Below are 230686 nucleotides of genomic sequence, written 5' to 3' on the forward strand. Positions count from 1 at the left end.
ACTCAGCGAAGCGGTACACGTACTCGTACACGGACTGGGGGCACGCAGCGATGAAGGTGGACCAGGAGGCGTTGGACGTCTTCGAGGAGGTGGCCGTGTACGAGTACGAGTACGTGAACGAGTACGAGTACGCAGGAGAGGCCGGCTCGGCAGCGCCCGCAGGTGGAGTGCCGAACAAGTCACTGCACGCGGCGGCGGGCACCGGGCCATTCTGCTGGATTGAGGCTGCCTCTCGTGCCCGCCCGGTATGTTCACCGGTCCGGGATGGTGAAATAGAAGGTGGCCCCCCGGTCCGGGGCGCTGTGCGCGCAGAGATGGCCGCCGTGGCGGTTGACGATGCGCTGGACGGTGGCGAGGCCGATGCCGCTGCCCTCGAACTCGGCCGTCGAGTGCAGCCGCTGGAAGGGGGCGAATAGCTTGTCGGCGCGGTCCTCGTCGAAGCCCACGCCGTTGTCGCGTACGAAGAAGTGGCGCTCGCCGTCGTGTTCTTCCGCGCCGACGACGATCCGCGCCCGCTCCTCTTTGCCGGTGTACTTCCAGGCGTTGTGCAGCAGGTTGGCCATCAGCACGCGCAGGAGGCGCGGGTCGCCGCGTGCCGTCAGCCCGGGTTCGACGACGACGGTCACCTGCCGTTTCGGGTCGGCGTCGCGCTGCTCGGCGGCCACTGCCTCCGCAAGGGCGCTCAGATCGACGTCGGTAAGCTGCATCTCCATTCGCGCCATGCGCGACAGCGTCAGCAGCGCCTCTATCAGCCGGTTCATTTGCTCCGTGCCGGCGCGGATGCGTGCGAGGTAGTGACGCCCGCGTTCGTCGAGCCGATCGGCGACCTCCTCGCCCAACACCTGGCTGAAGCCGGCGATCGCCCGCAGCGGACCGCGCAGATCGTGCGATACCGAGTAGCTGAACGCTTCTAGTTCCTTGTTGGTCGCTTCGAGTTGTGCCGTGCGCTGCATGACGCGCCGTTCGAGTTCCTGGTTCAAATTCCGGATCGTCTGCTCGGCCTGCTTTTGTTCGGTGATGTTAGTCACCGCGCCGACGTAGCCGACGACAGCTCCGGACGCGTCGCGGTCCGGGGCGGCCTGCGCGAACACCCATGCGACGGCGCCGTCGCTGTGCCGGATGCGGCACTCGGATCGAAAGGGCCGGCCGGTCTGCAAGCCGCTACGCCATTCGGCGGCCAGGCGTTCGCGGTCTTCCGGATGCAAGGCGGCCAGCCATCCGTCGCCGCGAGCGTCTTCCTGGCTCAGGCCGCTAAACCGGCAGCAGCGTTCGTTAATGTACGTGCAGTTTCCACTCGCGTCGGCGTGAAAAATCCCCACCGGCGCGACCTCGGCGAGCGTCTGGTAGCGGTGCTCGCTCGCGCATAGCGCCCGTTCGGCCTCCTTGCGTTCGGTGATATCGACGCCGGCTCCGAGGATCCAGATGGCGCTATCGTCGGGTGCCGGTACACCGACGCAGCGCCATTCGATGATGCGCTCGGTTCCCGACCGGGTGCGCCACGGGTGTTCGTGTGCCGGACAGGGCACCCGATCGACGAGGTTGCCGCTCTGCCGGCGCACGAAATCCGCCCATTGCGTCGGCAGGGGAAGTTCCGCCGCCGGCTTACCCAGCACTTCTTCGCGCCGGTAGCCGCTGACCTGTTCGCAGGCGCGATTGAAGGCAACGATGCGGTCGTTGGCGTCGGCGACCACGATGAGAACGGGGGCCGTTTCGACGACCGCCTCGAGGAACTGGCGGCTGTTGTGCAACGCCTGCTCCACGAGGGCCCGCTGGCGCTCGTTGGCGCGCTCCGCCAGGGCGCGCCGCACGACCGGGGCCAGACTGGCGAGCCGCGCCTTCAGGACGTAATCGGTGGCGCCGGCCTTGAGACTCTCGATCGCCACCTCCTCGCCGAGCGTGCCGGACACCAGGATGACCGGCAGGTCGATCTTGCCTTCGCGCACGATCCGCAGGGCGGTCAGGCCATCGAACGCCGGCAGCCGGTAGTCGGCGAGAATTATGTCGTACCGCGACGGGTCCCCGAGGGCGGCGACAAACCGCGCCCGCGAATCGACCCGGTCCCATTCGCAGACGTAGCCGGCGTCTTCGAGGACGGCGATCGACAGCTCGGCGTCCCGCGGACTGTCTTCTAGATACAGTAGGCGGAGCGACGGCATGAGACGCTATTTGCGGTATTACCTGGGTGCCGCCTCGTGGCTCCCGGCAAGTGGTCGTCGATCGGATGCACGCACGAGCGATTCGTCGATCCGCAGGAAAAAGTCAATAGGTTGTTGGCGATTTCCGTGTCCGGGCCCTCAAGCCCGCTTCAGAGTGAAGGAAAACGTCGCGCCACGGTCGATCTCCCCTTCAGCCCATACGCGTCCGCCGTGGCGCTCGACGATACGGCGCACGGTTGCCAGCCCGACGCCCGTCCCGTCGAAGTCGTCGGCCGAGTGCAGGCGTTCGAAGACACCGAAGAGGCGGTCGGCATACGTGGGGTCGAAGCCGACGCCGTTGTCGCGCACCGACACGACGACCTCGTCGGCGCCGGCGGGCCGCGCTTCGACGGCGATTTGCGCTTGCTCCCGCGGAGCGGTGTACTTGACCGCATTGGCCAGCAGGTTGACGACCACGTGCTGCAACAGCTTCGGATCGCCCATGACCGCCGGCAGCGGCCCGATTTGCCAATCTATTTTACGCCCGAGGGCTTCCTCGCGCAGTTCGTTGTGGGCCTCGCGTACCAGTTCGGCCAGGTCGACGCTTCTGGCGTTCAGGGGCTCCAGCGCCGTGCGGGAGAAGGCGAGCAGGTCCTCGACCATCTCCTCCATGTCCGCCGTCGCCTCCTTGATCATATCGAGGTAGTGGGCGGCCTTGGGGTCGATATCGTCGCCGAGGCGGTTGCCGAGCAGTTTGGCGAAGCCTTCGAGATGGCGCAGCGGGGCGCGCAGGTCGTGCGATACCGTGTACGAGAAGGCTTCCAGTTCGCGGTTGGCACCCGCCAGTTCGGCCGTGCGCGCCGCGACGCGCTGTTCGAGCAGGCGGGCCGTGTTTTCGCGTTCGACGTCGATGCTGTAGCCGAGGCGGGCGGCGAACCACACGATCGCCGTGAGGACCGTGGCACTCATGACCACCATGATAGACAGGCCGAACTCCATGCCGTAGTGTCCGGCGCGCTCGCCCAGCAGGCGCAGCCACCCGAAGAGGACCGGAACGACGAGCGCGGGGGGAATCAAACGGCGCGCCACCGCGCCGCCGCCCCCGGTGCCGGTGAGGACGCGCATGAACCCGCTGTGAGCGCGGGCACACATTATCCCCGCGGACAAGACCAAGAACGCCGCCGCGGTGGGTACCGCCATCCAGAGCGGTAACTGCGGGATGTAAAGCGACGGGACGCCGTACAGGTAACCGACGAGGACGAGAAACGAGATGGCGGCGGCCGCAAGGGCGCAGACCTGAGCCCGGTTGTATCCGGGCGCGGTTTCGGTATCCAGAAACAACAATGCCGCGCCGACGAGCACGAAGTCGATGGCGGTGGGAAGCGCCATCCGGCCCGGGAAAGGGGTCTGGGAAGCTGCCGGCGCCTCCGGGATCAACAGGTTGTCGATGCCGAGGTCGGCGCCGAAGGCGTACTCGCACAGGGCGATGGCGCCGAGGGCGGTGACCAGTGCGGCGCAGAGGCGCGCGATTGGCCGCGTGCGCCGGTCGGAGGCGGCGTCCGCGGTACAGACCAGCGCGGCTCCTGCCAGTACGAAGGCCAGAGCGGAGATCACCTTCATGCTGGGGGTGCCGGGAACGAACTGCTTGAGGAGCGCTACGTCGAATATCCAGCCGGTAAGGACGAGAACTGCGATGCCGATCGCGGCGATACCGCCGGCCGGGGCAATGGCGGCGATGCGAGCGGCGAGCGGGTTGTTGGCTGGAATCATGTGCAGCTGAGGTTGTCGCTCGCCAGACTTAGCGCCGGTTCATTAATCCGGCGACGTATTCCGTTCGTCCCGAGTAGCGCCATCTTTCCGGCGGCGTATCGAGGGGCGGGGCCGCAAAGCCGCTCGCCAGGTTGGCCCCTCGATACGCCCCTGAGAACACGGTGCTACTCGGAGCGAACGGAAAGCGCCGTACGGAATACGTCACCGTAACTGCGCCCACCACTACTTATCAAACAAGAGCTTCACATGGCGAGCGGAAACGCAACGGGCCGTTGCCGCGGCTCTTGCCGCGGCCGATCAGCCGGCCCGGCGCACGGCGGTGTCGCCCTCGGTTTCGGGAGCGAGCCGCTCGATGACGGCATAGAGTTCCGCAGGCCGCACCGGCTTGGCGATGTACTCGTCCATCCCGGCCGCCAGGCAGCGGTCTCGATCCCCCTTCATCGCATGCGCCGTCATGGCAACGATGGGAATGCGATTGCCGGTGGCGGTTTCGCGGGTGCGAATGGCGGCGGTCGCTTCCAATCCGTCGACTTCCGGCATCTGCACGTCCATCAGTACCAGATCGAATTGCTCCCGCTCCAACGCGGCCAGCGCCTCGCGGCCGTTGGCGGCGACCACGACGATATGACCGCGCCGCTCCAGTAAGCGAACGGCGAGCTGTTGGTTGACGGGATTGTCTTCGGCCAGCAGCAGGCGCAGCGCGCGGCGCGGTGGCGGCAGGGGCGCACCGGGCGTAGACGCGGAAGCCGGTGCGGTCGGCGTCGCGAGCCGCGCGGTGCCGACCGGTTCGGGCCGGGTGACGCCGGCCGGCGGCGCTGTCTCGGCGGCCCGGCGGGCCGTCTCGAGCCGCACGGTGAAATGGAAGGTGCTGCCCTGACCGACCAGGCTGTCGACCCAGATGCGCCCACCCATCAGGGCGACGAGACGGCAGCAGATCGCCAGCCCGAGTCCGGTGCCCCCGTAGCGGCGGGTGGTCGAACTGTCGGCCTGCTCGAACGCGCGAAAAATGGCTTCCTGCTTGTCGGGTGGAATTCCGATGCCGGTGTCGCGGGTCTGAACGTGCAGGTCCACTCCGGTCGGACCGCAGGGGTCGGCGGCGACGGAGACGACGATCTGCCCGCGCTCGGTGAACTTGATGGCGTTGCCGACGAGATTGACGAGGACCTGCCGCAAGCGCCCGGCATCGCCGATCAGCCCGTCCGGCACCCCGGCGGCCGTTTCGGAGACCAGCGCAATACCCTTGTGGCGAGCACGCACCGCGAGCGGTCGCAAAGTCGCCTCGAGCAGATCGGAAAGACTGAACGGAGCGGGATCGAGGGTCAGCATGCCGGCCTCGATCTTCGAGAAGTCGAGGACGTCGTCGACGACGGTCAGGAGCGCCTCTGCGGAGCTTTGTACCAGCTCGAGGTATTCGCGTTGCTCACCGCTCAGGGCAGTGTGCAAAGCCAGCTCGGTCATGCCGATGATGCCGTTCATCGGAGTACGAATCTCGTGACTCATGTTGGCCACGAACTCGCTCTTGGCGCGGTTGGCGGCCTCCGCCGCATCCTTGGCGACGCGCAGGTCCTCCTCGGCGCGCCGTTGCTCGATGAATCGACCGACGTGCATGCCGAGCTCTTCGAGCATCCGCAGGAAGTCATGGTCGGGTGCGCCTTCGTGGCGGGCAAACCATTCGATCACGCCGGCGACGGCTTCGTCGACGCGGATGGGAAAGGCGAACACGGCGCGCAGGCCGAGCCGGTGCGCTATGCGGAGGCGTGGAAACTGGTCTTCCGCGAGTTCCGCGATGTCAGTGATCCAGGCAGGTTGGCCGGAAGCCAACACGGTGTTCGGTATGGAGGGGCCGGCGGCGAACTCACCGGCGAGGGTGGCGGCGCGCAAATCGTCCAGTCCCGACATTGGCCTGGTCCAGGTCGAGGCACACCGCAGTCCGCCGGCGGCGCGGTCGAGGTACCAGATCGCGGCGTATTCGGCGTCCATGCACTCGCCGATCGCACGCAGTATCGCCGGCATGGCCTCGGCGCGGGTTGCCGACGTTGCCAGCACGGTGCTGACGGCGTGACGCAGGGTGCGCCGCAATTCGGCGGTTTTCCGGTCGGTGATGTCCTCCAGCGTCCCCACGTGGCAGATCGTGGCGCCGTCCGCCGCGGCGACCGGCGCGACCCGCGCATGTACCCAGCGTACGTCTCCTTGCGGGGTACGCATTCGGAATTCGGCCGAATGCGCCTCGCCTTTGCTCCTCGCACCTGCCCAGTCGGCGTCGACGCGGGGCAGGTCGTCGGGATGGATCGCGCGCTGCCAGCCGCGACCGAGGCTTTCCTCGAGGGTCAGGCCGGCGATCTCCTGCCAGCGCTGGTTCGTGTACATCGCGTTACCGGCGGGGTCGGTCTGGAAGATGCCGATCGGCGAGGCGGTACTGAGGGTACGAAAACGCCGCTCGCTTTCCTGTAAGGCCAGCATGGCCCGGTCGCGCTCTCGTTCGCGCTGTTCGATGCCGGTGCGGTAGCGCCTGAACTCGTAAGCGATGCACAGCGAGACACCGAAGGCGGTCAGCGCCATGACCAGCGGTGCCTGCGAAAACGCGGCGAGGCTGCCGGTGACGACGAACACGGTGATCGCGAGCATGACCGTTGCCATTGCGGCGCAGATCGCCTGGGCGCGCAGCCCCCATGGCACCAGCGTCCCCGTGAACATGGTGAGGACGGTGGCCACCATCGGCGCGGTCGCGAAATCGCCCCGGGTCATGCACGACACGCCGGATTGGGTCAGAACGATGGCGCAGTTGGCGAGGCCGAACCAGAGCACGTGCCGGCGGGGCCGCGGGAACCGTAGAGCGATGAAACCGGCGAGGAACAGGAACTGCCCGACGAGGCTGAGAGCGGTCAGCCGCACAACACCCCCGGGGGACACCCGCGTGTCGAATGGCACTTCGATGGCGAGGGCGATGAACCCGAGCAGGCTGACGGCCAGCCCGACGCGGATGCGGCGGACGAGCAACCCGTGAATCGCCTCGCGCCCCACCCCGGCGCCTTCTTCGAGTGCCCGCGCAGGCATGTCAAATGCCTATGCAATGCATCCGGCATGCCACACAACACCGATAAAGCGCAGCATGCTCCTGGCTCGTAGCCACTGCCTTAGCCGTCGGAAAACCAACACCGGGCGCTGCCGCAGCAGAATCATGACGGCGATAGCGCCGGGCGCGCACGGATATTGCCCTCGATCCGGGACTAATTTCTCCGCGTCGAACGCGCGGCGACGCGGAGGGAAGCGGCGGGCAAACGACCGCGACGAATCCGCAGCCTGAACTGCCAGGGAGGGCGTCCGTAAGGATTTCCTGCCCGCTCTTGTTGTGCCCCGTGCTCGTCGTGTCTCGCTGCCTCCGAGGAGGGCTTCTTCTTCCGTCTGGGGTTACTAACCGATCGCCGGGTGGCAGTCCACGTCCGTCGTCGGCGCGGCCCCGCCGCGACGCCAGCGTGACCGTACTTGACCCGCGGCGCGTTGCCAGCGTAACAAGTTCGGGCCGGCGGGCCGAAGTGCCGGTAATGGGGACCGGTGGCAACGGCACGACGACCGCACGGCAGACCGTCGTAGGCGGAACGCGAGGAGCAGTGGAGATTCATGGCGGTCGAGCAAGACAAGCCGCACCATTCGCATCGACGCAGCCTCGCACTGCTTCTTCAGGCGGTCGGCCTGGGGGCGCTCTGGCTGGTGTTTTCGGGCAAATTCGACGTCTTGCACGCCGGCTTCGGGCTGTTTTCGGTCGCGCTCGTGCTGGTACTCACCAACGGGCTGGTCGTCCGCCGGCGTCAAGAGAGCCGGTTGGACGGCGTAGCCGTTAGGCCCGTGGAGGCATGCTTGTATCTCGGCTGGCTCGCGAAGGAGGTGGTGACGGCGAACCTCGATGTGGCGCGTCTGGTCCTGTCCCCGAAGCTGCCGATCGACCCGGTGCTGGTGCGTTTCACCACGAGTCTATCGAGCGCGGTGGCCCGGGTGGCACTGGGCAACTCGATTACCCTGACGCCCGGAACGCTGACTCTGGAGGTCGCCGGGTCGGAGGTGCTGGTGCACGCCATTTCGGTGTCGGCGGCCACAGGGCCGACGATCGACGAAATGGAGCGGCGGTTGGCGCGCGTGTTTGGAGCCGCGACCCCGCCCCCGAAGCTGGAGATGGCGGTGTTTCGTGGGCTGTCGGCCGATCGATCGGGGGGGCCGGCATGAACGGTCTCGTCGTTACGGTGGAAGTCATCCTGGTGGTGGCGATCCTGCTGCCGTTCTATCGCGTGGTGCGCGGGCCGACGGTGTTTGACCGGATGGTGGGTGTCGGGGTTGTCGGGACGAAGACGGTGATTCTGGTGTGTCTGGTCGGTCTTCAGTACGAGCGCCTGGAGATGTTCATCGACATCGCGATGGCTTACGCGATGTTGAACTTCGTCGGCACGCTGGTTGTGGCGAAGTATCTGGACCTGGGACGGGTGGAGCCGCGATGATCTGGTACGTGCTGGGGGTGGCGTTTCTGGCGAGCGGTGTGGTCTTCGCGCTGATCGGGAGCATCGGGGTGATCCGGATGCCGGACTTCTACTCCCGGACGCACGCCGCCAGTAAGCTCGACACGCTCGCCCTCGGCCTGAGCATGATCGGTATGGTGTTTTTCAACGGCGCCGACCTGAACGGTGTCAAGCTGCTGTTGATCGTGGTCTTCGTGGCGCTGGCGAACCCGGCGGCGGCGAACGCGTTGGGGCGCGCTGCCGTCCGGGCGCGACTGGAGCCGTGGGTGCGCCGGCGGCCGGCGAGCGGCACGGAGGACGCGGCGTGATCTTGTGGTTGTTTCTGCTGGCGATCGTCGCGGCGATCGTGGCCCTGCAGGTGCGCGACCTGCTGGCCGCGACGGCTCTGCTCTCGGTGTTCAGTTTCCTCGTCGCGTTACTGTATGCGGGACTCGGTGCCGTCGATGTCGGCTTCAACGAGGCAGTGCTGGGTGCCGGGGTGACCGGAGTGCTGCTCGTCGTGGCGCTATTTCACACGCGCCGGAGGTCGGTGGATTGAGCACGCTTGCCACGCTGGCGATCGCCGCGTTCGGGCTGGTGCTGCTGGCCGCGGGTGCCGGCCTCCCGGTGTTCGGGGATCCGCAGTCCACCGCGGCCCTGCACGTTTCGGCGGCGTACATCCGCGGTTCCTACGCGGACGCCCACACGCCCAACGTCGTGACGACGATGATTGCGGATTATCGCGGTTTCGACACGCTCGGCGAGACGGTCGTGGTATTCACCGCGGGGCTGGCCTGCATGCTGCTCCTGGCGGCGCCGCCGGGTGCCGGCATCCCGGCGATCGGGCGGCCGAAGGACAATGTCATTGCCGAGGTGGTAACCCGGGTAATGATCCCGGTCATTCAGTTGTTCGCGTTGTACGTGGTCTTTCACGGCCACTACAGCCCCGGCGGCGGGTTTCAGGGGGGTGCGTTGATAGCTGCCAGTGTGCTGCTTGCCCGGATTGTGTTCGGGCACGACCGCTCGCAAGCGCTATTTCCGGCCGGGCTCGCCACGCCGCTGGGGCTGGCCGGGTTGCTGGTCTATGCCGGTATCGGTCTGGTGGCGTTGCCGCTCGGGGGCAACCTGCTCGACTACGACAGGATCCCGGTCGATCTTCCGCCCGACGTGCTGCACAACTGGGGCATTCTCGGCGTCGAGATCGGTGTGGCGCTCGCGGTCAGCGGCACGCTCGTGGCGATCTTCGATTACCTCGCGACTGGCGGGCGGTAGGGGCGGCCGGCGGTATGCGCGCATTATTGGTCGAGCGCTGGCCGTATGTCTTGACCGTGCTGATGCTGCTCATCGGGCTGCACGGCATGCTGGTCAAGCGGAACCTGATGAAGAAGCTCATCGGCATGAACATCTTCCAGGGGGCGATCATCCTGTTCTTCATCGTCTACGGGTACAAGACCGGCGGCACCGTGCCGGTGCTGGACCCGGAGATCGGAGCCGACCCGACTCGCTACGACAACCCGATTCCGCACGGGCTGATGCTGACGGCGATCGTCGTATCGGTGGCGACCACGGGAGTTGCTCTGGCGCTGCTGATGCGCATCTACCGGGCGTTCGGCACCATCGACGAGGCGGAGTTGCTCGAGCGGATGAACGGCGGGGAGTCGCCGTAATGCCGGCGCCGAACGAGAGCGTGTTGCCGATCGGCATCTCGGTATTGTTGCTGGTCGGTGCCGTGCTCACTGTCGGCTTCGGGTTGGTCCGGCGCCGATTCGCTTGGCCGGTTGCCTTTGCGACGCTCGTTGGCGTTCTCGCGAACGCCGTTGCGTTGCTCTTGGCGGTACTGGATGCCGGTCCGCTGCGCCACTCGCTGGGAGGCTGGGCGGCGCCGATCGGCATCGAGTACGTCGTCGATGGCCTGGGGGCGTTCGTGGTCACGGTGGTGGCGGGGATCGCGGTGGCGGTCGGATGGTACGCTCGCACGGCGGTGCGTCGCGAGACTCCGGATCGCGAGGTGGCGTTTCTCGGCATGCTGCTGACGCTCCTGCTCGGACTCACCGGCATGGTGCTGACGGGCGATCTGTTCAACCTCTACGTCTTCTTCGAGATCAGTGCGCTGGCCGGTTACGCGCTGCTGGCGGTGGGCGACCGGAAGGCGCCGGTGGCGAGCTTCCGGTACGTACTGGTCGGCACCACGGGTGCGTCGTTCTACCTGCTGGGCATCGGTCTTCTCTACGTGTTGACGGGAAGCCTCAACATGGCCGACGTGGCGCGCCTGTTGCCGTCGTTGCAGGACAACCCGGCGCTGCGCGTCGCGCTGGCCCTGATTGTCGTCGGGGTCGGCGTGAAGATGGCCGTGTTCCCGCTGTTCGGCTGGCAGCCGGACGCTTACACGTATGCGTGCAGCACGACCACGGCGCTGATCGCACCGGTGATGACGAAGGTGGCGGCGTTCGCGCTCCTGCGGGTGCTCTTCTTCGTGTTCGGTCTCGATCTGGTAATCCACTATCTGCCGGCCGGGGCGATCTTTTCCTGGATGTCCGCCGCCGGAATCGTGGTCGGATCCGTGATGGCGATCGCCCAGCGCGACGTCAAGCGGATGCTGGCGTACAGCTCGATCGCTCAGGTCGGGTATATCGGCGTCGGGCTGGGGCTGGCGAATCCATGGGCGCTAACCGGCGCCATGCTGCACATCCTCAACCACGCGACGATGAAGTGCTGCCTGTTCCTGGTTACGGGCAGTGTCGCTCTGCACACGGGTCGGACCGCGGTTGTCGAGTACGACGGGCTCGGCCGCTGCATGCCGTGGAGCTTTGCGGCCTTCACGATTGCCGCGCTGGCGATGGTGGGCTTGCCGCCGACCAACGGGTTTTTCAGCAAGTGGTACCTGATACTCGGTACCATCCGTTCGGGCGACTGGGGATTGGTTGTCGTGGTGGCCGGGTCGAGCCTGTTGACGGCGGTGTATTTTTTCCGCCTGTTGGAACGCGTCTACACCCGCGCCGTGGAGGTGGAGGCAGGTGGGGTGCCAACGGCGGACGCGCCGTTGGGGTTGCGCGTGCCGGCGCTGGCGCTCGGCGTCGGGGTGGTTGTGCTCGGATTGTGCAACGCCTGGTTCGTGACCGAGATCCTGCAGCCGGCCCTGCCGGTGGCGTCGCGATTGCCGGGGATGTGACCGTGGATCCGCACGCCGTTGCCTCCGTTCGTCCGCTGCTCGCGATTCTGGTTTCGTTGCTGGCGGTGCCGCCGATCGTTGCGAGCGATTCGCGGCCGAACTTGCGCGAGGCGTGGAGTCTGCTGGCGGCGACGGCGAAAGCGGCCCTGGTGCTGTCGATGTTGCCGGCGGTGCTGTCGGGCGAGCAGCTCGTTTGTAAGCTCTGGCAGATATCGCCGGGGGTCGAGCTGGCGCTCAGAGTGGACGCGCTGGGTCTCGTGTTTGCGATGGTGGCCAGCACGCTGTGGGTGCTCACGTCGGTCTATTCCATCGGTTATGTGCGGGGTGCGCAGGAGCGCAGGCAGACCCGGTACTTCGCCAGCTTCGCGCTGTGCCTGGCGGCGACCATTGGCATTGCCTTCGCCGCCAATCTGCTCACGTTCCTGGTGTTTTTCGAGATGCTGACCGTCGCCACCTATCCGCTTGTCCTGCACAAGGAGACGCTGTCGGCGCGGCGGGGCGCCCACGTCTACCTCGCCTACACGCTGCCGGCGGGTCTGGCGTTGCTGGTTGCGGTGGGGCTGACGTGGTCGATTGCCGGCACGCTCAGCTTCGTTCCCGGCGGGTTTATCGAGCGCGGCATGGCGGCCGACTCGACGCTGGCGTTGTTGTTTCTGCTTTACGTTCTCGGTGTCGGTGTGAAGGCCGGGTTGATGCCGCTGCACGCCTGGTTGCCCGCGGCCATGGTGGCCCCGACGCCGGTGAGTGCGTTGCTGCACGCCGTTGCGGTGGTCAAGGCGGGGGTGTTCGGGGTGCTGCGGGTGACCGGTTTCGTCTTCGGTCCGGCCTTGCTCGGCGACCTCGGGTTGGGGACCGTGCTGGCATGGGTCGCCTGCGCGACCCTGCTGGCGGCCTCGTTGCTGGCGCTGGCGCAGGACAACCTGAAGCGGCGTTTGGCGTACAGCACGGTCGGGCACCTGGGTTACATCGTTCTCGGCGCGGCTCTGGCCAATGTCTGGAGTTGGAGCGGTGCCGTCCTGCACCTGGTGTTTCACGCGACGATGAAGATCACGTTGTTCTTCTGTGCGGGGGCGATTTACGTGCGCACGCACCACGAAAGCATCCGCGAACTCGACGGTATCGGCCGGCAGATGCCGGTGACGATGGCGGCGTTTGCGATCGCCAGCCTCGGCCTGGCCGGGGTGCCGGGTGTGAACGGGTTCCTCAGCAAGTGGGGCCTGGCGTCGGGGGCGATCGCGGCGGAGCAGTGGTGGTTCGCGGCCGCGCTGGCCTTGAGTGGCGTGCTCAACGCCGCGTACTTCTTCCCGATCGTGCATGCGGCGTTTTTCCGGCGCAGTCCGGCGTATCCGCGCTTCGGCGAGGCGAGTCCGCTGCTGGTCGTGCCGCTGGTTGTCACCGCGCTGGCGTCATTGTTGCTCGGGATCGTTCCCGACCTCGGGTTGCGGGTATGGACGCTCGCGCTCGGAACGGCGGCGCGAGTGACGGGGGGAGCGCTGCCATGAAGTTGGCGTCGCCGAGCCGGCGCGCCCGCTGGGTTGCGGCCGTCGCGGGTGCCCTGGCCGTGGCCCTGCCGGTGGCGTTTCATGTCGAGCAACACTATCCGTGGGACGCGATTCCTGGGTTCTACGCGATTTACGGTGCGCTCGGGTGCGCCGCGCTGGTGGCGGCGAGCAAGTGGCTCGGCAAGGCATTGCTGCAGCGGCCCGAGGACTGGTACGGCCGCGACGATATGCCGGGAGGACGAGAGCGATGACGGCGTTGCCCCCGGCGCTGCTGTTGGTCGCCGCGGCGCTGCTGGTTGCCGTGTTGCCGCGTGTGGCGCGCGGGGCGGTCTGCATCGTCGCCCCGTTGGGCACTCTGACGTACATCGTTACCGCGGTCCCCGCGGGTACGCGGATTGGGTACCCGTTTCTGGCCTACACGCTCGAGATCGTTCGTGCCGACCCGCTGGCGTTGTTGTTCGGCGGCATCTTCTGCGCGATCGCCGCGATCGCGGCGCTGTACGCGTGGCACGAGGGAGATGTCCTGCAGCAGGTGGCGGCGCTGCTCTATGCGGCCGGGGCCGTCGGCGTGAGCTTCGCCGGCGACCTGCTTACCTTCTATGCCTTCTGGGAGCTGATGGCGGTTGCGGCGACGGTGCTGGTGTGGTCGCGCCGCACGGTGGCGAGCGGACGAGCCGGTACCCGCTACCTGCTCGTTCACGTCGCGGGAGGTGCCGTGCTCCTGCTCGGAATCCTCTTGTACGTTCACGCGACGGGCTCGCTGCTGTTCCGGCTCTTCGATCCCGATGCGGCGCCGGCCGGCACGTGGCTCATTCTGATCGGCGTCTGTGTGAATGCCGCCATTCCGCCGCTCGGGGCGTGGTTGCCGGACGCCTACCCGCGGGCGACGGTGACCGGCGCCGTGTTTCTGTCTGCGCTGACGACCAAGGCGGCGGTTTATGCCCTTCTGCGGGGCTTTGCCGGCTGGGACATCCTGGTTCCGGCGGGGGTTACGATGGCGCTCTACGGCGTGGTGTATGCCGTGCTCGCCAACGATATTCGGGAGCTGCTCGCCTACCACATCATCTCGCAGGTGGGCTACATGGTGGCCGGTGCCGGCATCGGTACCGAGATGGCAGTCAACGGCGCGGCGGCCCACGCCGTATGTCACATTCTTTACAAGTCGCTGCTGTTCATGGGTGCGGGGGCCGTGATTCAAACCACGGGGCGCAGCCGGCTCAGTGACCTGGGCGGATTTGCCGCACGCCAGCGGGTGGTGTTGGCGCTGTACATGATCGGGGCGTTTTCCATCAGCGGCTTTCCTTTATGGAACGGTTTTGTGAGTAAGCCGATGATCCTTGCTGCCGCCGGCGCGGTGCATCTCGACTGGGTCGTTCTGTTGCTGACGCTGGCGTCTATCGGGACCTTCCTGCACACCGGCCTGAAGCTGCCGTACTTCACCTGGATGGGCCCGGACCGTGGCATCAATCCCGGCGCGGCGCCCGTCAACATGGTTCTTGCCATGGCGGTGGCCGCGGTGCTGTGTACGGCGATCGGCATAGCGCCCGGTTTGCTTTATCGATTCCTGCCCTACGCCACCGACTACCAGCCATACAACGCGACGCATCTGATCGAGGTCGTGCAGCTTCTGCTGTTCACTTTCTTCTCTTTCTACCTGTTCATTCCGAGCCTCGGCGGCGAGCGTACGCTATCGATCGATACCGACGTGGTCTACCGCAAATCGGCTGCCTTCATGCGAGCGATTTTCGTTGGCGGCCTTAACCGGGCCTTCGGTGGAGTCGAGGCGATTGCCGAACGCGTCGCGCACGGGGCCCAGACGGCGTTGCTGGACCCCACCGCGTGGGGTCGGGACCGGCGCGGTGCGCCACGCGGGTTCGACCCGGACCGCTCGCGGCCGCCGCTGCTGACGCCGCTGCTCATTACCATCGTGACGGTCGTCGTCATCGCCATAGCCCTTCTGTCCGCCGGCGGCGGGTGAGCGGCGTTACCTGGCGGGCAGCAGAGCGGTCCCGCACGCGATTCTCCCCCTCGATACGGCCACCGGAAAACCGTAAGATGCTGCCAAACCACTTGTGTCTCGTGTCGAATGGTTGCGGGCTCACGTTCCGATGCGCCGGAGGGTGGGATGCGAAACCGACGGATCTTGCTGATCGAAGATAACCCCGACGACCAGGAGTTGGCGCTCAGCGTTCTCGATCGGGTGGAACTGGGTGCGCAGGTCGAGGTGGCCGCCGACGGGGTCGAAGGGCTGGATCGCCTGCTGGCTACGGGCGCGTCGCGGCCGGCCCTGGTGTTGCTCGACCTGAAGCTGCCGCGTCTGGATGGCTTCGACGTTCTGCGGCGAATCCGCTCGGAGGCGCGCACGGCTTATACCCCGGTCGTCGTCTTCACGTCCTCGGGGGAGCGCTCCGACCTGCAGAGGTGTTACGAGCTGGGTTGCAACAGTTACGTGCAAAAGCCGGTGGATGCCACTGCCTTCGCGGCCACCGTCCGCGACATCGCCATGTACTGGTTGGGTCGCAACGAGGGGTTGGTCGATTGAGGCGGATGGGCAAGTGCGACCGGCCATTCCCGCGGATCGAGGTGGAACGCGATCTCCGAGCGCGTTCGCATGCGGACTGTTTTACGATTTCCGAGTTTGCGCGCACGGCGCGAGGAACCTTCAAGACGATCGAGGAGCGGTGCGCCACCGTTCGTGCCGAGTAGCGCCGTTTTTTCAGGCGCGTATCGAGGCACGTCTGGTGTGACCCCTCGATACGGCCCCTGAACAAACGGGTTCTACTCGGGGCGAACGGGGAGTTGCGGGCATTGGGTTGCGGGCGGTAGCCCGCGCTGGGGTGGAACGCGATCTCCGAGCGCGTTCGCGCCGGATGCGCATGCACAAGAATCGCCAAGCAGTGGGCTGCGAGCTACGTACGGTAATCGGAATTGAACCGCACGTAGTCGACGGTCAGGTCGGACATCATGCGATGCGCCGTCGCGTTGCCGGCGTGGAGGTGAAGCGTCAGCGTGAATTCCGGCCGTTGCACGACGGCGGCAGCCCTGGCCTCGATCCGGCCCACCGTTTCGCGCCCGGCCCTTACGACCTGGACGTCGTCGAGGAAAACGTCCAGCCGGTCCGGGTCGAAGTGGGCCCCGCTGTATCCGGCGGCGCAGACGATGCGCCCGGTGTAGGGATCGCCGCCGAAGAACGCCGCCTTGCACAGCGGCGAGCGGGCGATGGTATCGGCGACCCGCTCGGCGTCACGCCGTGTACGCGCCCCGTGAATACGCACGTCGACGACCCTGGTCGCTCCTTCGCCGTCCTTGACGATCTGGCGCGCGAGGGTTCGCAGGACCCTAACCGCGGCGCCGCAGAACGCGGGAAACTCCGCGGACGCGACGGTAATTGGCGTATTTCCTGCCAATCCGTTGGCGAGCAGGACGATGGTGTCGTTAGTACTCGTGTCGCCGTCGACGACGATGGCGTTGAAGGATTGCGGAAGCGCGGCGGCCAGCACGCGGCGCAGGGCGGCGACGGAAACCGCCGCGTCGGTAAATACGTACGCCAGAGTGGTCGCATGGGGGTGGACGGTCCGGTTTGCGAGAGCGAGCCGCGGCGCGATCATGCCGGCACCCTTGGCCATACCCGCGAGGGTGACCTCGCGTTCGCCGACGACGAGACCCTCGACGGCGAACTTCGGGAACGCATCGGTGGTCATGATCCCGGCAAGCGCGTCGTGAAATCCGTGCGTGGATAGTGCCGCGCAGGCCGCGGCCACGCCGTCGCAGAGCCGGTCGCGTGGCGGCGCCACGCCGATGCGGCCGGTAGAGGATGGCAGCACCAGAGCTTCGGAGATGCCGAGGGCGCGGGCGGCGGTCTTGCACATGGCCCGTGCCGTCGCCAGGCCGTCGCGGCCGGTATAAGCGTTGGCGTTGCCGCTGTTGACGACGATGGCCTGCAGGCGCCCGGAGGCGGCCCGGGGGCGACCGACCACGACGGGGGCGGCCTGAACGCGATTGGTGGTGAAGGCGGCAGCGGCGGTGGCCGGAACCGCAGAAGCGATCACCGCCACGTCGCGGGCACCGCCGGCCTTCAAGCCGCAGGTTGCACCCGCGAAGCGAAACCCCGCGACCCGGACCGGAATCGGAGCGACGTCGAGCTTCATGGTCGCGCGGGACCGCCACGGAACGCGGAAAGGCGCCGTCCTCGCGCCGCGGCCGCGCGGCTCATGTACCGTGGCACTTCTTGTATTTCTTGCCGCTGCCGCAGGGGCAGGGATCGTTGCGGCCTATCTTGTCGGCCGTGCGCGGGCCGGCCGTAGCGGCGCTCTTCGGTTCGGGGCCGCCGCCACCGCTCATGGCCATGCGTGCCGGTTGCGGCCGCCGCATTTGTTCCATACGCTCGACGTCATCCTGTCGGGCGATCTGGACGGTGAATGCCTTCTCGACGACGTCCGCTTCGAACTGCTGCATCATCGCCTCGAACAGATCGAAGCCCTCCTTCTTGTACTCCTGCAGGGGGTTCTTCTGAGCGTAGCCGCGCAGGCTGATGCCCTCCTTCAGATGATCCATCGAAAGGAGGTGATCCTTCCACAGGGTGTCGAGGGTCTGCAGGGTGACGATCTTTTCGAGTTGCCGCATGACCGGCGGCGTGAACGCCTGCTCGCGTTGCTCGTACATGGCCCGCACACGATCGACGACGAGCTGCTGCAGTTTGCCGACCGTGAGGTCGTCCTTGTCGATTTCCTCAGGGTGCAGCCGGAGCGTGAAGGTCTTGAACAGAGTGTCTTGCAGCGCTTGCCAATCCCATTCCTCCGGCGGCAGGTCCGTGCTGGCGTAACGTTCGGCGAGAGTATCGGCGACGTCCTCGGCCATCTCGAGGATCTCGCCCTTGAGGTTCGGCCGTCCGAGGATGTCTCGCCGGCGTCCGTAGACGATGTCGCGCTGTTGGTTCATGACGTCGTCGTACTCGATGAGGTGCTTGCGGATGTCGAAGTTGTGGGCTTCGACCTTGCTCTGGGCGTTAGCGACTGCGCGGGTGATGAGGCGGTGTTCGATGGGCTCGCCTTCCTCCATGCCGAGGCGGGTCATCAGGCCCTGAATGCGTTCGGCGCCGAAGATGCGCATCAAGTCGTCTTCCAGGGAAAGATAGAAACGGGAGGCGCCCGGATCGCCTTGCCGGCCGGCGCGGCCACGAAGCTGGTTGTCTATGCGCCGGCTTTCGTGGCGCTCGGTGCCCATAATGAACAGGCCGCCGGCTTCAATTACCTGCTCGCGCTCCTCGCCGCAGAGGCGTTTGTAGCTGGAGAGGATTTCCTCGTGACGCGACTGGAATTCGGCCGGCGCCTTTTCCATCTCCTCGCGGACATCCTCGACGACCTTGGTGTACTTACGGCGGGTCTCTTCGTATTCGGACTGCGCGGCCGCGACTGCCTCCTCGTAGGGCTGGTGGTGTTCGAGGTACGCCGCTTCGGCCTCGCGAAACTCGCGCTCGGTGGCCTCGTACGTCTCCCGTGCCGCGGCGAGGTTCGCTCCCGTCGGATCGGTGCCGGCGAGGCCTTTCTGGATGGCGCGCTCGTAGTCGGCGCGCGCCCGTTCGAAGGCTTGCTGAGCGGAGGCCAGACGCGGGCTGCCGCCGGCGTTCGCCGCCGCGTCATCCAACGTCGTACGCCAATCCTCGTATGCCTTCAGGAATCGCTGCTGACCCTCTTCTCCGAGGAATGGTCCGCTGACGCGGTCTACCTCCTGTAAAGCGTTGCTGTACTGTTCCGCGGCGTCGGCGCAAGCGCTTGCAGCCGCGGCCGCGGGTGCCGCCACGAAGCTCCGCAGTCGTTCCTCGTAGGCGTTGCGCGCGTGCCAGTATGCGGCTTCGAGGTAGGCGAGATGCGCGTCGGTCAGGCGGTTGAGCGCCTCGGCCTGTGCGTCCTCGAAAGGCTTCCACCTGGGTTCGTATTCCTGTCGCGCCGCCTGCACGGCTTCCTCGTGCCGGTCCCGGAGCTTCTGCAGCACGTCTTCGTAGCGATGGCTGCCCTCGGGCAGGGCCGAGGCGCGCTGCATCCACTCGTGCTCCATGTCGGCGCGAGCGAGAAACTCGGGGTTGCCGCCGAGCAGGATGTCGGTGCCGCGGCCGGCCATGTTGGTGGCGATGGTCACCGCCTTGAAGCGCCCGGCCTGGGCGATGACGTTGGCCTCCGCCTCGTGGTGAACGGCGTTGAGGACGTTGTGCTTGATGCCGCGCCGCTTGATGAGCTTGGACAGGCGCTCGGATTTCTCCACCGACACGGTACCGACGAGCACCGGCTGGCCGCGCTCGTAGCAGTCGGCGACTTCTTCCACGACCGCGTCGAATTTCTCGCGCTCGGTGCGGTAAACGACGTCGGGATGGTCGACGCGGACCATCGACCGGTTGGGCGGGATCACCACGACGTCGAGTTTGTAGATGTTCTTGAACTCGACCGACTCGGTGTCGGCGGTGCCCGTCATGCCGGCGAGTTTCTTGTACATCCGGAAATAGTTCTGGATGGTGATCGTCGCCAGGGTCTGGTTTTCGCGCTCGATCTTGACGGCTTCCTTGGCCTCGACCGCCTGATGCAGGCCGTCGGACCAGCGCCGGCCCTCCATCAGTCGGCCGGTGAACTCGTCGACGATGATGACGCGGCCGTCGCGGACGATATAGTCGACGTCGCGGGCGAAGATGGCATGGGCCTTCAGGGCCTGATTGACGTGGTGCAGGATGTCGATGTTGCGCGGCTCGTAGAGGTTGGTGACCCCGAGCAGGCGTTCGACCTTCGCGACCCCTTGCTCGGTCAGGACGGCGGTGCGCGCCTTCTCGTCGACCCAGAAGTCGCCGGTTTCCTCCGCGGCTTCGTCGCCCTGGCGGTCCTTGCGCGTGCCCTTGCGCAAGCGAGGGATGATGCGGTCGATCTTGTAATACTTGTCGGTGGATTCCTCGGCGGGTCCCGAGATGATCAACGGCGTGCGCGCTTCGTCGACGAGGATATTGTCGACCTCGTCGACGATGGCGAAGTTCAGCTCGCGCTGCACGTACTCGTCGAGGGTGAACTTCATGTTGTCGCGCAGGTAGTCGAAGCCGAATTCGTGGTTGGTGCCGTACGTGATGTCGGCCCGGTAAGCGTCTTTGCGTTCGATGGGACGCAGGTTCAGGAAGCGGTAGTCCTTCGGCACGAAACTCGGATCGAACAGGAAGCTGGTATCGTGCACGATCGAGGCGCAGGTAAGGCCGAGGAGATGGTAGATGGGGCCCATCCACTGCACGTCGCGCCGGGCGAGGTAATCGTTGACCGTGACGAGGTGCGCGCCGCGGCCGGTAAGGGCGTTCAGATATAACGGTGCGGTGGCGACGAGGGTCTTGCCCTCGCCGGTCTTCATTTCGGATATTTTGCCCTGGTGCAGGACCATGCCGCCGATGTGCTGCACGTCGAAATGGCGCAGGCCGGTGGTGCGCCGGGAAGCCTCGCGGACGGCGGCGAACGCTTCCGGAAGGATGTCGTCGAGAATGGCATTCTCGGCGGCGCGCAGCGCCTTCTCCTGGTCATCGATCTGGGTGCGGAGGTCCTTGGCTTCTTCGTCGCTCTCGACGGTACCGGCCTCCGCCAGGGCCGCCGCCTGGGCCTGCAGGGCTTCCAACTGCCGGCGTTCCGCGGTGGTGCCCTCGCGGATGCGGTTCTTGAACTCCTCCGTCTTGCCGCGCAGTTGCTCGTCGGTCAGCGCGCTCATCTCGTCTTCGCAGGCGTTGACGCGCTCGACGATGGGGCGGAGACGCTTGAGCTCGCGCTCGTTCTTTGTGCCGACGATCTTTCTGATGATGCTCAACATGACAACCGGCCCATATCCTGTGATGGGGCCGCCAGGCCCCGATAGTGCTTGCGTAAGTGCTCGCAGACGTTAGCAGGTCGGCCGCCGCGATGCACGCCGGCGCGGCAGCCCGGAGGCGGCGTTCAACGTTCTATGCGCACCGCCGACTCGACCCGGTGCCCCATGAAGCGGCTGCCGACCTTGACGAACGGGTCGGGCACGTCGGTGACGAAGAAGCTGACGCTGGCCGCGCCGCGGCGGCGGTCGAGGCCGTGGCGCCCGAGCGTATCGCGTACGGCTCGGGCAGTCGTGTGCGCCGAGTCGACGAGTCGGACCGACGGTCCCATGGTCGCGGCGATGACCGGGGAGAGCAGCGGATAGTGAGTGCAGCCGAGGACCAGAGTGTCGATGCCGCTGCGCCGCAGGCTGGTGAGATAGAGCGCGGCGGTGGCGCGCGCGACGTCGTTGTCGACCCAACCCTCCTCCGCGAGCGGCACGAACAACGGACAGGCCCGGGTGTAGATCTCGAGGGCCGGGTCCAGTGCCTTGAGCGCGCGGGTGTACGATCCGCTGGCGATCGTGGCCTCGGTGCCGATGACGCCGACCTTGCGATTGCGCGTGCACGCCACGGCGGCCCGGGCTCCGGGGTCGATAACCCCGAGAACGGGGATGTCGAGTTCGGCGCGCAACAGATCGAGTGCCACGGCGGATGCCGTGTTGCACGCCACCACCAGCAACTTGATGCCCTTGTCGCGCAGGAACGCGGCATTCTCGATCGAGTACCGGCGCACGACCTCGGCGGATTTCGTGCCGTACGGTGCGCGCGCCGTGTCGCCGAGGTAGACGAGGTGCTCGTGCGGCAGAGCCTCGGCGATCTCTCTCGCCACGGTCAAGCCGCCGACTCCGGAGTCGAAAATGCCGATCGCCGCGGCCCGCAAATGCGTCCGCGCACGGCTCGTCGGGGTGGATTCGGTAGGCCGCTCCCCGCCGTTCGCGCGCCGTCTTCGACGTTCCATCTACCCCTCCGCTACCAGGTGCAGCGCCACCTCGCGGTCGGTCGGCGCGAATCCCATGACGCGTTCCCAGACTCCCGCCGGCTCCATGCAAATGTAAATCGGCAGACGCGCGTCCAACTCGCGCAGCCACGCGAGCGTACGCCGGTACATGGTCGTGCGCAGGCCGCGCCATGCGCGCTCCTTACCGTCCGGTCCCGGAACGAGTTCGCCGGTCAGGAGATGCCGGCTCAGGACCTGCCCGTTCGTCGGACGCGCGCGGACGGCGGCCTTCAGACTCGGGGTCATGCGCAAGCTGCCCAGGCTCACCCACGCGATGCGGCCCAGGTCGAGCGTCGCCAGAGACTGCACCGTGACGCGATAACCCTCCTCCCAACCCTCGTGGGCTACCAGAGGATCGAAGTGCAGGCCCACCTTGTAACCGGCGTTCTGCACGAGGCGCGCGGCGGCGAGACGCTGCTCGAAAGTCGCCGTCCCCGCCTCGTCGCCGCGCATGATTGCCCCCGAGTTGAGCGACCACGACACGACCACCCGATCCCGCGGGTCGAGATGCAGGAGGTTCTCGATGCGGTCGCTCTTCGTCTTGAGCTCGAGGATCGCGTTCGGACGGCCGGCGAAGAAGGGTACGAGCGTCTGCGAGAGATCGGTGAGATGATCGAGCGCGAGGCTGTCGGCGAGCTCCGCCGTACCGATGCGAAAGGTGCGGTCGGGATGCGCGCGCAGTACCGCGTCCACCTCGGCGAGGCCGTCTTCCGGATTCGCGAACACCTTGAGGGCGGGATTATTGGCGGCGTAATCCTGGAGAAAACAGTAGCCGCAGTCGAAAGGGCAGTTCACCGCCAGGTTGAGGATCAGATAGTTGCAGCAGACCAGCCCGGGCGTACCGGCCGGGCAATGGTGCAGGAACGATCCGTTCTGGCGCTTGATGACGAGCCGCCTTTTCCCGTCGACGAAGCGCAGGCCGGAGTCGGCATCTCCGGCCTCGTCCACGACCTGCACCGGCACGCCGGGCAGCCGGGCAACGATCCGCCGCGCCACGGCAGTCCCGGCTACGTCCCGCCCGACCCAGATCGATTCGGGCTGCCACGGTGCAGTCGGTATCACCGGCGGATTGCTCCCGTCACTCGGCATCGTCGGCATTCCCGTTCCGCGCGTGAGACCGTCGTCGAACCTGCCATGGAGATGGGGGTGTCATTCCTGCGCAGGCGGGACGCCCTGCTTCCCCGTGACGCGCCGGCAGCCCCGAACCCGGATCGCGCCGTCGGGTTCGGCCAGGGTTTCGAAAAGCGCCGCGCACCGCGGGTCGGAGGCAGCCGCAAGCAGTGCGCGGGCGAGTGCCGCCCACTCGTCCGGGCTGCGCGCCGTGAAGCTGACGCGCAGGTCGTCGCCCTCGAGCTGGTCGGGGAACTCGATGCGCACCGAGCGCGGCAAGTTCAAGGCGCGTACGTGTTCGGCGAGGGCCGCCTCGCTGGCGGCAAGTTGGGGGAAGCGGAGCCGGCGCAGCGCCTTCTTCACGAGCTTGAGTTTCTCGCTGCGAGCGAGGGGTCGCCGGCGCACCGCGCGGAGGGACTCGTCTCCGAGGACCGCTGCCAGCGACGTGCCGTCGCGCGTCGCCGTGTCCGCGGCCCATTCCCAGAGGTCGCGCAGTTGGTTCTCGCTGGGTCGCAGTTCGATGGCCAACGCCAGAAGAGCCTGCCCGTCTGCGGCGTCGAGTCGCTCCCAGCGGGCGATCGTGGCAGGGCCGTAGCGCCGTTCGGCGGCGAACTCGGCGATGCTCGCGCTACCGCGGAAGACAGCAGAGGTCATGCTGCGAGCGTTGCGCGGGCAGGCGATAGGTCGAACGCCGCCGCGATGGCAGCGTAGCGCTCGGCCTCGTCGAGGCGGCCGCGGCGGGCCGCCCCGTGAGAGAGAATCGCGCACTTCTCTTTCAGCACATCGCGTGCGGCGCCGCGCTGCGCGTCAGTGAGGTCTCCGTTGGCGAGCAGGCGGCTCAGGGCCGCGACACGGAAACGGTCCATACCCCAGAAACGGCGCGACAGTTGGTCGCGGTGGCCGCCACGCTTGACGACCAGCGGTCGCTCGACCAGACCGACCGGTTCCGTCCGCGCGATGCGCAGCCACAGGTCGTAGTCCTCGCAGGCGGGAAGCGACGGATCGAAGCCGCCAATGCGATCGAACAGGCCGCGGTGCAGGAGAACGGCGGACGGACTGACCAGGCACAGCCGGAGGCTGGCGACGAAGATGTCGCCGGCGGGCTTGCGATGGTGGGCACAGGGGTTCACCCGTACTCCGTCGCGGATCCAGGTTTCCTCGGTCTGACAGATTCGCAGCTCGCGATGGGAGCTTAGGAAGTCGACTTGCGCGGCAAGTTTCTGCGGCAGCCAGAGGTCGTCGGAATCGAGAAAAGCCACCCAATCCCCGCCGCTCGCGGCGACCCCGGCGTTGCGGGCGGCCGCGACGCCGCGGTTCGGCGTTTCGACGAGTCGCACGAGGCCGCCGAATTCAGCGCGCAGGGAAGCGGCCGTCCCGTCGGTCGAGCCGTCGTCGACCACGACGAGTTCGTAATCGACACCGCTCTGCGCAGCCACCGAAATCACCGCTTCGCGTACGAGTGTGCGCCGGTTGAAGGTTGGAATGACCACGCTCACGAGCACGGCGGCAGTCTTACACCAGCGCCGAAAGCGGCGAAAGGCGGGCGGCAGCCCGTGGCGGGTCAGTGCAGGCAAGCACCGCCGTTGGTCGTCTCGCCGTTGTCGCTTCGCCGTTAACGTCATTTTGGCGGCGCCCGATCGAATGCATCGGCTCCGGCTCGCGGCGGGTATCTCGTCTCATCCGTTCTGGCACCGCATTCGCTGTTGGCGTGGATCAGAGGTTTCGATGTTCCGCCTGTACCGAAGAACTGTCTGCGTGAGCATTGCGGCTGTCATGGTGTCCGTCACGGCACATGCCACTACGTTCGTGCCGATGGACGAGGCGACCCTGGTCGAGACCTCGGACGTCGTACTTACGGGAACCGTGCTGCGCATCGAGACGGGAGCGCCGGACGAGCGCGGCGCTCTTTACACCTACATACACGTTGCGCCGGATCGCGTCCTGAAGGGTCACATCGCCCGCGCGACCGTGGTGCTGCGGGAGCCCGGCGGCCAGTACGGCGAGACCGTGGAATGGCTGCACGGGACCCCGACGTTCTGGGTCGGCGAGCGCGTGCTGGTATTCCTGGCCCGGAACCCCGACGGAACGCTGCAGACGAACAACCTCGGACTCGGCAAGTTCGCAGTGGGAGTGAATCTGGCCGGGGAGGCGACGGCCGAGCGCGATCTCGGCGAAGGCGCGATGATCTTCGAGCCGAGCAGCGGCCGGTTGGAGGAAGCGCGGCCCGAGGTGCAGCGCTTGCTGCCGATGCTCAAGCGAGTGCGGCGGCTGGCGCGCCGGGACTCCACTTCGCGCGGCGTTCGCACGCTCGAATTGGAGCCGCCGGAACTGGCGACGACGCCGACGGAGGTGCATGAACGTTACACCTTCCTTGGCGACCCGCCGTCGCGGTGGTTCGAGCCGGATTCCGGCGCGTCGGTCGGTTTTAAGGTCGATGCGGCGGGGGACAGTAAGCTGGGCTTTGCCGCTTCGGCGGCAGCCGTGGACGCGGCGCTCGCGGCGTGGACCGATGTCGCGAACGCGAGTCTGACGCTGGTCGACGCCGGCACGACAACCGGCACCTTCGCCGGCTGCGACAGCAATCACCGGGTTCTGTTCAACGATCCGTACAACGAGGTCTCTCCGGATCCGAGCGGCTGTAGCGGCGTTCTCGCCATCGGCGGTTACTGCCGCTCCGGAGAGACGAAGGTCGTGAACGGCAAGACGTTTTACCGCATCACCACGGGTAAGGTGATGTTCAACAACGGTTGGGGAAGTTGCAGCGGCTGGACGCAGTGCAACGTCGCCGAGGTCGCGACGCACGAAATCGGCCATGCGATCGGGATGGGGCATTCGGCGGACGGCACGGCGACGATGGCCGCGTACGCGCACTTCGACGGCCGCTGTGCGGGACTGCGCAACGACGACATCGCCGGCGTGACGTTCATCTACCCGATGACCGGATCATCGCCGACGCCGACGCCGACCATGCCGCCCACGGCAACGCGTACGCGCACACCGACCCCCACCGGGACGGCAACCCGGACGCCGACCGCCGTCTTCACGAGCACGCCGACGCGAACCGCGACCCGGACCCCGACGGATACGGCCACGGTGGCGCCGACGCCGACCTGGACACCGACGGAGACACCGGTGCCGACGGCCACGCCCACCGTTCCGGCGCCGGTGGCGCGGGTCAGCGGTGCGGTGCGCTACTACAGTCAGGGTGCCCCGGTGTCGGCGGTCGCGCTCGAAATGCCCGGCGAGCCGGAGCCGGCGGTCACCGGGAGCGATGGAACCTACACCGGGCCTGATACGGCGCCGGAGAACGACTGCGCCGTGTACCCGCACAAGACGGGCGATGCGGGAACGGCGATCGGTGCGCTCGATGCGTCCTACGTCCTGCAGTCTTCCGTCGGGAGCCGCACTCTGAGCAGTGGACAGCGTCTCGCCGGAGACGTGAGCGGCAACGGTACGGTGAGCGCGTACGATGCGGCGTTGATTCTCCAGTATACGGTTGGGTCGATCGCGCAGTTCCCGGCGGCGGCGGTTTGCGGTTCCGACTGGCTGTTCGATCCGGTGCCGGCGGTCGTGCCCAATCAGGTGCTCGTCGAGCCGACGCTGGGCGGCGGGTCGTGCAACCCCGGTGGCATCGGCTACGAGCCGCTCGCCGGTGTCGCCGAGGCGCAGGACTTCGCGGCAATTCTGATTGGCGATCCGACGGGAAACTGGCAGCCCTCCGGGGGCGGGATGGTGCGTGCGCCGTCGGCGACCGGAGCGTCGCTGGGACGGCCGGTGCGTACGCGCGGCGGCACTGTGAGAGTGCCGGTCCGGTTGCACGCGGCCGCGGTGCAGGCCGCGGAACTCGAGGTGCGGTACTCGCCCGTGGCCGGCCGACTTGCCGGTGTGCACAAGGTGACCTCCGCTGCCGGCGCGCTCTTAATGGTTCACGAGCCCGTACCGGGGGTGGTGCGGATCGCCCTGGCCAGCGCAACGCCGTTCGATGCCGGTGGCTTGGCCGCGCTGGTGCTGCGCTTTGTTCCGAGCGGCAACGGCGGAGTCTCGCCTTACGTCGCCTCGGCGCGGGTCAACGAGTAGACCGTCCCGTTCGGCGCCTGCGCTTCCCGGCCGTCATTCCTTGGCTTCGTCGCCTTCGCCGAAGCCCGCCCAGCGGCGCATGGTCGTCGCCGGCCTGCGAAGCGGTATCGCGATCGCCTTCGGTATAGATACCTCCCGCACGGCCAGGGTGTTCGTCGCCGGCTAGGTTGTTCGTCTCATCGGCAATCGAACGCTCACCCGTCCGCCCCGATGGGGATCGCGCGGCTGTCCGGTTCACGGTCTTGATCGAAGGGCGGTCTTGACGGATGAAGGGCGGCGGGAGGGTACGCGCATGACCGATTCGTTCTCACGCGAGGTTTACGTGTCCGGGGTCGGGATGACCGCCTTCGGTCGCCACGAGGGGAAGACCGTGGCCGAACTCGGACAGGAAGCCGTCAAAGCCGCGCTTGCCGATGCCGGTGTCGACTACTCCGCCGTCGAGATCGCCTATTGCGGGCACGTGATGCAGGGGCTGACCGCGGGGCAGAAGGTGCTCTACGGCGTCGGCATGACCGGCGTCCCGATCTTCAACGTCGAAAACGCCTGCGCCAGCGGCACCAGCGCGCTGCGCTCGGCTGTGATGGCCGTCGGCTTCGGCATGGCGAAGGTGGCGCTCGCCGTCGGCTTCGAGGTCATGGGCCGCGGCGCCATTCCCACCGGCGGCGATCAGCGGCTCGAAGCCCTGGCGCGCGACGGTGCGCCCGCCATGCCGTCGATGTTCGCCAACCTCTTCCGCCTGCACGCCGAGCGCTACGGCACCACCGTCGAACAGATGGCCATGGTCTCGGTAAAGAACCGCGGCTACGGCGCCGGGAACCCGCGGGCGCAGTTCCACGACCCGGTGACCGTCGACGACGTCATGCGATCGCGCGAAGTGGCGCCGCCGTTGCGCCTGCTCATGTGCTGCCCGACCAGTTCGGGCGCCGCGGCGGCGGTGGTCACCAGCGCCGACGTTGCCCGCACGACGCGGCGGCCGATTCGCGTGGTGGCGTCGGCGCTGCAATCGGATCCGGCGCTCGGCGGCGGCGATCCGCTGGCGGGTATCACCGAGATCAACAGCCGCGTCATGCGCGCCGCGTACGAACAGGCCGGTATCGGTCCCGACCGGATCGATTGCGCCGAGGTGCACGACTGCTTTTCGATCGCCGAGATCATTCATTACGAGAACCTCGGTCTGTGTGCCCGTGGCGAAGGCGGCCGTTTCGTCGAGCAGGGTCTCGCCACGGCGCGGGTCAAGGTCAGCACCAGCGGCGGCTTGCTGGCGAAGGGCCATCCGCTCGGCGCTACCGGCGTCGCACAGGCCGTCGAAGCCGTCGAACAATTGCGCGGCGAGTCGGGTGCGCGTCAGGTGCCCAACGCCCGCGTCGCGCTGACCCACTGTCAGGGGTTCGGCGGCGCCGCCGGCGTCCACATCTTCACGGCGTGAGCGAGGGCGGACCCATGCGGGAACGAAACGAGTTGATCCTCGCGGATCTCGTGGCGGCGCGGGCGGAAGCGGCTCCCGACTTCGACGTTGTCACCTTCGACGGCGGCGGCGTGCGCCCGCACGAAGTGCGCACGTACGCCGACCTGTGGATGAACGGCAACCGCGTCGCCGCCGGGCTCGTCGCCAAAGGGCTGGCCAAAGGCGACCGCTTCGGCCTGATGATGCGCAACCACCCGGAGTTCGTCGAGACCATGGTGGCCGCGTCGATTACCGGCGGCGTGTTCGTGCCCGTCGATCCGCGCACCCGGGGCGATAAGCTCGCCTACACGCTGCGCAACTCCGAGTGCCGCGGCATCGTCTGTGCCGACTACTGCCTCGCCCAGGTGGCGGCGGTGCGCGCCGACGTGCCGTCGCTGGAGTGGATCGTCGTGCTCGAATCGCAGGAAGACGCGAACTGCATGCCCACCGGCGACGTGCGAGGAGCGGAGCCATTTGCGCCGCTGCTCGACCGGCCCGAGACGTACGTGACCCCGCGTGTCGAGGTGCCGGGGGACCCGCTGGAGATCATCTACACGTCGGGAACGACCGGCGACCCGAAGGGTGTCGTCTGCCCCAACGGCCGTTACGTCGGGGCGAGCGCGATCGGGTACCTGATCGGCTTCCAGCCCGGCGACCGGCCGTACAACGGACTGTCGCTGACCCACGGCAACGCGCAACTGATCACCCTGGCGCCGTCGCTGTCCATGAAACTGCGGGCCGTGTTCAGCCGCCGATTTACCAAGTCGCGGCTCTGGGACGTGCTGCGCGAGCACGGTTGTACGGTGTTCAACTTGCTCGGCGGCATGGCAACGGCAATTTACAGCGAGCCGCGCAAGCCGAACGACGGCGACAACCCGGTGCGCATGGTGCTCAGCGGCGGTATGCCCGCGGCCCTCTGGCGCCCGTTCGAGGAGCGCTTCAACGTCAAGATCCTCGAGTGCTACGGCGCGATCGAGGGCGGGCTGGCGATCAACCCGATCGGTGTCGGACCCATCGGCAGCTTCGGCAAACCGCCACCGACGCTGGAGATGAAGATCGTCGACGAAGACGGCAACGAGTGCCCGCCCGGGGTCATCGGCGAACTGATCTCGCGGCCGACCACCGGCGAACGCGTCGAGGTCGAGTACTTCAAGAACGCCGAGGCCTCGAGAAAGAAGACCGAGGGCGGCTGGCTGCGCAGCGGCGACATGTGCCACCGCGACGCCGATGGCTGGTTCTACTTCGATTTCCGCAAGGGCGGCGGCATTCGCCACAACGGCGACTTCGTCAATCCTGGCTTCGTCGAGAAGGTCGTTGCCGAACATCCGCAGGTCAACGACGTGTTCGTCTACGGCGTGCCGGCGGCGTCGGGGGCGCCGGGCGAACGCGACGTGGTTGCAGCCATCGTGCCGGTCGACCCGGCGACGTTCGATGCGGCCAGTGTGTTTGCAACCTGCGTGAAAGGGCTGGAGTCGAACTTTGTGCCGTCGTACCTGCAGGTGGTCGAGGAGATTCCGAAGACGGCGTCGGAGAAGCCGCAGGAGCGCTTCCTGCTGGAACGCTTCGCGCCCGATGCTCCCGGAGTTTACCGCCGGTAGAGAGTGCCGCCAAATGGTGACCCAGGTCCTGCGACGGGGCTCAGGACAGGCTTCGAGATGTCCCCTGAAAAGACGGGGCCTCCTCAGTCCGAACGGCTTGGGACTCGTACTGACCGGACCTTTCCGTTCCCCTGAGCTACGATTTCCGCGTTTGCGCGCACAATGCGAAGAGATCTTCAGGCCATCGAGGGGCAGTGCCTTCCCGTTCGTCCCGAGTAGCGCCTTCTTCTGGCGCGTATCGAGGGACAGGCTCGGCAGGGGCGCGCCCCTCGATACGGAGCCCAGGGGAAGGGCTCCTACTCGGGGCGAACGGGCTGGTTGTTCGCTTTGGGTTGCGGGCGAAGCCCGCGCTGAGCTACCAGGTCCTGGTTTCTTTGTGTGGTGCGAGGATTTCGTCAGTCGTGCCGGAGAAAGTCGGCATCCGGCCCGTCATCTGACGCTGGATCCCGGCTCTCGCCGGGGTGACGGGTTCCGTCGTGTGCTCATTGGGTTGCGGGCGCAACCCGTGCCGAGGAGCTTGCTGGGTTTGTCTCCGTCTCGAAGGGCGCGCCAGCGCGCAAATCGGCGGTCTCCGGTAGCCGCCAGGGCGACGGATAATCGAGGAGTGTAGAGATGGAAAGCATAGACTACGAAGTGGATCTGACGTCTGAGGAGCGCGCGGTCAGGGACACGGCGCACCGATTCGCGGCGGAGGTCATGCGGCCCGCCGCGGCGCAGCTCGATGCGCTGGCGGACCCGCAGGACGTGATCGCAAAGGGATCGGTGCTGTGGGACGTCTTCAAGAAACATCGCGCCCTCGGTCTGACCGAGATCGTGGCTCCTGGTGGCGGGCTGGCGCCGGTGCAGCAGGCGCGCCTGCGATCGATAATCAGCGAGGAACTGGGCTGGGGCGATGCCGGGCTGGCCATCAGTGTCGGTGTCGCCAGCTTCCCGCGCATGCTGGCGCTGATGTCGGGCAATCCGGAGCTGAGCGAGCGCTTCGGGGCCGAAGACTGCATCGGCTGTTGGGCGGGGACCGAGCCGGATCACGGCAGCGACCTGATCTATTACATGAACCGTCCCGACGGCGCCGGCGCGGGGCGCCCGAACTGCGTGGCGCGCAAGGACGGCGACTCCTTCGTCATCGACGGACAGAAGTCGGCGTGGGTGTCGAACGGAACGATTGCCACGGCAGCGGCGATGTTCACCGCGGTCGACCTCGGCGACGGCAAGCGCGCCGACGCGGCTTTCCTGGTCCCGCTCGACGTGCCGGGGGTGTCTAAGGGTAAGCCGCTGAACAAGATCGGCCAGCGGGCGTTGAATCAGGGCGAGATCTTCTTCGATCACGTGCGCATTCCGGCCGAGTATATGGTGATTCCGCCCGCGACCTATGCGTTCGGTGCCGAGATGATTCTGAGCGCCGCCAACGGCGGCATGGGGGCGATCTTCGTCGGCGTGGCACAGGCGGCGTTGGACCTCGCCCTCGAGTATGCCAGGCAGCGGGTGCAGGGCGGTGTGCCGATCTTCCGGCATCAGAACGTCAGAATGCGCCTGTTCGAGATGTTTCGGAAAGTGCAGGCGGCGCGGGCGCTGAGCCGGCAGGTCACCCTCTACAACACGATGAACGTCCCCCCGAAGCTGGAGCTTGCGGTCGCCGCGAAGGTGACATCGACCAATACCGCCTTCGAGGTGGCAAGCAGCGCCCTGCAGATCTTCGGCGGCAACGGCTTGAGTCGCGAGTACCCGATCGAGAAGCTGCTGCGCGACGCCCGCGCGTCGATGATCGAGGACGGCTGCAACGACGTCCTGAGCCTCGTGGCGGCCGAGCGGCTGTAAGCGGCAGCGGCGGAAGAAGGGTCGAAGCACCATTGACCGCGCGCCGATAGTTGTGGTATACAACCATCGTCATGTCGACGAAGAGCGAACTTCGCGAGGCGTACGAGCTGCTGCGGGACGTGGCGCGGGTGTCACGGTTGTTTCAGCAGGACAACGTGCACTGCGGCGGCGTCACCTTTGTGCAGTTCACGATTCTCGATCACGTCGATCAGGCGGGCGGCGGTCTGGATCTGGCCCGGTTGCACGACGCCCTTGCCGTGGAAAAGAGCACCACGACGCGACTCGTGGAACCGCTGGTGGACAAGGGGTTTCTCGCGCGCACGCCGGCGCCGCAGGACGCGCGGGCGGTGCGGCTCGACCTGACGGCCGAGGGCCGAGCCGCGCACCGCCAGTACTGGGCGTGTCTGTCGAAGAGCTTGCGACTCGCCGTCGACGGGCTGCCAAAGGCGCGCAGCGTCGAGGTCAAGCGGGCGGTGCGGGAGTTCGTGCAGACGGTGGGACGGCTCTGCGGCGACGGCTGTTGCGGCTGACGCCGGCGGCAATGGAAGGACATGGCCATGACGGTTCGCGGTGACGGCGACTGCGGGGAGGGCGCATGCTGACGCGACGCGAGTTCATTGGCGTCGGCGTGGCCACGGCCGTGACGGCGACCGTGCCGTGGCCGCCGCGGGCGCTCGAAGCGGGGCAGGGGGCTCGGCTCGAAGGCGTTGTGCCGGTGGCCGGCGACGGTCGGATCCCCACCACGTGCAACATGTGCACGCTCGGCTGCACGGTGCTGGCGACCCGGGCCGGGGACCGGGTGGTGCGGCTTGCGGGTCACCCCGACAGTCCGGTGAACCGGGGCCGGTTGTGCGCCAAAGGCCACGCCGGACTGTACAAGCCGATCCATCCGGAACGACTCGGCACGCCGCTGATCCGTGCCGGCGCACGCGGCGCCGGGAGCTGGAAGCGCGTGTCGTGGGACGACGCGCTGGGAACGGTGGCCGCCGGCCTCGAGCGCATCCGCCGCGTCCACGGGCCGCAGAGCATCGCTCTCTGGCAGAACCTCAACATGGACCGGCCGGATATATTCGAGCGTTTCGTGCACGCGCTGGGGTCGCCGAATTTCATCGGGCACGTGTCGACCTGCGATGCGAGCCGTTTGCTGGGCGGCGCGATGACGTACGGCGCCGCGCGAGCCGTTTACGATTACGCCAACGCCGAGTGCATTCTCGCCGTTGGCATCAATCCGCTGGGCGCCAAGGACCTGGTGCTGGCGGCGCGAGAGATTCTCGACGCGAAGGCGCGGGGTACGATGCTGATCACGGTCGACCCGCGCCTTTCCGAAACCGCGGCGCGGTCGGACCTGTGGGTGCCGATCCGGCCTGGGACCGACGGTGTGCTGCTCGCCGGGCTGGCACAGTGGCTCATCGTCAACGAGCGGTTCGACCGCGACTTCGTGCGCGACCACACCTTTGGCTTCGAGACGATTCGCCGTCACCTGGCGCAGTTCGGCGTCGACGAGGTCTGCGCCGCGACGGGAATACCGCGCGAGCGTTTCCTGCGGGTCGCCGCGGCTCTGGCCGAGCTCCGCAGCGTCGTTGCCGTGGGGCGCGGCGTGGTCACGCATCGGGATGCGACCGACGCAGTGCGGATGGCCGAGATCCTGAACGCGCTGCTCGGTGCCTTCGACCGCGACGGCGGCGTGCGCCTGCTTCCCTTCCCGTCGATCCCGCTGGCCAAGGTCCAACCCGTCGTCAAGGACCCCGGCGGCGCGCGCATCGATCGCGCCAACGGGGGGCGCCTGCCGTTGCCCGTGGGGCGGGGGCCGGCCTACCCGGCGGCCTTCTTCGGCGTCTCCCACGAAGTGCCGCGGAACGTTCTGCGCGCCGACCCGTACCCGTTGAAGGGGCTGATCTTCAACGCGGTCAATCCGGTGTACTCGCTGCCGCAGGGGTCGGAACTGGTCGAGGCCATGGAGAAGATCGACCTGATTGTGTCGATCGACGCCTTCGCGTCGGAGACCACACGGTGGGCCGACGTGGTGCTGCCCGCGTCGACGTACCTCGAAGGGCTGGATCTATGGTTTCCCGCGCCGCTGCGCGTCAGCCTGCGCCAGCCCGTCATCGAGCCGCGGTTCCAGTCGCGGCCGAGTCAGGAAATCATCCTGTCGCTCGCCAGGACAATGGGGCTCGAAAGGGAGTTTCCGTTTTCTCGCTACGAAGAGTTTCTGCGTGCTCAGCTTGCCGGCACCGGCGTATCGCTCGAGGAGTTGCGGGGCCGTGGTTTTGTCGAGTGGCCGGCGGAGCCGATTGCGCCGGGACGACTCCGGAAGGGCGGGTTCATGACGCCGTCGGGTCGGGTCGAACTGGTCTCGAGCCTCCTGACCGCCGCGGGCTTTGCGCGCGAACCCCGGCCGGCGACGTGGCGGACGTCGACCGACGACGCGATCTTTCCGTATCACCTCGTGACGCACAAGCTGCCGTTTCACACTCAGTCGGCGACGGCGGAGAACCCGTATCTGGCCGGGATCCAGTCGGACAACCCGATCGTCATGAACCCGGAGACGGCGGCGCAGATCGGTGTCGAGAGCGGCGACACCGTGCAGGTCGAGTCGCGGCGGGGCGCGCTCGCCGCGCGGGTGCGAGTATCGGCGGGCATTCGTCCCGATACGCTCGCGCTGGCGCACCACTTCGGCCACACGGCCTACGCGCACACGGCGGTCGGCCGGGGCGTCAGCGGCAATCCCGTGCTGGGCGACGGCACAGATCCCATTGGTGGCAACCTCGCGTTCAACGATACTCGGGTGCGGGTGCGGCGCGTATGAACCGGGCTCTCATCGGTGTGTCTGGCCGCAAGGGTGCGCTGCAAATGGGGCTCCCGTTGCTGCTCGAGCTCGGAATGCGCGTGTTCCGCATTCCGCTCTTCCCCGGCGTGGCGCCCCTGCTGGGAGAATCGCCCGTCGCAGTGCGGCTTGGATATGCGGCGGTTCTCTGTGGCGTCGAGGTAGCCTTTCTGGGGTCGGGTGGCTGGGAACTGGTGGTGGCGTCCGGGATTGCGGCGTCGTTGGTGGGGCGGCGGTGGCGGTTTCTCCGTTTTACGCTCGCCGCGGCCGGGGTGTGGGTGATGCTGGGCGTGGCCACCCGGAGTCTCGGCGGCGGCAGCTTTGGGCTCGAGACGCTGCTGACTGCCGTGTTGGTGCGCGTGACGGGATCGGAGGTGCTGGCTGCTGCCGCGGCTCGCGTGGTGCTGGCGGCGCTGGTGTACGTGTCGGTGCTGTCGATGGGCCTGGTGACCAGGCCGTTTCGGCGGTTGGTGCCGGCGACGGTCGCGTTGCTGTTACTGGTCAACGCCTGTGCCGACAAGGAGAGCACCGCATTCCGCCCGGACGGGGTGGGGAGAGAGGAGATGGTCCGCGTGGACTACGGCGAAGCGGTGCTGGAGCGGCGGGGCCATCCGATCGTTCTCGGCGACGCGCACGACAACGGGCGTTGTCTGTCGTGTCACCGTGGCAAGGTCGGGCCGACCGATCTTCCGCTGGCGCAGAAGGGCTTCCACGAGATCCACTACGAGGTGGTACGGGTGGCTGCTCCGTGCACCTCGTGTCACGCGGGTGCGGGGCGCCCCGGGTTTCCCGGCGAGTACCCGCAACAGGGCGCTCGTCACGCGTACAACCAGACGTGCGCCGGGTGTCACTCCGGGGCCGACGGCCCGCGCTGGGCACGGAGCATGCGATGACTCAGGTGGGCTTCCTGTTCGATCCGGCTCGTTGCATCGGGTGCCAGTCGTGCCGGGTCGCCTGTCAGGTGTACAACGAAACCACCGCCGAGGTGAACTGGCGGCAGGTGACCTCGCACGAGCGCGGCGCGTTTCCCGACGTCGTCCAGCACAACCTTTCGCTGGCCTGCAACCATTGCGAACGGCCTGCCTGCATGGCCGTTTGCCCGGCCGACGCCATTCAGAAGCGCGTATCCGATGGCATCGTTACCGTCGATCCCGACCGCTGCAACGGCTGCCGGCGCTGCGTTGGCGCCTGTCCCTACGGTGCGCCGCGGCCGGCGCCGGATCGGTCCCGCGTGTCCAAGTGCGACTTCTGTATGGCGCGGCAGGACGCGGGACTCGCTCCGGTGTGCGTGGAGACGTGCGTCGGCGGGGCGCTGCGCTACGGGCCGCTGGACGAGATGGATGCGATGGCAGGGGAGGGGCCGCTGGCGAGCTCCGTCGAGGGCTTCTTCGATCCTGCGTGGACACGGCCGTCGATCCGCTTCGTTGCGCGGAAGTGAATGAGGCAAGACGCCGAAGCTGCCGGCACCGGGGGGGCGTGAGCTGTGGAGAGCGCGCGCCCGGCCCGGGTCCGGCACATAATCGTGCACGCACAGATGACTCGACCCGACCAGCTCGACCTGATGGGTCGCCCTGGCGTGACCCCGACCTTCCACAATCCGCGCACCTTCTTCTTCGGCGACCGCCACCGGGAAGTGTTTCTCGGGCCGGCGCGCACCGCGCGTCGAGGCCGGTTCATTCGGCCCTGGCGGTGGCGTTCCGGATCAAGCGCAAGTAGAACCTCACGGCGTCGGCGTAGGCGCTGACTGCGATGCGTTCGTCGGCGCCATGGGCACGACCAAGCTCGGAGACCGCCCCGCGCACCGGCGTGAAACGGAACACGTTCGGTGTGAGGCCGGTGTAGAAGCGGGCGTCGGTGCCGCCGGTGGTCAGCACGGGCGCGACCGCGGCGTCGGGGAAGACTTCCTGGACTGTCTGCCCGACGAGGGCGAAGGCGGTTGAGTCGGTAGGCGAGGTCGGCGAGGGTTCGCGCGCGCGCAGGACTTTGATGTCGATGCGCTCGTCGGCGATCACGTTGCGCAAGCGCTCGAGACTCGACGCGACCGTGTCCCCAGGCAGTATGCGCACGCTCACGACGCCGCGGGCGACGTTGGGGATAGCGCTGTCCTTTATTCCGCCCTCGAGCCGCGTGCCGACGACTGTGGTTCGTACCATCGCGTTCGAGGCGGCGCTTGCGGCGAGCTGCTGGCGCACGAGAGGTTCGAAGAGCCAGAGGTTGGCGAGCGCTACCCGGAGTACGCCGTGAGTTTCGGGAGCGATCGACGTAAGAAAGGCGCGTGCCGAAGGGACGAGCCGCGTGGGCCACGGTTGATCGTCGAGTCGGACCAGGGCGTGCGCCAGCAGGGCTACGGGATTGTCACGCGCCGGGGATGAGGAGTGGGTCGGGCCGGGGTTTGGTGCCGAGAGCTCGACGTAAGCCGCACCCTTCTCGGCAATACCGATCACCGCCACTGGCCGGGCCACGCCCGGCACGGCCCCTTCGAGAACGAAGCCGGCTTCGTCGAGCACGAAGTCGAGCCGCACGCCGCGTTCCGCGAGTCGCGCGGCGATGCGGCCAGCGCCGTCGGCGCCGTTCGCCTCTTCGTCGTGGCCGAAGGCCAGAAGCAGCGTGCGTTGCGGGACGAAGCCCTCGCCGAGCAGGCGCTCGCAGGCCTCGAGAATACCCACCACACCGACCTTGTCGTCGATGGCGCCACGTCCCCAGACGAAGCCGTCGCTGACCACACCGGCAAACGGCGGATGCGTCCACCCGGCGCCGGGGCCCTCGTCTGCGGGGACGACGTCCTGGTGCGACAGCAGCGCCGCCGGCGCAAGGGCGGCGCGCTTTCCGCGCCAGGTGAAAAGGAGACTGCGCCCGCCAATGACTTCGCGCTCGAACTGGGCGTGGACGCGCGGGAAGCGCTGTGCCAGCCACTGATGAAAAGCTCTCCATTCCGCATCGGCATCGAGTTTGGGCACCGGCACGGACACGGTGCGAAAGCGAATCGCCTCGGCGAGACGAGCGGCGAGAGCGTCCGCTTCCACATCGATACGCACGGCCGGCGGCGGCGTCGCCGGAGCCGGTAATCGTGCTGTCCGGTAAGCGACCAGCGCAACGATGCCGGCGGCGGGGAGCAGAACGGCGGCGAGGACGCGGCGAACGACACGGAGACGGGTCTTTGGCATCGGAGCAATCCTCATTTCGATGTTTCTGGCACACTAGCGCACTAGATTAGTATGTCAAGCTCGGCTATGCTGTGGCCCATGTCGACGACCGATCTCGATACTGTTGCCGTCGTATTCGCTGCCCTCGGGCACCCGGGCCGGTTGGCGATCCTGCGCGCGCTCCTGCGTGCGCACCCGCAGGGCCTCGTCGTCAGCGAAGTCCAGGAACTGGTATCCATGCCCGGTTCGACGCTGTCGCATCACCTCGATGCCCTGCGCCACGCCGGAGTCGTCGAGTCGACGCGCGAGGCGCAGCGCATTCGCTACCGGGCCAGGGTCGCTAACCTGCGGGCGGTGGCGGAGTTTCTGTCGACGCAGTGTTGTGCGAACGACGAAGGGGCCGAGCCGGAGGCGCCGGCGCCACGCAGCCCGGGCGGGCAGAGTCGCCGCGCGAGCCGGTGAAGCGGGCGTTGCAACGGCCGGTCCACGGCGAGCCGCCGTGCGCCTTGCGGGCAAGGCCCGGCTGTGGTCAGGTGCGCCGCGGCGAAAGACCCGTTCCGGAGGACCTCATGAGCGTGGAGATCAACGGCATTGCGCACATCCAACTGACCGCCCAGGACCCCGACCGCTGCGTGCCGTTCTGGGAGCAGCTCTGTCAGTTCATGGGCATGCGTACGCTGATTCGGGCCGACGACATCGTGTACTGCATCGGAGGCCGCACCGGGGTGCTGGTCCGCGGCGCCCCACCCGCGAAGCGCGATGTACCGTTCGATCAGGAACGACCCGGGCTTCATCACATCTGCTTCCGGGCCCGCAGCCGCGAGGATGTCGACGCCATTCACGGGTTCGCCGTCGAGACCCTCCACGCCCGCGTCGTGCACCCGCCCGAGGAGGGGGCATGGGCTCCGGGGTACTACTCGGTGCTGTTCGAAGACCCGGACGGCATTCGCATCGAGGTGAATCACGTGCCCGGCAGGGGGCACTTCGGGGACAGCGGGCGCCTCGGGCCCGGCGGGGCCGGGCCGGCCACGGAGTACGGCAGCGGCGGGCTCGGGGGTTGAGTCTTCCCCTACCTACCGGACCGGAAGGTGCGCTGTGCGAACAGAGCGAGGGCAGCCAGCATGAAGACCGCGAGGCCCGCGAGGCAGAGCCAGGTAAACCAGTGAACGACGCCCAGAAGGGCCATGACGAACACCAGGTAGGCGTAGTCCCGCCCGGTGAAAACGGTGAGCACCGCCGCGAGACGTGAGCCGCCGGCGGTAGCCCCCGGGCGGAAGAACAGGAAGTAAATCGGCACAGTCGTCGCCGCCGCGGCGACGAGGTTGAACGCCGACGCCCATAGATAGACGGGACTCCCGTGGGCGAGGCCATAGCCTGCGCCGGTGGCGAACAGTGCGGAGGCGTTGACGACGTTGTCGAGCCAGAAGTCGAGCTTACGGCCGAGATTTGATTCGAGGAACTTGAGGCGCGCGATTTCGCCGTCGACACCGTCGATGATGGTCGCCAGCAGTACGAGAAAGGCCCCGACCACCTGCGGACCGTACGTGCCCGCGAGCAGCAAGGCGACGCCGGTCAGGCCGACGAGAGTGCTGAGGAGGGTGATCCGATTCGGGGTGATGTCGCCGTGCATCAACCGTCCGGTGAGCCAGTGAGAAATGTGGCGGTCGAAGTGGCGGGCGATGAAAGTGTCGGACGGTTTCGTCGTTGCCGCGAGTAGCGCCGCTTCGGCCCTGCGAACACTTTCGGCGGTGGTAGTTGGTACGAACAGGCCGCTGCCGTCGGGATCGTAATCGACGACCGAGGCTTGCACGTCCGCAGGCAGCCTGGCGGTCCCGCCGTCGATCGCCGCCCGCAAGGCGGGGGCATGGTTCGTGTCGGCGTACCACAGGGCCGCGTTCCCGTCAGGGTCGGCGCCGACCCGAACCACGCGTCCGACGCCGGCGGTCCGGATTGCCGCCACCAGCGGCTTGTCGATTGTTGCCGGGGCGCGGAGGACGAACAGACCCGCCGAGGGGACGGCGTCGGCGTTGTCCACCCACACCGGGGGCGGCACTCCTTCGCGCCGGGCCAAAGCAGCCGGGAGGTCCGGGACCGTCGCCTCCGAGCAAGCGGGGGTGCGCAGGACATAAACGCGCATGCCGCTGCGGGCGAAGACGCACACGCCGCGCAGCAGCAACGACAGGCCGCCGACGCGGGTGCGCACGAAGGCGGAGTCGTGCGGAATTATCAGGGCGACCGGCGGATTCATCGGCGATCCGCAGGCGTTTACCAGTCCGCGATAAGGTTGGCGAGCACCCCCGGGCGAACCCATGGGCGGGTTACCTGCCATTCGCGGCTGCTTCTTGTCTCAATGCCTTGTTCCGTGCTCCAAGCGGGTGATGGAGCTGACATGGATAGATCGATGCATTCGATGATCGCCAGGGTGCGAGGTGCCGTGGCGGCAGCGGTGTTGCTGGCGCTGATTGGCGGCTGCGGCGCTTACAAGCGCTGGGCGTACGAGGGCTTCAGCCGTGACGGGTGGCAGCAGCCCGAGCAGGTGCTGGCGGCGCTGGAAGTGCAGCCGGGCGAGCGTGTTGCCGACATCGGCGCCGGCGGCGGATATTTCGCGTTCAAGCTCGCTGACGCGGTCGGGCCGGGCGGCCTTGTCTATGCCGTCGACGTCGATAAGGACATGACCGACTACCTGCGGGAGCGCGCGGCCGAGGATGGCTACCGCAATGTCGAGGTAATGCTGGCGCCGCCGGACAACTCGACCCTGTCGCCGGCGAGTGTCGACCTGGTCTTTACCTGCAACACGTACCATCACTTCGACCATCCGGTAGAGTATTTTTCCCGTCTGCGGTCGGCGCTGCGGCCGGGCGGGCGCGTCGCCATCATCGATCTCGATGCCCAACGCTCCACGCTGGTGTGGCTCTTCGGTCACGGCACCCCGCCGTCGACGATCGTGACTCAGATGGCCACCGCCGGCTACCGCCTGGAGCGGTCACACGACTTCCTGTCGCGCCAGAGCTTCATGGTATTCAAACCCACGCCGTAGGCACCAGGCGGCAACATTGGTAGGGTATCTCGCGCTCGTGCCGACACGGTGTGCCCCCAAGCCCCCATGCCCAACCCCCAAGCCGAAGCCATTCGCCTGACGACGCTCGTGACCGCCGGCGGTTGAGCGCGCAAGCTCGGAGCGAAGGACCTGGTTCAGGTCCTCGGACAGATCGCGCCGATTGCGCACCCGTGGGTGGACCCGACGGTCGGGCCGCTCGACGACGCGGCGGTGTTGCGTCCGCCCGGCGGACCGGGACTGGTGTTTACGGTCGACTTCATCACTCCGATTGTCGACGACCCCGAGACGTTCGGAGCGATTGCCGCCGCCAATTCGCTGAGCGACGTGTACGCCATGGGCGGCGAGCCGCAGGCCGCCCTCGCGGTGTGCGGCTTTCCGAGCGACACGTTGCCGGAGGAGGTCCTGACTCGCATCTTTACCGGCGGCCGGGACAAGGCGGCCGAGGCGAACTGTGCCGTGGTCGGCGGACACACGGTCAAGGACGTCGAGTTGAAATACGGGCTCTGCGTTCTCGGCTCCGTCGACCCCGCGCGTGTGATGTCCCAGGCCGGTGCACGCGTCGGCGATGTGTTGGTTCTCACCAAGCCGCTCGGTTTCGGCATTGTCTCGCAGGCCATACGTAAACAGGCGGTCGCGGACGCCGAGATCGGGGAAGCGGTGCGTTTGATGACGTTGCTCAATCGCGAGGCGAAGGATGCGGCGTTGTGTGCCGGGGTACGGGCGGCGACGGACATCACCGGGTTCGGTTTGCTCACCCACCTGCACAACTTGCTGTCGGCCTCGCGGGTGGCGGCGCGGGTGAGTGCCGGTGCGGTGCCGGTTCTCGACGGTGTGCGAGAACTCGCCGCGGCGGGGCACGTTCCGGGCGGGTCCAGGAACAACCTCGCATACGCGGCGGAGTTCAGCGCCTTCGACGCCGGGGTCGGGGATATCGATCGGCTGGTGCTGGCCGATGCGCAGACTTCGGGTGGGCTGCTGCTGGCCGTTGCGCCGGCGCGACTGGATGCGCTTCTGGGCGGATTGGCGGAGCGGAGCGTGGCGGCGCGGGCTGTCGTGGGTGAGGTGATTGCGGGTCAGCCCGGGAGGATCGAGGTGCGTCGATGAGTGGCGCTGCATGAACGAGGGCCGGAGTTCGCTTGCGGTTCTAACGGGCGCCGGTCTTTCGCGGTCGGCCGGACTCTGGCAAGAAGGGGGCACATGGCGGCGGTGTATTCGCGAGGAGAGGAGGCGACGATGCGAGCGATGGCGGTTTTGGGAGTGATGGCGGCGGTGGCGCTGTTGTGTGGTCCGGCCGGGGCGGATGCGACGCCGGTACCGGCGACGCCGGAGGTTGGCCAGACGGGAGCCGGCGCTGCCGGCGGGGGTATGCCGGAGGGCGTTCGGATGGGCGGGAGGCGGCGGGCGCCGCGACAGAGCGTGTGTGCGGCGGAGATCGCCAAGTTCTGCAGTGGCGTCGAAAGAGGGCAGGGGCGCTACCGCGAATGCCTGACCAAGCATCTCGACGAGCTCTCGCCTGCCTGCAAAGAGCACGTGCAATCCGGCGGCGCCGATGGCGGTGCCCGTGGCGGTGCGGCCGGGAGCCGTGGGATGGCCCGCTCGCGCTGGCAGGGGGCGTGTGCGGCCGAGCTGGAGAAGTTCTGTAAGGATGTGCAACCGGGACGAGGCCGCATTCAGCAGTGTCTTACGGGGCACGAGGCGGAGTTGGGAGAAGCCTGTAAGGATGCGCTGCAGGCGGGTCGCGGCACCCGTCGCTGATTACGTGACCAGCCCGCGCGTCGCCATTGCAGTCCTGGTCGCCGGGGTGGTCGCGATCGGGCCGAACCCGAACGGGGCGGCCGGAGCGGCCACCGGTCTGGGCGGGCCGGCCGAGCCGGGGCGTACGACCGAGGGGCGGTTCCTCGTGGCGACCGAGGCGCTGGCCGACCCCAACTTCTCGCGCACGGTGATCCTCATGCTCGCGCACGATGCCGGGGGGGCCATGGGAGTCGTGCTGAACCGGCCGTCAGGCGTCAGCCTGCGCGAAGCGGTGCCGGGAATTGCGGAACTTCGTGGGCGCGAGGACCGGTTGTTTTTCGGGGGCCCGGTCGGGCTGAACCTGATGATCGTGCTGTTGCGTTCGGCACGGCAGCCGAAGGAGGCGCGCCGGGTGTTCGACGACGTCTACGTGACCGGCAGTCTTGCGGCGTTGCGCGAGGCGCTGGCGAGGAAGGGCAAGGCCGAGCGGATGCGCGCTTTCGTCGGCCATGCGGGATGGGCGCCGGGGCAGTTGGAGAACGAGATTGGCAGGGGGGATTGGCGGGTGGTCGACGCCGACCCCCGGTTCGTTTTCGATACTGCCCCGGGTGAGGTCTGGCGGAAGCTGTACGAACGTACGGAGGGCGAGTGGACCCGCCGCGACGATAGCGGCATGGGGATCGCGTGGGCGGCCCGGACCGAGGCGGACTTGCCCTCAGTCGACTTCGATGTACCGCCTTGATTTCCACAGCGATGTCGAACGGCAGATCGGCTACTTGAATCCGTACCCGTACGCAGCGAAGCGGTACACGTACTCGAACGAAAGATACGGGGAAGAGGAGTTACCGCTCCTCTTCCAACTCGGTCTTCATCTGAATCACCCGTGTGATTCCCGTGCGGGTGATCAGTCCGACGATGCGCGAGCCGGCAGTGACCAGCAGGCGACCGGTGTCCGCCTCGATCATCTGCCGGAGCGCGTCGGCCACCGAAGCGCGCGCATCGATGCGGACGGCTCCGTCCGCGGGCCGCATGAACTCGCCGATGCGTCGTTGTGCACGTTCGTCAGGTGGGCACTGCTTGAGCTCGGTCAGGGTGACGATCCCCGCCACCAGTCCGTCGCGGGTGACCGGAAACCCGCCGTATCCGTGGCGCAGGAAATGCTCGTCTACGGCGGCGGTTACCGTCATGTCGGCGGGCAGCATCTCCGGACGATCGATCATCAAGTCGGCGACGCGCACGCCGCCGAGCGCATGCTGGACGACCACGCCGTGGTAGCTGGCCCTGGCCGCGGCGCGCAGAAACATGCCGATGAAGATCATCCAGAGGCCGCCAACCAGGGACCCGAGAAAGATTTGCAGTACGCCAAGCGCCATGACACCGGCCGCGATCCCCGCACCCCAGTCCGCGGCCCGCGCCGTCGCCTGGCGCATGTTACCCGAACGCAACCAGAGAATACCCCGCAAGATACGACCGCCGTCGAGCGGAAAGCCTGGGAGCAGATTGAACACCGCGAGCGCGACATTGATGAACGCCAGGTACTCGAACAGCGCTACCCACAGTGCGTCGACACGGGCGGCGACGGCGAAGTGCTGGAGAACCCAGAAGAGGGCGCCGAGCCCGAGACTCGTCAGCGGTCCCACCGCGGCTATCTGCAGTTCGGCCCGGGCGCTCGACGGTTCTCGCGACAGGTGCGCCATGCCGCCGAAGATGAAAAGGGTGATGCGTTTGACGCTCTGTCCGACCCGGTTGGCGACCATCGCATGCGACAGCTCATGGATCAGCACGGAGGCGAAGAAGAGAAAGGAACCGACGGTACCGATGACGAGATACTGCGTCCAGCCGTACCCCGGGTAGTAGCGCGGGAAGTACCCCGCGGTCAGGCTCCACAGCACGAGCAGGAAGATGACGATCCAGGAGTAGTCGATCGCGATCTGGATGCCCGCGATGCGGAACAGGTCGATGCCGCTCTGTCGTGACAAGGAGGACTCCTCAACGCACCATTGGAAATGCCGCAATGCGCAGGCGCGCGCAACCGAACGGGACGAGAGTCAGATCCTCGCAGGGGCTCCCGGCAAGTGTCCCCGCGGGTGGCAGCGGTCCGCCGACACCGCCGGCGGTGGTCCATTCCGGCAAACGCTGACCGGGCACCCGCAGGCGTACCGGCGCGGTGGCTGGCGTCCATGGCTGCGCGGCGGCCGGGCCGGACTCCACGCCAATCGGCGCCGCCGGGTCCTCCGGGTCGAGACGCAAGCCGTAGTTCCATGGCGTCGTCGGGTGAACCTCGTACTCCTCGAACGGCGCCGTGCCTCCGACGGCGCGCCAGTCCTCGCCGATACCGAGAGCGAACACCAGCGGTCCGCGTTCCACGACCAGCGCGTCATCCCATCGGGCTACGCGCGGGCGCATCGGGAGGTGCAGATCGACACGATCGCCGTCGGTCCACCGGCGTGCGAGGCGCAGGAGCCAGCCCGCACCGGTGCGGGGCTGAGTGGTCGCGGCGACCCGGCCCGGGTCGGCGGCGACGTCGTTGACGGCGAGCGTGACTCCGGCTGCCCAGCCGGGTACCCGCACCCAGAGAGGGAACTCCACCGCCTTGGCGAGGCGAACTGTGAAGCGGACGTCCGGCTCGAACGGGTATCTCGTTTCCTCGACGATGTGGACCTGCCGGCCGTTGCCGACCGTGGCGGTCACCGCCGTCGGGGCGAGGACCCCGGCGAGCAGGCCGCCGTCCGGCGTGGCCATCCACGCGCTGCTTACCAACCAGGGCCAACCCATGTGCAGATTGGCCGCGCAGCAGCCGTAGCCGCTGAACGGGCCGAAGAGCAAATCGGTTTCGTGGTGAACGTTGAAGTTGCGCCCGCCGGGCGTGCATTCCACCTGGTTGACGAGCTGAAAGTACTGATGGGTGCGGTGATCGGCGGACATGATCGCCGGCAGGGCGTTGTAAGCGATGCGCTCGATAGCGTCGCCGATCCATGCTTCGCCATCGATTTGCAGGGCCCGTTCGAGGGTGGCCAAAAGCTCGACGATGGTGCAGAACTCGGTGCCCTGGGTGAAACCCCGACCGTGCAGGAACTCGTCGCCGGAGAATGTGCCCTGCACCTGCCCGTGGGCGCCGAGAGTACGTTCCCAGCCGATCCGGAAGGCCTCGCGATGACGCGGGTCCCCGGAGCGCTGAAAGAACACCAGCGGTTCTTTGAGCCCCATGGCACGGTTGACGCCATGGCCGAAATCGAAAGCGTCGGCGGACGGCGCCTCGCGTTCGCACTCGGTCAGCCAGTCGCTGGTCTGGGCGTGCAGGAGATCGGCGAGTTCGAGAAGCTGGCGATCTCCGGTGCGGTTGTACAGCCACAGCACGCTGTCCAGGTTGTCCCCTCCGCGCGGTCGTCCCCAGGCTTCGAGCGGCCGCGACGGCAGGTGTGCCTGCTGATGGCGGAAGTAGCGGGTCATGAACGGCGGGACGCGGAGGTCGCCGGTGGCTTCGTGGTAGAGGCGCAGAGCATCGAGCATCGGCATGCGCGGCCACCAGTCGTCGTTGTGCGCCGGTCCGAAGTACCCGTCCGTGCGTTGCGAGCCGAGGGTCCACTCGATCCACTGGCGTGCCCGGGCGATCAGGCGGGAGTCGTCGAGGGTGTAAGCGAGGGCGAGCAGGCCGCGGACATAATAGGGGCCGCGCTCCCAGTTCTCGCCGCTGCCGCCCAGCCAGCCGCTGTTCGGCCCCACGTCCTCCCAGATGTCCATCAAGTGACCCGTGAAGCCCTCGGCGGCGAGGCGAAGCTGCTCGTGCAGCCAACCGAGGGCACGCACGCTGCCAAGGGGCAGGCGCGCGAAGGCGCTGGGCGCCAGGGGCGGTCGGTTCCAGACGTACACGGGCGCAGCGGTCTCCCGGCGCCACTGGTACGTCAAAGCGGGTTACGGGGGCAAGGGAGGGGACGCGGCGGATTCCTGACCCAAAGCGGCGGACAGCTTTGTGTGCTGAGGAGCCATCATTGCTCAGACGGCGGTGGCCTGTACCAGCCGCGGTGGAATCTCGGCAACCTTCCTTACGAGCGCGTACGCCCAGCGCCCGTACCGGCCCTCCGCGTTTACGGCATCGATCCAGCGCTGCGCCGCCTGGCGTTTGACTTCATCGAGCGGATCGTAGCCTTTGGTTTCGAGGATCAGAAAACGCGGCGGCTCCGTCCGCAGGCGGACGATGAAGTCGGGCATGTAGTCGTGCGGTTCGCCGTTGTGGAGGTACGGGATCGCGAACCCTAGCCCGGCGTTCTTCACGAACGCATCGACGCATGCGTGCGTGTCGATCACGTACGCCGCCGACTGCTCCCACTTCGCGGTGTCCGCGACCACGTAGTTCAGATGGCTGCGGGTGACTTCGCGTACGTCCCGGCTGGTCCAGAAGTCAACCTCCGCCGTCGACCCGGGGCCGCGGCTGGTTTCGTAGCGCGGCACCTCGGGGGCTTCGCCCTGCGACGCGTCGGGTTGAATGGCGGCGACGAGTCGCTCGATCACCCATCCGTAGTATGGCGAGAGAAAGACGTCGAGAATGTTCGTCGGCGGAACCGGCTGGACCCGCTCGCGCAGGTACCGTTCGGCGATGCGGACGAGCTGGGGAAAGAGGACGTGCACCGGCGCTTCACACCCGGGTTGCGCGACGTAGTCGCGGGTCAGATCGCGCGCCAGGTCGAAGACCAGTTCCTGAAGCCGCCTGCCGGACCGGTACGGATTGAGGTCGACGCTCTCGATCCTTCCCGGCCCGGTGAGCGAATGGCGACCCTTGTTGTTGGGCAGCGCCCCCTTCATCTGCACCTCGGGCGGGATGTTCATCGGGTCGAGCACCAGTGTGGCCGCCGCATCCAGATTGATCGTTACGCGGTTGCGGATCGCCTGCCGGTAGCCTTCGACGCGCGGATAAGTGATCTCGAAGCGCGCCTTCGCCGGTACCGCGTGGACGTGGTAGCGCTTGGCAGTCGGCGGCTTGGGGCCGACGTTGGCTTTGAACGGAATCACCTCGAACGGGACCCCGAACACCTTGGCAACTTCCTCGCTCAGCTTGCCGTCTTCGCTGACCTCGTAGGTGGTGCGCCGCAGGCCGCGACCGACCACCTGCTCGCACAAGAGCTGCGACATGAACGGCCGCAGGCCGACGATGTGCGTGACCGTGTTGCAGTCCCAGCCTTCCGTGAGCATTCCGACGCTGACGATACAGCGCACGTCGCGGCCGGGAGGATGCAGCGGCTGCCCCCGTCTCTTGGCGAGATCTTCAAACCCCTCCGGGTAGATCGGCCGTCCCTGCCGGTCCTTCGGCCATTCGGTCTTGCCGACGGTGTCCAGCGTCCGGCGCATCCACGCCGACTCGTCGCTCTTGGTCTGATCGGTGTCGGTCTCATGCGCGACCTTGGAGTCGACGCGGATCGTGCTCATGCGGCCGTTGTTGCGAAACCCCTCGATGCTCGCCGGCGGGATGCCGGGCGGCGGGCGGTCCTCTCCGAGCCAGTCGTACACCACCTTGGCGATCTTCGTGTTCTTGCACACCACGATGAACACCGGCGGGCGCGGGTCGTCCTTGATCGACTCCCATTCGCGGCGCAGCTCCTCCCACAGGCCCGCCAGCATCGCAATCGGCGTGCTGGCCCACTTGAGAATCGCCTCGGGTTTCGGGTTGCCCTTCTTGCCGCCGCGCTCGGCGGGAGTCAGCCTCGGCAGGATCCACCGCCAGATGTTGAAGTAGCCCGGAATCGCGGCGCCCGTCGTGTCGCGCACGGCGAGCTGCGGGATCTTCACCAAGCCTGACTCGATCGCATCGGTGAGCCCGAAATCGCTCACCACCCACGCAAAGGTCCGGTTCGTCTCCTGCCCGACGCGGCCGAGAAAATACGGGGTGGCCGACAGGTCGACGCAGCAGTTGATGCCCCGGAGCTTGTGGATCCGATCGAGGCCGTCGATCCATACCGTCGCTTCCTTGAAGAACTCCTCGCCCTCTTCCTCCTCGCCGAACAGATCGCCCTCGGTCTCGTCCGGCTCCGGACGGCGAATGCGGTAGGCGTGGTGGGCCTCGTCGTTGAACACCAGGATGTTCTGCTTGCCGCCGACCTCGCGGCCCAGGATGCGGTTCACGAGCGCCGTGTCGCTCTCGACGTAGCGCACGGCTTCGATCTGCACCTTCTTGAGGTGTCCCTGCTTGTCGCGTTCTTCCGCCACAACGGTCAGGAGGTCCGCTGCAACCTGTCGTTCCAACTCCTCGGCCGTGAGGTAGCGCCTGCCGCGCGCGACGGTCGTCTTCGGACCGATGGTGACGGCCTCGCGGACCCGCACGGGTACACCGGCCTTCGCCACCGTGGCGCTCACGCCCCCGACCTGCACGCCATGCGGCTCGAACACGTGCCAGTTCGTGACCAACACCCGGCCCTGCGTGAGCAGGGCCATGAGATGCGGCGCCACCAGGTCGCGGGTTCGGTAGATGCTGGCTTCGCCTTCGTTCGGGTCGAGCTCGCGCAGCCGATTGCGGATCGTCACGTTGGGGCACACCACCAGCGCGACGTCCGAGAAGCGCGCGTCGCTGCGGTCGGTGACTTTGTTAAGGATGCTCCACGCGGCCAGCATGCCCATCACGGTCGTCTTTCCGGACCCGGTCGCCATCTTGCAAGCGTACCGGCGAAACGCCGCGAAGCCCTCGGCCTTGCGCTCGTCGCTCGGTTCATCGAGCGGGACCTCGATGCCCTGCCGGAAATCGGCGCGGGCTTCGGTGAGGAAGATGATGGTCTCGGCGGCTTCGAGCTGTGCGAAGAACAGCCGCTGCTGGCGGCCGTCACGCCGCCAGTAGTGCAGCAGCTCCAGCGTCGTGCGCGTCACCCCCGCCCACTGATGCGCGCGCCACTCCTTCACGCGTTCGCGGATCCGATTGACCAGCTTCAGCTCGATGGCCGTGCCCGCGCCGTCGCGCGGCTCCGTCTCGTCACCGCGACCGGGCGGCCGATAGAAGTACATCGCCGGCCGCCGCCCCGGCATCCGCTGCGGCTCCTCGCCCTCGACGATTCGCCAATGCTCTCGCGGCTCCTCAAACGGGGAGCAGAGGATGGGCTGCTGGACTTCAAAGCCGCTCATTGACCAAGGGCCTTCACGATGCCGTCGAGCTTTTCCTTCACCTCCGGATGCAGCTCCGTCGCCGGCATCAACGCCGCGATCTCATGGTAGCGCGTGTAGGGCACGTCAGGCAGACCGGCGGCAGCCAATGCCGGCGGGATCAATTCTGTTCGTGCCTTGGTACCGATCAGAAAGGGGTGATCGGCAAGAGGGTCTCTCAGGAAGGCGGGTGGTTGGGTTTCGTTCAGGTACTTGCGCAGATCGTCGGCGTGGGCTGAGGCTGCGGCGGGTCCCACCATGTATTCGACGTAGCGCGCCAGCGCCGCGGGGTGAAAGAGATAGCTCTCGATCTCGTAACGCCGCCAGCGGAGGCGCTGGAGCCCATGCCCCGTTATCGGCGTCGGCGGAATCTCTGAGCGCGCGTCACCATCGAGAAGCTCCAACCCCGGGAGGTCGCGAATGAGCCGTAGGGCCTCGTAGTGGTCCTTCGCTTTGATCCCCTCTGCGCCTGGGCGCGGCTGTGCGACGGTCTTTCTCCAGAACAGGCGTGTCGTCAGAATCTCATGTGCCGGATGGCCGAGCGTCTTCGCCCACGCCCGCAAGATCTCCAAGTCTGTATAGTCTTCGAGGTACAGCACCCCGGGCGCATCGAGGGCGAGCAGGATGTCCTCGTTCGACAGGACCCCGAGCGACTTGATCAGCAAGGCCCGTTCGTCGGAATCGGCCAGCATACGCGGCTGCGTCATGAGCACGCAGAGATCCCTTGGCTCGACCGAGTTGATGATGACCTCCGAGTGAGTGGCGATAACGAGTTGCGACCTCTGTTTCGCCGCGACGCTTCGCAGCTCGCCGTAGATCGCGTCTTGCAGGATCACGTGAAGGTGTGCGTCAGGCTCATCAAGCAACAACACAGCGCCCGGTCGCGTATTGAGGAACGTGAGAAGCATCAACACCTGCTGAAACCCGCTCCCGGCGCTGGCGATGTCGAACCGCGCGCCCGCCGACCGTTCCGAGTACTCGGCGACGATGTGTGCTCCGGTTGCGTCCGGCGGCGACAGATCATAGCCGAACAGACGTCGAATCGACTCGAGGATCGCTCGCCAGGCAGGCTCAGACGCGTTGGCCTCTACCAGGAGATTCCGAAGCACATCGCCCGGTTTCGCTTGGCCGAGCATCTGGTCGATCTTCGGCCGCTGATACACGGGCTCGTCCACACCCAGACCGGACATCGCCGGCACAAACACCGTCGCCAGGTTCGCGCTGCGCACCATCGTCGGCTCCGCATCGCGCTTTGGGCGCACGTAGATCTGCTCCGTGCTGTCAGAAATGAACTCCATGGTAATCGCCCAGTCGCCCGTTTGGACCAGGACTTCCACGGGTCCGCGATACTCCCGTTGATTCCACAGCAGGTCGAACGCCCGCAGCGGTACGGCCGAAAAGGCCTGCCTCGCAATCGGTGCCCTCGGATACGCGCCGCCGTGACGCTGGAAGTCGTTCAGCTCCTTCCAGCGGTTAAGGGCCAGGCTCCAAGCCGCGATTGCCTGCAAGACCGTCGTCTTTCCGGTGTTGTTCGGGCCGGCCAGGACGATATTGTCGGGCAGGACGAACTCGACCTCGTCGAACCGCTTGAAGCGGCGGATCGCGACCTTGCGGATCACGGCTCGACGTCCTTCAGGTCCTTCACCACCATCAGCTCATTGCCGCGGTCGTCGATGACCTTCACCGCGATCGTCCCGTGCTCACCCGCCTCGAACGGAGCGCTGATCGTGCCGGCGAGGTGCTCCCACACCGCATCGTCGTACTCGCCCTTCAGCGCCCGCTTCAGATCGTCCCACGCGGCGGTGCGTGGGAAGAACGCCTGGCAGACGTGGAAGCAGAGGCCGTTGTAATCGGTATCGAGAAACCACGCCGGCACATCGTGGCCGCGGTAGGGCTTGGCCTCCATCGTCGCCGGATCGAACACATCGAGCCCGGCCAGCTCCACTTGGTATTCCTCTCCCTTGCTGCCGGCTCTCGACTGCCGGCTGTCGACGCGCCGCAGGCGCATCTCCGGCAACCCGCACACGCTGAAGATCTGGCTCGACCGCATGTTCTTCAGCAGGTCGCCCATCATCAGATCCGGTGTTGCCTGTACGTAGGTTGCCGGCACGCCGACGGCTTCGTCGCACTTCTCGACCAACTCGCGCGCATTGGGCTGAATCGCGAACCCAATCACGTACAGGTGGGAGTAAGCCTTGGCGTGCGCCTCGCGCGCCGCCTCGTACACCAGCTTCTCGCTGACGGCGCCGTTATCCGGACCGAACACGATGGCCACGGGTTTACCCTCCGCCTTCCACCTGTCCCCGCCAGGCGGCTCGGCCACCGTGCCTTCTTCCGATGGCTCCCCCTTTGACACAGGGGGGCCAGGGGGGATTTCCCCCTCCGCCGTCGCGCCGGAAATCCCCCTCGATCCCCCTTTTCCAAAGGGGGAAGCAGAGCCATTCCCGTTCACCACCACCACCACCGCCTCCGCCGACAGCGACAACGTCTTCGCCGGCGGCCGCACGTTGCGCAGCGTCACCGTCCTCCCGCCGCCGACGTGCAGCACCGGCGACTTGCGCAGTACCTCCAGCATGCGGTCCACAAAGGAGCCGTAGGTCTCCACGCCGACCCCGGAGTCCTCGACGCCAGCGCCTTCCCAATCGACCGGCGTGGGAATCGTCGCCTCGACACAGAATGGACCGGAGACGCGGGTGATTTTCGATTCCACTTCCGGGCGATCGACGAGCACCTCTTCTTCCGGCGGTTCGTTGTTGGCGATGCTCTTCAGGGTCACATGCGGCACGATGCCACCGACCTCTTCACCTTTGTTGTTCTGCTTGCGCACATAGATGAAGCCGCCTGCCGGACCGCGCTTCTGGTCCTTGAGCTGGTAGAAGGGGAAGGTCGCCGTCAGCAATCGCTGCCGCGCCAGCGCCAAGGGCACCCGACTGGTATCGATCGTGATCCAGCGACGGCCCCATTGCTCGGCGACGTAGGCTGTGGTGCCGCTGCCGCAGTTGTGCACGGCGCACACCTCGGTGAGAAAGGAGTGCGCGCCTTCGACTTCGAGATCGTACACGCGCTCGTCGGACCACTCGCGATGGACGGCAGTGACTTCGGCACCGGTCAGGTGCACCTCGTCCATCGCGCGGTGCGAGGAAAAGCCCCCTCCTTGGCCCTCCCCGCGGACGGGGAGGGGACCTGATCGCGTGGCGTCTTCCTCCGCTCCCGCCGTCCCCCTGTCTATGGGGGGATCGAGGGGGTTCGTCCTCCCCCCGTTCACGGGGGGATCGAGGGGGGGGGCTGCATCCATCACCCAGAACACCACGTCTCCCGGCAGAAGCGAACCCGCCTGTATCCACTGCGCTCCCTCCGGTGACTCCCGGCGCATGCGGCACTGTGACTCAATCCACAGGACAACGCCCTCCAAGTTCGTTCCGACCTCGTTTGCCGGCACCCGCAACACGTCGAGACCCAACCCGCGCAGGTAGCGGTCGCGCTCGTGGTCGTACTCGATAGCCTGGGGCGTAAAATGCGTTGCGCCGTCTACCTCGACCACGAGATGCGCCTCGCGGCAATAGAAGTCCGCGATATACGGGCCGACCGGATGCTGTCGACGGAACTTGAAGCCACTCTGCCGTTGACGAAGCGCGGCCCACAGCGCGCGCTCCGGCGGACTCATGTCGTGGCGCAGCGCCCGCCGGCGCTCGAGATGTGCAGGCGGGCTGCCAGACCAGTCGCGCTGGCCGCCGAGGCTTCGTGGGCGCAGCCGCGCCAAGACGCGGTGGTCGGCGGTCATACAGAGCGGTGTCACGGTGCCGGCATGCTGCACACTCACCATCCAGCCGCGGTAGTGGCGCGCGATGACTCGGATCACGCGGTGCGGAAGTCCGTCGTGCGCGTAGACCCGGTCGCCGGGTTGCAGCGACTCGATGGGGGTCAACCGGGCCCCCTCCCCGGTCATCCCGGTGGCAGTCGCTTCGCTGCCGCTCTGCGCGAAGCCCCCTCCCTGACCCTCCCCGCGGACGGGGAGGGGACCTGATCGCGTGGCGTCTTCCTCTGATGCCGCCCTCCTCCCGTCCACCGCGAGATCGAGCGGGTTCCTCTTCCACCCGTTCACGGGGGGATCGAGGGGGGGTGCCTCCGTCGCGCCCCAGACCCGCGTCCCGCGCCGCACACACGTCGGGTCGAGCACGAGATCACCGGGGTCGGTGGTCATCTGAACGCACCGCTCGACAACTTGTGCGGCTGTTTGGACTGCATAGATCCGATCCAAGGCGCCGCGAACGTCCATCCAGACGTTGTTCAATGCGCGGTAGGGGAAGTCATCGAAGTATCGCTTGTAGATCCGCAAGCCCGGCTGCGGAAGGATCCTTCCGACCTCGCACAAACGGAGCATGCCCTCGATGCTTGTCTTCCAGTTCTTTGTTTTCCCGGGATCGAAGGTGATGCCGCGCCAGGTGAACGGCACCGACGTGTTCACACGGAACCCATCGGACACAGCGGAGTCTGTCGCGAAAAGGCGCGAGTGAGGCGGCAGCGGCCTCAGGCCACTGAGTTCCTCCCGTTCAACCTTGCGCACAGTGCCGTCAGCAAGTTCGACGTTCGTGTACTCGGCCGATCCCTCTTCGCCTAACGCCTTCTTCACGTAGAGCCGGTGGTATTTGATATGGTCTCGATCCCGCGTGTACCAGATGACGAAATCGATAACAGTCGCGAGTGTTTCACTAGTGGCCCCCCCTGTCTTTCGAGCACAGGTCATGGAGATGAAGTTCTCAGCTCCAAACACCTCGTCCATCACTTCGCGCACATGGTGCAGATTCTCGTCGCTGATCTGCACGAAGATGCTCCCGCTTGGCGCCAGCAGCTCGCGGCACAACAACAGTCGATCCCGCAAGTACGTCAGGTACGAGTGCAGCCCCAGCTCCCACGTATCGCGGTACGCCTTCACCATCTCCGGCTCGCGGGTCAGGTCCTCGTCGTCGTTGTGCTTCACGTCGCGCTTGCGGACGAAGGGCTGGAAGTTGGAGCCGAAGCGGACGCCGTACGGCGGGTCCATGTAGATCATCTGCACCTGACCGCCGAGGCTCTCGTAGTGCAGGAGGGAGTTCATGACCACGAGGGAGTCGCCGAGGATGAGGCGGTTGACCCAGTTGTCGGGGTACTCGTAGGCGCGCAGGATCTGGTCGTGGATGGGGCGCTGGGGGTCGGCGAAAAGGTCGAACATCGAGAGCTGCCGGTCGCGCTTGTGGCCCTTGAGCGTCTCGAGGATCGCCGTGGTGGAGAGGCGTTCGTGGACGAAAAGCGGCAGCGTCGGGACGTCGAACGACAGCCGCTCGGCCTTGCCCGCCCAGTTGAGAAAGGGCTCGCTCAGCGCCTTCAACTGCGCGGCGGCCGCTTTGGCGGCCTCGATCGAGTCTGCTTCCAGGATCTGGCGGATCAGCGCTTCGCCCTGTTCGCGAGCCGGGTTCTGGCCGTCCCACTCCAGCGCCGGCGCCAGGGACGAGTCGTAGCGGTAGCGCTGCGGGGGCTTCTTCTTGCGAAACTGCGCCTGCGTTCCGACGTCGGGGCGGAGCAGGCTCGTCGCCTCCGGGTGGCGGTAGGGCGCCATGCGCTTCGGCTGCGCCTGAGCCTTCGGTTTCGGCGTGCGCACGCGTCGAGCCATCCCGTCCTCCCTATGCCCGTGAGGGCGACCTCCGTCCACAGCGGGATTAGCTTACAACCCGCGCCGGGGGCAACCGGAGTATGGTCGAGAGAGATGCCCTGCCGTTCAGCACAGCGGCATTGCGGGCGGCGGCGTCCGAGGAAGCCCTATCTCAGGCGAGCGCTACGGGGCGACACAGGGGAAAGATGCGCCCATGCCTATTGCCATCAGCGAGTCCTGGGCGCGCGGGTCGCGGAGGAAGACCTCCCGTTCCGCGATGCAGCGCGCGATCGCCAGGACGCAGTCGACCAGGTCGGGTACGCTGCTCACCGTGATCGGCGTCAGGGGCGGCGGCAACGAGGCGCACTCGGTGGCGACGTTGTCGAACCCCAGACCGGCGATATATGCGAGCACGTCCGCAGTCGGGATCAACCCGCACTTGGTCAGCGCCTTGGTCCGAATGCCGGCGATCTTTTCGGCGACTTTTGTGGGGACCCCGCTGCACGAGGTTGTGGCCGCGGTCAAACACTCCATGGGGCTCTCGGCGTCGATCTCGAACGCGAGGTTGCAGCGCACCGCCTTCTCGGTGCACTTGTGCACGGACTTGGCGACAAGGGTGCTCACCAGACGGCCGATCTTGGTGAACTCCTTCTGGCAACGGAGCAGATCGGTACTGGTAGCCGCGGCCGTGGTGGTTGCCGGTGCGGCAGCAAGCGCCACGAAAACGGCGATCGGCAGGGCTGGGCGAGCGACACGTGTCATGATGGATCTCCCGCTGGCAGGCATGGTCATGGCACGTCGATCGTGCCGGTGACCGTGTCCGAACACGACGCGTCCTTGAGGTCGATGCAGTAGTTGTAGTCGACGGTGAACGGTCCGAGGGTGACTGCATCGCCTGATCCGTACGGCTCCTTGATCTGGTACGTCAGAGCGGCGGGGTCGGTGCAGGGATCGAGTGCCGTGCTGACCGAGATCGTCAGCTTACCGTTCTGGCCGCCGCCGCAGGGCAGGGTGGCGGCGTCGCCCTCGATCTGTACCGCCATGCCCGACGAGATGGAGATCGTGCCGGGGCTGACCAGTGTGCCGCTTCCCGGAGCGGTTGCGCTGACGATGACCAGCGTGCTCGGCGGGCGCGGCAGGTTCGGGTATGGCCCGCCGAGTCCAGCGTTGTCGAGCAGGATACCGATACGCGGCATGACATGACCGACGACGGTATCGACCTCCACGTCGATTTCTCCCCGCAGGCAATCGATGAAACTCGGCAGGTCCACGGCAAGGTTGCAGGTTGTGTCGTTCCCGAACCAGAGTCCGCCGGCCGCCGTCGAGAGCATGTCCGTGAGCCCGAACGGCAGGCACTCGGTCCCGCTCTTGGTGTCGAACTTGTCCGCGGCCTTGTTCACCGCCGAGTCGGCGCTCGGGCCGATGGCGCGCTTGCAGCTATCTGTCGCCTTGGATCGACACCCGTTGGCGTTCTCGCCGTCGACCTCCAGCAGGATGTCGCACTTAAGCAGCTTGGCGCCGCACGTCAGCAACGACTTGCGGCGCTTATCTGCGTACACGCGCCCCGCCGTCGACAGGGCCTTCCGGCATGCCAGCGCGGCGTCGAGCTGAGTGCTGGCTGCCGCAGGCGCTGCATCGAGGACCACGAGTGCACCGAGCGCAGCCAGCGCGGCGATGCGCAGAGGGCCGCTCGTCCTTGCCTCGATCCGTTTCCGCCGAGTCATGGCGCTGGGGAAACGACGCAGTCGGAGCAACACGTCGGGCTGCTGCCCGGCGCACCGCCGCGGGCTGCACAGCGCTCCGGCGACGAGCTGATCTTGCACCGCGTGCCGACCAGGCGTTTGATCTGACGCGAGACGCAGCTCACGTATCGCATGTTCAACCCTCCAGTTCGTACTGATGAACAACTGTTCACCCCTAGGCTTAATAAGACCATCGCCGTGTCGGTGTCAACATGAACGTGCAGTTCGGCGTGACGAGGGGGGGATGGTGAAGGACGTCGGCCGCAGGCAGTGGATCAGCGAACGATCGAGCGGGAGCGCCGCCGGGAGCAGTACCCTGCTGGATTGACCAGGTAGCTTCTGGGAGCTACCTTCGGCACATGCGATCGGTCGGTCTGAAGACGCTCAAGAACAAGCTTAGCGAGTACGTACGGCTCGCCGCGGGCGGGGAGACCGTGCTGGTAACCGACCGGGATCGTGTCGTCGCCGAACTGGTGCCGCCCCAGCACGGGCGCGCGGAGACGTTGCGTGATGCCGAGCTCGCCGAAGCCGTACGAAAGGGGTGGGTCACCCCTCCCACCCTGCCGGGAACCGGCGTGCCGCCGCGCCGGCCCGTCGCGCCGCTTGCCGCGCTTCTGGCGGATCTGGCTGCGGACCGAGCGGACTCGTGATCTACCTCGATACTTCCGTCGCTCTGGCGCATCTCCTGGCCGAGGATCGCCATCCACCGCAGGAAATCTGGGCGGAGACGGTGGTCTCCAGCCGGCTGCTGCAATACGAACTGTGGAATCGCATACACGGGCGCGGGCTTGCACGCTCGCACGGGGATGACGTCCGGGAACTTCTCGGCCGCGTCGGATTTCTCGAGCTTACCGGACCGGTGCTTGCCCGAGCGCTCGAACCCTTCCCGGCGCCTGTACGTACCCTCGATGCGCTGCACCTGGCTGCGGTGGACTTCCTTCGCCGGCAGGGCCAGGACGTGTTACTCGCGACCTACGACGCGCGCCTGCGGGAAGTTGCCCGCCGTCTCGGGATCGCCGCGCACCCGGGAGTGGTGTAGACCGGCTGACGTGGCGAGGGCGAAGCGGGTCGCTTCACGCGAGTGGTGCCCGGTCCTGTCCTATCCCTCGTGCCCGGTTCGCACCCGTTGCGGGTGTTTCCGGGGGCTCGACGCCGCCTTTGACAAGCGGTGCTCTCTCGGGCAGCGTCGTCAACAGACTCGACCCCCGGGAGAGAACGCATGCATAGCGCGATCCTGACTCCGGCCGCCGTCCTCGTCATCTGGTCTCTGATCATGCTGCTCTGGTTGGCGGCGACGCGCTTTCCGGCCATGGCCAAAGCGGGTGTACCGCTGCGCGGGGTCGTCGGCCTCCGTGGAAACGCCCTCGAGGGCGTCCTGCCCGACAAGGTGAACTGGAAGGCCCACAACTACGGTCACCTGATGGAACAGCCGACCATCTTCTATCCGACGGTGATCATCCTCGCGATGACGGGAGCGGACGGCGGCCTCAATCTAACGTTGGCGTGGGTGTACGTTGTTCTGCGCATCGCCCACAGCATCGTTCAGGCAACCTGGAATCTCGTCCCGGTGCGCTTCAGCCTTTTTCTGGTGTCGTCGCTGGCGCTGTTAGCCCTCGCCATCAACGCCCTGCGCGCCACGCTGTAATTGCGGCGTTGCCGCGCGGCGCGCGGCAGCCTTGACAGAGCGCCAAGATCGGTCGACGAACGTGTCCATGGACGGCAGTGCCGGCGACGCCTGTACGGCATGCGGACATGCGCTGCGCGCGGGGGCGCGATTCTGCGATAACTGCGGCGAGCGCTGCGCCACGGGCTGCCCGCCGGAGGCCCCGGGCGGCGAGGTGTTGCCCGCCACGTTTGCCGCCGGGCGTTACCGGGTCCTGCGACTTCTCGGCGACGGCGGGCGCAAACGCGTGTACCTGGCTCACGACCGCCAGCTCGATCGCGACGTGGCGATAGCGGTGTTCAAGGACGACTCGTCCGCGGCGGCGCGCGAGACGGCCGCCGCGCACGTCCGCCGCGAAGCGCGCGCCATGGCCCGTCTCGGCGACCATCCGCACATCGTCACCGTCTACGACATCGGCGAAGAAGAAGGGCGCACGTATATCGTCAGCCAATACATGGGCGGTGGCGATGTCGAGGGGCTGTTGCAGAGAGCCCCCGACCATCGGCTGCCGGTGGAGATGGCCGTGCGCATCGCGATCGACGTGGGCGCCGCCCTCGAACACGCGCACCGGCACGGGGTCGTGCATCGCGACCTGAAGCCGGGCAACATCTGGCTCGGGCGCGACGGCACCGCGAAGCTTGGCGACTTCGGGCTCGCACGTGCCGTCGACCGGGACCGGCTCACGCAGGAAGGCCGCATGGTGGGAACCGTCGCCTACCTGCCGCCCGAACAGGCCCTCGGCAAGGCTCCGGACGCCCGCAGCGACCTCTACGCTCTCGGTGCCAGTCTTTACGAAATGGTCACGGGACGTCCGCCGTTCCTCGGGGACGACGCCGTCTCGATCGTTGCGCAGCACCTGCACGCGTCCCCGGCTGCTCCCTCGCTCGGCAACGCAGCGGTGCCGCCGGAGCTCGACGCCCTGATTCTGCACCTCCTGGCGAAGGCGCCCGACGAGCGGCCGCAGGACGCCGGGGCGGTTCGTGCCGCACTCTCCCGCATCGTGGCTGCACCGGGGCCGCCGCGCCCGCACGTGCGCACCGCCGTCAGCCCGCTCGATCGGCTCGCACGCGGCGTGTTCGTCGGCCGCGACGAGGCAATGGGAGTGCTGCGGGGCGGCTTCGACGACGCCTGCGCCGGGCGTGGGCGCCTGTTCCTGCTCGTCGGCGAGCCGGGCATCGGCAAGACGCGCACTGCCGAAGAGCTTTGCACCGTCGCCGCCGCGCGCAACGCGCAGGTCCTGGTGGGCCGCTGCTACGAAAGCGAAGGCGCACCGGCTTACTGGCCATGGGTGCAGATCTTTCGCGCTTACCTGCGCGAGGCCGACCCGGAATCCGTGCGCGATGCGGTCGGAGCCGGTGCCGCCGATATTGCCCAGCTCGTGCCGGAGATCCGCGAGCGCCTGGTCGAAGTTCCTGCGGCCGCCGTGCTCGAGCCCGACGAGGCTCGCTTTCGCCTGTTCGACAGCATCACCACCTTCCTCCGCGGCGTCGCGGCGCACCGCCCCCTGGTTCTCGTGCTCGACGACCTGCACTGGGCCGACAAGCCGTCCTTGCTCCTTCTGCAATTTCTCGCTCGCGAACTGCGCGACGGGCACATCCTCGTTCTCGGGACGTATCGCGACATCGAGGTGCGCCGCCAGCATCCCCTGGCGCAGACCCTGGCCGAGCTCGCACGCGAGCAACTCAGCGAGCGCGTCCTCCTGCGCGGTATCGCGCCGCAAGACATCGCCACGTTCATCGAGCGCGCGGCGGGTCGTACGCCGACGCCTGAACTCGTCAACGCGGTTTATCGCGAAACCGAGGGGAACCCGTTCTTCGTGAAGGAGATCGTGCGTTTGCTGGTGGCCGACGGACGGCTCGACACGCCCGCCGGCGGTGCCGACACCGACCTCGTCCTGAGCGTACCGCAGAGCGTCCGCGAAGTGATCGGGCGGCGCCTCGACCGTCTCTCGGAACGGACCAACCAGTTGCTGACAACGGCGGCGGTGATCGGGCGCGAGTTCGCGCTCCCGGCTCTGCAACGGGTCAGCGGGTGGTCGGCCGATGCCGTTCTGGAGGGACTCGAAGACGCCGTTGCGGCGCGCATCCTGTACGAGGATTCCCGCGCCGTCGGGTGGTACGGCTTCACGCACGCGCTGGTGCGCGAGACGCTCTACGGCGAGCTGTCGACGACGCGGCGGGTCCGCCTGCATCGCCAGACCGCCGAGGTCCTCGAAGAGCTCTACGCCGTCGATCCGGAGCCGCATCTGGCCGAGCTGGCGCATCATTTCTTCGAGGCCGCGCCGGCCGGGGAGGCGACCAAGGCCATCGACTACGCCCTGCGCGCCGGGGCGCGGGCGAGTGCACAGCTCGCGTATGAAGAGGCCGTGGTGCAGTACGACCGCGCGTTGCAGGCGATGGAGTTGTTCGACCAGCCCGACCTTACCCGGCTGTGCGACGTTCGCATGCAACTGGGAAATGCGCACCGAGCCGTCGGCGATGCTGCCCGGGCGCGCGAGGCGTTTGCGGAGGCGGCGCGCCTGGCCCGTCAGATCGACGACCCGGAGCGTTTCACGCGCGCCGTCCTCGGCTTCTCCGACGAGGGCATCGAACTCGGCAGGGTGGACGAGGAGGCGCGTGCGCTGCTCGAGGAAGCGGCGGCGCGGCTGCCGCCGGCCGACGGCGCGCTACGCGCCGGGCTGCTGGCGCGTCTCGCCAACAGTTTGTACTGGTCGGATCAGCGCTGGCGGTCGTCGGTCCTGAGTGAAGAGGCGGTGGCGGTGGCGCGGCGCGTCGGCGACCCCGGCGTGCTGGCGCGGGCGCTGCTGGCGCGCCGATACGCCTTCTGGGATCCGCGCGCGGGGGCGCAGAGCGAGAGCCTGCTGAGCTTCGGGACCGAGATCCTGCGGTTCGCCACCGAGGCGGGGGATGCCGCCATGCTGCTCGGCGGGCACGAGTGGCGCATCATGGCCTACCTGCAATTGGGCGACATCGCAGCCGTCGACCGTGAGATCGCGGTCCACGCGCGGTTGAGCGAGGAGCTCAGGCTGCCGATCCACCGTTGGCTGACGATGTCGTGGAAGGCGATGCGCGCCCTGCTCGACGGACGCTTCGACGAAGCGGAACGGCTCGGGGCCCAGGCGGTATCGATCGGGCAGCGCATCCGCCCGGTCGCGGCCCTGGGCGCATTTCAGGTGCAGGCTGTCCTTCGCCTCCTGCACCTCGGCCGCTTCGCCGAGGTCGAACCGATGCTGCAGCGCATCGTGGCCGATTATCCCCACATGCCCGTCTGGCGTTGTGCACTGGCGGCGGTCTGGGCCGGTCTGGGACGACGGGACGAGGTGCAGGCGGAGTTCGAGCGGTTGGCGGTGAAGGATTTCGCCGATGTGCCCCTCGACGTGGTGTGGGCGGAGGCGGTCGTCCTCTTGGCGGACGTGTGTGCGTATCTCGAGGACCGCCGGCGGGCGGCGGTCCTTTACGACATGCTGCTGCCCCTCGGAGCGAGCAACGTGGTGGTCGGGTTCGGAGTGGCCAGCCTGGGGTCGGCGGCGCGCGTGCTGGGTGGGTTGGCCGCGGTGCTCGGGCGAGACGAGGAGGCGGCGGCTCATTTCGAGGCGGCGGTGGCGATGCACACGCGGATGGGGGCGCGACCGCTTCTCGCCGAAACTCTGGTCGACTACGCCGAGTTCGTGTCGGCTCGCGATGGCGTCGACGCGGCGCCGCGGGTGCTCGCCCTGGCCAACCGGGCGCTCGAGGTCGGGGCACCCATGGGTATGCAGCCGGTCGTCGAAAGGGCGACCGCGCTCAAGATGCAAGCCGAGGGAGTCGACGCCGTGGACATCAAGACCTCGATCGATGCGGTCATGTCGGCCGTTCGTGCGCGTCGCCCGGTCCTCGACGATCACCTTGCTACGGACGGGACGGTGACGTTGTTGTTCAGCGATATGGAAGGTTTTACCGAGATGACCGAACGTCTCGGTGATCACCGGGCGCACCGGGTGATCCGTATCCACAACGCCCTCGTGCGCAGGCAGATCGACGCGCACGGAGGACTCGAGCTCGAGTTGCAGGGGGACGGCTTCCTCGTTGCGTTTGCGGACCCCGCGGCCGCGGTCGGCTGTGCGGTGGCGATTCAGCGGGCGTTCGCGGCGCACTCGGCGCGTCCGGGTACGGAGCCGATCCGTGTGCGCATGGGGTTGCACACGGGAGAGGCGATCGCTGACGCCGACCGGTTCTTCGGCAAGACCGTGATCCTGGCCGCGCGCGTGGCCGCCCAGGCCCGGGGTGGGGAGGTGCTCGTTTCGGGCGTGGTGCGCGAGCGCCTCGAGGCACGAGGCGTCGATCTAGAATACGGGCCGACGCGCGAAGTGACGTTGAAAGGGTTGGCGGGTACGCACCGGGTGAGCACAGTGACGTGGGAGCCGCGGACGGGCAGGGAAGGGGAGCGGGTTGACGGGATCGGCGACGATGGTGCTAATGGCGCGAATCAGCTGCGGAAAGTAAGAAGAGTACCATCGTCCCCATGAATGCGGCCTGCTTGACGTACCGCCATAGCCTGCGTATGGCTAGCCATATGAAGACGACGCTCAACATCGACGAGACTGTCATGGCGCAGCTCAAACGGGAGTCCGTGCGCCAGGGGCGTACCATGTCGGAACTGGTGGAGACCGCGCTCCGCCTGCTGTTCCGGTCGCGCCCGCAGAACCGAAAGCTGCCCCCCCTGCCCGTGTTCCACGGTGGCGGAGCGCGCGTGGACATCGCGGACCGAGAGGCCCTGTATCAGGCTATGGAAGGCCGGTAGTGATCGCCGTCGACACCAACATCCTCGTGTATGCGGCCGATGCCGATGCGCCGCTGCACGAGCCCTGCCGCCGCTGGATCGAGGAGCGCCGCGCGCGGCCGGATGCATGGTACACGACGTGGCCCGTAGTCTACGAGTTCCTCCGGGTGACGACGCATCCTCGCGTGTTTCGCAAGCCGTGGACGATCGGCGCGGCCTGGGCATTCGTGGCGGCACTGCGCGCTGCACCCGCGTTCGAACTCCTCGCCCCGACGGACCGCCATGCCGAAGTCCTCGACAGCCTCGTTGCCGACTTTCCTCACCTTGCCGGAAACATCCTGCACGATGCGCACACGGCCGTACTCCTGCGCGAGCACGGCGTTCGCCAGCTCTGCACCCGCGATACCGACTTCCACCGCTTTCCCTTCATCGAAGTCATCGACCCCGCATCGTGAGGGGATTGCCGTTGCGAGGGGGCGATTGTGTTCCCCGTGGGCTCGCCGCACAGGCCGGCCACTTCGCCGGGCGCTATTCGGTGCGGTCGATCACTCGCACGCCCCCAGACGCTTCCCCGTCCATTCCTGCCTCATCGTCATGTTGCCGCCCATCGGCGCCGTGTTCGGCATACCCTCGATCTTCGGCATCGCCATCTTCACGTCCATGTGGCCCGAGGCCGTGTCGCCGCTGCCAGCAAAGACCCCTTTCCCGCGCATGTTCATCTTCGCCTGCGGGTCGAACTTACACTCGATCTCGAACTCGAGGGAGTTGGCGCTCTCCTTGCGGCTCAACACCTTACAGCGGCCCTCCTCGATGATTGCCGCCAGCGGGTCGCGTTCGATCGCCTCTTTCGTGATGCACTTCACCTCGCTTTTTGTCGTCGGCCGCGGCTTCATCGACGACTCCACTTTGGTGTCGAACTGCCATCGGCCGGGCTTCATGTCCAGTCCGGCGGCCGGTGCCTGGGGTGCAAGCAGAGCGGCAGCCGTGGTGGCAGCTAGAATTACGACGGTCGTTCGCATGGTTCCTCCTCCACGAGTAATTGGCTCCGGGCCCACGCGGCCGAGATCAGTTGGGCTGCTCCACGAGCGGGGCGATAGCAGGGTGCATCGCTGTGTTGCCTCCGCGAGGTTCTCAAAGGTCTTCTGGAGTTTCCGCTTTGTCATCGCTCCTCCCTCAATCCTTGTCGCTCGCCTTCAAAAATGGCGTCAGCAGATCGATGGGGAGGGGAAACACGGTTGTCGAGTTGTTCTCCGACGCGACCTCGGTGAGGGTTTGCAGGAACCGTAGCTGAAGCGCCATCGGGTGCTGACCGATAACCGCCGAAGCGTCCGCCAGTTTCTGCGCCGCCTGAAACTCGCCCTCGGCATTGATCACCTTGGCGCGGCGTTCGCGCTCTGCCTCGGCCTGCCGTGCCATCGCGCGCTGCATCTCCTGGGGCAGGTCGATGTGCTTCAGCTCGACGGTGACGACCTTAATGCCCCAGGTGTCGGTCTGTTGGTCCAGGATCTCCTGCAGGCGGGAATTGATATGCTCGCGTTCGGCCAGCAGTTCATCCAGCTCCGCCTGACCGCAGACGCTGCGCAGGGTGGTCTGGGCGAGTTGCGAGGTGGCGAACAGGTAATCTGCCACCTCGACCACCGCACGGTTCGGATCGATGACGCGGAAATACAGCACGGCACTCACCTTCACCGAGACGTTGTCCCGCGAGATGACGTCCTGCGGCGGTACGTCCATGGTCACCGTGCGCAGCTCGACCCGCTGCATCTTCTCGACAAAGGGAATCACGAAGATAATTCCTGGGCCGCGCGAGGCGACCAGCCGACCGAGCCGGAAGATCACCCCGCGCTCGTATTCCTTCAGGATCTTTATGCCGCTCAGCACGAGGCCGAGGAGCACAATCAATACTGTCGTGGCTGGACCCATCGGTATCTCCCCTCCGGAAGAACGGACCTCTGGTGCGCGTATCCGAAACCGTCCGTCGTTGCCGCTACGTCTTCCGTGCGCTCTGCTTCGTCACTCTTGACGGGCCCGGCGCACGTGCAAGCGCAGCCCGTCTACGCCGATAACCTCGACTTCCGCTCCCACTTCGATCGCCTCGTCGGCAATGGCGTTCCAATGCTCGCCGTGCACGAAGACCTTGCCCGTCTCGTGGCCGCCGGGCAATGCCTGACGCACTTCGCCGATCGTTCCCAGGAGACCCTCACTGCCGAGCGCTGCCGGTCGGCGCTGCGACCGTACCACCAGGAAGCTTACCAGTAGGGTGAAGCCGCCGAAGGTCGCAGCGGCGGCATACACGATGGCAGGGTCCACGGCGAGGTCGGATTCCGGCGTGTCGAACAGCAGAAGCGACCCGAGTACGAACGCGGCTATCCCGCCGACGCCGAGAATGCCGAAACTGGGCAGGAAAAGCTCGCTGACGAGCAGGGCGACGCCGAGGCCGATCAGAGCGAGGCCGCTGTAGTTGATCGGCAGCACCTGCAACGCCGTCAAACCGAGGAGCAGGCAGATACCGCCCACGACGCCCGGAAACATCACTCCCGGATGCGTGAACTCGACATAAAGGCCGAGCAGGCCCGCCGTAATCAGCAGGTAGGCGATGTTCGGGTCGGCGAGGATATTAAGCAGTCTTTGTTTGAGGCGCATCTCGCGGGGAACGATCGTGGCGCCGGCTAGGGCGAGGACGACGGGTCGCCCAGCAACCATGGTTTCGCGGCCGTTGGCCTGTCGCAGCAGATCGGGCAGGTCGGTCGCGACGATGTCGATGACGTGCAGTTCGAGGGCCTCCTGCGCCGTGATGGAGACGCTCTCGCGCACCGCCTTCTCGGCCCACTCGACGTTGCGGCCGCGCTCCCCCGCGATCGTCTTGCTCAAGGACGCCGCGAAGTTCACCACCTTGGTGCCGATATCGCCCTCGACATTGCCGCCCTGCCCGGTGACCGGGTGGGCCGCGCCGATGTTGGTTCCCGGAGCCATCGCGGCGATGTTGGCGGCCATGGTAACGAAGACGCCCGCCGAGGTAGCGCCGGCACCGCTCGGCGCGACGTAGACGATGACCGGGACGGGGGCGCCGAGAAGTTCCTTGACGATCGTCCGGGCGGAATCGAGCAAGCCGCCCGGGGTGTCGAGCTGAATGACCAGGGCTCGGGCGTCGTCCTGGTGCGCCGTGGCGATCGACTCGCGGATGAAGTCGGCCGTGGCCGGATTGATGCCGGCGTCGACGACTATGAGGTACACCTGAGCGGCGCCGCTTGCGGGGGGGGGCGGCGCCGCGCCGGGTGTCGGGCTCGGGGTGGGCACCGGCGTGCGATTGGCAGCCAGGGTCAGCCCGGCGGCCAGCACGCCGAGCCAGAAGGTGAGGCGCCGGCGCGCCGTGCCGAGGCCGCTCACACCGTTATCCCCAACTCGGCGAGCACCATCTTGATGTCGGCCCACACGAGCTTCTTGTCCGCCGGGTTACGCAGCAAGTACGCGGGGTGCAACGTCGGCATGAGCTTGACGCCGTGGAAATCGTGCCAGTGGCCCCGCAGACGGAAGATCGGCGTGCGAACCGCGAGGAGCGTCTGAGCGGCGAACGTGCCGAGGGCGACGATCGCCTTCGGCCCGACGATCTCGATCTGCCGCCGCAGAAACGGCTGGCAGGCGGCGATCTCGTCGGGCTCGGGATTACGATTTTCGGGAGGACGGCACTTGACGACGTTGGCGATGTACACGTCCTCGCGCCGCATCTTCATGCCTTTGGTGATGATTTCGGTGAGCAACTGGCCGGCGCGCCCGACGAAGGGCTCGCCTTTGAGATCCTCGTCGCGCCCCGGCCCTTCGCCGACGAACATCAACTCGGCGTGGGGATTGCCGACGCCGAACACCAGATGGGTGCGTCCCGGCGCGAGCCGACAACGCTGACAGTCGCCGATCGCGTCGCGCAGCTCTTCGAGGGTCCGCGCCTCGCTGAGCCCGGGGTCGACAAACAGGTCGGTCCTTGCCGGTTCGACCGGCGCCGCCGCGGCGGCCGGGGGTAGCGGTCCGGGGCGCCGCTCACGGGGTTTCTCCGTCGGTTCCGGCGGGCCCTTAATTGTCGCCGGCGCCGCGGCGCCGGGGCGTGGGACGATCGCCGTCGACGGCAGAGCATCGAGGCCGGTGCTCGCGAGGTAGTGGAGGTACGCCCGAACGGCAGCGATTAGATCGATCGCTGCGGCTTGTTCCGGTGGCCGGGGGCCGGTAGCATTTGGAGGCGATGTTCCTTGCGACGCTTGCATTCCTGGCGCTGCTCCTCGCTCCGTCCGGAGCGTGGGCCTGGGGCCCGATCACGCATCTTGCGCACGGCGCCGATGTGTTGGCGGACCTTACCATCCTGGGAGCGGCCCTTCAACAAATCCTCCGGCGCCATCGGCTCGAGTATCTCTACGGTTGCGTCGGCGCCGACATAACGCAGGCGAAAAAGTACACGCGGGCCCAACAGGCGCATTGCCACTCGTGGGAAGTCGGTTGGAGCGTGCTGGAACGCGCGACCACCGATGCCCAGCGGGCCTTTGCTTACGGGTATCTCACGCACCTTGCCGGCGACTGCTACTCCCACAACCACTTCGTGCCGACGCAGCTCATCGTCAGTTATTCGGCGCGAACGCTCCGGCACGTGTACTGGGAGGCGCGCTTCGATACGCTCCAACACACCGAGCACCGGCAGATCATTCGGGAACTCCGCAACCACCGCTTCTCGGAGTGCGAGGGCCTGGTGCGCGATGTCGTGTCGCGCACGATCTTCCCGTTCCGGACGGACAAACGCATCTTCGATTCGTTTATCGCCGTACACGACCTCGATCAGTGGTACGTCATAATGCGCCGCCTGGTTGCCGCGTCGCGGTACGCCCTGCCGCAGGCCATTGTGGGAAGATACAACGCAGTCTGTCGGGCGGCGGTCCTGGATGTGCTGACCCGTGGCAAGAAGGCCGATTGCCAGCGCGCGGATCCCACGGGCATCGATGCGCTGAGCCTGGCCAAGGAGATTCGCGTCCTGCTGCGCACTCTGGAGCGGCGCGGGGCAATTCCGGGGAAGCTGCGCGACGACATCGCCGCACTCGATTCTCGGGACGACCTCGAGGGCACTGCCGCCTTCGAGCCCTTGCGCCTCTCGGTCGGTCGCGGCTGATCGATCAATGCCGGCCGCGCAGGGCGACGACGCGATCGAGGACCCGGTCGGCGACCTCCGCCTTCGACATCAAAGGCACCGATTGCGTCTCGCCGCCGGCGTCGATGATCGACACGGCGTTGGTGTCGACGGCAAAGCCGGTATCGCCGGCGGCGACGTCGTTGGCGACAATGAGGTCGATGCCCTTGGCGGCCAGCTTGCGTGCGGCGTTGGCAAGTACGTTCTCGGTTTCGGCCGCAAATCCCACGATCAGTCGAGAACCCTTGCGCGGTGCGATTTCGGTCAGGATGTCGACCGTGCGTACCAGGTCGAGGGTCAAAGCGGCGGTGCCTTTCTTGAGTTTGTGCGGCTCTACTCGCGGCGGCCGGTAGTCGGCTACGGCCGCGGCCATCAGTACGATCGTCGCCGTTTCGTACGCGCCGAGTACGGCGTCGTGCATCTCTTGCGCCGTTTGCACGTCGATGCGGCGCACACCCGTGGGCGTCGCCAGGGAAGTCGGGCCGGCGATCAGGTCGACGGCAGCGCCGCGGCGCCATGCGGCCGCGGCCAGGGCGAAACCCATCTTCCCGGTCGAGCGGTTAGACAGGAAGCGTACGGGATCGATCGGCTCCCGATTCGGGCCGGCGGTGACGAGGACCCGCTCGCCTTCGAGGTCGTGCCGGGTCACGGCCCGCTCCACTTCGGCCAGTATCGCCGCCGGCTCCGCAAGGCGGCCCTTACCCTCCCAACCACAAGCGAGAAAACCCTCTCCCGGTTCGATGATGCGGTAGCTCAAGCTATCGAGCCGGCGCAGATTGGCCTGCACGAGAGGATTCTCGTACATGTTCACGTTCATCGACGGGGCAATCAGGACCGGTGCGCGAGTGGCCAGCAGCACGGTGGTCAGGATATCGTCGCCGAGGCCGGCGGCGATCTTGCCGATGACGTTTGCCGTTGCCGGCGCAATCACCACGGCGTCGGCGCCGTCGGCAAGCGCGATGTGCCCGATCCCGGACTCCTGGGCGAGGTCGAAGGTGTCGGTGGCAACCGGCTGCCCGCTGAGGGTTTGCAAAGTGAGGGGGGTGATGAACTCCCGCGCGTTCCGGGTCATCATGACCCGTACCCGAGCGCCCTCTTTGACGAGCAGGCGGACCAACTCCGCCGCCTTGTAACAGGCGATGCCGCCGCTCAGCCCGACCAGGATCGTCTTGGCTTCAAGTGGCTGCGCCATCGGTTTCCGAGACGTGCTCGATCTGTTGGAAGGTCATACCCTCACGCGTCAGGGAATAGAGGCCGGCGGCGATGGTCCCGGCGAACTGCGTCAGGTGGAGCACAATGGAGTATGCGAAGGCGTCGCTTTCCGAGATGCCGAACAGGCCCAGCGCCAGCGCGCAACCGACCTGGAAGGCGCCGATGTACCCGGGCGCCGACGGCGCCGACACCGCAATGGCGATAAGCGACGTGATCACCAGCGAGCCGACGACCCAGGGCACCGGCAGATCGAAGGCCAGAAGTCCCCAGAAATAGGTGCTCGCGATGACGATCCAGAGGTACAGCGACCAGGCGATCGCCTGCAGGAAAGTCCAGGGGTTGTCGAGGATTTCCAGGGCGCGGATGAAGCCCCTGAAGAAGTGATCCAGGTGGTGGCCGACGCTTGCGGGTGCGCGGGCGACGGCCCGAGCGAGCAGCCGCAGGGCGGTCGCTTCCTGCCAGCGGATAGCGGCAACTCCGGCGGCCACCGCGACTGCCGTAAACAAGACAAAATATCCCCACCTCCGCACCTCGTCCGACACCGGTACGGCCACGAACGACACTCCGAACAGGAGCAGCACCATCATCATGTCGAAAATGCGTTCGAGCACGATCGTGGCGAGTACGCCGCCGAGCGGCTCGCGCTCCTTGCGGCTCAGCAGCACCGGCCTGATCACTTCGCCGGCGCGCAGGGGCAGTACCATGTTGGCCATGAAACCGATGTTGGTGGCGGCGATCAGCGTGCCCATGGGAGGGTTGCCCAGCGGGCGCAGGAGCAGCCGCCAGCGCTGGGCACGGATGTACAGCGTCCACACGGTCACCAGAAACATCGGCACCACGTAGATGTAGTGCGCCCGGGCCAGAGCCGCACCGGCCTGCCGCCAGTCGACGTTCCACACCGCAATGGTGAGGAAGACCACCGAAATGGCGATGCTCAGGACAATGCGGAGGGTTCGGTTCATCTGTCGCTTCTTACCGTCGACGTGAATTCGGTTTCGCTTGTGGCCGCCGCCCTCTGACCGCCGGGCCAGTACAAGCCGGAAGCGAGGCAGACGGCACCGCAGACGATGACGGCTGAACCCGCGGCGACGGCATGCAGGTCGAGCACCAGACCCGCCCCGATCATGAGCGTGAAGGTGCCGACAACCCGGCGCTGCGTTGCGGCGCGCGCCGCCGTGGCTTGCGCCATCGGTAGGCCGGGCTCCGCGGGTGCCGTGGGCAACGGTATCGGCGGTCGGATATGCGCCTCGCCGGCGAGTTCACGGTAGGTGTAAAGGACTCGCTGTACGGCCGTGATGTTGGCGAGTACGGCGATGAGCAGCACCGTGGCGGCGGTCAGAAGGTCGGCCGGACCCGGCGTCCACGGCGCCACCAGGTGCGCGTAAAGGGCACCGAAGATCGTGCCGAAGCCGAGGATGACCAGACGCTCCGGTCGCTGAAGCACGCCCACGCGGTTTTCGGCTCCCAGCCCCTCGGCCCGGGCCCGGGCGTAGCTCACCATCAGGCTTCCGGTCAGCGCGAACAGGACCACCGCGAGCATCCACGTGGCGCGGAAATATATGGCCAGGCCGCAGTAAGCGAACGACTCGGCATAGCGGTCGATGACCGAGTCCAGAAAAGCTCCGCGCGGACTGGCGCCGCCGGTGCGGCGCGCGACCCGTCCGTCGACGATATCCAGGCTACTCGTCGCCAGGAGCACCCAGCCGGCGGTGAAGGTCAGGCCCGCGGCGTAAAGAGCCCCAACGACGATGCTGCCCACTAGCTGAGTATAAGAGAGGGCCGCCGGCGTGACGCCGCTGCGAACGCACGCGTCCTCGAAGGGGGCGAGGTGGTCGACGTACCAACTGCGGATTCGGGGTCCAAGTACGAGAGAGCCGCCGGCCGCGGCGGAGGGGTCGGCAGTCCGATAACGGCGTATGCTGAAGCCGACAACGCCGGCGACGAACAGCACGACACCGGCGGCGACGGCTTGATCGAGCAAGAAAGCGGCACGCTCCATGGGCCCTCTCGAGACCGCGCCCCTATATCCAAGCCGCTCGGGAACGGCAATTTCCCGATGGCGTCACTCGAGGGTCGCCGCCGGGGCGCTCGCCGCGCGCTGGGTCTCCAGGCGCGCCTGTAACTTACGGGCAATCTCCGTGAACGCCCGGCTGACGGCATGCTCCGGATGGGCCACGACGATCGGTGCGCCGGTGTCTCCCCCGGAGCGGATGTCGGCGACCAGCGGTATGCGTCCGAGCAGGGGGACCCCCGCCACGCCGGCCAACCTTTCGCCGCCGCCGCTGCCGAAGATATCGTCATGATGACCGCAATGAGGACACTCGTAGAAGCTCATGTTTTCAATGATGCCGAGCAACGGCGTGCCGACCTCCTCGAACATGGCAATGCCCCGTTGTACGTCCAGGGTCGCCACGTCCTGCGGCGTCGTTACCACCACGCCGCCGGCCAGCGGCACCTGTTGCAGGAGGGTTAGAGGAGCGTCTCCGGTGCCGGGAGGCAGATCGACCACGAGCGCGTCAAGCCCTCCCCAGTCGACATCCCGGAGGAATTGCCGCACCAGCCCCATGACCAGCGGCCCGCGCCAGATTACCGGGGAAGAATCGTCGAGAAAGAACCCAACCGACATGACGCGAAGTCCGCCGTGGTCGATCGGGGCGATGCGTTGCGTGTCAGAGGTCTGCGGCCGGCCGTCCGCCCCGAGCATCATCGGCAGGCTCGGGCCGTAGATGTCGGCGTCCATGAGGCCGACGCGCAGGCCGATGCGTTGCAACGCCAGGGCAAGGTTGGTGGCCACGGTCGATTTGCCCACCCCGCCTTTGGCGCTCGTGACTGCGAGAATGTCGCGGATACCGGGTATTGGCCGCCGTTCCGCGAACGGGTTTCCGCCGGCTGCAGGCGTCGGGGAGGCGGCCATCTCGACCGGCACCTTATCAGCGAACTCCCCAAAAGCAACGTTGTGCCGGTTGCGGCCCGGGCTGCCGCCGACCCGTACCTTGACTCACTCGGTCTTTTCAATTTGATTCCCAGTCAGTTGTCGCCAAGGAAGTCGCGTGAGCCGACCCACACAGACCCGCCCCCTCGATCCCGTCCCGCCACTGACGGTTGCCGAAGGCATCGAACTGGTAGAAGCACGCCTGGCCGGACTGCTCGCCTCGCGCGAGCCGCTAATGACCGAAGTGGCCACGTATCTGGTCGGATCGGGCGGCAAGCGGGTGCGGCCCGCGGTGATGCTCCTCGTGTATCGCGCCTGCGGCGGTCGGGGGCGCGACGATATTGTCGATATGGCTACCGCGCTCGAACTCATCCACTCGGCGACGCTCCTGCACGACGACATCATCGACGATAGCGCGACCCGTCGGGGGAAACCGACCGCACACCGTCGCTACGGGCTCGGAACCACGCTGGTCACGGGTGACTTCGTTTTTAGCCGCGCTTTTCAAGTGTGCGGCAGGTTCGACGAGCAGATCGTTGCATGGGCGGCCGACGCATGCGTGAGCCTGACCGAAGGCGAGATCATGCAGAGCCGGTTCCGCCACAACGCTACGGTCACGGTCGACGACTATCTCGAAATCATTGCGCGCAAGACCGCGAGCATCTTTCAGCAGGGCGCCCGCTGCTCGGCGTATCTTGCCGGCGCCCGGCCGCAATTGATCGAAGCGGTAGGCCGTTGCGGGTTCAATGTCGGCATGACGTTTCAGGTCGTCGACGACTTGCTCGACGTGGCCGGCACCGAGGTGCGCCTCGGCAAACCGGTCGGCAACGACGTGCGCGACGGCAACCCGTCGTTGCCGATGGTGCTGGCATTGCAACGCGATCCGCAGCTCGCCAGGTTCTTCGAAACGCGCCAGCCCGGCGACGGTGCGATGCGCGATGCACTGGAGCGGGTCCGCGCTACCGGGGTTCTCGACGAAGTCCGCACCCTGGCGGCGAGCTACGCAGCGCGGGCGCTGGATTGCCTCGACGCGGTGCCCCAATCGGTCGAGCGCGACGAACTAATCGCTCTGGTCCAGCAATTGGTCGATCGCGCCGCCTGATAGAGTGGGGCGACGACGAACCTCCGATGCCCGATCGGGCACGGCGGGGCCTGCGGTTTCGTGCTCCGGACTCGTAACGATTATCCCGCCGATGCCGCCGGTTGGCCCGGTTCGTCGCGCGCCGGCCGTGCCGGAGATGCGGGGCAGGTGCCGTCGGTGGTCAACAGGTCGATCCGCCCGCCGGGCCGGAGGCGGTAGCGCGTGCCGCGCCAAACCACCGTGTTGCCGGTGAAAGCCAGCAGCCAGAGCAGAGACCAGGCAAGATCGGTGAAGGGGAGAAGCGCCAGGTCGAACGCCGTCAGGCGTCCCCGCAGTGTGCGGGTCGCCACATATACCGCCACCAGGCCGCGCAGTCCGAGAGCGGCGACGGCCAGCCGCCCGAGCGCCGAGTCGATGCCGAAGGACAGCAGGACCAGCAGCGCCCAGAGTGTGCCGTGGCCGAGGATCGAGAAGAAGTAACCGAACGGGCGGCAGGCGCGGTTCGTGCGCGCCCAGCGGAGCTGGTGCTCGAACGCGTGACGCCAGGAATCGACCGCGAACAGCGTTCCAACGACCTGCTCGGAGAGGACGAGGCTATATCCCCGCTCGGCCACTCGCTGGCCCAGGTGGTAGTCGTCGGCAAGCAGGTCCGCGAACGGGAGAAACCCCCCCGATTCGTCTAACACGGTGCGCCGTATGGCCATGGTGGCGCCAAAAGCGTAGGTGGGCTTCTCCACCAGCCGCGCCACCAGCACCATGGGAACGAAGTCCGTGTTGATGAACAACGACTCCACCCGAGCCGGCAACGTCGCCGTGTTCTCCGCGCGGTACAGACAGGAGACGACGCCCACACCCGGGTCGGCCACGGCGCCGGCGAGCCGCCGCAGGTAGTCGGGCGGCACGCGCACGTCGCTGTCGGCAATCACCAGGACGTCGTGCCGGGCTACCCGGTACATGTTGTGCAGGTTGCTGACCTTACGGTTGCTGCCGTAGAGACCGCCGTCGATCACGAGGTCGATCTGGCATTCGGGATGTTCACGTTGCAGACGCTCGACAACCGGAATCGCCGGATCGTCCGGGTCACGGACCCCACAGACGATTTGCACGGTCGGGTAGTTCTGTCGGCAGAGGCTGCGCAGGTTGTCGTACAGGTAGGCGTCGCTACCGTGGAGCGGCTTCAACACGGTGACACCGGGGAGAGGCGAGTGGGGCAGCGGGGCCCCACGCTGGCGGCGGAAAGCGCGCGCACTGATGCCGGCGGCCAAAGAGAAGGCGATCGAGACGACGACCCCGATGACCAGGGTGCTACTGATGGCGAGGTCCAGTGCGTGCCTCAGGACGTCGGTCCCCACAGATACTCCTCGCGCGGCTTGCGCATGCGAACCGGCCGCGCGGCGCTGCGCCGGCGCATTTGCAGGCTGAGTGCTTTGCTCGTACCGCATGCTCCGATGCGGGTCAAAGCGTTCGGTGTTGACACGCGCGGCGCAATCCGCGAAGCCGCGTCCATGAGCAACGAGGCCCGTGAGAAGGCGCTGGAGTTGAAAGTCGACCGTATCCGCCGTCACCTGTTCCTGTGTTGCGATCAAACGAAACCGCAGTGTGCGGAACGCGCTGCCAGCCTCGAATCGTGGGAGTTCCTCAAGCGACGATTGAAAGAGCTCGGACTGGTCGGCGAGGGGGGCGTGTTCCGCACTAAGGCGAACTGCCTTCAGATCTGCACCCAGGGACCGATAGCGGTGGTTTACCCGGAGGGTACCTGGTACCGCTCGTGCACGCCGGCGGTGCTCGAACGCATTATCCAGGAGCATATCATCGGCGGCCGGGTGGTCGAGGAATTCGCGATCCTGCGCGACGTGACCGCCGCGCCCGACTCGTGACCCGGCCCGATCGGTCGCCGGCCAGGCACCCGGTATCCGCCGTTCAGTTCACCCGCCGCGACCCTTGCCAGTAACGTTCGCGCAGCTTGAACTTCTGTAGCTTGCCGGTAGCGGTACGCGGCAGTTCGGGGACGAACTCTACCGAGGTCGGGCACTTGAAGTGCGCTAGCCGGTCGCGGCAGAACGCGATCAGCTCGGCTTCCGTCAGCTCGACGCCCGGACGCAGGACGACCAACGCTTTCGGGGTCTCGCCCCATTTTTCGTGCGCTACGCCGATCGCCGCGCACTCGACGACGCACGGGTGCTGATAGAGCGCGTCCTCGATCTCGGCCGAGCTGATGTTCTCGCCGCCAGAGATGATGACGTCCTTCTTCCGATCGACGATGTGAATGCTGCCGGTGTCGTCCCAGACGGCCAGGTCGCCGGTGTGGAACCAGCCGTCGACTATGCACTTCGCGGTTTCTTCGGGCTGTTCCCAGTAGCCCTTGAAGACCACGTTGGAGCGAGCACAGACCTCGCCGACGGTGCGATTGTCCTGTGGCACCGGGCGGCCGTCGTCCCCACGCACCTCGACGTCGACGCCGATGCCGGGCACACCGGCCCGCGCCCGTCGCGGCCAATCGTTTTTCTCGGTCACGAAATCGGGCTGCGAGACGGTGAGCAGGGGGGCGGTTTCGGTAAGGCCGTAGATCTCGATGAAGTCCCAGCCCAGTTCGGTTTCGAGGCGTTCGACGAACGCTGCCGGCGGCGGCGCGCCGGCGACGGTAAGGCGCGGTTTCGTGCGGAGGTTGTGCCGTGCCTTATCCGCATAATCCAGCACGGTGCGCAGCACGGCGGGCGCCATGCACGCGAAGGTGACGCCCTCCTGTTCCATGAGCTCGAAGATGCGGCGCCCGTCGATGGCGCGCAGGACGACGTGCGTGCCGCCGACGGCGGTCGTCGCATAGACCCCGCCCCAGCCGTTGCAATGGAACATCGGCAGGGTCCACAGCTCGACGTCTTCGTGTCGGATGCCAAGGTGGGCGATGAGATTGTAAGCGTTCAGGTAGCAGTTGCGGTGGGTGAGCATGACGCCCTTGGGGCGCGCCGTCGTTCCCGACGTATAGTTGATCGAGACGAGGTCGTTTTCGTCGAGGTCGATCGGCGCGGGCGGGCGGTCGGGGGCGGCCGCGATCAGGGTTTCCCAGTCCGTCCACCCGGCCGGCGGCGGCGGGCCGTAGCTGGCGGCGATCCAGTGTTCGACCGTACGCAGGCGCGGCCGGATCTCCTCCACCACGGCGGTGTAGTCGAGGTCGACGAGTATGGCTTTCACGCCGGCGTGGTTGAGAATGTACTCGTGATCGGCAGCGACGAGGCGGTAGTTGAGGGGCACCAGGATCGTGCCGATCTGGCTGGTGCCGTAGAAGCTTTCGAGAAAGAAGTGCGAGTTCGGGCTCAGAATGCACACGCGATCGCCACGGCCGACGCCGAGACCGCGCAATGCATTGGAGAGACGATTAACCCGTGCCACGAACTGCCGGTAAGTGAAGCGACGATCGCCGTCGACGACGGCCGGCTTGTGCGGGTAGAGCCGTCCGGCGCGGGCGAGGAAATCGTTGACGAGCAGCGGGACTTCCATACGGAAACCTCCTCGGCATCGCCGGGTGTACCGGAAGCGCCGTGAGGATGCCAACTGCGCGCCGGGGCGTTGGGAGGGGGCGTTTTCGACTCGCTTTGCATCTCGGCGACGGCACCGTAAGCGGACCGGGCACGCCGCGCGCTCCCCCGAGCCCCCAGGCCCCCTCAAGCCCCCGCCATCCACCGCGGATGTTCCAGCACCGCCGCCGCAGCCGCGGCGGCGGTGGCTGGAAAGACGACGCGATCGTCTGGGCCGCGCGGGGCGTAGCGGCGCGAGGCCTGGGCGACGAGCAGTGCGATGGTTGGCACACCGACGGCCACGCTGAGATGGAGAGGTCCCGAATCGGGGGCAACGACCAGCGTGGCGAGGCTCAGGGTGGCGGCGAACTGGCGGAGGGGTAGGGGCGGCAGCACGACCGCACCCGGCAGCTCCCGGCGCAGGTGCGATAGCAGCCCCACTTCCTCCGGGCCGGTGAGGATCAGCACGCGGCCGCCGGCGGCGTCGAGCCGGGTTGCCAAATCGGTCCAGAGGTCGACGGAAAGACGTTTGTCCTTGTGCCCGGAAATCGAAAGCACCACGAAGGGCGTGACGCCCGTGGCAGTCGTCAGGCCGGCGGTGCCCAGGGCGGCGAGGGCCGCGGCGCGTTCCTCGGGGGCCACAATGTAGGCCGGATGGTCGGCGCAGTCGATGCCCAGCGCCGCGGCGAACGCCACCGGGGCATCGTAGGCGTGAGTGACGCGCGGTGCCGGGAGGCGAGTGGTCAGGAATCGCTGACCCGCTCCCGCCACGCCGACACGGTGCCGGGCCCCGGTGACAAACGTATAGAAGCCGCCGGATGTCGACCCCATGCCGGCATCGACGGCGACATCGTACTGCTCCCGGCGAATACGCCGGATCAGGGACAGCAGTGCCCACGGACGCAGAATGAAACGGCGGGAGATGCAGTGTACCCGGTGGATCGGGAAGCGCCGCAAGAGGACGGCGGTCGTGTCGGCTCCGAGGTAGTCGAGCTGCGCGCCCGGGAAGCGGGCGTGGAGAGCGTCGATCAACGGCGCACTGATGAGCGTATTCCCGATACGAAAGTTCGGTCGCACCAGGAGCACGCGCTGCGGCGTGCCGATCGCGCTCGGCGGCTGGTTTTCGGGCACCGGGAGGGCGACGTCGAGGACGCCGCGCAGCGCCCGCTTGGCGGCCCTTTCGAGGCGCCTGCCCACCCGGCGCATTCTGGGGTTACGGCTCAGGTTGCGGAGGAGCCCGTTTATCGACATGGCCGGCGAAATGATGCTGAGAAGCGCTGCCATGAGCAAGGGCGGCGCCCGGTGAAACCAAGACGTCGACAGGCTGAAGGGCCGTGCCGTACTGAATGCGAATACAGTACCCTGCGAGGCTGGCGCGGGGTGGCTTCGCTCCACAGCGAGTGAAAGCCGAGCGGCTGCGGCACGGAATCTGCTGTTGGACCCGTTTCACTTAATTGCGTGCGGGCGCTGGAAGGAGGCCGGTGGTGGAGCAAAAGATTCGATTCGGGGTGCTGTGGAAGAACACGACGCGCGAGGGCAACCGCCCGTATCTGTCGGGGCGAGTGGATCTCGGAGGCTTCGACGCGGCGGTCGAGTTGCTGCGGAGCGGTGGAAGGTTCCTGGTCTTGAGCAACAAGAAGCGGCCGGACAAGCGGGACCCGGACTGCGTATTATGGGTGGTCCCCGAGACCCCGACGCCCGGCAGCGGGGATACGGGCTCCGGTCCGGCTCGCCCCGATCGCCGGCCGGCAGGGGGAGCGGCCGGTGGTGCAGCGGGCGGCATGCCTCGGAGCCGCGGCGTTCCCGGCGGCCGTTGAGGCGCGGCGCCGCCCGGCGTTGGCGGCGGCGGTGCGGATGATCTCCGCTCGGGTTGAAGTCCCCCGGAGGTACGCCGCGGCCGGTTACGAGCGTGCCGGAGAATGTCGTTCCGAGCCTGGAAGGACCTCGGGAGGCTCCTGACGTGCCGCCGCTTCTTCCGGGGTCAGGGCTTCGATCGCCAGGGCGTGGATGTCGCGCCGCATGGCGTCGCCGAGGGCGACGTACACGGCGCGATGACGAGCCACGCGAGATTGGCCGCGGAAGGCGGCGGCAACGATGCGGACGCGGAAGTGCCCCCCGCCGCCGGCCGCACCGGCATGACCGGCGTGGAGGTGGCTGTCGTCGTCGACGTGCAGAGTTTCCGGCGCGAAAGCGGCGCGCAGAACGGCAGCGATAGCGGCGGTGTTCAGTCGGCGGCCTCGAGGTTCTTCTTCATGTTTTGCAGGTATTGTTTGACCGCATCCGAGGTCTCGCTCTCGACGAACGAGCGCACCAGGCCCTGGAGCAGACGGGGCACCGGAGTGTCGGGCGCCGTCATCTGCCGGAGGGTGACTTTCGTGGCCTGCGGCCCGCTGGAATGCAGGGTGAGGCTGCCATCCACGTCGGTGTTGTCGTCCTTACCGCCGATGCTGGCGAAGGCGATCAGGTCCTTGCCGTTGCCTTCGTACTTCGCGGTGTAGCGGACGGTCATGCTCAACGGTCCGGTGGAACGTTCCTCGAAGTGGAAATGATAGGTGTCCTTGGTGCCGGTCTTCTTGCAGCTCTTCAACCCCGGGATGCACTCCGAGGAGCCCACGACGTTCCAGAGATACTTATAGACGCGGGCCAGCGGAACATGGACCGTGATCGAGTGTTCTGCCTCGGTCGGGAACTTGGCCATGCCGTCCTCCTTGGGCGTCGCCGGCGCCGGGACTCAGGCGCACGGGCCGTCGATTCCGATCGGGAACTTGCGGCACAGGGCGATGACATCGTCGCCGATGCTCCGCAACGCGGCGTCGTTGCCGATCGCTTGCAAAGCCCGCGAGATGAAGTCGGCAATGACCGCCATCTCCGGCTCCTTCATGCGGCGGGTGGTCACCGCGGGCGTACCGATCCGCACCCCGCTGGTCACGAACGGCGAGCGCGTCTCGAACGGCACGGTGTTGCGATTCACCGTGATGCGCGCGCGATCTAACGTGTCCTGTGCCGCTTTGCCGGTAATCTCGGTGTTGCGGAGATCGACCAGCATCAGATGGTTGTCGGTGCCGCCGGAAACCAGGCGAAATCCTTTCGCCTGCAGCGCAGCGGCAAGGGCTTTGGCATTGCGGACGATCTGGTGCTGGTACTCTTTGAAGGCGGGCGACAGCGCCTCTTTGAACGCCACGGCTTTGGCGGCGATGACGTGCATCAGCGGGCCACCCTGGTTGCCGGGAAAGACGGAGGAGTTGAGTTGCCTGGCGTATGCCTCGCGGCACAGGATCAGGCCGCCGCGGGGTCCGCGGAGAGTCTTGTGCGTCGTTGTGGTGACGAACTCGACATGCGGGACCGGCGAAGGGTGAATCCCCGCGGCCACGAGGCCGGCGAAGTGCGCGATGTCCGCCATGACGACGGCGCCGACCTCGTCCGCGGCACGGCGGAAGACGCCGAAGTCGATTTCTCGCGGGTAAGCGCTGTAACCGACGACGATCATCTTGGGCCGGTGCTCGCGGGCGAGCGCCGTCACCGTGTCGTAGTCGATTCGTTCGTCCGACTGACGCACGCCGTAAGGGACGACCTTGAAGAACTGGCCGGAGAAGTTGACCGGGCTGCCGTGTGTCAGATGCCCACCGTGCGTCAGGTCCATGCTGAGGATCGTGTCGCCGGGGGACAACTGCGAGAAATACACCGCCATGTTGGCCTGCGAGCCGGAGTGCGGCTGCACGTTGGCGTGATCGGCCCCAAAGAGAAGTTTGGCGCGGTCGATGGCGAGTTGCTCGGCCACGTCGACCACCTCGCAACCGCCGTAGTAGCGACGGCCGGGATAGCCTTCCGCGTACTTGTTGGTAAGGATCGAGCCCTGGGCCAGCAGGACCGCGCGGCTGACCACATTTTCCGAGGCGATCAGCTCGAGGTTGTCCTCCTGGCGCCGTGCCTCGTCGCACAGTACCCGATGAATTTCCGGGTCGATTCGCTCCAGTTCCGTCATGCGTCCTCTCGGCAGACCACCCGTCCGATCGCGCCCCGTCGCCGGGGGCGAGCCCACGGGCATTGCCTACTGCTTATGGCTCTCGATGTAGTTCACCACGTCCTGCACGGTACGGATCTTCTCCGCTTCCTCGTCGGTAATCTCCATGTCGTACTCTTCCTCGAGGGCCATGACCAACTCGACGATGTCAAGCGAGTCGGCACCCAGATCCTCGATGAACTTGGCGTCGGCAGTAACTTCCTCTTCGCTGACGCCGAGCTGCTCGCAGATGATTTCCTTGACCTTGGTTTCCACCGCAGATGCCATCGGTACATCCTCCCTCTCCAAGACACGTTACATGTACAGGCCGCCGTTGACGCCGATGACTTGCCCGGTAATGTACGCCGCGGCAGGCCGTACGAGAAACGACACGGCATCCGCCACTTCGTCGACGGTCCCGAGGCGGCCCACCGGGATGAGCTTCAGATACTCCGTTCGCGTCGCTTCAGGCAAGCTGGCCACCATCTCCGTATCGATGAAACCCGGCGCCACGGCATTGACCGTGATGTTGCGACTGGCCAACTCGCGCGCCAGCGACTTGGTCAGGCCGATGATGCCGGCTTTGGCGGCCGCATAAGCGACCTGACCCGCATTGCCCATCGATCCGATGACCGAACTCATGTTGACGATACGTCCGTAGCGCGCCCGCACCATTGCCCGTGCCACGGCCTTACTGCAACTGAATACGCCGCGCAGGTTGACCGCCATGACGCGGTCCCAGTCGGCCTCCTTCATGCGCAGAAGCAGCGTGTCCCTGGCGAAGCCCGCGTTATTGACGAGGATGTCGCACCGCCCGGCGCGTTCGATCAGCCCCTCAATCGACGCCGCCACGGCGTCGGAGTCGCCGACGTCGAACGGTATCACCTCGGCGCTGCCCCCGGCCGCGGCGATCTGCGCGGCGGTTGCGTCGGCGGCCTCGCGGTTGTGCAGGCAGTTGACGACGACGTGCGCACCGGCGGTTGCGAGCCGCAGTGCTACCGCGCGGCCGATGCCTCGCGAGCTGCCGGTCACCAGCGCGACCTGCCCATGCAGGGGAGAGTTCATAGTGCGCCGACCGCTGCCGCGGCGGCCTCCGGGTCTTCGCCCGGCGTGCAGCGTATGCCCGGGGCGATGCGTTTGACCAGCCCCGTCAGCACGCGACCGGGACCCACCTCGATGGCCGCCGTGCAGCCGAGCGCGGCCAGCGTTTCGATCGATTCTTCCCACCGTACCGGGTTGACGACCTGTTGGACGAGAAGCTCCTTCGTCCGCGCCGGGTCGGTGCAGGGCCGGGCTTCCACGTTGACGATCACCGGGCAGCGGGGCGCCGTTACCGTCACCGGGGCGAGGGCCCGGGCCAGCCGCTCGGCGGCCGGAGCCATCAGGCTGCAATGGAAGGGGGCGCTGACCGGCAAAGACAGCGCCCGCCGGGCACCCCTCTCGGTCGCGATGCGCATCCCCCGTTCGACCGCTTCACGGTGGCCCGCAATGACGATCTGGCCGCCGCCGTTCAGATTGGCCGGGCTGACCACCTGTCCCCGGGCAGCGTCCCGGCAGACGGCGTCCACCGCCGCTCGATCCAGTCCGAGCACGGCGGCCATCGCACCGACACCGGGCGGGACGGCCTCCTGCATGGCGCGCCCACGCTCCCTGACGAGGCGCACGGCATCCGTGAAGGCGAGCGAACCGGCGGCGACCAGAGCGCTGAACTCTCCCAGGCTGTGCCCGGCCACCCAGGCGGGACGGAGGCCGAAGTCCGCTTCGAGCACGCCCGCCGTTGCGCAGCCGACGGTTAGGAGAGCCGGCTGAGTGTTTGCGGTCAGCGTAAGCTCTTCCAGTGGTCCCTCGAAGCACAGGCGCGACAGGCTGAAGCCGAGGATGTCGTCGGCGGCGGCAAACACCTCCCGTGCCCGCGGGAAGCGGGCACACAGGTCCGCCCCCATGCCGACGGCCTGAGATCCCTGACCGGGGAACAGAAAGGCGACTGGCGGAGGCATCGAAACCGGCAGCGGCGAGGCGGACTAGTCGGCGACCTCGATGATCTTACGGCCGCGGTACGTTCCGCAGTGCGGGCAGGCGTGGTGCATGACGGTGGACTCGCCACACTCCGGGCAAGTGATGACGTTCGGGGCCGTCAGTGCATCGTGGGCCCGCCGCTTGTTCTTCTTCGACTTCGAGGTCCGGCGTTTCGGTAAAGGCATGACGTGGTCTCCTTGGGGCGCGCCGCAAACCGCGCGCCGCAGATCATATGTGTCGCCGGATACCCGATCCGGGCGACGTTGCGCGCGCAAATGGGCAGGGATGGTCGGCCATGACGAATGCGTTGGCGCCGCCGCGACGCTCAGTGCGCCGCCTTTCCCGCCCTGACCGGCGCCAGACGGAGCGCGGGATTGGCGGCGGGACAGGCGCAGGGGGCGTTGTTCAGATTCGCACCGCAGTGCGCACAAAGTCCCTTGCATGCCTCGTTGCAGAGCGGGCGGGTCGGCAGGGCCAGCACGATGCGTTCGCAGACGATGGGTGTGAGGTCGATTTCGTCTGCGGCGTAGTAATCGAGATCGATCGACTCGCCTTCCTCGGGGTTGCTCGGCTTCCATGCCGCCGGCACGAGGACCGTGGAGAAGTCGGTGGCCAGCGGGAAATTGTAGTCCTCCAGGCAACGTGCGCAGTGGCCGACGACCTGACCGGTGACGTGCCCTTGCAGGAAGAGCTCGGCTCCGGCGCGGTAGTAATCGAGTTGCACGTGCGCCGTACCCGGAAAATCGAAGTCGCAGACGGCACCGTGGGTCAGATCGGCTGTCAGGTGTGCCATCGGTTCCTCGAATTGTAGCCGCTTCGGCTCCTCCTCGATGTTGTGGATATTGAGTTTCATGGACGAGCCGGCGACCGATAAGGACGCCGTTTTAACGGAGGCCCCCCCCATCGTCAAGGCGACTTGGGGACGGCGGAGGCGCTGCAAAGCACGGGCTGACAGTTAGTTGCCGTTGCCGGCGTGGTGGTACTGGGGTAAGCCGCAGCGCATGGACGTACGGAGGCTGACGGGAAAGACAGTCCTGGTTACCGGTGCGGCGAGCGGCATCGGAAGAGCGACGGCGCTGGCGTTCGCACGGCGTGGCGCCCGCCTGGCGATATGCGATCTCGACGAGGCCGGATTGGCCGAGACGGCAAAGCGCACCCGCGATCTTGGCGGCGAGGTGCTGGTGCGTCGGGTCGACGTCGCCCGGAGCGAAGAGATGCAGGCTCTGGCCGAGACAGTCCATTCCGAGGTTGGTGTGCTCGATATCCTCATGAACAACGCCGGCGTGGCGATCGGCGGCGGCTTCTTGCACACGGGACTCGACGACTGGAACTGGATCGTCAACATCAACCTCATGGGCGTGGTGTATGGCTGCCACTTCTTCCTGCCGCGCATGGTGGAACGCGGCCGCGGGGGGCATGTGGTCAACGTGTCGTCCGCGGCCGGCTACGTCGCCGGCGAAGCCATGGCCGCCTACGCGACGACGAAGTTCGCCGTGCTCGGTCTGTCCGAGGCTCTGCGCGCCGAACTCGTACGCCATGGTATCGGCGTGACCGCCGTGTGTCCCGGTATCATTAATACGCCGATAACCCGCAACGCGCGCATGCTCGGACCCGGGGGGATGGCGGCGATTCAGGACGAGGTGATCGCCATGTATCAGCGACGCGGCTATACGGCGGAGCGCGTGGCCGAGAACATCTTACGGGCCGTGCAGCGCAACCGCGCGGTGGCCCCGATCTCGCCGGAAGCGTGGGCCATGTACTACGCCAAACGCTTCGCCCCGGGGCTGCTGGCACGCCTCGGCGCGCGGCTCACCGCACGCATGACGGCACGCGTGGCCGGCGGCGGCGCCTAGCATAGTTCCGAGGGACATTCCCCGGGTCACCAAGGAGCGCCTTACTCAACCGGCCGCGAACCCGGACCGGCATTGGCGCCAAACGTCATCGGTACCGCGGTCAGTCCTCCGCCAGACCCAGACGTTTCTCGATCCGCCGCAAGCGGCGCAGCACATCCGGTAGCCGCGGCCAGGCGGCGACATAGCGACGCCAGGTGCGCACCGGGACGGCCGGAGTGCCGCCAACAATGGCGCCGGCGTCGACATCGTTGTGAACCCCCGACTGCGCGGCAATCTGCACACCGTCGCCGACGGTGAGGTGTCCACCGATACCTACCTGGCCACCCATCCGGACCCCTTGACCGACCCTGGTACTGCCGGAGAGCCCGACCTGAGCGGCCAGCGCCGACCACTCCCCGATGGTGCAGCCATGCGCCACCATGACGAGGTTATCGAGCTTGACGCCGCGGCCGAGCCGCGTGGCGCCGATGGCGGCCCGATCGACGGTCGCGTTCTCCCCGATTTCGACATCGTCTTCCAGAACCACGGTGCCGGCCTGGACGATTTTGCGCGGGACGCCGTCGGCACCGATCGTGTATCCGAAGCCATCGCCACCGATAACCGCGCCCGTGTGTACGATCGCGCGGTGGCCGATGCGCACGTTCTCCCGGATCACCGCGTGCGCGTAGGCGCGAAAATCGTCCCCGATCCTTACCCCGGGGTACAGCACCACGTGCGGGTCGAGTTGGGCGCGGGCGCCGAGCACGCAGTGGGCGCCGACCACGACATACGGGCCGATAGTTGCGTCGGGGCCGATCCGAGCCGACGGATCGATCGCCGCGGTCGGGTGGATGCCCTCGGCAAACGCCGGGGCCGGCGCGTGGAACAACGGTATGGCCGCGGCGAACGCGGCATAAGGGTCAGCCGCCCGCAGCGAGGGGATGCCGACCTCGGGATCGCTCGGGGCGAGGATAACCGCGGCGGCGCGGGTGTTGGCGAGGTATTGCCGATAGCGCGGGTTGGCGACGAACGTGAGCGTCCCCGGCTCCGCGTCCTCGACCGGCGACAGTCCGCCGATCTCGACGTCCCCGTTGCCGCGCAACTCGCAACCGATTCTGCCGGCGATGTCTCTCAACTTCATGCGTGCTCCTCCAGCGCCGGTGGACCTTACCGGGGTTGGCGGGGAGCGGCAAATCGTGTGCGGTCCGCGCGGTCACGTTGCACCGTGTACGCCGCGCGTGTAAGGAACCGCACACGGGATAGATGACCATGCAGACTCCGAACTTCGAGAAACGCGGCGGCCTCGTGCCGGTGGTTGCCCAGGACGCCGACACCGGCGAAGTGCTCATGCTCGCTTACATGAACGAGGACGCGTGGGCGGAAACCCTGGCAACGGGTACCGCCTGCTACTACAGCACTTCACGGCGCTCTCTCTGGCGCAAAGGGGAAACCTCGGGCCATGTGCAGCAGGTGAAGGAAATTCGCGTCGACTGCGATGCCGATGCGGTGCTGCTCAAGGTTCGGCAGGTCGGTGGCGCCGCCTGCCACGAAGGCTACAAGAGTTGCTTTTTCCGCAAGGTCGACGGCGACGACTGGCGTGTGGTCGAGAGCCGCGTTGTCGATCCGGACGTGTTGTACGGCAAGAAGTGAGAACCGGGCTCGCGCAGGACGCCACGTATGGAAACACTCAGCCTTGGCATTCCGAAGGGGAGCCTTCAGGACTTGACTGTCGAGCTGTTCCGCAAGGCCGGCTGGAGGGTGCAGGTTTCGGAGCGCAGCTATTTTCCCACGATCGACGACGAGAATATCCGCTGCTCGCTGGTACGCGCGCAGGAGATCTCGCGCTACATCGAGGATGGTACGCTGGACGCCGGCATTACCGGTAAGGACTGGATTCTCGAGAACGACTCGACCGTGCAGGTGGTCTGCGATCTCGTCTATTCGAAGGCAAGCTTCCGGCCAACCCGCTGGGTGCTGGTCGTGCCGGAAGACTCGCCGGTCCGGCGCCCCGAGGATCTGGTGGGCAAGCGCATTGCAACCGAGCTGGTCAATTACACGCGCCGGTACTTTGCCGCCATCGAGACCCCGGTTGAGGTCGAGTTCTCCTGGGGCGCGACCGAGGCGAAGGCGGCCGGTGGGCTCGTCGATGCGATCGTGGAGGTGACCGAGACTGGAAGTACCATTCGCGCCAACCGATTGCGCATCGTCTGCGAGCTCTTCCAGTCGAACCCGCAGCTCATTGCCAACCGGGCCGCGTGGGAGGTGCCATGGAAGCGGCAGAAGATCGAGCAGATCAGTTTGCTCGTGCAAGGTGCGCTGGCGGCCGAGGGTAAGGTGGGCATCAAGCTGAACGTAGCCGGGGCCAACCTGCAGGCGGTCATCGCCCTGCTCCCGAGCCTGACGGCGCCGACGGTGGCGCCGCTGTACCAGTCGGGGCAACTGCAAGGCGTGGAATGGTACGCCGTAGAGACCGTCATTTCCGAACACACCGTGCGCGAGTTGATTCCGGAGCTGCGCCGCGCGGGAGCGGTGGGCATTCTCGAGTATCCGCTGAACAAGATCGTCTAGGGGCACAGCGGATGCCTGCCGCCGGTGTCGCAATGCTGTCTGCGGGCGTGCTCGTTCTTGGCCTCGTGCTCCCGGCCTGCAGTCCCGAACACGCCGAGCGCCGAGCGCGCGCTGCCGCAGAAACGATGCGGGACTCGCTGCCCGACATCGACGGCGCCGGGCGGGCGCAGCGTATATCTCCGGAAGTCATTCGCAACGCGCAGCGCCAGCTCGGGGCGCTGCACGAGTACCACGGCGAAATCAGCGGCGAGCTCGACGCGGTGACCATCAACGCGATCCAGGCCTTCCAGCGTACCCAGGGCCTGCACGACGATGGCGTCCTCGACGCCCGCACGCGCGAACGGCTCGCCGCCGCGACTAACACGCCGCCGTGATGCCGCGCTCCCGCGGCCGCCCGCCCGCCGTTCCGCTCGCCCCGGGGACTGCTCATGGCCGCGGCGTCGGACCTGCCGGGCTCACGGTGTCCATCCTCCTGCCGTCGTACAACGCTGCGCCGACGCTGGCCGCTTGCCTGCGCAGCGTGCAACGACAAACGCTCGCCGATTGGGAGTGCGTGCTCGTTGACGACGGGTCGACCGACAGCACCGCGGCGGTGCTGCACGAAGCCGCCCGAGGCGATCCGCGCTTCGTCGTCATCGGGCGGCCTCACTGCGGTGTCGTAGCGGCGTTGAACGCCGGTCTGGCGGCGTGTCGCGGTCGGTTCGTTGCCCGCATGGACGCCGACGACCTTATGCACCGTGACCGGCTGGCGCAGCAGGTCGCCGCGCTGACGGCCGATGCGGGGCTGGCCGCGACGGCCTGCCGGGTGCGGGTGTTTCCGCGCGCCGGACTGCGCGCCGGACGGCGGGCCTACGAGGCGTGGTTAAACGCGATGGAAAGGCCGGAGGAGGTTGCCGCCAACGCCTACGTGGAATGCCCCGTGGCCCATCCAACCTTGATGGTGCGGGGCGACGTCCTGCGCCGCTCGGGCTATCGCGCCTGCGGTTGGCCCGAGGACTACGATCTTGTTCTCAGGCTTCTCGAAGCGGGGCACGCGATCGGTGTCGTGCCGCGCCGTCTGTTGAGTTGGCGCGACCACCCGGCGCGACTGTCGCGGACCGCTCCGGAGTACGACCTCTCGCGGTTCACCGCGTGCAAGGCGGCATTCCTCGCCCGCGGGTTTCTCGCGGCGACGGAGGAGTACGCTCTCTGGGGCTACGGCGGAACGGGGCGCGCGCTGACGCGGGCCTTGCGGGCGCACGGCAAGCGGCCCGCATACATCGTGGAAGTGCATGCGGGACGCCTCGGCCAGGCGATTCACGGGGCACCGGTGGTGCCTCCCGCGGCGTTACCGGACTTACCATGGCGCCCCCTCGTCGTGTCGGTGGCGGGCGTCATGCCGCGCACGCAGATCCGTGCCGCACTTGTAGGCATGGGCCGAGTGGAACTCCGCGACTTCGTCTGCGCGGCTTGACACCGCGCGAAAGCGCGGAAACGACCTGGAGGCAGGAGTGTTGCGAGGACTTTTATCGTGCCTTGGGCCGGCCGCGGGAACTTTCGGGCTTCCGCTTTCGTCATAGGGGTAGATGGCCCGGCGCTCGTATCCTGACTTCTCCTCCCTGGCGCTCTCGTACCTGGAGGAATTGACCGCCTATGCCAGAAGGCTGTCGCGCAACGCCTGGGACGCCGACGACTTGGTCCAGGCGACCTACGAGCGGGCGTTTCGGGGCTGGAAAGGGCTGCGCGAGCCGGCGCGCTGTCGTGCCTGGCTGTTTCGGATTGCACGAAATCTGCATCTCGACCGGGTTCGTACAGCCACGGCCCGACCCGAGATCCACCTCGTCGAATCCGGTTACCCGGAGGCCGATGCGGCCGTGATTTCGCCCGAAGCGGTCGAGCGCCTGTCCGCCAGGGAGCTGGAGGCCGCACTGGCCCGGCTTCCGGAGGAGCAACGACACGTGGTTTTGCTCTGTGACCTCTGGGGTTTTCCGTACGACGAAATTGCCGAGATTGCCGGCGTGCCCGTGGGGACGGTGCGCTCCCGTATCGCCCGCGGGCGTCTGGCCCTGTCGAAACTCCTGATTGAGGGCGGGAATCGTGCCCGGAGACGAGGACCATCATGACCTGCTCCGAGCGCAGCGAAGCGATCTCCGCTCATCTGGACGGCGAACTGGCCGGCCATGAAGTGGCAGCATTGGAAACCCATCTCGCGTCTTGTGGCACCTGTCGGCGACAGCTCGACGGTCTTCGCGCCTTGAAGCATGCCGTGGCCCGGGTGGAAGGTCGTACCGCGCCTCCCGAGGCCGTTCTCGCTCGCGTCGAGGCGCTGCGGCTGCGGCGAGAGACCGGGTGGACGGGATTTCGCGTTGCCGTGGCGGCGGCGGCTGTAATGGTCGTCGCGGTAGGCGCGCTCTTTCTCGCTCGTCCTTCGTTTCTGCCTTACGACCAGCGCTCGCTCCCGGCGGAACTCATTGCGGATCATCTCCGCTCGGCTCCGGACATCATGCCCGCGGAGATCGCTTCCGGGAATCGCCTCGACGTTGCAGCTTTCTTTCGCACCAAGGTGCCTTTCGATCCCGTGGTCCCCCGGCTCGGCCCTGCGAGCCTGGTCGGCGGCCGAGTTTGCAAGGTCGAGGGACGCAAGGTGCAGCTTCTCTTCTACGAGCTCGACGGTCGCCACCTTTCCCTTTACGTGTCCGACCGCCCGGCGGCGATGAAGAGCTGTCATGACGACGGCGAGCACAGCGTCTGCCAGAGGCAGCTCGCCGGGCTCTCCTTGATACTCGTCGGCAAGGGGCAGGAAAGCGAGATGAGCCGGCTCCTTGACGAGGCGACTTTGTGAGACGTGTCCGGCGGGATAACGCGCCCCGACTCGCGTGCCATCCGGCGGGCAAGCCCGACGACGTGGGCGTCAGAAAGGCAGCGCCGTGATCCGGCGGGCAATCGAGCTACCCTACGTGGTCATCGTCGGGGTCCTGGTGGTCGCCGTGCTGGGTACCGTCTCGTACCGTCAGCTCGCCGCCGACCTGCTGCCGGTGTTCGACACTCCGGCCGTACAAATCGTCACCTTCTATCCCGGCATGCCACCCGAGGTAATGGAGCGCGACATCACCAGTCGGCTGGAGCGCTGGACGGGCCAGTCGATCGGCATCGACCACCAGGAGGCGAAGTCGATGCTCGGCGTGAGCATCGTCAAGGATTTCTTCCGGGAGGGCGTCAGCTTCGACACGGCGATGAGCCAGGTGACCTCCTACGCCGTCAGCGACATGTTCTACCTGCCCCCCGGGACCATCCCGCCGATGGTGATGCCGTTCGATCCCACGGCGTCGGTTCCGCTCTGCCTGGTCGCGGTGTCGTCGCCGACGATGTCGGAGAAGGAGATTTACGACGTTGCCTATTTCGAGCTTCGCAATCGTCTGCAGTCCATTCCCGGCGTCATCGCTCCGGCGGTGTACGGCGGCACGCTGCGTCGGATTCTGGCGTACGTGGATCGCGAGAAGCTCGAGGCACGCGAACTGAGTCCGATGGACGTGGTCCGGGCGCTGCACCGGCAATCGGTGTTCGTTCCCGCCGGCAACATGAAGGCCGGGGAGACCGACTACCAGATCTTCGCCAACGCCATGCCTGCGGCCGTGGAACAGCTAAATCACGTCCCCGTCTCGGCCGAGAACGGGAAGGTCGTCTTCATGCGCGATGTAGCGAGTGTCGAGGACTCCGCTCAGATCCAGTCGAACATCGTGCGCATCAACGGTCGCCGCCAGGTCTATATTCCGATCTACCGTCAGCCGGGCGCCAACACGATCGAAATCGTCGACGCGATTCGCAGCCAACTGCAGCGCATCCGCCAGCGCTTGCGAGAAATGGATGCGCGTGCGGGGAACATCGCTCTCGAAGTCGTGCTGGACCAGTCGGTCTACGTGCGTAATTCCATCGCGGGCCTGCGGTTGGCGGCGCTGCTCGGTGCGGCTCTGGCGGGGGCCGTGGTGTTCATGTTCCTGCGCACTGTGCGCTCGACGATCGTCATCGTGCTCGCCATTCCGCTGGCCGTGCTCGGTGCGATGATCGGGCTCGTGGCCACGAGGCAGTCGCTGAACACGCTGACCCTCGGCGGCATTGCGCTGGCCATCGGCATTCTCGTCGATCAGGCGATCGTCGTCGTCGAGAATGTCGCCCGGCACCTGGGTCTGGGAAAGGACGCCGCACGGGCCGCCATCGACGGCACACGCGAGGTGGCCCCATCGATCGTCGTGTCGACCGTGACCTTCGCGGTCGTCTTCGTGCCCATCTTCTTCCTTTCCGGCATGGCCAGGTTTTTGTTCGCTCCGCTGGCCATCTCCGCGTCGCTGGTGATGGGCGCCTCGCTCGTGGTTGCGCTGACCGTCGTGCCGGCATTTTGCGCGCGCTTCCTCACGACCGCAGTCGGCGTCAGGGACGGCGCCGACGCAGGACTGCTCGCGCGCGGCTATACGTGGGGACTCGCCCGCGCGGTCGGCCGCCGCGGAGTCGTTCTCACGGCCGGCGCCGCGGCGGCAATCGCTGCCGCCGTCGCGCTGCAACGCCACCCGACGGAGCTCTTTCCGCGCGTCGACGCCGGGCAGTTCCAGATCTACGTACGCCTCCCGTCGGGCACGCGCATCGAGGAGACCGAGAAGACGGTAGCGCGGCTCGAAAGCGCTCTGATCGCCGAGCTCGGTGAGCCGGACCCGGAGTTCCCCGCGGTGGAGAACGAGCCGCGCTCCGACCTGAGAATGCTGATCGGCAATATCGGCGTGCTCATGGATTGGCCGGCGGCGTACACGCCCAACACGGGTCCGATGGACGCTTTTGTCCTGGTCCAGCTCAAGGAGAACCGCCGCGACACGTTCGCGCTGGTCGAGCGTTTGCGTGGACGGCTGCGGCACCAGTTCCCCGAGGTCGAGTTTGCCTTCGATACCGGGGGGATGTTGACCGCGGCGCTGAACTTCGGCGAGCCGGCGCCGATTCGTTTTCGGGTCCTCGGCAGTGACCTGCGCACTCTGGGGGAGATCGCCGCTCGGGTCGCCGAGCGCATCGGGTCGGTGCCTGGGGCCGAAGACGTGCGTGTATTGCAGCGCAACGATTACCCGACGCTCGACATCGAGATCGATCGGACCAAGGCGGCGCTGGCGGGGCTGTCCGTCGTTGACGTGATGCACAATCTGGTGACCGCGACCAATTCGAGCATCAACTTCGAGCCGGCTTTTTGGATCGACAGGAACAACGGCAACCATTACTTCGTCGGTGCGCAGTACCGGGAGTCGGATCACGTGTCCACGGATACGCTGCTCGACGTTCCGATCGCGCCGGGGGGCGGCGGAAAGCCGCTGCCGCTGCGCACCGTGGCAACGATTTCCCGGGGAACGGGACCGTCGTTCGTCAGCCACCGCGACATCACGCGGGCCGTCGACGTGTACGCCGACGTTGCCCCGGGTGCGTACGTGGGAGACGTCGTCGGGGCCATGGAGCAGGTTCTCGAGGAAGACGCGGCGCTCGGTCTGGAGCGCACGGTCGACGAGCGCGGGCGCCGGTCATTTCGGCTCGGCGGCGAGTACGCCGAACGCGGCTACGTTCTGACTGCAAGCGGCGAGATAGAGACGATGCGCGCCGCCTTCGGCCAGTTCGCAGGCGGTCTCGCTCTCGCCGTCGTCCTCGTCTACCTGGTGATGGTCGCCCAGTTCCGCTCGTTCGTCGATCCCCTGACGATTCTCCTGACGGTACCGCTCGGCTTCGTCGGCGTGGCGCTGGCGTTGCGGCTCGCGGGGGTGGCGCTCAACATCCAGAGCTTGATGGGGATCGTCATGATGGTGGGTATCGTCGTCGAGTACGGCATCCTGATGGTCGATTTTGCCAACGCGCGCGTCGAAAGCGGCATGCCCGTCGACGATGCTGTGCTGGAGGCGGCGCGGCTGCGCCTGCGGCCGATCCTCATGACGTCGCTTACGACGGTCTTTGCACTCTTACCGATGGCGGTCGGCGCCGGCGGCGGCGACGCCAACATTCCGCTGGCTACGACGATTATCGGCGGCGTTCTCGGGGCCACTGTGTTGACGCTATTCGTTCTGCCCGGCCTCTACATCCTGATGAAGAGGGCGCCGCTGGGTCCCGCCCTGATGGGAGGTCCGGCCGATGAGACTTAATCAGTGCCCGGCCCGGGCTTCGACGGGCCTCGCGACACTCCTGGCGGTGCTGGCTCTGGCCGGGGTGCCGGCATGCTCGCGCGACTCGTATGGCGACGAAGCAAAGCAGGCGAGTGGGGTAGCGGCTGATGAGTCGCGGCCTTTGCGTGTGGCGGTTGAGAGGCCGGTCGCGGTCGCAGGCGGGAAGGAGATGGTTCTTCCGGGCACAGTAGAGGCCTGGGAAAGCGTGCCGCTGTACGCGCGGGTGACCGGCTATCTGGAAGAGGTCGATGTGGACATCGGGGACGAGGTCGCGGCGGGAGAGAGAGTGGCGCGCCTGGCGGTACCCGAGGTGACGGCGGGCATCAAGGGCGCCGAGGCAAGAGTGATTCAGGAGAAGGCCGAGCTCGATTTGGCCAGGCTGACGCTTTCCAGGCTGCAGGCTCTGCGACGGGCGAACTCCGCCGCGATTCCGCAGCAGGACGTGGATACCGCCGCCGCGCGCGTGCGAGTCGAGGATGCGCAGGTTCGACTCGCGGAGGCGGATCGCGACCGACTCGACGCGCTTCGCGAGTTGGCTCGGATCGTGGCGCCCTTTCCTGGCCGGATCACGCGGCGGGTTCTTCATCCCGGCGCATTGGTCCGGGAGGGCAACAGTGCGGGTGCCGAGCCGATAGTGGAGATCGCCCGCATCGACCGCTTGCGGCTCGCCTTCGAGATTCCCGAGCTGCTGGCGCCGTACGTCAAGGAGGGCGCGCCGGCGATCGTCCGGTTCGACGCCTTTCCCGGTAGCGACGTCTCCTTGCCAGTGGCGCGCGTCGCGGGGGCGCTCGACCCTGCGACACGATCGATGCGCGCCGAGATGCATCTGGATGACGGCGCCGGTCGGTATCGTCCCGGCATGTTCGCGTCGGTGAAGCTTGCGGTGGAGACCGGGGGTGGGGCGGTGAGCGTGCCGTCGCGGGCGGTGCGGGGCCACGGTAACGAGCGCTTCGTGCTCGTCGCCGACAATGGCGTGTTGCGCCGCCGGCCCGTTGTGGTCGGTTCCGACGATGGCCGCAGAGCGTCGATCGCTCGCGGTCTCGGCCCAGACGATCGGGTAATGGTCGCCGGGTCGCCGCTGGCTCGGGATGGAGTTGCCTGCGAGGCCGTCGAAGGGTGACGCGGTTGAGCGATGCGATTCGAGTTGCGGTTGCGAGTGTCGTCCTTTTCTCGTCGGGATGCGCCGCGCTGACCGCTTACGTACCCGACCCACCGATCCGCGCGCTGCCGCCGAGCCTGCGAGCCGAGGTTGTCGCGGTCGAGGAGAGAGCACGATTTGGGTCGGAAGCATCGGACCGTCCGCTGGGGAGGTTGAGCCGGTCGCGCGAGGTCACTCTCGAAGAGGTGCTGCGGGCCGCCCGGGAGCGGGCGAATACGGTCTTGGAAGCTGCCGCAAGACTCGAGGCGGCCTCGGGGCGGCTGCAAACTGCCGCCGGTGCCCTCCTCCCGGGCATCGACGTTCAACTCGGCGGCAGTTACCTCGACGGTCGGCAGGTCGGGTCGTTCGGTGACGTCATGGGCGTCACTTTCGGCACCTTCGAACCGTCGGCCGGGGTTTACTATCGGGTGAATCCGGGTGCGGCATGGGTGCGCTCCGAAAGGTTTCGAAAAGAGGCCGACGCCGCGGCCTTCGAAGTCCGCGAGGCGCAGCGTTACGCCATGCTGCAGGCGGGGGTGGGCTATGTCGATCTCGCCCTGGCGCGCGCCTCGCAGGCCGTTGCCGAAGGGCTGGCTGGGGACGCCGAGAGGTTCGTGGAGATCACGCAGGCTAGGGCGCGCGCGGAGATCGGCACGGGGGCGGATGTCGCCCGTGCCGAAGCGGCGGCGGCGAGTGCGCGGCAGACGGCGTTGCGGGCGCGCGGGCTCTGGGAGACGTCGAGCATTCGCCTCGCGGTGTTGCTGCGCTGGAATACCAACGACCTGCTCGTGCCGAGCGAAAACGATCTGCGCACGACGAGCCTCATCGACGTGGCCGCGGGGGCAGCGCTGAGAGGAGAGGCGGAGCTTGCCCGGCCGGACATCCTGGCGGCTCAGGCGCGCAGCGAAGCGGCGGCACGAGAGGTGTCGGCAGCGTGGTGGGATCTGCTGGGGCCCGACATCGATGCCGGGTTTCGCGAACGCTTCATCGGTACGGATCTCAATAGGCTCGGCAACACGAACTTTCTCGAGGGTTTGGCTCGCATCGCCGTCGACTTCGCCGAGGTCGGCCGCACGCGAACGGCGAGGGGAGAAGCTGCGGCCGCACGTGTAAGAGAGCAGACCGTGCGCGAACAGGCGTACGGCGAGATCGAGACGGCTCTGTCGCGCGTCGCCGTTGCCGCCGGTTCGCTTCCCGACGCCCGCAACGGGGTGGACGCGGCGACGCGCAGTTACGAGGTCGAGTTGGCCCGGTTCGAGGCTGGCACCGGTATCGGCCTGGAAGTGATCCAGGCCCAAAACGCGCTTGCGCGGGCTCGCCTGGCCCACGTCGAAGCGATTGCACGGTACGACGTGGCGCAGATCGAGCTCGCCGCCGGCATCGGCCATCTGGATCCTGCGCTGATGCGGGCGGCGCAGGAGCGCTGATCGGGCCTGGCGCGTCGGAGAGGCCAGACCCGATGTCAGTTCGCGGGCGTCCGCCGGTCCGGAGCCGCGTGCCACTGCGGGACGGATCGAGCTGTCAGTGCCCGGTGGCGTGAAACGCCGGCGGCGAGAACAGGTCCAAAGGCCACGACCCGTTGGGGTCGTGGGCCGTCGGCGGGATCGTCGGATCGACGTGCAGGTTGCCCAGGGCGCCTTTCGGAACTCGCCACAACGCGTGGTCGACCAGATTGTAGGTTCCGGGTACTGCCGCCGTCAGCTCGAGGACCGCCGCGGAGCCCGGCGGTACGTAGAGGGTTTCTTCGTTGCGGATACGATCGCTCGGATGCCCGGTATACACGGAATCGAAGATCTGACCGATGATATGCCAGCTCGAACCGAGGTTCGGTCCGGCGTTGACGAAAAACACGCGCAACCTGTCGCCCTGGTTGACGCGCAGCGCATTGCCGAAGATGGCCGGGTCGACAAGTGCCCTGGTGTGGCCGTTGAAGGTGAACAGATCGGGGTGCTCCATGCCTGCCTTATCCTCATCGAGCACGTAAAGGTCGCCATCCGCCTGACCCGAACTGCCGTCTGGTGCCGGGGCCAGGTACCACTCGCTCTGCCCGACGTATGCTTCGGCGAAGCCGTCCGGCAGACCTTCGGGAGGGTCGACCTGAATCATACCGTACATGCCGAAGGCGACGTGCTCCCATGGCATACCTTCGCCCGCGCAGTGGTAGATGAACGCGCCACTGCGCTGCGCCTTGAAAGAAAAGGACTTCGACTCGCCCGGCTCGACGTCGGTCACCGCGGCACCGCCGCCGGGACCCATCGCGGCGTGGAAGTCGAGATTGTGCGGTTCCGTGTTGTGCAACTCGTTGGTGAGGTTGACCACCAGGGTGTCCCCCTCGCGAACGCGAATCATCGGTCCGGGCACCGTGCCATTGAATGTCCAGAACGTGAACCACTTGCCCGGTGCAATCTCCGCGACCACTTCCCTCGCCACGAGGTCCACAGTCACGGTGGCCGGTGCGGTACGCACGATCGGTGACGGAACGTCCAGCGGATCCTTGGCGACGTAAGTGGGTGCGGCGGCACGCGCGACCCGGGGGCCGCCGCTGTCGCAGGCGCTGTTCAGAGCGGCGAGGCCGATCACTCCTGTAAGGGCTGCGAGGGTTCGGTAGTGCATGTAGCGATGTACTCCCTGCGGAAAAGATACTCTCCGAATGGCAGAACTGAGAATGATTTTCAAGATCATACGGGTGCCGCCCGTCCGGAGAGGCGCATTCGCCGCAAGAGTGGTCCGGGAAGCGGGTGCACCCGCCGGCGCACCGCGCCGGGAGGCAATCAGCGCGGCCGGAAGTCCGGTTTCATCTGCAGGCGCGCTACGAAATCGCGCCACCCGCTCGGCAGCAGCCGCGACACGCACAACAGGAGGTACGTGGACAGGGGAAAATGGAGCGTGGGCTGGCGGCGAAGGAGAGCGCGGTGAATCGTCGCCGCCGCCGCCGACGCGCGCAACGAACTGGGCGCCTTGAAGGCATTGCCGCGCAGCATCGGCGTATCGACGAACCCCGGAAAGATGGTTGTGAACGTGATTCCCCGTGGCCCGTACTCCGAGCGCAAGCTTTCGGTAAACGTCGCCACCGCGGCCTTGCTTGCCGAGTACGCGCCCTCGTGCGGGAAGCCGCCGAGCGCCCCAAGGCTCGCAACGATAGCGACGTGTCCGCTGCCGCGCGCGAGAAAACGCGGCAAGAATACCGAACACAGGACTACGTTGGGACTCACGTTTGTGGCGAAGTGATCCTCGACCGTGCGCCAGTCGCACTCGAAGCGCGCCTGCGGATTGTCGATGCCCGCGTTGCCCACAATAAGGTCGAGGTCCGGGTGCCGCTCCGCGAGGTCGACTGCCAACCGTTCGAGGTCGGCGAGTCCACGCAGGTCGATCTGACGTGTCTCGACCACCACGCGCGCCCGCAATTCCTTGTCCAGTTCTGCAAGGCCGGATTCGTTCCGGTCGAGGAGTATGAGTGCCGTGCCGTCACGAGCCAGCAGTCGGCAGAGCTCGCGGCCGATGCCGCCGGCGGCGCCCGTGACCAGAGCGCACCTGAATGGTCCCGTTGCGACCCGATGTGCCACGTCAACCCTCCTCAGCGTGTGGACTCGATCCGGCGCTTCAGTTTGCGCAGGGCGCCGTCGAAGCCGCGTTGGAGAAACGCACGCAGGGCGGTTCCGGTCGCGGGGACAAGAGGCCGGAACCGGGCAGTCCATTGGACCTGCGTGCCGCCGGCGTCAGGGGTCAGGAATACGTGGCCCCGATGATCGCGCAAGGGTGCGCCCCGCCGCAGGCAGTAATCGAATCGGCGCGGCGGATCCCAGAGAACCACTTCCTCCTCGATCGAGGTGCCGGGGGCCCGCAGTTGCCTCACGGCCCCCAGTCCGTTCGGGTCGGGCGACCCGGGACGAATGACGACGCACGCGCGGATCGGCGTCCACTCCGGCATGCGGGCGTGATCGGTGATCGCCCGCCAGACGACGTCCGGCGGTGCGTCGATGTGCACCCGGGCATTGACGTACGGGAGTCTTGGACGGAAGCCCATCGGGGCTTCGTACCAGTGGCGCACGAAAAGCAACTCGACGCTGAAACCCTGATCGTCGTTGACGTAGACCACCGTCCATGCACCCAGATTGAAAGGCCGCCAGTTGCCCCGGTAACCCGCCGCAATGCAGCGCGCGTAGGCGGCGTCGAAAGCGGCCTTGCTGCGAAAGCCGAGGGCAATGTTCAACAGGCCCTGATCGCTGATGCGATACCCCTCGGGCCATGGCTTGCCGGCGGGATCGTGGTACTGCACGAGCTCGAGAAGGCAGTCGCCGGCGCGCAGAACCAACGCCGAGCGCCGCGCACCGGCGAGGCCCCAGAGAGCTTCGTGCTCGGGGCCGTGCAGCCGCAACTCGTCGAGTACCGGCAGACCAAGCGTGTCGACGAAAAAGCGCCGCGAGCGCGCAAGGTCCGGGACCGACAGCGTCACGCTGACCGTACTGACGGGGATCTCCGGCCTTTCGTGGGGACGACGAAACGCCGCACTAGGATCGCCTTCCATGATTTCGAGAAGAACGCCTTCCGGATCGCGGACACAGACACGGCGCTGCCCCGGCGCGCCGACCGGCGCGGAGAGCGGCTGCGACCTGTGCGAGGCCAGACGCGCCAAAGCCGCGTCGAAATCGGCGACGTGCAGGCCGACCATGTTATACCCGATGTCGCACAGCCGCCGGTCCGCCGGCAGCGGTCTCACCGGCGGGCTTTCGAACTCGAACATCTCGAGCTGGAAGAACTCCTGTCGGTCGACGAGCCACCAGCAGACCGACGCCGCACCCGGCAGACCCTGGACACGGGAAGCGATCGGTCCGCGAAACAGCCTCGTCCCGCCCGCGGGCAGGAACCCGAACGTATCGCGGTACCAGCGGTGAGTGCGGGACAGGTCGGTGACGCTATAGGCGATCTGGCACAGCTGTGGATGTCCGAGCATGAGTACCCCCGAGGCGGTGCGTGTCAGCACGCAGCATGCGCATCAGTCTCAGGCAACCGGCGCAGCGATGCAACCGCTTCCGTTACGCATAGTGGTTTGACGGTGCCGGCGTCCTCCGGTAGAGGCTGCCTTTGCCGCGCGCCGACGGTGGTGCGTGGCGCTCCTCGGGGCGGGCGACGCGACCGCTGCGGGGCGATTCAGGTGGCGCTCGATTCGGCCGCCGCGGTTGGAGGTGATCCATGCACAAACTCGTACTGCTGCGCCACGGCGAGAGCACGTGGAACAAGGAGAACCGGTTCACCGGCTGGACGGACGTCGGTCTCAGCGACAGGGGAGTCGAAGAGGCGACGGCGGCCGGGCGGCTGCTGAAGGCCGAAGGCTTCGCCTTCGACGAGGCGTTCACATCGGTCCTCAAGCGCGCCATCAAGACGCTCTGGCTCGCGCTCGAGGAACTCGATCAGATGTGGATTCCGGTCCACAACTCCTGGCGCCTGAACGAACGTCACTACGGCGCCCTGCAGGGACTGAACAAGGCCGAGACCGCCGCCAAGCACGGCATGGAACAGACCAACATCTGGCGGCGCAGTTACGATATCCCGCCCCCGGCGCTCGAACCGGGCGATCCGCGCAGTCCTGCCAACGATCCGCGCTATGCGGGACTCCGCGGGGACGACCTGCCGCTCACCGAGTGCCTCAAGGACACGGTGGAGCGCTTCCTTCCGTACTGGCACGACGTTATCGCGCCGACGATCGAGGCGGGGAGGCGCGTTATCGTGGCGGCGCACGGCAACAGTCTCCGCGCGCTGGTGAAGTACCTCGACGACATCTCGAACGAGGCCATTGTCGGGCTGAACATTCCGACGGGGATTCCGCTCGTGTACGAACTCGACGACGATCTGAAACCGATACGCAACTATTACCTTGGCGATCCCGAGGCGGCGAAGAAGGCCGCCGCGGCGGTTGCGGCACAACTCAAAGCCTGAGGGTCCGCGGCGTCATCGAGCCCCAGAGCGACGTGTACCTCGGTATCGACATCGGCACGTCGGCGGTGAAGGCCCTGCTGATCGACGACGCTCAGCGGGTCGTCGCGCAGGCCGGGTCGCCCCTCGAGGTGTCGAGGCCGCGGCCCCTCTGGTCGGAACAGGATCCCGAAGACTGGTGGCGCGCCACCCTGGCGGCGGTCGAAGGCCTGCGGTCGCTGGCCCCGGCCGCCTTTGCGTCGCTCGCCGGTATTGGCCTTTCGGGGCAGATGCACGGGGCGGTGCTGCTCGATTCGCGAGACCGCGTGCTGCGGCCCGCCATTCTCTGGAACGACGGCCGCAGTGGCGCCGAGTGCGCGCTGCTCGAACGGCGCGAGCCGGCGCTGCGGACGATTACCGGCAATCTCGCCATGCCCGGCTTCACCGCGCCAAAGCTACTGTGGGTTGCGGCGCACGAACCGGAGATCTTCGCTGCGACCCGAAGGGTGTTGCTGCCCAAGGACTACGTGCGATTGCGGCTGACGGGCGAATACGCGTCGGACATGTCCGATGCCGCCGGTACGCTGTGGCTCGACGTCGCCGGACGACGCTGGTCGGCGGCGATGCTCGCAGCCACGGGTCTCTCCGAGGCTGCGGTGCCGCGGCTCGTCGAGGGTAGTGAGCCCAGTGGTGTGTTGCGCGCGGAGCTGGCCGGCGCCTGGGGTGTGCCGGGCCGGGTCGTGGTCGCCGGCGGCGCCGGCGACAATGCCGGCGGTGCCGCTGGTGCCGGGGTGATCGAGCCGGGCCAGGCCTTCGTATCGCTGGGAACCTCGGGCGTGTACTTCGTGGCGGGCGACCGCTTCGCTCCTCACCCGGCGGGAGCGGTGCACGCGTTCTGTCATTGCTTGCCGCAGCGCTGGCACCAGATGGGCGTGTTGCTCAGTGCCGCAAGCTGCCTCACCTGGATTAGCGGCGTGACCGGCGCTTCGTCGGAGGCTGCCCTGCTCGCAGAAGTCGAAGCCCGGGATCGGGATCCGCGCGTGCTGTTCCTACCCTATCTTTCCGGCGAGAGGACCCCCCACAACGACCCGCTCGCTCGAGGCGCGTTCGTCGGCTTGACGCACGACACGACGCGGGCCGACCTCGGACGGGCCGTGCTCGAAGGCGTCGGCTTCGCGTTTGCGGACTGTCAGGCCGCGTTGCTCGCGGCCGGAACCAGAATCGAACGGGTCAGCGTTCTCGGCGGTGGTGCACGCAGTCGCTTCTGGGGCCGCATCCTTGCCAGTGCTCTCGGGCGGACGATCGAGTACCACAGCGGTGGCGAGGTTGGTCCGGCTTTCGGCGCGGCCCGCCTGGCGCGCCTCGCGGTCACCGGCGAGCCGCCCGCGGCGGTGTGCACCGCACCGGCGAGCGTAAGTGTCGTCGAGCCAGACCCTGGGCTGCGCGCCCGGTATGCGGAGCGATTCCCGGTGTTTCGCCGGTTATACAGAGATCTGCGGGAGAGCATGGCCGCGCTGGGTTGAGGCGCGGACGGGAGGCAACCATGGGTCAGCCCTTCTTTCCGACGATCGAGCGTGTCCGCTACGAAGGCCGGGCAAGCGCCAATGCGCTGGCGTTTCGGTGGTACGATGCCGACCGGATCGTCCTCGGCAAGCGCCTTTCGGAACACCTGCGGCCGGCGGCGTGCTACTGGCACTCGTTCTGCTGGGATGGCACGGACATGTTTGGGGCCGGAACGTTCGCGCGTCCGTGGCTTGGCGGTGGCGACGCGATGGCGCTGGCGGCGCGCAAGACCGAAGTCGCTTTCGAGTTCTTCGAGAAGCTGGACGTGCCGTTCTTTACCTTTCACGACCGCGACGTGGCTCCCGAGGGCGCGACGTTGGCGGCCTCGAACGCGAACCTGGCGCGGGCGGTCGAGGGGATCGCCGCGGCGATGGAGCGCACCGGTGTGCGACTCCTCTGGGGCACGGCGAACCTGTTCAGCCACCGGCGTTACGCCGCCGGCGCGGCGACCAATCCCGACCCGGAGGTGTTCGCTTACGCCGCCGCGCAGGTAAAGCAGGCGATGGACGTCACGCGCCAGCTCGGCGGCGCCGGCTACGTTCTGTGGGGTGGAAGGGAAGGGTACGACACTCTGCTCAACACCGATCTCGGGCGCGAACTGGAGCAACTCGGGCGCTTCATGAGTCTGGTCGTCGATTACAGGCATCGCAGCGGCTTTGCAGGCACGCTGCTCATCGAGCCGAAGCCGATGGAGCCGACCAAGCACCAGTACGACCGGGACGCCGCCGCGGTGCACGCGTTCCTGCAGCGCTTCGGATTGGAGCGCGAGATACGACTCAACATCGAAGCGAACCACGCCACGCTGGCCGGGCACAGCTTCGAGCACGAGATCGCCTATGCGATTGCCAACGATCTTCTCGGCAGTGTCGACATCAACCGCGGCGACCCGCAAAACGGTTGGGATACCGACCAGTTCCCGAACAGCGTCGAGGAGCTTACGCTCGTGCTGTATCGCATCCTGGCGGCGGGGGGTCTGGGAAACGGTGGGTTCAACTTCGACGCGAAACTGCGGCGCCAGAGCGTCGATCCGCTCGACCTGTTCCACGCTCATATCGGCGGTATGGACACGCTCGCCCGCGCGCTGATCAACGGCGCGGCGCTGCTCGAGTCGAGGATTCTGGCGGCGGAGGTGAAGGCGCGCTACGCCGGCTGGGATGGTCGGCTGGGTCAGGCGATACTGCGCGGCAGTGCCACTCTGGACGATCTGGCCGCGCAGGCGCTTGCCGACGGCCTCGACCCGGCGCCGCGTTCGGGCGGCCAGGAACGCCTCGAGAACGCGGTCAGCCGCGCGATCGACGCCGCAGCAACGGGTTCGGCCTCGGTATCGAGGTGAGCACGAGCTTCCGCCACGGTCGCCGAGTGTGCCCGGGGGAGGGATCGATACGGAACCCCCTGAAAGCTGCCAGCCCGCAGCCTACCTTTACGCGTTCCGCGGCCCCGTCGGGATATCCTTGAACGGCACGTCCTTATCGAGCCGCACATCGGGCGGCAGCATGAGAATGCGTTCGGCGATGATGTTGCGCAGGATTTCGTCGGTGCCGCCGGCAATGCGAAGGCCCGGAATGCCCATGTAGGTTTCCTGCCACGCGGCCTCTTCAGGGGCGATGCCCGGTTCCGTGACGGCGCCGGCGGGACCGAGGACGTCCATGGCAAAGCTTGCCATGTCCTGTTTCAGTACGGCGCCGACGAGTTTGCCGATGGAGCCTTCCGGACCGGGGATGGCGCCGCGCGACAGTGCGGTAAGGGTGCGATAGCCGGTGTACTGGAGGCCCTTGCCGCGGACATAGAAGCGGGCGAGGCGCTGGCGTACGGCGGGATCGTCGAGGGCGGGGCGGCCGTTCCAATCGGTCTCTCGGGCAAGGCGCATCAGATCCGCGAACTCCGGGCCGCCGGCACCGCCCCCGATCGAGAGGCGTTCGTTCATGAGTGTCGTGATGGCGCCCCGCCAGCCTTCGCCGACGGCGCCGACGCGGTTCTTGTCGGAGATCCGCACGTCGGTGAAGAACACCTCGTTGAACACGGCACCGCCGTTGATCTGTTTGATCGGCCGGATCTCGATGCCCGGCGACTTCATGTCGATGATGAAGTAGGTGATGCCGGCGTGCTTGGGCCTGGTCGGGTCGGTACGCGTCAGGATCATGCCCCACTGCGAGTACTGGGCACCGGTGGTCCAGATCTTCTGTCCGTTGATGACCCAGTCGTCTCCGTCGCGGACCGCCGTGGTGCGCAGGCCGCCGAGGTCGGAACCCGCACTGGGTTCGCTGAAGAGCTGACACCAGATCTCTTCGCCGCGCAGCATCGGCCGCAGGTAGCGCTTCTTTTGCTCGTCGGTACCGTGCGCCATGATCGTCGGGCCAAGCATTCCCTGGCCGATCGCGAAGATATTCGGCGGCGTCCTGAACCGGCTCTCTTCCTGGTGCCAGATCACCGCCTGGATCGCGCTGGCGCCGCGACCGCCGTATTCGGTAGGCCACGTCATACAGGCCCAGCCGGCGTCCGCCTTCTTGGCCTGCCACTGCTTGGCCGTGACGATGACTTCCGACCCGCCGCGCTCCGACATGACAGCCGCGGCGTCGCCGGGTTTCAGACGTTCAGCGTTGGCTTCCAGCCAGGCGCGGGCTTCGGCGCGAAACTTCGTTTCCTCGGCGGTGTCGTTGAAATCCATGCTGCGGTCTCCTCTTCGTTCAGGCGTAAGGCTGTGCGGCAGGATGCGAGGTGTCGGGGGCCGTCGCGGCGAGCAACTCGATCAAGCGTTCGCGCCACTGATCGGCACTGCCCAGAATGGTGCCGAGCAACTTGGCGCGGCGATAGAACAGGTGGCAGTCGTACTCCCAGGTGAAGCCGACACCGCCGTGCATTTGCACGATTTCCCGGCTGGCGAGGTCGAAGGCGTCCGTCGCCGTGATCCGACAACCGCAGGCGGCGGTGGGCAGGTCGGGACTCGCGTTGCTGAGCGCCCAGGCGCCGTAATAGGCGTTCGATCGGGCCAGCTCGATCTCGACGTAGAGATCGGCCATCCGATGCTTGAGCGCCTGGAACGAGGCCACCGGCCGGCCGAAGGCGTAGCGGCCCATGGTGTACTCGCGAGTGATCTCGAACGCGCGTTGCGCGCCGCCCAGTTGCTCGAACGCCATGAGCACCGCGGCGCGATCGAGGAGGGCTTGCGCGCGTTCCCAGCCGCGCCCCTCGGGTCCGAGCACGGTGGCCGGCGCGTTGTCGAATTCGAGCACTGCCATGGAACGACTCGGATCGAGCGAGTGTAACGGTCTCCGCTTAACGCCCGGCCCGGTGAGGTCCGCCAGCACCAGCGACAGGCCGTGCTCGGTGCGGGCCGTCACGACCGCGAAGTGAGCGACGTCGCCGTCGAGCACGGGCATCTTGGTGCCGGAGAGGCGTCCTGCGGAAAGAGTTGCCGAAACGCTGCTGGGTCCCTGACGCCCGGGGCGTTCGGCGTGTGCGAACGTTCCGATTGCCTCGCCGGAGGACAGCCTGGGCAGGTACTGCTTCTTCTGCGCATCGGTGCCGTCCAGGACGATGGCCTCCGTTGCCAGGTAGACGCTGGACGAAAAGGGAATCGGAGCGAGGGCGCGGCCGATCTCCTCGGCGATCACGGCGAGTTCGAGGTGCCCCAGCCCGGCACCGCCATATTCCTCGGGAATCGCGGTTCCGAGCCAGCCGAGTTGGGCGGCACCTCGCCAGAGCGTGTCGGAGCAGGGTGTGTCCGATTCCAGCACGGCGCGACACACGCTGAGGGGCGCGTGCTCCTCGAGAAACTCGCGCGCGGTAGTCCGCAGCATCTTCTGGTCGTCGGAGAAATCGAAGTTCATATGCCTCCCCGGGGTTTGCGTCAGGACGCCGCCGCTCGCTGCCCACGCTGCTTATATCAGTGCATCTCTGTGTCAATGGGATCCCGCTCGCGGCGCTCGTGCCGGGTCCGGTTGCCACCCACGGTCGCATCCGATAAGCCCACGGCGCGCGAGAGCGAACCGCAGAGGAGGCCGCGATGAAGATTCCCGCCCAGGGACTGCCCCGAGACGAGCTGTTCGCGAAGCTCGAAGCGTTCCGTGCCAATGACATGCCGTGGCGCGACGGCCGCACGTGGGCGTACGTTTACGACCCCGGCGCGGAGGCGGAGTCGGTCATCAAACAGGCATATACCATGTACCTCTCGGAGAACGCGCTCGACCCGACCGTGTTCCCGAGCATGCTCCGGCTGGAAGCCGAACTCGTCGCCATGGCCGCCGCGCACCTGCGGGGCGATGAGAACGTTGTCGGCAACTTCACCAGCGGAGGGACCGAAAGTCTGATTCTTGCCGTCAAGACCGCGCGTGACTTCAATCGCGCCAGGCGCCCGCACATCGGTGTGCCCGAGATGGTGCTGCCGATCACGGCGCACGCCTCCTTCCAGAAGGCCGGGCATTACCTCGACGTCAAACCGGTCATGGTTCCCGTCGATCCCCAGACCTTCCGCGCCGACCCCGCGGCGATCCGGCGCGCTATCACGCCCAACACCATCCTGCTGGTCGGCTCGGCGATCTCCTACGCGCACGGCGTCGTGGACCCGATCCGCGAGATCGGGCAGATCGCCCTCGATCACGACCTGTTGCTGCACGTCGACGGCTGTATGGGCGGGTTCCTGCTGCCTTACTTCAGGCGGCTCGGGGCACCGGTGCCGGACTTCGAGTTCAACGTACCCGGGGTGACGTCGATCTCGATGGACTTCCACAAGTACGCGTTTGCGGCAAAGGGAGCCTCGGTAATCCTGTACCGCAACAAGGAGCTGCGAAGACACCAGATCTACGCCTGTTCGAACTGGACGGGTTACACGGTCATCAATCCGACGGTGCAGAGCACGAAGTCGGGCGGTCCGCTGGCGGCGGCGTGGGCGGTTCTGAACTTCTTCGGCGATGCCGGTTACATGGAGATCGCCCGTCAGGTGCTTGAGGCCACCCGGCGCATTGCCGACGGGGTCGAGAAGATCGAGGAACTGCGTCTGCTCGGACGGCCGGACATGAACCTGGTTGCGTTCACGTCCGACTCGGTCAGCGTATTCCACATCGTCGACGAGATGAGGCAGCGGGGATGGTTCGTGCAGCCGCAACTCGGGTTCGACTCTTCTAAGGAGAACATCCACCTCTCGGTCAATCCGGCGAGCGTGCGCTGGGTCGAGCCGTTGCTCGCCGATCTGCGGACCTGCGTCGAGGAGGCGCGGGCGTTGCCCTCGGGGGAGACGGCAGCGCAAGTGCGCGAGCTGTTCGGGAGCGTCGACCCGGAGACGCTGACGGACGAGACCTTCGCGCAGATGCTGGGTATGGCAGGTGTGCAGGGAACGGCGCTGCCGGCCCGGATGGCCGGGATCAACGAGATGCTGAATGCGCTGCCGGCGAAGCTGCGCGAGCGCTTGCTGATCGAGTACCTGAACGACCTCATGCGCTATAGGGCGGAAGGGGAGTAGGCGAGGGCTTTGAGGCGAGCGATCAGGCTCGAGGTGTCCCAACGGCGGCCGCCGAGGGCCTGCACTTCGGCGTAGAACTGATCGACCAGCCCCGTCACCGGCAGGCTCGCTCCGTTGCGCCGCGCCTCGGCGAGCGCGAATCCGAGGTCCTTGCGCATCCAGTCGACCGCGAAGCCGAAGTCGAACCGGCCGTCGATCATCGTCTGCCAGCGGTTCTCCATCTGCCACGATTGGGCGGCGCCGCGCGAAATGACCTCGATCACCGTGGCGACGTCGAGGCCGGCGGCCTGCGCGAAGTGCAGGCCCTCGGCGAGCCCCTGCAGGAGGCCGGCAATACAGATCTGATTTACCATCTTGGCGAGTTGCCCGCTCCCGCTGGGACCGATGCGCTTGACGGTGCGGGCGTACGCGGCGATCGCCGGTGCGGCGCGTTCGAACGCCGTCGCCTCCCCTCCGATCATGACACTGAGGGCTCCGTTTTCCGCGCCGGACTGGCCCCCGGAAACGGGCGCATCGAGGAAGGCGATGCCCTTGCCGTCTGCCAGCGCGGCCAGGTCACGCGCGAGCGCGGCCGACGTGGTGGTGTGATCGACGAATACGGTGCCGGGGCGCATCGCGGCAAAGGCGCCCGTCGGTGCACAGGTCACGGCCCGCACGTCGTCGTCGTTGCCGACACAGGCGAAGACCAGATCGGCATCGCGCGCGGCAGCCGCGGGGGTGTCGGCCACGGCGCCGGCGTAGGCGGTCGCCCAGCGCTCGGCGCGGGCCCGGGTCCGGTTGAAAACGGTGACGCGATGGCCAGCGCGAGCCAGGTGCCCTGCCATCGGGTAACCCATGACTCCGAGACCGATGAACCCGACCGATTCTGCCATGTGCGCCTCCCTGGCGTGCCGGCGATGCGTGCGACGCGCGTGTGCAAAGTCGTAGCACCGCGGCCGCGGTCGACGGAAGCGGGCGCATCGATTGAAGCCCGGGGCAGGGCCCGACTTGACGCGAGCATCGCCAGTGTTCGATACAAGACTGCGGCCCGGGTCGAGCCCGGGCAAGACCCGACATTGGGATGGAGGATCGAATGCCGGAAACGACGGGCGGTGGGCCCGGCAGACACCTGCGCACGGAGCCGCCTGGCGGCTGGTGAGTGGGGCGGCGGGCGCTGCACGTGGGAACACACCGCGATTTCGCCGGCAAGGTGGTGGTGGTCACCGGCGCCGGCGGTGGACTGGGTAGTGCTTTCGCGCGGCGTTTTGCCCGGGCCGGCGCGCACCTCGGGCTACTCGACGTCGACGGCACCAAGCTCGGCGCCATTGCGGCCGAACTCGGCGAGCAGGGTGTGTCGCACATGGCGGTGCCGGGTGACGTCACCGACGAGACCGGGTGCCGCGCGGCCATCGGCGCGGTGCGCCGTGAGCTCGGGGGCATCGACGTGCTCGTCAACAATGCCGGGATCACGCATCGCAGCGCCTTCGCCGACACCGACGCGATCGTGTATCGGAAGGTCATGGGCGTGAATTTCTTCGGCCCGTTGTACTGCACGCAGGCGGCCCTCCCCAGTCTGCTCGAGCGGCGCGGCCTGATTATCACTATCACCTCGATCGCAGGCCTCGCCCCGCTGCTCGGGCGGACCGGCTACGCCGCCAGTAAGCACGCCTGCCACGGGCTCTTCGGTAGCCTGCGCGCCGAACTGCAGGGCACCGGGGTGGACGTCATGCTGGTCTGTCCGGGGTTTACGGCGACCGGTATTGCCAGGGCGGCGCTCGACGGCGACGGCAGTGTCACGCGGCATCCGCAGTCGACCGTCGGCCGCGTCGCCACGCCAGAGAGCGTGGCGGAAGCCGTCTTTCGCGGCGCCACCAGAAGCAAGCGTCTCCTCGTGCTCACGGGCGTGGGCAAGGCGACATATCTCATCAACCGGCTGGCCCCTGCTCTTTACGAGCGGTTGATGGCGCGTTCGCTGCGCCACGAGTTCGACCGCACGCCCGCCGCAGCCCCCGGCGCGCAGTCGAACGCCTCGCCGGCCACAAGGAAGTGATCATGCCGAGAATGACGACATCGGAAGCGTTGGTCGAAACGCTGGTGGCCGAAGGCGTACGGACGGTCTTCGGCATCGTCGGCAGCGCGTATATGGATGCACTCGACCTGTTCCCGGCCGCCGGTATCCGGTTCGTCTCGGTGGCGCACGAGCAGGCCGCCGCGCACGCCGCTGACGGTCTCGCGCGTGTAACCGGGCGCCCTCAGGCATGCATCGCGCAGAATGGGCCGGGGGTAGCCAACTTCGTGTCGGCAACCGCGGCGGCGTTCTGGGCGCACAGCCCGCTGGTCGTGCTCAGTCCGGAGACCGGCACCCTGGGCATCGGCACCGGCGGCTTCCAGGAACTCGACCAGATGCCGTGGTTTCAGGCCTGCACGAAGTACCAGGTGCGGGTGAACCGTCCGGAGCGTATGGCGGAGCTGGCGCGGCGCTGTTTCCAGATCGCCAAGGCCGAGATGGGGCCGACGCAACTGAACATTCCGCGGGATTACTTCTACGGGGAGTTCGACGCGGAGATCTTTCGCAGTCCCGAGGTCGAACGCGGTGCGGGGTCGGAGAGCGACCTTGCCGAAGCGGTGCGGTTGCTGGCGGCGGCGAGGTTCCCGGTGATCCTGTCCGGCGGCGGCGTGGTCATGGCCGACGGCGTCGAAGAGACGAAGGCGCTCGCCGAGTACCTGACCGCGCCGGTGGTCAGCACGTACCTTCACAACGACTCGTTTCCCTGGACGCACGCACTCGGCGTTGGGCCGATCGGCTACTGCGGCTCGCAAGCGGCGATGCGGATTCTGGCGCAGGCCGACGTTGTACTTGCGCTCGGCACGCGCCTCGGACCGTTCGGAACCCTGCCGCAGTACGGCATCGAGTACTGGCCAAAGCAGGCGAAGGTCGTCCAGGTCGATGCCGACCCGCGACAGCTCGGGCGCAGCCGGCGGGTCGATCTGGCGATTGCCGCCGATGCGCGGGCGTTTGCGGGAGCGCTCCTGGCGCGGTTGCGGGGTGCGCATGGGGCACGCGAGAAAGACGCCGCGCGCCTGGCCGTGGTCGAGCGCGAAAAAGGGGCGTGGCAGGCGGAGCTCGATCGCTGGGCGGCGGCGCCGTCGCGTCTCATGCACCCGCGCGCTTTCCTGACCGAACTGGCCGCCGCGCTCCCGGCGAACGCGGTCGTTACCACGGACGTCGGCAACACCTGCTCGATGGCGAACAGCTACGTGCGGCCCGCTAACCCGCGCCAGTTTCTAGCGGCGCTGAGCTGGGGCAACTGCGGAATTGCCTACGGGCTCGCACTCGGCGCCAGGGTGGGCCGTCCGGACCAGCCCGTCTTCGCGCTTCAAGGTGACGGCGCGTACGGGATCAGCGGCCTGGCCGAGGTGATGACGGCGGTGCGCGAAGCGATTCCGGTGATTGCAGTTGTCGCCAACAACAACCAGTGGGGAGCGGAGAAGAAGAACCAGATCGACTACTACGACAACCGCTTCGTCGGCACGAACCTGCAGAACCCGGACTTCGCACAGATCGGCCGCGATATGGGCGCCGAGGGGTACCGGGTCGAGCGTGCCGGCGACGTGCGCGAGGCGGTCGACGCCGCGGTGCGCAGCGGCCGGCCGGCAGTGATCGACGCCATCATTGACGGTGCCGCCGAGGTTCTGGCGGAGCCCTTCCGGCGCGATGCGCTAAAGCCGCCGGTGCGGCTGCTGGAGAAGTACAAACACCTGGCGGCGAGGGCCTGAGGGCCCTCAGGCCCCCATGACTGCCACGCAGAATGCCGAGCCAGGAAATCACCCGAGCTTGAAGCCGATGGCGAAGCCGGCGGCGAAGCCGCCGCCGAAGGGGAGATTCGCCGCCAGCATGTCCCACACACGCTGGGCCAGCGTCACGCCGCCTTCGTCGCTCCATGCCGCTTCGGCGGTGTGCTGCACATGTTCCCAGCGGACCTCGACGAAGCCGTAGTAGACCAGGACCTGGATCGCGATGAACAGCAGGCCGAGACCGAACGCTACCAGCTTGGTGAGCTTCTTGGCGGCGTAGCCGACAACGGCTCCCGCGACGCTACCGAACCCGAGGGGCGCGAGCGCGGGTCCGAAGAGTTGGTTTACGTCGAGGCCACCCATCCCGCTTTCCCAGCATGGCTCAGGCGTAGAGGTCAAGCCCTTCCGGGACCTGACGGGAGCGTGGTCGCGCCCGGGCACCGCCGCATCCCCGGGCGCGCGCCCAGCCGCGCTCCGCTCACAGGTTCCCCGGGGCCGCGATTTCGTAGGCCATCAGCAACCCGACCACAATGCTGAACAGGCCGGCGGCAGCCCGGACACCGTTATGCACGGCCGCGAAGCGCATCGCGCACATGCGGGCCGGTAAGCCGACGAGCAGACTCATTGCGAGCATCCCCCCCACCGAACCCATCCCGAAGACCGCAACGTACGCCATGCCGAGCCACGGCGACGGAATCGTCGACAGCACGAGTAACATCAAGGCCGCGCTCCCGGCGCCGCCGTGGAGCAGGCCAACCAACAACGGACGCGTTGCGAGGGACGGCGTGTGGTGCATACCGGAGGCCGGGTCGTTGGCGTCATCGTGCACGTGCGGGTGGAAGTGAATCTTCTTGCCATGGCGATGCGGGTGGGCGTGGACACGTCCGCCACGGAGCAATCGACGCAAGACGTTGGCGCCAAGGACAATGAGTACGGCCGCGACGCCGAGATCGAGCATGCGTGCGACCCGCGGGCCGATATCCAGGCCGACACCGATGACCAGCAAACCGGCAAGCAGCAGCGCCAGGGTATGGCCGATGCCCCACATCAGGCCCACCCGCGTGGAGCTTCCAAGGCTGCGATGTTCACTGACGATTGCCCACACCGCCGCGATGTGGTCGACATCCAGGGCGTGCCGTAGCCCGAAGAACAGACCGAGTCCGAGAACGGAAGGGGCCGAGAGTCCCTCCGCAAGCGGCGCCAGGAGTACACCCAGCATCGTCGTAACCAGCATTGCCGTCCGCCTCCCGCAGCCGTACCTTCCCGGACGCCGAACTGGCCACACCCTCGCAGAGGAGGGGCGTGGAGTACAACTCCGGGCTGTCGTCCACGCGTTGCCGTCGCGCGCCCGGGAGCAGCGGTAACCTCCGGCCACCGGCGCCGTTGCGCCGATCGGCGCCAGCACATGTTCCCGCCTTCGCGGTTTCGAAGGGCGCCGAAACGTGAGAAAAAGGCGGCAGGAGGATTTTCGCTACTCCCTCCCGGAGGTGGCCTGTGATGCGCGCGCTGGTTCGTATGCTGGTCGTTCTCGCCGGCCTGGTCGGTCCCGCCGTCGCTTACGGGCAGGTGGGGCTGAAGCCGGGTGTTCCCATCGGTGTGCTGCTCGAAGGTTACCTCGGGCAGGGACCCGCCGGGGTAGTGCCGGTGGTTCGCTGGACAATCGAAGCGCAGAGGAAGACGTACACGTTCACGGCCACGAAGCTCGAGGTGCGCACCGGAAACACTTCGTATATGGACATCATTAACGCGCTCGACGGCTACCCCGTAAACCTGACCTTCTTCGGCGAGCAGCTCGGTCGGGTAATCGCCGCGGGGCCGGACACCAGGCTGAGTATTATCGGCAATATTCAGACCGGAGGCGGCGCTCGCTACCTGATCATCAGTTCTGTCACGGCCGAATCGGCGTCGACGCCCGCAGCGGGAAAGGGGTCGTGAGGCGGGCCGACTTCCCGGGGCCGACGGTCGAGTGCCCCGGGGTGGGAAGGGAAGGGCAGGCAAGTGCGCGTACCCACTGTCGCGACGCACCGGCGGCGGCCGTGGGTCGGCGCTTGCCCATGAAACCGTTTGCGCCGCGATGAGTTCCGTCGGCGATTCGGTCTCATTCCAGCATTACCTGCTGGGGTTGTTCGCGGTCGCGAACAACCTCTCCGCCCTCGGCCTTTTCCTCGGCATTTGTCAGGGCCGGCCCCGCGCCGAGCAACTCAAGCTCTGCAACATCGCCACGTTGACGGCATTCCTCACGATGACGGTCACGCTGGTCACCGGACAACTCATCCTCGAGTTCTTCGAGATCAGTCTGACCGCGTTCCGGATTGCCGGCGGGATCCTCCTGTGTACCTCGGGTATGGCCATGCTCAATGCCAAGCCGCAGCGCGTCGAAGATCAGGGAACGAACGACCTGTCGCGGGTGATCTCGGTGGCCATTATCCCCATCGGCATTCCCCTGACCACGGGGGGCGGGACGATTTCGACGATCATCCTGTTCTCGAGCCGGCTGACCGATTGGCCGGTGACGCTGCGTCTGTTCGCGGCGATCGTCGTCATGACCGGAATTATCTACCTGATCTTCCGGTACTCGACTGAGTTGTTGCACCTGCTCGGCCATCTTGGCATGAGCGCACTCGTCCGCATCATGGGATTGATCACCCTCGCGCTGGGCGTACAGTTCATTCTCAGCGGACTGGCGAAGTTCTTCCCCGGCCTTACCTCCTGACCCGCCGCGATCGAGACGCCTGGTTTCCTATGAAGCGCCGTCGGCGCGAAGCTTCCGGGCGCGTGCGGATTCCACCTCGCTTCGGCCGCTGCTATCAAGCGTAGTGTACCTTGAAGGCTGGGGAGGACTGCATGCCTATTTACGAGTATCGGTGTCATGGTTGCGGCAGGGTTTTCGAGGAGTTGACCCTGTCGGCGGGGACGGCGATCGAGGTGCGTTGCCGGCACTGCGACGGCACGGACGTCGCGCGCCTGTTGTCGCCTTTCGCGGTTGGCGCCAACGATCCCGCGGCGGCGGCGATCGAGGCCGGTCCGTGTGGCGGCTGCGGAGCCGCGCAGCGGGGCGCGTGCGGTATTGAGTAACCACCCGGGTTGCGCGACCCTCGATATGGGAGCATACGGTGCGCCGCCTAACTGCCGATCCCCCGGAATGGTTGGTCCACGACGGCCTGTCGGCGTGTGTGTATCTCCCGGGCGAGACCGCACGGCTGCCGCTGCGTATGCCGGCCCGGATGCTGAACGCGCGGGATCTCGCAGCGCGCCTGGCCGCGGGTGACCGGCGTCAGGGAGTGCTGCTTTATCGACCCAGTTGCCCGACCTGCCGAGCTTGCGAGCCGATCCGGATCGACGTCGACCGTTTCGTTCCCGACCGGACGCAAAGGCGCGTGTGGCGGCGCGGCGAGGCTCTGATCGAAACCCGCGTGCAGCGGCCCGAGGTGACCGCCGAGAAGGTCCGCCTCTATAATCGACACAAGGCCGAACGGGGTCTGCTGGTGGGAACCGACCTGCTCGATGCCCCGGAATACGAGCAGTTCCTGGTCGAGACTTGTGCGAACACGCTGGAACTCGTTTACCGCGTGAATGGCGCCTTAGTCGGGGTCGCAGTGGCGGACCGTGCCGCAGACGCGCTTTCCGCGGTTTATTGCTTCTTCGATCCGGATCGGTCGGGTCTGAGTCCGGGGACCTATTCGATCCTCAAACAGATAGAACTCTGCCGGGCCTGGGGCCTGCGCTACCTCTATCTCGGCCTGTATGTGGGTGCCTGCCGCGCGCTCGCTTACAAGGCTCGCTACGTTCCGCACGAGCGCCTGGTGGCCGGCGAGTGGTGCCGCTTCGAGGGTCATCCGCCGTTGCCTTCGCACACGTAGCTCGCCAGCAGGCGCGCCGCGTGCTCGGCGCCGGATACGTCGGCGCCCGGTGCCGGCGGTGACGAGTTCCATGCCCTGTCTAACGCGGCTTCCCAGCGGCCGGCGCGCAGGTCGGCATTGCTGACGAAAGCGTGCTGCAGGTGACGTCGAATGGCGTCCACCAGCACGGGGTATTCGGCGAAGCGGCCGCGGTCGGTGTAGACCATCGGTGTCCCGCTGGCGATGCAGTCGGCGACGATGCCGTAGCCGGGCTTGGTGATTACCGCGTCGACGGCGGCGACGAGGTCTTCGTAACGAAGGCCCGCTGCCGCCATCTGCGCGTTGGACACGTAAGGGCAGGGCGGTGCGCTCCCGGCGGCGGACTGGGTGGTGAGGTAGGTTACGCCGCGCCGTTCGACGACACGCGCGAGATCGAGTCCAATGCCACCGAAGGAGAGCAGCACGATGCGGTCATGGTGCGGCAGTCCGAGGCGGCGGCGGACCTCGGCGCGGGGGACCGTGGCATGTCGGGCTACGGCGGGAAGGTCGCGAATGCGGGGGAAGGCGGCCAGATCGCCGTGCCATGGCAGGCGGAGCAGGAGCGTGGCACGCGCGTACGATGCGCGCAGCGCACCGATCGCGTCGCGAAAGCCGGGCAAATTGCGAGCGTAGTCGGCGTATATCCAGTCCCACGAGAAGTTGGCCATGCCGATGCCCGGAACGTCGAGTTCGGCGGCCACGTCGAAGGCCAGTGCGGGAATGTCGGCCAGAACGGCGGCAGGGCGAAGGTGCGCTACCGCGGCGACCTCGGCGGCCACGACCTCGGGTGCGCGAGCGAGGAATGCCGTCGCCGCAACCAGCGTCGCCTCCGGGTCGAGGGAGAGGCTGTCGTGCTGGACAACGCACACATCGAGAGCCACGGCGGCGGACGCGAATGGTTCGCCGAGTTCGGCGCGCAAGAACCACAGCGGCACGGGAGTGCGCAATACGAGCGGCACGTCGGGGCGCAGGCGGCGGAATGCGCGCAGGACCGTACACACCCGCACGGCATGACCGAAGCCGTGCCCGGAGACGTAGACGAGCAGCGAACGCACGCGCCAACCCTAGCGGCAAAGTCAATCTAATGGCCATGGGCCGCCGTGGTGAACCCCGATTGTCCGCGGTTGCTACCGTCGGCCCGCGGCCGGTCGCGTCGCGCGGCTGTGGGGTTGAGGTCAGTGCGCCGTGACGTTGGCCCCGACGGTTTCCAGGGAGATAAGCGGTCGCGAGGTACCGAAGCGGTCGCGCAGATCCTCGAACCGATGTTCCTGCTCGATCGCGTCGACGCCCTGCGTCTGGTCGAGGATGACCATCAGGTGGGGGCGGCCACGGGAGTCGTCGAAGCACACGGTCGAGTGGGTTTGATGGGTGCAGGTCGTTCCCGGGTCCAGGAAGCGGACACCGGCGATGGCGTGGCAGCAAACGTGGGCGTGGATGCTGGACTGGCACCAGTGAGCCCACCCGTCGACGACTTCGAGGTTTTCGATGTTACCGAGTATCTCGGCGAAGCCCACGGCGTTGCGGAGCACGAAGCGGACGTGCCCAAGGCGGCGGCAGGCTCTCAGGACGTCCTCGGTGAATTCGACACGCGTATCGGACATACGATCCTCCTTCCGCAGATGATATTGATAATCATTTTCATTTGTCAAGCGGCCACCGTTTTCTTTGTGCCGTCGCTCTCGGGGGCCGCCGCAACGACAACAATGGGTGTTGCCGTCAGCTCGGGTCTCGCTCGTCCCGCTCGATGAACGCGCAGGCGAGAACGGCGTCCACATCCCTCGCGTCGAGTGCGCCGTCGGCGATCGGGTCGACCCCACACGCCGTGGAAGGCCTGCCCAGAGACGCCACCGCGGCGACGAAATCCGCGCCGCTCACGGCGCCGTCGCAGTTGGCATCGCAGCCGGCAAGTCCCACCACGGTCGGGGTGGCCGATGGGATTGGCAGCGGCGTTATGGTGGGCGACGGGGTCGTGGAGGGCGAGGCGGTGGCGCCGTTCGTCGGCGTCGGGGCCATGCTGGCCGACGGCGACGGCGAAGGACTCGCCGAAGGAGAGGGGGCCTGGGTCTCCGTTGGCGTGGGCTCGCGACTGCCATTGCTCAGCGAAAGCACGAAGACCTCGGATGGCTCGTAGAAACGCGAGGTCGTCGTCAGGCGAAAGCGGACCTTGAAGGTGCCCCGTTGGCCCCGCTGTACCGCAACCTGCCAGGACGGATGGAGGTGAATGCCTGGCGCGGTGCCGATAGTCGCCCGTGCTCCCGCGGAGTTGAGAACGCTACTGCCCACCTTGACCGAGACGCCCGGATCCAGCGCGACGATTTCCATCGTCACCTGAGTGCGATCGCGAAGCAGGAAGAAACCCTGTGCGGGACGATCGCTCGCAGCAACATTGAAACCCGGATTGGTGTTCCCGTACAGGCAGCGGTCGGCGACACAGATACTCTCGAAGACCTCAGTCGGGGTCGAGAAATCGTAGTCCACGGTCAGCGTCCCACCGCGCGCCATGGTGGAAAAGAGCAACATGTCGGCATGCGTGGCCTGGCCGCACGCACGGTCCGGCGCGAGAGTCAGCCCCGCCAATAGAATAGCGACAAGTGGCAGTCGGCGATTCATCGATTTCATCCTCGCACTCTGAGACCGGCGAACCGCCCGGGAGGGCACAGTGCCCGCCCGGGCGGCTGTCAGCCGGCCTCGGTCAGTCGGTGGCTTGCGCCATCTTGAGGCAGCCAAAGGCGGCAATGACGTCGTCTTCGGCTGAGCAGTCGTGTTCGTCCGCGCAGGCAGCGCCGTCGCTCGGGCCGCCGACGCAAGTCCCCGCCGGACATTCGCCACCGAGAATCTCCCCGAGGCGTTCGACGGAGTTGCTGTAAGTGGAACCGATCAACTCATCGACCCGGCAGCTTGCCATCCCGACATGCGTTTGGACGGCGCTATCGGTGAATGGGGTGGAAGAGCTGCTCAGGGGGCCGCACTTCTTGGCGATGCTGGCGAGGGTCTTCGCCTGCACCGCGGCGATCTTGCCGATGAGCGACTTCGGATCGCCGGGATTCAAATCGCAGACCGCAGCCGCCGACTCGGCGGACTTGCCGAGGCCCTCGACGGCAAGGACCGCGTCGAAGCACTTGCTCATAAGCCCGTGCTTCTTCGCCCAGAACTTGCGGATTTCCTTGGTGACCGTCTTCTGGCAGTTGACGGCCTGCTTCTTCGCGTCGTCGGTCGCCAGTGGATCCGCCAGTGCGGAAAGGGGGGGCAGGTAGCCGTTCGACACCCGCAGCGTGTAGACGGCGGAATTTCCGTACCCCGACCCCTTGAAACGGAACGAGAAGCGCCCCTCGCCGAAGGAGTTGGCATCGGCGAGGATGCCGAGCTGGAACGTTGGATGCAGGTGCAGGCTCGACAGCTCCGGATCGGGGTGGTCGTGCGTGGCGATCGCCGCAAGGTCGCCGACCGCGCTGAGCGTGGTCGCGTTAACCTTGAGGGAGATATTCGGATCGATGTCAGTCAACTCCAGAGTAACCGTCGTCCCCAGATTCAGGCTGAAGATGTCGGGTGGCTCGTCCGCCGCCGGCATGAAGCCCGGATCGGTGGTGTCGAAGAGGCCGGGAAACGCGCCGTTGTCGCTCACGGCGACGACGGGTCGTCTGTCCAGCGGGTACTCGAGCGTGAGGTTGCCCCCTCCACTTGCGGTCGACCCGATGGTCAGGTCTCCGTGCGCATGTTGTGCGACAGCCGGGCGCACGCCCAGCGTCAGGAGCGCGCACGCCCCCATGATGACTCCACGGTGGTTCATGGATCCTCCAGTTTACGGTAGTTCGGTTGTCGTCGTGCCGGGTCGGGCGTCGTGGCCGGCCCGGCGGGCTCAGATGACCCCGCAGACGGCCGGGCGGGGTGGGGCCCGAGATCGGGACGCCGGCCGCGCGGGGAAGACCGGAGGGGCCGTGGACCGCTCCTGGATATCGCCGTGTGCGCGCCCGAGACCCTCGACGTGAACGGGAGCGGCCCGGTCCGCTGGCACGTGACGGACGATGTGGCACAGCGCACAGTCGATGTCGCGCGCGGGATTCGCCCCGACGGAATGCGCGATGCCCACGCACACGGCACCGAGGTGCGCGAGCAGAACGAAAACCGCGACGAGCCCATGAAGGCGCGGCGCGCCGGTCGCGCACCACGTCGCCGGGAGGCGAGGTACTTCGCGTCTCCTCATCGAGCCCTATTCCCGTCCTTGCGGGCGGTCACTCTCCGGGTGGGCTGCCGGCGGTGGGTCTGAACAGGAGGGTGTACAACTCCGACTCTGCATATTCGGCCGCGGTCGTCGTTACCCGGAACGACATGGTGAACGTTCGCAACCGGTCGTCGGGGTCGTCAACGGCGACCTGCCAGGCTCCGTGCGCGTGGAGATTCGGTGTCGGAGGCAGGGCAACGGATTCGCCGGGCTCGTCGAGCAGCACGCCCTCGATGAAGAGGCTCGTGCCGGGGTCGACCGCAACCACCTCGAAGCGCAGCGTCACGCCGAGGTTCAGCGCGTAGAACCCTTCGTCCGGCTCGTCGTTCTCCAATGCCCCGAAGCCCGGAGACTCGCTGCTGTACACGGCCACGCCGCCTTCGCAGTTGCTGCCGCTGCCGCCGAAACACTCGCTGAAGTACACCGGCACGACCGCGGCGAAGTCGTAGTCCACCGCCAGAGCCCCGCCCCCGCGGGCGGTCGATGCCATCGAGAGATCGAGATGGGAGTCCTCGAAAAATGCGGCGGGGGGCGGACCCGGACCGCACGCCGCCGCGAGACCAAATAGGGCGAGAACGACGACCCCACGCCGACGGCGTCGTGGCGGCACGATCATGGGACGAACCTGTGAGCGCATCTGAAGTCTCCACTGAACATCGCTCGCGTCTGTTGGCATGCCAGGCATGCCTCGGCAACGCGCGGCTAGCTGTCTGAGTTGGGGCGGCAAGCGCCGCCAGCCCATTTTGTCCGGACCTGCTCCCGTCCGAGACTCGTATGCACTTCCGGTGCAGTCCCGAGTTGCAGCGCGGGAGCCGCTTCCGCGGCAATCAGCGAGAGCTATTCGGGGGGCCCCGGGGCGCGTGTTGCGCCGTGGGTGGCGCCGCGACCGGCGCGAGGTCTCGAAACGAGGCGTCCTCTATCCCGGGGACTGGAGCGACAACGGCAGTGGCCGGTGCGGCCACTGCCGGGGTAGCCTTCACCCATCGGCAAGCGGCACAACTGTGTTGGGCCGCAGGGTCCCCCGCGTGGGTGACCGCATGTGCGGCACTTACGCAGACCAGGCCAAGAAAGACCGTTGCGATGAAGGCGGCCACCGCCCGGTGCCGTGTCGGTCCGCAGCGCATAGACTTTGGCGCGGCTACATGGCCGGCCTGTCAAAGTCAAGGGGATCGCTGAACGAGACCCCGGAAAGAGAAGAGCCGGTTAATGCCTAAAGAAAGACCTTGACGCTGCGGTTGGCGCTCTGTTACACGGCGATGGACTTACGAATGAAGGTCTCCCCGCACTCGTATCCGGTCCGGCGACGCTGCCATGCGGCGGTCCTGGCCGTTGTGTTCGCGTTGTCCGGGGTTGTCGGTCACCGCGGTGCTTCCGGCTCCCACGGGTCATGTGCGGATGCCGTCGATTGCCCCGACGTTCATGCGGCGATGGCGCTGGTACAGCCCGTGGCCGTCCCCCCCGCTTCGAATCTGGTGGCCCACGCATCCGGCCATCCCCATCGTGGCGGGTCGCACGATGCCAGGCACTGCCCCGCATGCCGGAGCCTGCAGCACTCTACGGTTGCCCTCGCCGCGGCGGCCATCGGGCTTTCTGCGCTGCCGGAGCCGACGGCTGCCGACACCGGCGACCAAAGCGCGCGGTTCCGCGATCGCGCTCGCGGCGCCAGCGTTCCCCGCGCACCGCCGGTGACGGCGTAGTTCCTCCCCGAGTCCAGCAACATTCCGAGCCGATGGCGGGAATGGCGCGCACCCAGCGCGCGCTTTGTCCCTCCAACGACGGGTAACGCAGTGCGCACGCAAGGAGAGCCGGCGCATGGGAAATTGTAAACTCGCGGCGTACGCGGGGTTCGCGATCTTCGTTACGACCGTACTTGCAGCGGTGCCCGACCGCGGCATGGCACAACCGACGCAGCAGGAGGTGGACACGCTCAAAGAGGAGATCCGCCGCCTGCGTGAGCAGGACAGCGAAACCAGGCGGAAGCTTGAAGCGCTCGAGCGGCAGATCGAGAAACTTCAGGTCGCACCCGTAACGGCGCCCGCCGCCCCGGCGGCACCCGCCGTTACGGCGACGGACGACGCGGCGCGGCGCGCCCTCGACCTAGCGATCGGCGAACTGCCGGCGCCACAGGTGCCGACCGCCGACCTCTGGAGCCGGCAGATCGGGGCCGCGAACCTCCGACTCATGGAGATTGCGTTCGACGCTATCGTCGCCGGTGGCAGTTCGACGGCGACCGACGACGAGATTCGCGTGCTCGAAGGTGGCGCCCACGACCCGAAAAGACGCGGCTTCACCTTACAGCAGGCGGAACTGTCGCTTGCCGGCGCCGTGGATCCTTACTTCTCCACTTTCGCGTTCATCGTCTTCGGCACCGACTACGTCGAACTCGAAGAAGCCTATTTTCTATCCTCGTCGCTACCCTACGGGTTGCAGCTCAAAGGCGGCTATTACCTGACCGAATTCGGGCTGATTAACCCGACGCACTCGCACGCGTGGGCCTGGGTCGACCAGCCCGTCGTCAACACGCGCATGTTCGGGGGCGACGGCCTGCGCACACCAGGATTCCGGCTTGGGTGGCTGGCCCCCTTACCCTGGTACTCTGAAGTCGATCTCGGAGTTCAGGCTCCGAACGACGGACTCGTCGTGAGCTTCATTTCCGACCCGGCGGTCGGCGGCCGGCCGGCAGTGCCGCGCGAAGTATCGCACCTGTACGATCTGCTCTACTCCGCGCGCCTGTACAACGCCTTCGGCCTCGGCGACAACACGATGCTGCTACCGGGACTCAGTTTTGTCAGCGGTCCGAACAGTACGGGCGATGGCGGTCAGACGTTCATCTTTGGCGCCGACCTCAAGCTGCGGTGGCGTCCGGCGGAGAACTTCCGCGGCTGGCCTTTCTTTGTCTGGCAAACAGAGGCGATGTCGCGCGCCTACACTGCCGACTGGTATTTGGCCGGTACCGAGCTGGCCGACGGCGGGGGCGGCCACTCGCATGATGGACACAACCACGGCGGCGGTGAGGAGCCGACCGACGAGGACCCGTTCCCCAATAACCTGCCTGGCGGCATACTGCGCGACTGGGGGCTCTACACGCAGATTCTTTACGGCTTTCGCAACCCGTGGGCGGGCGGCCTCCGGTTCGAATACGCCGACGCCAGCGGGGACAGTGTGGCTGACGGAGATCTGGTGCCATCGCGCACAACGCCCTTGCGCGGTCTGCGGTATCGGGTCTCACCCTTGCTGATCTGGCAGCCGACCGAGTTCTCGCGCTTTCGGCTGCAGTACAACTGGGATTACACGCCCTGGCTGCCGGGAAGCGGTACGGCTAACTCGGTGTGGTTGTCGGCGGAAGTGCTGATTGGCGCGCACCCGGCGCACACCTACTGAGCACGAAGGCCGGGAGCTGAAGTGCGAGCTGCGGAATGTCGAGAGCATGGAGTTCCAACATGAATGACGCGACAGGGAGTTACGGCGGCGGGCGGAGACGGTGGAGTCGTGCAGTGTTGTGGGCCGGCGTTGTGGTGCTGGCGGCCAGTGTGTCCCCCGTCGCCGGGCGGGCGGAGTCCACGTTGCCGCCGCTCAAAGTGGTAGCGACCACGCCTGACCTGGGCAGTCTGGTGCAGGCCGTCGGAGGCGACGACGTCGGCGTTACCGTCCTCGCCAAGGGGCCCGAGGACCCGCACTTTGTCGAGGCCAGGCCGAGTTACATCAAGGCCCTGAGCGAGGCCGATCTGTACTTGCAGATCGGCATGGGACTGGAGGCCGGTTATGTGCCCTTGCTTCTCCAGAATGCGCGCAATGCCCGCGTCCTGCCCGGGGCCGGCGGTTACGTGGACGCCTCCGCCGCAATAACGCCAATGCAGGTCCCGACCGGCCTGGTCGATCCGTCGATGGGCGACGTACATCCGTTCGGGAATCCCCATTACCTGCTCGATCCGATAAACGGCTTGAACGTTGCCCGGTTGATCCGAGACAACCTCGCCCGCATTCGCCCCGAGCGGGCGGCGCATTATGCCGAGCGGTATGCGATGTTGGAGAAGGCCATCGGGGCATCGCTCGTCGGGGAAGAGTTGGCGGCCAGGTACGATCCCCAGAAACTGGCGCGGCTCTTCGAGTACGGCAAGCTCGATGCGTTTCTCGCCCAGCAGGGCGACGCCAACAAGCTCGGCGGCTGGCTCGGGCGGCTGGCACCGTACCCAGGTACCAGGGCGGTTGACGACCACAACATGTGGCCCTACTTCGGCAGGCGTTTCGGCATCGACATCGTTGGACATCTCGAACCGAAGCCCGGCATCCCGCCGACCACCAGTCATCTGAAAGATCTTGTCCAGCTCATGCGGGCGCAGAACGTGAAGTTGATCTTTGCCGCTCCATATTACGACCCGCGGCACGCGCGGTTCGTCGCCGAGGCGACCGGCGCCAGGACCGCGTACCTGGCGCACCAGGTCGGCGGCAGGCCGGGAACGGACGATTACCTCCAAATGATCGACTTCAACGTTCGCACCGTGGCGGATCTGCTGCACGGGGGAAGCTGAGGCTGGTGCGTTGCCTTTGTGGTGTACCGCGCTCTCGGCTACAGGACGACAGGTGGCGATAGTGCGACGAAGCCGTCGGGGCATGGACCCGTCATGAGCACGGAGCGGGAGGTACTCTTGCACGCGCGCGCGCTCGCCGTGGGGTACGGGCGAACGCCGGTGCTGCGTGACGTCGACATCGAGATCAGGCGGGGCGACTTCTGGTGCCTGCTCGGTCCGAATGGAACCGGCAAGACGACCTTGTTGCGAACGCTGCTCGGACTCCTCCCGCCGCAAAGCGGCGAGGTGTGGCGGGCTCCCAATGCCGGCGACAGCACCCACATCGGTTTCGTACCGCAGCGCTGCGAGCTCAACCCCCATGTGCCGACGACGGTGCGGGAGTTCGTCCAGCTCGGCACCGTGGGTCTCGGCCTGGGCCGGGCCGAAGCGCAGCGGCGCCTTGCCTGGGCACTAGAGCGGGTCGGTCTCGGGCAACTGGTCGCGGCGGGCTACTGGGCGCTGTCCGGTGGCCAGCGCCAGCGCGCTTTGCTGGCCCGGGCGCTGGTACGTGCCCCGAACGTTCTGTTGCTCGACGAACCGACCAACGGTCTCGATCCCGCCGTCGAAGCGGCGTTTCTCGGTTTGCTCTTCGAGCTCCAGCGCAGCGAGGCGCGCGCCATCGCCTTCGTTACGCACGACCTCGGCATTGCCGCGGCGCATGCGACGCACGTAGCGCTGTTCCACGACGGACGAGTGCTCGCCGGCGCTCGCGCCGAAGTGCTCACCGCCGACAACCTCGAGTGCATCTACGGGATCCACTTGCCGGACGAGGTGCTGTTGCCGGTCGCTTCATTGGGGGGGCACCATTGATCGCCGACTTCCTCGCTTCCTGGCCGCTGTTTCAGCACACGTATCTGGCCGGCTGGCTGATTGGCGTCGTCCTGGCTCTGATTGGGGTGGTGGTGGTGGCGCGGGACCAGATCTTCCTCGGGGCCGCGGTCTCGCAGGCATCGATGCTCGGTATCGCCGTGGGGATGCTATTCGGCAGCGCTTCCGGGGCAAGCGATTGCTCCTGGTGCCGTTCGGACTGGGCGCTGTCGGTGTGGGGCGGGTGCTTTGCGGTGGTCGGGGCTCTGGCCCCAAGTGTCATTCGTGGCGAGAGCACCGAGGCGGTGACGGGATGGGTGTTCATCACCGGCGCGAGCCTGGCGATTGTCCTGATGGCCCACAGCCCGCACGGCCTCGAGGATATCCACCGTCTGATGTCGAGCACTATCATCGGCGCGACGGCTGAGGACGTCGCGGCGTTTGCGCTCCTGACTCTGGCGGCGGTGGGGGTTCTCGTGGCGACCTTGCCGCGGGTGCTGTTGCTGGTGCTCGACCCGGAGATGGCGGCGGCCGTAGGCATGCGGGTGGAGGTATGGGAGCGGGTTCTCTCCGTGGTGTTCGGCGTCGCCGTTGGCGTTTCGATCCGGGTGGCCGGGATGGTCTACGCGTTCGCCTGTCTGGTTCTGCCGGCGCTGGTTGCGCGCAACGTCTGCCGTGAGGTGCGGAGCATGTTCCTGGTGGCGCCGCTGGTCGCCCTCGTCTCGGGGATGGTTGCTTTCGTGCTGGCCAACCACCACGACCTCCCTCCGGGACAGGTTGGAGCGGCGTTACTTGCCGGCGGGGTGGCGCTGTCGTGGGTCGTGCGGGCGGTGCGGCCCGTCTGAGCGCGCAAGCGCTTGCCGGCAGACGGCCGCTTGCCTAGAAGGCGCGGGTGGCAATGGACTGGGGGGATCGGTTTGCTCGTTACGGATGGCTGGTCGGCCTGGCGGCGATCGCCGCGGCGCAGACTGCTATCCGCGTTTGGCCGGCGAGCAGCCTGGCGACCGCGGTGTTTCTCGGGGCCGCGATCGCATTGGCCTTCATGCTGCCGCGCCCTCAGGTGGCCGCTGTCGGTGCGGACCCGGACTGTGGCAGCGCGCGACGGCCCGGTGGCTGGACGCTTCTGGCGCTGGTATTCGGCGCCACCTCCGTTTGCGGTGCTTCGGTCCTGCTGACCTTCGACTGGCGAAGCTACGTCGGTCCGGGCTGGCTGGGCATGCTGGTCGGCGTGAGCGCCCTCAGCCTCGGTTTGCGTCACTGGGATGTGGCGTGCCGGCGGCGTTTGCCTCTGTCTCGATGGGAGTGGGGATGCCTCGCGCTCCTGCTCGGTATAGGGACCTGGCTGCGGTTTCACGATTACGCCTCCTTCCCAACGCCGTTCTCGACCCATGCCATCGAGGAGCAGCAGACCGGCTTGACTGGCGCCGAGATTCTCAAGGGTTTGCGGCCCTGGGAGTACCCGCTCGATACGTATCTGGTCGCGCTTGCCCAGGCACTGAGCGCGGCGCCGACATTCCTGACCATCCGCGTCCCGACGACCATTGCCAGTGCGCTGACCATCGTCCCGGCTTACCTGCTGCTGCGCCAGCTCGTGCGGCCACCGGCGGCCGCGGCGGCGACGTTCCTGTTCGCCGTGTCGAGCTGGAACCTGATCTACAGCCGAATCGCCCACAACATCTTCATGCCCAACCTGTTCGTCGTCGCCGCCTTCGCGCTGGCGACCGACTTTGCTCGTACCCGGCGAATCGCTCCCGTGCCGTGGCTCGGCTTGCTGTGCGGATACACGCTCTACGTGTACGCCGGCTATCGCGGTACGACGCTGCTCGTCGCGATTGCCCTGCTTGGCTGTTTCGGGTCCGACCTTTGGAAGAGATGGCGCCCGGCGGCCGCTTCGCAACCCGCGCGTCCGACACGGGATGCCGCGGCCGTAGCGCTGTTCCTCGCCGTGGTCGCCGCGGTTGCCGTGCCGCTGGTCGCGCACCTGGCGCAGGACAGCGCTCGCCCGCTCTACTACTTCGAGGCGGGCGGCCGTTCGCTCGCCAACAAGCAGTATTACACCGCGGATGTCGGCGCTTTTCTGACCCAGCGACTGACCCGGGTTCGAGAGACGGCGGCGATCTTCATGCACCGGGGCGACGGCTCGCTGACCTTCAACGATCCGGGGCGACCGATGCTCGATCCCATCACGGCGATTTGTTTCGTTGCCGGGTTGGCGATCGCTCTGAGATACCCGCGGGACGGCTTGAACGCGTTCTGGTTGCTCGTGTTCGTGGCCCTGTTGCTGGTCCTGACGGTGCTCGTCCAGAACCTCGACGTGCGGCGGCTGCAGGGCATCACGATTCTGGTGGCGATCTTTGCCGCGTTGTTTCTCGACGCGCTGTACGGCGAAGTGCTGCGGCTCGGGACGTTCGGAAGACGCTGCGCGGTGGCGCTGGCCACGGTGGCGGCGGTCGGTGTGTTGGGCTGGACGTACGATCTCTATTTCCATCGCATGGCCCGCGACCCACGGGTGCGTCAGGCCATGAAGAATCATTACACGACGCTGATCGAGTACGGCCGTGGGCGCTATGAGCGCGACGGCGGCATCGCACGACATCTGTTGTTGCTGTCGTTGCCCCGGTGGTTCTTCAAGCCGGGCTACTACTATGGCTCGCACTACCACTGGCTGCACCGGCCGTACATGGCAGGCAGCGACCTCGGCGATCTGAGCGAGGTGTTACCGCCGCGAGTCCTGCCGGAGGCCGATCGGCCTGTGAGTGTCGTCGTGCAGGCGCCGTTCGAACGCGTGGCGGCGGCAACGCTCCTGGAGGAGGTGTACCCCGGGACGAAGTGCACGCAGGTGGTCGACCCCGATATTCCGGCCGCCGCTTTCGCGGTCTGCGATCTTCCCGCCGTTTCGCAGGGGCGCCCGGTGCTCTCGACGTTGCGTGGACGGTACTGGCGGAGTGTCGATGACAGGGGCGCCCCGATCGTCGAACGCGACGAACCGTTTCTCGGCTATGCGTTCGTGCCGCCGGTGTGTCACGAGGGTAGCGGTGGCGAGCAGTGCCGGGCAGAGTGGCAGGGGACGTTCGAGGTGGGCACACCCGGGGATTACGAATTCCTGATCGAAACCCGCGGGCGCTCACGGGGCGAAGTGACCATCGACGGCGCTCCGGTCGCCGGACGCATGCACCTGAGTGCCGGTACGCACCGCGTCGAGGCGCGCGCGACGTTGCCGCGCGAGCTCGAATCGGGCCTGCGTCTGCTCTGGCGGCAGGACGGCGAGCCCGGCGTCGTCCCCTTCTACACCGTGGCGCCGCCACCTTGATCGGGCAACAGGTTCGATCGCGGCGGCGAGCGGGCCGCCGTGCCGTCCGTACGCGGGGGGGGCGGGCTCAGAGTTCTATCTGCGCGCCGAGCTCGACGACGCGGTTGGGCGGGATCTGATAGAAATCGGTCGGCCGCTGCGCGTTGCGGGTCATCAGTGCAAAAAGGCGTTCCTGCCACTTCGGCATCTCGGGTTTGCGGGACGTGCTCTTCGCGCGCACGAGGGTCTCGACGCCAAGGAAGAAACTGGTTTCCATCAGGTTCGACTCGAGCCCGTGGGCACGGGAACGGCTCAGGATCTCGCGCATGCTGGGGCTCTCCATGAAGCCGTAGTACGCGATGATGCGGTGGAATCCATGGCCGAGGTCGGTAACCGTCATGCGTTCCTGCCGCGGAACCCGCGGAATTTCACGTGTCCAGACGGTCAGCAATCGCACCCGCTGGTGCAGGACCTTGTTGTGCTTGAAGTTGTGCAGCAGCGCCGACGGAATGCCGTCGGGGTTGGCCGTCATGAACACGGCGGTGCCCGAAACGCGGTGCGGGTCGGAGCGGGCGATCTCCTTGAGAAAGACGTCGACATTGACCGTGCCCTGCTCGAGCTTGCGCAGGAGAATGCGGCGGCCGCGCCTCCAGGTAGTCATGAGAACGAACACGAACGCTGCCACTGCCAGGGCAAACCACCCGCCGTGGAGAATTTTGGCGATGTTTGCGCCGAAGAAGGCGAGATCGATGATTCCCAGACTGCCCGTCACCAATAGCGCTCCGGTGCGGCTCCAGCCCCAGAGATCCCGCGCCACCACGTAGAGCAGCACTGTGGTTACTACCATTGTGGTCGACACGGCGACGCCGTACGCGGCGGCAAGATTGCCGGAAGAACCGAAAAACACCACCAGTCCGACGCTGGCCAGCATCAGCGCCCAGTTCACCGGCCAGATGAATATCTGGCCGATCTCTTCCTCCGACGTGTGATCGATCTTAAGCCGCGGACTGTAACCGAGCTGGACCGCCTGGCGGGTCAGGGAAAAGCATCCGGAGATAACGGCCTGAGAGGCGATTACAGTAGCCATCGCAGCCAGCGCCACGAGCGGATAGAGCGCCCAGTCGGGAGCGAGTCGATAGAACGGGTTATGAGCGGCGTGCGGGTCGGCCAGCAACAGCGCCCCCTGACCGAAGTAATTGAGTGCGAGTCCGGGCAGAACCACCGCATACCACGTCAGGCGAATCGGCAACCTGCCGAAGTGACCCATGTCGGCGTAAAGCGCCTCCCCACCCGTGGTCACCAGAAAGACTGCGCCGAGGACGAGAAAGCTGCGCTGCGGATTGTGCATGAAGAACTCGACGGCGTGCAGCGGATTGACCGCGCCGAGCACTTTCGGCTCGGCCACGATGGCCGTGGCCCCGAGGACGCCAAGAACCGTGAACCACACGAGGGTCACCGGCCCGAACACCGCGCCGACCTTTGCGGTGCCCTTGCTCTGCACTGCAAACAATCCGAAGAGGATGAGGACCGTGATCGGCAGGACGTACGGATCGAACAAGGGCGTGGCGACGTGCAGGCCCTCGATTGCGCTCAACACCGAAATGGCCGGTGTGATCATCCCGTCGCCGTACAGGAGGGCCGCGCCGAACAGCGCGAGGAGAACCAGGGGTGAACGCGTCCCAAACAAAGGCGCGCTCGCGCCCGTCTCCCTGGCGGTTTCGTTCCGCGCCGTACTCCCTGCCCCCATGGCGGTTTCCTGAGGACGGATGAGTGCCATCAGCGCCAGGATGCCGCCCTCGCCGCGGTTGTCGGCGCGCAGAACGATCATCAGGTACTTGATCGAGATGACGACGATGAGGGTCCAGACGATCAGCGACAGCACGCCGAACACGTTTGCCGGCGTCGGGAGCACCGCGTAGGGCCCGTGAAAGCACTCGCGCAGGGCATAGAGCGGGCTGGTGCCGATGTCGCCGTAAACCACGCCGAGGGCCCCGAGGCACATCGTGGCGACATACCGCGGGGTTCTCGAGTGGCGCGGCGGCTGGGCTGCTGCCTGCGGAGCCTGCTCGGGCGCGACCGTCTGGGCTTCCATGAGTCAGCGGCACCGCAGGGCGTGCCGCCTGTCGTCGATTCGAACCGGCTTAACGGGGTTCGGCGGCGGGCGCCCCACCGGTGGGCTGCGTCTGAGCGCCTGTGTCGTTGACCGTAATTTCCACCCGGCGGTTCTGGGCGCGACCTTCGGGTGTGGAATTGTCGGCAAGCGGCTGAGAAGCCCCCACCCCATGCGTGGTTACCCGCGCGGCACTGACGCCGTCGGCGATCAGGGTGTCGGCAACGGCCTTCGCCCGCTGCTCGGACAACGTCTGATTGAGTTGAGCGGTCCCGCGGCTATCGGTGTGCCCGGTGACGACGATGGTCGTCTGTGGGTACTTGTTCAAAACGGTCGCAAACTGACGCAGCTTCTCACGCGCACCGGCGAAGATCTCAGCGCTGCCGGTGGCGAACAGAGTGTCGCTCGACATCGTGACATTGAGACGGTTTGCCTCCTGACGGATGCGATCCTGCTCCGCCAGGATGGCCTGCATTTCCTTCGCCTGACTGTCCATGTAACTACCGGCGAGGGTGCCCCCGAGGAGTCCGACGACGGCACCGATGGCCGCTCCCTGAGCGGCCCCTTTGCCGCCTCCAACCACGGCTCCGATGGCGGCGCCCGTGCCCGCCCCGGCGGCGGTTCCGATCGCGGCGCCTTTTGCAGCGCGTGGGTTCTCTTGAATGACCGAACAACCCGGCAGCCCCGCAATCGCCAGAGCCAGGAACGCCACGGTAACAGTGTGGTGAAGAGCGCGCTTAGTCATAGGATCGCTTGTCTAGCACAGCCGTCGCTTGAGGCCAGAGGCGATTGCGGGCGACCGGCGTTGGCGAGGGTTCGTCAGGCCGACGGCGGGTCTGGAGGAGATGCGCGACAAACGAACGTTCGTTAGCTATTTCGGGTATTTAGCCGGTCGAAATGACTGGACACGGGGCCCGGTTTCGAGTTGTCTGGGGCGGCGTCGAGCGTCGGTGGTGAAAGACGAGGGTTGGCAAATGCGTGGCTGGCTGCGGCAATTCGTGGCGGGTGTTCTTCTGGTGCTCGGGGTCGGTGCAGCCGACCCTGGCAGCGCGGCAGAGAACGGCAACCGAGAGGAAGTGGCGCCGGGGCTCTACGTCGGCGACGTGCTCGATAGGCAGACGGCACACCTCGCCAGGGATCTGCTCCCCCCGGAGATCCTTCGGCACTACGAGCAGGGCGAGTACCGCAACCGCATCATCGCGTATCCCGCGGGACATGCGCATTGGGAGAAGGCCTTCCTCGATGCGACGGCCCATAACGCGACGACACTCGACGTCGACAACAGCGGCAGCATCGTCGACAAGGCGACCGGGCGGTCCCCGGAATACACGTACGGAATCCCGTTTCCGAACCTCGACCCGGCCGACCCCGCGGCGGGCGTTAAAGCGGTGTGGAACCAGTTCTACGCCTACTGGCAGGGTGGCAGTACCTACAATCGTGCCCTCCTCGTGATGCTGACGCCCACCGGAGTAGCGCGGGAAACCGTCGCCGAGGGGTGGTTCAACTTCTACGACGGGCAGGCGCCCCGCTATCGTCGCGACAATCCGATGAACTTGCAGAGCCAGTTCCTCGGCGTTTCCCTCAAACCCGCCGATTTGCAGGGAACGGCATCCTTGACCTGGCGCTATCGGGACGCCGCGAAGCGCGATTCGGTGTGGGCGTTCGTACCGGCGTTGCGGCGCGTCCGTGCCGTGAGCCCGGCGAATCGTTCCGACGGTTTCCTCGGCTCGGATATCAGCGGGGACGACGGCTTCTTCTTCGACGGGAAGCCCGAGGACTTCGACTGGAAACTGGTCGGCCGGCGCGATGCGCTGCGCGTCGTCGATCCCGGGGCGGTGGCGGGAGGGCTCAAGTCGGCGCCCTATCCCGACGGAGGATGGGTGGGTCTCACGGATCTCAACCCGCCCACCGCCGGCTACCGCACGGCGGATTGGGACGGTGTTGCGTGGGCTCCCACCGATGCGGCCCTGGCGAAGCGCTCGTTCTGGATCGTCGAGGGCACCCCGAAGGACAAATACTACCTCTACGGCCGCGTCGAGTTGTGGCTGGACGCCGAAACCTGGGACGGGGCCTGGAATCGGAAATTCGGCTGGAACGGCGAGTTGCTGAATACCTACCAGATCGTCTCGCGCGTCAATCAGGCCGTCGGCGCCGCCGACTCCCCGGAGTGGCTTCCCGTGGGCACCATCGCCTGGCAGTGCGCCGAGAGCATCAAACAGAACCGTGCCACCCTCGGCGGCATGCGGCCCGACCCGGGCGCCCCGTTCATTCGACGCATTCCGCTGCCGGGCGGTATGTTCGACTCGATCGCGCTCACCCGGTTCGGCAAGTAACGCCGTTCGGTCTCGTCAGCTCTGCACCTCGGCGTATCCGAGCTCGCGCAGCGCCCGGCGCAGCGCTTCCGCTGCCCGGTCGAGATCGGCGGGCTGCGCATTGCGCTCCTGGTTGGCGAAGTCGAGATCGTGAACGCCGTCGATCGGCACCACGTGCAGGTGCACGTGCGGCACCTCCAGTCCGGCAATCATCAGCCCGACCTTGGTCGGGTTGAAGGCACGCTGCTGCGCGCAGCCGATCGCCCGTGCCACGGTCATCAGGTGCGCGGCGACATCGGGCGGCAGGTCGATCCAGTGATCCACCTCCGCGCGCGGGACGACCAGCGTGTGGCCCGGGCGCAGCGGGTTGATCGAAAGGAACGCGACGCACCGGGCGTCGCGCCAGACAAAGCGGCCCGGCAGCTCTCCGTCGATGATGCGGGTGAAGATCGTCGGCATGGCGGTTCTCCGCTTCACGTGCCGGATTGGCGCCCGGTGGCCGGGCAGCCGTCCAGCGCGTTGTTCACGGCGGCGAGGATCTCGTCGATCGTTACCGTCCCATCGCGGTTCTCGTCACCGGCCGGGCAGGCCGACACCGGCGCGGCGCCGTTGGCGATGTTCACCATGGTGAGCAGGTTGTCGACGGCGACCTCGCCGGTATTGGTGCAGTCGCCAACGCAACGCACTGGCGTCGCCGTTGGCGTCACGGTCTGCGTCACCGTGGGGGTCGCCGTGGGTGTGACCGTGGGAGTGGCCGTCGGGGTCTCGGTCGGCGTGAGTGTCGGGGTTTCGGTTGGGGTTTCCGTCGGGGTTTCGGTCGGGGTTTCGGTCGGCGTCTCAGTGGCCGTGGGCGTCGCCGTCGGGGTAACAACGACGATCCTGCCGTCGGTACCGACGGCGCCGAGGACCAGATTGCCGAGACTGTCGCTCAGAACCACGGTGCTACCCAGAAGGTCGTAGGTCCCGGGCGCGGCCGTGCTCGAAATGCCGACGTGGCAGGAAAAAAGCAACGATCCATCCGGGATCGGGTCGAGCGGCAATGAGACGTCGATGAGACCCGCGCGCACCGTCGTACAGGCGGCGCCGGTGCAATTCGGCGGGCGATACACGAAAGACGGGATCTTGCCGAGGGCCGCGTTTGCCACGCAGTCCGGCATGCCGTTGCCGAGTGCGGCGACCGGCGCGTTGAAAGGATCGAAGGTGATATCGATCTGGGCGGTGACGATTTCGAAGCCCTTCGTACCCAGCACAACGTCGACCGCGACGCGCTCGCCGGCGCTGCCGGTTGCCGATCCGATGTCGATCACGGCCCGATCGGGCGTCGGCGTTACCGGCGTCACCGTCGGAGTTGGTGTGTGAGTAACCGTCGCCGATCCGCTCGGCGTCGGCGACGGGGTAGCCGGGCCGCCAATTTCCACGGCGCCGATGTCACAGTGGGCTGCACCGTCCTGGTCACCGTCCTGAGGACGAGTCACGTCGCGCTGATCGCTTGCCGGGCAGTCCTCGTCGTTGCCCCGGTCGATAACCGGGCTTCCCGCTCCGGGTAGCGAAGTCAGGGTCGCACCTCCATTGTCGGCGAGCGGGCCGAGCAAGGGATCGGTGTTGACGATATCGTTCGGTTGGGACAGGGCGCAAAAGCTGCCGCTGTCCAGATTGAACCCGCGCGATACCACCTGACGTCCCGAGCAGGTGGCGCCCGATGCCGACCCGGCCACGATGGTGTTGCCGAGGCTGGTTACGCCGAGGTTGCGAATGGCAGTGCCCTGGACGGCGAGGTTGTCCCGGAAGGTCACGTTTGTCAGGGTGGCTCCGGTATCCGTTTCGACGAAAAGCCCGCCCCCGTTGGCCGCGCTATTGTCGGCAATCGTGCAGTTCTCCAACGAGGCGTTCGCGTCGCGGAGCACGGCAACGCCGCCCCCGTCGACCGCCGCCTCGTTGCCGGCGATGGTGACGCCCACGAGTTCCACACTGCCGCCGGCGCTGATTGCGATCGCCCCCCCGTCGGCACCGCCGCTGACGTTGCCGGAAAACGTCGTGCGTTCGACGCGCAAAGCCCCCGCCACACGCACACCGCCTCCGCTGCCGGGGATGCCGATTCCCGTGGTGCCGCCGTTGCGCACGGTGAGGTTACGGAACGTGACCGCCGACGGACCCAACACGTCGAAGACGCGATCGAGACTGGCGCCGTCGACGATCGCCGTACCGCCGGGCGGGCCCTCGATGAGCAGTTCGCCGAGCAGGTCGAAATCCCCGGTGGCCGCGGCGTCCTCGTTGCGACCCGGAATGGCAATGACGAAGGGACCGGGACCCAGTTCGATGACGTCGGCGCCGGGCAGGGCGTTGGCCTCCTGAACCGCGGCGCGCAACGTACAGGTGGCGGCCAGCGTCGCGCAGGCGCCGTCGCCGGGGTTGGCGTCAACCAGATCGGCGTTCGAAATCACCGAGAATGTCGCCGCCGTCACCGGTCCCGGCAACGCCGCGCCCGCGCCGGCACATGCCGCGAGCAGCGTGGCGGCGACATGGTTGACGGCCCGGCGAGACGCCGTAGTCGGTTGTCTGGGACCAAGCATGCGATGCCCTTTCGCCCTGCGATTCGACAGGTCTCCTAGCGTTGGTCAGCCGCCCCGGTCAAGCTTCGTCCCCCGGCCGACGCGGGCCCGAGGATCGACAACCGTTGGCGACTCCCCAACCGCACCGGCGGTGGCGCGTGGCGCGCCGGCGCACCGTGCGGTAAAGACGGCCGAGAAAAGACGCAAAGCGAAGACGCCATGCCCCTGATTGTTTACCGCAGCAACCGGACCGAACGCCTCCTGGACGCGTTGGCCGATGTCGTTCGCAAGCCGGCGGCCACGACCCCCACCTCCCCGGAGGCCATCGTGGTGCAGGGAGGTGGCATGGCCCACTGGGTGGCGCTGGAACTGGCGCGGCGCCTGGGTATCTGGGCGAACCGGGACTTCCCCTTTCCGCGTGCGTTCATGGAGCGGGTGCTCCATGCGGCCGTGGGCGAAACTCCGGGTGCGGCGGCGGCGTTCCAACCGGAGACGCTGCGTTGGCGCGTCGCCGCGGCGCTGGTTGACTGCCGCGAGCGCCGCGAGCTCGCTCCGGTGCGGCATTACCTCGACGACGACCCACGCGGCGTCAAGACCCTCCATCTCGCTGCCCTCGTTGCCGACACGTTCGACCAGTACCTCGTCTACCGCCCCGGCCTGATTCTCGGATGGGAGGGTGGCGAGGACTCGGGGGACTGGCAGGCGGTGCTCTGGCGCCGTGTGGCAGGTGGCGAGGCGGCGCACATCGCGCGTCGCGCCCGGCGGTTTTCCGAAGAGATCCGTTGCCGCGATGTTGCCGACGCCCTGATCGGGCGTTTCCCGCGGGTCAGTGTCTTCGGCATGTCTACTTTGCCGCCGCTCTATCTGAGGGTGCTGACGGACCTCAGTTCGGTCGTGCCGGTTCATCTCTTCACCCTCAGCCCGACGCACCATTACTGGGCCGACGTGCGTTCGAGTCGCGAGGTCGCTCGCGAGCTGGGACGACGACGCCGCGGCGGAACGAACAGCGACGACGCCGCAGATCTGCATTTCGAAGCCGGTCACCCGTTGCTCGCATCCATGGGTCGCCTCGGCCGCGAGTTCCAGGACCTCCTCGAAGGGCTCGATGATTACGTCGAGAGCCCGGATGACCTGTTCGTGACGCCGGAGGGGGACAGCATGCTCGTCGGCCTGCAGCGCGATCTGCTCAGGCTGCGGCACCGCGGCAGCGCAGGTGCGAGCCCGCCGCTCACGCTGAACGCCGCCGACCGCAGCATCTCGGTGCATGCCTGCCACGGGCCGATGCGCGAGGTCGAAGTGCTACACGACCAACTGCTGGCGTGTTTCGACGCCGACCCGTCGCTGGCGGCGCACGACGTCGTCGTCATGTGCCCGGACATCGAGACTTACGCCCCGTACATCGATGCCGTCTTCGGTCGGCCGGCCGGCGACGCTCAGGCGATCCCCTACCGCGTCGGCGACCGGCGCTACGGCGCCACCGATGAGGTCGCGGTGGCCTTCTTCCGCCTGCTCGGCTTCACGCGGCCGCGCGCGACGGCCACGGCGGTTCTCGACCTCCTTGCGCTGGAACCGGTTCGCCAGGGCGCGGGCCTCGAGCTTGCCGACCTCGGAGCCATACGAGGCTGGGTGGCGCACGCGGGCATCCGCTGGGGACGCGACGCGGAAGATCGTGCCGTCGAGGGTCAGCCGGCCGCTGCGGCAAACACCTGGCGCTTCGGCCTCGATCGGTTGCTGCTGGGCTATGCCATGGACGGACGCGACCAGCGGCTCTTCGGCGGCGTGCTGCCGGTCGACGGTGTCGAGGGCTCGCAGGCGCGGGCGCTCGGACTACTGGCGGCGTTTTGCGACCGCCTGTTCGCGTGGCGGGAGCGGTTACGCCGGCCGCGATCGCCGGCGGCATGGGAGCGCGAACTGACCGGGCTGCTGGCTGCCTTCCTGCCGGACACAAACCCCTATGCGCAGGGGTGCCGCCGCCTGCGACAGACACTTGTGCGAATCGCGGAGCGGGCGGCGGCCGCCGGTTACGATCAGCCTTTGGAGATCGAGGGCATGGAGGCCGAGATCGAGGCCGACCTGGAACGCGAGGCCCCGCTGCTAGGGTTCCTTGTCGGTCCGGTTACCTTCTGCGCCCTTGTCCCGATGCGCAGCATCCCGTTTCGCGTGGTGTGCCTGCTCGGTATGAACGACGCTGCGTTTCCGCGCTCGCGGCGTCCGCCAAGCTTCGACCGGCGGGCCCGGCATCCGGAGCCGGGTGACCGCTCGCCGCGCGAGGACGACCGCTACCTTTTTCTGGAAGCCATTCTGTCCGCACGCGAACGCTTGATAGTCACTTACGAAGGGCAGAGCTGTCGCGACAACGCCGTCGTTCCACCGTCGGTCGTCGTCAGCGAACTGCTCGACGTGCTCGACGAATCATTCCGTCTACCGGGCGACAATCCCCCCCCCGTGCGCACGCGCGTGGTCGTGAAACACCCCTTGCAGCCGTTCAGCCCACGGTATTTCCAGTCACCGGATGCCGGCGACCTTTTCAGCTACGCACAGGGATTTTCAGACGGCGCCGCAGCCCTGGTTAGGCCGCGGCAAGCGGCGCCGCGATTCGTAACCGCTCCGCTGCCCATCGAGGGGCCGGTGGAGGCGGTTGCGCTCGACGACTTGATCCGCTTCTTCGCTCAACCCGCGCGTGCCTTCTGCCGCCAGCGCCTCAGACTCCAATTGCGGGAAGACGAGGCGGTCATCGAAGACCGCGAGCCGATCGAGTTGAACACGCTGGATACATGGCATCTCGGTGGGCTGGCACTGCGACACGCGGGAAGCGGCATTCGACCGGAAGATGCGCTCGCGCTGTTACGGGCGGCGGGCCGCTTGCCGCTGGGGACGCCGGGCGACTGCGCCTTTGCCGAGGTCAGTCCGGTGGCGCTTGCGATTCACGGTGTCGCCTCCGCGTTTCGCGTCCCGCCCCTCACTCCGTTGTTGCCGGTGGACCTCGAACTGGGGGGCATCCGGTTGAGCGGTGTCCTGCGAGACGTCTGGTCCACGGGGCTCGTTCTCGCGCGGTATGCAAAGGTCGGCGGTGTTGGACAACTCGAAACGTGGATCCGGCACCTGGCACTCTGCGCCGTACTGCCAGCCGAGAGAGCGGCCGTCAGTACGCTGGTGGGACGTGCCGATAAAGGCGACGGCATCGAGACCGTGCAGTTCGCCCCGGTAGTGGACGCGCGCTGCCTGCTCGAAGTGCTACTGGCGCTCTACCGCATTGGCCTGGAGCAGCCGCTACCGTTGTTCAGTCGGGCCTCGCGCGCGTTCGCCGATGCGGCGCTTAACCGTCGGACCGACCCGTCGCTGCGGGCGCGGACGGCGTTCGACGGCAACCCGTTCAAGGATATCCCCGGTGACGTCGACGATCCGGCAGTGCAGCGGGTGTTTGCCGGCTGCGACCCGCTGGACGGAACGGTCTGGGTGCCCGATCCGCGAGGCGGGCCGGAGGCGCTGGGCTTCTCGCAGCTGGCGCTGCTGGTCTTCGGTCCACTGTACAAACACCTGCGGCTGTCTACCCGGGGGGAGGGCGAGTCTCCATGACGGCGTCGACGATGAATCCGTTGGAGATATCGACGCGTGGCACGGCCTTCATCGAGGCCAGCGCCGGCACCGGCAAGACCTACGCGATCACCAGCCTGTACGTCCGGCTGCTGCTTGAGGGTCGCGCTGACGGCACGCCGCTCTCGGTGCAGCAGATACTCGTGGTCACCTTTACCGACGCTGCAACCGCCGAGCTGCGCCTGCGCGTGCGCGCGCGCCTGCGGCAGATGCAACAGGCCATCGCCGGGGGCACGCCAACCGGAGAGACTGACGTCGACGAGTTGCTCGACCGGCGCAAGGAATGCCGCGTCGCCGATCTCCGCACGCTGACGGTGGCACTCCAGGACTTCGACGAAGCGGCCATTTCCACCATTCACGGCTTCTGCCAGCGCGTCTTGCGCGAGAACGCGTTCGAGAGTGGGGTTCCGTTCGACGTCGCCCTGGTGACCACGCAGACCGAGTTGGTCGGCGATATCGTGCGCGACTTCTGGGTGCGGGAGATGGCGGCGGCGCCCGCGGTGCTCGTGCGCTACGCGCAGGACCACGGTGTACGGGTCGGCACACTCGAAACGCTGGCGAGGCGCGTACTCGCGCACCGGCGGATCCGGGTCTTGCCGGAGATCGCGGTCGACCGCGGCGGGGGGGAGGCGGCCATCGAAGAGTGGCGGCGTTGCCGCAACGAAGTGGCACGCCTGTGGGCGGCCGAGGGAAAAGAAGTTATCGATCTCCTCTGTTCCAGCGACGCGCTCAATCGCAACTCGTACCGCCAGGCATCGATCCGGACCGGCTGGGTTCGTGGGATCGACGCGCTGCTTTCCAGCGAAGTGGCGAGCTGGACCGATATGGGTTGGTTCGACTTGCTGACGACGGCCGGAATGGCCGAGCGGACCAGGAAGGGGAGGGTGCCCCCGCAGTCGGCGTTCTTCGCCGCCTGCAGTGCGCTGCAGGCGGCCGAGGAGTCCCTGCGCGTCGAGTTGGAAGCGCGGCTGGTACAGCTCAGACTGGACTTCGTCGAATTCGTGCGCGCCGAACTCCACCGCCGCAAGGCGGCGGCAAACGTGCACTATTTCGACGACCTGGTGCACGGATTGGAGCAGGCGCTCGAGCGCGAAGGGTCGGGAGCGGCCCTTGCCGCCGCGATTCGGGAGCGCTTCCCGGTAGCCCTCATCGACGAGTTCCAGGACACCGACCCGTCGCAGTACGCGATCTTCGAGATCGTCTACGGCGGGCGCCCCGAAACGCGGATGCTGGTCGGCGACCCGAAGCAGGCGATTTACACGTTCCGCGGGGCAGACGTGTACGCGTATCTTGCCGCGCGATCGCGCGTATCCTCACCGCCGCACCGCCTCGGAACCAATCGGCGTTCCTCGCCGGATCTCGTCCGGGCGATCAACACGGTGTTCCGCCGGCATGGTCAACCCTTCGGTGTGGACATCCCGTTCGAAGACGCCGAACCGGCGCGTACCAGCGGTTCCCTGCGCTCGTCCGGGGAGCTGCCGGCACCCCTGCGCATCCTGTTCGTCGAACGGCCGCGGCCCGAGCCCGGTTCGCGCCACAAGCCGGTGGAGGTTCTGAACAAGGGCGATAGCGAGGAACTCGTCACCCGGCCGGTCGCTGCCGAGATTACCCGTCTGCTCGCGGGCGGATTCGAGCTCGACGATCGGCAACTCGCTCCGGGGGACATCGCCGTCCTCTGTCGCACCAACCGGCAGGTCGCCGAGATGCAGGGGGCGCTGCGCAATCTGGGCGTCCCGAGCGTGCTGCAAAGTGCGGGCAGCGTCTTTGCGACGGCGGAAGCGACGGAAGTGCGGCGCGTGGTGACGGCACTTGCATCTCCGGGAAGCGGAAACGCCGTGCGGGCGGCGCTGGCCACCGACATGCTCGGCGTGACGGCGCTCGACCTGCTGCGTTTCGACAGCGATCCGGAAGCGTGGGACGGCTGGCTCGTGCGGTGGCGGCGTTGGCATGACCTGTGGCTTCAGCGCGGATTCCTGCCGGCGTTCCGGCGATTACTCGACGAGACGGGAGCGGCTGCGCGGCTGCTCTCTTTCCCGGACGGCGAACGGCGCCTGACGAACGTGTTGCACCTCGGCGAGCTGGTGCACCGCGCCGAGGCCGACGGGCTGGGTGGGCCCGACGGACTCGACGAGTGGTTGCGGGCGATGCGACAGGACGACTCCGGACTCGCGGAGCTGGGTGACGACGCCGCGCAGATGCGTCTGGAAAGCGATGCCGACGCGGTCAAACTGGTCACCGTGCACAAGAGCAAGGGGCTCGAGTACCCGGTGGTCTTCTGCCCGTATCTCTGGGACGGGAACCACTTTCGTGACGAGGACAAGCGGGCACCGCGATTCCACGACGACGCTCGGCGGCTCTGTGTCGATCTGGGATCGGCCGAACAGGAAGGGAACATCGAGCGTGCGCGCGCGGAATCGCTCGCCGAGAGCGTCCGTCTCCTCTATGTCGCCCTGACCCGCGCCCGCGAGCACTGCGTGGTTGTATGGGGAGCCTTCCGCGAGGCTACGGGGTCGGCCCTGGCGCGGGTCTTCCACGGTGTGGGGGCAGACGACCCCGGTGCGGTCAAGCTCGGCAACGACGCCGAACTGCAGGCCGACCTGCAAGCCCTCGTCGAGGCCGGCGAGGGAGCGATCTCTCTGGAACCTATGCGGGGCCGTGAGCCCGTGCCGTACGCCCCCGCGGCCCCGCCGCCGACCGAATTGCACTGTCGGAGAATGGCTCGGACCGTGCGCGTAACCCGGTCGACCGCCAGCTTTTCGTGGTTTGTCGACGCTCCGCGCGTGCCGGCCGCCGAGGTCGGACGCGATGACGACAGTGCCGACGAGGAGGTCACGGACGTCGGCGCAGGCGCGGCGGCCGGTGCGGGGGTAGTCTCGCTGGCGGCGTTTCCGCGCGGCACGCGGGCAGGGCAGATGGTGCACCGCATCTTCGAACAGCTCGACTTTGCGGCGGCGTCTGCCGAGACGATCGCCGCCGTGGTGCGGGCCGAGAGCGCCGCCGAGGGTATGGAGGATGGCTGGGAGGTGCCACTGACGACCGCGATTGCGGAAGTGCTCGACACCCCGCTGCGAGCACCCCACGACGTCGGCAGTGGGGTGTTTACGCTCCGCGGCGTCGGCCCGGATCGCTGCCTCAAGGAGATGGAGTTTGTGTTCCCGATCGGTGGCGACGAGAATGGCCCGGGGCTTACCTGTGAGGGCCTGGCGGCGGTCTTCGAACGGCACGGCGCACCCTCCCCCGATCCGGCGGCGGCCGCCGCGCTGCGCAACCTCGGGTTCGGGGAGGTTCGCGGCTTTCTGCGCGGCTTTGTCGATCTGATCTTTGAGCAGGATGGGCGCTGGTATGTGGTCGACTGGAAGTCGAACAGCCTCGGTTACTACCCCGACGACTACGCTCCCGCCCGGCTCCTCGCGGCGATGCGTCGCCACCACTACTACCTCCAGTACCACCTGTACGTCGTCGCGTTGCACAAGTACCTGGGAGTGCGTCTGCCGGATTACGAATACGAGCGCCACTTCGGCGGCGTCTACTATCTCTTTCTCCGTGGCATGGGCGGGCCGTCACTCCCGGGCAATGGCGTCTACCTGGATCGGCCGTCTGCCGCTCTGGTGCACGACCTCTCGGCCCTCCTGGCGGCGGGGTCGGGAGGTGGGGAGCGATGAACGCTTCGATCGAGACGCTGGTGGCCGCCGGGGAGTTATCGGCCCTCGATGTGGAATTCGCGCGGACCGTGACGCGCATCGGCGGCGACGAACGTCCCGAGGTTGCCCTGGTGGCGGCGCTGGCGAGCCGCAGCGTGGCGGCGGGCCACGTTTGCCTCGATCTGCCGCGGCATTGCGCGACGCCGATCGCGGCCGTCGCCGGCACCGGGTCCAAGGTCACCTGGCCGCGTCCCGGCCCGTGGCTCAAGGCGTTGCGGCGCAGTCCGCTGTGCGTGACCGCGGGGCACGCCGCCGAGAGCACGGCACCCCTGATCGTCGACGACAGCGGGCGCGTCTACCTGCGCCGTTACTGGGAACACGAGTTCCGCGTTCTGGAAGCGATTCGAGCGCGGCTGGCGCGGCGCGTGCCGGCGAGCGACATCTCCGTCCTGCGCGCCAGTCTCGACCGCCTGTTCCCCCGTGTGCCCGGAGTGGAGGGTCCGGACCGCCAGCGGTGGGCGGCGGCGGTCGCTGCGCTGCGACCGTTCTGCGTGATTTCCGGCGGACCCGGGACCGGCAAGACGTTCACCGTGGTGAAGATCCTTGCCCTGCTCATCGAGCAGGAGTTGCGCAGCACGGGGCGTACTCCCCGTATCTTGCTGATGGCACCGACCGGGAAGGCGGCAGCGCGGCTGCGCGAGGCGATCCAGAGTGCGAGGGGACAGCTTTCCTGCCCGCCGGAGGTGGCGTCGGCGATACCGGACGAGGCGGCGACCATTCACCGGGCCCTCGGCGCGTTTGGCGACGGTTCGGGGTTCCGGTATCACGGCGGCAATCCGCTGTTTACCGATATCGTCCTCGTTGACGAGGCATCGATGGTGGATCTGGCGCTGATGAGCCGGCTGTTCGATGCATTGCCGGCATCGGCGCGGGTCATCCTGTTGGGCGACCGGGATCAACTCGCCTCGGTGGAAGCCGGCGCGGTGCTCGGTGACATCTCGAACGCCGGCACCGAATCGACGTTCAGTCCGGAATGCGCGCGGGAGCTGTCTGCCCTGACCGGCGACGCGGTGCCCGCGGGCCCGGGGGACGGAGCCGCGATTCGCGACTGCGTTGTCGAGCTGACGCACAGCTATCGTTACGCGGCGGCGCGCGGTATCGGCGCGCTGGCGCGGGCCATCAACGGTGGCCGCGCCGACGAGGCGCTGGCAGTTTTGCGCGGGGGCAACGACGTGCGTCTTGCCGAACCGGGACAGGATGGGGCTTTGGGGCGCGATCTGGTCGGCGCGGTCCGGGCAGGCTACGGCCCGGCGTTGCGCGCGGATGAGGTCGAAGCACGGTTAAGTGCCTTCGATCGCTTTCGCGTTCTGGCCGCGCACCGGCACGGACCGGGTGGCGTCGAGGAGATCAACCGACACATCGAGGCGGTGCTGGAGTCGGCGGGACTGATTACGCGAGATCAGGAGACGTACCTCGGCCGACCGCTACTCGTGACGCAAAACGACTACGAAGTCCGCCTGTTCAACGGCGATGTCGGCATCGTGTGCGCGGTCGGACCGACGGCGGAGCGGCGGGTGGTGTTCGCGGCCGGCGACTGCACATTGCGGGTGCTGTCGGCGGCGCGGCTGCCGCCGCACGAGACGGTCTTCGCGATGACGGTACACAAGAGTCAGGGCTCGGAATTCGACGAGGTTGCAGTGGTGCTGCCGCCACGGCCGTCGCCGGTGGTTACGAGGGAGCTGCTCTACACGGCGGTTACCAGGGCGAAGCGACAAGTTACCGTTTACGCGACGCCGGACGCGGTTGCCGCCGCGGTACGGCAGCGGGTCGATCGCACATCCGGTCTGCGCGATGCCCTCTGGGGCCCGCCGCGGCGTTTGCGTCGCCCCGGGGTTCGGGACTAGTAACCGCTCCGGCTGCCGGAGACGGCGGCAACGGAGATCGATTACGGGCACGCGAAAACCGACATATGGCGCGGCGACACGATTGGCGCGAATCGTCCACGGCCTGCACCAGCGCCCCGGCGGCTGGAGCTTCGATGCGATCCGGGCCGAGCTCGACATCTCGGAGCGCACGCTGCTGCGTTACGTGAGAGCGTGCCGCGAGGAACTCGTGGACGAGCGCGAGCGTTGCCTGGTCGAGGTCGTGCGCCGTGGCAACCGCCGAATCCTCCGGCTGGCGGGGCAACCCGCGGCGCTGGAGGCCGAAGGCAACCTCTTCGAACTGCTCTATCTGTATTTCGCTCTCACCGTGTTCCAGTTTCTGGAAGGCACGGTAATCAAGGAGAGCGTCGACGGTCTGTGGAAACGCATCCTCGAAAACCTGCCGCGGCCGCTTAGACTTCGGCTGGCCGACTTCCAGCTCAAGTTCTACGCCGTGCCGCACATGATGAAGGACTACAGCGGCTCCGACGAGGTGCTGGACGCCATCACGCAGGGATTGCTGTACCAGACGCGCCTGCGGCTGCGGCACCGTGGTCTGGGGGGCGAGGAGCGCGAGCACGAGGTCGATCCGTACACGCTGATGATGTACCGCGGCGGGCTTTATCTGATTGCCCGCAGCCACCGCGTGAACAAGACGGTTTACTTTGCCGTCGAGCGGATCGCCGAGGCGACACGGCTGGGGGCCCGGTTCAGCTACCCGCGCGGCTACTCGCCGCAGAAGCACATCGAGGGGGTCTTCGGCATCATCGACGGGCCGCAGACCGCGGTCGAGATCCTGATTCGCAATCGCGAGACCGCGGCGTATCTGTCTTCGCGTCGCATTCACCCGACGCAGCGCTTTCGCCAGCACCGCGACGGGACCACCACGCTGACCATGACGGTGCGCGGAACGGCCGAGCTTGTCCCGTGGCTGGTGGGACTCGGGGATTATGTGCAAGTGCTGCGCCCGGCAGCGCTCCGCGACCGGGTCCACGGTACGTTGGCGGCTGCGGCTCGCCTTTATACCCGGACGCGCCCCGGCGCCGGAAAGCGCCGGCGAGCGTAAAGAGAGCGGGGCGCGCGCCGCGCCCGCGGGTTGTGGCGTGGATGGCCGCGGCTTGCCGTGATAGGAAACCGGCATGGCCGTCGAGGAGCAGATGCGTCGCCTGCTGCAGCGTGCCGCTCAGGACACAGAAGTGCTCGCGGTATTTCTATTCGGCAGCGCGGGCGGATAGCCGGTATGAACGACCTGTTTGCCATAATCCCCATACTCAGACGTTCCCACCCCTTCGAGCGGCCACGTGGAAATCCCGGACGGACCACTTATAGGCCGGGGTCTTGGGCTTGGGCCGATGCCTTCCCGTCGATGCAGGATCTGCTGCAGCAATTCCTGTTGCATCCCTACATCACCTCCGCCGGTTGCCGCTATCTGCCACGGCTGCTGGTCGAGCGCATCCTGGTCGAGTTCTTTCCCGAAAGTCCCGAGCCTCCCGGCTCCGGGCCGCTCCTGGCAGCCCTCGGACTGCGGCGCCGGCGACAGCTTTCCAGGGTCGAGATCGAAGCCGCCTTGCTCGAGAACGGGCCGCGCATCGTCGAACACGAGCTTGGTCTCGACCTGCGTGCCTTTCGCCTGGTGCGCATCCCGCCCGACGCCTACATCCGACTGGGCCTCGACAGCGGTTGGGGACGGCAACCGTTCTGGACTCACTTCGACGGCTATCGGGTCCAGCCCGACGGCCACCTGCCGGCACTCGTCGGAGGGGATGCTCGCTACGGTGGGGTCTACGACCTCTGCGGCATCGATCCGCGTGACGCCCGTGAAGGAGTCATTGCCCGCTTCGCCGTCGTGCACCGCGACCGACTGAGCCATTGAATAATCGGGTCATCGGGTGATTGAGTCATCGGGTGATTGGGATGCGATGACCAATCCGCTCAATGACCCGATGGCATGAGCCTCTTCGAGGCTCATGCCACTGCTTGCCCGAAGCGGATGACCGGGACCTTCAAGGTTCGGGCTCTTCGAGGCCGGTGCGGGTCTGCAACCAGCTCGGCAATGCTCCGACCCACCTCCGCCTGTACCACCTTCTCACCGCACCGTGTACAGGCGCCGGCCGGAATTCCTTCAATTACGATCAAGTTTCCCTTGATCCAGAAATCCTGCTTAATGAGCTTCGGACGCATCGGCCCACCGCAGGCGTGGCATGTCCCATAGTCGTAGCGCTTCGAGTTTTTCTTCATTGGGGCGTCATTCCAGAACGTACGTGGTGATGAAGAGAAGCTTTCCCGTCTCCTTGAGTCGGCAGATCACGGCAAGCCGGCGACCGTCTGTTCCTCTCCCAACGACTTCGTAGCGCGTTCCGCGCAGATCGCGGGTGAACCGCCGCCGGACGCGACCGTTACCGATTGCGGCCTCAACGTCGGAAAACTCCAACCCGTCTTCAGCGAGCTCCTCGAAGAAGTGGGGTACGGTGAACTCGTACTCTCCATCGTGCAGCTTCCGACGGATGGTCCGTATCACGCTCACGAAACCCTTTCCATGCCGCTACCACCTCTTGGACCTCTTGCGGAAGGTGTACCGCCCGCTGGCGCATGTCAGCCGGCGGTACCGAACAGGCGGTCGAGGGCGGCGTCGTCGAAGCGCCGTGCCCGTCCTCTCTTGATCTCGCTCATGCCCTTGCGAATGCTGGCGAGGAATTCCGGGTCTGCCATGATCTCCGCCGTCTCCCGCCAGCGCTCGAAGTCCTCGTGACTGACCAGAACCGCGACCGCCCGGCCGTTGCGGGTGATTGTGATCTCCTCGTCCCTGGTCTCGACGTCGGACACAAGCTCACTGCGTCTCGCTTTGGCTTCCGCAAGCGGCAGGACGCGCATACGCCGATCTCCCGACGATCCGAATTCAAACCAGAGGCTCCTCCACATCTGGCCCCCTTGTCAATCATCGGGCCGACGTGGGCCACGGCAAAGTCGTTTCTCCTGCCCTCCGGGAGGCAACACTCCCAACCTCGAGGTGTAACCATGGCGATGAAGGCGCGTCATTCCGGCGAAAGCCGGAATCCAGTGCGGGGCGCGGGCTGGACCCCGGCTTTCCCCGGGGTGACGGATTGGCACAATATCGAACTTTGTCCGTGGTCCTGACCCCTGAGCCGGCCGCGTTCCTGCCTTGAAGCTCCGCCCCGTCCTGTGCGTATAGTGCGTCAGCTAAAGCTAAAGGGGGCCTCAGGGGTGGACTCATCCCACTGTAGTATTGGCGGCGTGGTAGAAGCTGGCGCGCCTCTTTCACGCACGCCCACGCTGCCGTCTTCAATGTCAATAGCACCGATGACACGGTGGATTGCGTATGCGGCGCGCATTGCACGCTATTGGACGCGCTTTGCGAGGCTAAAAGACAATCCTGGTTCTGAGGTGATCGTCCCCGCGGGCGTTTACGCATTACCGGTAGGCGAACTGCCCTGGGATGTGACGCAGAGCGTGACGATTACAGGTCCCGGACCGAACGACACGATCATACAAGCTCCTCAGTCCGGCGGCTTTCCGGTACGGTAATCAAGGAGAGCGTCGACGGTCTGTGGAAACGCATCCTCGAAAACCTGCCGCGGCCGCTTAGACTTCGGCTGGCCGACTTCCAGCTCAAGTTCTACGCCGTGCCGCACATGATGAAGGACTACAGCGGCTCCGACGAGGGGCTGGACGGCATCATGCAGGGATTGCTGTACCGGACGCGCCCCGCCGCCAGAAAGCGCCGGCGAGCGTAAAGAGGGCGGCGCGCGATGCGCCGGCGGGTTGCGCCGTGGATGGCCGCGGCTTGCCGTGATAGGAACCCGGCATGGCTGTCGAGGAGCAGATGCGTCGCCTGCTGCAGCGTGCCGCTCAGGACACAGACGTGCTCGCGGTATTTCTATTCGGCAGCGCGGCACGTGGCGATACGCACGCCGGTTCGGATGTGGATGTCTGCCTGGTGCTGGGAGCCGCAGGTGGCGGACGTGTCCGCCAGATGGAGAAGCGCCTGGGCTACCTCGGCGACGTCGATCTCGACGTCCAGATCTTTCAGAGCCTGCCGCTACCGGTCCGCATCCGCGTCTTGCGCGAAGGGCGAGTGCTCTTCTGCCGCGACGAGGATGCGCTTTACGAGGTCGCCTTCGCTACGGTTCGCGCCTTCGAGCGGTTCAAGCGCACTTATCACGCCTGCCTCGAGGAGGTCGCACGTGATCGATCGTGAACGAGTCCTGGCCAAACTCGACGAGATGCGCGGCTACTTGGCCGAGCTGCGGGCCATCGCGCCGTCGACGATCGAGGAGTATCGGCGCACCGCTACCAGGCGAGCGTGCGAGCGTCTCATTCAGATCTGCGTGGAGTGCGTGATTGACGTTTGTCAGCTCCTGGTCTCGGGCTTGCGACTCGGTTTGCCGGCGGAGGAAGCCGATCTTCTCGATAAGCTGGACAGCGCCTCGATCTTCTCTCCGGGTACCGTCGACCTGCTGCGTCGAATGCGGGGGTGCCGCAATATCCTGGTCCACGAGTACGGACGGGTGAGCGACGAAATAGTTTTCGAGACCGTACGTTCTCATCTGGGCGACTTCGATCGCTTCGCGGGCGAGGTCATCGACACCTTGCCGTAGGTGGCGCGCGACTATTCGCTTCCTCGCTCGCGCGAGATCGCGGTCCACCGCGTGCGGCGCTCTCGGCGGCCGCATCGGACCCCGCGGTCTTAGGGTCGATGTAGCCGTGGCTGCAATCCGACGGGCGCGGTAGTATGTGAAAAGGATGGGATCGAGGGGCAGCATGGCGCGTCGCATGCGCGGGTCGACGAGCGCGATCGTCGCTATGAGCGCAGTGGCGGCCCTGCTCGCAACGCGGGCGGCGGCGCAGACCGGCGGCGCCGCGGCGCTCAAGGTCGAGGCGACGGTTGCTGCCGAGGTGGAGCGTACCGGTCGGGCCGAGGTTGTGCTCGTACTGGCCGACCAGGCTGACCTCTCGGCCGCGTACACCATGACCGACCCCGACGCACGCGGGTGGTACGTCTACGAGACTCTCCGCGAACATTCTCACCGCAGTCAGCAGGCGCTGCGCCGCCGGCTCGAGCGGGCCGGTATCGGGTATCGGTCCTTCTGGGCGGTGAACGCCATCACGACCGCCGCCGACACCAAGCTGCTGCGCGAGCTGTCGGGACGTGCGGACGTGAAGCGGATCGAGTCGAATCGGCCGCTACGCTGGGTCGACGATCCAGTGGAGGACCGGCTCAGCCTGGGCCCACTCGAGCCGACCACGGTGGAGTGGGGAGTGGCGAACGTGAACGCTCCTGCCGTCTGGGCACTGGGTTACGGCGGAGCGGGGATCGTCGTTGCGAACCAGGACACCGGCATCGAGTGGCAGCACCCGGCGCTTGTGGAACGGTACCGGGGTTGGGACGGGGCCGCCGCCGACCACGACTACAACTGGTACGACGCCATCCACGGCGGCGGTGGCGCGTGCGGGGCCGACTCTCCGGCGCCGTGCGACGACAATGGCCACGGGACCCACACGCTCGGCACCAGCATCGGCTGGGACGGTAGCTCGAACCAAATTGGTGTCGCCCCCGAGGCCCGCTGGATTGGTTGTCGGAACATGGACCAGGGGGTCGGTACGCCGGCGACGTACACGGAGTGCTTTCAGTTCTTTCTGGCACCGACGGAGGTCGGCGGCGGCAATCCCGATCCGACTCGCCGACCGCACGTCATGAACAACAGCTGGGCCTGTCCACCCAGCGAGGGCTGCGCCGTTAGCACGTTGGAGACGGCGGTGCAGAACGCCGAAGCCGCGGGGATCTTCGTCGTGGCGTCGGCGGGCAATAGCGGCCCGGGGTGCGCCACGGTCGGCGATCCGCCGGCGGTCTATGCCGCGACTTTCAGTGTAGGCGCGATCACGGGCGCCAACCTTCTGGCGTCGTTCAGCAGCCGGGGGCCGGTCACCGCCGATGGCTCGGGGCGGATGAAGCCGGACCTGTCGGCCCCCGGATCGAGCGTGCGTTCGAGCATTCCGGGCGGCGGGTACGGGTACAAGTCGGGCACCTCGATGGCCAGCCCGCACGTCGCCGGCGTCGTCGCGCTTCTCTGGTCGGCGCGCCCGCACCTCGCGCGCGATATCGGGGCGACCAGAAGCTTGTTGCTGGCTACCGCCAATCCGGCGGTGAGCGTTAGCCCGGCACAGACCTGCGGCGGGATCGCCAGCACCAGCGTGCCGAACAACTCCTTCGGTTACGGCCGCGTCGACGTTCTCGCTGCCGTTAACGCGGCGGCGAACCCAATCGCGTCGCCGAGCGCTTCGGCGACGCCGACCGATACGCCGCCTCCGGCCACGGCGACACTGACGGCCACAGTGACCCCCACGGTGACGCCCACCGAGTCGCCCACGGTTACGCCAACGGCCGTCGTCTATGCGGTCAGTGGCACGGTACGATACCGGGTGGCGGGGCGACCGGTGGCGGGCGTGACCATGAGCGCCAGCGGCGCGGCTTCGGCGAGCACGAGTACCGACGGGGCCGGGGCATTTGCGCTGTCGGAGTTGCCGGCCGGCGCAATCGCACTGACCGCGGCGAAGAACGGCGACTTCGGCGGGGGGATCAGCGCTCTCGACGCCAGCTACATTCTGCAGGCGGTGGTCGGCTTCCACACTCTCGACGCGAACGAGCGGTTGGCCGGCGACGTGACCGGGAACGGCTCGCTGAGCGCGCTGGACGCGTCGCGAATCCTCCAGTTCGGCGTCGGGCTGCTCGAACGCTTCGAGGCCGCGACCGCCTGCGACTCCGACTGGCTCTTCGTTCCCATCCCGGCGGCGGCGCCGAATCAGCAGGTGGTCGAACCGGTCGTAACGGGGGCATCCTGTCAGCGTGGAGCGATCGCCTACACACCACTGGCGGTGGGAGCCACGGGTCAGGATTTCCTCGGGGTGCTCCTCGGGGACGTCACCGGCAACTGGCAGCCGGCTCTCGGAGGCCCGTTGTCCCGCGACGACAATGAGGAAGGGAGCGTCCACGTCGGGCGGCCCCGGCGTCGTGGGGGCTCGCTCGACTTGCCCGTCATCCTCGGTGCGGGCACGCATGCCGCCGCGTTGATCGTCGACTACGACCGCGCGGCGCTCAAACCTCGCAGCGTCCGCCGGCCGCACACCGGGGCGCCGCTGGTCGCCGCCAATCTCACCGAGCCCGGCGTCGTGCGTCTCGCCGCCGCCCGCGCTAGTGCAGGCGCTCCGGCCACGGTACTGTTGCGCTTTGCCGTTCTGGATGCGCGCGGAGCAAATCGTCTGCGTGTACGCGGGTCGGATTGAAGACAGGGGCACGGCGCCGGGCGAGAGCCTGCACGAGGTGCGCGAGACGGGACGGCAGGGTGGTTGTTCGGTTCGCCGGCGCAATGGTATGCAATCCGCGAGGGTCCCGGTGCGCAGCTTTCGGAAAACTCTGGCGATGAACGTCGGGCAGCGGATGGACTTCGTGAACATCACGGACGAAGTCGAGGCTGCGGTACGGGAAAGCGGCGTGAGCGAAGGGCTTTGCCTGGTCAACGCCATGCACATTACGGCTAGCGTGTTCATCAACGACGACGAGCCCGGACTGCACGAGGACTACAAGCGCTGGCTCGAGACCCTGGCCCCGTTCGATGCGAGCCCCGACCGGTACCGTCACAACCGCACCGGCGAGGACAACGGAGATGCGCATCACAAGCGGCAGATCATGGGGCGCGAGGTGGTGGTCGCCATCACCGAAGGCAAACTCGATTTCGGGCCGTGGGAACAGATCTTCTACGGTGAGTTCGACGGCAAGCGCACGAAACGGGTGCTGATCAAGATCGTCGGCGAGTGAGCCGGCAACGGCACGGGAGGAGCGGATGAACATCGGGAAAGTTGGGATTTGGACGTTCGTACTGGACCTGCAGCCATCCGCGAAAGCACGGGAGGCGGCGGCGGAGATCGAGCAGTTGGGCTTCGGGGCACTGTGGATCCCCGAGGCGATGGGGCGAGAAGCATTCACCAGCGCGGCGGTACTGCTCGGGGCGACTCGAAAGATCGTTGTTGCCACCGGCATCGCGAATATGTGGGCACGCGACGCCATGGCGATGGCGTCGGCGCAGAAGACGCTCTGTGAGGCCTTCGACAACCGCTTCCTGCTCGGCATCGGCGTCAGCCACGCACCGCTGGTCGGCATGCGCGGACACGATTACTCGAAGCCCCTCTCCGCGATGCGCACTTACCTCGACGCGATGGATGCGGCGCCGTTCATGGCGTGGCCGCCGGCCGAACCGCCGCAGCGTATCATTGCGGCGTTGGCGCCGAAGATGCTCGAGCTGGCAAGGGACAGAGCGCTCGGTTCCCATCCGTACTTCGTGCCGCCCGAGCACACGAGCGTAGCGCGGCGCATTCTCGGATCGGGCCCGCTGCTGGCGCCGGAACAGGCGGTCGTGCTCGAGACAGACCCGGGCAAGGCCCGCACCATCGGGCGGACCCACATGTCGACCTATCTCGGCCTGCCCAACTATGTGAATAACCTGAAACGCCTCGGCTTTACCGACGACGACATCGGCAATGGCGGTAGCGACAGGCTGGTAGATGCGATTGTCGCCTGGGGGACGATCGATGACGTGGTCCGCCGGGTGAAGGCACACCATGACGCCGGCGCGGACCACGTATGCATCCAGGTGCTCGAAGAGGATCCGCGCGCCGTGCCGCTGCGGCAGTGGCGCGAACTGGCGGCCGCGCTGCTGTAAAGGGTGCCTCGCCCGACGACCTGAGGAGGCGCCGCTCCCTCGCATCTTCCGGCGGCGTGGCCGAAGCGAAGCGACCCGGAGGCTTCAATGATCAAGGGATATGCCGGCCGCGTGCTGGAAGTGGATCTGGCGAACCGCACCTCCACGTTCAAGCCGCTCGACGAGGAGACGGCGCGGCTCTACATCGGCGGCAAGGGCTACGGCACCCGGCTGCTTTACGACCTGACCGAGCCGGGTATCGATCCGCTCGGGCCTGATAACCCGCTCATCTTCGCCACTGGGCCGCTCAACGGTTCGGTGGCGCCGCAGTCGAACCGCTTCGCCGTGGTGTGCAAGAGCCCGCTAACGGGAGGCATTGGCAATGCCGCGTGCGGTGGTTCGTTGGCGTACGGCTTGAAGCGCGCCGGCATCGACGTCCTGATCGTGCAGCGCCAGTCGGCGACGCCCGTGCGCCTGGTCATCGACGGCGACCGCGACGCCGTGCAGTTCATCGACGCCGCTGACCTCTGGGGCAAGGGGACGTACGCAACTCAGGAGGCGCTCGGCAAGAAGCATTACCACGCCGTCATCGGTCCGGCCGGCGAGCACCTGGTTCGCTACGCCGGCATCGTCTCCAACGAACGTATGGCGGGCCGCACGGGAGTCGGTGCGGTGATGGGCTCGAAGCGGTTGAAGGCGATCTCGGCCAACGGCACGCGCAAGCTCGAAATGGACGACCCGGAGCGGTTCAAGGAGTACACCAAATGGGTGCGCGAGATGTTCCGCGACCACCCGGTGCTCGGCGGTACGCTGACGCGCTGCGGGACGGCGAACATCGTCAACACCACCAACGCACGCAACATCATTCCGACGCACAACTTCAAGTACGGCCACTTCCCGGAGGCGATGAATCTCTCCGGCGAGTACCTCGCCGATCACGAGATCGTCGGCGTGAAGTCGAGCTGCATTCACTGTCCGGTGACCTGCGGCCACGACGTTATGGTTGACGGCGTCGGACGTGTGAAAGGCCCGGAGTACGAAACCCTCGGTCTGATGGGCACAAACCTCGAAATCCCGGATGTAAAGAACGTCACCGAGTGGAGCTATCTGGCTGACGATCTCGGGATGGACACCATCAGCCTCGGTTGCGTGCTCGGGTTCGCGATGGAGTTACAGGAGCGCGGCATGCTGAACGCCGGGCTCCGCTTCGGCGATCCGGGCGGGGTGAGCGACATGATCCGGGACGTCGCCCATCGCCGCGGTCTCGGCAGCGATCTCGCCGAGGGTGTCAAGCGCATGAGCGAGAAGTACGGTGGGCACGAGTTCGCCATGCACGTGAAGGGTCTCGAGCTGTCCGCCTACGACCCGCGGGGGTCCTTCGCCCAGGGGGTCGAGTACGCGACCACGAACCGTGGCGGCTGCCATGTTCAGGGCGCGAGCATGTACCTCGAATCGGTCGGGCCGCTGACGATTAACCCGCAGAGCCTGCGGCTCAAGGCTGACATCCCGGTGCTGCAGCAGAACCTCGCCTGTGCCATCAACTCCATGGTGCTCTGCATTTTCACCACGTACGGGCTCATGCCGAGGGCGGTACACGAGCTGAACCCCAACTCTTTCACCTACAAGGCGCTGACGTTCGCGCTCGAGCACAGCGGCCCGATGTTGCGGACGGTCATGGGTATCAAGGGCAAGCCGATGCTGTGGTTCGAGAAGTGGCTCACGTACATCACCGGCACGCCGTTGTCGGGTGGCCACCTGCAGGAAATCGGCGCGCGCATCTTCAACCTCGAACGCATGTACAACTTGAGAGAGGGAAAGACTTCCAAAGAGGACACGTTACCGCCGCGGATGTTGAATGAGCCGACGTTCCCGCACATGACCGCGGGGCATCCGCTGGGGCAGCTCCTGCCGCGCTACTACCGGCTACGCGGTTGGGACACCAACGGGGTGCCGACGAAACGCACGCTGGAGCGTTTGCAGGTGCGGGTGTAAGGAGAGCGCATGGCGGTCACGGTCGAGCTCACCTACGACATGAGCAAGGCACTGGGGGTGCCTCGCTTCGAGGTTGACGGTGCGGCGACGGTGGCGGACGTCGTACGGCGCACGCGCGAGCGCTTCGGGGTGCGGGCCGACGAGTTCGAGAAGCTCACGAGGGTGGCGGCGGTGGCGATCAACGGCGTATTGGCCAACAACCGCAAGGGGATGCGCACCCCGGTCACCGACGGGGATCGGGTTTCTTTCCTGAAGGCAGCAGCCGGGGGTTGAATGTCGCAGCGGCACGGCTGCGCGGTGGCTGGACGAGAGGGTAAATGCGCACAACCGGCACGGCCCTGGTCGTCATGGCGCTGCTCGGCATCAGCAGCCCTGTCGCGGTCACCGGTGTGCGCGCAGCGGATGGACCGGTGCCCAGGATCGGCACGGTGCCCCCGCCGTCCCCGACCGTGACGCCGACGTCCTGCATTGCGGAGTGGGCGTGGTTGAGCCGTGACCTGCCCGCAAGGGCCGTGGCGGGGACTCCGTTTGCGGTCCACTACAAGTGGCGCGGAGGAACGGCCAGGATCCGGAGGATCGAAGAGACGTTGCCTGCGGGGTGGCAGGTGTTGTCCCCGCCCTGGACGCAACGTTCAGGCGATACCTACGTCTGGGACACGTGGGTCTCGTACGGTTTTTCCGTGTTGCAGATCGACATTCTTCCGCCTCGTGAATCGCCGAGCGGGGACTACCGCTTCAGTGGCAGCACGATCTCCTGGCACTCGTGCAATGGCGAGGTGGGGTGGGGTATCGAGGGTGCGTCGACGGTCTGCGTGGAACCGTGGTCGACTCCCTGCACGGGGGATTGCCGCGCGGATGGCGCCGTAACGGTCGACGACCTGTTGGTGGCGGTTGGCGTGGCGCTCGGGGAGACGGTGCTCGGAATGTGTCCGGCGGCCGACCCGAACGGCGACGGCACGGTTACCGTCGACGAGATTGTCATGGCGGTGGGTATGGCGGTTGGCGGGTGTCCTGCCGTGGCGACCGGGTCGTGAACGTGGTAGCAGAGCGGTAGCATCGCGCGCGGCCAGCAGCGGTCCGGTCGCGCTAAGGTGCCGGAATTCCAACGAGCCCCCGTAGCTCAGGTGGATAGAGCACAGGATTCCTAATCGAAGTCACGAGTGGTGAAAAGGCACGGAAATACAGTGTTGGCGCGGCTTTTCACAATACGCTAGTGTGCCCCAGGATGCCTCGAAGAGTACCGAAATACCCCGCCACGGGCAAAGTGGTGGGCAAAGTGGTGAGCGTGATAAGCTGCGCCTGAACGAACGCGCTGCCGGCCAGGGAACGCGACCCGCAAAGCCGGACCCACGGCCGGCCGGCCGGCAGCGCAAACTAACAGACCGCGGGAGCCTCGTGGGGGCCGTATGGCGGATCATCCGCTACCCGACCGGCAAGCGATAATCCGGCGACTCGAACAGCTAACCGGGGACCTCAAATCTGCCCGAGCTTCGGTGGCGGTGCCCGACCATATCAAGCTGGCACTCCAACAACTTTCGCGGCCGTCGGCCGAAACTCTCGCCCTGAGCAACCTGTTTCGAGAGATACGTGCAGCCCTCGACAACCCCGTTCCGGACGCTGAAGAGATTGACGATCTGGTGAATCTGCTCATTGAGTCGCTGGACGAGAAAAAACGAATAGCTGCGGCAGAACGATTGCTGACACGGTATCCGTCGCCGATCTACACGAAGCGCCGGGCGATGGTATTACCCGAGCTACGGCGTCGGGCGGCTGTACGCGGCGTTTCCATCAAGGCGGTTTTGCACGATGTGGCGCTTGCGGCGCTGTGGCAGGTGGTCGACACGTGCGGCGACCTCACTCCCGCCGAGTTACCTGAGATACGGAAGAAGATTCGGTCTGGCTTGAACGCCGTCATGACGGCAGATCTTGCGGGTTCCGATTGGCGACAGCGGAGGCGGATCATAAGCCTCGACCATGCGCCCGAGGGAACAACGAACCCGGCAGCCGAGATTGAGGCGCGGCTTGCGGTAGAAAGTCTCGTCGCTTCCGCCCACCTTTCGAGCAGGGAAACGGCGGTGGTCGCCGCGGTAAGTGAAGGCAAAACGCTGGCGGAAGCTGGCCGCGCACTCGGAGTGAAGGAATCGACGGCGCGCGTACTCTTCTGGAGGGCGAGGAGAAAGTTGGTTGGCGTGTAAACGCTACGGGCTGTTTTCCGGGGGAATGGGCGAACGAACCCTGCCCCGGGAGGTGGCCCAATGGTGTCTTATCTCGCGTTGTACCGCGGTAGTTCGCTGGCGACCGCCGAGCTTATCTCCGTCTCGACGGACCCCGCGCTGATTTCCGCGGTTGCATCGACACTGCTCAAACAGGCTACTCCGCCGCCCGACGATGCGGCCGCGGCGGCATTGCGTAACGGTCGCCGTCGCGCTTTGCGGCTTATCCACAAGCAGGCCGGAGCCTGACCGTGGACGATGCCACGGCCGAATCGCCCCTGCTCGCGGCCGCACTGGAGTACATCGGCCGCGGCTGGTTACCCATCCCGATCCCATATCGCAGCAAGGCCCCCATTCTGAACGACTGGCCGGCGCTGCGACTCACCGTCGCCACCGCGCCGAGCTACTTCAACGGGCAAGCCGCCAACGTGGGACTGTTACTCGGCACCCCTCTCGTCGACGTCGATCTCGATTGCAACGAGGCGCTAGCCGTCGCCGAAGACTGGCTACCGCCGACCGACCGCACCAGCGGTCGGCCGGATGGGCGCGTAACTCACCATTGGTATCTCTCACCCGAGCCGCTCGTAACGGAACGTCTCAAGGACCCCGCCCTATCGAAGACGGGGAAGGATACGCTCGTAGAGCTGCGCGGCCTGAAAGCCGACGGCACCGTCGGCGCCCAGACACTCGCGCCTCCCTCTACCCACCCCGACGATGAGGCGCCGCTGCGCTGGTACGCCGAGGGCGAACCGGCGACCGTACCGGCGGCTGCATTGCGCGTGGCCGTCCGGCGCGTTGCGGCGTGCGCATTGCTGGCGCGGTACTGGCCCGGCGAGGGCGGACGTCACGATGCCACATTGGCGCTGGCCGGCATGCTGGCCCGGGCCGGCTGGTCGGAGACCGACGCAGGGCGCCTGGTGCGAAGTGTGTGCCGGGCCGCGAGCGATACCGAGGTGACCGACCGGGTGCGAGCCGTGGGCGACACGTTCGCCGCACTTGCCGCCGGCAAACCCGCAACCGGACTGCCCCGGCTCGCGGCGTGTATCAGACATGGTGATATCGTCGCGCCACGAGTCGCACTGTGGCTCGGGAACCGAGCCGATGACGTCGAGGCGAGCGAACCGCCCCCCCTCGATGTGTTCGGCGACGCGACACTTGCCGGGTCGCCACCGCTCGAAGCCGCGATGCTGCCCGAAGTAATCGCGCGGTTCGCCGCCGATGAGGCGGAACGGCTTGGTGTGGATCTGGCCATGCTGGCGCTGCCGTGCCTCGTCACGGCTGCCGCAGCAATCGACGATTCGCACCGTCTACAACCGAAACGATACGATGCAGGCTGGACGGAGTCGCCGCGGCTGTGGCTAGGGATCGTCGACGAATCCGGCCACCGGAAAACCCCGGCGCTGCGGAAGGCAACGGCGCCGCTTCGGGCAATCGAGAGAGATTGGCTCAAGACGGACCTGCGCGCGCTGGCCGACTACGAAAAAGCGATGCAACGCCACCGGGCCGCGATGCGACGCAAAGGCGGAACGGACCTTGACGAACCGGCCCGGCCGACGGTGCGCCGGCTCGTGGTGGACGACGCGACGATCGAGTCACTGAGCGACATCTTGGCGGACAATCCGCGCGGCGTTTTGTGTGTACGAGATGAGCTGTCAGGCTGGTTCGCGTCGTTCGACGCATACCGGAAGGCTGCCGGGCAGGACCGCGCACATTGGCTCGAACTCTACAACGGCGGACCGCGGCCGATAGACCGCGTGGTGCGCGGCCGAGTGCTCGTCCCCAACTGGTCGGCGTGCTTGTTGGGCGGAATCCAGCCCGGACCCATGCGCCGGCTCGCCGGCAAGATCGACGATGACGGGTTGCTGCAACGGTTCGTCGTGGTGTTTCCCGCGCCCGGTGCCGCGGAAGTCGACCGCGCACCCGACTACGAAGCACTACACGCTTACGCCCGCACGTTGCACGCGCTGGTGAGGCTCGATCCGGCCGGCGCGGTGTACCGCCTCGACGACGACGCACAAGCCGTGCGGGGCGTCGTAACCCGCGTCGCGCATAACGTCGTCGCACTGCCGGACACGTCGCCGGCGTTCCGATCGCACCTTGGCAAATGGGACGCTCTCTTCGCTCGGTTGACGCTCGTCTATCATCTCGTCGACGCCGCATCGAACGGCACCGAACCGGCGCCCTTCGCGTCGAGCGACACCGCGGAACGAGTCGGGCGACTCATGTCTGACTTCCTGTTGCCACATGCCGCTAAATTCTATGTTGATCTGCTGGGCAGCGAGCACCTGACGCACGCGCGCTGGATCGCCGGTCACATACTGGCACATGCTCTCGAACGGATCAGCGCACGCGACGTAGGGCGCGCCTATCGTGAGCTGCGCGGCGATGGACGCCGCATCGCCGCAACCATGGCGCAACTCGAAGTGGTGGGGTGGGTAACGCCGATCGACACGACCCGTGGGCCGTTCCCAAGTAAATGGGCAGTCAACCCGCAGGTCCATACCCGCTTCGCCGCTCGCGCCGCGGCCGAACGGCGCCGCCGCGAAGCCGTGCGACGCCAGGTCGCCGAAGCCGTAGCCGAGCTTGGACTCACCCCGGAGGACGCGTGAATCTCTTCGACCGGGTGCGCGCCGGCACAAAAAGCGTCCCAAATGTCACTCGCGCGTGCGAGCGTACAAAACAAACAGCACACATTTTTAACATACATACATTGCTCTCTCCTCGAAATCCTCAAGTGACACTTGGGACGGTCCCTCGAAACAGCCGGCCGGGCTGCAAGCACGTCACCGACCCGGAGCTTGTCGCGTTCTACGACGCGCACCCGGAGCTGACATGCGCGAAATGTTTTCACGAGGGCGTAGGGCTCGTAAACGGTTCGGATGGTCTTGCGGGGTAAAAAAGTATGCACAAGACCGCCAACTATGCTCCCCGCCCGGATCCAGCCGGCCGCGCACAGGACTATCAATCCCGTGGGGCACCCGCCAGCCCGCACCGGACAAGGGTTTCCGCACGCACTTTGCCCGCACTTTGCCCGGATTCGCCGCGGTTGCTGGGGCTGGAAATGGCCGCTCGATACCTCGGTGTTTCGTACTCGGTGTTCCGTCGATGGGTCTTTGCCGGCGAGATCCGGGCCGTGCGCTTGCCGTCGAGCCGCCGGCCGGGCCGCGAGAGCCGTCGGGTGTACGTCGACCGTGCGGACCTCGACCGCTTCGTCGAGCAACACAAGGGCTGACGAGACATGGCGAAGACCTACACCCAGCCCACCCCCAAGCACGGCAGCCGCACCCTTAACCGCCTCTACCGCGAGCGAAAACTCGATGGCCGCACCGAGCTTTCACGCGACATCAACGCCATTCAGGACGCGCTAGCCGCAGAGAGGGGCGGTTGGGAGCGATGTTCCGCCGCGGAGAAAGTGCTCTTCGAGCCGCTGGCTTTCGCTGCCGTCTGGCTCCGCCTCATGAACCGCTACGTGGCCGAGCACGGTGGGTTGCTCGACCCGACGGGCGAGCCTATCGGCGCGGCAAAGCTCTATTTCGTCAATTTCAACTCACTGGTTCGCGCATGTACTGCGTTGGGGCTTCGGCCGCCCGAGCCGGCACCGGCGTTGACCCTGGGTGAGTATCTCCAGGCACGCGCCCAGGCCGCCACAGAGCCCGCAGGAGGCACGATCGAGAGCCCCACCGACTCCTTGCCCGCGCCCGACCGCGCCGACCCGCCAGAGGCCGCCTAGCCATGCGCCGCACCCGCACCCGTGGCCCGCCGCGAGGCCCGCCACGTTGACCCTCAAAGTGCAACGCATCGTGACACGATGCGAAACTACGATTCTCAGGAACGAGACGAACGAACTACAACCGAAAGGCACAGACCAAATGGATACCTCGAAGTTCTACAAGAGCCCCTACTTCAAAGCCTCCGAGCTTGACGCTCCCGTGACCCTCACCATCAAGGACGCCGTGTCCGAAATGATAGGTCAGGGTAAGGACGCGGAACTGAAGCTGGTTGTCTATTTTCGCGAGGATAGCCGAGGCTACATTCCGAACAAGACCGCCTACCGCACCGTCAAGGACGCCTGGGGCACTGACTCCGACGACTGGGTCGGCCGCAAGATCGTACTCTACCCCGGCGAGGCGATGTTCGGTGGGGAGCCGGTCCCTAGCATCAAGGTCCGCATGCCGCAGCCGAAGCCGGCCACGGTGGCGAAGCCGCCGCCGGTCGCCGATGTCGACCCGGCCGACGACGTCGACCCCGACGACGCCGACGACCCGACGGACTTTGCCGATGATGCGAGAGAGGTATGACCAATGGCGTACACAGCTAGCGTTACTGACTTGATCATCTTCGCCGTGGAACAGGACCATTGCGTTGCGGCCGAGCTGCTCCATCTGACCCTGGGGTTTGCCCGCACAGCCGGCGACTTCGCTCGGCTTCGCGAAGCGGCGTTGACCTGCTGTTTCGACGAAGACCCCGCGTTGGAGCGCAAGCGGCGAGCGGTGGCCCGAGCGGCCGCCGGCAAGCTCAAGCAACTGGAGGCACGAGCGTAAGACCATCGGCCCGGACCGGAGCGGCGTGCGCCCGGTCCGGGCCTAACAACCCGAGGGCGAGGAATGACTGTTGAAGTACCGCGCGGGCTCACACGTGCCGAGCAAGAGACCGTGATCCGTTGGGACGCGGAAGAACGGGTTGTGTGGGTATGGACGGCGGACCCGTCGACCCTCCGCAAGCTCCACCGACTCGGCTTGGCCCACTTCACGGAGGCCCGGCGCAAGGACGGCGGACTTCACGGCCGGGAGTATCGTATTCCCCTGGCCGACTTCCGATGGGGGTTGCGCCGTCGGTCGACCCGGCGAGACAGGCCGTTTTTGCCGGCCGGACCCCGCGAGGAAGCCACTTCGAGCACCGAACCGGGCCGGGACGACCCAACCCCCGTACCCGCCGCCCCGGCGCGTTCTGAGGGCCAGTTTCGCGGAGGGGCGGCATGACTGACCCTCGCTTCCTCGTCTTCCTCGTTGCCGAGCTTGTTGCGGCCGCGATCTACCTCGTTGGGGTGTCGGGATGACCGACCGTGACGCACTTATGGCCACGGCCAGCGAGCTAGGCCCCGATGAACTTCGCGTTCTCCGACTGCTGGCCGCCCGGTTGGCACTCGGGCGACGGCAGTACGGCGCGCTCGACCTTGACCGCGACACGCGAGACTTCGGCGTTGAGGCCGTCGCCGAGGCCGCCGACTTGGCCATCTATCTCGGTATGATGCTGTGCCGGGAGACGCTGTGCAGATGACCCACCTACCGCCCGACTGCGACTTCGACGTGCCGATTGATATACGGCGCGAGCAACGACCCGCCCCCGACGCTGCTCACGCGCTGACATATCAGCGCCGAGCCCGGCCGGAGGGATGGCGCCCCGGTGGCGTCGTTGCCTACGCACGCCCCGGCGAACCACCGGCGAAGCTGATTCGGCGATTCGTCACGATGGTCATGCGTGAAGGCGTTCTGGTCGACGCCCGCCGCCGCGAGCACGCAATACGCCCGGGTGAGCGTCGCCGCGTCAAGAGGGCGCGTGCTGCGGCACGCCGGCGGAAGGCAGGGCGCGAGTGACCATCGTCGAGGCGATGCGCGACCCGGCGTTATTCGGCCGCTGGTTTTCCGGCGAGAGCTGGGCGCCCTGGTTCGTGGCACTCCGGGCCGTGTTCGGCTTGCCGCTGGCCCGGGCCGAGATGGACGTGTACCACCGTCACACCGGGCGCCAGCTACCGCCGGCCGCACCGGCGCGCGAAGTGTGGCTGCTGTGTGGACGCCGGGGCGGTAAGAGTCTGGTTGCTTCCACGGTGGCGGTATTCCTCGCGTGCTTCCGTGACTGGACGCCGGTCCTTGCGCCCGGCGAGGTTGCGACCATCGCGCTCATTGCGGCCGACCGTCGCCAGGCGCGTACTCTCATGCGGTACATCAGCGGGTTCTTCGACGGCGTGCCTCTGCTGGCGCGGATGGTCGCTAACCGCACGCGCGAGACTATCGAGCTTGATAACCGCGTTGTGATTGAGATCCACACGGCGAGCTTCAGGGCAACCCGTGGCTACACGCTCGCAGGCGTTGTGGCAGATGAAGTGGCGTTCTGGCCGACCGATGAACACGGGGTGAATCCCGATACCGAGATCCTGAACGGGTTACGCCCCGGACTGGCGACCACGGGCGGGATGCTGCTCTGCATTACCAGCCCCTATGCAAGGAAGGGCGCGGCATGGGAGGCGTACCGGCGCAACTACGGACAGGACCACGCCCCGGTGCTTGTGTGGCAGGCATCAACCCGCGCGATGAACGCCACGGTACCATTGCATGTTATTGACGAGGCGTACGCGTCCGACCCTGCCGCTGCGGCAGCGGAGTGGGGCGCCGAGTTCAGGACCGACGTCGAGACGTACGTTCCGCGCGACGCCGTTGACAGGTGCGTGGTCCAGGACCGCCGCGAGTTTCCGCCGTCGCGTGCGCTGCGATACGTGGCGTTCGTCGACCCGAGTGGCGGTTCGGTGGATTCCATGACGCTTGCCATCGCGCACGCCGAGGGGGACCGCGCGGTTCTCGATCTTGTGCGCGAGTGGCGACCGCCATTCTCGCCGGCCGTGGTGGTTGCGGAGGCGTGCGGGTTGCTCCGGGAGTACGGAATTCACCGGGTGCGTGGTGATCGTTACGGTGGAGTGTGGCCACGGGAGCGGTTCGCCGCCTACGGCGTGACGTACACGCCGTGCGAGCAGACCCGATCCGAGTTGTATCAGGCGCTCCTGCCGCGCCTCATGAGCGGGACGATTGAGTTGCTCGACGATCCGCGGCTTGTTCACCAGCTTAGCCAGTTAGAGCGACGCACCGGCCGGAGCGGCAAGGACAGTGTCGACCATGCGCCGGGCCAGCATGACGACGTAGCGAACGCCGCGGCGGGAGCTTTGGTAACCGTGGGCGGGCCATACGCATCGTTCACCATGGTCAGGCCGTTGATTGTGTGAGCTTATCAACGTGCGCCGCTAGGCGCCCTTACACGCAGGAGATGAGAACATGAGAACGTTCGAGACTTACAGTGAACTTCGGAGGGTAGCGCTACAGGCGCTCGCAGCGACACAGGACGCCGACGTCCTGGCGCAACGGGCCACGGCCACCTTGAGTGGCATTTCGGACGAGTGGCGCGCGAAGGCCGACATGATCCGACGCGACGCGGAGTTAAGCGACGCCGGCAAGCAGAGCCGCATCGAGGAGCTTCGCAAGGCCGCGAGCAAGCAGGCGAACGCCTTCATGCGCGAGTCGCGGGCTATCGAGCGCATTGACGCCGCGTTGGACGCGGCCGATAGCTGGACGGAGTCGACGTTGCTCCGGGGCATTACCGAGCATCCGCGCGATGTCGCCCAGGCGAACTACTGGGTCTGGCTGTTCGGACGGTGCAGTGCGGCCGGGCTGGAGGACCGTGTGCGTGGAGCCGTTACCGACGACAATCTGTTGGGTGCGGCGCTGGTGTTCATCGAGGCGACCAACCGGGCGAAGGCCCCGATCCTGGGCGACGCGGAGCAAGAGGTATTGACGGACGTTGCTCGCGTGTTTCACGAGGCGTGGCCGAATGAGTTAGAGCAGTTACGTTCCGCGCTTGCGGCGCTCGAACGGGTGCGGCATGCGGTGTTCGACCGGTTCCGCAACGTTGCCGGACAGCCGGCGCACGTCGACGAATTATGGGACGGGCTTACGATCCGGGATCGCCCGAAGGCCGCTGCGGCATGACGGCAGGGCAGATCACGCGGCGGGGCGGGTGCCGGCGGGTTTCCCAGACCCGATCCGGCCGGCCGCCGCTATCTCCTGAGCTACGCCGGCTCGTTCGTGCGTGGGTAGATGTCGACGAGTTCGAGCAACGGCTGTTCCTCGCCGTGGTACTGCGTCGCCGTGATCTTGCAGACGCCACGCCACGGGGATCAGCATGAACACCAGTGCCAAGGGCCGCCGCCTCGAAGGGCGCAGCAAAGCCGTGCTCGAAGCTGCGGGTTACACCGTGATTCGTGCGGCGGCGTCCAAGGGACCTTTCGACCTTGTGGGCTGGTCGGCAACCGACGTGGTTCCTGTGCAGTGCAAGGCCAACCGGCCGCCCGGGCCGGGTGAACGGGAGGCGCTGCGGCTTGTACCGGTGCCACCTAACGGCCGGCGGTTGATCCATGTGTGGATGGACCGGCAGCGGTGGCCCCGGGTTGTAGAAGTGTGATGGTCGCGCGCGGCATGGTCGCCGCCGTCGATCGGGGCGCCGATTACGGCCGACTCCGATGCTCGGCTTCGAGGATGTCGCAGGCCAACGCGAGCCCGCGCTTGACGCTATAGTATCATGGCGCTAACTTAACGGCCGGAAGGAGGGCCATGGCATGGCCGACCGGGGTTCGCTCAAGAAGGTGCCGATCTACTTTCCGCCGGAGCTTCACGAGCTGGTGCGGAAGATAGCGTTCGACAACCGCACGTCGATCAACAAGCTGGTGCTCGAATGGATAGCGGCGCACGCTGTACAGGCCACGAAGAAGCGGGCCACAAAGAGGGGAGGGTGAGCGCATGGCCGGATCGTTGTTCCGCCCCAGGTACAGACGGACCGGCGGACAGGTGGTCCAATCGGCCGTCTGGTGGATGAAGTTCTACGACGGCAACGGCCGCTGCATCCGCGAGTCGACCGAGACCGACGACAAACGGGAAGCGCAACGGGCGCTGACCGTGCGCGTTGCCGGCGTACTGCGCGGCGAGCCGGTTCGGCCACACGTCGGCAAGCTGACCGTGGCCGACCTTGTGGCCGATGTACTCACCGACTACCGCGTGAACGGCAAGCGCAGTCTCCAGGATGCTGAGCGGCGATGGGAAAAGCATCTCAAGCCGGCGGTGGGGATGTTGCGCGCCGCCAGCGTCGGCACCGATACGGTGCGGCGCTATCAGGCTCACCGGCAGGAGCAAGGCGCGAGTAACGCAACCATCAACCGCGAAGTGGCGCTGTTGCGACGTGCCTTCACGCTCGCTTCACAGGCCATGCCGCCGAAGTTGACGGTCAGGCCGTACATGCCGGCGCTGGCCGAGGATAACGCCCGGCATGGCTTCTTCGAGCCGGCGCAGCTTGCTGCCGTCATGGCTTCGCTGCCGTCGACGTCGCAACCGGTGGTCGCCTTTGCCTACCAGACCGGGTGGCGGGTTCGATCGGAAGTGTTGCCGCTTCAGTGGCGCCAGGTCGACTTCGACGCTCACGACGGACGCGGCGAAGTGCGCCTTGAGCCCGGCACCACGAAGAACAAGAAGGGCCGCACTTTCGTTCTGACCACCGAGCTGCGCGAGTTACTTGTGGCGCAACGCAAAGCGACCGACACGGTAGAGCGGCAGCACGGGATCATCTGTCCCTACGTCTTCCATCGCCACGGCAAGCCGATCAGGTCGCTCTATCGGGCGTGGCGGACCGCGTGCCGGAAGGCCGGGTGTTCCGGGATGATCCTGCATGACTTCCGCCGCACGGCTATCCGTGCCATGGTCCGGGCCGGGATCAGTGAGAAGGTGGCCATGGAAATGAGCGGGCATCGGACTCGAAGCGTCTTCGACCGGTACGACGTCACCGGCGGACGGGATCTGACCGAAGCCGCCGCAAAACTGGACGCCGCCGCCCACGTCAATTCCGTGACGGGCAAAGTGACGGGCAAAGTGGCCATTATGCACCCTCGGAGGCGAAACGTAAGTTATTGATTTTGTTCACTTGCCCCCGTAGCTCAGGTGGATAGAGCACAGGATTCCTAATCCTGGGGTCACGCGTTCGAATCGCGTCGGGGGCATTGTCCTTTCAGATTGTTGCGCCGCCCGCTTTGCCCGGCACGCAGCAAGTCACGGATTTGGCAACGGCCGTGACGGGCGAACCGGCCGTGGCATGTGCCGGTCGGCCGCGGCGGCGGATCCCGCTTACGCCGGGCGAGTGCACCGGCGCGTCTACTCCCCGGGCTGCCGGCGAGCCTGGCCGTTGGGCTCCTGACGCAGCGCGCCGGCGTCGAACACGATGAGCTGGTCGAGGCCCGCGGTAACCACGACGAAGCGACCGTCCGGACTGGCGGCTACCCCGCGCGGCCCGGCGGTGATCGGTGTAATCCCGACAACGGCGCGCGTTGCGGTGTCGATGACCAGCAGGCGCCTGTCGCCGAAACTGGTGGCGTATAGGACCGCCCCATCCGGGGCCAGGGCAATGTCCCCGGGAAGATTTCCGGTCGGGATGGTAGCGACGATGCGCGGCTTGCTGAGGTCGACCACGGCGACCCGGTTGGCGGGGCGTTCGAGGACGTAAGCGTGCGTGCGCTGCGGTGCGATCAGTGTGCGTCCCGCCGGGGAGGGCAGATCGACGGCCGCGCGCCGCTGGAGGCTCACCGGATCGTACGTTCCGAATTCACCCCGCAGGCATCCGTGCGGGCACCCGGCGACATAGACCGCATCCGGACTTCCGCCGGCGACAGCGCCGGGTCGCATCGTCAGGGTTGTGCTGCGCTGCACCGCTGGATCGGCGGTGTCGATAGCCCAGAGCTGCGACGTGCCCGGCGTGCCGACGAAAACCGTCCTGCCGTTGGGGCTCACGGTGACTACGCTCGATGATGACTCCCACGGGATCCCGTCCCGACCGATAGGAACGCGCTGTACAACGCTGTCCTTGTCGGTATCGACAATAGTCAGTTGCAGATCTGCGAAGTCGCCAACGAAGAGGCGCTTGCCGTCGGGGCTGAGAGCCATGGCGCGCGGGGCCGGGGGCAGCGGGATGGTAGCCAGCAGCGCGCCGTTCAAGGGCCTGATAACGTACACCTTCCCGCGCGCGGCGACGTATGCCTTGCCGCCGTCCGGCGTGATGGCGATCGCGTCGGGTATGTCGGCCAGGGAGAGCTGTGCCAGTACGGCGGGGCCGAGGTCTGGGCGACGGGAACCGGCGCAGGCGGTCAGGGTCAGAGTCAGCAGGAGCAGGATCGCCGTCGTGCGGCCGCAGATCGATCTCATGAGGGCACTCGGATACCACGCGATCGTGACTTGAACGAGGGGTCGACCGATAGAGCGAAAGCAGCTACTTTCGCGTCGCGGCGCGCAAGTGGCAAGCGCCCGGCGAAAGGAGATCATGTGGAGACGACGAGATTGACCATGGCTATCGCCGCCGGGGCTCTGCTGGTGGCGGGGACGCCGGCTGCTGGGATGGCCGCGGGACCCGGAATCAAGCTTAGCGCGATCAATGCCTCGCCCGGACAGGAAGTGGAATTAACGGCGACGCTGGTTGCCGCGGGCGGCAAGATCGCCGGCACACAGAACGACTTCAGCGTCAAACCGCCGCAAATAAGCGTCAAACGCAAAGCCAACGGCAAGCCGGATTGCACGGTGAACCCGAGCATCAACAAGTCGGCTTCCACCTTCGTATTTCGTCCGGCCAACTGCGGCGGCGATGCCTGCAACACGGTGCGGGTGCTGGTGTTCTCGACCGAGGACGTGGGCACGATTCCCGACGGTTCGGTACTCTACACTTGTAAGCTTCAGCTGGCGGCTGGCGCTCCGGCTGGCACGGTGCCGATCGAGCTCAGCGGCACGATTCTGAGCGACGCAACCGGTGTACGCGTGTGCGGCTCGGCGGACAAGGATACCCCATGCAAGGGCAACGTAAACGGTAAACTGACCGTTACCAAGAAGGATAAAGGCGGCGCCAGGGGTAAGAAGAGGAAGTAGTTGGATCGAACTCGCGATCGAGGGTATCGACGCGACACGGTGCGGGTAACGCCCGTCACGATGGCAGGGGCACGACGAAAGAGTGGGCTACCGCATCCGCGAGAAGGTGATCTCATGCGCGGACTCATGATGGATTACCCGTTGACGCTCACCCACTTCCTGGAACGGGCCCGGTGTCTGTTTCCGCGCAAGGAAGTGGTTACCCGGACTGCCGTTGGGCTGCACCGGTACACCTACCTCGACGTTTATCGGCGCGTGTGCCGCCTGGCCAATGCGCTCGGCAGTCTGGGCGTTCAACCGGGTGACCGGGTGGGGACCTTCGCCTGGAACACGTACCGGCATCTCGAACTCTACCTCGGGGTGCCGTGCGCCGGCGCGGTCTTGCACACGCTGAACATCCGGCTGTTTCCGGAGCAGATCGCGTTCATAGTGAATCACGCTGCAGACAGGGTCATCTTTGTCGACGAATCGCTGGTGCCGGCCCTGGAGCCGCTGGTGCCGCAGCTCACCGGCGTCCGAACGTTCGTCATAATGGGAGATGGGCCGTTACCGGACACGTCGTTGCCGCGGGCGGTACGATACGAGGAACTTCTCGCCGCGGCACGGGAGGACTATGCCTTTCCGGTGCTCGACGAGCACGCGGCGGCCGGGATGTGTTACACCTCGGGTACCACCGGGAATCCGAAGGGCGTCGTGTACAGTCATCGAGCCCTCTTTCTGCAGAGCCTCGCGCAGGCGAGCGCAGACGCCTTCGGACTCGGGGAGGCCGACGTCGTCATGCCGGTGGTGCCGATGTTCCACGCCAACGCCTGGGGATTGCCCTACAGCGCCACTATGGTTGGCGCCACCCATGTCTACCCGGGCGCGCAACCGACGCCGGAGGATGTTGGGGGGTTGATTGAAGAGTGCCGCGTCACGGTCACCGGCGGAGTGCCGACGGTGCTCATCGGTCTTCTGGCGGCGATGGAAAAGCGCCGCGTCGATCTCTCGAGCTTGCGTTGTGTTCCGTGTGGTGGATCGGCGGTGCCGCAGGCATTGATCGAGCGCTTCCAGAGCCTGGGTGTCAGCGTTGTGCAGGCTTGGGGAATGACCGAAACGGCGCCACTGGCGACCCTGTCGCGCCCCCGTAGTTCCATGAACGGTTGGAGCGAGGCGGAGCGCCTGGCGGTGCGCGCCAAGCAAGGGACGCCCGTGCCCGGCGTGGAGTTGCGGATCGTCGGCGAGGATGGCAACCCGTTGCCGTGGGACGGCACGACGTTCGGTGAGCTTCAGGTGCGTGGGCCCTGGGTTGTCGGTGCGTACTACAACGACCCGCGATCGACCGAAGCCTTCCATGACGGCTGGTTCCGCACGGGCGACGTGGCGACCATCGATGCCGACGGGTACATGCGGATAACTGACCGCGCCAAGGACGTCATCAAGAGTGGCGGCGAGTGGATTTCGAGCGTCGAGCTGGAAAACGCGATTATGGCTCACCCGGCGGTGCTCGAAGCGGCGGTAATCGGCCTGCCACACGAGCGCTGGCAGGAAAGACCGCTGGCGTGCGTGGTGGTCAAGTCCGGTGCGGAGCTAACGAGGCAGCAGGTACTCGATCATCTCGAGTCGCGGGTCGCGAAGTGGTGGATGCCGGAGGACGTGGTGTTCGTTGACACCCTGCCGAAAACGAGCGTCGGCAAGATCGCGAAGCGGGATCTACGGGAGCGGTTCAAGGAGCGTAAGTGGGGTTGATGGGTGCTCAATCCCTCAATCCCCTCACGACCCAGGCCCTCAAGCCCTCAGGCCCTCAAGCGGTATCGCTCCCTGCCACGCTGACTCGCTTCCGCTGACTGTGGTTGGCTGGGGTGGGGGCGGCGTTGGGATGCGGACCGTGACCGTGGTGCCCACGCCAAGGTCGCTGGTCAGCTCGACAGTTCCACCGTGTGCTTCGGCGACCGCCTTCACGATGAACAACCCGAGGCCATTGCCGTGGATGTGGTTGCTCTCTGCGCGCCTCCGATAGCGTTCGAACAAGGGGGTCAACTCGGTTTCGGGTATGCCCGGCCCGTTATCTGAGACGGCGAGGGTGACCTCGCCATCGCCCGCTTGCGTGCGAACGGTGACCGTGCCCCCGGGGGGCGTGTACTTGATGCCGTTGTCGAGCAGGTTGGACACCACGCGTTCGATTTGCAGGGCATCGACCGGCGCACTGGGCAGCGCCGGATCGGGTTCGAAGTGCAGGGTGATGCCTTTGATCTCGGCGGCACTGCGTGCCAGCGCGAGGGCATCTTCGACGACGTCACGCAGGTCGGTCATGCTACGGTTTACATCCAGCCGGCCGGCCTCGATGCGCGCCACGTCGAGCAAATTGCCGGAGAGCTGCAGGACGCGTCGCACATTGGCGTGAATGCGCCTCACCAATCCGGCCTGATCGCCGGTCAGCGGGCCGGCATTGCCATCGAGCAACAGGTTGGCGAGCGACTGGATGATGCTCAGCGGGTTCTTGATGTCGTGCGTCACGGCCGACAATGCTTCGGTTGCCAGGCGCTTACGTTCCCGTGCCTTCTCCTTGCGGTCGCGGCTGCGGACCAGCTTCGCTTCGAAGCCGAAGAAGAGGGCGACGACGAAGAGAAATGGAATGCGCAGCATGTACTTCCCGTCGAGCACCTCCCCGGCCCCCAGAAAGTGCGACAGGGTGGAGAGGTGGACCAGGCCGATGAGGGCCGCCGCGCCCACGACCAGCTCGACCCGCTCGGTCAGGGCCCCGATGAAGATCACCAGAAAGAACACCGGGAAGAAATCGACCGACGTGCCATCGGTGAGACTGAGTCCGACGGCGAGGGCGGCGATGTCGAACAATACGATGCCGGCGTCGAACCAGCGCCGTCCGCGCCAGCGATTGAAGTACTTCGAGAGCAGTAGGTTGGAGGCCAAGTAGGCGGCGATGAACAGGGCAATCGCGGGCGGTGTGGCCGCGCTGTCGCTGCTGAACAAGAGCAGATACGACGTCGCGATGATCAGGACCCAACGCAGTAGTACCAACATGTGACTCTCTCCCAACCCCACCCCACGGTTCCGCATGCCGGCGAAGTCTGCAGGATCCATACCACTTGCGCTTCTCTTCGCGTTTTGACTTCGTAGCCAACCCGCAGGTCTGCGATGCGGCCCTGTGCCCGCACTTTTTCGCCGATCCGGTCCTTCGCCACAGCCTGGAGAAGTGGCCTTCCGGGGAGCGATTTCGCCCCGGGCAGCCCTCCAACACGCTGAACTTGCTGTGTAAGCTCGCAAGCAGTCGCGAAGAGAGCGTTGCTAAGCTGCCAGCGTTAGTCGCTTAGCGGTCTGGCAATTTCGTGACGTCCGTCGGGCAGTCTCAAGGTCGAGCCGCGAGTTCGAGGTTGCCCGTTTGGAAACGCGGACTATGCTGCGCATCACAGTGATCGCAGCGGGCCATTCGGGAGCCACCGGTTGCGCGGTCGGGGTGCCGGCGCAGGTCGAGTCGGCGGGCGTGTGCGTCGATGCCCTTCGGTGGGCGGACGAGCGTGCGGTGGCTGGCGTCTTGGCGCGGGCATTCATTGACGACCCACTTGTTGTGGCCATTTGCCGTGGAGCGCCAGCGCGGCGCCTGCGACGATTGTGGTGGAGCTTTCGGATTGCGGTGCGCAGCCACTGCCTGGCGGGTCAGCCGGCGTGGACGATCGTCGATGCTGCCGGTGTGCCCCTTGCAGTGGCACTCGTGATCCGTCCGCCTGTACCGTCCGCCCCGGTAGCCGACGGTTGGTTTGCGCTCTGGGGATCGTTGCGTGTGGGGCCGGGGACGACAAGACGCAGCCTGCTGGCGGCGCACGCCATTCGCCGGCACGAGCCGCTGGGGCAGTTCACCTATCTCCGGACCCTGGCGGTCGATCCGGCCTGGCAGCGTCGAGGATTGGGGTCGAGGCTGGTGCGGCAGGTGCAGCGCGCGAGCGCGCCGCAGCTACCGCTATATCTCGAAACCTCGCGGGCCGAGAACGTTGGATTCTATCGCCGGTTGGGGTTCGAGCTTGCGGGCGAATTCACCTGCCTCGGCGTTCGGCTCTGGCGCCTGTTGCGCGCGCCGGCGGGGGCAACGTAGCGCGCTTGCATCGGTTCGGCTGAGTAGGGACTTGCCGTGGTGCGCCGCCGCGGGGGTGCCGGCGACCAGCGCCAGACATCGAGCGCCAAGAAAGTGTCTTACCTGACTTCGCCGGTGAACGTGCGGCGCTGCCGAGCGAGTCGCAAGGCAACACGGGCGAATGCCATGTTATGTGGGCTTGGTGGCGCGCCACTTGCTTTGGCGAGTGAGCGCGTGCTCATTTGCCGGGCGGTGGGGGGCGGTTGGTGATAGCGGGGTAGGGGTGTCAGTGTACGCTGGCGGGCCGGTTGGCCCGTGGCGTGCCGACGGTGGCGAGCGGCGCGGTTTGCACGCTGCGCGCGAGGCAGTGCCGATGGCTATGACATCTCCCACTCCGGCTGTTTCTGTGGTCGTTATCGGACGCAACGAAGGCGCGCGCCTGCTGCGTTGTGTCGAGTCGGTGAGACAAATGGTGCCGCCCCCCGGCGGAAGACTGATCGAGTTGATCTATGTCGACTGCGCGTCCACGGACGGCAGCGCCGAGCGTGCGGCCGCCCTTGGCGCACGGGTGGTGCGGGTGCGGAGGGAGCAGGCCTCGATGGCGTCGGCTCGCAACGCCGGGTGGCGCACGGCGATGGGACCCTTCGTCTTGTTTATCCATGGGAACAGGATCCTCGATCCCAGTTTTGTGGCCGGATCGCTGCCCGCGTTCGAGGATCCGCGGGTGGCGGTGGTCTGGGGCTGTCGGCGGGAGAAAGATCCCGGCGGATCGCTGTGCGATCGGGTTCTTGACTTCAACGATTTCTGCGCCACCGGGCTGTCGGAGTTCTGTGGCGGTGAGGCGCTTGTGCGCGCCACGGTGCTCGAAATGGTTGGCGGGTACGACGACACCATGAGCGCCGGCGAGCAATGGGAGACATGCCGGCGTATCCTTGCGCAGGGCTATCGGATCCTTCGCGTGGACAGGGTGATGACCGTGGGCGATACGGGCACCGGCGGCTGGTGGCGGTATTGGCGACGCGCTGTTTACGCCGGGTACGGGTGGGCGGAGGTTGCGGAGCGCCGCCACGATGTCGGCGATCGGTCTTGGGATCGGAAGCTGCGGCGGAACCGGCTTCACGCGACCGCCCTCATCGGGGTGCCGGCCGTCGGAACGGCGCTGTCGCTCGCGGTCGGTGGCTGGGCGCCGATGGCCGCCGCGGCGTTCGTTCTGGCCGCCGCGGTTGGGCACACGGCGATGATGGCCGGGTGGAACGCTGCGGATTTCAGAACCCGGCTCCTCTACGGCTTGCACTTGAACTTGCAGCAGGTACCGCTGCTCGTCGGACAGATCGAGTACTACTGGAATCGAGGCGCGCGGGGACGGCGGCTCGTCGAACAAGGGCAGCCGGTGCGATGAGGTTCCGCACCCGCCCCCGATCGCCCGGCGCCAGGTTTGGTTGCTGCCTTGGGTGTCCGGCGTTGTGCTATCATCCGCGACGTGCGAGGCGTTAACTTTTTTGAGATGGCGTTGCCGCCGACGCGCTTCCGTGTGGGTCTGTTGAGTGAGGCGAGCCATGCGGTTCGCATGAGTGGCGTGGCGTAGCGACGGAGGAGGCGAGCCGTGACGCCGTTGCAGCAGAGCGATGTGGTGCTGGTGACGGGTGGAGCCGGATTCATCGGCTCGAACTTTGTTCGCCTGCTTCTGGCTCGCACCCCGGTGCGAGTGGTGGTCGTGGACAAGCTCACCTATGCCGGAAACCTGCGCAGCCTCGCGGACGTCGCGGCCGACGTGCAGTTCACGTTTATCGAGGCGGACATTGCCGACCGTGCTGCAATGGACGGCGTGTTTGTGGAGTACCGGCCGCGGTGGGTGGTGAACTTCGCGGCTGAGAGCCACGTCGATCGGTCGATCGACGGGCCGCGGGCGTTTGTGTGCACGAACATCGTTGGAACCTTCGAGTTGCTCGACGCGGCGCGTCTGTTTCTGGCGGCTTGCGATGACCGAGCGCGCGAGGACTTTCGCTTCTTGCACGTCTCGACCGACGAGGTCTACGGCACACTCGGAGCGACGGGCTCGTTCTCGGAAACTACCCCATACGCTCCGAACTCGCCGTACGCGGCTTCCAAGGCCGCTGCAGACCACCTCGTGCGCGCCTACCGCGAGACCTTCAGCCTGCCCGCGCTGATCACCAATTGCTCCAATAACTACGGTCCGTATCAGTTCCCCGAGAAGTTGATTCCCCTGACGATCTTGAATGCGCTCGAAGGCAAGCCGCTGCCGATTTACGGCGACGGGCTCAACGTGCGCGACTGGCTCTATGTCGAAGATCATTGCGAGGGAATCCTCTGCGTGCTCGAGCGCGGTCGGCCGGGCGAGAAGTACAATATCGGCGGGGAGAACGAGCGAACCAATCTGGAAGTCGTGGACGCCATCTGCGATGCGATCGAGGCGATCGCCCCGGCGGCGCGCAACGACGCCCTGGCGGCCCGCGGGGTACGCACGTACCGGGAGCTGAAGACCTTCGTGCCTGATCGGCCGGGTCACGACCGGCGCTACGCGATCGACGCGACGAAGATCCGGGTCGAGCTCGGTTGGGCGCCTCGTCACGCGTTCGAGTCTGGCATCGGACACACGGTGCGCTGGTACCTGGAGAACCGCGGCTGGTGCGCATCCGTACAGGCGGGTGTCTACGAACGCGAGCGCCTGGGCCTGGCCAGCGAGCGCCGCGGGTAGCAGGCGATAGGGGTGACGATATGACTGCCGTTGCCGCGCCGGACGGACGCGACCGCCGCCTGCTCGATTTCATCGACACCGAGTTCAGAGTGCTTTCGGGGCACCCTTTGCCGCTCGGGGTCAGTGAAACCCATCGCGGGCTCAACTTCGCGGTGTTCTCGCGTCACGCCACGGCCGTGTGGTTGGTGCTGTTTGCGCCTCGCGAAGCCGAGCCACTGGTCGAGTTGGCGCTCGATCCCGTGTTTCACCGTACCGGTCATGTCTGGCACATGGAGGTCGCCGGTTTGAAGAAGGTGACGCGCTATGGGTGGCGGGCCGATCGCGAGCCGATTGCGCAAGACGGGTTCCATCGCTTCGACAAGTCCAGGGTGCTGATCGACCCGTACGCGAAGGCGTTGACTGGCGGACACCAATGGGGAGTTGTCCACGTACGGGATTCACCGGGCGGCGACGACGACTACCGCGGGCGGCGCTCGGTATTCACGAACGAGCCGTTCGATTGGGAAATCACTCGACCGCCTCGCATCCCGCTACCGGACAAGATCATATACGAGACGCACGTTCGTGGTTTCACGGTCGATCCCTCGTCGGGCGTCGAGCATCGCGGAACCTATCGCGGCATCATCGAGAAGCTACCCTATCTGCGGGAACTGGGAATCACGACCATCGAGCTGTTGCCGGTGTACGAGTTCGACGAAAACGCCAATCGCCGGTGCAACCCGCTCACCGGCGAGGCGTTGAGGAATTACTGGGGCTACGACCCGATCGGATTCTTTGCGCCCAAGGCGTCGTATGCCGTTGCCGGAACCAACGGGCATCAGGTGTACGAGTTCAAGGAGTTGGTTCGCGAGTGCCATCGAGCCGGGATCGAGGTGTTTCTCGACGTGGTGTTCAATCATACGGGCGAGGGGACGGACCCAAACCTGACCTCGAGCTTTCGAGGGCTCGACAACAACGTTTACTACATTCTCGATCCGGTGACCGGGGCCTATCGGGATTACTCCGGCTGCGGAAACACGATGAACTGCAACGATCCGGTCGTGCGCGATCTGATCCTGGACGCTCTGCGCTACTGGGTGTCGGAGTTGCACGTCGACGGGTTCCGCTTCGATCTCGCGTCGATTCTCGGACGCGGGCCGCAGGGCGAGGTGCTGGCGCAGCCGCCGCTCTTGGAGCGCATTGCCGCCGACCCGGTGCTGGCCGACGCGATGCTGATTGCGGAGGCGTGGGACGCCGCGGGACTTTATCAGGTGGGGAGTTTTCCCGCCTGGGGGCGTTGGGCGGAATGGAATGGGCCGTTCCGGGACGACGTGAGGCGGTTCGTTCGGGGCGATCCCGGCTTGACCGGGCAGCTCGCTACCCGCCTGGCCGGCAGTGCGGACCTCTTCCAGGGTTCGGGGCGCCGGCCCTGTCATTCCATCAATTTCGTGACGGCGCACGACGGCTTCACGCTCGCCGATCTCGTCGCGTACAACGAGAAGCGCAATCAGGCCAACGGCGAGGACAACCGCGACGGCTCACCGGCGAACTTCAGTTGGAACTGCGGGGTGGAAGGGCCGACGGCAGATCTTGCGGTCAACGCCTTGCGCGCCCGTCAAACGCGCAACTTCTTCACCCTGCTCATGCTGTCTCAGGGGACACCGATGTTCGTCGCCGGAGACGAAATCGGGCGCACCCAGATGGGCAACAACAACGCCTATTGCCAGGACAACGGGACAAGTTGGTTTGACTGGCAACTTCTCGACCGCAACGCCGACCTGTTCCGGTTTGTCAGATTACTGATCGCCTTCCGCCGGGCTCATCCGGTACTCAGGCGAACTGAGTTCTTGCGTGGTCAGGGGACGACGGAGCACCCGCAGCCAGACGTAACGTGGCACGGGGTCCGGTTGTCGCAGCCGGACTGGGGGACGGCGTCGCGCGCCCTGGCCATGCACCTGGCGGGAGTACACGCGCCGCAACCCGACTGCGACATATATCTGGCGGCAAACGCCTGGAACCAGCCCCTGGAATTCGAGATACCGCGGCCGCCGCCGCACCAGCGCTGGATGCGACTCGTGGATACTGGCCGCCGCAGCCCGGAGGACATCTTCGAGGATGGGCGCGAACCGGCGGTGAATGGCCGGCTTGCTCGCGTCGGCCCGTACTCGTGCATCGTGTTACGGAGCCGCTGAGCGAAAGCGCATGACAACGGCGAGCCCCGATATGGTCGACCTTTCGGCGCCCGGTTGCCGGTTCGGGTCAGAGGAGGCGACGACATGGAAACAGGTCGGCTCAACGAACTGACGCTGGTCGGCGGCGAGTTCCAGAACTCGTTGCAGCGTCACGTGCGGTATTCGCTGGCGCGCGACCGCCGGCAACTCGGTGCCCACGACTGGTTCCGGGCCGTATCGTTGGCGGTGCGCGACTGGCTGGTCGACCGTATGCTGGAGACCGAGGCGCGTTACCACAAGGCCGATGCCAAGCGCGTGTATTACCTGTCGCTGGAATTCTTGACCGGGCGCTCCCTGGGCAACAACTTGATCAATCTGGGCCTCGAGGACGTTTGTCGGAGCATCCTGGCGGAGGAAGGCGTCAAGTTGGATGACGTGCTCGAAAGCGAGTACGACGCCGCGTTGGGCAACGGCGGCCTGGGGCGATTAGCCGCCTGCTTCCTGGATTCCCTGGCAACCCTCGGCATGCCCGGGTTCGGGTATGGAATCAATTACGAGTACGGCTTGTTCCGCCAGGAGATCAGCAACGGTTATCAACGGGAGAAGCCCGATTACTGGCTGCGCGAGACCTCCCCCTGGCTGATCGAACGGCCCGACGAGTCGGTGGCCATTCCGGTCTACGGTCGGATCGAGCATGGTCAGGATCGGCAGGGCAATTACAACCCGATGTGGATGGATTGGCGCGTCCTCGTGGGCGTGCCGCACGACATGCCGATCGCGGGCTACCTCGGTCAGACGGTGAATGTGTTGCGTCTTTACTCGGCCCGTTCGTCGGACGAGTTCGACATGCAGATCTTCAACACCGGCGATTACGTCCGTGCGGCGGAGGAACAGTTGCGATCGGAGACGATCTCGAAGGTACTGTATCCCTCGGACGTCGCTACGGCGGGCAAGGAGTTGCGGCTCAAGCAGGAATACTTCTTCGTTGCCTGTGCGATTCGCGACATCCTTCGCCGCTATCAGGAGACACACGACACGCTGGAAGCGTTGCCCGACAAGGTCGCGATACAACTCAACGACACGCATCCAGCCCTGGCGGTCGCCGAACTCATGCGAGTTCTCCACGACGAACACGACGTACCATGGGAACGGGCGTGGGACATGACGACGGCCATCCTTGGCTACACCAACCACACCCTGCTCCCCGAAGCGCTCGAGCGTTGGCCGGTGGCGCTGTTCGAGTACGTGCTGCCGCGCCACTTGCAGATCATCCGGGAAATCGATGCCCGCTTACTGCGCCGCGCCGCGGCGGTGTGGCCGCACGATACGGATCGCCTGCGCCGGATCGCGATCATCGAAGAAGGGCACGAGCCTCAGGTTCGCATGGCTCACCTGGCGATCGCCGGCAGCCACTCGATCAACGGCGTGTCGGCACTCCACTCCGAACTGGTGAAAACCAACCTGGTGCCCGACTTCCACGCGTTGTGGCCTGAACGCTTCAATAACAAGACAAATGGGGTGACCCAGCGGCGCTGGTTGCTGAGAGCCAACCCCGGGCTGGCGCGACTGGTGACCGAAGCCATCGGCAATCGCTGGATCACCGACCTCGAACGGGTGCGGGATCTGGAGCCGTACGCCGATGACGCCGAGTTCTGTGAGCGCTTCCGCGCGGTCAAGCACGTCAACAAAGAGCGTTTGGCGACGGTAATCAAGGAGACGACGCGCCTGATGGTCGATCCGGCGACGTTGTTCGATGTCCAGGCCAAGCGCATCCACGAGTACAAGCGCCAGTTGCTGGCCGCGATGGGAGTGGTTCACGAGTATCTCCGCCTGATCGAAGACGGGGTCGAGCCGCTAACCCCGCGCACCTACATCTTTGCGGGTAAGGCGGCGCCCGGATACTGGGCGGCCAAGCAGATCATCAAACTGCTGAACAACCTTGGCCTCATCGTCAACAACGATCCACGGGTGCGCGGCCTGATCAAGGTCGTGTTCGTGCCCGACTACCGCGTCTCGCTGGCCGTGAAGATCTTGCCGGCGGCGGACCTTAGCGAGCAGATCTCGACTGCCGGTACCGAAGCGTCGGGGACCGGCAACATGAAACTCGCGATGAACGGCGCACTCACCATCGGCACTCTCGACGGTGCCAATATCGAGATTCGGGAGGAAGTGGGTGGGGAGAACTTCTTTCTGTTCGGACTGACCGCGGCGGAGATTACCCAACTGCGACCCAACTATAATCCGCGCGGCTACTACGACCGCGACCGCGACCTGCGGCGCGTGGTCGACGCGTTTGCGTCCGATCGGTTCTGCCCGCAAGAGCCGGGGTTATTTCGGTGGATCCACGACATGCTGCTGGGTCAGGACCAGTATTTCTACATGGCCGACTTCCGGTCCTACATCGACACGCAAAAGCGAGTGGCCGAGGAGTTCGCCCGCGGGGCGGGTTGGACGCGCAAAGCGGTGCTCAACGTTGCGCGGATGGGCAAGTTCTCCAGCGATCGTGCCATCGAAGAGTACGCGCGCGATATCTGGAGTGTGCGCGCCGTGCTGCCGTGACGGGCGGGGCGAGGGGGCGCGGTCGGAACGTTTACAGGTCGGCCGTCGGCGCGATGGCGTATACGCGCCCGTTGCCGGCGCCGATGTAGATCGTGCCCTCGGCATCGATGGCGGGCGACGACTCGACCACGGTGCCGCTGGTGGGGGGTCCCGGTGGAGGGGCGCAGGTTGCGCCGTCACCCACGCTGCAAACTGCGAGGACTTCGGGGGCGGTGCCCGCGTCGGCGATGATGAACACGCTGCCTGCCGGTGCGCTCGCGGCGGCCACGATGACCCTTGTGCCGCTGCTGGCGGTTGCCACAGCGGGCGAAGACAGGATCGGCCCGCCAAGCGCTAACTGCCATAGGATGGTGCCGCTGCCGCCGTCGACGGCGTAAAGAGTGCCGTCCTCCGAAGGGACGTAGAGCGTGCCGCCGGCCAACGCCGGGGAACCGGATACCGGACCTACCCGCAAGACCTTGAAGCCAGACGCGAGTTGTCCGGTGTCGTTGACACGGAAGACGCGGCCGTCGAGGTCGGCGGCGTATACCGTGTTGCCCGTGACGTCGACCACCGGGCTGGCAACGATCGGCGCCGAGGCTGCGAAGGTCCAGATGGGCACGCCCTTCCAGGTGAACGATCGCAACAGCCGGTCGTCGGCGCCGAAGTACAGGACGTTGCCCGGACCGAAGGCCAGGGACGACTGAGCGGACGGGATCACGCCGGCGAAACGAAACGCCCCGTTGGGACACACGGCGATGAACTGACCGTTCGCGGAGACCGTATAGATAGAACCATCGATACCATTGGTCGTGGGCGAGGCGAGGATGAAACCGCCATAGCTCACCGGCCATATTTGCGGCTGCGAGACACCGTTGCCGTCGGTGGCGTAAAGGTTGCCGTCGCCGGCGCCGACAAACAACGCATCGACGCCAAAGCGATCCGCAGCCATGGCGGAAGCGGTGATCGGCCCCAGAGCCTGCACGGGAATGGCGCTCAGGGCGCCGCTGGCACTGTCGATGGCGTACAGGTTGGCGTCGCTGGACCCCACAAAGACCGTCGATTCGGACGTGTTCAGGACCGGGGACGCGGCGAACGAGCCCTTGGCGGCTTCGTTCGGGGGAGGAAAGATCCAGCGCACCGCGTAGTTCGAGGCGCGCAGGTCGACACCGGTCAGGTTGCCGGTGTTGGCAAGATCGCGGCGGAACTTGGGCCACGACGAAGTGGCGAGCACGGCGTGGTTGGCGTAACTACACGGGATCTCCCCGGTATCATCGGACGAACAGCCGAAGGCCGTGGTCAGGAAGAATACGCCGACGGCGGCGAGGGTCGCACGCGGGGTTCCCGTCATTGTTCGCCCACAGCGTACAGCATGCCGTCCGTGGCGCCGACGTAAATCGTTCCTCCCTCGCTGATCGAAGGCGACGAGCGGATCGGGCTGGCCCCGGGAAGCTGCACCGGCCATCCCTCGAGCGGGGCGCCGTTGGCGGTGTCGATAACATATATATGTCCGGCGTCGGTCCCAAAGATCAGGTATTGATCCGCCGAGACGGCGGGCGAGGACCGCACGGCACCGACAATTGGCGTCGGCGCCGGCCCGCTCGGAAACAGGCGCTCGCCGGTGCGCAGGTCACGGACCACGAGGCTTCCCCCTTCGGTGACTCCGAAGGCGGTAGAGAACGCGTCCCCAGGTGTTGGGGTTGTTGTGGGTGTTCCGGTGGACGCACCGCTCGGAGTCGGCGTCGGGGTGGCGAGGTCCGTTGGCTCCGGCGTGGGAGTGAGGACAGCCTGGCTGCCGACCGATAGCGAGGTCGCCAGATTTCCCTCCGAAGCCGCGGTCCAAGCGAGGCTGCCGCCAAGGGTCCAGGCCAGGATGGCGCCGCTCCGGCTGGCGGCGAGTACGAGATCGGCAGTGGTCACGGGTGAGGGGGCGAGGTCGGTCGCGGCCGCGCGGCGGGGCAGATCTGAGCGGCCGGCTTCGACGGTTCCGCTCCACAGGAGGCTGCCGTCGAGGGTGAGGGCGAAGACCGCGCCGTCGTCGGTGACCACGTAAAGGGCGTTGCCGAGGCTGAGGGCCGGGGAAGCAGTCATTGGGCCGACGCTGCGGTTCGGGGCGGCAGGATCCGGGAACTGCCACTGCAAGGTACCGTCGCTGTTGACCGCGTAGACCCTTCCGGTGCGGCCATCGAAGCCGTCGACCGTCGTCGTGATGAAGATGCCCGTAACGAGGCCGGTAAGGGGGTGGATCGTCAGCGTCGGGGAAGAAGCCATGCTAGCGCTGGTGACGGTTGGATCGATGGCGGCCGGCGAGAAACACAGGGTGCAATTGGCGCTGGTCCCCTTGTCCTCGAAGCCCAGCAGACGGCCGTCAAGCGAGGCAATGAAGATGTAGTTGACGTCTTTGGTGGTGTACACGAACGGCGACGACACCAGCGGTCCGAGTGGCGGAGTGGGGCAGACGGCACAGGTGTCGGTGCGCCAGTGAACCTGACCCTTCCCGTTGACGGCGAGCAGCGTACCGCCCTCGCTTCCGACGTAGACGCGGCCGTCGACGGCGATTGCGGGTGACGACGACACCGGTGCGGGGGTCGCGGCGTCCACCGGGACCGACCAGAGGATCGCCGGCGTGGTCTGGGCAATCGGGGCGACGGCCGAGCCGGTGTTGTTGACGTTCTGGCGGAACTTCGGCCACGCCGCGGACGGTGGAAATGGCGGTGCCTCGTCGTCGCTGCTGCAGCTCGCGGCGGCGAGCAAGAGAAGAGTGGGGAGCAGCAGGTGGGACGGTCTCATGGCGCGCGGACTTGACATAGTGGTTGGCAAAACTCAATCCCGTGGGCGCCGGGCCACCAATCGGGCTAGGTAGGCCTGGCGCCCGCCGTCGGGAAATAGACCTTCTTCATAAAGATCGATGTCGAAGCCGGCGAAGGCTTCGCCGAGCTCACCGGGGTGCAGCAGGAACTCGGGATTGCTTGGGTGCCCGAGGGCAAGCTGCCGGATGAGGAACGTCTCGACCACGACCAGACCCCCTGGTCTGAGGGCTTGTCGTAACGTCGGAAACAGTGACCGCAACAGGTAGCGGATATTGATAGCGGCGTCGTACCGAGCGATGGGCAGCGGGTACGATGAGAGGTCGGCCTGCACCGCGGAAATCGACAGCCCGTCGCGCCGGGCCGCGGCTAGCGCGAGCCGCAGACCCGCGTGCGAGAAGTCGATGGCCTCCACGCGGCATCCCCGCCGCGCCAGGAAGAGGGCGTTACGGCCGGTGCCCGCGGCAATGTCGAGGACACGGCCGTGGATGCGATCGGCGACGGCGGCGACCAGCCCGGAAGGCGGGTCGTCCGGACCGGGTTGCCGGCGTGAAGGTGTGGCCCGCGAACCGGCGGCGGCCGAACCCCCGTAGCGGTCTTCCCAGCGCTTGCGGTCCGCGTCCATGCCTGGGCTGCACCCTTAACCAAGGACGGCGCGGGCGAGGACGAGGACGTCGACCGAGCGCGCGCCGGCGCGCTGCAGGACCTGGGCGCATTCATTCACCGTGGCACCGGTGGTGTATACGTCGTCGACCAGAAGGATGCGTCGATCCGCCACCCGGCGCCGGTCGACGACCCGAAAAGCGCCGCGGACGTTGGCGAGTCGCTCCCGCCCGCGCAGCTCTACCTGGGCGCGGGTTGCCCGCACACGGTCAAGGGCATGGGGATCGACGAGGATACCCGTGAGCCGGCTGACGGGCCGGGCCAGCAGTTGCGCCTGGTTAAAGCCCCGCCAGCGGAGGCGAGACAGGTGTAAAGGGACCGGGACGATAAGGTCAGTGTCGGCGTGGACCGCGCTGACGGCGGCGAGCAGGGCGCCGAGCGGACGGGCCAACGTCACGTCGCGGCCGTACTTGTAACGCTGCAGTGCCCGGCGCAATGGGTCGGCTGTGGCGGAGGCCCGGTACACCCCACAGGCGCGGGCCCGGCGAAAACGGGGCCGGCGCTGGAGGCAGGGACCGCAGCGGTGGTCTCCGCGGTCGGCGGCAGGTTCGGTGCCGGGGGCCTGGGCGGTCGCGAAAGGGAGGCTGCATATCGGGCACATTGGCGTCTGCGGTGGGCTGATGTCGGCTCGGCAATGCGGGCAAAATCCCGGTGTCGCTGTCGGCGCTTCGCACCCCAGGCAACGAGGCGGATAGGCGAGGTCGAGAAAGGCGTGCCAGAGTCTGCGCACGGAGCCGATGCTAGGTGCCGGCCCGGGAAAGCGCAATCGAGGCGCCGCGAGATGGATTGTGCCTTCTCTACGGCGGGGAGCAAACGTACGGTCTCTTTGACTGGCCTCGGACCGCATAATATATGAACATTAGGCAGAGGGCGGTCGGATGAAGCGCTTTCTAATCGGTTTCGCCGCCGGAGTCGGCATCATGTACTACTACTTGCATTACGCGGATACCTGGGAAACGCGCGGACGGGGTTGGATAGAGGGCGCGGCCTCCAACTACAGGGACGACAAGCAACACGAAGCGGCACGCAGCGTGCTCGGCGACAACGAGCGGCGGCCGTGAATCCCTCGGCGCTCTCGGACATCCGTATCCTCGATCTTACCCGCGTAATCGCGGGTCCCTATGCCACCACGCTGCTCGGCGACATGGGGGCAGAGATTGTCAAGATCGAGCTTCCCGGTCGCGGCGACGATGCACGCTACGGTTACCCGGACGTGGACGGCGTGCCGATCGCCTTCCTGGCGCTCAATCGTAACAAGAAGGGAATCACGTTGGATATCCGCACGGCGGAAGGTGCCGAAGTCTTCCGCCGCCTCGTCACGCACGCCGACGTGGTGGTCGAGAACTTCTCTGCCGGCACGATGGAGCGGTGGGGTCTCGGGTATGCCGATCTGGCCCGCATCAACCCACGGATAGTCTACGCGGCGCTGTCGGGCTTCGGGCAGACGGGCCCGTACGCTGGCCGGACATCCTACGACATCATTGCTCAGGCGATGGGAGGACTCATGGGCCTGACCGGCTTCGCCGATGGCCCCCCGGTGCGCGGTGGCGGTGCGCTTGCGGACTTTATTGGCGGCGTTTTCACAGCTTACGGGATAGTGTGCGCGCTGTACCGCCGCCAGCGATCGGGGACGGGCCAGATGGTGGATGTTTCCAACATGGACGCGATCTTCAGCATGCTGGACAACTGGGTGACGGTGCACGGGGTGACGGGTCGACTACCGGAGCGGTTGGGCAACCGTCATCCGTTTACGGCCCCGTACGATTGCTTCGAGGCAATAGACGGCTGGGTGGTGATTGGGATCGGCAACAACCAGCTCTTTCGAACGCTGATGAGTGCCATTGGGCGCCCCGAACTGGGTAGGGACCCCCGTTACAAGTCTCCCACGGCCCGGCTGGAGCGGCACGACGAAGTCAATCGGCTGGTGGGCGAGTGGATTCGCGAGCACACCGTGGACGAGATCATGCGAACTCTCGGCCCGGAGGGAGCAAACATCCCTTGTGCGCCGGTGATGACCGTGGACCGGTTGCTGCATGACCCCCAGGTCCGTGCCCGCGAAATGGTGGTTGAGTTGCCGCACCCGACAGTGGGTACGATTCCGGTGGCCGGGGTGCCGATCAAGTTGTCCGAGTCGCCGGGTCGCGTCGTGCGGCTCGGTCCCGAGTTGGGGCAGGACAACCGTGAAGTGTACGGGAATTGGCTCGGTTTGTCGGACGCCGAGATGGACCGCCTGCAGCGAGCCGGTGTGATCTGACGGCAAGCCGGGACAACGGTAGGGTACAGAGCTTGGAGCGTGGAGTGCGGAGCGCCGGGACGGCGGGGATTATCGGGGGGCGTCGGGCGTCGATGTTCCGGATTCCGTGCCTGGTATGTCCGGGCGTATGGTGACCGCCTGCCGAAGGGGAGTGAACAATGGCATCGGAACTGCCCATCGTAGATCGTTTGAAGAAGGAACTGGCGGAGCTGCAGTACGAGCTGACGCATAAGATCCCGAAGGAATTGCAGGAGGCGGCAAGCCACGGGGATCTCAGCGAAAACGCTGAGTATGATGCGGCCAAGCACCGCCAGGAGTACGTGCGGGCCCGCATCGGTCAGCTGACCACGCGGATTCGCGAGCTGTCGTTGTACAACACCCAGTCGATTCCTGAGGGCGTGGTGGCCTACGGCAGTCGGGTGACGATCGAGGATCTCGACGAGGGCGGAACGCAGGTGTTCGACATTGTATTTCCCGAGGAGGTGAAGCCGTCGGAAGGGATGATTTCGATCGGTTCACCGCTGGGCCGTGCGCTGCTGAACCGCGGCGTCGGGGACGAAATCGAGGTGCAGACTCCTCGTGGCAAACGCAGCTATCAGATCACGGAGTTGCTGACGCTGCACCAGCGCAACGCGCCGGCTTGAGCAGGTTCGGAATTCCGTCACAGCTCCGGCGTCAGGGGGGCGGCGAGATCGATCGGTGCGCCCGCCCGTAACGCCGCGGCGGCTTGCTCGGGTGGCACCGGGTTGCAGAAAACCCCGGTTGCCCACTCCATGCCGATCTCGCTGCCGATCTGGGGCACGATTTCCAGGTGCCAGTGAAACAGTGCGGCGTCATCGCCGTCGAGGGGGCCGCTGTGCACGGCGACGCTGTACTGGGGGTCGTGCAGCGTGGTCCGGAGGCGGGACACGGTCTCGACGAGTAGTGCCGCGAGTTCCCCCAGTAATAGGTCGCCCGCGGCGCCGAAGTCGGCAGCGTGCCGGCGCGGCAAGACCCAGGTTTCGAAGGGAAAGCCGGAAGCGAAGGGTACCACGGCAACGAACTCCGAGTTGCCGCACACGATCCTTTCTCCACGGCGCTCTTCGTCCCGCAGTACGTCGCAAAAAACGCAACGCTCTTTGATCGCATAGTAGTCTCGGGCCCCCGCCAACTCGTCTTCGAGGCGCCGAGGTGCAAAGGCCATCGCAACGACGTGCGAATGCTGATGCCTGAAACGGCTCCACGGTGCAGCGTGGTTCTTCATGACCACTGCATGCCGGAGGCGCCGGTCGCGACGGAGTTCGTTGAACCTGTCGACATAGCAGCGCAGCAGCCGTTCCATGTGGACACGATCGAAGTCCGCCCAGTGCGCGTGATGGTCCGGCGTGTCGGCAACCAGTTCGTGAGCGCCGACGCCGGACATCAGATCGAAGGGTCCGATTCCCTTACGTTCCAGCGTTCTCTCGATGCGGAACAGGGGCCTGTGGTCGGGGGTGACGCGCACGAGCCAGCCGTGGGGGTTGGCCGGCGAGCGGTCCCCACGGATGACGTAGAGTTCCTGGGGATTGAGGTGTTCGCTACCCGGGCAGAAGGGGCACGGAGCTTCCGCGCGGCGCGGCAGTGGGGGCGGGCCGAGGCAGAGATCGCCCTGGCGTTCGGGGGCGATCATGACCCAGCGGCGCAGCAAGGGATCACGGCGGAGGTCTGACATTGGAAAATCGTGCCGATCGGCGGTTGACTTCGGCAATAGCCGACTATACCGGGCGCACCGAAGGGGGGCAAATCGGCGTTCTCCGGTAAGGGCGCGTCCTTGCGGCCGTTGTGGGCCGTGTGCTAGGGAAAGGACCTACTTGGCCGCTTCAACCTAAGGTGGGCCGCCGCGCCCACCTTTCTCGTTTGAGGGCATGAAAGAAGTCATCGAGCGCGTTTGGGAGATCGCCGAACCCGTGATCGTACAGGAAGGCTTGGAAATCGTCGATATCGAGTACCATCGCGAGGGTCGCGGCATGGTGTTGCGGCTTTACGTGGACCGCTGTGGCGGCACTCCACCGGGTACAACGGCGGGGGGTGTGGGACTCGACGATCTCTCGCGGGTGAGCCGGCAGGTCGGAGATCTTCTCGATGTGCGAGAGGCCGTGCCTGGTTCTTACGTTCTGGAATGCTCGTCGCCGGGGATCAATCGGCGGCTGCGGCGACCCGACCACTTCCGTAGGTATGTTGGCAAACGCGTGCGGGTGCGGACGGCGGTACCGATCGAGGGGCGCCGTAATTTCACCGGTGCTCTGGTGGCGGTCGATCCGGACGCGGTGGTCATAGAGGTGGCAGGGCAGCGGTACAGTGTCCGCTTCGTCGATATCGCGCAGGCGAACTACGAGGCCGGGCCGGAGGAGCTCAAGGCTCAGGAGGTACGGCGATGCAGCCCGAATTGAGCCGCGTCATCGAGCAGGTCAGCAAAGAGAAGGGTATTGACCGCTCGATCGTTGTGAGTGCGGTGGAGGCGGCGATGCTGTCGGCGGCACGCAAGATGGTCGGGCCGACCACGCACATCGAGGCGAAGTTCAATCCCGAAATTGGGGAGGTCGAACTTTTCAAGATCCTCACCGTGGTCGAGGAAGTAACGGACCCGGAGACGCAGATCCTCCTCGACCATGCCAGGGCGAATCTGGATCCCGATGCTGAGCTGGGTGACGAGCTGCTCGAGCGCCTCGACCAACGCTATGGGCGGATTGCGGCGCAGGCGGCGAAACAGAACCTCATCCAGCGCCTACGCGACGCGGAACGCGACATCATTTACAACGAGTTCAAAGACCGGAAAGGCGAATTGACGCACTCCGGGATCGTGCAGCGGTTCGAAAAGAAGAACATCATCGTTAACCTCGGACGGACCGACGCGATTCTGCCGGAGAAGGAGCAGATCCCGCGCGAGCGCTACCGGCAGGGAGATCGCATCCGGGCGTTCATTCTCGACGTCGAGATGTCGAGCAAGGGGCCGCAGATCGTTCTGTCTCGAACGCACCCGGGCTTTCTCATGAAGCTGTTCGAGCAGGAAGTGCCGGAGGTGTACGAAGGCATCGTCGAGATCAAAGCGGCGGCGCGCGAGCCGGGTGGCCGTGCCAAGATCGCGGTGGTGTCCAACGATTCAGATGTCGACCCGGTTGGCGCCTGTGTCGGCATGAAGGGTACGAGGGTGCAATCGGTGGTCCAGGAACTGCGCGGCGAGAAGATCGACATCGTGCACTGGACCCCGGACCCGGCGGAGTTTGTCTGCCGGGCGTTGGCGCCTGCGAAAGTGGCGAAGATCATCATGGACGAGGAAGATCGTAGCATGGAGGTGATCGTGCCGGACGATCAGCTCTCGCTGGCGATCGGTCGGAAGGGGCAGAACGTCCGGTTGGCGTCGCGCCTCACCGGCTTCAAGTTGGATGTACGCAGCGAGTCGGAGGCGGAAGACGAGGCACGCACCGCGCGCCTGTCATTGACCAGCGTGCCTGGGATTGGCGATGTTGCCGCCGAGTTGTTGTACCAGAACGGGTTCAAGTCGGCCGAGGAAGTGGCGCAAACCGACGAGCAGACTATAGCGGAGATCGAGGGACTGGGGCCGGACAAGGCCGTGGTGATCCTGGGTGCCGTCCGGGCGCACGTCGAAGAAAAACAGCGGGAAGCCGAAGCTGCTGCGGTGGCTGCTGCTGCTGCTGCTGCTGCTGCTGCTGCGGAGACCGAAGCCGATGCGTCGGCCGAGGGGGAGGAAACGGTGCCGGGGCCGACCACGGAGGAGGCGGAGCCGTCGTGAAGCAGGGAAAGCAAACTCCCGTGCGTACGTGCATGGGGTGCGGCGAACGGGCCCCGCAGCACACATTACTCCGCGTTGCCTTGCGCACTGGCGGGGAGCTGGCGGTTGTGCAGCGTGGGCATTCGCATTCCGGCCGTTCGGGCTACTTGCACGAACGACCTGAATGCTGGCGGAGGTTCACCGCGCGCAAAGGCCGGGTGCGATCGCTGGGCAGCGTCGTCGATCGCGACGTGCGTGTCGCTTGCGTGCGCGAGATCGAAAGCAGTCGCTCGGTGGCGAGCACGAGGTAAGGTCAGGATGTCGCGCAAACGGATTCACGAGCTGGCGAAGGAATGGAACGTCGATGTGAAGGACTTCGTCGCGCGGCTCGATAAGTTGGGCATTCGCAACAAGCGGGCACAGAGCTCTCTCACCGACGAAGAGGTGGAGCGCGCCCGAGCCGAGCTCGCCATTGACGAACGGCCGGCGGTGGCGGTTGGGGACGAGCGGGTGGCGGTGGATACCGAAGGGCACACCGTGGTCGAGCGTCGCGTCCGGACCAACGTGATCAGACGGCGCACGACCCGAGCCGATTCCGTGCCCGGTCTCGAGACGGCTTTCCCGGAGGGGGCAACCCTGCCCCCGTTGAGTGGCGAGCCGTTCGAAGTGCCTGCCGATTTGTTCGAGACGACTTTTGCCCCCGAGCTCTTGCCGGAGGCCCCGTTGTCCTCTTTCTCGGCGACGGAGCCGCCTCAATATGCGCCGCAAACGGCAGTGTCGGGTCAGGCCGCAGGATCGGAGTCGGCGGCTCCGGTCGAGGCCCATGCCCCGGCGGCCATGGCCGCGGATGTCGCAGCGTCCGCCCCGGTGGCGCCACGCATGGTGCCGCCCCCGCCGCCTCCGCCGGTGGCGAGGCCGGCGGCGCCGAAGGCGAGGGTCGAGGCGCCGGAGTTGCAGTCGCCCTTCGCGCAACGTGGGCCGAAGGTCATTGGCCGTATCGATCTGCGGAAGACACAGCCGGCGCCGGCACCCGCAGCGCCGCCACGTCAGCGTCACACCGCAACCGCCGAGCCGCCCCCTCCGATGGCGCCGCCGGCAGAGGACGCCAAGCCGAAACGAAAGAAGCGGAAGGTCATCAAGCAGACCGACATGCGTGAGACGGTCGATCAGGACCGTCGTTTCGGCCGACCGCCCCGGAAGAAAAAGGCTCTGCCGGGTAAGGAGATCCGCAAGACTGAGATCACCACGCCGCGGGCGAGCAAGCGCGTGGTGCGCATTTCCGAAGTCATTACGGTCGGCGATCTTGCCAGGGCGATGGGGGTTAAGGCGGGCGAAGTCATCAAGAAGCTCATGGACTCCGGCATGATGGCTGCGATCAATCAGGTGCTCGATTACGACACCGCCGCGTACATCGCGTCGGAGTTCGAGTACATCGTGGAGAACGTCGCCTTCGACGCGGAGTCGATGCTGGAGGAGAAGGTCGAGAAGGTCGCGGTCGATGAGGGGCTCCAGACGCGGCCGCCCGTGGTTACGATCATGGGCCACGTCGACCACGGGAAGACTTCGTTGCTCGATGCGATCCGCCACACGAACGTTACGGCGGGCGAGGCGGGTGGGATCACTCAGCACATCGGTGCCTACAGCGTGGATGTCGACGAGCGGCGGGTGACGTTCCTCGATACGCCGGGGCACGAGGCGTTCACTGCGATGAGGGCGCGCGGGGCGAAGGTCACCGACATCGTCGTGCTCGTGGTCGCCGCGGATGACGGGGTCATGCCGCAGACCGTCGAAGCCATTAATCACGCCCGGGCGGCGGGTGTTCCCATCGTGGTTGCCATCAATAAGATCGACAAGCCCGAGGCGAACCTGGAGCGCATCAAGCAGCAATTGGCCGACTACGGGCTGGTGGCCGAGGACTGGGGCGGCGACACGGTCTGCGTGCCGGTGTCGGCTCGGTCGAAGCAGGGCATCCCGCAACTGCTCGAAATGTTGCTGCTGCAAGCCGACATCCTGGATCTGAAAGCGAATCCCACCAAACTGGCGAAGGGCATCATCGTCGAGGCCCGACTCGATCGGGGCCGCGGGCCGGTCGCTACGGTGCTCGTGCAAGAGGGGACACTGAAAGTCAGCGACCCCTTCGTCTGCGGTTGGCACTATGGTCGCATCCGCGCGATGGTCGACGAGCGCGGACGCAAGGTGCACGCCGCCGCACCGGCTGAACCGGTAGAGATCCTCGGTTTGACCGGGGTCCCCGAGGCGGGAACTTCGCTGGTCGCGGTAGCCGACGAAGCGACTGCGCGTCAGGTGGCGGAGCATCGGCGCGGCAAGCAGCGCGAGGCCGATCTGGTCAAGACCGCCAAGATATCGCTGGACGAACTTTACCAGCAAATCCAGGCCGGTGATGTCAAGGAGTTGCGGCTGGTACTGAAGGCCGACGTGCAGGGGTCGGTGGAGGCGCTTTCCGAGGCCCTCAGTCGGCTGTCAAGCGACGAGGTACGCCTGAACGTTCTGCACGCGTCGGTGGGGGGGATTACGGAAAGCGACGTGCTGCTGGCATCGGCGTCGAACGCGGTGGTGATCGGCTTCAACGTGCGGCCGGAGGCCAAGGCCAACGATGTCGCGGACAGAGAGGGCGTGGATGTTCGTCTGTACACGGTGATTTACGACGTCATCAACGACGTCCGCGACGCCATGGAGGGCTTGCTCGAACCGGCCTTCCGCGAACGCGTGCTCGGGCGCGCCGAGGTGCGGCAGGTTTTCACGGTTCCGAGCGTTGGATCGGTCGGGGGATCGTTTATCACCGACGGAAAGGTGGTTCGCAACGGGTTGGCTCGCCTCGTGCGCGATCACGTCGTGGTCTACACGGGCAAGGTGTCGAGCTTGCGCCGCTTCAAAGATGACGCGCGCGAAGTCCAGGCGGGGTACGAGTGCGGGATAGGTTTGGAGAACTACCAGGACATGAAGGTTGGCGACGTCATCGAAACCTTCGAATTGGAGAAGGTGCAGCGGCGGTTGGCGCCGGCCGCCGGTCGGGGCGCACCCGTCGAAAGACGCGCCTGAGGCTCCTGCGGCGGCGGGCGTGTTTCTTAATCCCAACGCTGGAGGGCAAGACCTGTGGTTGTCGGCGTCTTGAAGCTGACCTTGTTTCTCCCCGAGAACCACTCGCTCAAGGGGAAGCGCGGTGTCCTGAAGCGAATCAAGGCGCGGGTGGCGAATTCGTTCAATGTGTCGATTGCTGAGTGCGACGGCCACGACCTCTGGCAGCGAGCGGTTATTGGCGTCTGTCAGGTGGGGACGGATGCCGGATACGTCGACGGAGCGTTGCGCCAGGTGGTGCGGTTCGTCGAGGAGATGCAGGTGGCGCAGCTTGCAGAGGAACACATCGAGATCCTGCACTGCTAGGGCCACGGCGCTCGGTGTGCAGGAGCGGAGGTCGAAGTGAGCGGGCGCCGTGCCGTGCGTGTTGCCGAATCGGTGCGCGCGGTGATCGCAGAATTGCTCCTGCGTGAGATCAAGGACCCGCGGGTCGGGATGGTGACACTCACCGCCGTGCACATCACCGACGACCTGCGGCACTGCAAGGTCTACTTCAGTTGCGTCGGGGATGACGATGCACGGGCGCGTGCCCTTGCCGGCTTACGGAGTGCTGCCGGCTTCGTGCGCCGACAACTGACGCAGCGTCTGGCGTTGCGCTACGCGCCGGATGTTACGTTCGCCTTCGACCCCAGTCTGGAGACGAGCGAGCGCCTCAATGCGCTGCTCCGCGGCGAACGCGAGTCCGAAGAATGAAATTCCTGTGGACGGGTTGCTGATTGTTGACAAGCCGGCCGGGCTCACCTCGGCCGAGGTGGTGCGTGTGGTCAAGCGGCGTTTCGGCTGCAAGACGGGTCACCTGGGAACGCTCGATCCGTTTGCCACCGGAGTGCTGCCGCTCTGTCTGGGCGCGGCCACCAGGATCGCGCAGTTCCTCAACGCCGCCGACAAGGCGTACACGGGCACCATCCGCCTTGGTGCGCGCACCGACACCGGCGACCCGACCGGGGCGATCGTCGAGGAGGCGACGGTGCCGATGCTGACGGCCGACCGTCTGGCGGCTGTGGCGCGCGAATTCACGGGGGACATCGAACAGATTCCGCCCATGTACTCGGCGGTGAAGGTGGGTGGTACCCCCTTGTACAAGCTGGCCAGGAGGGGGGAGGTGATCGAACGGGAGGTGCGCCAGGTGCGCGTCACCGCGTTCGTGCTCTCGGTTGGGGCCGCGCCTGACCAGATCGACTTCACGATCGAATGCTCGAAGGGTACGTACGTCCGCGTGATTGCAGAGGGAGTGGCGCTCGCACTGGGCGGCGTCGGCCACTTGATGACCTTGCGGCGGACGAGATTCGGCCCCTTCGGGATCGAGGAGGCGGTGCTCCTGACCCGGATCGAGACCGGGTCGGTGCAGTGCCTGGGGATGAGGGAAGCGTTGCGGGGACTAGCGGAGATACGGCTCGATGCCGAGCAAGCCAGACTGGTGCGGCACGGTTACCAACCGGTGCTGGCCCTGCTGGCTCGCGGTGTGCCCGCGCAGGTTGCCAAATTGGTGGATCCGGCGGATGCGCTGGCCGCCGTGGTGATCGCCGACGAGGAGGGCCGCTGGGGCTTTGGACGGGTGCTCGCCCCGGAGGAAAAGCAGTGAGCGGCCGCGCCCTTGCGGTTGCGGAGGGCGACTGGCAAGAAGGTGCCCGGTGATCGGGAACGTCGTGCCGATTCGAACGCAAAACCGAATAGCAGCGGCCCTTGTCCTCCTCGCCGTGGCGGGTATGGGGGTGAGCGCGACAATCGGGCGCATCCACCATCGCTTGACGGTGGAGGCCGGCTACACGAGCTTCTGCAACGTGAGCTCGCGGGTCAACTGCGATGCCGTGCTGACCAGTACATACGCCAGCTTACTCGGCCTCCCGATGTCTAGCTGGGCGTTGCTATTTTACGGTGCCATCGTCTTGCTTGCCGTCGTCTTCGTGGTCAGCGTCGACCGTGGACGGCGTAACCTGGTGGCGAAGTTGTTGTTCCTGGCGCAGGTCTGGGGACTGCTGTTGGCGGTATACCTTGCCGGCGTGGCGTTCGTGGTGCTGCAGACGGTCTGCCTGATGTGTGCGGCACTCTACGTCGTGAGCATGTTGTCGTTGCCCACGGCATGGTGGTTGCTGTCGGCCACGGGCGACTGCGGCAGAGGGGCAGTGTTCGGCGATGGGTTCGTCCGCCTCGGCATGGTTGCCGCCGTTGTCGGTGTGGCTGGTGTCGGGTTTGTGCAGGCATGGGAAAGGGCCAGATCGAGCGGTGGGCGGGATGCGGCGGGGGTATGTGCGGCCGATCCGCAGTTCTGTAACTGGTTCACTGCCCAGCCGCGCCTTCAAGTCCCAGGGGGCGGCGGTCACAGCCGCGGCCCCGACACCGCCGAGGTTACCATTGTCGAGTTCTCGGACTTCGCTTGCGGGCATTGCCGGGGCTTTCGCGACACCCTCGACACGCTGCAGGCCGGCGCCGGGCAGAACGTGCGTCTCGTCTTCCGCCATTTCCCTCTGGATGGAAGCTGCAACGGTGCGGTTCAATCGAGTATCCATCCGGACGCCTGCCTGGCGGCGGTGGCCTCGGAGTGCGCAGGGGAGCAGGGGCAGTTCTGGGCGTACCATGACACCCTATTCGAGAATCAGAAGGCTCTGGGGCGTCCGTTCCTGCTCCAGTATGCGGAAAGAATCGGTCTCGATGTGGGGCGTTTCACGGTGTGCCTCGATTCGCCGGCGCCGCGTGCACGAGTCGAGGCCGATACGCGGGTCGCCGCGGCGCTCGGTGTGGAGTCGACGCCGACGGTTTTCCTCAACGGGCGGCGGATCGCCGGTGCGCTTGACGGGCGCGGATTGACCGATGCCCTGGTGCTGACGCGCAGCGCGACCCGCGAGAGTGAGCCAAGTCATTGAAAACGCGACGACTCCCGATCTGCCCGAGCGATGTCCGCCCGCCTTGCCGCGCGCCCGTATCGTGATGCGATATACCGGCAGGGGCGAATGGGCGCGACAAATCGCGCAAAGTGCGGGGGGCGGAAAAAATGCGTTGACAGGTTTCTGGGGTGAGACTAGAAAGCGCGGCTCCTACGGACACTGGGCTCTGTAGAATCTTTATCGGTACACAATATGAAGCTTGTCGGTGGCGCGCGTTGCCTTCCTGAGAGGGAGGCCGGGCGGGTGCGGATGGGCGGGTGTGCACGGTGGTGTGGAGGAGTGGAAGAAGCGGCGGGGTGGCGAGAGGTTACCGAGTTGTCCCCAGGTGTGGACAACTAACGCGCGCTACCGACAGGGGTCTCTAAACGACGACTGACTTCGGGGGCGCCGAGGATGGTGGCTGAGTGGATGGAAGCGCTGCCGCGATTGCGGCAGCAAGTAGGGGAGCGGAACTTTGCGACCTGGATAGAGCCGATTCGCTGCTTGCGCGATGAGCAGGGATTGTGCCTCCAGACGCCGAGCCGCTTCTTTCAGGAATGGGTGAACCGGCACTTCATGGTGAGCATTCGGGAGGCCCTGGCCGCCGCCGGTTGGCCGGCCGAGGTGCGCGTGACGGTAGCGGCTGAAGGGGCCGCACTAGCGATGCCGGAGTCGGCATTGCCAGCCCCCTCCGTCCCGCCGCCGCGCCCGGCGGCGGCGCGAAGCGCGCCAAAGATCGGCCGGCTCGTTGCGGACTACACGTTCGATTCGTTCGTCGTGGGGCTGGCGAACGAGGTGGCGTATCGCGCGGCGCGAGCGGCCGCGGAAGCTCCGGGGCAGCGGTACAATCCGCTGTTCGTCTGGGGCGGCGTCGGCCTCGGCAAGACTCACCTGATCAATGCCCTGGCTCACGAAGCGCTGATACGCGGTCCGCGACGCCGCCTCGCATGCCTTTCGGCGGAGGCCTTCATGAACACCCTGATCGCTTCCTTGCGTCAGGACCAGATGGCTTCGTTCCGAGATCGGTTCCGCGATCTCGACGTTCTGGTGCTCGACGACGTGCAGTTCCTCGCCGGCAAGGAGCGGACGCAAGAGGAGTTCTTCCATACCTTCGATGCCCTGCACAGCGCCGGAAGGCAGATTGTGCTGACCTCGGACAAGCCGCCAGACGCCATCGCCGAACTCGAGCAGCGGCTGCGTAGCCGCTTCGGCGGGGGGCTCATAGCCGATATTCACCCGCCCACCTACGAGATGCGCATCGCCATTGCGCTCAAGAAGGCCGCACGGCAGGGTCTGAACATTCCTCAGAGCGTGGCGGCGCTGGTGGCGGAGCGCAGCGGCGCCAGTGTGCGTGAGCTCGAAGGAGCCCTTACCCGGGTGCTGGCGTCCGCCCAATTGCGGGGTGTGCCGGTAACCGAGGAGCTGGCCGACCGGGTCCTTGGTCCCGGGGCTGAGCGCAACACCGCCATCACCATCGAGGAGGTCCAGGCGGTGGTCACCGATCACTTCAAGATCTCGCTCGCGGACCTGACTTCCCATCGGCGGGCCCGCGTGTTGACGTTCCCGCGCCAGGTGGCGATGTACCTCAGTCGCACCGTCGCCCGGGCTCCGTTCAACAGCATCGCGGAGAAATTCGGCGGTCGCGACCATTCGACCGTGATGTATGCCGTGCAGCGATTGGAAGAACGACAGGGCGTCGAGCCTGCCCTGGGACAACTGCTGCGCAGTTTGGGTACGCAGCTACAGGATCGTCACCGCATCTGATCCGGGTTCGGGCTCGATCGCCGCGCTGGCGTCGCGGGGTGAACCGCCATCTCGCGACACCACGCGCGACCACCGCAGTTGGTCGTGACTGCCCCGGAGCTGCGCCGGAGCATCGAGAGCAATGCACGCCGGCGCCGTTGTCCGGGTGCGAAACGCAACCCGAGCTACTTGCTGCGGAATTCGTATCTGAGCCAGCGCGATATCCAGCCCTCGTTCTCGCGCCCGGCGATGATCTCCAATTCACCCTTGTCCAGCCACATGCCCTCGCACACCGGGCAGGTGTCGACCGACACGCCGTGCAGCTCGTGCTTATTGAGCGCCTCGCCGTCCCGCGGGCAACGATTCCTGGCGGCTTCCTTGATCTCATCGAGAGCCGCCTCCGCCACCGTCTCTTTTTCCTTCCGACGCTGTTCGTCGATGAGCTTTCGGTCGAGCTCGGCGAAATACTGGTTCTCGCGGGCCTGCTCGACCTCTCGCATCTTATCGCCGAATCGGTCTTTCTCGCTCGGAACCATTGGGATCACCCTCCACGGTTACTCGCACGCTACCCGCCGTGGTGGCGCCTTGTCAACGCGCCCGGCCCCTACTCGGCGCTCCGCGACGCCGGATCGGGAAAGCCCGCTGGTTGTGCGATGAAAACCGGAGAACGGTGTGTCAGGTCGCCTCTGGCCGAGTTACCCTGGTGACCGTGTCAGCGGCGAGTTGCGGCGTGCCATGACCGTGGATGGCAGGTTGTCTTGGCATGAATCGTGATTACCCCGATTGACGAATTGGAGAAGGAATGAACGTCAATCGATTCACCGAGAAATCCCAGGAAGCGCTCCGCGAGGCGCAGGCAAAGGCGACCCGACGTAATCACCAGAGCGTCGACGTCGAGCATCTTCTGGTCGCGCTCCTGGAGCCCAGCGACGGACTGACCACGGCCATCCTGCAATCATTGGGTTACGATGTACGAGCGCTGCAGTCCAGGGCCATGCAGGAGCTCGACCGCATCCCGGGGGTTTCGGGCCCCGGAGCGACCCCAGATCAGATCTATGTAACTCAGCGCCTCAGTCGTCTGCTCGCCGGCGCCGAAGATCAGGCCAAGGCCCTGAAGGACGAGTTCGTCAGCATTGAACACATCCTGCTCGCGATGCTGGATGACACCGGGGCCGCCGGCAAGTTACTGAAGGCTGCCGGGGTGACGCGCGACGCCTTCATGACTGCCTTGCAGAAGATCCGCGGCGGGCAGCGGGTTACCAGCACAAACCCCGAGGGGACCTATCAGGCACTGGAGCGCTATGGCCGCGATCTGACCAAGCTGGCGGGGCAGGGCAAGCTCGACCCGGTAATCGGACGCGACGAGGAAATCCGCCGCGTGGTGCAGGTGCTGTCACGTCGAACCAAGAACAACCCGGTGCTCATCGGCGAGCCGGGTGTCGGCAAGACCGCGATCGTCGAGGGCCTGGCCCAGCGGATCGTTCGCAAAGACGTCCCAGAGGGACTCAAGGACCGTCGAGTCGTCGTCCTCGATATGGGTGCGCTGGTCGCCGGCGCGAAGTTTCGCGGGGAGTTCGAAGAACGACTCAAGGCGGTGCTCAAGGAAGTGCAGGACGCCGAGGGCGAGGTCATCCTGTTCATCGACGAGCTCCACACCGTCGTCGGCGCGGGTGCGGCCGAGGGCGCGATGGACGCCAGTAATCTGCTCAAACCGATGCTGGCCCGGGGCGAGCTTCATTGCATTGGAGCAACGACGCTCAACGAATACCGCAAACACATCGAGAAAGACGCCGCCCTCGAGCGACGCTTCCAGCCTGTGTTGGTTGAACCCCCGTCGGTCGAGGACACGATCTCCATCCTGCGCGGCCTGCGCGAACGTTACGAGGTCCACCATGGCGTCAGAATAAGGGATGGCGCGTTGGTGACCGCGGCCGTCCTTTCGCAGCGTTACATCACCGACCGCTTCCTGCCGGATAAGGCAATCGATCTCGTCGATGAGGCCGCCGCAAAGCTGCGCACCGAGATCGACTCGATGCCGGCCGAACTGGACGAGGTGTCCCGGCGGGTCATGCAATTGGAGATCGAACGCGAGGCGCTCAAGAAGGAAACCGATAAGCCTTCACGCGCGCGGCTCGAAAAGCTGGAGAAGGAGCTCGGCGAGCTGCGGTCCGAAGCCGATGCGCTGCGTGCCCGCTGGGAGGTCGAGAAAGGCGCCATTACCCGTCTGCGCGATCTCCGCCGCCGCATCGAAGAGACCAAGGTCGAGATCGAAAAGGCCGAACGGCAGTATGACCTGAACCGTGTCGCCGAACTCAAGTACGGTACCCTGGCCCAGCTGGAGCGCGATCTGGGTAGCGAAGAGGAGCGCCTCAGCGGCGAGCAGAAGGCGACACGACTCATCAAGGAGGACGTCGACGAGGACGATATCGCCGAGGTGGTCTCCCGGTGGACCGGCGTGCCCGTGTCGAAGCTGATGGAAGGGGAGATGCAGAAGCTGCTGCACCTCGAAGAGGCCTTGCACCGGCGCGTGATCGGTCAGGACGAAGCGGTGACCGCCGTTGCCGACGCCGTGATCCGGGCCCGGGCGGGCATCAAGGATCCCAATCGGCCGATAGGCTCGTTCATCTTCCTCGGCCCCACAGGTGTCGGCAAGACCGAACTCGCCCGCGCTCTCGCCGAGTTTCTCTTCGACGACGAGGCGGCGATGATTCGACTCGACATGTCGGAGTACATGGAGAAGCATACCGTGGCGAGACTGATCGGAGCGCCACCGGGATACGTGGGTTACGAGGAAGGTGGCCAGCTTACCGAGGCCGTGCGTCGTCGCCCGTACGCCGTGATTCTCTTCGACGAGGTCGAGAAGGCGCATGCCGACGTCTTCAACGCCTTGTTGCAGATCCTCGACGACGGACGGCTTACCGACGGCCAGGGACGGACGGTCGACTTCAAGAACGCCGTCGTCATCATGACCTCCAACATCGGCAGTCAGCTCATCCTCGGCCATCGCGGCGGTGACGATCCCGAGGCCTTCGAGCAGATGCGCGCCGAAGTTCTGGAGGCCTTACGGCAGCATTTCCGGCCGGAGTTCCTCAACCGCGTCGACGAGATCGTAGTCTTCCACGGTCTGACCCGGGAACAGCTCCAGCAAATCGTCGACATACAGCTCGGCCGGCTCCGCAAGCGACTGGCCGATCGGAAGATCGAGGTGCAGCTCACCGGCGCCGCTCTCGAACATTTCGCTCGCGTGGGTTACGACCCCGTCTACGGAGCGCGCCCGCTCAAACGCCTCCTGCAAAAGGAGCTGGAGACGACCCTTGGTCGCAAGATCGTTGCCGGCGAGATCCACGACAGTACCCGTGTGCTGGTCGACTACGCCAACGGACAATTAGCGTTTACCAAGGAGCCGCTGGTCGAGGCGGCGTGAGTCCGGGGCGGTCGAGCGACCCCGCCCGGCGGGGTCGAATTACGGCCGATCCGAAACCCTACGGCACGCACAAGACCGGTCGGCTGCTGGTGCGCATCACCTTCTCGGCCGTGCTGCCGAACAGCAGCCGGTCGACGCGCGGTGCGTGCCGGTGCATGCCCATGGCGATCAGGTCCACGTCGAGATCGCTGGCTACCTTGACGATCTCCACGAACGGGATGCCTTCGACAATCATCGGGGCGAACGCTTCCGCCCCTTTTTCGTCGAGCAACCAGCCGAACGCCTCGTCCGCGCGGGAGCGCAGGCGGGTCAGCACTTCGGCGCTCGATCCCAGGCCCTGTTGCTCGATCCGACCGGCAAAGTCGGAATCGAGAACGTGCAGAGCGGTTACCTCGCCGCGCGGGCACCAGCTCAGTGCCACTTCGAGAGCGCGGTGCGCGCCGGGAGAGAAATCCATCGCAACCAGCACGGCCTGCGGAACGGCGGTCGGGGTCGTCTGCTTTGCCATGAGAGATGCGCTTGCGTCGCACCGTGCTTAGCGCAGGCCGGTGCAGGCGACAAGCCGCAACCGGGGAGCCGCGGGTTGCTGCGCGGGTGAAATTTGTTGACCCACTGGGGGGCGGGTGTTAGCCTCTTTCCAGATGCTCGATACCGTCAGGGCAGTAAGGCGAACCGTCACGCACGGTGTGTCTACGCTCACTGCGCTGATGCCGCGCTTCCGTACCCGCCCAGGATATGTATGCAGCTTGCCGACTGGCCCTTGCCAGCCGGGCTGGCCGGTGGCTTCCGCCATCTCCAGGAGCTGTCGACGACATGAAGGGGCGGGTGACGAGCGCACCGGGGGCGGAGCGGCGGTTGAGGGGGCGCTGGGTAGCCGAAGGAGCGAGCGATGGAAGACACGAAGGCAGCTTTTGAGCAACTTATAAAGGGAGACCGCGCGGGTCGGGAGTCGCGGCAATGGCGGGGGTCGTTCCTCGAGTATCTCGACAAGGTGCGCGAGGATCCCGGCATCGTCAAGCTGGCCCATGCCCGCTTACACGACGTCATCTCGAGATCGGGTATCCGCGACGTCAACGACACCGATGACGCGCGCATCAAGCGTCTGTTCAAGGACGAACCGGTCAAGGTCTACCAGTTCTTTTCGGATCAGTTCTTCGGGATCGAGAAGGTCGTTGCGCAGATCGCCCGATACTTCCATTCGGCGGCGCTAAAGGGCGAGGAGAGCCGACAGGTCCTCTACCTGATGGGCCCGGTGGGCTCGGGCAAGAGTTCTCTGGTCGAACGCCTGCAGCGCGGCCTGTCGGAGAGCGGGCCGTTCTTCGCGATTGACAGCTGCCCGATGTTCGAGGAGCCCTTGCATCTGATCCCCCGCCATCTGCGGCGCGAATTCGAGAAGATGCTGGGTGTCCACATCGAAGGCGACCTCTGCCCGGTGTGCCGCTACCGCCTGCGCCAGGAGTTCGGCGAGCGCTACGAGGACTTCCCGATCGCTACCGCGACGTTTTCCAAGCGCAACCGGCGCGGGGTCGGGATCGTGCCGCCGGTCGATCCGAACAACCAGGACACCTCCGTGCTCATCGGCAGCGAGGACATCTCCAAGCTCGATCTCTACTCGGAGGGTGATCCGCGCGTGCTCGACCTGAACGGCGCCCTGAACGTTGGTAACCGCGGCATGGTCGAGTTCATCGAAGTATTCAAGAACGAGACCGAGTACCTGCACGCCATGATCACGGCGACACAGGAAAAGGTCATCCCGGCCCCCGGCCGCCACGGCATGGTCTATCTCGACACGGTTATCGTCGCGCACTCGAACGAGGCCGAGTGGCAGAAGTTCAAGGCCGACCACACCAACGAAGCCATCCTCGACCGCATCGTCGTCGTCAAGGTGCCGTACAACCTCCGCCTCTCCGAGGAGGTGAAGATCTACCAGAAGATCATCCGCAACTCGGACTTTCGCGCCCACGTAGCCCCACACACCCTGGAGATGGCGTCGATGTTCGCCATCCTGTCGCGCCTCGAACCGACACCCAAGTGCGACCTGATGACCAAGCTCAAGCTCTACAACGGCGAAGAGGTCATCGAGAAGGGCCGCACGAAGAAGCTCGATGCGCGCGAGTTGCGCGACGAAGCCAAGCGCGAGGGCATGAGCGGCATCTCCACGCGCTTCATCATGAAAGCCCTCGACAACGCCCTGTCCGACAGCATCGAAGGCGAGTGCATCAACCCGATCGGCGTGCGCGAGGCGCTGATCAACATGACTAAGGAAGCCGATCTGCCCGACGACTCTCGCAAGCAATACCTCGACTTCGTGCAGGACGCCCTGCACAAGGAGTACCTCGAGCTGCTGGAGAAGGAGATCACCAAGGCCTTCGTCTTTTCCTACCAGGAGCAAGCCGAGACCTTGTTTCAGAACTACCTCGATCACGCCGAGGCGTACGTGAACAAGACCAAGGTGCGCGACCGCAACACCAAGGAGGAGCTGCACCCGGACGAGAGCTTTCTCAAGTCCATCGAAGAGCAGATCGCGATCATCGGCTCGGCGGCGGAAGGCTTCCGCCAGGAGGTCATTGCGTATCTCTGGGCCGCCAGCCGGCGGGGCGAACGTATCAGCTACAAGAGCTACGAACCGCTGAAAGAGGCGATAGAGAAGAAACTCATGACCTCCGTGCGCGACATCAGCCGTATTATCACCAAAGCCCGCACGCGAGACGAGGAACAGAGCGAGAAATACGACGCCATGGTCAAGAACCTCCTGGAGAACGGCTACTGCCCGTCGTGCGTCGATGTCGTCCTGAAATACGCTGCCAACAATCTCTGGAAGGATTGAGAACTGCTGTGGGTCGCCGCACCGGCGCCGGCCCGCCTTTGGTCAGTGCGATGTCCGTGGATTCGATCTTCCGGCCGTTTCGACCGTCCGATGCGGAGCGTAGCGATCGCGCCAGTAGCGACCGGCTGCGCCACCGGCAGAAGGTCCGCCAGTCGATTCGCGACAACATTGCCGACATCGTCGCCGAGGAATCGATCATCGGAAAAGATCGGGAGCGCATCATCAAGGTGCCCATTCGCGGCATCCGGGAGTATCGATTCGTTTACGGAGACAATACGCCCGGCGTCGGTCAGGGCGACGGCGAGACGCAGCCGGGGCAGATCGTGGGAAAGGCCGGCCCGCAGGAACGCGTCGGCGTCGATAAGGCCGGCGATCGCCCCGGCGTCGACTACTACGAAACCGACGTCACCCTCGAAGAACTGATCGACATCATGTTCGAGGACCTCGAACTGCCCGACCTCGAACGCCGGCGCCTGCGGGAAATCGCCGCGCTCCGGCAAAGCAAGCGCAAGGGCTACCGCGCCAAGGGTATTCGCGTCCGCCTCGACAAGCGCCGCACGGTCAAAGAGAAGGTTCGCCGCGAGCTGGCCGCCAGACGTTCGCCGGAACGGGCGGGTACCGTGCCGGAGCGCTTCCCGTTCCACGACGGCGACCTCGTTTACCGGCATATCGAACCCGACACCCGGATGGAGTCGAATGCCGTGGTCATTTGCATCATGGATACGTCGGGGTCCATGGACAAGATGAAGAAATACCTCGCCCGCAGCTTCTTCTTTCTACTGTTCCAATTTATCCGCACCCGCTATCGCAACGTCGAGTTGGTGTTCATCGCCCACCACACCCAGGCCCGCGAGGTGACCGAAGAGGAGTTCTTCCACAAGGGCGAATCGGGCGGGACCTTTATCTCCGCCGGCTACCAGAAAGCCCTCGACATCGTTGCCGAGCGCTACCATCCGTCGTTGTGGAACGTGTACGCCTTCCACTGCTCCGACGGCGACAACTTCGATTCCGACAACCCGACCGCGATGCGGGCCGCAACTGCGCTGACCGAGATCTGCAATCTGTTCGGCTACGGCGAAATCAAGCCGCTCGGGTCGCGATACTACGAGAGTTCGATGCTAAGTCTCTTCCGGCGCCTCGAAGCGGACAACTTCCAGACCGTCCTGATCGAACGTAAGGAGGACATCTGGCCGGCCTTCAAGGCGCTGCTGGCTAAAGACCGTGCCGCTGGCACATGAGCACGCCCATGCCCCGCACTTACGACATCGCCGATCTCGAGGGCTGGGACACGCGCATCCGGCAACGCGTGGCAGCGTTCGGACTCGACTGCTTCCCGCAGGAGTTCGAGATCTGCGACCACATGCAGATGCTCGGGTACATGGCATACTCCGGTATGCCGTCGCACTACCCGCACTGGTCGTACGGCAAAGCCTACGAAAAGCTGAAAACTCTTTACGATTACGGCGTCTCCGGCCTGCCGTACGAGATGGTGATCAACGCCAACCCCGCGCTCGCCTACCTGATGCGTGACAACTCGCTGCTGCTCCAGGTCCTTACCATCGCCCACGTTTACGGCCACAACGACTTCTTCAAGAACAACTTCACCTTCCGTAGCACCCGCGCCGAGTTCACCATCTCCACCTTCAAGGCCCACGGCAACCGCATCAGGTCCTACGTCGAAGACCCCAGCATCGGCCTGAACAAGGTCGAGAACTTGCTCGATGCCGCCCATGCCCTCTCGTTACAGTGCCGGCGGAATCTCGCCGTGCGCAAACGGACCCCGCAGGAACAGCGCACCGCCATTCTCGAGGCCGCCGCACCCCAGGACGATCCCTTCAGTCGCGTCCATCGGCGTGTCGAGTACGTCGAGCCGGAGCTGACCCGCGTGCCGCTCGAACCCGAGGCTGATCTGCTGCTCTTCATCCGCGACTACAACCCGCACCTCAGCGAGTGGCAAAAGGATGTGCTGACCATCGTCCACGAAGAGGCCCGGTACTTCATTCCTCAGATCGAAACCAAGATCATGAACGAAGGCTGGGCCTCGTACTGGCACAAGCGCATCCTCGACAGTTTGGAGCTCCCGCAAGACCTTCAGCTCGAGTTCATCGTCCGGCACAACCAGGTGGTGCGGCCTTTCCCCGGCGGGCTCAACCCCTATCACCTCGGCTTCAGGGTCTGGGAGGACATTCAACGTCGGTACGACAATCCGACACCCGAGGAGGCTGCCGAGCTGGGGCCGAACCGGCCGAGCGGCACGGCGAAGATCTTCGAGGTGCGCGCGGCCGATCGCGATGTCTCTTTCCTGCGACGCCATCTCACGCGCGAGTTGATCCGCGAGCTCGACCTCTTCGAGTACCAGGCCCGCGACGCCGACCTGGTCGTAACCCAGGTCGGCGACGACGACGGCTGGGAAAAGGTAAAGGAGACGCTGCTCCGCTCCGTCGGCATGGGTGGCGTTCCGGTACTACAGATCGTCGACGGCGACTTCGGCGGCAACCGCACCCTCTACCTCGTGCACGACCATGACGGCCGGGACCTCCACCTCGAGTCGGCGGAGAAGACCCTGGCGTACGTGCACCGGCTGTGGCAACGCGAAGTGACATTGGAGACTGAGGTGGACGGCAAGCGCAGCCTGTTGACTTACAACGACCGCGGCTTCTCGACGAAGCCGGTGAGGTAACGCCAACCGCAGATCGCGCCACGACCGCCGCGATTACGATCCGTCCTTGTGGGCGGCACGGCGACGCAAGGCGTGTCGGTGACTTGGCGAGGTAGGAGATGGCCGACAGAAGAGAGCAGGTCTGGGCCTATCACGGAGTCCAGAGCAGGTTCGTGAATACCACCGACTGGACGGCCATTCCGTTCGGGGGTCTGCCCGACCTGTACACAAAGATGCGGGCCGAGTCCTGCACTCACGTGGACCGGCTCTGCATCGTTGCCCATGGCGACCGCAACGGTTACGTCGACCTCGATCCGCCGCTCACCTGGGAGACCGTGGATGGTATGCGCGGCGATGTCGTCAAGCTGGGCCAGGTCCTCAATGCCGGAGCCCGCGTGATCTTCTATGCGTGCACAGCCGGGGGTGGAGTCGAAGGCGACCGCCTCCTGACAAAGCTGTCATCGATGTGGCCGGGCCGTGACGTGATCGGCTTCAATACCGCTAATGAGACGGCGGGCCCGACTCCGGGTCCGGGGGCGGTGAAATCGTCCTCGAAGACCGCGCTCCGCAATGACGAATGGTCGAACGAGGCGAAGTGGGCCCATAACGGTAAGATCGTCAGGGCTCCCCTGTTCGAGTTCACGTATTTTCAGGAACACGATCCGCTCTTTAAGAACCGGTGCGGTTCCGATGGGTGCCCCGGCCACGGGGCCTACGGACACTCATGTGACCCGTACAACCGCCGCACGTGGCCGACGTGGGTGGTCAGTCGCAATGCGATCGAGAAGCTTAAGGCGAGCGGGGCCGGCGGCAAAGCGGCGCTCCCCGAAGCAAAGAGTGTGGGCAGCCCGCAACGAGACCGGGTTCACCCCCGCGCACCGGCGTACCCCGCAGGTACCGGCAACTTCAGGCGCAGAGATCCGGTCCGATAGTGGATTACGAGGCGCCCCGCCCGGTCGAACGAGGGACCGGCTTCGCTGCTACGGCTCGACCTCCAACGCCAGCGGCACGGACTGCCCCAAGAGCCACGCTTCGAGCATGCTATTGACGACCTCCGGCGCTTCCTGCTGCACCCAGTGGGAGACCCGCGGCAGATAGCGGAGCGTCAGGTTCCTTACATAGGCCTCCGTGCCGTATGTGGTCTCCTTGCCGAGCGCGATATCGTGCTCACCCCAGATCATCAATGTCGGAACTTCGATCGGCGGATAACCCAGGCGGCGCTGTCGTCTCCCGCCCCCGCCGCGCACGAAAGCACGGTAGTAGTTGAGCATGGCCGTCATCGCGCCGGGTTCGAGCGCGTTGCGGCGGTAGACGTCGAGCACCTCCTCGGGAAAACGGTCCTTGTCTACCGCCATGGCGCGGAACGCCCGCCCGACCGCGCGCGCTTGGCCGGCACGGAGCGCCAGCTCCGGCAATCGGGGCAACTGGAAGAACAGCACGTACCAGGACCGCAAGGCCTGACGCCCGCGCCGTAGCGCCCGCTCCAGGATGGCCGGGTGCGGCAGGTTCATGACCACCAATCGCTCGATGGCGCGCACGCGACGCATCGCGAAGTACCACGCGATCACGCCGCCCCAATCGTGGGCAACCAGCAGCGTCGAGGTCGCACCGCTGGCGTCCACGAGACCGGCGACGTCGTCGAGGAGATGCTCGATGGCGTACGCGGTCACGTCGCCCGGACGGTCGGTCCTTCCATAACCGCGCAGGTCGGGTGCCCATGCGCGGTAACCGAGGCGCGCAAACAGCGGAAGCTGATAGCGCCAGGAGAACGACGATTCGGGGAAACCGTGCAGGCACAGGGCAAGTCGATCGCCCGTGCCGCAGGTCGCCACATGGAAGTTGAGCCCGTTGGCAACGACCCGTTCCGAGCCGATGGCGTCGCTCTCGGTCATGCGTCTTCACACTATCCGGGGGGCGGACCGGGGGGAAGGCGGTTGACCGAGCACGGCGTCGTGCTACCAGAGGATCGTGTTGCTCAAACGAGTACTGTCGGCCCTGTTCTGGGTGTTCCTCGTCGTCACGTCGATAGCGCTGTTTCCGGTGGCGGTGCTCATCTGGGCCGTGACCCTTTTGTTCGATCGGCGTCTCGTCGTCCTGCACCGGTTCACGTGCTTCTGGGCGTCCCTGTATACGTGGTTGAACCCGGTCTGGCGCGTGCACATCGAGGGACGGGAAAAGATCGACCGCAAGACCGCCTACGTGATGGTTGCGAACCATCAGTCGCTGCTCGACATCCTTGTTCTGTTCCGCCTGTTCGTACACTTCAAGTGGGTGTCGAAGATCGAGAACTTCCGCGTGCCGTGCGTCGGCTGGAACATGAGCCTGAATCGTTACATCAAGCTTCGCCGCGGCGACTCGGCGAGCATCGAGAAGATGATGGAGGCCTGCTGGGCAACCCTGGCGGAAGGGAATTCGATCATGATGTTCCCGGAAGGCACGCGCTCCGCCGATGGTCGCCTCAAGGCTTTCAAGCACGGCGCCTTCACCATCGCCAAGAAAGCCGCGGCGCCGTTGCTCCCGATCATCGTGGAAGGGACGGCCAATGCGTTGCCGAAGCGCGGCTTCGTTCTCCAGGGACGCCATTCCATTCGCGTTCGAGTGCTCGACGAGATCCCGTACAGAACCTTTGCCCATATGTCCGTCGAGGAGCTAGTGGCCACCGTCTTCGCGCGTTTCGCGAGCGATCTCGGAGAGCCGCTCCGCGACTTCCCGCCCGCGCGCGCCGCCGTCTAACAGGGATACCCGGCCTGAGAAGTCGCCGCGCAGCGGCAGGACGGCTGGGGCGCGCCGCCCGCGTGCGTGGCGTGCGGAAACCCGCCCCCCCCGCCTTCGCAGGTCTGCATGGCCAGGCCGCTGCGTTCCGGTTGCGGCCGGTTTGATCATTCTTCGAAGTAGCGGAAGTAAGCGACCGGGCTCAGGTTGGCTGGCCCTGCTCGGCCTGCTTGCGATCGAGGCGCTCGAGCTTCTCGTAGAGCGATTCGATAACCGTCTTGAGGCGGGCGTACTGGCTGAAAATCGACTGGGGGTTCGGGTGCGTCATGTAGAAGTTCTGCGCGTTGATGACCTCTACGACCCGGCTCAGTTCCTCTTCCGTGGCAGCGATCTGCGCCTCGATGGTTGCCAGCTCGCGCGTCCGTTTCGCCGCTTCGCGGGCCGCCCGCTTCTCCGCCTCCCGATCGGGCGGCGTGGGCGCTGCGGTGCGCGAGTCCCGCGACAGCGCTGCCGTCACCGGCAGTCCAGCCGACCGCAGTGCGGTCGGCGCCAGCGGTGCCTGCGCCTCGCGTTCCTTGGCCCGCAGGTATTCATCGTAGTTACCCAGATAACGCACCGCCGTGCCATGCCCGACTTCGACGATCTCGTCGGGAAGGCGGTCGAGGAAGTAACGGTCGTGGGCGACGAATACCAACGTCCCCGCATATGCCAGCAGCGCCTCTAGCAGCACCTCCTTTGCGGCGAGGTCGAGATGGTTTGTCGGTTCGTCGAGCAGCAGGCAGTTGGTCGGGTGCAGCAGTAACGTCGCCAGCGCCAATCGGCTGCGCTCGCCGCCGCTGAGCACGCGCGTGGGTTTGAACACGGCATCGCCGCTGAAGAGGAAGGCGCCGAGAAAGGCTCGCACGAGAGGGACGAAGTCCAGCGGCGCGGCCGCGGTCACAACGTCGAGCACAGTCTTGTCCGGATCCATGCTGGCACCGCGGTCCTGGGCAAAATAGCTCAAGGAGACGTTGCTTCCGACTCGCCGTTCCCCCTGGTCGAGCGGCTCTGCACCAGCCAGCAACCGCATCAGCGTCGACTTGCCGGCTCCGTTCGGGCCGACCACGGCGACCTTGCGACCGCGCTCGATCGTCAGGTCGATGCCGGCGTAGACGCTCACCGACCCGTAGGCCTTCGCCGCGCCTCGCAATTCGAGAACCATCCGGCCGCTGCGCGGTGGCTGCGGAAAGCGGAAGTGCAGCGTCCGCATACCCTCCGGCGGCTCGAGCCTTGGGAGCTTCTCGAGCTGCTTGATGCGGCTCTGCACGAGCGCGGCTTTCGATGCCTGGTACCGGAACCGGTTGATGAAGCCCTGGATGCGTTCGATCTCTTCCTGCTGTTGGCGATACGCCTCCGTCTGCTGACGTATCCGCTCTTCGCGCTCGACGAGATAGTGGCTGTAGTCGCAGGTGAAGTCGGTCAGCTTACCACGCGACAGTTCGGTAATGCCGGTTACCGTCTGGTCGAGGAAATAGCGGTCGTGCGCGACCAGCAGGACCGTATGCGGGTACGCGCGCAGAAACCCCTCGAGCCAATCGCGTGCTTCGAGGTCGAGATGGTTCGTGGGTTCGTCGAGCAGGAGAAGCCGGGGCTTCTCCAGCAACAACTTGGCGAGCGCAATACGCATCTGCCAGCCGCCGGAGAACTCGCTGCAGTCGCGTTGCAGGTCGTCGGCGGTGAAGCCCAATCCGGCAAGTACCGCTTCCGCGCGGCTTTCCAGGTCGTAACTGCCGTGTGCGTCCCACGCCTCGCGCGCGGCTGCGTACTCCGTCATGAGGACTTCGTGGCGGGGGTCGTCGGCGCCGGTCTCGGCCAGCGCGGCTTCGATGCGCCCGCAAGCCGCGGCGATGGCGTGCACGTGTTCGAATGCGCTCATCGCCTCCGCCAGTACCGTCCGACCCGCGAGGCCGTAAACCTCTTGTGGCAGATAGCCTACGGTCGCGCCCTTCGGCAGGCTGAAGTTCCCGCCGTCGGGCTCCATCTCCCCGGCGATAATGCGGAGGAAGGTGGACTTACCGGATCCATTCGCGCCCACCATGGCCACGCGTGCCCCGGCGGGGACGAACCAATTGACCCCGGCAAGCACCACCTGGCCGCCGAAGGCCTTGCTCAGATTACTGACGGTCAACACCTGCGCTACACCCTTCGTGGGGGATGGTCGGTCGAGCGCCCGACCTCGCAGACCTAGCGAGCCGGAGCTGGCCCGGCAAGCGCGGTGGCAGTGGTGCGGTCAACCTTACGTTCCGCCGGACGAGCGGTAGCGCCCATAGGCCGCCTCCCAGTTTCGCCCGTCGTACTCCTCCACTGGCAACGCCGCCGCATCGACGTTGTCGAGACATCTGACGTTGACGTCAATCCGATCGGGATCGGAGCGCGGCACGTAGTAGGGAGCGACGCCGCAGACGCGGCAGAATAGGTGCTTGGCGGCACCCGTGTTGAAGGCGTACGTCACCAGGTCGTCAGCCCCCGCGAGGAGCCGGAAGACGCCCCGGGGTACGATCCAGTGCAGGTACGCCTTTTTGGTGCAGACCGAGCAGTTGCATACGACGACCTTCTCGGGTCGCGCCGCAACCTCGAAGCGTACCCGACCGCAGTGGCAGCCGCCCCGAGCGAAGGCATCGGACGAACTCATGAGGGCGTCTCCGACCGTGGCCTCTGTGCGCTCCGGCGAAGTCCTTCGGAACCGAATCGCGGCATGCCCGGGGCATCTAGCACGATTCACGAACTTCGCCGAGCACTGTGGACCCAATGGCCGCGCGCACGGCTCGACGACGGCGAGATCCGGTTGCCGCGCCCCGGCTCGGCGACCTAGAATGATTTTCAGGAGGCCGACCAGAATGCACGTCAGCATCAAGTGGTGCGTACCTTGAAACTATCTCCCCCGCGCGACCAGTTTGGCCGCGTCGTTGAAGCGCGAGTTCCGGGTCGAGGCTGAACTCATACGGGGTACGGGAGGCGTGTTCGATGTGCACGCCGACGGTAAGCTGATCTTCTCGAAGCACGAGCACGGTCGCTTCCCGAACGAAGGCGAGGTCGAGGCTTTGCTGCACGCAGCCGGCTACTGAAGGTGGTGGCCCGTCCGTGACCGACGAGGCAATCAAAGTACTGCTCGTTGAGGACGATCCGGCAGAGGCCGGACGTGCAAGGGAATACCTCGTTGACCGGTGTGCAACCCCGTTCGGGATCGTCGCCGTGGGCACGCTCGCCGCTGCGAGAGCACGCTTGGCCGAGGAACGGTTCGATGCCGTAGTGCTCGACCTCGATCTCCCCGACAGTCGTGGCCTGGACACGCTGACCCAGATCCGTAGCGTCGCCGGCGATGTGCCCATCGTGATTCTATCTGCCCTCGACAGCGAGGAGACCGGCGTGGCCGCAGTGCGTGCCGGGGCGCAGGAATACCTTGTCAAAGAGGACGTGCTCCGTGGGGTTCTTGCTCGCAGTGTGCAACAGGCGATCGCCCGCCGGGCCCTCCAGCAGGAGCTGACCCAACGCACGCAGCAGCTTGAAGCGGCAAATCGGCTCAAGGATCTGTTCGTTGACGTCATGCGACACGACTTGCTGGATCAGGTGGCCGCGATCCTTGGCGCCGCGGATCTGCTCCTGGCACACGAAGGTGACGACGAAAGTCAGGATCTGCTGCGCACCGTAGTGCAGCGCGCCGAGCGCCTTGCCGGCATCATTCGTGCCGCCACTCTGTACGCCAAACTGCAAGGGCCGGAGGAATTGCCGAAGGAACGGCTCGACCTCAGCGCTTTGATTCGCGCCGCGGTCGCGGAAGTTCGTCAGTTGGTGGCCGAAAAGCAGCAACGGGTGACCATTCGCTGTGCTCCCGAGTCGTACGCGATGGTCAACCCGATCCTGCAAAATGCCCTGGTACAACTGCTGCGCAACGCCGTGCGTTACTCCCCTCCGGGACGGCGCATCGACGTTTCGCTCGGGGAAGCGGATTTCGGTTACCGCATCGCGGTGACGGACTGGGGCGACGGTATACCGTCGCCAGAGCGCGAGAGCCTTTTCTCCCGTCTCGAGCGGCCTGACAGGGCCGCCGCCAAGGGCACCGGACTCGGCGTTGCGATCGTGAAGCGCGTCGCCGATCTGCACGGCGGCAGAGTCGGCGTGGCCGAGAATCCGGAGGGCGGCAGCGTCTTCACGATCGACCTGCCGCGGACATGACCGGCGCGAGAAGCGACTTTGTCCCGGGTCCTTCTCAGGAGGCGGTACGTCGGCCGCGCCACCTCAGCAGCGCGGCGCCGAGCACGCCGCTACCCATGAGGACCATCGTTGCCGGCTCGGGAACGGGACTATTGAGGAAGTCGCCGGAACGAACCTGGGTGCTCGCAAACGTTCCCGGGGCAGTGCCGGTTGCCCAGAACTGTAAACTGAAGCCACCGTGGTAGCCGACATTGGTCGGGAGCCCGAAGAACGACAGCAGGCCCGACTCCTTGACGTCCTGGTACCCGCCAGCGGCCACCTTGACGTTGCCGGCTCCAAACACCCTGGTGGTACCCGCGAAACTCCCGCTCAGCAGGGTGGTTCCAAGGGCGATCTCGAGGTTCCCGTCATTGTCGAAGTCCACACCGCCCACGATCTGCAAGCTGCCGCCGGGGCCAAACTCCCACCGTGCCGGGTTGGGCGAACCGGCAAAGGCGCCGGTGGTGAAGCTCAGGATGCAGTTGACGCAGGTGACCGTGGTTCCGTTGTTACTGGGAGTACTCAGTCCAACGATGTTATCGACGTCGATGCCGCTGCCGACGAGTGCGCCACCAGCGGTCGCATAACTAATGGTGCCCGTCGTGGGAGCGATGACGCCGAAATCGAGATACGGCATGGCGGTTGCGGGCGCGGACCACAGCAACAGCAGGGCGACGGCAGCAGTAGCGCCAAAGTGCCCGCGAGTTCCGGATGCCTCGCGCAGCCGTCCCGTCCCCGCACTCCGAGAGGCGATTGTGGATTTCATTTTACCCTCCGCACCTACGGGACGACCCTTTACAAGTCAACCGGAGTGGCGCGAGTTTAGCAAGCTCTAAATCTTGCCGGACGGAAGTGTAGACGCGCACCCGTAAGCCGGCATTGTTCATGCGGGGTGACTTGCCGACTGCGCGCTGCTTTGTGCCGGTTATAATTCCGTCCGCCGCAGGCGCAGCGCGTTGGCGACCACGGACACGGAGCTGAAACTCATCGCCGCGCTCGCCAGCATCGGGCTCAGTAACAGTCCAGCCGCCGGGTAGAGCACCCCGGCCGCAATCGGTACGCCCAGGGTGTTGTACACGAAGGCAAAAAACAGATTCTGCCGGATGTTGCGCATGGTGGCGCGACTCAGTCGCCGCGCCCGGGCGATGCCGCGCAGATCGCCGTTAACGAGCGTTATGCCGGCACTTTCAATAGCGACGTCGGTGCCCGTTCCCATGGCGATGCCAACATGAGCCTGAGCCAGGGCAGGGGCGTCATTCACCCCATCTCCGGCCATGGCGACAACGCGCCCCTCGCCTTGCAGGCGGACAACGATCTCGCGCTTCCGTGCCGGGAGTACCTCGGCCTCGAACGTGTCGATGCCGAGGCTTCTTGCGATTGCCGCGGCGCTGGTCGAACTGTCCCCGGTCAACATGACCACGCGGATGCCCTCGCGGTGCAGGAGGGCCAGCGCCTCGGGAGTCGATGGCTTCACCGGATCGGCGACACCGAGTAACCCCGCCGGTCTTCCATCGACCGCAACCATGACGACCGTCTGGCCAGAGCCGGCCAGATCTCGCCAGGCTTTAGCCAGTTCACCCGCGTCGATGCCGAGATCGGCGAACAGCCGGTCGTTTCCCAATGCCACGGGGCGACCACCGACCCTGCCGGCAACGCCCTTGCCGGGGACCGACCGGAAATCCGACGGTGCCGTCGTTGCAACACCCCGTGCCTCCGCCGCCGCCAGAACCGCCCCCGCCAACGGGTGTTCGCTACCGCGTTCGAGGCCGGCCGCGAAGGCCAGTAACGCATCCTCCTCCCAACCGTCGATCGCCACAATCGACTGTACCGCCGGCTTCCCCGCCGTCAGCGTGCCGGTCTTGTCCACGACCACGGTGTCGACCTTCTCGAGGATTTCGATGACCTCGGCATTCCTGATCAGTACGCCGGCCGTCGCGCCACGGCCGGTACCGACCATGATCGACATCGGCGTGGCCAACCCGAGCGCACACGGACAAGCGATGATGAGCACCGCAACCGCATTCACCAGCGCATAGGCGAGCCGCGGTTCGGGACCCAGGATGCTCCACACGAGAAAAGTGATCGTTGCGACGGCCAGCACCGCCGGTACAAAGTAGCCCGCGACCACATCGGCGGACCGCTGAATCGGGGCGCGGCTGCGCTGCGCCTGCGTCACCATGCGGACTATCTGGGCCAGCAACGTCTGTTGCCCAACCCGTTCCGCACGCATGACGAAGCTGCCCGTCCCGTTGACCGTTCCACCCGTGACTCGGCTCCCGACGGTCTTCTCCACCGGAATCGGCTCGCCGGTCACCATCGATTCGTCGATCGAGGTGCCGCCCTCGACCACGCTGCCGTCCACGGGGACCTTCTCCCCCGGACGCACGCGCAGGCGGTCATCGACCTTTACCGCCGCCAGCGGCACGTCCGCCTCGCTGCCGTCATCCTGGATGCGCCGCGCGGTCTTCGGGGCGAGACCGAGCAGCGCCCGAATCGCGCCACTGGTCCGCTGTCGGGCCCGCAGTTCGAGGACCTGACCGAAGAGGACGAGCGTGACAATTACGGCGGCGGCCTCGAAGTACACCGGCACCTGACCGCCGTGGCCGCGGAAGCCCGCCGGGAATGCGTGCGGAACGAGCGTGGCCAGAACGCTGTACGCGTACGCAACCCCGGTGCCGATAGCGATCAGGGTGAACATGTTGAGCCGCCGCGTGACCAGCGATGTCCAGCCGCGTTCGAAGAACGGCCAGCCCCCCCACAACACCACGGGCGTCGCCAGCAGGAACTGCACCCACAGCACCGTGGCCGCGCCGAGGGCGTGCTGCACCGGTTGGCCCGGGATCATGTCCGCCATGGCGAGCACGAACACCGGCAGGGTGACCGCGAGACTCGCCCAGAAGCGCCGGGTCATGTCGCGCAACTCGGGGTTACCCGCCTCCTCGACGGCTACCGTGCGCGGCTCCAGCGCCATGCCGCAGATCGGGCACGCGCCGGGTTCGGGGCGGACGATTTCGGGGTGCATCGGACAGACGTATTCGAGCCGCGTTGGCAGGCCGACTTCCTCGGGCTCGAGCGCCATTCCGCAGTCCGGGCACGGCCCCGGGCCGGAGGCGTGGATCTCCGGGTGCATCGGGCACGTGTAGGTGGTACCGACGGGAGCCGGCGGCGTTTCCGCCGCGGCACGAGGGGTCAGGTAGTGCTCCGGATTCGCACGGAACTTCTCGCGGCATTTCGGGTTGCAGAAACCGTAAGTGACGCCACGGTATTCCCACGCGCCGCCCCGGGGCGCCGCCGGATCGACTTGCATACCACAGACAGGATCGGTCCCGCTGGGCGGATCGCCGGCCGAGGATCGCGCTACGTCCATGCAATCCGGGAAGGTAGCAAAATACGCGGGGAAACGGCAGCACGCCGCAACGGCGCACGGATGTTGCATCCGTCATCGACGATCGGCACCCGCATCGGTAGCGCCGGGGACGCATCGTCGCCGCTTCCAGCCATCGCGGCCGATCGTAGATGCCCGGAATGCGAGTGGCCAACGGAGCCTTGCCGGTGCCGATGCCCGCCTCACCGGGCGCGGACGTCTAGCCGCCGGCGGCGTATGCCTCCGGGCGCTCGGCGAAGCGGGCGGTGCATTCGAGGGAGCAGAAGTAGTAGTCCCGGTCGACGTACCTGAGGTGCCCTGCCGCGTTGCGGCGCTCGACGCGCATCCGGCATACCGGGTCCACCACGTCGCCACCGACACCTCCGGTCCGGATTGCCAGCGCAAAAACCTCGACCGGGTCGAGGGCATTGCGCACCGTCACGGGGCCAAGCGCGGTCACGGCAATACCCCGCGCCGCTGCCACTCCGACAACGGCCGCCGTCGCCAGTGCCTCGTCGGCCCGGGCCTGCGCCGCGATCCGTGCCGTCAGGTTCACCGCCGCGCCGAACACGTCTTCGTCCACCTCGACGGCCGTGCCGTGATGCACGCCCGCGCGCAGACAGGGCGCGTCCCCGGTCGCCATCGCGTCCCACAGCGCCGTCACGAAATCCAAAGCACCCGCCGGATCCGGCGTAACCACCAGCACGGCGTCGCCCATGGTCTTCACCAGACGACCACCCTCCGGAATCACGCTTCGCACGGTCGCCGCAAACGTCCGTGCCAACTCCGCCGCGGCGGCGTCGCCGTGCGCTTCGGTCAAGGCCGTGAAACCCGCCAGATCGACGATGGCAAACGTCCCAACCATACGGACCCGCGCCCCCAACGCCGGTCACGCCGGCCGCCGGGCGTAGAACGCCTTCACGATGTCGAAGTACACATTCTCCTCGCGCTCGAGCTCGAAGCCGGCCCTCAGGACATTGGCTCCCGTATCGCGGTTCATCGCCGGCCCCAGCCGGCGCGATATCACGGTCATCAAATCCTGCATCACCGCCACCGGACCGAAGCGGCTACGCACGTGCTCGAACATCAGCAGGCGGCCCCCGGGTCGCAGGCAGCGAAACAGCTCCCTCAGACCGCGAACGGGATCAGGCACCGAGCAGAACGTGCACGAGGTTGCGATCGAGTCGAAGGTCGCGTCGTCGAACTCCAACGCCTGCACGTCCATCACGCGAAGCTCGATCTCGCCCGGATACGCCGCCGCGCGCGGGCGCGCCGCCGCGATCATGCCGGAGCTGATGTCGATCGCCGTCAGCGATAGGCCGGGTGGGAAGAACGCGAAGTCGTGACCGGTCCCCGCCGCCACCATGAGGCACCGGCCGCGCAGATTCGCGAATACCCGTCGCTTGGAGGCGCCAAAGCGCTGTGCGTCTGCCCACGTCATCCACTCGTAAGTCCGACTGGCGCGGTCCCATTTCTCCTGGCACTGCCTATCCATGCTCGCCTCCATCATCGGTCTCCGGCGCGGAGCGCCCAGTCATAAGCGTGGACGGCGCCCACGACGATGATTCCGAAGACCGCGCCGGCAAGGACACCAACGCCGTCCGCGCTTCCGTGATCCATTGAATCGCGCATGCCGAAGATCATGCCGCCGTACATGCCGATGAGCGATCCCGGCACCATGACCTGAAACATTCCCAGCACCGGGCCGCACACCGGCATGAGTCCGATGTGCACGGCCATGCCGATGCCCATGCCGGCAATCATCGCCAGCGCCATGTCCCAGGCCGGCGTCACCGTTGCCCCTACTGCACTCGCGGTAACCGCCCCCGTTACCGCTCCGGCCGCGTGATCGCCGAGCGCAAACATCAACCAACGCAAACGTGTGTCGTACATCTTGCTTCTCCTCTAACGATCGCCGGACCCGACAGTCTCCCCCACCATCCGGCGGGGCGACACCATGCCGGTGCCACCCCGCCGGGCACCGCCTAGTTCGGAGACTTCGCCAGGGCCGCCTGCTCTTCCGCCATCGCCGCATAGTCCTTCTGCTGCCGCTTGAACGAGTCAATGAGACCGCGGCAATGCGTCACCCACGACGCGGCCGGCTTTCCGCCGCCCTTCTGGAACGACACCAGCATCTCCTCGTGGGTCTTCACCTTCGCTGCGGCCGCTGCGGCCTGACCGGTGTAATAGTCCGCGATGGCCTGGTGGTCCGCCGCGGTTTTCGCGGCCGCGACCTTGGCGGCGACGTTACCTTCGTCGATCGCCTGAGCCCCGGCGATGATGGGCATGCCGAGACTTAGCGCAAGAGTCAGCGCAACTGCCGTCAACTTCGGATGTTTCATATCGATCCTCCTGTTCCGTCAGGCCAGATTACCCACCCATCTGACGCGGCCCCTCGATACGGCCCTTGAAATGACAGGGCCTACTCGGGGCGAACGGAAACGTTTCCACCCGGCAGACCCTCTCCGTTCGTGCCGAGTAGCGCCGTCTCGACCACCCGAGCGCCCAGAGTAGCCGATGTATTCTCAATCGGCGTAGCGAAGGGCTCAGGCGCGTATCGAGGCACGCCGAACCTCACTGTCGATCCGCGTCAGGAAGCACCAAGTGCTCATCTGTGCCCGCCTTCCCTTCTCGTTGGACCAATAACCCCGCTAGACCGCATACCCGCACCCGAGGCGGGGGCGGCGCTCGGCTCCGTCTGCGGCGGTTCATGACGCCCACTCCCGCCTCAGCTCCCAGCGCTTCGCCAGTGTGAAGACAACAGGATACACCAACAGTTCCATGAGAAAACTTACGGCGATGCCGCCGATCAGCGGGGCAACCAGCCGCCGGGTTACGTCCGCACCAGTCCCCGTCGCCCAGAGCAGCGGCAGCAGCCCGATCATGTCGGTGGCCACCGTCATCGTCTTGGGCCGGATTCGTTTCACCGCCCCCTCGTAGACGGCGGCGAACAGGTCGTCCCGGTTCCGCATGCGTCCCTCCGCCTTCGCCTGATCGAACGCTCCGTAGAGATAGAGCAGCATGATCTGGCCGGTCTCGGCGTCGACACCTAACAACGCAATGATGCCGACCCACACCGCCAGACTCATGTTGTAATCCAGCGCCCACAGGAACCAGAACGCACCGATCAGGCTGAACGGCACGGCGAGCAACACCACCCCAACGCGGAGCCAGCTCCGATTGGCGAGGTACAGCAGGAACACGATCAGCAGCAACGTGATCGGGATAACCAGCCGCAGGCGCTGGTTCGCCTGCTCGAGATACTCGAAACGCCCGGACCACACCCGCGTGTAGCCCGGCGGCATGGGCACGGCTTCCGCCGCCACCCGCTTTGCCTCTTCGACGTATCCGCCGAGATCGCGCCCGGCGATATCGACGAACACCCACGCCGTCCGTTGCGCGTTCTCGCTGCGGATCATCGGCGGTCCCGGGTTGATGCTGATGTCCGCCACCTCGCCGAGCGGCACCTGGGCGCCCGTCGGCGCGGCGACCAGCACGCCCCGCAGCGCCGGAACATCGTCGCGCAGCTCCCGCGCGTACCGCACGTTGAGTGGATAGCGCTCGAGGCCCTCGACCGTCGTGGTCACGGTCATACCACCGACCGCCGTCTGGATGACGTCCTGCACGTCGCCAGTGGTCAGGCCGTAACGCGCCGCCCGGCCACGGTCGATGTCGATGTCGAGGTAGTAGCCGCCGAGCGTGCGTTCCGGGTAAGCGCTCAGCGTTCCCGGCACGGTCTGCATCGCCGTCGCCGTGCGTTCGGCGAGCTCGCCGAGAACCTGCAGGTCGGGGCCGAGAATCTTTATTCCCACCGGCGTCTTGATGCCGGTGGCGAGCATGTTGATGCGGTTCTCGATCGGGTATGGCCAGGCGTTCGCCAGGCCGGGGAAGCTAACGACCTCGTTCAGTCCCGGATGCCGCGTGCCGTCCGCGTCGGTCCAGCCGAACTTCAGCTCGTCCATGTCGATGCGGCGCCGCTCCGGCCAGAATGTCGCCGTAAACGGCCACTTCAGCGACGCCGGCCAGCCGGAGAAGAAGTACCCGACGGACCGGCTCCGCCAGCGTTCCGGCTCGGTGTGCAATTGGATGACGGTCTCGATCATCGACAAAGGCGCCGGATCCGTGGCGGTGTCGGCGCGGCCGATCTTCCCGTGCACCGTCGCCACCTCCGGAAAGGTCTTGATGAGCTTGTCGGTCTGCTGCAACAACGCCCGACTCGTGCCGATGGCGATGCTCGGGTCGGTGGTCGGCATGTACAGCAGATCGCCCTCGTCGAGCGCCGGCATGAACTCCTCGCCGATGTGGCGTAACGGATAGAGCGTCGACGCCCCGAGCAGCAGCGTCACGCTCAGCGTCACGTATGGGTGCCGCATCACCCAGCGGAAGGCCGGTGCGTATATGGCGACCGAGGCACGGTTGATGGGGTTGCGGTCTTCCACCGGGATGCGGCCGCGAATCAGGTAGACCATCAGCACCGGCACTACGGTTACGCCCAGAATCGCCCCGGCGGCGATGGCAAACGTCTTCGTGTACGCCAGCGGCTTGAACAGTCGGCCCGACTGCTCGCCGAGGACGAAGATCGGCAGGAACGACACGGTGATGATGAGCAAAGAGAAGAACAGGCTCGGGCCGACTTCCTGCGCCGCTTCGAGTACCACCCGCACGTGGCCCCTCGGCGGTTCCCCCCGCGCCACTTGCTCCCGCTCCCACTCGAGGTGCTTGTGGGCGTTCTCGATCATGACGACGCCCGAGTCCACCATCACGCCGATCGCCAGTGCCAGGCCGCCGAGGCTCATGATGTTCGCGTTGATGCCGAGTAGCTGCATGACGAGGATCGACACCAGCAAGCCGACCGGCAACACCAGCAGCGCCACCAGGGCACTGCGCACATGGGCAAGGAAGATCAGACAGATTACGGCAACCACGGCGAGCTCCTCGAGAACGGCGCGGCGCAGGGTTTCGACGGCCCGCTGAATGAGGGCCGACCGGTCGTACGTGGTGACGGCGAACACGCCCGGCGGCAGGCCTTCCTCGAGCTCCTCGAGTTTGGCGCGCGCTTCGCGAATCACCCGATAGGCGTTTTCACCGAAGCGCGAAATGACCACCCCACCGACGGCTTCGCCAATACCGTCGAATTCGCCGACACCGCGGCGGCTCTCGCCACCGACCGCCAGCGTCGCCACGTCGCCGAGCAGGATCGGCGTGCCCTTATCGCCCACTCCCACGGGAACCCGCGCCAGGTCGTCGAGGCCGCGCAGGTAAGCACGACTGCGCACCATGTATTCGTTTTCCGCCTGCTCGATGACGGAGCCGCCGACGTCGTTGTTCGAGCGCTGCACCGCGTCGACCACGGTGCGCAGCGGCAGCCGATACGCCTGCAACACCACCGGATCGAGCACGACCTGGTACTGGCGCACGAACCCGCCAATCGCTGCCACCTCGGCCACGCCGGGCACCGCCGTGAGCGGATAGCGAAGATACCAGTCCTGCAGGCTGCGAAGCTGACTGAGGTCCTGGTTGGACGAAACCAGCGGCGTTCCCGTCAGCGGGCACGCGCCGGAACGTTCGAAACCCCGCACGCGGCGCAACGACGCACGTTGCGGCGCCGGCGCATCGTCGCGCGTCGCGTACCAGCGGTCGGCCTCCGGATCGTGAAATATCCCGCCGGGGTGCTCGGCGCAGTAGAACCCCGGATACAGCACGTACTGGTAAACCCAGCCCACCCCCGTCGCGTCTGGCCCGAGCTTCGGCTCGACCCCCCGCGGCAAGCGGTCACGCGCGAAGTTGAGGTATTCGAGGACGCGGCTGCGCGCCCAGTAGATGTCGGTGCCGTCCTCGAAGAGCACGTAGACGAACGACAGCTCGAACATGCTGTAGCCGCGGACGTAGGTCGCCCCGGGGACGGCCAGCAGCGCACTCGCGAGAGGGTAGGTGACCTGGTCGTCCACAACCTGCGGGTTCTGCCCCGGGTACTCGGTCACGACGATGACCTGCACGTCGGAGAGATCGGGGATGGCGTCGAGGCGAATGTTGTACGTCGCCCAGACCCCGACGGCCGCCAGCATCCCGGTGAGCAACAGGACGAGTACGCGGTTGTTCACCGCGTACTCAATGAGCCTGGCGATCATGATTCTCTCCCGCCGCGGCCGCACCGGCAGCGGGCACGGTGTCGCGTGCACTCAGGAATTTCCGAATGGCCTCACGGAACCGGCTCTCCGCGTCGAGGAGGAACTGGCCGCTGGTGACCACCTGGTCGCCCGGGGCGAGACCGGCAAGGACCTGCACAACACCATCCTCGCCGGCGGGTCCCACAGTCAGGCGCCGCGGTGCGAAGCGTCCCTCGCCAAGCGCGACAAAGGCCACCTGCTGCAGACCCGTGTCGATGACCGCGGCGCGCGGCACCAGCAGGGCCCGCGGCTCGAGTTCATGGGCGATTTCGACCGTGGCGTACATGCCGGGGCGCAGGTCGAGGGCGGGGTTGCGGATGACGAAACGCGTCATCGTGGTGCGGGTCGCGGTGTCGACGTGGGGGTGAATGAAGACGATTTCCCCGGCAAACGTCCGTCCCGGAACGCCGGCAACGGTAGCCGTCGCTCGTTCGCCGAGTTGTAGATACGGCAATTGCGGCGCATACACCTGCGCGTCGACCCAGAGCAGGCTGTGGTCGACGATGCGCAGCACGCGGTCGCCGGCCTTGACCGCCGAGCCCTGAACGACGGGCTTCTCGATGAGATGTCCGCTCATCGGACTGGTGAAGCGTACCGTCGCCGGCGCACGGTCAAGGCGGGCAAAGTCGGCGACCTGGGTTTCGGCGAGACCGAGGAGGCGCAGCTTGCGCTCCGCGGCCGCGTACACCGCGCCGGTGGCGATGGCGTTGCCCGTGGCGCCGTGCCGCGCATCGTCGCGCGCCCGGCGCGCGACGATGAATTCCTCGATCGCTAGCTGCAGTTCGGGGCTGTACAGGTCGAACAGCGGCGCACCGGCGGTAAGGTGCATGCCCTCGACGTTGGCATACAGCCGCTCGATCCAGCCGGAGACGCGCAGATTGACGTCGTGCTGATTCGGTTGCGCCTCGGCGAGCACGCCCGCCGCACGCACGGTGGTGCGCAACGCCCCGACCACCACGGCCGCCGTTCGCAGACCCATGTTCTGCACCATGGCCGGATCGATGGTGACCGTGCCGGCGCCGCCTTCGTCGGCGTAGACCGGCACGAGGTCCATCCCCATCGGGCTCTTCCCCGGCCGGTCGGAGATGTACGGCGGACTCATCATCGGATCCCACCAGTACTTGACGGTGCGGACGGGCGTGGCGGCCGGCATGGCTGGTGCCGCAGTGGTTTGGTCTCGACCCTCAGGTCCGTTGTGTTCCTCCGGCGCGTTGTGTCCCTCATGCGGGGCCGTCTGTAGCGGCACCAGCGTCATGTTGCAGATCGGACAGGTCCCGGGTCTGTCTTGCACGACCTGCGGGTGCATGCCGCAGGTCCACAGCGTCGCCGGGGTGGCGGTCTTGCCGGCCTCTATCGTCGCCTGCGTTTCGGGGGCGCAGCCGGTGGTTCCGCTGAGGGACAGGGCGAGAACAACGCCGCACAGAATCATTCGCCTATTCGACACGGCTCACCTCCGTGGGCTCGGCTATCATTTGCGGTGCGGAAGGGGGGATGTCCGCCAGTGTTTCGGCGTCGGCGCCGGCGAGCGCTTCCAGCGTTGCGAGGCGCTGTTCGCGGGCGGTTCGGGCTTCGGCAAGGGCCAGCTCGACGTCGATGGCGGTGCGCCGCGCGTCGATGACATCGGCCAGCGGTGCGGCACCGGTGGTGTAGCGAGCCTCTGCGGCGGCGGCGAGTTGAGCGCTGAGCGGCAACAGTTGATCCGCGAAGAACGCCGCCTGCCGTTCGGCATCGCGCAGGGCGACCAGTGTCGCGACGAACCGAGCAGCGCGATCGAGTCCCCTCTGGGTCGCGAGGGCTTCGGCGCGTTGGAGATTGGCGCGCGCCTCGGCGATGGCACTCCAGATGCGCGGCAGCGTCGCCGGGACGGAGATGCCGGCGCCGGCCATTTGTGCCGCGTTGCCGGTCACAGCGGCAAACGGATTGACGTCGGGCACGTACTGGAGTTTGGCGAGGGTGAGCGCATCGTCGCGCCCGGCCACTTCATGGGCGAGCGCCGCCAGTTCCGGGTTGTTGGTGGTGGCCACGGCAAGCAGCCGGGCATCGTCGGCGGGCAGGTCGCGGGGCGGCGGCAGTGTGGCGGGGGGTGCAAGCGGCGCCGTGGCATCGCGGCCGAGCAAGACGTTGAGTGCGGCCACGGCCTGCCGCAACTCGGCCTCGGTTGCCTGCAACGCGTTGGCGGCGTTGGCCCGCGCCATCTCGGCGGCGAGCACGTTCTGCTGGGCGCCACCCGCCGTCGCCCGACTGCCGGCGCTGGCCGCGGCAAGCGCTTCGAGATCCACGCGGGAACGTTGTAAGTGCACGCGTGCAGCGAGCAGGGCGACCTCGGCATACGCCGTCAGCACCTGCTCCTGGAGGGCGAACTTTGCGGCTGCGAACCGCTTGCCGGCCGCCTGAGCCTCCGCGAACGCGATGCGACCGGCAGCCATGGTCTTCAGGGGGAAAGACAGGTTCTGCATCGGATCGAACCCGAGGTTCAGAGTCGTACGATCCCACGCGGACGCCTGGCCGCCGGAGAAGAGGTAGCTGAACGTCAGAAAGGTGTTCGTGTTGGGATAGGCGGCGGCGATGCCGACGCGCTCGACGGCGGCACGCCAGTCGAGGTACGCGGCCTCGAGGTCGCCATTGGCGAGAAACGCGTGCCGGAGCAGCGCGCGCCAGTCGGCGTCGGGCGTCAGCTCGGGATCGAGCCGTGCCGAACGCGGGCGCTCGTATGCTTCGCCGGCGACGGCAAGGCGTGCGCGCTCGGCGTCCATGTCACGCGGTGCCAGCACGCACCCGCTGGCGGTAAGGATGACGGCCACGCCAACCGCGCAGGCGCGGCGCGTGGCGTTGATGCTCGAAATCATGACTCCTCCCGGTAGCCGCGCGCGTGCGCCGGGCGCACCACGAGCGGCGAACGTTAACCTACAGCGACGAGGCTGCGGTCAGCCGTTCAGAGGAGGAGTGCGGTGTGGTGGGAAACCAGTGTCTCCGGAGGCCCGTGCGCACTGCCGGGCCGCATCAGCGCCGGCATCGCCGTGGCGGCGTCGAGGGTAGCAACCCCGTCGACGAGGGCCACGGCGTGCGCCGTCTGACTGATCTGGGCAGTCCGATCGCGGGTCGCATCCTGCGCATCCGCCGCGTTACGCGATCCCTTGCAGCAGCAGTCGTGCGTGGCGAGTGCCGCGTCACGAGCGCAGCAATCGTGCTGTGGAACCTCGATGCGCAGGCACGAGCCGACACCGTCCGGGCACAAAGCCCGGCCGCCGAGTGCAACGAAGGCTGCAAGGAGCAGGGTGCCAACCCGCCGGCTCATGCTTCGACCGTAGCACGGCGGTCCTCATCTGCAAACCACTGCGCGTCGTCGGACTCTCGATAAGTGCCGGCGCGTTTCGTGCTCCGAAGGTGCAATGCTAAGAGACACGCCGTGCCCGAGGAACAGCCGTTCACAGTGACCGCGACGCGGCAAGGCTCGGCCCTGATGCTTGCCGTCGCCGGGCGGGTCGACACGGCCTCCGCGCAGGAGCTGCTCGACGCGCTTACCGCGGCGGCCGGCGACGGGACCGAGCGCGTGGCGCTCGATCTGTCCGGCGTCGACTATTTCGACAGCGGGGGCGGTGCCGTCCTTCTGGCCCTGCGCCAGCGACTCGACCGCCAGCGCATCGGTTTGGCGATTACCGCCTCGACGCCGGCGATCGACGGCTTTCTCGGCCTCGTCGATCAGGAAGCGTTGCTGCAGCCGTCGGCTCCGCCGCCGCCCGTTCCCGATCTGCTGACCCGCTTCGGTGGCGCCGCCCTCCAACTCGCTGGCGACACGCGCCAGATCGTCCTCTTTACCGGCGAAGCGGTGCTTGGCCTGTGGGACGCCATGCGGCACCCGCGGCGCATACGCTGGCGGGAAACCTGGCTCTACATGGAACGTACCGGCCGCGACGGCGTGCCGATCGTCGTCCTGATCAGCTTTCTCATGGGTCTTATCACCGCCTTCCAGGCCGCCGTCCAACTGCAACAGGTCGGAGCCGACATCTACGTCGCCAACCTCGTCGGCCTGTCGATCACCCGCGAGTTGGGGCCGCTGATGACGGCGATCATCGCCGCCGGACGATCGGGTGCCGCGTACGCAGCCGAGATCGGGACGATGAAGGTGTCCGAGGAAGTCGACGCCCTGACCACTATGGGACTCGACCGCACCCGCTTTCTTGTGACCCCCAAGGTGGTTGCCCTGGTGCTCATGCTGCCGTGCCTGACATTGATCGCCGACCTCGTCGGTATCCTCGGTGGACTGACGGTCGCCGTTCTCGGGCTCGATCTGCCGGCGAGCGTGTACATGCGTCAGCTCCGCCTCGCTCTGGTGGTGTGGGACGTTTACTCGGGGCTCATCAAGTCGGTGGCCTTCGCCCTGCTGATCGCCGGGGTCGGCTGCTTACGCGGCTTCCAGGCGCGTGGCGGCGCCGAGAGCGTCGGTCAGATCACCACCTCGGCGATCGTCGCCGGGATCTTCCTGATCATTGTCGCCGATGCCGTGTTCACGGTGATCTTCCATTACTGGTGAGTGCATGTCCGCCGAGAAGTCGCCGACCGGCCCCGCAATCGAGGTTGAACACCTCACGGCGCGCTACGAGGACCGAACCATCCTCGACGACGTCAGCTTCGAGGTCCGCCGTGGCGAGCGTTTTCTCATCGTCGGCGGCTCTGGATGCGGCAAGACGACACTGCTCCGGCACATCGTCGGGCTGCTGCATCCGGCCCAGGGACGCATCTGGCTCGAGGGCGAGGAGGTCACCGCCGCCGATGAGGACCGGCTGCGCTTCATCCAGCGCAAGTTCGGGATGCTCTTTCAGTCAGGCGCCCTGTTTGCCTCGTTAACGCTCGGCCAGAACATCGCGCTGCTGTTGGAGGAGTACACGCGTTTGCCGCGGGAGACGATCGACCTGCTGGTTCGCATCAAGCTCAGCATGGTGAGGCTCGACGGGTTCGAGGAGTTCGCCATCTCGGAGCTTTCCGGCGGGATGAAGAAAAGGGCGGCGCTCGCGCGGGCGATGGCGCTCGATCCGGGCATTCTGTTCTTCGACGAGCCGTCGGCGGGCCTCGACCCGGTGACCGCCCGCGACCTCGACGAACTGATTCTGCAGATCAACCGCAGCCTCGGCACGACCATCGTGGCGGTGACCCATGAGCTGGCGAGCATCTTCACGATCGGCGAGCGCGCAATCCTGCTCGACACCGAACAGAAGGGCATTATCGCCGCCGGCACACCGGCCGAGCTGCGCGATAAGCATCCCGATCCGCGCGTCCACGCTTTCTTCAACCGGGAGCCGGGCGCGCTCTTTCGTGGACAGAGGAGGACTCGTGGCAACTGAGGCGCGCAAGTTCCAGGTGGGGTTGTTCGTTCTGACCGCCGTGACCATCGGGGTCGCCGCGGTGATCTGGCTCGGGGCCAGCCGCTTCTTCGAAAGGACGGACGAGTTCGTCAGTTACTTCGCCGAGTCGATTCAGGGTCTCGACCCGGGGGCGGCCGTGAAGTTCCGCGGTGTGCCGGCCGGCCGGGTCGCCGCCGTACGTATCGCTCCCGACGGCGAGCTTATCGAAGTGCGCATGGATGTCGACGACGCGGCCGCCGAGGTCATCCGTCGCGACCCGTCGCTGCGGGCGGCCCTCGAGCTGAGCGGCATCACCGGATTGCGCTACATCGAAATCGATCGGCGCACCGGTCAGGCCCTGGATCAATCGCCGGCCCTGACCTTCGAGCCGCCGGCCGAGTTGATTCCTTCCGCAAGGTCGAGCTTCAAGGCCGTCCAAAGCGCTCTGGGCGACGTGTACGACCAATTCATGGCCATGGACCTCCCCGACCTTGCCAACCAGGCACGCAACACATTGCAGGCGGCGGACTCGTTGCTTCGCGATCAACGCATCGGCACAGTCCTCACCAACGTCGAGTCGGTGTCGCGTTCCGCGAGCGATCTGACGAGGAATCTGGAGACCATGACCCGCAACGTTGCGTTGGCGCCGGCCGTCGCCAATGCCACAGAAGCCACGGCGGCAGCCAGGGATCTCTTTGCGAACCTGACCTCCGGTCCAACCGCCCACCAGCTCAACGACGCGCTCGAGCAGATCAATCGCCTCGCGCAGAGCGCGCAGCAGGTGGTGCTCGGCATGCAGTACACCATCGAGCGACTCGATCGGACCGTGGACAACCTGCAAACCCTTACCGACGAGGTCCGCAGCCAACCGTCGCTGCTGCTGTTTTCGGCGCCGCCGGCCTCCGGCCGCACGCGCCGGGGGGCGGACCGATGAGAGCGTTGCGCGGTCTCGTCGCGGCCACCTTGCTGATTGGCGCTGGGGCCGGGTGTATCAGCCTGACGCAACCGGCGCCCGAAGTGCGGGCGTACAGACTCGATTACCAACCGCCGGTCATCTCGGATCTGTCCCCGCTGCCGGTGACGCTGCGCATCGCCCCGCTCAGCGCCAACGCATTATACGACCGCCTCGCGATCGTGTACCGCGACGACCCCTACAGCACCGGGACGTACCTCTCCGATCGCTGGGGCGCGAGTCCCGGACAAATGCTCGGCGACTTGCTGGCGCGCGACTTCGCCGCCTCCGGTCTCTACCGCGCCGTGCAGCAAGGCCCCGCGGCGGTCAGTGGCGACTATCAACTCGGCGGCCAGATCGAAGAAATCGAGGAACGCGAAGTCGCCGGGACCTGCTCGGCCAACGCCCGCCTCCGCTTCCTCTTGCTGCGCACCGCAACCGGCTCGACATCGCCGGTGCTGATGCAGTCGACGTACGAAGAACGCGAACCGTGCGACTGCGCCGACGTCCGCGCCTTCGTTGCCGCCATGAGCGCCGGCATGGCGCGAATTTCCGCGCGCCTTCAGCAGGACGTTTACGCGGCGATCGCGAGAGACCGTTGAACGTCGCGCCTGCGTGACTCTGCACTGTCTCCGGTGTGCGCAGACGGCAGCTCGCGGCGCTGGTGTCGAGTCGACCGCCATCGCGGGGCACGGCTCCCGATTGGCCGGGCGCAGCGCGGCTCCGCGTATCACTCGTGCACGTAGCCGAGCGCGCGCAGTCGTTCCTTGAGCGCGGGGTCGTCCGCGGCCAACGGTTGCGATCGGTCGACTCGGTCGAAACGGAACCCCCCAATCGCTACCCCACCCTCCGGTTCGCTCAGTTCGATGGTCAGCTCGCGGCCAAGGTCGTACTCGCCGGCGTCCAACGGTGAACCCGGCGC

General features: G+C 66.5%; 199 protein-coding genes, 1 tRNA gene and 1 pseudogene (1 of these 201 cut by a window edge). 119 read left to right on the top strand and 82 right to left on the bottom strand.

The features are described 5' to 3' along the window. The 4 genes from L6Q96_01150 to L6Q96_01165 form a co-directional block, all read right to left on the bottom strand. Window positions 1-202: hypothetical protein (locus L6Q96_01150; GenBank protein ID MCK6553182.1), on the bottom strand; the 202-nt coding region annotated here is incomplete at its 3' end. Window positions 203-251: 49 nt separating this feature from the next. Continuing rightward, window positions 252-2156, bottom strand: coding sequence for a PAS domain S-box protein (locus L6Q96_01155; protein ID MCK6553183.1), 1905 nt, complete (start codon window positions 2154-2156; stop codon window positions 252-254). A 138-nt stretch (window positions 2157-2294) separates the two neighbouring features. Continuing rightward, window positions 2295-3905, bottom strand: a complete 1611-nt coding sequence (locus tag L6Q96_01160) for an ATP-binding protein (protein ID MCK6553184.1) — start codon at window positions 3903-3905, stop codon at window positions 2295-2297. A 297-nt stretch (window positions 3906-4202) separates the two neighbouring features. Next, window positions 4203-6959 carry an ATP-binding protein gene (locus L6Q96_01165; GenBank protein MCK6553185.1) on the bottom strand — a complete coding sequence of 919 codons (2757 nt, stop codon included), beginning with the start codon at window positions 6957-6959 and terminating at the stop codon, window positions 4203-4205. A gap of 564 nt (window positions 6960-7523) precedes the next feature. Here L6Q96_01165 and L6Q96_01170 point away from each other — a divergent pair. The 11 genes from L6Q96_01170 to L6Q96_01220 all read left to right on the top strand — a co-directional run bounded on the left by L6Q96_01170 (window position 7524) and on the right by L6Q96_01220 (window position 15602). Then, window positions 7524-8123 (top strand): Na+/H+ antiporter subunit E, encoded by a 600-nt coding sequence (locus tag L6Q96_01170; protein MCK6553186.1) that lies wholly within the window; start codon window positions 7524-7526, stop codon window positions 8121-8123. Next, window positions 8120-8392 carry a monovalent cation/H+ antiporter complex subunit F gene (locus tag L6Q96_01175; protein ID MCK6553187.1) on the top strand — a complete coding sequence of 91 codons (273 nt, stop codon included), beginning with the start codon at window positions 8120-8122 and terminating at the stop codon, window positions 8390-8392. Before L6Q96_01170 ends, L6Q96_01175 begins: the two co-directional genes overlap by 4 nt. After that, complete coding sequence (gene mnhG, locus L6Q96_01180) at window positions 8389-8718, top strand: monovalent cation/H(+) antiporter subunit G (protein ID MCK6553188.1); 330 nt, start codon at window positions 8389-8391, stop codon at window positions 8716-8718. The genes L6Q96_01175 and mnhG overlap by 4 nt, the downstream gene beginning before the upstream one ends. Further along, the gene (locus tag L6Q96_01185; GenBank protein ID MCK6553189.1) at window positions 8715-8948 is read left to right on the top strand and encodes a DUF4040 domain-containing protein; all 234 of its coding nucleotides are present in this window, start codon (window positions 8715-8717) and stop codon (window positions 8946-8948) included. Before mnhG ends, L6Q96_01185 begins: the two co-directional genes overlap by 4 nt. Next, window positions 8945-9661 carry a hypothetical protein gene (locus tag L6Q96_01190; GenBank protein ID MCK6553190.1) on the top strand — a complete coding sequence of 239 codons (717 nt, stop codon included), beginning with the start codon at window positions 8945-8947 and terminating at the stop codon, window positions 9659-9661. The genes L6Q96_01185 and L6Q96_01190 overlap by 4 nt, the downstream gene beginning before the upstream one ends. A gap of 14 nt (window positions 9662-9675) precedes the next feature. Continuing rightward, window positions 9676-10056 carry a cation:proton antiporter subunit C gene (locus L6Q96_01195; protein ID MCK6553191.1) on the top strand — a complete coding sequence of 127 codons (381 nt, stop codon included), beginning with the start codon at window positions 9676-9678 and terminating at the stop codon, window positions 10054-10056. Beyond that, on the top strand, window positions 10056-11558 hold the full coding sequence (locus L6Q96_01200) for an NADH/ubiquinone/plastoquinone (complex I) (protein ID MCK6553192.1): 1503 nt from the start codon (window positions 10056-10058) through the stop codon (window positions 11556-11558). The genes L6Q96_01195 and L6Q96_01200 overlap by 1 nt, the downstream gene beginning before the upstream one ends. Window positions 11559-11560: 2 nt before the next feature. After that, window positions 11561-13060, top strand: a complete 1500-nt coding sequence (locus L6Q96_01205) for a monovalent cation/H+ antiporter subunit D family protein (GenBank protein ID MCK6553193.1) — start codon at window positions 11561-11563, stop codon at window positions 13058-13060. After that, window positions 13057-13311, top strand: a complete 255-nt coding sequence (locus tag L6Q96_01210) for a hypothetical protein (protein MCK6553194.1) — start codon at window positions 13057-13059, stop codon at window positions 13309-13311. The genes L6Q96_01205 and L6Q96_01210 overlap by 4 nt, the downstream gene beginning before the upstream one ends. After that, a complete protein-coding gene (locus L6Q96_01215) occupies window positions 13308-15038 on the top strand; it encodes a Na(+)/H(+) antiporter subunit D (GenBank protein ID MCK6553195.1) in 1731 nt (576 codons plus the stop codon). The genes L6Q96_01210 and L6Q96_01215 overlap by 4 nt, the downstream gene beginning before the upstream one ends. 147 nt (window positions 15039-15185) lie before the next feature. Further along, the gene (locus L6Q96_01220; GenBank protein MCK6553196.1) at window positions 15186-15602 is read left to right on the top strand and encodes a response regulator; all 417 of its coding nucleotides are present in this window, start codon (window positions 15186-15188) and stop codon (window positions 15600-15602) included. 367 nt (window positions 15603-15969) lie between these two features. On the opposite strand, the gene argJ is transcribed toward L6Q96_01220, so the two are convergent. The 6 genes from argJ to L6Q96_01250 all read right to left on the bottom strand — a co-directional run bounded on the left by argJ (window position 15970) and on the right by L6Q96_01250 (window position 24596). Continuing rightward, window positions 15970-17208 carry a bifunctional glutamate N-acetyltransferase/amino-acid acetyltransferase ArgJ gene (gene argJ, locus L6Q96_01225; protein ID MCK6553197.1) on the bottom strand — a complete coding sequence of 413 codons (1239 nt, stop codon included), beginning with the start codon at window positions 17206-17208 and terminating at the stop codon, window positions 15970-15972. A 61-nt stretch (window positions 17209-17269) separates the two neighbouring features. After that, window positions 17270-20878, bottom strand: a complete 3609-nt coding sequence (gene secA / locus L6Q96_01230) for a preprotein translocase subunit SecA (GenBank protein MCK6553198.1) — start codon at window positions 20876-20878, stop codon at window positions 17270-17272. 122 nt (window positions 20879-21000) lie between these two features. Continuing rightward, a complete protein-coding gene (gene murI / locus L6Q96_01235; protein MCK6553199.1) occupies window positions 21001-21795 on the bottom strand; it encodes a glutamate racemase in 795 nt (264 codons plus the stop codon). Between the two features lie 78 nt (window positions 21796-21873). Further along, a complete protein-coding gene (locus L6Q96_01240; protein MCK6553200.1) occupies window positions 21874-23010 on the bottom strand; it encodes a radical SAM protein in 1137 nt (378 codons plus the stop codon). A 51-nt stretch (window positions 23011-23061) separates the two neighbouring features. Further along, a complete protein-coding gene (locus tag L6Q96_01245; GenBank protein MCK6553201.1) occupies window positions 23062-23676 on the bottom strand; it encodes a hypothetical protein in 615 nt (204 codons plus the stop codon). Next, on the bottom strand, window positions 23673-24596 hold the full coding sequence (locus L6Q96_01250) for a glycosyltransferase (protein ID MCK6553202.1): 924 nt from the start codon (window positions 24594-24596) through the stop codon (window positions 23673-23675). Before L6Q96_01250 ends, L6Q96_01245 begins: the two co-directional genes overlap by 4 nt. A gap of 181 nt (window positions 24597-24777) precedes the next feature. Between L6Q96_01250 and L6Q96_01255 the strand changes: the two genes are divergently transcribed. The 8 genes from L6Q96_01255 (at window position 24778) to L6Q96_01290 (ending at window position 36218) form a co-directional block, all read left to right on the top strand. Next, the gene (locus tag L6Q96_01255) at window positions 24778-27099 is read left to right on the top strand and encodes a matrixin family metalloprotease (GenBank protein ID MCK6553203.1); all 2322 of its coding nucleotides are present in this window, start codon (window positions 24778-24780) and stop codon (window positions 27097-27099) included. A 292-nt stretch (window positions 27100-27391) separates the two neighbouring features. Next, window positions 27392-28525, top strand: a complete 1134-nt coding sequence (locus L6Q96_01260; GenBank protein MCK6553204.1) for a Nonspecific lipid-transfer protein — start codon at window positions 27392-27394, stop codon at window positions 28523-28525. A 14-nt stretch (window positions 28526-28539) separates the two neighbouring features. Then, complete coding sequence (locus tag L6Q96_01265; GenBank protein ID MCK6553205.1) at window positions 28540-30141, top strand: AMP-binding protein; 1602 nt, start codon at window positions 28540-28542, stop codon at window positions 30139-30141. A 612-nt stretch (window positions 30142-30753) separates the two neighbouring features. After that, window positions 30754-31956 carry an acyl-CoA/acyl-ACP dehydrogenase gene (locus L6Q96_01270; protein ID MCK6553206.1) on the top strand — a complete coding sequence of 401 codons (1203 nt, stop codon included), beginning with the start codon at window positions 30754-30756 and terminating at the stop codon, window positions 31954-31956. A gap of 71 nt (window positions 31957-32027) precedes the next feature. Further along, complete coding sequence (locus L6Q96_01275) at window positions 32028-32486, top strand: MarR family transcriptional regulator (protein ID MCK6553207.1); 459 nt, start codon at window positions 32028-32030, stop codon at window positions 32484-32486. Between the two features lie 65 nt (window positions 32487-32551). Beyond that, on the top strand, window positions 32552-34762 hold the full coding sequence (locus tag L6Q96_01280) for a molybdopterin-dependent oxidoreductase (protein ID MCK6553208.1): 2211 nt from the start codon (window positions 32552-32554) through the stop codon (window positions 34760-34762). Next, complete coding sequence (locus tag L6Q96_01285) at window positions 34759-35673, top strand: hypothetical protein (protein ID MCK6553209.1); 915 nt, start codon at window positions 34759-34761, stop codon at window positions 35671-35673. The genes L6Q96_01280 and L6Q96_01285 overlap by 4 nt, the downstream gene beginning before the upstream one ends. Continuing rightward, window positions 35670-36218, top strand: a complete 549-nt coding sequence (locus L6Q96_01290; GenBank protein MCK6553210.1) for a 4Fe-4S dicluster domain-containing protein — start codon at window positions 35670-35672, stop codon at window positions 36216-36218. The genes L6Q96_01285 and L6Q96_01290 overlap by 4 nt, the downstream gene beginning before the upstream one ends. 235 nt (window positions 36219-36453) lie before the next feature. On the opposite strand, the gene L6Q96_01295 is transcribed toward L6Q96_01290, so the two are convergent. After that, window positions 36454-37944, bottom strand: a complete 1491-nt coding sequence (locus L6Q96_01295) for a M20/M25/M40 family metallo-hydrolase (protein MCK6553211.1) — start codon at window positions 37942-37944, stop codon at window positions 36454-36456. A 78-nt stretch (window positions 37945-38022) separates the two neighbouring features. On the opposite strand from L6Q96_01295, the gene L6Q96_01300 reads away from it, so the two are divergent. Then, a complete protein-coding gene (locus L6Q96_01300; protein ID MCK6553212.1) occupies window positions 38023-38385 on the top strand; it encodes a metalloregulator ArsR/SmtB family transcription factor in 363 nt (120 codons plus the stop codon). Between the two features lie 107 nt (window positions 38386-38492). Beyond that, window positions 38493-38984, top strand: coding sequence for a VOC family protein (locus tag L6Q96_01305; GenBank protein ID MCK6553213.1), 492 nt, complete (start codon window positions 38493-38495; stop codon window positions 38982-38984). Between the two features lie 8 nt (window positions 38985-38992). Here L6Q96_01305 and L6Q96_01310 read toward each other — a convergent pair whose 3' ends face one another. After that, the gene (locus tag L6Q96_01310; GenBank protein MCK6553214.1) at window positions 38993-40171 is read right to left on the bottom strand and encodes a CDP-alcohol phosphatidyltransferase family protein; all 1179 of its coding nucleotides are present in this window, start codon (window positions 40169-40171) and stop codon (window positions 38993-38995) included. 141 nt (window positions 40172-40312) lie between these two features. On the opposite strand from L6Q96_01310, the gene L6Q96_01315 reads away from it, so the two are divergent. From L6Q96_01315 to L6Q96_01330, 4 genes are all read left to right on the top strand, one after another. After that, window positions 40313-40960: a methyltransferase domain-containing protein gene (locus tag L6Q96_01315; GenBank protein ID MCK6553215.1), complete on the top strand. Its 648-nt coding sequence runs from the start codon at window positions 40313-40315 to the stop codon at window positions 40958-40960. 180 nt (window positions 40961-41140) lie between these two features. Further along, the gene (gene selD, locus L6Q96_01320) at window positions 41141-42085 is read left to right on the top strand and encodes a selenide, water dikinase SelD (GenBank protein ID MCK6553216.1); all 945 of its coding nucleotides are present in this window, start codon (window positions 41141-41143) and stop codon (window positions 42083-42085) included. Between the two features lie 138 nt (window positions 42086-42223). Further along, window positions 42224-42736: a cysteine rich repeat-containing protein gene (locus tag L6Q96_01325; GenBank protein MCK6553217.1), complete on the top strand. Its 513-nt coding sequence runs from the start codon at window positions 42224-42226 to the stop codon at window positions 42734-42736. After that, on the top strand, window positions 42702-43457 hold the full coding sequence (locus L6Q96_01330) for a YqgE/AlgH family protein (GenBank protein MCK6553218.1): 756 nt from the start codon (window positions 42702-42704) through the stop codon (window positions 43455-43457). Before L6Q96_01325 ends, L6Q96_01330 begins: the two co-directional genes overlap by 35 nt. A gap of 100 nt (window positions 43458-43557) precedes the next feature. On the opposite strand, the gene L6Q96_01335 is transcribed toward L6Q96_01330, so the two are convergent. The 7 genes from L6Q96_01335 to L6Q96_01365 form a co-directional block, all read right to left on the bottom strand. Then, window positions 43558-44694, bottom strand: a complete 1137-nt coding sequence (locus tag L6Q96_01335; protein MCK6553219.1) for a site-2 protease family protein — start codon at window positions 44692-44694, stop codon at window positions 43558-43560. Between the two features lie 10 nt (window positions 44695-44704). Beyond that, entirely contained in the window at window positions 44705-46585 is a 1881-nt protein-coding gene (locus L6Q96_01340; GenBank protein MCK6553220.1) for a glycoside hydrolase family 127 protein, read from the bottom strand. A 123-nt stretch (window positions 46586-46708) separates the two neighbouring features. Beyond that, window positions 46709-49816: a DEAD/DEAH box helicase family protein gene (locus L6Q96_01345; protein ID MCK6553221.1), complete on the bottom strand. Its 3108-nt coding sequence runs from the start codon at window positions 49814-49816 to the stop codon at window positions 46709-46711. Continuing rightward, window positions 49813-51453 (bottom strand): AAA family ATPase, encoded by a 1641-nt coding sequence (locus L6Q96_01350; GenBank protein ID MCK6553222.1) that lies wholly within the window; start codon window positions 51451-51453, stop codon window positions 49813-49815. Before L6Q96_01350 ends, L6Q96_01345 begins: the two co-directional genes overlap by 4 nt. Next, a complete protein-coding gene (locus L6Q96_01355) occupies window positions 51450-55481 on the bottom strand; it encodes a DUF559 domain-containing protein (protein MCK6553223.1) in 4032 nt (1343 codons plus the stop codon). The genes L6Q96_01350 and L6Q96_01355 overlap by 4 nt, the downstream gene beginning before the upstream one ends. Window positions 55482-55643: 162 nt before the next feature. Then, window positions 55644-56222: a hypothetical protein gene (locus L6Q96_01360; protein ID MCK6553224.1), complete on the bottom strand. Its 579-nt coding sequence runs from the start codon at window positions 56220-56222 to the stop codon at window positions 55644-55646. 26 nt (window positions 56223-56248) lie between these two features. Next, window positions 56249-57283, bottom strand: a complete 1035-nt coding sequence (locus L6Q96_01365; GenBank protein MCK6553225.1) for a hypothetical protein — start codon at window positions 57281-57283, stop codon at window positions 56249-56251. Window positions 57284-57561: 278 nt separating this feature from the next. On the opposite strand from L6Q96_01365, the gene L6Q96_01370 reads away from it, so the two are divergent. The 6 genes from L6Q96_01370 (at window position 57562) to L6Q96_01395 (ending at window position 64078) form a co-directional block, all read left to right on the top strand. Further along, window positions 57562-57852 (top strand): type II toxin-antitoxin system Phd/YefM family antitoxin, encoded by a 291-nt coding sequence (locus L6Q96_01370; GenBank protein ID MCK6553226.1) that lies wholly within the window; start codon window positions 57562-57564, stop codon window positions 57850-57852. Beyond that, complete coding sequence (locus tag L6Q96_01375; protein MCK6553227.1) at window positions 57849-58241, top strand: PIN domain-containing protein; 393 nt, start codon at window positions 57849-57851, stop codon at window positions 58239-58241. Before L6Q96_01370 ends, L6Q96_01375 begins: the two co-directional genes overlap by 4 nt. Window positions 58242-58421: 180 nt before the next feature. Beyond that, a complete protein-coding gene (locus L6Q96_01380) occupies window positions 58422-58847 on the top strand; it encodes an MAPEG family protein (protein ID MCK6553228.1) in 426 nt (141 codons plus the stop codon). A gap of 67 nt (window positions 58848-58914) precedes the next feature. After that, the gene (locus L6Q96_01385; protein MCK6553229.1) at window positions 58915-63369 is read left to right on the top strand and encodes a protein kinase; all 4455 of its coding nucleotides are present in this window, start codon (window positions 58915-58917) and stop codon (window positions 63367-63369) included. Window positions 63370-63416: 47 nt separating this feature from the next. Then, a complete protein-coding gene (locus L6Q96_01390; GenBank protein MCK6553230.1) occupies window positions 63417-63644 on the top strand; it encodes a hypothetical protein in 228 nt (75 codons plus the stop codon). After that, window positions 63644-64078, top strand: a complete 435-nt coding sequence (locus L6Q96_01395; GenBank protein ID MCK6553231.1) for a PIN domain-containing protein — start codon at window positions 63644-63646, stop codon at window positions 64076-64078. Before L6Q96_01390 ends, L6Q96_01395 begins: the two co-directional genes overlap by 1 nt. Before the next feature lie 90 nt (window positions 64079-64168). Here L6Q96_01395 and L6Q96_01400 read toward each other — a convergent pair whose 3' ends face one another. From L6Q96_01400 to L6Q96_01415, 4 genes are all read right to left on the bottom strand, one after another. Beyond that, complete coding sequence (locus L6Q96_01400; protein MCK6553232.1) at window positions 64169-64642, bottom strand: DUF3617 domain-containing protein; 474 nt, start codon at window positions 64640-64642, stop codon at window positions 64169-64171. A gap of 154 nt (window positions 64643-64796) precedes the next feature. Beyond that, window positions 64797-65546 (bottom strand): slipin family protein, encoded by a 750-nt coding sequence (locus tag L6Q96_01405; GenBank protein ID MCK6553233.1) that lies wholly within the window; start codon window positions 65544-65546, stop codon window positions 64797-64799. A gap of 90 nt (window positions 65547-65636) precedes the next feature. After that, the gene (locus L6Q96_01410; GenBank protein MCK6553234.1) at window positions 65637-67010 is read right to left on the bottom strand and encodes a nodulation protein NfeD; all 1374 of its coding nucleotides are present in this window, start codon (window positions 67008-67010) and stop codon (window positions 65637-65639) included. Then, a complete protein-coding gene (locus tag L6Q96_01415; GenBank protein MCK6553235.1) occupies window positions 67007-67876 on the bottom strand; it encodes a uracil-DNA glycosylase in 870 nt (289 codons plus the stop codon). Before L6Q96_01415 ends, L6Q96_01410 begins: the two co-directional genes overlap by 4 nt. Here L6Q96_01415 and L6Q96_01420 point away from each other — a divergent pair. Then, on the top strand, window positions 67855-68766 hold the full coding sequence (locus L6Q96_01420) for a zinc dependent phospholipase C family protein (GenBank protein ID MCK6553236.1): 912 nt from the start codon (window positions 67855-67857) through the stop codon (window positions 68764-68766). The genes L6Q96_01415 and L6Q96_01420 overlap by 22 nt on opposite strands. Before the next feature lie 4 nt (window positions 68767-68770). Here L6Q96_01420 and coaBC read toward each other — a convergent pair whose 3' ends face one another. The 4 genes from coaBC to L6Q96_01440 all read right to left on the bottom strand — a co-directional run bounded on the left by coaBC (window position 68771) and on the right by L6Q96_01440 (window position 72910). Next, window positions 68771-69976, bottom strand: coding sequence for a bifunctional phosphopantothenoylcysteine decarboxylase/phosphopantothenate--cysteine ligase CoaBC (gene coaBC / locus L6Q96_01425; GenBank protein ID MCK6553237.1), 1206 nt, complete (start codon window positions 69974-69976; stop codon window positions 68771-68773). Next, window positions 69960-70958 (bottom strand): flippase-like domain-containing protein, encoded by a 999-nt coding sequence (locus tag L6Q96_01430; GenBank protein ID MCK6553238.1) that lies wholly within the window; start codon window positions 70956-70958, stop codon window positions 69960-69962. The genes coaBC and L6Q96_01430 overlap by 17 nt, the downstream gene beginning before the upstream one ends. After that, window positions 70955-71995: a CDP-alcohol phosphatidyltransferase family protein gene (locus tag L6Q96_01435; GenBank protein MCK6553239.1), complete on the bottom strand. Its 1041-nt coding sequence runs from the start codon at window positions 71993-71995 to the stop codon at window positions 70955-70957. Before L6Q96_01435 ends, L6Q96_01430 begins: the two co-directional genes overlap by 4 nt. 63 nt (window positions 71996-72058) lie before the next feature. After that, window positions 72059-72910, bottom strand: coding sequence for an Mrp/NBP35 family ATP-binding protein (locus L6Q96_01440; GenBank protein ID MCK6553240.1), 852 nt, complete (start codon window positions 72908-72910; stop codon window positions 72059-72061). Between the two features lie 136 nt (window positions 72911-73046). Between L6Q96_01440 and L6Q96_01445 the strand changes: the two genes are divergently transcribed. Further along, complete coding sequence (locus tag L6Q96_01445) at window positions 73047-74030, top strand: polyprenyl synthetase family protein (GenBank protein MCK6553241.1); 984 nt, start codon at window positions 73047-73049, stop codon at window positions 74028-74030. An 80-nt stretch (window positions 74031-74110) separates the two neighbouring features. Here the strand turns inward: L6Q96_01445 and hpnI are convergent, their stop codons facing one another. Then, the gene (gene hpnI, locus L6Q96_01450) at window positions 74111-75361 is read right to left on the bottom strand and encodes a bacteriohopanetetrol glucosamine biosynthesis glycosyltransferase HpnI (protein ID MCK6553242.1); all 1251 of its coding nucleotides are present in this window, start codon (window positions 75359-75361) and stop codon (window positions 74111-74113) included. 153 nt (window positions 75362-75514) lie between these two features. Here hpnI and L6Q96_01455 point away from each other — a divergent pair, with 153 nt between their 5' ends. Continuing rightward, window positions 75515-75886, top strand: a complete 372-nt coding sequence (locus L6Q96_01455; protein MCK6553243.1) for a (2Fe-2S) ferredoxin domain-containing protein — start codon at window positions 75515-75517, stop codon at window positions 75884-75886. Between the two features lie 43 nt (window positions 75887-75929). Here L6Q96_01455 and L6Q96_01460 read toward each other — a convergent pair whose 3' ends face one another. Together L6Q96_01460 and L6Q96_01465 are read right to left on the bottom strand one after the other, a co-directional pair. Continuing rightward, window positions 75930-77504: a long-chain-fatty-acid--CoA ligase gene (locus L6Q96_01460; protein MCK6553244.1), complete on the bottom strand. Its 1575-nt coding sequence runs from the start codon at window positions 77502-77504 to the stop codon at window positions 75930-75932. 164 nt (window positions 77505-77668) lie between these two features. Next, window positions 77669-78805, bottom strand: coding sequence for a glycosyltransferase family 9 protein (locus tag L6Q96_01465; protein MCK6553245.1), 1137 nt, complete (start codon window positions 78803-78805; stop codon window positions 77669-77671). A gap of 200 nt (window positions 78806-79005) precedes the next feature. Between L6Q96_01465 and L6Q96_01470 the strand changes: the two genes are divergently transcribed. Then, window positions 79006-79338: a hypothetical protein gene (locus L6Q96_01470; GenBank protein MCK6553246.1), complete on the top strand. Its 333-nt coding sequence runs from the start codon at window positions 79006-79008 to the stop codon at window positions 79336-79338. 84 nt (window positions 79339-79422) lie between these two features. Here the strand turns inward: L6Q96_01470 and L6Q96_01475 are convergent, their stop codons facing one another. The 8 genes from L6Q96_01475 to L6Q96_01510 all read right to left on the bottom strand — a co-directional run bounded on the left by L6Q96_01475 (window position 79423) and on the right by L6Q96_01510 (window position 84390). Then, entirely contained in the window at window positions 79423-79749 is a 327-nt protein-coding gene (locus L6Q96_01475) for a BolA family transcriptional regulator (GenBank protein ID MCK6553247.1), read from the bottom strand. Further along, a complete protein-coding gene (locus L6Q96_01480; GenBank protein ID MCK6553248.1) occupies window positions 79746-80219 on the bottom strand; it encodes a hypothetical protein in 474 nt (157 codons plus the stop codon). The genes L6Q96_01475 and L6Q96_01480 overlap by 4 nt, the downstream gene beginning before the upstream one ends. Window positions 80220-80252: 33 nt before the next feature. Next, window positions 80253-81503 (bottom strand): serine hydroxymethyltransferase, encoded by a 1251-nt coding sequence (locus L6Q96_01485; GenBank protein ID MCK6553249.1) that lies wholly within the window; start codon window positions 81501-81503, stop codon window positions 80253-80255. Between the two features lie 66 nt (window positions 81504-81569). Continuing rightward, window positions 81570-81809, bottom strand: a complete 240-nt coding sequence (acpP, locus tag L6Q96_01490; protein ID MCK6553250.1) for an acyl carrier protein — start codon at window positions 81807-81809, stop codon at window positions 81570-81572. Between the two features lie 27 nt (window positions 81810-81836). Next, window positions 81837-82586, bottom strand: coding sequence for a 3-oxoacyl-[acyl-carrier-protein] reductase (gene fabG, locus L6Q96_01495; protein MCK6553251.1), 750 nt, complete (start codon window positions 82584-82586; stop codon window positions 81837-81839). Then, entirely contained in the window at window positions 82583-83518 is a 936-nt protein-coding gene (gene fabD / locus L6Q96_01500) for an ACP S-malonyltransferase (protein MCK6553252.1), read from the bottom strand. Before fabD ends, fabG begins: the two co-directional genes overlap by 4 nt. Before the next feature lie 24 nt (window positions 83519-83542). Then, window positions 83543-83722, bottom strand: coding sequence for a 50S ribosomal protein L32 (rpmF, locus tag L6Q96_01505; protein MCK6553253.1), 180 nt, complete (start codon window positions 83720-83722; stop codon window positions 83543-83545). A 140-nt stretch (window positions 83723-83862) separates the two neighbouring features. Further along, entirely contained in the window at window positions 83863-84390 is a 528-nt protein-coding gene (locus L6Q96_01510; protein ID MCK6553254.1) for a DUF177 domain-containing protein, read from the bottom strand. Between the two features lie 148 nt (window positions 84391-84538). Between L6Q96_01510 and L6Q96_01515 the strand changes: the two genes are divergently transcribed. Further along, a complete protein-coding gene (locus L6Q96_01515) occupies window positions 84539-85390 on the top strand; it encodes an SDR family NAD(P)-dependent oxidoreductase (protein ID MCK6553255.1) in 852 nt (283 codons plus the stop codon). Between the two features lie 100 nt (window positions 85391-85490). On the opposite strand, the gene lpxD is transcribed toward L6Q96_01515, so the two are convergent. Then, window positions 85491-86510, bottom strand: coding sequence for a UDP-3-O-(3-hydroxymyristoyl)glucosamine N-acyltransferase (gene lpxD / locus L6Q96_01520; protein MCK6553256.1), 1020 nt, complete (start codon window positions 86508-86510; stop codon window positions 85491-85493). 128 nt (window positions 86511-86638) lie between these two features. Between lpxD and hisI the strand changes: the two genes are divergently transcribed. From hisI to L6Q96_01565, 9 genes are all read left to right on the top strand, one after another. Beyond that, window positions 86639-87019, top strand: a complete 381-nt coding sequence (hisI, locus tag L6Q96_01525) for a phosphoribosyl-AMP cyclohydrolase (protein MCK6553257.1) — start codon at window positions 86639-86641, stop codon at window positions 87017-87019. Window positions 87020-87046: 27 nt separating this feature from the next. Next, window positions 87047-87937: an ATP phosphoribosyltransferase gene (gene hisG / locus L6Q96_01530; GenBank protein ID MCK6553258.1), complete on the top strand. Its 891-nt coding sequence runs from the start codon at window positions 87047-87049 to the stop codon at window positions 87935-87937. A 32-nt stretch (window positions 87938-87969) separates the two neighbouring features. Beyond that, window positions 87970-88311 carry a peptidoglycan-binding protein gene (locus L6Q96_01535; GenBank protein MCK6553259.1) on the top strand — a complete coding sequence of 114 codons (342 nt, stop codon included), beginning with the start codon at window positions 87970-87972 and terminating at the stop codon, window positions 88309-88311. An 86-nt stretch (window positions 88312-88397) separates the two neighbouring features. Continuing rightward, the gene (locus L6Q96_01540) at window positions 88398-89390 is read left to right on the top strand and encodes a glycosyltransferase family 2 protein (protein MCK6553260.1); all 993 of its coding nucleotides are present in this window, start codon (window positions 88398-88400) and stop codon (window positions 89388-89390) included. A gap of 112 nt (window positions 89391-89502) precedes the next feature. Further along, complete coding sequence (locus L6Q96_01545; GenBank protein ID MCK6553261.1) at window positions 89503-90039, top strand: sigma-70 family RNA polymerase sigma factor; 537 nt, start codon at window positions 89503-89505, stop codon at window positions 90037-90039. Continuing rightward, window positions 90036-90758: a zf-HC2 domain-containing protein gene (locus L6Q96_01550; protein ID MCK6553262.1), complete on the top strand. Its 723-nt coding sequence runs from the start codon at window positions 90036-90038 to the stop codon at window positions 90756-90758. The genes L6Q96_01545 and L6Q96_01550 overlap by 4 nt, the downstream gene beginning before the upstream one ends. An 85-nt stretch (window positions 90759-90843) precedes the next feature. Then, window positions 90844-94071 (top strand): efflux RND transporter permease subunit, encoded by a 3228-nt coding sequence (locus L6Q96_01555; GenBank protein ID MCK6553263.1) that lies wholly within the window; start codon window positions 90844-90846, stop codon window positions 94069-94071. Then, a complete protein-coding gene (locus L6Q96_01560) occupies window positions 94061-95212 on the top strand; it encodes an efflux RND transporter periplasmic adaptor subunit (protein ID MCK6553264.1) in 1152 nt (383 codons plus the stop codon). Before L6Q96_01555 ends, L6Q96_01560 begins: the two co-directional genes overlap by 11 nt. Window positions 95213-95217: 5 nt before the next feature. After that, the gene (locus L6Q96_01565) at window positions 95218-96657 is read left to right on the top strand and encodes a TolC family protein (protein ID MCK6553265.1); all 1440 of its coding nucleotides are present in this window, start codon (window positions 95218-95220) and stop codon (window positions 96655-96657) included. Between the two features lie 94 nt (window positions 96658-96751). Here the strand turns inward: L6Q96_01565 and L6Q96_01570 are convergent, their stop codons facing one another. The 3 genes from L6Q96_01570 to L6Q96_01580 all read right to left on the bottom strand — a co-directional run bounded on the left by L6Q96_01570 (window position 96752) and on the right by L6Q96_01580 (window position 100211). After that, entirely contained in the window at window positions 96752-97843 is a 1092-nt protein-coding gene (locus L6Q96_01570) for a multicopper oxidase domain-containing protein (protein MCK6553266.1), read from the bottom strand. 158 nt (window positions 97844-98001) lie between these two features. Then, window positions 98002-98793, bottom strand: a complete 792-nt coding sequence (locus L6Q96_01575; protein ID MCK6553267.1) for an SDR family oxidoreductase — start codon at window positions 98791-98793, stop codon at window positions 98002-98004. Between the two features lie 11 nt (window positions 98794-98804). After that, window positions 98805-100211 (bottom strand): SRPBCC family protein, encoded by a 1407-nt coding sequence (locus L6Q96_01580; GenBank protein ID MCK6553268.1) that lies wholly within the window; start codon window positions 100209-100211, stop codon window positions 98805-98807. A gap of 209 nt (window positions 100212-100420) precedes the next feature. Between L6Q96_01580 and gpmA the strand changes: the two genes are divergently transcribed. From gpmA to xylA, 3 genes are read left to right on the top strand one after another with little or no spacing between them, the layout of a single operon-like run. Then, on the top strand, window positions 100421-101164 hold the full coding sequence (gene gpmA, locus L6Q96_01585) for a 2,3-diphosphoglycerate-dependent phosphoglycerate mutase (protein ID MCK6553269.1): 744 nt from the start codon (window positions 100421-100423) through the stop codon (window positions 101162-101164). A 32-nt stretch (window positions 101165-101196) separates the two neighbouring features. After that, on the top strand, window positions 101197-102663 hold the full coding sequence (gene xylB, locus L6Q96_01590) for a xylulokinase (GenBank protein MCK6553270.1): 1467 nt from the start codon (window positions 101197-101199) through the stop codon (window positions 102661-102663). 20 nt (window positions 102664-102683) lie between these two features. Next, window positions 102684-104036, top strand: a complete 1353-nt coding sequence (xylA, locus tag L6Q96_01595; protein ID MCK6553271.1) for a xylose isomerase — start codon at window positions 102684-102686, stop codon at window positions 104034-104036. Window positions 104037-104123: 87 nt separating this feature from the next. Here xylA and L6Q96_01600 read toward each other — a convergent pair whose 3' ends face one another. Together L6Q96_01600 and L6Q96_01605 are read right to left on the bottom strand one after the other, a co-directional pair. After that, window positions 104124-105368 carry an acyl-CoA dehydrogenase gene (locus L6Q96_01600; protein MCK6553272.1) on the bottom strand — a complete coding sequence of 415 codons (1245 nt, stop codon included), beginning with the start codon at window positions 105366-105368 and terminating at the stop codon, window positions 104124-104126. 19 nt (window positions 105369-105387) lie between these two features. Then, the gene (locus L6Q96_01605) at window positions 105388-106530 is read right to left on the bottom strand and encodes an acyl-CoA/acyl-ACP dehydrogenase (GenBank protein MCK6553273.1); all 1143 of its coding nucleotides are present in this window, start codon (window positions 106528-106530) and stop codon (window positions 105388-105390) included. A 176-nt stretch (window positions 106531-106706) separates the two neighbouring features. Between L6Q96_01605 and L6Q96_01610 the strand changes: the two genes are divergently transcribed. Next, complete coding sequence (locus tag L6Q96_01610) at window positions 106707-108158, top strand: aspartate aminotransferase family protein (GenBank protein ID MCK6553274.1); 1452 nt, start codon at window positions 106707-106709, stop codon at window positions 108156-108158. Here L6Q96_01610 and L6Q96_01615 read toward each other — a convergent pair. Continuing rightward, the gene (locus tag L6Q96_01615) at window positions 108137-109030 is read right to left on the bottom strand and encodes an NAD(P)-dependent oxidoreductase (protein MCK6553275.1); all 894 of its coding nucleotides are present in this window, start codon (window positions 109028-109030) and stop codon (window positions 108137-108139) included. The genes L6Q96_01610 and L6Q96_01615 overlap by 22 nt on opposite strands. 287 nt (window positions 109031-109317) lie before the next feature. On the opposite strand from L6Q96_01615, the gene L6Q96_01620 reads away from it, so the two are divergent. Together L6Q96_01620 and xsc are read left to right on the top strand one after the other, a co-directional pair. Next, on the top strand, window positions 109318-110187 hold the full coding sequence (locus L6Q96_01620) for an SDR family oxidoreductase (GenBank protein MCK6553276.1): 870 nt from the start codon (window positions 109318-109320) through the stop codon (window positions 110185-110187). A gap of 2 nt (window positions 110188-110189) precedes the next feature. Continuing rightward, entirely contained in the window at window positions 110190-111914 is a 1725-nt protein-coding gene (gene xsc, locus L6Q96_01625) for a sulfoacetaldehyde acetyltransferase (protein ID MCK6553277.1), read from the top strand. A gap of 48 nt (window positions 111915-111962) precedes the next feature. On the opposite strand, the gene L6Q96_01630 is transcribed toward xsc, so the two are convergent. Both L6Q96_01630 and L6Q96_01635 read right to left on the bottom strand, forming a co-directional pair. Beyond that, a complete protein-coding gene (locus L6Q96_01630) occupies window positions 111963-112295 on the bottom strand; it encodes an FUN14 domain-containing protein (GenBank protein ID MCK6553278.1) in 333 nt (110 codons plus the stop codon). Between the two features lie 115 nt (window positions 112296-112410). Continuing rightward, window positions 112411-113166 carry an urease accessory protein UreH gene (locus L6Q96_01635; protein ID MCK6553279.1) on the bottom strand — a complete coding sequence of 252 codons (756 nt, stop codon included), beginning with the start codon at window positions 113164-113166 and terminating at the stop codon, window positions 112411-112413. A gap of 263 nt (window positions 113167-113429) precedes the next feature. Between L6Q96_01635 and L6Q96_01640 the strand changes: the two genes are divergently transcribed. From L6Q96_01640 to L6Q96_01655, 4 genes are all read left to right on the top strand, one after another. Continuing rightward, entirely contained in the window at window positions 113430-113867 is a 438-nt protein-coding gene (locus tag L6Q96_01640) for a hypothetical protein (protein MCK6553280.1), read from the top strand. A gap of 139 nt (window positions 113868-114006) precedes the next feature. Further along, window positions 114007-114645 (top strand): NAAT family transporter, encoded by a 639-nt coding sequence (locus tag L6Q96_01645; protein MCK6553281.1) that lies wholly within the window; start codon window positions 114007-114009, stop codon window positions 114643-114645. A gap of 131 nt (window positions 114646-114776) precedes the next feature. Beyond that, window positions 114777-115007 (top strand): zinc ribbon domain-containing protein, encoded by a 231-nt coding sequence (locus L6Q96_01650; protein ID MCK6553282.1) that lies wholly within the window; start codon window positions 114777-114779, stop codon window positions 115005-115007. A gap of 38 nt (window positions 115008-115045) precedes the next feature. Beyond that, entirely contained in the window at window positions 115046-115792 is a 747-nt protein-coding gene (locus L6Q96_01655) for an arginyltransferase (GenBank protein ID MCK6553283.1), read from the top strand. On the opposite strand, the gene L6Q96_01660 is transcribed toward L6Q96_01655, so the two are convergent. The 5 genes from L6Q96_01660 to L6Q96_01680 all read right to left on the bottom strand — a co-directional run bounded on the left by L6Q96_01660 (window position 115765) and on the right by L6Q96_01680 (window position 120666). Then, window positions 115765-116865, bottom strand: a complete 1101-nt coding sequence (locus tag L6Q96_01660) for a hypothetical protein (protein ID MCK6553284.1) — start codon at window positions 116863-116865, stop codon at window positions 115765-115767. The two genes, L6Q96_01655 and L6Q96_01660, sit on opposite strands and share 28 nt — an antisense overlap. 120 nt (window positions 116866-116985) lie before the next feature. After that, the gene (locus L6Q96_01665) at window positions 116986-117411 is read right to left on the bottom strand and encodes a hypothetical protein (GenBank protein MCK6553285.1); all 426 of its coding nucleotides are present in this window, start codon (window positions 117409-117411) and stop codon (window positions 116986-116988) included. A gap of 115 nt (window positions 117412-117526) precedes the next feature. Continuing rightward, window positions 117527-118420, bottom strand: a complete 894-nt coding sequence (locus L6Q96_01670; GenBank protein MCK6553286.1) for a hypothetical protein — start codon at window positions 118418-118420, stop codon at window positions 117527-117529. A gap of 82 nt (window positions 118421-118502) precedes the next feature. Next, window positions 118503-119597, bottom strand: a complete 1095-nt coding sequence (locus tag L6Q96_01675) for a hypothetical protein (protein ID MCK6553287.1) — start codon at window positions 119595-119597, stop codon at window positions 118503-118505. A 442-nt stretch (window positions 119598-120039) separates the two neighbouring features. Beyond that, entirely contained in the window at window positions 120040-120666 is a 627-nt protein-coding gene (locus tag L6Q96_01680) for a hypothetical protein (protein ID MCK6553288.1), read from the bottom strand. A 586-nt stretch (window positions 120667-121252) separates the two neighbouring features. On the opposite strand from L6Q96_01680, the gene L6Q96_01685 reads away from it, so the two are divergent. From L6Q96_01685 to L6Q96_01710, 6 genes are all read left to right on the top strand, one after another. After that, window positions 121253-121726 (top strand): hypothetical protein, encoded by a 474-nt coding sequence (locus L6Q96_01685; GenBank protein MCK6553289.1) that lies wholly within the window; start codon window positions 121253-121255, stop codon window positions 121724-121726. Between the two features lie 115 nt (window positions 121727-121841). After that, window positions 121842-123410, top strand: coding sequence for a hypothetical protein (locus tag L6Q96_01690; protein ID MCK6553290.1), 1569 nt, complete (start codon window positions 121842-121844; stop codon window positions 123408-123410). Between the two features lie 59 nt (window positions 123411-123469). After that, window positions 123470-124558, top strand: coding sequence for a metal ABC transporter substrate-binding protein (locus tag L6Q96_01695; protein MCK6553291.1), 1089 nt, complete (start codon window positions 123470-123472; stop codon window positions 124556-124558). A 93-nt stretch (window positions 124559-124651) separates the two neighbouring features. After that, entirely contained in the window at window positions 124652-125407 is a 756-nt protein-coding gene (locus L6Q96_01700; protein MCK6553292.1) for a metal ABC transporter ATP-binding protein, read from the top strand. Continuing rightward, complete coding sequence (locus tag L6Q96_01705; protein MCK6553293.1) at window positions 125404-126249, top strand: metal ABC transporter permease; 846 nt, start codon at window positions 125404-125406, stop codon at window positions 126247-126249. Before L6Q96_01700 ends, L6Q96_01705 begins: the two co-directional genes overlap by 4 nt. A 47-nt stretch (window positions 126250-126296) precedes the next feature. Beyond that, a complete protein-coding gene (locus L6Q96_01710) occupies window positions 126297-128714 on the top strand; it encodes a hypothetical protein (protein MCK6553294.1) in 2418 nt (805 codons plus the stop codon). Window positions 128715-128781: 67 nt separating this feature from the next. Here L6Q96_01710 and kup read toward each other — a convergent pair whose 3' ends face one another. Both kup and L6Q96_01720 read right to left on the bottom strand, forming a co-directional pair. Beyond that, window positions 128782-130695 (bottom strand): potassium uptake protein, encoded by a 1914-nt coding sequence (kup, locus tag L6Q96_01715; protein MCK6553295.1) that lies wholly within the window; start codon window positions 130693-130695, stop codon window positions 128782-128784. 139 nt (window positions 130696-130834) lie between these two features. Continuing rightward, a complete protein-coding gene (locus L6Q96_01720; protein ID MCK6553296.1) occupies window positions 130835-131548 on the bottom strand; it encodes an OmpA family protein in 714 nt (237 codons plus the stop codon). Between the two features lie 229 nt (window positions 131549-131777). Here L6Q96_01720 and L6Q96_01725 point away from each other — a divergent pair, with 229 nt between their 5' ends. Then, window positions 131778-133136, top strand: a complete 1359-nt coding sequence (locus L6Q96_01725) for a DUF1329 domain-containing protein (protein ID MCK6553297.1) — start codon at window positions 131778-131780, stop codon at window positions 133134-133136. Window positions 133137-133151: 15 nt separating this feature from the next. On the opposite strand, the gene L6Q96_01730 is transcribed toward L6Q96_01725, so the two are convergent. Next, window positions 133152-133574, bottom strand: a complete 423-nt coding sequence (locus L6Q96_01730; GenBank protein MCK6553298.1) for an HIT family protein — start codon at window positions 133572-133574, stop codon at window positions 133152-133154. Window positions 133575-133588: 14 nt separating this feature from the next. Next, a complete protein-coding gene (locus tag L6Q96_01735; GenBank protein MCK6553299.1) occupies window positions 133589-135685 on the bottom strand; it encodes a right-handed parallel beta-helix repeat-containing protein in 2097 nt (698 codons plus the stop codon). 198 nt (window positions 135686-135883) lie between these two features. Here L6Q96_01735 and recC point away from each other — a divergent pair, with 198 nt between their 5' ends. The 5 genes from recC (at window position 135884) to L6Q96_01760 (ending at window position 146694) form a co-directional block, all read left to right on the top strand. Beyond that, complete coding sequence (gene recC / locus L6Q96_01740; protein ID MCK6553300.1) at window positions 135884-139240, top strand: exodeoxyribonuclease V subunit gamma; 3357 nt, start codon at window positions 135884-135886, stop codon at window positions 139238-139240. Continuing rightward, window positions 139237-142920, top strand: a complete 3684-nt coding sequence (recB, locus tag L6Q96_01745) for an exodeoxyribonuclease V subunit beta (protein ID MCK6553301.1) — start codon at window positions 139237-139239, stop codon at window positions 142918-142920. Before recC ends, recB begins: the two co-directional genes overlap by 4 nt. Continuing rightward, the gene (gene recD / locus L6Q96_01750) at window positions 142917-144803 is read left to right on the top strand and encodes an exodeoxyribonuclease V subunit alpha (protein ID MCK6553302.1); all 1887 of its coding nucleotides are present in this window, start codon (window positions 142917-142919) and stop codon (window positions 144801-144803) included. Before recB ends, recD begins: the two co-directional genes overlap by 4 nt. 82 nt (window positions 144804-144885) lie before the next feature. Continuing rightward, the gene (locus tag L6Q96_01755; GenBank protein ID MCK6553303.1) at window positions 144886-145887 is read left to right on the top strand and encodes a WYL domain-containing protein; all 1002 of its coding nucleotides are present in this window, start codon (window positions 144886-144888) and stop codon (window positions 145885-145887) included. 300 nt (window positions 145888-146187) lie between these two features. Beyond that, window positions 146188-146694: a hypothetical protein gene (locus L6Q96_01760; protein ID MCK6553304.1), complete on the top strand. Its 507-nt coding sequence runs from the start codon at window positions 146188-146190 to the stop codon at window positions 146692-146694. A 372-nt stretch (window positions 146695-147066) separates the two neighbouring features. Here the strand turns inward: L6Q96_01760 and L6Q96_01765 are convergent, their stop codons facing one another. Both L6Q96_01765 and L6Q96_01770 read right to left on the bottom strand, forming a co-directional pair. Beyond that, window positions 147067-147345 (bottom strand): DUF4258 domain-containing protein, encoded by a 279-nt coding sequence (locus tag L6Q96_01765; protein MCK6553305.1) that lies wholly within the window; start codon window positions 147343-147345, stop codon window positions 147067-147069. A 68-nt stretch (window positions 147346-147413) separates the two neighbouring features. Next, on the bottom strand, window positions 147414-147692 hold the full coding sequence (locus tag L6Q96_01770; GenBank protein ID MCK6553306.1) for a type II toxin-antitoxin system Phd/YefM family antitoxin: 279 nt from the start codon (window positions 147690-147692) through the stop codon (window positions 147414-147416). 952 nt (window positions 147693-148644) lie between these two features. Between L6Q96_01770 and L6Q96_01775 the strand changes: the two genes are divergently transcribed. From L6Q96_01775 to L6Q96_01880, 22 genes are all read left to right on the top strand, one after another. Then, a complete protein-coding gene (locus L6Q96_01775; protein MCK6553307.1) occupies window positions 148645-149037 on the top strand; it encodes a nucleotidyltransferase domain-containing protein in 393 nt (130 codons plus the stop codon). After that, window positions 149024-149437 carry a DUF86 domain-containing protein gene (locus L6Q96_01780; protein ID MCK6553308.1) on the top strand — a complete coding sequence of 138 codons (414 nt, stop codon included), beginning with the start codon at window positions 149024-149026 and terminating at the stop codon, window positions 149435-149437. Before L6Q96_01775 ends, L6Q96_01780 begins: the two co-directional genes overlap by 14 nt. A 163-nt stretch (window positions 149438-149600) precedes the next feature. After that, window positions 149601-152120, top strand: a complete 2520-nt coding sequence (locus L6Q96_01785) for a S8 family serine peptidase (GenBank protein ID MCK6553309.1) — start codon at window positions 149601-149603, stop codon at window positions 152118-152120. 109 nt (window positions 152121-152229) lie between these two features. Beyond that, window positions 152230-152652, top strand: a complete 423-nt coding sequence (locus tag L6Q96_01790; protein ID MCK6553310.1) for a secondary thiamine-phosphate synthase enzyme YjbQ — start codon at window positions 152230-152232, stop codon at window positions 152650-152652. Window positions 152653-152677: 25 nt separating this feature from the next. Beyond that, window positions 152678-153553, top strand: a complete 876-nt coding sequence (locus L6Q96_01795) for an LLM class F420-dependent oxidoreductase (protein ID MCK6553311.1) — start codon at window positions 152678-152680, stop codon at window positions 153551-153553. 87 nt (window positions 153554-153640) lie between these two features. Further along, on the top strand, window positions 153641-155524 hold the full coding sequence (locus L6Q96_01800) for an aldehyde ferredoxin oxidoreductase family protein (protein ID MCK6553312.1): 1884 nt from the start codon (window positions 153641-153643) through the stop codon (window positions 155522-155524). Window positions 155525-155533: 9 nt separating this feature from the next. Beyond that, window positions 155534-155797: a MoaD/ThiS family protein gene (locus L6Q96_01805; GenBank protein MCK6553313.1), complete on the top strand. Its 264-nt coding sequence runs from the start codon at window positions 155534-155536 to the stop codon at window positions 155795-155797. A gap of 44 nt (window positions 155798-155841) precedes the next feature. Then, complete coding sequence (locus tag L6Q96_01810) at window positions 155842-156558, top strand: hypothetical protein (protein MCK6553314.1); 717 nt, start codon at window positions 155842-155844, stop codon at window positions 156556-156558. 459 nt (window positions 156559-157017) lie between these two features. Then, the gene (locus tag L6Q96_01815) at window positions 157018-157719 is read left to right on the top strand and encodes a hypothetical protein (protein MCK6553315.1); all 702 of its coding nucleotides are present in this window, start codon (window positions 157018-157020) and stop codon (window positions 157717-157719) included. Between the two features lie 60 nt (window positions 157720-157779). Further along, window positions 157780-157986, top strand: a complete 207-nt coding sequence (locus L6Q96_01820; protein MCK6553316.1) for a hypothetical protein — start codon at window positions 157780-157782, stop codon at window positions 157984-157986. Between the two features lie 2 nt (window positions 157987-157988). Next, window positions 157989-160346 (top strand): DUF3987 domain-containing protein, encoded by a 2358-nt coding sequence (locus L6Q96_01825; GenBank protein ID MCK6553317.1) that lies wholly within the window; start codon window positions 157989-157991, stop codon window positions 160344-160346. A gap of 452 nt (window positions 160347-160798) precedes the next feature. Continuing rightward, window positions 160799-160969, top strand: a complete 171-nt coding sequence (locus tag L6Q96_01830) for a helix-turn-helix domain-containing protein (protein ID MCK6553318.1) — start codon at window positions 160799-160801, stop codon at window positions 160967-160969. A 6-nt stretch (window positions 160970-160975) separates the two neighbouring features. Further along, entirely contained in the window at window positions 160976-161467 is a 492-nt protein-coding gene (locus tag L6Q96_01835) for a hypothetical protein (GenBank protein MCK6553319.1), read from the top strand. Window positions 161468-161606: 139 nt separating this feature from the next. Beyond that, complete coding sequence (locus L6Q96_01840; GenBank protein MCK6553320.1) at window positions 161607-162035, top strand: hypothetical protein; 429 nt, start codon at window positions 161607-161609, stop codon at window positions 162033-162035. A 3-nt stretch (window positions 162036-162038) separates the two neighbouring features. After that, window positions 162039-162278 (top strand): hypothetical protein, encoded by a 240-nt coding sequence (locus L6Q96_01845; protein ID MCK6553321.1) that lies wholly within the window; start codon window positions 162039-162041, stop codon window positions 162276-162278. 511 nt (window positions 162279-162789) lie between these two features. Then, on the top strand, window positions 162790-163014 hold the full coding sequence (locus tag L6Q96_01850; protein MCK6553322.1) for a hypothetical protein: 225 nt from the start codon (window positions 162790-162792) through the stop codon (window positions 163012-163014). Window positions 163015-163327: 313 nt separating this feature from the next. Beyond that, window positions 163328-164728 carry a phage terminase family protein gene (locus L6Q96_01855; protein ID MCK6553323.1) on the top strand — a complete coding sequence of 467 codons (1401 nt, stop codon included), beginning with the start codon at window positions 163328-163330 and terminating at the stop codon, window positions 164726-164728. 49 nt (window positions 164729-164777) lie between these two features. Beyond that, complete coding sequence (locus L6Q96_01860; protein MCK6553324.1) at window positions 164778-165488, top strand: hypothetical protein; 711 nt, start codon at window positions 164778-164780, stop codon at window positions 165486-165488. Window positions 165489-165681: 193 nt separating this feature from the next. Next, on the top strand, window positions 165682-165960 hold the full coding sequence (locus tag L6Q96_01865) for a hypothetical protein (GenBank protein MCK6553325.1): 279 nt from the start codon (window positions 165682-165684) through the stop codon (window positions 165958-165960). A 154-nt stretch (window positions 165961-166114) separates the two neighbouring features. Next, on the top strand, window positions 166115-166291 hold the full coding sequence (locus L6Q96_01870) for a hypothetical protein (protein ID MCK6553326.1): 177 nt from the start codon (window positions 166115-166117) through the stop codon (window positions 166289-166291). A gap of 4 nt (window positions 166292-166295) precedes the next feature. Continuing rightward, window positions 166296-167456 carry a site-specific integrase gene (locus tag L6Q96_01875; GenBank protein ID MCK6553327.1) on the top strand — a complete coding sequence of 387 codons (1161 nt, stop codon included), beginning with the start codon at window positions 166296-166298 and terminating at the stop codon, window positions 167454-167456. A 12-nt stretch (window positions 167457-167468) separates the two neighbouring features. After that, a tRNA-Arg gene (locus L6Q96_01880) sits at window positions 167469-167542 on the top strand. Window positions 167543-167693: 151 nt separating this feature from the next. Here the strand turns inward: L6Q96_01880 and L6Q96_01885 are convergent. Then, window positions 167694-168737 (bottom strand): PQQ-binding-like beta-propeller repeat protein, encoded by a 1044-nt coding sequence (locus L6Q96_01885; GenBank protein ID MCK6553328.1) that lies wholly within the window; start codon window positions 168735-168737, stop codon window positions 167694-167696. Window positions 168738-168854: 117 nt separating this feature from the next. Between L6Q96_01885 and L6Q96_01890 the strand changes: the two genes are divergently transcribed. Beyond that, on the top strand, window positions 168855-169448 hold the full coding sequence (locus L6Q96_01890; GenBank protein ID MCK6553329.1) for a hypothetical protein: 594 nt from the start codon (window positions 168855-168857) through the stop codon (window positions 169446-169448). A 126-nt stretch (window positions 169449-169574) separates the two neighbouring features. Then, window positions 169575-171176, top strand: a complete 1602-nt coding sequence (locus L6Q96_01895; protein MCK6553330.1) for a long-chain fatty acid--CoA ligase — start codon at window positions 169575-169577, stop codon at window positions 171174-171176. A 39-nt stretch (window positions 171177-171215) separates the two neighbouring features. Here the strand turns inward: L6Q96_01895 and L6Q96_01900 are convergent, their stop codons facing one another. After that, a complete protein-coding gene (locus L6Q96_01900; GenBank protein ID MCK6553331.1) occupies window positions 171216-172469 on the bottom strand; it encodes a HAMP domain-containing histidine kinase in 1254 nt (417 codons plus the stop codon). 373 nt (window positions 172470-172842) lie between these two features. Here L6Q96_01900 and L6Q96_01905 point away from each other — a divergent pair, with 373 nt between their 5' ends. From L6Q96_01905 to L6Q96_01925, 5 genes are all read left to right on the top strand, one after another. Beyond that, window positions 172843-173535, top strand: a complete 693-nt coding sequence (locus tag L6Q96_01905; GenBank protein ID MCK6553332.1) for a GNAT family N-acetyltransferase — start codon at window positions 172843-172845, stop codon at window positions 173533-173535. 352 nt (window positions 173536-173887) lie between these two features. Then, the gene (locus L6Q96_01910; GenBank protein ID MCK6553333.1) at window positions 173888-174913 is read left to right on the top strand and encodes a glycosyltransferase; all 1026 of its coding nucleotides are present in this window, start codon (window positions 173888-173890) and stop codon (window positions 174911-174913) included. A gap of 204 nt (window positions 174914-175117) precedes the next feature. Then, entirely contained in the window at window positions 175118-176230 is a 1113-nt protein-coding gene (rfbB, locus tag L6Q96_01915) for a dTDP-glucose 4,6-dehydratase (protein ID MCK6553334.1), read from the top strand. A gap of 20 nt (window positions 176231-176250) precedes the next feature. Continuing rightward, window positions 176251-178401 carry a glycogen debranching protein GlgX gene (gene glgX, locus L6Q96_01920; GenBank protein MCK6553335.1) on the top strand — a complete coding sequence of 717 codons (2151 nt, stop codon included), beginning with the start codon at window positions 176251-176253 and terminating at the stop codon, window positions 178399-178401. 84 nt (window positions 178402-178485) lie between these two features. After that, window positions 178486-180939 (top strand): glycogen/starch/alpha-glucan phosphorylase, encoded by a 2454-nt coding sequence (locus L6Q96_01925; GenBank protein MCK6553336.1) that lies wholly within the window; start codon window positions 178486-178488, stop codon window positions 180937-180939. A gap of 31 nt (window positions 180940-180970) precedes the next feature. On the opposite strand, the gene L6Q96_01930 is transcribed toward L6Q96_01925, so the two are convergent. The 5 genes and pseudogenes from L6Q96_01930 to L6Q96_01950 form a co-directional block, all read right to left on the bottom strand. Beyond that, window positions 180971-182269 carry a PQQ-binding-like beta-propeller repeat protein gene (locus tag L6Q96_01930; GenBank protein ID MCK6553337.1) on the bottom strand — a complete coding sequence of 433 codons (1299 nt, stop codon included), beginning with the start codon at window positions 182267-182269 and terminating at the stop codon, window positions 180971-180973. Further along, window positions 182266-183708, bottom strand: a complete 1443-nt coding sequence (locus L6Q96_01935) for a PQQ-binding-like beta-propeller repeat protein (protein MCK6553338.1) — start codon at window positions 183706-183708, stop codon at window positions 182266-182268. Before L6Q96_01935 ends, L6Q96_01930 begins: the two co-directional genes overlap by 4 nt. A gap of 33 nt (window positions 183709-183741) precedes the next feature. Beyond that, complete coding sequence (locus L6Q96_01940; GenBank protein MCK6553339.1) at window positions 183742-184350, bottom strand: class I SAM-dependent methyltransferase; 609 nt, start codon at window positions 184348-184350, stop codon at window positions 183742-183744. Between the two features lie 15 nt (window positions 184351-184365). Next, window positions 184366-184824, bottom strand: a complete 459-nt coding sequence (locus tag L6Q96_01945; GenBank protein ID MCK6553340.1) for a ComF family protein — start codon at window positions 184822-184824, stop codon at window positions 184366-184368. A 132-nt stretch (window positions 184825-184956) separates the two neighbouring features. After that, window positions 184957-185235 (bottom strand): annotated as a pseudogene (locus L6Q96_01950) (double zinc ribbon domain-containing protein). Window positions 185236-185266: 31 nt separating this feature from the next. On the opposite strand from L6Q96_01950, the gene L6Q96_01955 reads away from it, so the two are divergent. From L6Q96_01955 to L6Q96_01965, 3 genes are all read left to right on the top strand, one after another. Next, a complete protein-coding gene (locus L6Q96_01955) occupies window positions 185267-185449 on the top strand; it encodes a hypothetical protein (protein MCK6553341.1) in 183 nt (60 codons plus the stop codon). After that, window positions 185446-186642 carry a CoA transferase gene (locus L6Q96_01960; GenBank protein ID MCK6553342.1) on the top strand — a complete coding sequence of 399 codons (1197 nt, stop codon included), beginning with the start codon at window positions 185446-185448 and terminating at the stop codon, window positions 186640-186642. The genes L6Q96_01955 and L6Q96_01960 overlap by 4 nt, the downstream gene beginning before the upstream one ends. A gap of 158 nt (window positions 186643-186800) precedes the next feature. Continuing rightward, window positions 186801-187286 carry a transcription elongation factor GreA gene (locus L6Q96_01965; protein MCK6553343.1) on the top strand — a complete coding sequence of 162 codons (486 nt, stop codon included), beginning with the start codon at window positions 186801-186803 and terminating at the stop codon, window positions 187284-187286. Between the two features lie 17 nt (window positions 187287-187303). Here the strand turns inward: L6Q96_01965 and L6Q96_01970 are convergent, their stop codons facing one another. Further along, window positions 187304-188332: a galactose-1-phosphate uridylyltransferase gene (locus L6Q96_01970; protein MCK6553344.1), complete on the bottom strand. Its 1029-nt coding sequence runs from the start codon at window positions 188330-188332 to the stop codon at window positions 187304-187306. 193 nt (window positions 188333-188525) lie between these two features. Here L6Q96_01970 and L6Q96_01975 point away from each other — a divergent pair, with 193 nt between their 5' ends. The 8 genes from L6Q96_01975 to dnaA all read left to right on the top strand — a co-directional run bounded on the left by L6Q96_01975 (window position 188526) and on the right by dnaA (window position 198111). After that, on the top strand, window positions 188526-189050 hold the full coding sequence (locus L6Q96_01975) for a ribosome maturation factor RimP (GenBank protein ID MCK6553345.1): 525 nt from the start codon (window positions 188526-188528) through the stop codon (window positions 189048-189050). Next, complete coding sequence (gene nusA, locus L6Q96_01980; protein MCK6553346.1) at window positions 189035-190411, top strand: transcription termination factor NusA; 1377 nt, start codon at window positions 189035-189037, stop codon at window positions 190409-190411. Before L6Q96_01975 ends, nusA begins: the two co-directional genes overlap by 16 nt. Before the next feature lie 297 nt (window positions 190412-190708). Beyond that, window positions 190709-193450, top strand: coding sequence for a translation initiation factor IF-2 (gene infB / locus L6Q96_01985; protein ID MCK6553347.1), 2742 nt, complete (start codon window positions 190709-190711; stop codon window positions 193448-193450). Window positions 193451-193504: 54 nt separating this feature from the next. Further along, complete coding sequence (locus L6Q96_01990) at window positions 193505-193792, top strand: DUF503 domain-containing protein (GenBank protein MCK6553348.1); 288 nt, start codon at window positions 193505-193507, stop codon at window positions 193790-193792. A 36-nt stretch (window positions 193793-193828) separates the two neighbouring features. Beyond that, complete coding sequence (gene rbfA / locus L6Q96_01995; GenBank protein ID MCK6553349.1) at window positions 193829-194179, top strand: 30S ribosome-binding factor RbfA; 351 nt, start codon at window positions 193829-193831, stop codon at window positions 194177-194179. Between the two features lie 7 nt (window positions 194180-194186). Further along, window positions 194187-195068, top strand: a complete 882-nt coding sequence (gene truB, locus L6Q96_02000; protein MCK6553350.1) for a tRNA pseudouridine(55) synthase TruB — start codon at window positions 194187-194189, stop codon at window positions 195066-195068. A gap of 49 nt (window positions 195069-195117) precedes the next feature. Further along, window positions 195118-196347 (top strand): thioredoxin domain-containing protein, encoded by a 1230-nt coding sequence (locus tag L6Q96_02005; GenBank protein ID MCK6553351.1) that lies wholly within the window; start codon window positions 195118-195120, stop codon window positions 196345-196347. Window positions 196348-196776: 429 nt separating this feature from the next. Beyond that, window positions 196777-198111: a chromosomal replication initiator protein DnaA gene (gene dnaA, locus L6Q96_02010; GenBank protein MCK6553352.1), complete on the top strand. Its 1335-nt coding sequence runs from the start codon at window positions 196777-196779 to the stop codon at window positions 198109-198111. Window positions 198112-198275: 164 nt separating this feature from the next. Here dnaA and L6Q96_02015 read toward each other — a convergent pair whose 3' ends face one another. Next, the gene (locus L6Q96_02015) at window positions 198276-198626 is read right to left on the bottom strand and encodes a zf-TFIIB domain-containing protein (GenBank protein MCK6553353.1); all 351 of its coding nucleotides are present in this window, start codon (window positions 198624-198626) and stop codon (window positions 198276-198278) included. Window positions 198627-198892: 266 nt separating this feature from the next. On the opposite strand from L6Q96_02015, the gene clpB reads away from it, so the two are divergent. Next, complete coding sequence (gene clpB, locus L6Q96_02020) at window positions 198893-201514, top strand: ATP-dependent chaperone ClpB (protein ID MCK6553354.1); 2622 nt, start codon at window positions 198893-198895, stop codon at window positions 201512-201514. A 58-nt stretch (window positions 201515-201572) separates the two neighbouring features. Here clpB and L6Q96_02025 read toward each other — a convergent pair whose 3' ends face one another. Continuing rightward, a complete protein-coding gene (locus tag L6Q96_02025; GenBank protein MCK6553355.1) occupies window positions 201573-202022 on the bottom strand; it encodes a universal stress protein in 450 nt (149 codons plus the stop codon). A gap of 381 nt (window positions 202023-202403) precedes the next feature. Between L6Q96_02025 and L6Q96_02030 the strand changes: the two genes are divergently transcribed. From L6Q96_02030 to L6Q96_02045, 4 genes are all read left to right on the top strand, one after another. After that, a complete protein-coding gene (locus L6Q96_02030) occupies window positions 202404-204341 on the top strand; it encodes a serine protein kinase (protein MCK6553356.1) in 1938 nt (645 codons plus the stop codon). 50 nt (window positions 204342-204391) lie between these two features. Then, a complete protein-coding gene (gene yhbH, locus L6Q96_02035) occupies window positions 204392-205579 on the top strand; it encodes a sporulation protein YhbH (protein ID MCK6553357.1) in 1188 nt (395 codons plus the stop codon). Then, window positions 205576-207021, top strand: a complete 1446-nt coding sequence (locus L6Q96_02040; GenBank protein MCK6553358.1) for a SpoVR family protein — start codon at window positions 205576-205578, stop codon at window positions 207019-207021. The genes yhbH and L6Q96_02040 overlap by 4 nt, the downstream gene beginning before the upstream one ends. Window positions 207022-207119: 98 nt before the next feature. Then, the gene (locus L6Q96_02045) at window positions 207120-207932 is read left to right on the top strand and encodes a DUF4347 domain-containing protein (GenBank protein ID MCK6553359.1); all 813 of its coding nucleotides are present in this window, start codon (window positions 207120-207122) and stop codon (window positions 207930-207932) included. A gap of 48 nt (window positions 207933-207980) precedes the next feature. On the opposite strand, the gene L6Q96_02050 is transcribed toward L6Q96_02045, so the two are convergent. Further along, entirely contained in the window at window positions 207981-208892 is a 912-nt protein-coding gene (locus L6Q96_02050) for an alpha/beta hydrolase (protein ID MCK6553360.1), read from the bottom strand. Window positions 208893-208971: 79 nt separating this feature from the next. Between L6Q96_02050 and L6Q96_02055 the strand changes: the two genes are divergently transcribed. Next, on the top strand, window positions 208972-209733 hold the full coding sequence (locus L6Q96_02055) for a 1-acyl-sn-glycerol-3-phosphate acyltransferase (protein MCK6553361.1): 762 nt from the start codon (window positions 208972-208974) through the stop codon (window positions 209731-209733). A gap of 181 nt (window positions 209734-209914) precedes the next feature. Here the strand turns inward: L6Q96_02055 and L6Q96_02060 are convergent, their stop codons facing one another. Together L6Q96_02060 and L6Q96_02065 are read right to left on the bottom strand one after the other, a co-directional pair. Continuing rightward, window positions 209915-211882, bottom strand: coding sequence for an ATP-binding cassette domain-containing protein (locus L6Q96_02060; GenBank protein MCK6553362.1), 1968 nt, complete (start codon window positions 211880-211882; stop codon window positions 209915-209917). Window positions 211883-211987: 105 nt separating this feature from the next. Continuing rightward, window positions 211988-212383, bottom strand: coding sequence for a GFA family protein (locus L6Q96_02065; GenBank protein MCK6553363.1), 396 nt, complete (start codon window positions 212381-212383; stop codon window positions 211988-211990). A gap of 274 nt (window positions 212384-212657) precedes the next feature. On the opposite strand from L6Q96_02065, the gene L6Q96_02070 reads away from it, so the two are divergent. Together L6Q96_02070 and L6Q96_02075 are read left to right on the top strand one after the other, a co-directional pair. Further along, window positions 212658-212816: an Rdx family protein gene (locus L6Q96_02070; GenBank protein MCK6553364.1), complete on the top strand. Its 159-nt coding sequence runs from the start codon at window positions 212658-212660 to the stop codon at window positions 212814-212816. Between the two features lie 16 nt (window positions 212817-212832). Then, window positions 212833-213924, top strand: coding sequence for a HAMP domain-containing histidine kinase (locus tag L6Q96_02075; GenBank protein ID MCK6553365.1), 1092 nt, complete (start codon window positions 212833-212835; stop codon window positions 213922-213924). A gap of 34 nt (window positions 213925-213958) precedes the next feature. Here the strand turns inward: L6Q96_02075 and L6Q96_02080 are convergent, their stop codons facing one another. From L6Q96_02080 to L6Q96_02125, 10 genes are all read right to left on the bottom strand, one after another. Continuing rightward, window positions 213959-214708: a PEP-CTERM sorting domain-containing protein gene (locus tag L6Q96_02080; protein ID MCK6553366.1), complete on the bottom strand. Its 750-nt coding sequence runs from the start codon at window positions 214706-214708 to the stop codon at window positions 213959-213961. 159 nt (window positions 214709-214867) lie between these two features. Then, window positions 214868-217249 carry a heavy metal translocating P-type ATPase gene (locus L6Q96_02085; GenBank protein MCK6553367.1) on the bottom strand — a complete coding sequence of 794 codons (2382 nt, stop codon included), beginning with the start codon at window positions 217247-217249 and terminating at the stop codon, window positions 214868-214870. 277 nt (window positions 217250-217526) lie between these two features. Then, the gene (locus tag L6Q96_02090; GenBank protein MCK6553368.1) at window positions 217527-218171 is read right to left on the bottom strand and encodes a YHS domain-containing protein; all 645 of its coding nucleotides are present in this window, start codon (window positions 218169-218171) and stop codon (window positions 217527-217529) included. A 24-nt stretch (window positions 218172-218195) separates the two neighbouring features. After that, window positions 218196-218801 carry a class I SAM-dependent methyltransferase gene (locus L6Q96_02095; protein ID MCK6553369.1) on the bottom strand — a complete coding sequence of 202 codons (606 nt, stop codon included), beginning with the start codon at window positions 218799-218801 and terminating at the stop codon, window positions 218196-218198. 11 nt (window positions 218802-218812) lie between these two features. Beyond that, window positions 218813-219199 (bottom strand): hypothetical protein, encoded by a 387-nt coding sequence (locus L6Q96_02100; protein ID MCK6553370.1) that lies wholly within the window; start codon window positions 219197-219199, stop codon window positions 218813-218815. A gap of 92 nt (window positions 219200-219291) precedes the next feature. After that, complete coding sequence (locus tag L6Q96_02105; GenBank protein ID MCK6553371.1) at window positions 219292-219648, bottom strand: hypothetical protein; 357 nt, start codon at window positions 219646-219648, stop codon at window positions 219292-219294. Between the two features lie 366 nt (window positions 219649-220014). Further along, the gene (locus tag L6Q96_02110) at window positions 220015-223434 is read right to left on the bottom strand and encodes a CusA/CzcA family heavy metal efflux RND transporter (GenBank protein MCK6553372.1); all 3420 of its coding nucleotides are present in this window, start codon (window positions 223432-223434) and stop codon (window positions 220015-220017) included. Further along, window positions 223415-224917, bottom strand: coding sequence for an efflux RND transporter periplasmic adaptor subunit (locus tag L6Q96_02115; GenBank protein MCK6553373.1), 1503 nt, complete (start codon window positions 224915-224917; stop codon window positions 223415-223417). The genes L6Q96_02110 and L6Q96_02115 overlap by 20 nt, the downstream gene beginning before the upstream one ends. Then, complete coding sequence (locus tag L6Q96_02120) at window positions 224907-226319, bottom strand: TolC family protein (GenBank protein MCK6553374.1); 1413 nt, start codon at window positions 226317-226319, stop codon at window positions 224907-224909. The genes L6Q96_02115 and L6Q96_02120 overlap by 11 nt, the downstream gene beginning before the upstream one ends. Before the next feature lie 86 nt (window positions 226320-226405). After that, window positions 226406-226768 (bottom strand): hypothetical protein, encoded by a 363-nt coding sequence (locus tag L6Q96_02125; GenBank protein ID MCK6553375.1) that lies wholly within the window; start codon window positions 226766-226768, stop codon window positions 226406-226408. Between the two features lie 111 nt (window positions 226769-226879). On the opposite strand from L6Q96_02125, the gene L6Q96_02130 reads away from it, so the two are divergent. Genes L6Q96_02130 through L6Q96_02145 form a run of 4 tightly spaced genes read left to right on the top strand, consistent with a single transcriptional unit; the run spans window position 226880 to window position 230366 of the window. After that, complete coding sequence (locus L6Q96_02130; protein ID MCK6553376.1) at window positions 226880-228004, top strand: MlaE family lipid ABC transporter permease subunit; 1125 nt, start codon at window positions 226880-226882, stop codon at window positions 228002-228004. 4 nt (window positions 228005-228008) lie between these two features. Then, complete coding sequence (locus L6Q96_02135) at window positions 228009-228812, top strand: ATP-binding cassette domain-containing protein (GenBank protein ID MCK6553377.1); 804 nt, start codon at window positions 228009-228011, stop codon at window positions 228810-228812. Further along, a complete protein-coding gene (locus L6Q96_02140; GenBank protein MCK6553378.1) occupies window positions 228802-229746 on the top strand; it encodes an MlaD family protein in 945 nt (314 codons plus the stop codon). Before L6Q96_02135 ends, L6Q96_02140 begins: the two co-directional genes overlap by 11 nt. Then, window positions 229743-230366, top strand: a complete 624-nt coding sequence (locus tag L6Q96_02145; GenBank protein MCK6553379.1) for an ABC-type transport auxiliary lipoprotein family protein — start codon at window positions 229743-229745, stop codon at window positions 230364-230366. The genes L6Q96_02140 and L6Q96_02145 overlap by 4 nt, the downstream gene beginning before the upstream one ends. 128 nt (window positions 230367-230494) lie before the next feature. Here the strand turns inward: L6Q96_02145 and L6Q96_02150 are convergent, their stop codons facing one another. Next, on the bottom strand, window positions 230495-230686 hold the 3' end of the coding sequence (locus L6Q96_02150) for a sulfatase (GenBank protein ID MCK6553380.1). 1611 nt of this gene lie beyond the right edge of the window; only the last 192 of its 1803 coding nucleotides appear in the window; the start codon falls outside the window, past its right edge — the gene reads right to left on this strand; the stop codon is at window positions 230495-230497.

It is taken from the genome of Candidatus Binatia bacterium (genome assembly GCA_023150935.1).
Classification (GTDB): Bacteria; Desulfobacterota; Binatia; order HRBIN30; family HRBIN30; genus JAKLJW01.

Excerpts from the sequence above, each read along its gene's own strand:
- L6Q96_01700 (MCK6553292.1), top strand. The coding sequence starts at position 124,652 with ATGAGCACGGAGCGGGAGGTACTCTTGCACGCGCGCGCGCTCGCCGTG.
- L6Q96_01835 (MCK6553319.1), top strand. The coding sequence starts at position 160,976 with ATGGCGAAGACCTACACCCAGCCCACCCCCAAGCACGGCAGCCGCACC.
- L6Q96_01355 (MCK6553223.1), bottom strand. The coding sequence starts at position 55,481 with ATGGCTCGACGCGTGCGCACGCCGAAACCGAAGGCTCAGGCGCAGCCG.
- L6Q96_01805 (MCK6553313.1), top strand. The coding sequence starts at position 155,534 with ATGGCGGTCACGGTCGAGCTCACCTACGACATGAGCAAGGCACTGGGG.
- L6Q96_01430 (MCK6553238.1), bottom strand. The coding sequence starts at position 70,958 with ATGAACCGAACCCTCCGCATTGTCCTGAGCATCGCCATTTCGGTGGTC.
- L6Q96_02090 (MCK6553368.1), bottom strand. The coding sequence starts at position 218,171 with ATGGTTGGGACGTTTGCCATCGTCGATCTGGCGGGTTTCACGGCCTTG.
- L6Q96_01465 (MCK6553245.1), bottom strand. The coding sequence starts at position 78,805 with ATGGCAGCGCTTCTCAGCATCATTTCGCCGGCCATGTCGATAAACGGG.
- fabG (MCK6553251.1), bottom strand. The coding sequence starts at position 82,586 with ATGAACTCTCCCCTGCATGGGCAGGTCGCGCTGGTGACCGGCAGCTCG.
- L6Q96_01895 (MCK6553330.1), top strand. The coding sequence starts at position 169,575 with ATGATGGATTACCCGTTGACGCTCACCCACTTCCTGGAACGGGCCCGG.
- L6Q96_02110 (MCK6553372.1), bottom strand. The coding sequence starts at position 223,434 with ATGATCGCCAGGCTCATTGAGTACGCGGTGAACAACCGCGTACTCGTC.
- L6Q96_01215 (MCK6553195.1), top strand. The coding sequence starts at position 13,308 with ATGACGGCGTTGCCCCCGGCGCTGCTGTTGGTCGCCGCGGCGCTGCTG.
- L6Q96_02145 (MCK6553379.1), top strand. The coding sequence starts at position 229,743 with ATGAGAGCGTTGCGCGGTCTCGTCGCGGCCACCTTGCTGATTGGCGCT.
- L6Q96_01510 (MCK6553254.1), bottom strand. The coding sequence starts at position 84,390 with ATGAAACTCAATATCCACAACATCGAGGAGGAGCCGAAGCGGCTACAA.
- L6Q96_01850 (MCK6553322.1), top strand. The coding sequence starts at position 162,790 with ATGACCGACCGTGACGCACTTATGGCCACGGCCAGCGAGCTAGGCCCC.
- kup (MCK6553295.1), bottom strand. The coding sequence starts at position 130,695 with ATGTGCCTCGGGGCCCTCGGCGTGGTTTACGGCGACATCGGCACCAGC.
- L6Q96_01270 (MCK6553206.1), top strand. The coding sequence starts at position 30,754 with ATGGAAAGCATAGACTACGAAGTGGATCTGACGTCTGAGGAGCGCGCG.
- L6Q96_02065 (MCK6553363.1), bottom strand. The coding sequence starts at position 212,383 with ATGAGTTCGTCCGATGCCTTCGCTCGGGGCGGCTGCCACTGCGGTCGG.
- L6Q96_01570 (MCK6553266.1), bottom strand. The coding sequence starts at position 97,843 with ATGCACTACCGAACCCTCGCAGCCCTTACAGGAGTGATCGGCCTCGCC.
- L6Q96_01900 (MCK6553331.1), bottom strand. The coding sequence starts at position 172,469 with ATGTTGGTACTACTGCGTTGGGTCCTGATCATCGCGACGTCGTATCTG.
- L6Q96_02125 (MCK6553375.1), bottom strand. The coding sequence starts at position 226,768 with ATGAGCCGGCGGGTTGGCACCCTGCTCCTTGCAGCCTTCGTTGCACTC.
- L6Q96_01325 (MCK6553217.1), top strand. The coding sequence starts at position 42,224 with ATGGCGGTTTTGGGAGTGATGGCGGCGGTGGCGCTGTTGTGTGGTCCG.
- L6Q96_01830 (MCK6553318.1), top strand. The coding sequence starts at position 160,799 with ATGGCCGCTCGATACCTCGGTGTTTCGTACTCGGTGTTCCGTCGATGG.
- L6Q96_01535 (MCK6553259.1), top strand. The coding sequence starts at position 87,970 with ATGCTGTCTGCGGGCGTGCTCGTTCTTGGCCTCGTGCTCCCGGCCTGC.
- L6Q96_01975 (MCK6553345.1), top strand. The coding sequence starts at position 188,526 with ATGAAAGAAGTCATCGAGCGCGTTTGGGAGATCGCCGAACCCGTGATC.
- L6Q96_01925 (MCK6553336.1), top strand. The coding sequence starts at position 178,486 with ATGGAAACAGGTCGGCTCAACGAACTGACGCTGGTCGGCGGCGAGTTC.
- L6Q96_01545 (MCK6553261.1), top strand. The coding sequence starts at position 89,503 with ATGGCCCGGCGCTCGTATCCTGACTTCTCCTCCCTGGCGCTCTCGTAC.
- secA (MCK6553198.1), bottom strand. The coding sequence starts at position 20,878 with ATGTTGAGCATCATCAGAAAGATCGTCGGCACAAAGAACGAGCGCGAG.
- L6Q96_01615 (MCK6553275.1), bottom strand. The coding sequence starts at position 109,030 with ATGGCAGAATCGGTCGGGTTCATCGGTCTCGGAGTCATGGGTTACCCG.
- L6Q96_01390 (MCK6553230.1), top strand. The coding sequence starts at position 63,417 with ATGAAGACGACGCTCAACATCGACGAGACTGTCATGGCGCAGCTCAAA.
- L6Q96_01690 (MCK6553290.1), top strand. The coding sequence starts at position 121,842 with ATGGGAAATTGTAAACTCGCGGCGTACGCGGGGTTCGCGATCTTCGTT.
- L6Q96_01770 (MCK6553306.1), bottom strand. The coding sequence starts at position 147,692 with ATGCGCGTCCTGCCGCTTGCGGAAGCCAAAGCGAGACGCAGTGAGCTT.
- L6Q96_02015 (MCK6553353.1), bottom strand. The coding sequence starts at position 198,626 with ATGGTTCCGAGCGAGAAAGACCGATTCGGCGATAAGATGCGAGAGGTC.
- L6Q96_01290 (MCK6553210.1), top strand. The coding sequence starts at position 35,670 with ATGACTCAGGTGGGCTTCCTGTTCGATCCGGCTCGTTGCATCGGGTGC.
- L6Q96_01610 (MCK6553274.1), top strand. The coding sequence starts at position 106,707 with ATGAAGATTCCCGCCCAGGGACTGCCCCGAGACGAGCTGTTCGCGAAG.
- L6Q96_01875 (MCK6553327.1), top strand. The coding sequence starts at position 166,296 with ATGGCCGGATCGTTGTTCCGCCCCAGGTACAGACGGACCGGCGGACAG.
- L6Q96_01160 (MCK6553184.1), bottom strand. The coding sequence starts at position 3,905 with ATGATTCCAGCCAACAACCCGCTCGCCGCTCGCATCGCCGCCATTGCC.
- L6Q96_01775 (MCK6553307.1), top strand. The coding sequence starts at position 148,645 with ATGGCTGTCGAGGAGCAGATGCGTCGCCTGCTGCAGCGTGCCGCTCAG.
- L6Q96_01210 (MCK6553194.1), top strand. The coding sequence starts at position 13,057 with ATGAAGTTGGCGTCGCCGAGCCGGCGCGCCCGCTGGGTTGCGGCCGTC.
- L6Q96_01650 (MCK6553282.1), top strand. The coding sequence starts at position 114,777 with ATGCCTATTTACGAGTATCGGTGTCATGGTTGCGGCAGGGTTTTCGAG.
- L6Q96_01165 (MCK6553185.1), bottom strand. The coding sequence starts at position 6,959 with ATGCCTGCGCGGGCACTCGAAGAAGGCGCCGGGGTGGGGCGCGAGGCG.
- L6Q96_01665 (MCK6553285.1), bottom strand. The coding sequence starts at position 117,411 with ATGTCCGATACGCGTGTCGAATTCACCGAGGACGTCCTGAGAGCCTGC.
- L6Q96_02135 (MCK6553377.1), top strand. The coding sequence starts at position 228,009 with ATGTCCGCCGAGAAGTCGCCGACCGGCCCCGCAATCGAGGTTGAACAC.
- L6Q96_01385 (MCK6553229.1), top strand. The coding sequence starts at position 58,915 with ATGGACGGCAGTGCCGGCGACGCCTGTACGGCATGCGGACATGCGCTG.
- clpB (MCK6553354.1), top strand. The coding sequence starts at position 198,893 with ATGAACGTCAATCGATTCACCGAGAAATCCCAGGAAGCGCTCCGCGAG.
- L6Q96_01455 (MCK6553243.1), top strand. The coding sequence starts at position 75,515 with ATGAGCAACGAGGCCCGTGAGAAGGCGCTGGAGTTGAAAGTCGACCGT.
- recC (MCK6553300.1), top strand. The coding sequence starts at position 135,884 with ATGCCCCTGATTGTTTACCGCAGCAACCGGACCGAACGCCTCCTGGAC.
- acpP (MCK6553250.1), bottom strand. The coding sequence starts at position 81,809 with ATGGCATCTGCGGTGGAAACCAAGGTCAAGGAAATCATCTGCGAGCAG.
- L6Q96_02095 (MCK6553369.1), bottom strand. The coding sequence starts at position 218,801 with ATGGATAGGCAGTGCCAGGAGAAATGGGACCGCGCCAGTCGGACTTAC.
- hisI (MCK6553257.1), top strand. The coding sequence starts at position 86,639 with ATGCAGACTCCGAACTTCGAGAAACGCGGCGGCCTCGTGCCGGTGGTT.
- L6Q96_01330 (MCK6553218.1), top strand. The coding sequence starts at position 42,702 with ATGCGCTGCAGGCGGGTCGCGGCACCCGTCGCTGATTACGTGACCAGC.
- infB (MCK6553347.1), top strand. The coding sequence starts at position 190,709 with ATGTCGCGCAAACGGATTCACGAGCTGGCGAAGGAATGGAACGTCGAT.
- L6Q96_01420 (MCK6553236.1), top strand. The coding sequence starts at position 67,855 with ATGTTCCTTGCGACGCTTGCATTCCTGGCGCTGCTCCTCGCTCCGTCC.
- L6Q96_01200 (MCK6553192.1), top strand. The coding sequence starts at position 10,056 with ATGCCGGCGCCGAACGAGAGCGTGTTGCCGATCGGCATCTCGGTATTG.
- L6Q96_01605 (MCK6553273.1), bottom strand. The coding sequence starts at position 106,530 with ATGAACTTCGATTTCTCCGACGACCAGAAGATGCTGCGGACTACCGCG.
- rpmF (MCK6553253.1), bottom strand. The coding sequence starts at position 83,722 with ATGCCTTTACCGAAACGCCGGACCTCGAAGTCGAAGAAGAACAAGCGG.
- L6Q96_01695 (MCK6553291.1), top strand. The coding sequence starts at position 123,470 with ATGAATGACGCGACAGGGAGTTACGGCGGCGGGCGGAGACGGTGGAGT.
- recD (MCK6553302.1), top strand. The coding sequence starts at position 142,917 with ATGAACGCTTCGATCGAGACGCTGGTGGCCGCCGGGGAGTTATCGGCC.
- L6Q96_02025 (MCK6553355.1), bottom strand. The coding sequence starts at position 202,022 with ATGGCAAAGCAGACGACCCCGACCGCCGTTCCGCAGGCCGTGCTGGTT.
- L6Q96_01380 (MCK6553228.1), top strand. The coding sequence starts at position 58,422 with ATGCATAGCGCGATCCTGACTCCGGCCGCCGTCCTCGTCATCTGGTCT.
- L6Q96_01820 (MCK6553316.1), top strand. The coding sequence starts at position 157,780 with ATGGTGTCTTATCTCGCGTTGTACCGCGGTAGTTCGCTGGCGACCGCC.
- L6Q96_01345 (MCK6553221.1), bottom strand. The coding sequence starts at position 49,816 with ATGAGCGGCTTTGAAGTCCAGCAGCCCATCCTCTGCTCCCCGTTTGAG.
- L6Q96_01400 (MCK6553232.1), bottom strand. The coding sequence starts at position 64,642 with ATGCGAACGACCGTCGTAATTCTAGCTGCCACCACGGCTGCCGCTCTG.
- yhbH (MCK6553357.1), top strand. The coding sequence starts at position 204,392 with ATGTCCGTGGATTCGATCTTCCGGCCGTTTCGACCGTCCGATGCGGAG.
- L6Q96_02040 (MCK6553358.1), top strand. The coding sequence starts at position 205,576 with ATGAGCACGCCCATGCCCCGCACTTACGACATCGCCGATCTCGAGGGC.
- L6Q96_01310 (MCK6553214.1), bottom strand. The coding sequence starts at position 40,171 with ATGAATCCGCCGGTCGCCCTGATAATTCCGCACGACTCCGCCTTCGTG.
- L6Q96_01630 (MCK6553278.1), bottom strand. The coding sequence starts at position 112,295 with ATGGGTGGCCTCGACGTAAACCAACTCTTCGGACCCGCGCTCGCGCCC.
- L6Q96_01645 (MCK6553281.1), top strand. The coding sequence starts at position 114,007 with ATGAGTTCCGTCGGCGATTCGGTCTCATTCCAGCATTACCTGCTGGGG.
- L6Q96_01485 (MCK6553249.1), bottom strand. The coding sequence starts at position 81,503 with ATGACGGAACTGGAGCGAATCGACCCGGAAATTCATCGGGTACTGTGC.
- L6Q96_01480 (MCK6553248.1), bottom strand. The coding sequence starts at position 80,219 with ATGGCCAAGTTCCCGACCGAGGCAGAACACTCGATCACGGTCCATGTT.
- L6Q96_01280 (MCK6553208.1), top strand. The coding sequence starts at position 32,552 with ATGCTGACGCGACGCGAGTTCATTGGCGTCGGCGTGGCCACGGCCGTG.
- L6Q96_01170 (MCK6553186.1), top strand. The coding sequence starts at position 7,524 with ATGGCGGTCGAGCAAGACAAGCCGCACCATTCGCATCGACGCAGCCTC.
- xsc (MCK6553277.1), top strand. The coding sequence starts at position 110,190 with ATGCCGAGAATGACGACATCGGAAGCGTTGGTCGAAACGCTGGTGGCC.
- L6Q96_01640 (MCK6553280.1), top strand. The coding sequence starts at position 113,430 with ATGCGCGCGCTGGTTCGTATGCTGGTCGTTCTCGCCGGCCTGGTCGGT.
- L6Q96_01295 (MCK6553211.1), bottom strand. The coding sequence starts at position 37,944 with ATGCCAAAGACCCGTCTCCGTGTCGTTCGCCGCGTCCTCGCCGCCGTT.
- L6Q96_01195 (MCK6553191.1), top strand. The coding sequence starts at position 9,676 with ATGCGCGCATTATTGGTCGAGCGCTGGCCGTATGTCTTGACCGTGCTG.
- L6Q96_01265 (MCK6553205.1), top strand. The coding sequence starts at position 28,540 with ATGCGGGAACGAAACGAGTTGATCCTCGCGGATCTCGTGGCGGCGCGG.
- L6Q96_01735 (MCK6553299.1), bottom strand. The coding sequence starts at position 135,685 with ATGCTTGGTCCCAGACAACCGACTACGGCGTCTCGCCGGGCCGTCAAC.
- L6Q96_01930 (MCK6553337.1), bottom strand. The coding sequence starts at position 182,269 with ATGACGGGAACCCCGCGTGCGACCCTCGCCGCCGTCGGCGTATTCTTC.
- L6Q96_01675 (MCK6553287.1), bottom strand. The coding sequence starts at position 119,597 with ATGAACCACCGTGGAGTCATCATGGGGGCGTGCGCGCTCCTGACGCTG.
- glgX (MCK6553335.1), top strand. The coding sequence starts at position 176,251 with ATGACTGCCGTTGCCGCGCCGGACGGACGCGACCGCCGCCTGCTCGAT.
- L6Q96_01795 (MCK6553311.1), top strand. The coding sequence starts at position 152,678 with ATGAACATCGGGAAAGTTGGGATTTGGACGTTCGTACTGGACCTGCAG.
- L6Q96_01860 (MCK6553324.1), top strand. The coding sequence starts at position 164,778 with ATGAGAACGTTCGAGACTTACAGTGAACTTCGGAGGGTAGCGCTACAG.
- L6Q96_01260 (MCK6553204.1), top strand. The coding sequence starts at position 27,392 with ATGACCGATTCGTTCTCACGCGAGGTTTACGTGTCCGGGGTCGGGATG.
- L6Q96_01435 (MCK6553239.1), bottom strand. The coding sequence starts at position 71,995 with ATGGAGCGTGCCGCTTTCTTGCTCGATCAAGCCGTCGCCGCCGGTGTC.
- L6Q96_02105 (MCK6553371.1), bottom strand. The coding sequence starts at position 219,648 with ATGAAACATCCGAAGTTGACGGCAGTTGCGCTGACTCTTGCGCTAAGT.
- L6Q96_01720 (MCK6553296.1), bottom strand. The coding sequence starts at position 131,548 with ATGACTAAGCGCGCTCTTCACCACACTGTTACCGTGGCGTTCCTGGCT.
- dnaA (MCK6553352.1), top strand. The coding sequence starts at position 196,777 with ATGGAAGCGCTGCCGCGATTGCGGCAGCAAGTAGGGGAGCGGAACTTT.
- L6Q96_01405 (MCK6553233.1), bottom strand. The coding sequence starts at position 65,546 with ATGGGTCCAGCCACGACAGTATTGATTGTGCTCCTCGGCCTCGTGCTG.
- L6Q96_01305 (MCK6553213.1), top strand. The coding sequence starts at position 38,493 with ATGAGCGTGGAGATCAACGGCATTGCGCACATCCAACTGACCGCCCAG.
- nusA (MCK6553346.1), top strand. The coding sequence starts at position 189,035 with ATGCAGCCCGAATTGAGCCGCGTCATCGAGCAGGTCAGCAAAGAGAAG.
- L6Q96_02120 (MCK6553374.1), bottom strand. The coding sequence starts at position 226,319 with ATGATTTCGAGCATCAACGCCACGCGCCGCGCCTGCGCGGTTGGCGTG.
- coaBC (MCK6553237.1), bottom strand. The coding sequence starts at position 69,976 with ATGGCGCAGCCACTTGAAGCCAAGACGATCCTGGTCGGGCTGAGCGGC.
- L6Q96_01560 (MCK6553264.1), top strand. The coding sequence starts at position 94,061 with ATGAGACTTAATCAGTGCCCGGCCCGGGCTTCGACGGGCCTCGCGACA.
- mnhG (MCK6553188.1), top strand. The coding sequence starts at position 8,389 with ATGATCTGGTACGTGCTGGGGGTGGCGTTTCTGGCGAGCGGTGTGGTC.
- recB (MCK6553301.1), top strand. The coding sequence starts at position 139,237 with ATGACGGCGTCGACGATGAATCCGTTGGAGATATCGACGCGTGGCACG.
- L6Q96_01285 (MCK6553209.1), top strand. The coding sequence starts at position 34,759 with ATGAACCGGGCTCTCATCGGTGTGTCTGGCCGCAAGGGTGCGCTGCAA.
- L6Q96_01800 (MCK6553312.1), top strand. The coding sequence starts at position 153,641 with ATGATCAAGGGATATGCCGGCCGCGTGCTGGAAGTGGATCTGGCGAAC.
- L6Q96_01515 (MCK6553255.1), top strand. The coding sequence starts at position 84,539 with ATGGACGTACGGAGGCTGACGGGAAAGACAGTCCTGGTTACCGGTGCG.
- L6Q96_01680 (MCK6553288.1), bottom strand. The coding sequence starts at position 120,666 with ATGCGCTCACAGGTTCGTCCCATGATCGTGCCGCCACGACGCCGTCGG.
- L6Q96_01905 (MCK6553332.1), top strand. The coding sequence starts at position 172,843 with ATGCTGCGCATCACAGTGATCGCAGCGGGCCATTCGGGAGCCACCGGT.
- L6Q96_01245 (MCK6553201.1), bottom strand. The coding sequence starts at position 23,676 with ATGACCTCTGCTGTCTTCCGCGGTAGCGCGAGCATCGCCGAGTTCGCC.
- L6Q96_01725 (MCK6553297.1), top strand. The coding sequence starts at position 131,778 with ATGCGTGGCTGGCTGCGGCAATTCGTGGCGGGTGTTCTTCTGGTGCTC.
- fabD (MCK6553252.1), bottom strand. The coding sequence starts at position 83,518 with ATGCCTCCGCCAGTCGCCTTTCTGTTCCCCGGTCAGGGATCTCAGGCC.
- L6Q96_01970 (MCK6553344.1), bottom strand. The coding sequence starts at position 188,332 with ATGTCAGACCTCCGCCGTGATCCCTTGCTGCGCCGCTGGGTCATGATC.
- L6Q96_01760 (MCK6553304.1), top strand. The coding sequence starts at position 146,188 with ATGCAGGATCTGCTGCAGCAATTCCTGTTGCATCCCTACATCACCTCC.
- L6Q96_01300 (MCK6553212.1), top strand. The coding sequence starts at position 38,023 with ATGTCGACGACCGATCTCGATACTGTTGCCGTCGTATTCGCTGCCCTC.
- L6Q96_01175 (MCK6553187.1), top strand. The coding sequence starts at position 8,120 with ATGAACGGTCTCGTCGTTACGGTGGAAGTCATCCTGGTGGTGGCGATC.
- L6Q96_01785 (MCK6553309.1), top strand. The coding sequence starts at position 149,601 with ATGGCGCGTCGCATGCGCGGGTCGACGAGCGCGATCGTCGCTATGAGC.
- L6Q96_01955 (MCK6553341.1), top strand. The coding sequence starts at position 185,267 with ATGAAGCGCTTTCTAATCGGTTTCGCCGCCGGAGTCGGCATCATGTAC.
- argJ (MCK6553197.1), bottom strand. The coding sequence starts at position 17,208 with ATGAAGCTCGACGTCGCTCCGATTCCGGTCCGGGTCGCGGGGTTTCGC.
- L6Q96_02045 (MCK6553359.1), top strand. The coding sequence starts at position 207,120 with ATGGCCGACAGAAGAGAGCAGGTCTGGGCCTATCACGGAGTCCAGAGC.
- L6Q96_01840 (MCK6553320.1), top strand. The coding sequence starts at position 161,607 with ATGGATACCTCGAAGTTCTACAAGAGCCCCTACTTCAAAGCCTCCGAG.
- L6Q96_02080 (MCK6553366.1), bottom strand. The coding sequence starts at position 214,708 with ATGAAATCCACAATCGCCTCTCGGAGTGCGGGGACGGGACGGCTGCGC.
- L6Q96_01550 (MCK6553262.1), top strand. The coding sequence starts at position 90,036 with ATGACCTGCTCCGAGCGCAGCGAAGCGATCTCCGCTCATCTGGACGGC.
- L6Q96_01730 (MCK6553298.1), bottom strand. The coding sequence starts at position 133,574 with ATGCCGACGATCTTCACCCGCATCATCGACGGAGAGCTGCCGGGCCGC.
- gpmA (MCK6553269.1), top strand. The coding sequence starts at position 100,421 with ATGCACAAACTCGTACTGCTGCGCCACGGCGAGAGCACGTGGAACAAG.
- L6Q96_01965 (MCK6553343.1), top strand. The coding sequence starts at position 186,801 with ATGGCATCGGAACTGCCCATCGTAGATCGTTTGAAGAAGGAACTGGCG.
- L6Q96_01910 (MCK6553333.1), top strand. The coding sequence starts at position 173,888 with ATGGCTATGACATCTCCCACTCCGGCTGTTTCTGTGGTCGTTATCGGA.
- L6Q96_02085 (MCK6553367.1), bottom strand. The coding sequence starts at position 217,249 with ATGCAAGTCGATCCGGCGGCGCCCCGGGGCGGCGCGTGGGAATACCGT.
- L6Q96_01440 (MCK6553240.1), bottom strand. The coding sequence starts at position 72,910 with ATGGCCGCCTCCCCGACGCCTGCAGCCGGCGGAAACCCGTTCGCGGAA.
- L6Q96_01635 (MCK6553279.1), bottom strand. The coding sequence starts at position 113,166 with ATGCTGGTTACGACGATGCTGGGTGTACTCCTGGCGCCGCTTGCGGAG.
- L6Q96_01415 (MCK6553235.1), bottom strand. The coding sequence starts at position 67,876 with ATGCAAGCGTCGCAAGGAACATCGCCTCCAAATGCTACCGGCCCCCGG.
- hisG (MCK6553258.1), top strand. The coding sequence starts at position 87,047 with ATGGAAACACTCAGCCTTGGCATTCCGAAGGGGAGCCTTCAGGACTTG.
- L6Q96_02050 (MCK6553360.1), bottom strand. The coding sequence starts at position 208,892 with ATGACCGAGAGCGACGCCATCGGCTCGGAACGGGTCGTTGCCAACGGG.
- L6Q96_01940 (MCK6553339.1), bottom strand. The coding sequence starts at position 184,350 with ATGGACGCGGACCGCAAGCGCTGGGAAGACCGCTACGGGGGTTCGGCC.
- L6Q96_01845 (MCK6553321.1), top strand. The coding sequence starts at position 162,039 with ATGGCGTACACAGCTAGCGTTACTGACTTGATCATCTTCGCCGTGGAA.
- L6Q96_01460 (MCK6553244.1), bottom strand. The coding sequence starts at position 77,504 with ATGGAAGTCCCGCTGCTCGTCAACGATTTCCTCGCCCGCGCCGGACGG.
- xylA (MCK6553271.1), top strand. The coding sequence starts at position 102,684 with ATGGGTCAGCCCTTCTTTCCGACGATCGAGCGTGTCCGCTACGAAGGC.
- L6Q96_01220 (MCK6553196.1), top strand. The coding sequence starts at position 15,186 with ATGCGAAACCGACGGATCTTGCTGATCGAAGATAACCCCGACGACCAG.
- L6Q96_01370 (MCK6553226.1), top strand. The coding sequence starts at position 57,562 with ATGCGATCGGTCGGTCTGAAGACGCTCAAGAACAAGCTTAGCGAGTAC.
- L6Q96_01155 (MCK6553183.1), bottom strand. The coding sequence starts at position 2,156 with ATGCCGTCGCTCCGCCTACTGTATCTAGAAGACAGTCCGCGGGACGCC.
- L6Q96_01360 (MCK6553224.1), bottom strand. The coding sequence starts at position 56,222 with ATGACACGTGTCGCTCGCCCAGCCCTGCCGATCGCCGTTTTCGTGGCG.
- L6Q96_01885 (MCK6553328.1), bottom strand. The coding sequence starts at position 168,737 with ATGAGATCGATCTGCGGCCGCACGACGGCGATCCTGCTCCTGCTGACT.
- L6Q96_02030 (MCK6553356.1), top strand. The coding sequence starts at position 202,404 with ATGGAAGACACGAAGGCAGCTTTTGAGCAACTTATAAAGGGAGACCGC.
- L6Q96_01315 (MCK6553215.1), top strand. The coding sequence starts at position 40,313 with ATGGATAGATCGATGCATTCGATGATCGCCAGGGTGCGAGGTGCCGTG.
- lpxD (MCK6553256.1), bottom strand. The coding sequence starts at position 86,510 with ATGAAGTTGAGAGACATCGCCGGCAGAATCGGTTGCGAGTTGCGCGGC.
- L6Q96_01810 (MCK6553314.1), top strand. The coding sequence starts at position 155,842 with ATGCGCACAACCGGCACGGCCCTGGTCGTCATGGCGCTGCTCGGCATC.
- L6Q96_01870 (MCK6553326.1), top strand. The coding sequence starts at position 166,115 with ATGGCCGACCGGGGTTCGCTCAAGAAGGTGCCGATCTACTTTCCGCCG.
- L6Q96_01865 (MCK6553325.1), top strand. The coding sequence starts at position 165,682 with ATGAACACCAGTGCCAAGGGCCGCCGCCTCGAAGGGCGCAGCAAAGCC.
- L6Q96_01600 (MCK6553272.1), bottom strand. The coding sequence starts at position 105,368 with ATGGATTTCAACGACACCGCCGAGGAAACGAAGTTTCGCGCCGAAGCC.
- L6Q96_01275 (MCK6553207.1), top strand. The coding sequence starts at position 32,028 with ATGTCGACGAAGAGCGAACTTCGCGAGGCGTACGAGCTGCTGCGGGAC.
- L6Q96_01935 (MCK6553338.1), bottom strand. The coding sequence starts at position 183,708 with ATGAGACCGTCCCACCTGCTGCTCCCCACTCTTCTCTTGCTCGCCGCC.
- L6Q96_02100 (MCK6553370.1), bottom strand. The coding sequence starts at position 219,199 with ATGTACGACACACGTTTGCGTTGGTTGATGTTTGCGCTCGGCGATCAC.
- L6Q96_01240 (MCK6553200.1), bottom strand. The coding sequence starts at position 23,010 with ATGCCGACGATGCCGAGTGACGGGAGCAATCCGCCGGTGATACCGACT.
- L6Q96_01670 (MCK6553286.1), bottom strand. The coding sequence starts at position 118,420 with ATGAATCGCCGACTGCCACTTGTCGCTATTCTATTGGCGGGGCTGACT.